Annotated in this window: 184 protein-coding genes, 1 tRNA gene and 5 pseudogenes (1 of these 190 running past the window's edge); 114 read left to right on the top strand and 76 right to left on the bottom strand. The window is 71.1% G+C overall.

Features of this window, described 5'->3' with window-relative positions:
- Positions 1-3 precede the first annotated feature (3 nt).
- A complete protein-coding gene (locus tag AB0Q90_RS05150) occupies positions 4-765 on the bottom strand; it encodes a hypothetical protein (RefSeq protein ID WP_363159078.1) in 762 nt (253 codons plus the stop codon).
- A 695-nt stretch (positions 766-1,460) separates the two neighbouring features.
- Here AB0Q90_RS05150 and AB0Q90_RS05145 point away from each other — a divergent pair.
- Positions 1,461-2,813 (top strand): hypothetical protein, encoded by a 1,353-nt coding sequence (locus AB0Q90_RS05145; RefSeq protein WP_365732646.1) that lies wholly within the window; start codon positions 1,461-1,463, stop codon positions 2,811-2,813.
- 203 nt (positions 2,814-3,016) lie between these two features.
- On the opposite strand, the gene AB0Q90_RS05140 is transcribed toward AB0Q90_RS05145, so the two are convergent.
- On the bottom strand, positions 3,017-3,322 hold the full coding sequence (locus tag AB0Q90_RS05140; protein WP_363159076.1) for a hypothetical protein: 306 nt from the start codon (positions 3,320-3,322) through the stop codon (positions 3,017-3,019).
- A 270-nt stretch (positions 3,323-3,592) separates the two neighbouring features.
- Between AB0Q90_RS05140 and AB0Q90_RS05135 the strand changes: the two genes are divergently transcribed.
- Positions 3,593-4,339 (top strand): DUF5677 domain-containing protein, encoded by a 747-nt coding sequence (locus tag AB0Q90_RS05135; RefSeq protein ID WP_363159075.1) that lies wholly within the window; start codon positions 3,593-3,595, stop codon positions 4,337-4,339.
- Positions 4,340-4,926: 587 nt separating this feature from the next.
- On the opposite strand, the gene AB0Q90_RS05130 is transcribed toward AB0Q90_RS05135, so the two are convergent.
- The 4 genes from AB0Q90_RS05130 to AB0Q90_RS05115 form a co-directional block, all read right to left on the bottom strand.
- Positions 4,927-5,958, bottom strand: coding sequence for a LacI family DNA-binding transcriptional regulator (locus AB0Q90_RS05130; protein ID WP_363159074.1), 1,032 nt, complete (start codon positions 5,956-5,958; stop codon positions 4,927-4,929).
- A gap of 76 nt (positions 5,959-6,034) precedes the next feature.
- Entirely contained in the window at positions 6,035-6,871 is an 837-nt protein-coding gene (locus AB0Q90_RS05125) for an ATP-binding cassette domain-containing protein (protein WP_363159073.1), read from the bottom strand.
- On the bottom strand, positions 6,868-7,881 hold the full coding sequence (locus tag AB0Q90_RS05120; RefSeq protein WP_363159072.1) for an ABC transporter permease: 1,014 nt from the start codon (positions 7,879-7,881) through the stop codon (positions 6,868-6,870). The genes AB0Q90_RS05125 and AB0Q90_RS05120 overlap by 4 nt, the downstream gene beginning before the upstream one ends.
- Positions 7,882-8,073: 192 nt before the next feature.
- Positions 8,074-9,090 (bottom strand): sugar ABC transporter substrate-binding protein, encoded by a 1,017-nt coding sequence (locus AB0Q90_RS05115; protein ID WP_363159071.1) that lies wholly within the window; start codon positions 9,088-9,090, stop codon positions 8,074-8,076.
- A gap of 224 nt (positions 9,091-9,314) precedes the next feature.
- On the opposite strand from AB0Q90_RS05115, the gene AB0Q90_RS05110 reads away from it, so the two are divergent.
- The 3 genes from AB0Q90_RS05110 to AB0Q90_RS05100 all read left to right on the top strand — a co-directional run bounded on the left by AB0Q90_RS05110 (position 9,315) and on the right by AB0Q90_RS05100 (position 13,376).
- Positions 9,315-10,277 (top strand): carbohydrate kinase, encoded by a 963-nt coding sequence (locus AB0Q90_RS05110; RefSeq protein WP_363159070.1) that lies wholly within the window; start codon positions 9,315-9,317, stop codon positions 10,275-10,277.
- 221 nt (positions 10,278-10,498) lie between these two features.
- A complete protein-coding gene (locus tag AB0Q90_RS05105; protein ID WP_363159069.1) occupies positions 10,499-13,060 on the top strand; it encodes a GH32 C-terminal domain-containing protein in 2,562 nt (853 codons plus the stop codon).
- Positions 13,061-13,082: 22 nt separating this feature from the next.
- Entirely contained in the window at positions 13,083-13,376 is a 294-nt protein-coding gene (locus AB0Q90_RS05100) for a putative quinol monooxygenase (RefSeq protein ID WP_363159068.1), read from the top strand.
- Here the strand turns inward: AB0Q90_RS05100 and AB0Q90_RS05095 are convergent.
- The 3 genes from AB0Q90_RS05095 to AB0Q90_RS05085 form a co-directional block, all read right to left on the bottom strand.
- On the bottom strand, positions 13,369-13,716 hold the full coding sequence (locus tag AB0Q90_RS05095) for a hypothetical protein (protein WP_363159067.1): 348 nt from the start codon (positions 13,714-13,716) through the stop codon (positions 13,369-13,371). The two genes, AB0Q90_RS05100 and AB0Q90_RS05095, sit on opposite strands and share 8 nt — an antisense overlap.
- Positions 13,717-13,871: 155 nt before the next feature.
- On the bottom strand, positions 13,872-14,204 hold the full coding sequence (locus AB0Q90_RS05090; protein WP_363159066.1) for a metal-sensitive transcriptional regulator: 333 nt from the start codon (positions 14,202-14,204) through the stop codon (positions 13,872-13,874).
- On the bottom strand, positions 14,201-17,005 hold the full coding sequence (locus tag AB0Q90_RS05085) for a heavy metal translocating P-type ATPase (protein WP_363159065.1): 2,805 nt from the start codon (positions 17,003-17,005) through the stop codon (positions 14,201-14,203). Before AB0Q90_RS05085 ends, AB0Q90_RS05090 begins: the two co-directional genes overlap by 4 nt.
- A 204-nt stretch (positions 17,006-17,209) precedes the next feature.
- Between AB0Q90_RS05085 and AB0Q90_RS05080 the strand changes: the two genes are divergently transcribed.
- The 8 genes from AB0Q90_RS05080 (at position 17,210) to AB0Q90_RS05045 (ending at position 20,906) form a co-directional block, all read left to right on the top strand.
- On the top strand, positions 17,210-17,473 hold the full coding sequence (locus tag AB0Q90_RS05080; protein ID WP_363159064.1) for an SHOCT domain-containing protein: 264 nt from the start codon (positions 17,210-17,212) through the stop codon (positions 17,471-17,473).
- Between the two features lie 53 nt (positions 17,474-17,526).
- Positions 17,527-17,778: a DUF2933 domain-containing protein gene (locus AB0Q90_RS05075; RefSeq protein ID WP_363159063.1), complete on the top strand. Its 252-nt coding sequence runs from the start codon at positions 17,527-17,529 to the stop codon at positions 17,776-17,778.
- Positions 17,779-17,808: 30 nt separating this feature from the next.
- Positions 17,809-18,090 (top strand): hypothetical protein, encoded by a 282-nt coding sequence (locus AB0Q90_RS05070; RefSeq protein ID WP_363159062.1) that lies wholly within the window; start codon positions 17,809-17,811, stop codon positions 18,088-18,090.
- A complete protein-coding gene (locus AB0Q90_RS05065) occupies positions 18,083-18,862 on the top strand; it encodes an isoprenylcysteine carboxylmethyltransferase family protein (protein WP_363159061.1) in 780 nt (259 codons plus the stop codon). The genes AB0Q90_RS05070 and AB0Q90_RS05065 overlap by 8 nt, the downstream gene beginning before the upstream one ends.
- Complete coding sequence (locus AB0Q90_RS05060; RefSeq protein ID WP_363159060.1) at positions 18,837-19,514, top strand: ABC transporter ATP-binding protein; 678 nt, start codon at positions 18,837-18,839, stop codon at positions 19,512-19,514. Before AB0Q90_RS05065 ends, AB0Q90_RS05060 begins: the two co-directional genes overlap by 26 nt.
- The gene (locus tag AB0Q90_RS05055; RefSeq protein ID WP_363159059.1) at positions 19,511-20,032 is read left to right on the top strand and encodes a hypothetical protein; all 522 of its coding nucleotides are present in this window, start codon (positions 19,511-19,513) and stop codon (positions 20,030-20,032) included. Before AB0Q90_RS05060 ends, AB0Q90_RS05055 begins: the two co-directional genes overlap by 4 nt.
- A 116-nt stretch (positions 20,033-20,148) precedes the next feature.
- On the top strand, positions 20,149-20,340 hold the full coding sequence (locus tag AB0Q90_RS05050) for a hypothetical protein (protein WP_363159058.1): 192 nt from the start codon (positions 20,149-20,151) through the stop codon (positions 20,338-20,340).
- A 164-nt stretch (positions 20,341-20,504) separates the two neighbouring features.
- Positions 20,505-20,906, top strand: coding sequence for a cupredoxin domain-containing protein (locus tag AB0Q90_RS05045; protein WP_363159057.1), 402 nt, complete (start codon positions 20,505-20,507; stop codon positions 20,904-20,906).
- Positions 20,907-20,964: 58 nt separating this feature from the next.
- Here the strand turns inward: AB0Q90_RS05045 and AB0Q90_RS05040 are convergent, their stop codons facing one another.
- On the bottom strand, positions 20,965-21,393 hold the full coding sequence (locus AB0Q90_RS05040; protein ID WP_363159056.1) for a MerR family DNA-binding transcriptional regulator: 429 nt from the start codon (positions 21,391-21,393) through the stop codon (positions 20,965-20,967).
- Positions 21,394-21,663: 270 nt separating this feature from the next.
- Entirely contained in the window at positions 21,664-22,755 is a 1,092-nt protein-coding gene (locus AB0Q90_RS05035) for an Lrp/AsnC family transcriptional regulator (RefSeq protein WP_363159055.1), read from the bottom strand.
- Between the two features lie 98 nt (positions 22,756-22,853).
- On the opposite strand from AB0Q90_RS05035, the gene AB0Q90_RS05030 reads away from it, so the two are divergent.
- Positions 22,854-24,062 (top strand): M20 family metallopeptidase, encoded by a 1,209-nt coding sequence (locus AB0Q90_RS05030; protein WP_363159054.1) that lies wholly within the window; start codon positions 22,854-22,856, stop codon positions 24,060-24,062.
- Positions 24,059-25,474, top strand: coding sequence for an MFS transporter (locus AB0Q90_RS05025; RefSeq protein WP_363159053.1), 1,416 nt, complete (start codon positions 24,059-24,061; stop codon positions 25,472-25,474). The genes AB0Q90_RS05030 and AB0Q90_RS05025 overlap by 4 nt, the downstream gene beginning before the upstream one ends.
- A gap of 54 nt (positions 25,475-25,528) precedes the next feature.
- Here AB0Q90_RS05025 and AB0Q90_RS05020 read toward each other — a convergent pair whose 3' ends face one another.
- The 20 genes from AB0Q90_RS05020 to AB0Q90_RS04925 all read right to left on the bottom strand — a co-directional run bounded on the left by AB0Q90_RS05020 (position 25,529) and on the right by AB0Q90_RS04925 (position 52,764).
- Positions 25,529-25,825, bottom strand: a complete 297-nt coding sequence (locus AB0Q90_RS05020; protein WP_363159052.1) for a hypothetical protein — start codon at positions 25,823-25,825, stop codon at positions 25,529-25,531.
- Complete coding sequence (locus AB0Q90_RS05015; RefSeq protein WP_363159051.1) at positions 25,822-30,786, bottom strand: hypothetical protein; 4,965 nt, start codon at positions 30,784-30,786, stop codon at positions 25,822-25,824. Before AB0Q90_RS05015 ends, AB0Q90_RS05020 begins: the two co-directional genes overlap by 4 nt.
- A complete protein-coding gene (locus AB0Q90_RS05010) occupies positions 30,783-32,093 on the bottom strand; it encodes an ATP-binding protein (protein ID WP_363159050.1) in 1,311 nt (436 codons plus the stop codon). The genes AB0Q90_RS05015 and AB0Q90_RS05010 overlap by 4 nt, the downstream gene beginning before the upstream one ends.
- Positions 32,090-33,295 (bottom strand): contractile injection system tape measure protein, encoded by a 1,206-nt coding sequence (locus AB0Q90_RS05005; RefSeq protein WP_363159049.1) that lies wholly within the window; start codon positions 33,293-33,295, stop codon positions 32,090-32,092. The genes AB0Q90_RS05010 and AB0Q90_RS05005 overlap by 4 nt, the downstream gene beginning before the upstream one ends.
- Positions 33,292-35,301, bottom strand: coding sequence for a hypothetical protein (locus AB0Q90_RS05000; RefSeq protein ID WP_363159048.1), 2,010 nt, complete (start codon positions 35,299-35,301; stop codon positions 33,292-33,294). The genes AB0Q90_RS05005 and AB0Q90_RS05000 overlap by 4 nt, the downstream gene beginning before the upstream one ends.
- A gap of 30 nt (positions 35,302-35,331) precedes the next feature.
- Positions 35,332-36,171, bottom strand: coding sequence for a hypothetical protein (locus AB0Q90_RS04995; protein ID WP_363159047.1), 840 nt, complete (start codon positions 36,169-36,171; stop codon positions 35,332-35,334).
- Positions 36,164-37,792 (bottom strand): hypothetical protein, encoded by a 1,629-nt coding sequence (locus AB0Q90_RS04990; RefSeq protein WP_363159046.1) that lies wholly within the window; start codon positions 37,790-37,792, stop codon positions 36,164-36,166. Before AB0Q90_RS04990 ends, AB0Q90_RS04995 begins: the two co-directional genes overlap by 8 nt.
- Positions 37,789-40,485 (bottom strand): baseplate J/gp47 family protein, encoded by a 2,697-nt coding sequence (locus AB0Q90_RS04985; protein ID WP_363159045.1) that lies wholly within the window; start codon positions 40,483-40,485, stop codon positions 37,789-37,791. The genes AB0Q90_RS04990 and AB0Q90_RS04985 overlap by 4 nt, the downstream gene beginning before the upstream one ends.
- Positions 40,482-40,895 (bottom strand): GPW/gp25 family protein, encoded by a 414-nt coding sequence (locus AB0Q90_RS04980; RefSeq protein ID WP_363159044.1) that lies wholly within the window; start codon positions 40,893-40,895, stop codon positions 40,482-40,484. The genes AB0Q90_RS04985 and AB0Q90_RS04980 overlap by 4 nt, the downstream gene beginning before the upstream one ends.
- The gene (locus AB0Q90_RS04975; protein ID WP_363159043.1) at positions 40,892-41,170 is read right to left on the bottom strand and encodes a PAAR domain-containing protein; all 279 of its coding nucleotides are present in this window, start codon (positions 41,168-41,170) and stop codon (positions 40,892-40,894) included. Before AB0Q90_RS04975 ends, AB0Q90_RS04980 begins: the two co-directional genes overlap by 4 nt.
- Positions 41,171-41,187: 17 nt before the next feature.
- The gene (locus tag AB0Q90_RS04970; RefSeq protein WP_363159042.1) at positions 41,188-42,906 is read right to left on the bottom strand and encodes a phage baseplate assembly protein V; all 1,719 of its coding nucleotides are present in this window, start codon (positions 42,904-42,906) and stop codon (positions 41,188-41,190) included.
- Complete coding sequence (locus AB0Q90_RS04965) at positions 42,903-43,577, bottom strand: LysM peptidoglycan-binding domain-containing protein (RefSeq protein ID WP_363159041.1); 675 nt, start codon at positions 43,575-43,577, stop codon at positions 42,903-42,905. The genes AB0Q90_RS04970 and AB0Q90_RS04965 overlap by 4 nt, the downstream gene beginning before the upstream one ends.
- Positions 43,574-43,738: a hypothetical protein gene (locus AB0Q90_RS04960; RefSeq protein WP_363159040.1), complete on the bottom strand. Its 165-nt coding sequence runs from the start codon at positions 43,736-43,738 to the stop codon at positions 43,574-43,576. Before AB0Q90_RS04960 ends, AB0Q90_RS04965 begins: the two co-directional genes overlap by 4 nt.
- Before the next feature lies 1 nt (position 43,739).
- Entirely contained in the window at positions 43,740-44,201 is a 462-nt protein-coding gene (locus AB0Q90_RS04955; RefSeq protein ID WP_363159039.1) for a phage tail protein, read from the bottom strand.
- A 4-nt stretch (positions 44,202-44,205) separates the two neighbouring features.
- Positions 44,206-44,643 (bottom strand): phage tail protein, encoded by a 438-nt coding sequence (locus tag AB0Q90_RS04950; protein ID WP_363159038.1) that lies wholly within the window; start codon positions 44,641-44,643, stop codon positions 44,206-44,208.
- Between the two features lie 10 nt (positions 44,644-44,653).
- Complete coding sequence (locus AB0Q90_RS04945; RefSeq protein ID WP_363159037.1) at positions 44,654-47,284, bottom strand: phage tail sheath subtilisin-like domain-containing protein; 2,631 nt, start codon at positions 47,282-47,284, stop codon at positions 44,654-44,656.
- A 21-nt stretch (positions 47,285-47,305) separates the two neighbouring features.
- The gene (locus AB0Q90_RS04940; RefSeq protein ID WP_363159036.1) at positions 47,306-47,896 is read right to left on the bottom strand and encodes a hypothetical protein; all 591 of its coding nucleotides are present in this window, start codon (positions 47,894-47,896) and stop codon (positions 47,306-47,308) included.
- Positions 47,893-48,435, bottom strand: a complete 543-nt coding sequence (locus tag AB0Q90_RS04935; RefSeq protein WP_363159035.1) for a Pvc16 family protein — start codon at positions 48,433-48,435, stop codon at positions 47,893-47,895. Before AB0Q90_RS04935 ends, AB0Q90_RS04940 begins: the two co-directional genes overlap by 4 nt.
- 281 nt (positions 48,436-48,716) lie before the next feature.
- Positions 48,717-49,667 carry a BTAD domain-containing putative transcriptional regulator gene (locus tag AB0Q90_RS04930; protein WP_363159034.1) on the bottom strand — a complete coding sequence of 317 codons (951 nt, stop codon included), beginning with the start codon at positions 49,665-49,667 and terminating at the stop codon, positions 48,717-48,719.
- Positions 49,668-49,812: 145 nt separating this feature from the next.
- Complete coding sequence (locus AB0Q90_RS04925; protein WP_363159033.1) at positions 49,813-52,764, bottom strand: GH59 galactosidase; 2,952 nt, start codon at positions 52,762-52,764, stop codon at positions 49,813-49,815.
- 208 nt (positions 52,765-52,972) lie between these two features.
- Between AB0Q90_RS04925 and AB0Q90_RS04920 the strand changes: the two genes are divergently transcribed.
- The 8 genes from AB0Q90_RS04920 to AB0Q90_RS04885 all read left to right on the top strand — a co-directional run bounded on the left by AB0Q90_RS04920 (position 52,973) and on the right by AB0Q90_RS04885 (position 62,718).
- The gene (locus AB0Q90_RS04920; RefSeq protein ID WP_363159032.1) at positions 52,973-54,814 is read left to right on the top strand and encodes an ABC transporter ATP-binding protein; all 1,842 of its coding nucleotides are present in this window, start codon (positions 52,973-52,975) and stop codon (positions 54,812-54,814) included.
- A gap of 86 nt (positions 54,815-54,900) precedes the next feature.
- Positions 54,901-55,554 (top strand): phosphoribosyltransferase, encoded by a 654-nt coding sequence (locus tag AB0Q90_RS04915; protein WP_363159031.1) that lies wholly within the window; start codon positions 54,901-54,903, stop codon positions 55,552-55,554.
- Positions 55,555-55,637: 83 nt separating this feature from the next.
- The gene (locus AB0Q90_RS04910) at positions 55,638-56,300 is read left to right on the top strand and encodes an NUDIX domain-containing protein (protein ID WP_363159030.1); all 663 of its coding nucleotides are present in this window, start codon (positions 55,638-55,640) and stop codon (positions 56,298-56,300) included.
- A gap of 76 nt (positions 56,301-56,376) precedes the next feature.
- Entirely contained in the window at positions 56,377-57,363 is a 987-nt protein-coding gene (locus AB0Q90_RS04905; protein ID WP_363159029.1) for an aldo/keto reductase, read from the top strand.
- 200 nt (positions 57,364-57,563) lie between these two features.
- Entirely contained in the window at positions 57,564-58,910 is a 1,347-nt protein-coding gene (locus AB0Q90_RS04900) for a sugar transferase (RefSeq protein WP_363159028.1), read from the top strand.
- Positions 58,910-60,076, top strand: coding sequence for a glycosyltransferase (locus AB0Q90_RS04895; RefSeq protein WP_363159027.1), 1,167 nt, complete (start codon positions 58,910-58,912; stop codon positions 60,074-60,076). The genes AB0Q90_RS04900 and AB0Q90_RS04895 overlap by 1 nt, the downstream gene beginning before the upstream one ends.
- Complete coding sequence (locus AB0Q90_RS04890; protein WP_363159026.1) at positions 60,073-61,230, top strand: hypothetical protein; 1,158 nt, start codon at positions 60,073-60,075, stop codon at positions 61,228-61,230. Before AB0Q90_RS04895 ends, AB0Q90_RS04890 begins: the two co-directional genes overlap by 4 nt.
- Before the next feature lie 9 nt (positions 61,231-61,239).
- Complete coding sequence (locus tag AB0Q90_RS04885; RefSeq protein ID WP_363159025.1) at positions 61,240-62,718, top strand: Wzz/FepE/Etk N-terminal domain-containing protein; 1,479 nt, start codon at positions 61,240-61,242, stop codon at positions 62,716-62,718.
- Here AB0Q90_RS04885 and AB0Q90_RS04880 read toward each other — a convergent pair.
- Positions 62,633-63,430, bottom strand: a complete 798-nt coding sequence (locus tag AB0Q90_RS04880) for a hypothetical protein (RefSeq protein WP_363159024.1) — start codon at positions 63,428-63,430, stop codon at positions 62,633-62,635. The two genes, AB0Q90_RS04885 and AB0Q90_RS04880, sit on opposite strands and share 86 nt — an antisense overlap.
- 70 nt (positions 63,431-63,500) lie before the next feature.
- Here AB0Q90_RS04880 and AB0Q90_RS04875 point away from each other — a divergent pair, with 70 nt between their 5' ends.
- On the top strand, positions 63,501-64,529 hold the full coding sequence (locus AB0Q90_RS04875) for a hypothetical protein (protein WP_363159023.1): 1,029 nt from the start codon (positions 63,501-63,503) through the stop codon (positions 64,527-64,529).
- Positions 64,516-66,024 (top strand): oligosaccharide flippase family protein, encoded by a 1,509-nt coding sequence (locus AB0Q90_RS04870; protein WP_363159022.1) that lies wholly within the window; start codon positions 64,516-64,518, stop codon positions 66,022-66,024. The genes AB0Q90_RS04875 and AB0Q90_RS04870 overlap by 14 nt, the downstream gene beginning before the upstream one ends.
- Here AB0Q90_RS04870 and AB0Q90_RS04865 read toward each other — a convergent pair.
- Both AB0Q90_RS04865 and AB0Q90_RS04860 read right to left on the bottom strand, forming a co-directional pair.
- A complete protein-coding gene (locus AB0Q90_RS04865; protein ID WP_363159021.1) occupies positions 66,009-67,208 on the bottom strand; it encodes an O-antigen ligase family protein in 1,200 nt (399 codons plus the stop codon). The genes AB0Q90_RS04870 and AB0Q90_RS04865 overlap by 16 nt on opposite strands.
- Before the next feature lie 122 nt (positions 67,209-67,330).
- Positions 67,331-68,215 (bottom strand): class I SAM-dependent methyltransferase, encoded by an 885-nt coding sequence (locus AB0Q90_RS04860; RefSeq protein ID WP_363159020.1) that lies wholly within the window; start codon positions 68,213-68,215, stop codon positions 67,331-67,333.
- Between the two features lie 266 nt (positions 68,216-68,481).
- Here AB0Q90_RS04860 and AB0Q90_RS04855 point away from each other — a divergent pair, with 266 nt between their 5' ends.
- Genes AB0Q90_RS04855 through AB0Q90_RS04840 form a run of 4 tightly spaced genes read left to right on the top strand, consistent with a single transcriptional unit; the run spans position 68,482 to position 72,840 of the window.
- A complete protein-coding gene (locus tag AB0Q90_RS04855; RefSeq protein WP_363159019.1) occupies positions 68,482-69,546 on the top strand; it encodes a glycosyltransferase in 1,065 nt (354 codons plus the stop codon).
- Entirely contained in the window at positions 69,543-70,508 is a 966-nt protein-coding gene (locus AB0Q90_RS04850; RefSeq protein ID WP_363159018.1) for a glycosyltransferase family 2 protein, read from the top strand. The genes AB0Q90_RS04855 and AB0Q90_RS04850 overlap by 4 nt, the downstream gene beginning before the upstream one ends.
- A 42-nt stretch (positions 70,509-70,550) precedes the next feature.
- Positions 70,551-71,558 (top strand): NAD-dependent epimerase/dehydratase family protein, encoded by a 1,008-nt coding sequence (locus AB0Q90_RS04845; protein WP_363159017.1) that lies wholly within the window; start codon positions 70,551-70,553, stop codon positions 71,556-71,558.
- A gap of 28 nt (positions 71,559-71,586) precedes the next feature.
- Entirely contained in the window at positions 71,587-72,840 is a 1,254-nt protein-coding gene (locus AB0Q90_RS04840; RefSeq protein ID WP_363159016.1) for a nucleotide sugar dehydrogenase, read from the top strand.
- A gap of 22 nt (positions 72,841-72,862) precedes the next feature.
- On the opposite strand, the gene AB0Q90_RS04835 is transcribed toward AB0Q90_RS04840, so the two are convergent.
- Positions 72,863-73,570 (bottom strand): TetR family transcriptional regulator, encoded by a 708-nt coding sequence (locus AB0Q90_RS04835; RefSeq protein WP_363159015.1) that lies wholly within the window; start codon positions 73,568-73,570, stop codon positions 72,863-72,865.
- A 104-nt stretch (positions 73,571-73,674) separates the two neighbouring features.
- Between AB0Q90_RS04835 and AB0Q90_RS04830 the strand changes: the two genes are divergently transcribed.
- On the top strand, positions 73,675-74,712 hold the full coding sequence (locus AB0Q90_RS04830; RefSeq protein WP_363159014.1) for an LCP family protein: 1,038 nt from the start codon (positions 73,675-73,677) through the stop codon (positions 74,710-74,712).
- Between the two features lie 10 nt (positions 74,713-74,722).
- Positions 74,723-76,555: a glycoside hydrolase family 15 protein gene (locus tag AB0Q90_RS04825; protein ID WP_363159013.1), complete on the top strand. Its 1,833-nt coding sequence runs from the start codon at positions 74,723-74,725 to the stop codon at positions 76,553-76,555.
- Here the strand turns inward: AB0Q90_RS04825 and galE are convergent.
- Both galE and AB0Q90_RS04815 read right to left on the bottom strand, forming a co-directional pair.
- The gene (gene galE / locus AB0Q90_RS04820; protein WP_363159012.1) at positions 76,513-77,571 is read right to left on the bottom strand and encodes a UDP-glucose 4-epimerase GalE; all 1,059 of its coding nucleotides are present in this window, start codon (positions 77,569-77,571) and stop codon (positions 76,513-76,515) included. The two genes, AB0Q90_RS04825 and galE, sit on opposite strands and share 43 nt — an antisense overlap.
- A gap of 91 nt (positions 77,572-77,662) precedes the next feature.
- The gene (locus tag AB0Q90_RS04815) at positions 77,663-78,409 is read right to left on the bottom strand and encodes a GntR family transcriptional regulator (RefSeq protein WP_363159011.1); all 747 of its coding nucleotides are present in this window, start codon (positions 78,407-78,409) and stop codon (positions 77,663-77,665) included.
- A 237-nt stretch (positions 78,410-78,646) separates the two neighbouring features.
- Here AB0Q90_RS04815 and AB0Q90_RS04810 point away from each other — a divergent pair, with 237 nt between their 5' ends.
- From AB0Q90_RS04810 to AB0Q90_RS04790, 5 genes are all read left to right on the top strand, one after another.
- Positions 78,647-79,666, top strand: a complete 1,020-nt coding sequence (locus tag AB0Q90_RS04810) for a sugar ABC transporter substrate-binding protein (protein WP_363159010.1) — start codon at positions 78,647-78,649, stop codon at positions 79,664-79,666.
- On the top strand, positions 79,666-80,745 hold the full coding sequence (locus tag AB0Q90_RS04805) for an ABC transporter permease (RefSeq protein ID WP_363159092.1): 1,080 nt from the start codon (positions 79,666-79,668) through the stop codon (positions 80,743-80,745). The genes AB0Q90_RS04810 and AB0Q90_RS04805 overlap by 1 nt, the downstream gene beginning before the upstream one ends.
- Positions 80,746-80,750: 5 nt before the next feature.
- Entirely contained in the window at positions 80,751-81,665 is a 915-nt protein-coding gene (locus tag AB0Q90_RS04800) for an ATP-binding cassette domain-containing protein (RefSeq protein WP_363159009.1), read from the top strand.
- On the top strand, positions 81,662-82,675 hold the full coding sequence (locus AB0Q90_RS04795) for a Gfo/Idh/MocA family oxidoreductase (RefSeq protein ID WP_363159008.1): 1,014 nt from the start codon (positions 81,662-81,664) through the stop codon (positions 82,673-82,675). The genes AB0Q90_RS04800 and AB0Q90_RS04795 overlap by 4 nt, the downstream gene beginning before the upstream one ends.
- A gap of 75 nt (positions 82,676-82,750) precedes the next feature.
- On the top strand, positions 82,751-83,161 hold the full coding sequence (locus AB0Q90_RS04790) for a VOC family protein (RefSeq protein WP_363159007.1): 411 nt from the start codon (positions 82,751-82,753) through the stop codon (positions 83,159-83,161).
- On the opposite strand, the gene AB0Q90_RS04785 is transcribed toward AB0Q90_RS04790, so the two are convergent.
- From AB0Q90_RS04785 to AB0Q90_RS04770, 4 genes are read right to left on the bottom strand one after another with little or no spacing between them, the layout of a single operon-like run.
- Positions 83,142-84,173, bottom strand: a complete 1,032-nt coding sequence (locus tag AB0Q90_RS04785) for a Gfo/Idh/MocA family oxidoreductase (protein WP_363159006.1) — start codon at positions 84,171-84,173, stop codon at positions 83,142-83,144. The genes AB0Q90_RS04790 and AB0Q90_RS04785 overlap by 20 nt on opposite strands.
- Positions 84,170-85,174, bottom strand: a complete 1,005-nt coding sequence (locus tag AB0Q90_RS04780) for a Gfo/Idh/MocA family oxidoreductase (RefSeq protein ID WP_363159005.1) — start codon at positions 85,172-85,174, stop codon at positions 84,170-84,172. Before AB0Q90_RS04780 ends, AB0Q90_RS04785 begins: the two co-directional genes overlap by 4 nt.
- Before the next feature lie 26 nt (positions 85,175-85,200).
- Positions 85,201-85,977, bottom strand: a complete 777-nt coding sequence (locus AB0Q90_RS04775; RefSeq protein ID WP_363159004.1) for an SDR family oxidoreductase — start codon at positions 85,975-85,977, stop codon at positions 85,201-85,203.
- Positions 85,978-85,994: 17 nt separating this feature from the next.
- Positions 85,995-87,119: a phytanoyl-CoA dioxygenase family protein gene (locus tag AB0Q90_RS04770; protein WP_363159003.1), complete on the bottom strand. Its 1,125-nt coding sequence runs from the start codon at positions 87,117-87,119 to the stop codon at positions 85,995-85,997.
- A 107-nt stretch (positions 87,120-87,226) separates the two neighbouring features.
- Between AB0Q90_RS04770 and AB0Q90_RS04765 the strand changes: the two genes are divergently transcribed.
- Positions 87,227-88,249, top strand: coding sequence for a LacI family DNA-binding transcriptional regulator (locus AB0Q90_RS04765; protein WP_363159002.1), 1,023 nt, complete (start codon positions 87,227-87,229; stop codon positions 88,247-88,249).
- A gap of 15 nt (positions 88,250-88,264) precedes the next feature.
- Here AB0Q90_RS04765 and AB0Q90_RS04760 read toward each other — a convergent pair whose 3' ends face one another.
- A complete protein-coding gene (locus AB0Q90_RS04760) occupies positions 88,265-89,425 on the bottom strand; it encodes a Gfo/Idh/MocA family oxidoreductase (RefSeq protein ID WP_363159001.1) in 1,161 nt (386 codons plus the stop codon).
- 122 nt (positions 89,426-89,547) lie between these two features.
- On the opposite strand from AB0Q90_RS04760, the gene AB0Q90_RS04755 reads away from it, so the two are divergent.
- Positions 89,548-90,552: a LacI family DNA-binding transcriptional regulator gene (locus AB0Q90_RS04755; protein WP_363159000.1), complete on the top strand. Its 1,005-nt coding sequence runs from the start codon at positions 89,548-89,550 to the stop codon at positions 90,550-90,552.
- On the opposite strand, the gene AB0Q90_RS04750 is transcribed toward AB0Q90_RS04755, so the two are convergent.
- Positions 90,542-90,886 (bottom strand): cupin domain-containing protein, encoded by a 345-nt coding sequence (locus AB0Q90_RS04750; RefSeq protein ID WP_363158999.1) that lies wholly within the window; start codon positions 90,884-90,886, stop codon positions 90,542-90,544. The genes AB0Q90_RS04755 and AB0Q90_RS04750 overlap by 11 nt on opposite strands.
- A 184-nt stretch (positions 90,887-91,070) precedes the next feature.
- On the opposite strand from AB0Q90_RS04750, the gene AB0Q90_RS04745 reads away from it, so the two are divergent.
- From AB0Q90_RS04745 to AB0Q90_RS04715, 7 genes are all read left to right on the top strand, one after another.
- Complete coding sequence (locus AB0Q90_RS04745; protein WP_363158998.1) at positions 91,071-91,721, top strand: GntR family transcriptional regulator; 651 nt, start codon at positions 91,071-91,073, stop codon at positions 91,719-91,721.
- A gap of 47 nt (positions 91,722-91,768) precedes the next feature.
- Positions 91,769-92,518 (top strand): PIG-L deacetylase family protein, encoded by a 750-nt coding sequence (locus AB0Q90_RS04740; RefSeq protein WP_363158997.1) that lies wholly within the window; start codon positions 91,769-91,771, stop codon positions 92,516-92,518.
- Complete coding sequence (locus AB0Q90_RS04735; protein ID WP_363158996.1) at positions 92,515-93,225, top strand: 4-carboxy-4-hydroxy-2-oxoadipate aldolase/oxaloacetate decarboxylase; 711 nt, start codon at positions 92,515-92,517, stop codon at positions 93,223-93,225. Before AB0Q90_RS04740 ends, AB0Q90_RS04735 begins: the two co-directional genes overlap by 4 nt.
- On the top strand, positions 93,222-94,313 hold the full coding sequence (locus tag AB0Q90_RS04730) for a 4-oxalomesaconate tautomerase (protein WP_363158995.1): 1,092 nt from the start codon (positions 93,222-93,224) through the stop codon (positions 94,311-94,313). Before AB0Q90_RS04735 ends, AB0Q90_RS04730 begins: the two co-directional genes overlap by 4 nt.
- Positions 94,310-95,260 carry a catechol 2,3-dioxygenase gene (locus tag AB0Q90_RS04725; protein ID WP_363158994.1) on the top strand — a complete coding sequence of 317 codons (951 nt, stop codon included), beginning with the start codon at positions 94,310-94,312 and terminating at the stop codon, positions 95,258-95,260. The genes AB0Q90_RS04730 and AB0Q90_RS04725 overlap by 4 nt, the downstream gene beginning before the upstream one ends.
- Positions 95,261-95,415: 155 nt before the next feature.
- A complete protein-coding gene (locus AB0Q90_RS04720; RefSeq protein WP_363158993.1) occupies positions 95,416-96,741 on the top strand; it encodes an aromatic acid/H+ symport family MFS transporter in 1,326 nt (441 codons plus the stop codon).
- 86 nt (positions 96,742-96,827) lie between these two features.
- A complete protein-coding gene (locus AB0Q90_RS04715) occupies positions 96,828-97,331 on the top strand; it encodes a hypothetical protein (protein ID WP_363158992.1) in 504 nt (167 codons plus the stop codon).
- 17 nt (positions 97,332-97,348) lie between these two features.
- Here AB0Q90_RS04715 and AB0Q90_RS04710 read toward each other — a convergent pair whose 3' ends face one another.
- Positions 97,349-97,753 (bottom strand): cupin domain-containing protein, encoded by a 405-nt coding sequence (locus AB0Q90_RS04710; protein ID WP_363158991.1) that lies wholly within the window; start codon positions 97,751-97,753, stop codon positions 97,349-97,351.
- A gap of 234 nt (positions 97,754-97,987) precedes the next feature.
- Between AB0Q90_RS04710 and AB0Q90_RS04705 the strand changes: the two genes are divergently transcribed.
- The 12 genes from AB0Q90_RS04705 (at position 97,988) to AB0Q90_RS04650 (ending at position 108,925) form a co-directional block, all read left to right on the top strand.
- A complete protein-coding gene (locus tag AB0Q90_RS04705; protein ID WP_363159091.1) occupies positions 97,988-98,551 on the top strand; it encodes a carboxymuconolactone decarboxylase family protein in 564 nt (187 codons plus the stop codon).
- Positions 98,548-100,035: a sugar ABC transporter ATP-binding protein gene (locus AB0Q90_RS04700; protein ID WP_363158990.1), complete on the top strand. Its 1,488-nt coding sequence runs from the start codon at positions 98,548-98,550 to the stop codon at positions 100,033-100,035. Before AB0Q90_RS04705 ends, AB0Q90_RS04700 begins: the two co-directional genes overlap by 4 nt.
- Entirely contained in the window at positions 100,032-101,048 is a 1,017-nt protein-coding gene (locus tag AB0Q90_RS04695) for an ABC transporter permease (RefSeq protein WP_363158989.1), read from the top strand. The genes AB0Q90_RS04700 and AB0Q90_RS04695 overlap by 4 nt, the downstream gene beginning before the upstream one ends.
- 31 nt (positions 101,049-101,079) lie before the next feature.
- Positions 101,080-102,042, top strand: a complete 963-nt coding sequence (locus AB0Q90_RS04690) for a sugar ABC transporter substrate-binding protein (RefSeq protein WP_363158988.1) — start codon at positions 101,080-101,082, stop codon at positions 102,040-102,042.
- 93 nt (positions 102,043-102,135) lie between these two features.
- Positions 102,136-103,059 (top strand): LysR family transcriptional regulator, encoded by a 924-nt coding sequence (locus tag AB0Q90_RS04685; protein ID WP_363158987.1) that lies wholly within the window; start codon positions 102,136-102,138, stop codon positions 103,057-103,059.
- A gap of 97 nt (positions 103,060-103,156) precedes the next feature.
- Positions 103,157-104,068, top strand: coding sequence for a VOC family protein (locus AB0Q90_RS04680; RefSeq protein WP_363158986.1), 912 nt, complete (start codon positions 103,157-103,159; stop codon positions 104,066-104,068).
- Between the two features lie 14 nt (positions 104,069-104,082).
- Positions 104,083-105,531, top strand: a complete 1,449-nt coding sequence (locus tag AB0Q90_RS04675) for an NAD-dependent succinate-semialdehyde dehydrogenase (protein WP_363158985.1) — start codon at positions 104,083-104,085, stop codon at positions 105,529-105,531.
- Positions 105,528-106,298 carry a fumarylacetoacetate hydrolase family protein gene (locus tag AB0Q90_RS04670; RefSeq protein WP_363158984.1) on the top strand — a complete coding sequence of 257 codons (771 nt, stop codon included), beginning with the start codon at positions 105,528-105,530 and terminating at the stop codon, positions 106,296-106,298. Before AB0Q90_RS04675 ends, AB0Q90_RS04670 begins: the two co-directional genes overlap by 4 nt.
- Entirely contained in the window at positions 106,295-106,666 is a 372-nt protein-coding gene (locus AB0Q90_RS04665) for a VOC family protein (protein WP_363158983.1), read from the top strand. Before AB0Q90_RS04670 ends, AB0Q90_RS04665 begins: the two co-directional genes overlap by 4 nt.
- 25 nt (positions 106,667-106,691) lie before the next feature.
- Entirely contained in the window at positions 106,692-107,471 is a 780-nt protein-coding gene (locus tag AB0Q90_RS04660; protein WP_363158982.1) for an alpha/beta hydrolase, read from the top strand.
- Positions 107,468-107,944, top strand: coding sequence for a heme-binding protein (locus tag AB0Q90_RS04655; RefSeq protein WP_363158981.1), 477 nt, complete (start codon positions 107,468-107,470; stop codon positions 107,942-107,944). Before AB0Q90_RS04660 ends, AB0Q90_RS04655 begins: the two co-directional genes overlap by 4 nt.
- A 3-nt stretch (positions 107,945-107,947) precedes the next feature.
- Complete coding sequence (locus AB0Q90_RS04650) at positions 107,948-108,925, top strand: methionine synthase II (cobalamin-independent)-like protein (RefSeq protein WP_363158980.1); 978 nt, start codon at positions 107,948-107,950, stop codon at positions 108,923-108,925.
- Between the two features lie 39 nt (positions 108,926-108,964).
- On the opposite strand, the gene AB0Q90_RS04645 is transcribed toward AB0Q90_RS04650, so the two are convergent.
- A complete protein-coding gene (locus AB0Q90_RS04645; RefSeq protein ID WP_363158979.1) occupies positions 108,965-109,252 on the bottom strand; it encodes a putative quinol monooxygenase in 288 nt (95 codons plus the stop codon).
- 170 nt (positions 109,253-109,422) lie between these two features.
- Between AB0Q90_RS04645 and AB0Q90_RS04640 the strand changes: the two genes are divergently transcribed.
- The 6 genes from AB0Q90_RS04640 to AB0Q90_RS04615 all read left to right on the top strand — a co-directional run bounded on the left by AB0Q90_RS04640 (position 109,423) and on the right by AB0Q90_RS04615 (position 116,065).
- Entirely contained in the window at positions 109,423-110,883 is a 1,461-nt protein-coding gene (locus tag AB0Q90_RS04640) for an aldehyde dehydrogenase family protein (protein ID WP_363158978.1), read from the top strand.
- Positions 110,876-112,081 (top strand): L-2-hydroxyglutarate oxidase, encoded by a 1,206-nt coding sequence (lhgO, locus tag AB0Q90_RS04635; protein ID WP_363158977.1) that lies wholly within the window; start codon positions 110,876-110,878, stop codon positions 112,079-112,081. The genes AB0Q90_RS04640 and lhgO overlap by 8 nt, the downstream gene beginning before the upstream one ends.
- A gap of 152 nt (positions 112,082-112,233) precedes the next feature.
- Positions 112,234-113,094: an amidohydrolase family protein gene (locus tag AB0Q90_RS04630; RefSeq protein ID WP_363158976.1), complete on the top strand. Its 861-nt coding sequence runs from the start codon at positions 112,234-112,236 to the stop codon at positions 113,092-113,094.
- A 13-nt stretch (positions 113,095-113,107) separates the two neighbouring features.
- Positions 113,108-114,820 (top strand): thiamine pyrophosphate-dependent enzyme, encoded by a 1,713-nt coding sequence (locus AB0Q90_RS04625; protein ID WP_363158975.1) that lies wholly within the window; start codon positions 113,108-113,110, stop codon positions 114,818-114,820.
- A 12-nt stretch (positions 114,821-114,832) separates the two neighbouring features.
- Positions 114,833-115,864, top strand: coding sequence for an Ldh family oxidoreductase (locus tag AB0Q90_RS04620; protein WP_363158974.1), 1,032 nt, complete (start codon positions 114,833-114,835; stop codon positions 115,862-115,864).
- Between the two features lie 127 nt (positions 115,865-115,991).
- Positions 115,992-116,065: transfer RNA gene (locus AB0Q90_RS04615), tRNA-Pro, on the top strand.
- A gap of 150 nt (positions 116,066-116,215) precedes the next feature.
- On the opposite strand, the gene AB0Q90_RS04610 is transcribed toward AB0Q90_RS04615, so the two are convergent.
- Positions 116,216-117,706, bottom strand: coding sequence for a S8 family serine peptidase (locus tag AB0Q90_RS04610; protein WP_363158973.1), 1,491 nt, complete (start codon positions 117,704-117,706; stop codon positions 116,216-116,218).
- A 361-nt stretch (positions 117,707-118,067) separates the two neighbouring features.
- Here AB0Q90_RS04610 and ctaD point away from each other — a divergent pair.
- The 3 genes and pseudogenes from ctaD to AB0Q90_RS04595 form a co-directional block, all read left to right on the top strand.
- A pseudogene (gene ctaD / locus AB0Q90_RS04605) lies at positions 118,068-119,654 on the top strand (cytochrome c oxidase subunit I); the annotation flags it as partial.
- A 12-nt stretch (positions 119,655-119,666) separates the two neighbouring features.
- Positions 119,667-120,215 carry a hypothetical protein gene (locus tag AB0Q90_RS04600; RefSeq protein ID WP_363158972.1) on the top strand — a complete coding sequence of 183 codons (549 nt, stop codon included), beginning with the start codon at positions 119,667-119,669 and terminating at the stop codon, positions 120,213-120,215.
- A gap of 179 nt (positions 120,216-120,394) precedes the next feature.
- Positions 120,395-121,600, top strand: coding sequence for a globin domain-containing protein (locus AB0Q90_RS04595; RefSeq protein WP_363158971.1), 1,206 nt, complete (start codon positions 120,395-120,397; stop codon positions 121,598-121,600).
- Between the two features lie 12 nt (positions 121,601-121,612).
- Here the strand turns inward: AB0Q90_RS04595 and AB0Q90_RS04590 are convergent, their stop codons facing one another.
- The 3 genes from AB0Q90_RS04590 to AB0Q90_RS04580 form a co-directional block, all read right to left on the bottom strand.
- Positions 121,613-121,927: a cupin domain-containing protein gene (locus AB0Q90_RS04590; RefSeq protein WP_363158970.1), complete on the bottom strand. Its 315-nt coding sequence runs from the start codon at positions 121,925-121,927 to the stop codon at positions 121,613-121,615.
- A 21-nt stretch (positions 121,928-121,948) separates the two neighbouring features.
- Complete coding sequence (locus AB0Q90_RS04585; RefSeq protein WP_363158969.1) at positions 121,949-122,788, bottom strand: methyltransferase domain-containing protein; 840 nt, start codon at positions 122,786-122,788, stop codon at positions 121,949-121,951.
- A gap of 113 nt (positions 122,789-122,901) precedes the next feature.
- The gene (locus AB0Q90_RS04580; RefSeq protein WP_363158968.1) at positions 122,902-123,513 is read right to left on the bottom strand and encodes a vitamin K epoxide reductase family protein; all 612 of its coding nucleotides are present in this window, start codon (positions 123,511-123,513) and stop codon (positions 122,902-122,904) included.
- A 417-nt stretch (positions 123,514-123,930) separates the two neighbouring features.
- Between AB0Q90_RS04580 and AB0Q90_RS04575 the strand changes: the two genes are divergently transcribed.
- From AB0Q90_RS04575 to AB0Q90_RS04545, 7 genes are all read left to right on the top strand, one after another.
- A complete protein-coding gene (locus AB0Q90_RS04575) occupies positions 123,931-124,692 on the top strand; it encodes a DUF2249 domain-containing protein (RefSeq protein WP_363158967.1) in 762 nt (253 codons plus the stop codon).
- A gap of 34 nt (positions 124,693-124,726) precedes the next feature.
- A complete protein-coding gene (locus AB0Q90_RS04570) occupies positions 124,727-125,218 on the top strand; it encodes a hypothetical protein (RefSeq protein ID WP_363158966.1) in 492 nt (163 codons plus the stop codon).
- A gap of 265 nt (positions 125,219-125,483) precedes the next feature.
- Complete coding sequence (locus AB0Q90_RS04565; protein ID WP_363158965.1) at positions 125,484-126,701, top strand: TIGR04053 family radical SAM/SPASM domain-containing protein; 1,218 nt, start codon at positions 125,484-125,486, stop codon at positions 126,699-126,701.
- Positions 126,698-129,250 (top strand): multicopper oxidase domain-containing protein, encoded by a 2,553-nt coding sequence (locus AB0Q90_RS04560; protein WP_363158964.1) that lies wholly within the window; start codon positions 126,698-126,700, stop codon positions 129,248-129,250. Before AB0Q90_RS04565 ends, AB0Q90_RS04560 begins: the two co-directional genes overlap by 4 nt.
- On the top strand, positions 129,250-129,696 hold the full coding sequence (locus AB0Q90_RS04555; protein WP_363158963.1) for a hypothetical protein: 447 nt from the start codon (positions 129,250-129,252) through the stop codon (positions 129,694-129,696). The genes AB0Q90_RS04560 and AB0Q90_RS04555 overlap by 1 nt, the downstream gene beginning before the upstream one ends.
- 145 nt (positions 129,697-129,841) lie before the next feature.
- Complete coding sequence (locus AB0Q90_RS04550) at positions 129,842-130,810, top strand: nitroreductase family protein (RefSeq protein WP_363158962.1); 969 nt, start codon at positions 129,842-129,844, stop codon at positions 130,808-130,810.
- A gap of 55 nt (positions 130,811-130,865) precedes the next feature.
- Complete coding sequence (locus AB0Q90_RS04545; RefSeq protein WP_363158961.1) at positions 130,866-131,528, top strand: HAD family hydrolase; 663 nt, start codon at positions 130,866-130,868, stop codon at positions 131,526-131,528.
- Here AB0Q90_RS04545 and AB0Q90_RS04540 read toward each other — a convergent pair.
- Positions 131,509-132,735 carry a helix-turn-helix transcriptional regulator gene (locus AB0Q90_RS04540; protein WP_363158960.1) on the bottom strand — a complete coding sequence of 409 codons (1,227 nt, stop codon included), beginning with the start codon at positions 132,733-132,735 and terminating at the stop codon, positions 131,509-131,511. The genes AB0Q90_RS04545 and AB0Q90_RS04540 overlap by 20 nt on opposite strands.
- A 191-nt stretch (positions 132,736-132,926) precedes the next feature.
- Here AB0Q90_RS04540 and AB0Q90_RS04535 point away from each other — a divergent pair, with 191 nt between their 5' ends.
- Positions 132,927-133,328 carry a hypothetical protein gene (locus tag AB0Q90_RS04535; RefSeq protein ID WP_363158959.1) on the top strand — a complete coding sequence of 134 codons (402 nt, stop codon included), beginning with the start codon at positions 132,927-132,929 and terminating at the stop codon, positions 133,326-133,328.
- A gap of 496 nt (positions 133,329-133,824) precedes the next feature.
- Here AB0Q90_RS04535 and AB0Q90_RS04530 read toward each other — a convergent pair whose 3' ends face one another.
- Entirely contained in the window at positions 133,825-134,910 is a 1,086-nt protein-coding gene (locus AB0Q90_RS04530) for a M12 family metallopeptidase (protein WP_363158958.1), read from the bottom strand.
- Positions 134,911-135,004: 94 nt separating this feature from the next.
- Here AB0Q90_RS04530 and AB0Q90_RS04525 point away from each other — a divergent pair, with 94 nt between their 5' ends.
- From AB0Q90_RS04525 to AB0Q90_RS04515, 3 genes are all read left to right on the top strand, one after another.
- Positions 135,005-136,780, top strand: a complete 1,776-nt coding sequence (locus AB0Q90_RS04525) for a LuxR C-terminal-related transcriptional regulator (RefSeq protein WP_363158957.1) — start codon at positions 135,005-135,007, stop codon at positions 136,778-136,780.
- Between the two features lie 77 nt (positions 136,781-136,857).
- Positions 136,858-137,802 (top strand): NAD(P)-dependent oxidoreductase, encoded by a 945-nt coding sequence (locus AB0Q90_RS04520; RefSeq protein ID WP_363158956.1) that lies wholly within the window; start codon positions 136,858-136,860, stop codon positions 137,800-137,802.
- 6 nt (positions 137,803-137,808) lie between these two features.
- Positions 137,809-138,735, top strand: a complete 927-nt coding sequence (locus tag AB0Q90_RS04515; protein WP_363158955.1) for an RNA polymerase sigma-70 factor — start codon at positions 137,809-137,811, stop codon at positions 138,733-138,735.
- Positions 138,736-139,002: 267 nt separating this feature from the next.
- On the opposite strand, the gene AB0Q90_RS04510 is transcribed toward AB0Q90_RS04515, so the two are convergent.
- Positions 139,003-141,609 (bottom strand): CHAT domain-containing tetratricopeptide repeat protein, encoded by a 2,607-nt coding sequence (locus tag AB0Q90_RS04510; RefSeq protein ID WP_363158954.1) that lies wholly within the window; start codon positions 141,607-141,609, stop codon positions 139,003-139,005.
- Between the two features lie 110 nt (positions 141,610-141,719).
- Between AB0Q90_RS04510 and AB0Q90_RS04505 the strand changes: the two genes are divergently transcribed.
- From AB0Q90_RS04505 to AB0Q90_RS04495, 3 genes are read left to right on the top strand one after another with little or no spacing between them, the layout of a single operon-like run.
- A complete protein-coding gene (locus tag AB0Q90_RS04505; RefSeq protein WP_363158953.1) occupies positions 141,720-143,159 on the top strand; it encodes a S8/S53 family peptidase in 1,440 nt (479 codons plus the stop codon).
- Positions 143,156-143,794, top strand: coding sequence for a sigma-70 family RNA polymerase sigma factor (locus AB0Q90_RS04500; RefSeq protein ID WP_363158952.1), 639 nt, complete (start codon positions 143,156-143,158; stop codon positions 143,792-143,794). Before AB0Q90_RS04505 ends, AB0Q90_RS04500 begins: the two co-directional genes overlap by 4 nt.
- A gap of 8 nt (positions 143,795-143,802) precedes the next feature.
- Positions 143,803-144,291 carry a hypothetical protein gene (locus tag AB0Q90_RS04495; protein WP_363158951.1) on the top strand — a complete coding sequence of 163 codons (489 nt, stop codon included), beginning with the start codon at positions 143,803-143,805 and terminating at the stop codon, positions 144,289-144,291.
- Between the two features lies 1 nt (position 144,292).
- Here the strand turns inward: AB0Q90_RS04495 and AB0Q90_RS04490 are convergent, their stop codons facing one another.
- The 6 genes from AB0Q90_RS04490 to AB0Q90_RS04465 all read right to left on the bottom strand — a co-directional run bounded on the left by AB0Q90_RS04490 (position 144,293) and on the right by AB0Q90_RS04465 (position 150,579).
- Entirely contained in the window at positions 144,293-145,507 is a 1,215-nt protein-coding gene (locus tag AB0Q90_RS04490) for a cytochrome P450 (RefSeq protein ID WP_363158950.1), read from the bottom strand.
- Between the two features lie 58 nt (positions 145,508-145,565).
- Positions 145,566-146,354: an N-formylglutamate amidohydrolase gene (locus tag AB0Q90_RS04485; protein WP_363158949.1), complete on the bottom strand. Its 789-nt coding sequence runs from the start codon at positions 146,352-146,354 to the stop codon at positions 145,566-145,568.
- 6 nt (positions 146,355-146,360) lie between these two features.
- A complete protein-coding gene (locus AB0Q90_RS04480) occupies positions 146,361-146,996 on the bottom strand; it encodes a hypothetical protein (RefSeq protein ID WP_363158948.1) in 636 nt (211 codons plus the stop codon).
- A 65-nt stretch (positions 146,997-147,061) separates the two neighbouring features.
- Positions 147,062-147,280, bottom strand: a complete 219-nt coding sequence (locus tag AB0Q90_RS04475) for a DUF397 domain-containing protein (protein ID WP_363158947.1) — start codon at positions 147,278-147,280, stop codon at positions 147,062-147,064.
- Positions 147,277-148,140 carry a helix-turn-helix transcriptional regulator gene (locus tag AB0Q90_RS04470; protein ID WP_363158946.1) on the bottom strand — a complete coding sequence of 288 codons (864 nt, stop codon included), beginning with the start codon at positions 148,138-148,140 and terminating at the stop codon, positions 147,277-147,279. The genes AB0Q90_RS04475 and AB0Q90_RS04470 overlap by 4 nt, the downstream gene beginning before the upstream one ends.
- A gap of 219 nt (positions 148,141-148,359) precedes the next feature.
- The gene (locus AB0Q90_RS04465; RefSeq protein WP_363158945.1) at positions 148,360-150,579 is read right to left on the bottom strand and encodes an NADP-dependent isocitrate dehydrogenase; all 2,220 of its coding nucleotides are present in this window, start codon (positions 150,577-150,579) and stop codon (positions 148,360-148,362) included.
- 239 nt (positions 150,580-150,818) lie between these two features.
- Here AB0Q90_RS04465 and AB0Q90_RS04460 point away from each other — a divergent pair, with 239 nt between their 5' ends.
- Positions 150,819-152,384: a M1 family metallopeptidase gene (locus AB0Q90_RS04460; protein WP_363158944.1), complete on the top strand. Its 1,566-nt coding sequence runs from the start codon at positions 150,819-150,821 to the stop codon at positions 152,382-152,384.
- A 15-nt stretch (positions 152,385-152,399) separates the two neighbouring features.
- Here AB0Q90_RS04460 and AB0Q90_RS04455 read toward each other — a convergent pair whose 3' ends face one another.
- Positions 152,400-153,494 carry a mechanosensitive ion channel family protein gene (locus AB0Q90_RS04455; RefSeq protein WP_363158943.1) on the bottom strand — a complete coding sequence of 365 codons (1,095 nt, stop codon included), beginning with the start codon at positions 153,492-153,494 and terminating at the stop codon, positions 152,400-152,402.
- 237 nt (positions 153,495-153,731) lie between these two features.
- Here AB0Q90_RS04455 and AB0Q90_RS04450 point away from each other — a divergent pair, with 237 nt between their 5' ends.
- The 3 genes and pseudogenes from AB0Q90_RS04450 to AB0Q90_RS04440 all read left to right on the top strand — a co-directional run.
- Positions 153,732-155,162: an FGGY family carbohydrate kinase gene (locus AB0Q90_RS04450; RefSeq protein ID WP_363158942.1), complete on the top strand. Its 1,431-nt coding sequence runs from the start codon at positions 153,732-153,734 to the stop codon at positions 155,160-155,162.
- Positions 155,159-156,562 (top strand): FAD-dependent oxidoreductase, encoded by a 1,404-nt coding sequence (locus tag AB0Q90_RS04445; RefSeq protein WP_363158941.1) that lies wholly within the window; start codon positions 155,159-155,161, stop codon positions 156,560-156,562. The genes AB0Q90_RS04450 and AB0Q90_RS04445 overlap by 4 nt, the downstream gene beginning before the upstream one ends.
- A pseudogene (locus AB0Q90_RS04440) lies at positions 156,559-157,422 on the top strand (NAD(P)/FAD-dependent oxidoreductase); the annotation flags it as partial. The gene AB0Q90_RS04445 and the pseudogene AB0Q90_RS04440, both read left to right, overlap by 4 nt.
- A 33-nt stretch (positions 157,423-157,455) precedes the next feature.
- Here the strand turns inward: AB0Q90_RS04440 and AB0Q90_RS04435 are convergent.
- Entirely contained in the window at positions 157,456-158,292 is an 837-nt protein-coding gene (locus AB0Q90_RS04435) for a helix-turn-helix transcriptional regulator (protein ID WP_363158940.1), read from the bottom strand.
- A gap of 152 nt (positions 158,293-158,444) precedes the next feature.
- On the opposite strand from AB0Q90_RS04435, the gene AB0Q90_RS04430 reads away from it, so the two are divergent.
- Entirely contained in the window at positions 158,445-159,224 is a 780-nt protein-coding gene (locus tag AB0Q90_RS04430) for an NAD(P)H-dependent oxidoreductase (protein WP_363158939.1), read from the top strand.
- A gap of 18 nt (positions 159,225-159,242) precedes the next feature.
- Here the strand turns inward: AB0Q90_RS04430 and AB0Q90_RS04425 are convergent, their stop codons facing one another.
- Complete coding sequence (locus AB0Q90_RS04425) at positions 159,243-160,007, bottom strand: crotonase/enoyl-CoA hydratase family protein (RefSeq protein WP_363158938.1); 765 nt, start codon at positions 160,005-160,007, stop codon at positions 159,243-159,245.
- A 47-nt stretch (positions 160,008-160,054) separates the two neighbouring features.
- Here AB0Q90_RS04425 and AB0Q90_RS04420 point away from each other — a divergent pair, with 47 nt between their 5' ends.
- Entirely contained in the window at positions 160,055-160,768 is a 714-nt protein-coding gene (locus tag AB0Q90_RS04420) for an SDR family oxidoreductase (RefSeq protein WP_363158937.1), read from the top strand.
- Between the two features lie 18 nt (positions 160,769-160,786).
- On the opposite strand, the gene AB0Q90_RS04415 is transcribed toward AB0Q90_RS04420, so the two are convergent.
- Positions 160,787-161,770: a flippase-like domain-containing protein gene (locus tag AB0Q90_RS04415; protein ID WP_363158936.1), complete on the bottom strand. Its 984-nt coding sequence runs from the start codon at positions 161,768-161,770 to the stop codon at positions 160,787-160,789.
- 150 nt (positions 161,771-161,920) lie between these two features.
- Here AB0Q90_RS04415 and AB0Q90_RS04410 point away from each other — a divergent pair, with 150 nt between their 5' ends.
- A complete protein-coding gene (locus AB0Q90_RS04410) occupies positions 161,921-163,801 on the top strand; it encodes an ABC transporter ATP-binding protein (RefSeq protein ID WP_363159090.1) in 1,881 nt (626 codons plus the stop codon).
- Between the two features lie 54 nt (positions 163,802-163,855).
- Here AB0Q90_RS04410 and AB0Q90_RS04405 read toward each other — a convergent pair whose 3' ends face one another.
- Positions 163,856-164,509 (bottom strand): DUF1326 domain-containing protein, encoded by a 654-nt coding sequence (locus AB0Q90_RS04405; RefSeq protein ID WP_363158935.1) that lies wholly within the window; start codon positions 164,507-164,509, stop codon positions 163,856-163,858.
- 212 nt (positions 164,510-164,721) lie between these two features.
- Here AB0Q90_RS04405 and AB0Q90_RS04400 point away from each other — a divergent pair, with 212 nt between their 5' ends.
- From AB0Q90_RS04400 to AB0Q90_RS04390, 3 genes and pseudogenes are all read left to right on the top strand, one after another.
- Positions 164,722-165,534, top strand: coding sequence for a DUF2182 domain-containing protein (locus tag AB0Q90_RS04400; RefSeq protein WP_363158934.1), 813 nt, complete (start codon positions 164,722-164,724; stop codon positions 165,532-165,534).
- A 662-nt stretch (positions 165,535-166,196) separates the two neighbouring features.
- On the top strand, positions 166,197-166,568 hold the full coding sequence (locus tag AB0Q90_RS04395) for a tyrosine-type recombinase/integrase (protein WP_363158933.1): 372 nt from the start codon (positions 166,197-166,199) through the stop codon (positions 166,566-166,568).
- Positions 166,565-166,678, top strand: a pseudogene (locus AB0Q90_RS04390) (XRE family transcriptional regulator); the annotation flags it as partial. The gene AB0Q90_RS04395 and the pseudogene AB0Q90_RS04390, both read left to right, overlap by 4 nt.
- Before the next feature lie 205 nt (positions 166,679-166,883).
- Here the strand turns inward: AB0Q90_RS04390 and AB0Q90_RS04385 are convergent.
- From AB0Q90_RS04385 to AB0Q90_RS04370, 4 genes are all read right to left on the bottom strand, one after another.
- Complete coding sequence (locus AB0Q90_RS04385) at positions 166,884-167,240, bottom strand: DUF805 domain-containing protein (RefSeq protein ID WP_363158932.1); 357 nt, start codon at positions 167,238-167,240, stop codon at positions 166,884-166,886.
- Positions 167,241-167,435: 195 nt separating this feature from the next.
- Entirely contained in the window at positions 167,436-167,807 is a 372-nt protein-coding gene (locus tag AB0Q90_RS04380; RefSeq protein WP_363158931.1) for a DoxX family protein, read from the bottom strand.
- Positions 167,808-167,858: 51 nt separating this feature from the next.
- The gene (locus AB0Q90_RS04375; RefSeq protein ID WP_363159089.1) at positions 167,859-168,098 is read right to left on the bottom strand and encodes an SDR family oxidoreductase; all 240 of its coding nucleotides are present in this window, start codon (positions 168,096-168,098) and stop codon (positions 167,859-167,861) included.
- 63 nt (positions 168,099-168,161) lie between these two features.
- Positions 168,162-168,836, bottom strand: coding sequence for an SDR family NAD(P)-dependent oxidoreductase (locus AB0Q90_RS04370; protein WP_363158930.1), 675 nt, complete (start codon positions 168,834-168,836; stop codon positions 168,162-168,164).
- 129 nt (positions 168,837-168,965) lie between these two features.
- On the opposite strand from AB0Q90_RS04370, the gene AB0Q90_RS04365 reads away from it, so the two are divergent.
- The 6 genes and pseudogenes from AB0Q90_RS04365 to AB0Q90_RS04340 all read left to right on the top strand — a co-directional run bounded on the left by AB0Q90_RS04365 (position 168,966) and on the right by AB0Q90_RS04340 (position 175,979).
- Positions 168,966-169,679, top strand: a complete 714-nt coding sequence (locus AB0Q90_RS04365) for a helix-turn-helix domain-containing protein (protein ID WP_363158929.1) — start codon at positions 168,966-168,968, stop codon at positions 169,677-169,679.
- Between the two features lie 181 nt (positions 169,680-169,860).
- Positions 169,861-169,983, top strand: a pseudogene (locus AB0Q90_RS04360) (alpha/beta hydrolase); the annotation flags it as partial.
- Between the two features lie 374 nt (positions 169,984-170,357).
- Positions 170,358-170,528: a hypothetical protein gene (locus tag AB0Q90_RS04355; protein ID WP_363159093.1), complete on the top strand. Its 171-nt coding sequence runs from the start codon at positions 170,358-170,360 to the stop codon at positions 170,526-170,528.
- 524 nt (positions 170,529-171,052) lie between these two features.
- A complete protein-coding gene (locus AB0Q90_RS04350; protein WP_363158928.1) occupies positions 171,053-171,418 on the top strand; it encodes a hypothetical protein in 366 nt (121 codons plus the stop codon).
- On the top strand, positions 171,415-171,888 hold the full coding sequence (locus tag AB0Q90_RS04345) for a diadenosine tetraphosphate hydrolase (protein ID WP_363158927.1): 474 nt from the start codon (positions 171,415-171,417) through the stop codon (positions 171,886-171,888). Before AB0Q90_RS04350 ends, AB0Q90_RS04345 begins: the two co-directional genes overlap by 4 nt.
- A 191-nt stretch (positions 171,889-172,079) precedes the next feature.
- Complete coding sequence (locus AB0Q90_RS04340) at positions 172,080-175,979, top strand: glycoside hydrolase family 2 TIM barrel-domain containing protein (RefSeq protein WP_363158925.1); 3,900 nt, start codon at positions 172,080-172,082, stop codon at positions 175,977-175,979.
- On the opposite strand, the gene AB0Q90_RS04335 is transcribed toward AB0Q90_RS04340, so the two are convergent.
- On the bottom strand, positions 175,980-177,320 hold the full coding sequence (locus AB0Q90_RS04335) for a diacylglycerol kinase family protein (RefSeq protein WP_363158924.1): 1,341 nt from the start codon (positions 177,318-177,320) through the stop codon (positions 175,980-175,982).
- A gap of 166 nt (positions 177,321-177,486) precedes the next feature.
- Here AB0Q90_RS04335 and AB0Q90_RS04330 point away from each other — a divergent pair, with 166 nt between their 5' ends.
- From AB0Q90_RS04330 to AB0Q90_RS04285, 10 genes and pseudogenes are all read left to right on the top strand, one after another.
- The gene (locus AB0Q90_RS04330) at positions 177,487-178,716 is read left to right on the top strand and encodes a SpoIIE family protein phosphatase (protein WP_363158923.1); all 1,230 of its coding nucleotides are present in this window, start codon (positions 177,487-177,489) and stop codon (positions 178,714-178,716) included.
- Positions 178,717-178,863: 147 nt separating this feature from the next.
- Entirely contained in the window at positions 178,864-180,222 is a 1,359-nt protein-coding gene (locus tag AB0Q90_RS04325) for a DEAD/DEAH box helicase (protein WP_363158922.1), read from the top strand.
- A 777-nt stretch (positions 180,223-180,999) separates the two neighbouring features.
- Entirely contained in the window at positions 181,000-181,362 is a 363-nt protein-coding gene (locus AB0Q90_RS04320) for a hypothetical protein (RefSeq protein WP_363158920.1), read from the top strand.
- Positions 181,359-182,019 (top strand): annotated as a pseudogene (locus AB0Q90_RS04315) (nucleotidyl transferase AbiEii/AbiGii toxin family protein). The gene AB0Q90_RS04320 and the pseudogene AB0Q90_RS04315 overlap by 4 nt, the downstream one beginning before the upstream one ends.
- Before the next feature lie 1,128 nt (positions 182,020-183,147).
- Complete coding sequence (locus AB0Q90_RS04310; protein ID WP_363158919.1) at positions 183,148-188,649, top strand: DEAD/DEAH box helicase; 5,502 nt, start codon at positions 183,148-183,150, stop codon at positions 188,647-188,649.
- Between the two features lie 5 nt (positions 188,650-188,654).
- Complete coding sequence (locus AB0Q90_RS04305; protein WP_363159088.1) at positions 188,655-190,985, top strand: hypothetical protein; 2,331 nt, start codon at positions 188,655-188,657, stop codon at positions 190,983-190,985.
- 87 nt (positions 190,986-191,072) lie between these two features.
- Positions 191,073-197,048: a hypothetical protein gene (locus AB0Q90_RS04300; RefSeq protein WP_363158918.1), complete on the top strand. Its 5,976-nt coding sequence runs from the start codon at positions 191,073-191,075 to the stop codon at positions 197,046-197,048.
- A 662-nt stretch (positions 197,049-197,710) separates the two neighbouring features.
- Complete coding sequence (gene panD / locus AB0Q90_RS04295) at positions 197,711-198,130, top strand: aspartate 1-decarboxylase (RefSeq protein ID WP_269663018.1); 420 nt, start codon at positions 197,711-197,713, stop codon at positions 198,128-198,130.
- Positions 198,131-198,157: 27 nt separating this feature from the next.
- On the top strand, positions 198,158-198,502 hold the full coding sequence (locus tag AB0Q90_RS04290; RefSeq protein ID WP_363158917.1) for a GNAT family N-acetyltransferase: 345 nt from the start codon (positions 198,158-198,160) through the stop codon (positions 198,500-198,502).
- Positions 198,503-198,506: 4 nt separating this feature from the next.
- Entirely contained in the window at positions 198,507-199,148 is a 642-nt protein-coding gene (locus AB0Q90_RS04285) for an aspartate/glutamate racemase family protein (RefSeq protein WP_363158916.1), read from the top strand.
- Between the two features lie 300 nt (positions 199,149-199,448).
- Here AB0Q90_RS04285 and AB0Q90_RS04280 read toward each other — a convergent pair whose 3' ends face one another.
- The 5 genes from AB0Q90_RS04280 to gndA all read right to left on the bottom strand — a co-directional run bounded on the left by AB0Q90_RS04280 (position 199,449) and on the right by gndA (position 208,629).
- The gene (locus AB0Q90_RS04280) at positions 199,449-203,141 is read right to left on the bottom strand and encodes an SAV_2336 N-terminal domain-related protein (RefSeq protein WP_363158914.1); all 3,693 of its coding nucleotides are present in this window, start codon (positions 203,139-203,141) and stop codon (positions 199,449-199,451) included.
- Positions 203,134-204,063, bottom strand: a complete 930-nt coding sequence (locus AB0Q90_RS04275; RefSeq protein WP_363158912.1) for an AAA family ATPase — start codon at positions 204,061-204,063, stop codon at positions 203,134-203,136. The genes AB0Q90_RS04280 and AB0Q90_RS04275 overlap by 8 nt, the downstream gene beginning before the upstream one ends.
- Positions 204,060-206,093, bottom strand: a complete 2,034-nt coding sequence (locus AB0Q90_RS04270) for a hypothetical protein (protein WP_363158911.1) — start codon at positions 206,091-206,093, stop codon at positions 204,060-204,062. Before AB0Q90_RS04270 ends, AB0Q90_RS04275 begins: the two co-directional genes overlap by 4 nt.
- Entirely contained in the window at positions 206,090-207,013 is a 924-nt protein-coding gene (locus AB0Q90_RS04265; protein WP_363158910.1) for an alpha/beta hydrolase, read from the bottom strand. Before AB0Q90_RS04265 ends, AB0Q90_RS04270 begins: the two co-directional genes overlap by 4 nt.
- Before the next feature lie 176 nt (positions 207,014-207,189).
- Positions 207,190-208,629, bottom strand: coding sequence for an NADP-dependent phosphogluconate dehydrogenase (gene gndA, locus AB0Q90_RS04260; RefSeq protein ID WP_363158909.1), 1,440 nt, complete (start codon positions 208,627-208,629; stop codon positions 207,190-207,192).
- Positions 208,630-208,907: 278 nt separating this feature from the next.
- Between gndA and AB0Q90_RS04255 the strand changes: the two genes are divergently transcribed.
- A complete protein-coding gene (locus AB0Q90_RS04255; protein WP_363158908.1) occupies positions 208,908-210,026 on the top strand; it encodes a transglycosylase family protein in 1,119 nt (372 codons plus the stop codon).
- Here the strand turns inward: AB0Q90_RS04255 and AB0Q90_RS04250 are convergent.
- Entirely contained in the window at positions 210,016-211,104 is a 1,089-nt protein-coding gene (locus AB0Q90_RS04250; protein ID WP_363158907.1) for a DMT family transporter, read from the bottom strand. The genes AB0Q90_RS04255 and AB0Q90_RS04250 overlap by 11 nt on opposite strands.
- Before the next feature lie 209 nt (positions 211,105-211,313).
- On the opposite strand from AB0Q90_RS04250, the gene AB0Q90_RS04245 reads away from it, so the two are divergent.
- The 5 genes from AB0Q90_RS04245 (at position 211,314) to AB0Q90_RS04225 (ending at position 218,176) form a co-directional block, all read left to right on the top strand.
- On the top strand, positions 211,314-212,060 hold the full coding sequence (locus tag AB0Q90_RS04245) for a (2Fe-2S)-binding protein (RefSeq protein WP_363159087.1): 747 nt from the start codon (positions 211,314-211,316) through the stop codon (positions 212,058-212,060).
- Positions 212,061-212,093: 33 nt separating this feature from the next.
- The gene (gene glgA / locus AB0Q90_RS04240) at positions 212,094-213,245 is read left to right on the top strand and encodes a glycogen synthase (protein ID WP_363158906.1); all 1,152 of its coding nucleotides are present in this window, start codon (positions 212,094-212,096) and stop codon (positions 213,243-213,245) included.
- A 51-nt stretch (positions 213,246-213,296) separates the two neighbouring features.
- Positions 213,297-214,517, top strand: coding sequence for a glucose-1-phosphate adenylyltransferase (gene glgC / locus AB0Q90_RS04235; protein ID WP_363158905.1), 1,221 nt, complete (start codon positions 213,297-213,299; stop codon positions 214,515-214,517).
- A 137-nt stretch (positions 214,518-214,654) separates the two neighbouring features.
- A complete protein-coding gene (locus AB0Q90_RS04230) occupies positions 214,655-215,983 on the top strand; it encodes a wax ester/triacylglycerol synthase family O-acyltransferase (RefSeq protein WP_363158904.1) in 1,329 nt (442 codons plus the stop codon).
- 699 nt (positions 215,984-216,682) lie between these two features.
- A complete protein-coding gene (locus tag AB0Q90_RS04225; protein WP_363158903.1) occupies positions 216,683-218,176 on the top strand; it encodes an SDR family NAD(P)-dependent oxidoreductase in 1,494 nt (497 codons plus the stop codon).
- Between the two features lie 18 nt (positions 218,177-218,194).
- Here the strand turns inward: AB0Q90_RS04225 and AB0Q90_RS04220 are convergent, their stop codons facing one another.
- Complete coding sequence (locus tag AB0Q90_RS04220) at positions 218,195-218,947, bottom strand: SDR family oxidoreductase (RefSeq protein ID WP_363158902.1); 753 nt, start codon at positions 218,945-218,947, stop codon at positions 218,195-218,197.
- A 25-nt stretch (positions 218,948-218,972) separates the two neighbouring features.
- Positions 218,973-219,410, bottom strand: coding sequence for a hypothetical protein (locus AB0Q90_RS04215; protein WP_363158901.1), 438 nt, complete (start codon positions 219,408-219,410; stop codon positions 218,973-218,975).
- Between the two features lie 215 nt (positions 219,411-219,625).
- Between AB0Q90_RS04215 and AB0Q90_RS04210 the strand changes: the two genes are divergently transcribed.
- Positions 219,626-220,099: a hypothetical protein gene (locus tag AB0Q90_RS04210; RefSeq protein ID WP_363158900.1), complete on the top strand. Its 474-nt coding sequence runs from the start codon at positions 219,626-219,628 to the stop codon at positions 220,097-220,099.
- A gap of 315 nt (positions 220,100-220,414) precedes the next feature.
- Positions 220,415-220,531 carry the 5' portion of a hypothetical protein gene (locus AB0Q90_RS04205; RefSeq protein WP_363158899.1) on the top strand. 57 nt of this gene lie beyond the right edge of the window, so only the first 117 of its 174 coding nucleotides appear in the window; it begins with the start codon at positions 220,415-220,417; its stop codon lies off the right edge, out of view.

Raw genomic sequence — 220,531 nt, 5'->3', positions numbered from 1 at the left:
TACTCACAACCCACGTACGACACGCCGAAGATCAACCCGATCGAGTGTGTACATGAGCCCGTACCTGCCTCTGTGCATCAGCTTGTACGCGGACACCTGTGCCCTGATGCGTGCAGCTCGGTCGAGCGGATGCTCGTCCTGAGAGTCCTGGGCAACAGCTTCCGGCACCTTGGGTGCGGACTGGACGTGTCCGTTGGTGGTGGGATCAGGCTCTGCTGTGGCAACACGCTGGATCATCGGGCGCTCATCAGGAAAGGCGCCTCGCATGCGCTCCAGGCCGTCGCCGACCTTCTCGGGAGGCTTGGGGCCAGCGACCACGACGGACGGTGCCTCAGGCTCCGAAGGCTCGGCCGGTGTCTTCACGGCCTCGTGGTTGGTGATGATCTGCGCGGTGTCCTCAACATCCTCGGGGAGACCTGGGACGGAGAGGGGGCCAGTGTCGACCTGGTACCCCAGTGTCAGCGCGCCATCAGGGTGGAGAGCAACTGTTGAGTGCTCGTGGTCCTGGTCCTTCTGCATGAAGACGATGCCCTCGTCCTCAACAGCCGGAAGCATCCCACCGAACAGCTCGATCCTCGCACCCTTAGTCGTGATGCGAGAGACGCCGGCCGCTGGGAACGTGTCGAGACTCAGGAATGCCTTGTCCGAGCGAACTTGGAAGTGCTGCCCATCGCCATAGGCGGGATCAGTAACCTCTTGGGCCTTCGTCCCTAACGCCTTGGCGACTGCCTGTCCGTCGAATGTTGGTCTTGCTCGTTCTGTCATATGAGGACGGATTATACGAGGTCAGAACGAGGAAAGATGTAAGACGGATTACAAGTGGTTAATCTTCACTAGGGTTATAAATAATGATAAACTCGCCCGGACCTCCAAGACCTCGAAAACCTGGAGATTCATTCCAGGAAAAATTCTTCTTCCACTCCTCATACTCTTGAAGTTTCTGGTCCATCTCCTCCTTGGGGCGCGCAGGCCCAAAGAGTCTCTCATTGGAAAATGGATCTGACGGCTTCTCTGTGGTCACGGGTGGGGCCCTTCGTGGAGCATCGTAAGTACGGGGAGCGACCTTGGGACAAAATAACTCCCTCAGGATCAGTCTGAATGATTTTCGATAACGCCACCCCTTCTCCATTGGTATCAGTATAACATAGGCGATAAAAATCACAATTAGGGAAAATGGGGCATCCACTTCTCGGCAAAGGCGTCGTCTACCGTCACGAATCCAGCTGGTGTAGTAAAGAAGCCCTATGAAGATCGAGGGACTGGACCTTCGGGGAAACGAGAGAATCTGCCTACGATTGATGAGTGACCCCGCTAAGTGGCGTGCACGCTCCGTCGAGCGTATTGACTATTCCAGCGCCCTATGGGTGGAACGAAAACGAATCATGCACGTAGAGCCACTGAGAGAGGTGCTGGGTGATCTGGTGCCTCATCGTTGCAAGAGCGCTTGGATTAAGCTCCCCGTGGGAAACTTCCCTCGAAAACTGCTCTTTGGATTCGATCTCACAGTAGGAAGCCGATCAGCATTCCGGCTGCCGCTATGGGAGAGTGCTGGGCTCCATGCCAGTCATCTTGTTTCGCTGGGAAATGACCTGGTTACCCTTCTTGGCGACGACAAAAACGGCCCGCTTAAGGACCTACTTGCCGAGAAAGAACTTCACACCTATCTAAGAGCCATTTGTGGATTTGAAAGTGGGCCATGGCGAAAGGCTCAAGAGGGGGTAGGCAAAAATCAAGCCCTGGCAAAATATCTCTTCAAAGGTCTATGTGATCCAAAAGCCGCCAAGGAAGAAAGAGAGGCCTTCGTTCAGTCCTTGAAGGACTGGCAACGAACCCTGTTGCCCATTCGCACCGATATGCAACTGCGGAAGCTTAGTGACAGTCCAGTAGCGAACCCCCTACTTGCTTTGCCGATCCTCAAGGCGAACAAGGAGCTCAGCTCCCTCGATGAAGTAGATAAATGGATTGACGCGCTTGTCTCATTCTACGAAATCGTGAGGGTTAGCTCCGGGCAAACTGGAAATAGTGAGATCAAAGCAACGGCAACTACGATTCTAGACACATACCGCTTCTATGGCAGCTACTGGACAGCCATCGCAGAGTGCCTCGTGCCGCTCGATGAACCATTTCTCGTAAATGTCTCAGAGACAAGAGAAGTAACCTCAGAAAAGAGGGGAAACTTCAGTCAAAAAGTAGCGTCAGCACTTGCCATGCAACGAGATGATCTAGGGCAAGTGGCAACTTTCGGGGACGCGTATTCAAATCACGTAAGCCTTCGTGTCTCAGATGCAAGCGTCGAATTTGATCCAAAGTCGGTTCGGGTTGCTGCGAGCGAGAAATGGGGCAATAATCCCTCCGCAAAACGAAATTTGGTCGAAACTAGACATGAGTTGATCCTTGTCTACTCGCCACCTAGTACGGCACTCCGCCCCCACGCAATCAAAATCGACTGCAGACTAAGGCCATTGCTTCCGATTAGAATGATCCACTGGGTCGTAACTGGCATCGCGCTCGTTACATTTCTAGCAATTACGTCTGGTGGAGCCTACTTTGTGGGAGAACTAACCGCTCCACACGTAGCCCTGCTGCTCACGCCTTCTACATTCGCCACAGCAGTCCTGTTGGCTAGAGAATCAACCTCGCTAAGTGCTGCTCTTCTGAAGCCAATTCGCGTCATTCTGGCCATTGTTCTTGCGGTACTCTGGCTCCTTGCTATTTGTCAATACCTAGCTGGAAACATCCATCTTTCAGTCGAGGAATCGAAGTCTGCTATCGCTATCACTCCTCTTCCCTTTCGGGATCCCGAATCTCCATAACGGCAAGGATGAAGAGGATTACGGTCAGTACCAGTAGTCCGACAAGCCCGATGTTATTTACGTTGCTGGTGAATGTGGCAAATATGGCCGCTGTAAGACTCGCCAACCCGGCTATAACAGCGGTCACGCGAAACGCAATGATCCAGCGCTGAAGTGGATCATTTTGCCCGTTCCCCCGCCCCTGATTGGGCTTGGGTGTGGAATCAATCGACATTTCTTTTCCCGCCAGGAAACTGCTGATTGGCAGCGTCATTCTCCTGAGATGGTTTCATCGTAGCGGCTACAGCAGATTGAGCTGTGTTCGTTGCAGCTCGAACACCGAAGTAGGCTGTCGAAATCGCAGTTATAGCAGTAAAGGCGCTAGTAAGAATGGCGACGGCCTCGGAACGGCCGACGTCTATCGCCACCAGTATCGCGGCTAGCGCAATGCCGATATCGCTGATGATCACTACAATAAGGCCAGTCCACGCCCGAGTCGTTTGAACCTTCTTGATGTCCTTGCTCAGCATGGGTCCTCCCGCGCCGCACAAGAAGCAGCCGCATACTGCTCGGGCTTAGACCGCCCTAGAGTTGGGCGCCTCATGTCTCTAGCGTTGCACAGAGTGACCCAAGTCACATCCTGAGGTCTATGTGTCAAATGTTGAACGACTGCCATCAGCGCTTTCGAAGCAAAAGGTCTGATGATTCCTGGTCGGCATGGTGCGAGCTCACAGCTCGCACAAACCGAACAGGGAAAATCTCGTAGCGGCGTCAACTCGCTCCCCGCCATGATGCGGCTCATGACAGAACCGAACCCTGGTGAAGCCCTCATCCGCCTTGAGAACTTGATCTCGGGCGACCTGTACAAGCACGTCGACCCGACCAACCGCGCCAGCGTGATCGGATGGGGACTCTTCTTCAACGTAGCCGAGCAGGTGCGCGCGATCCTCACACTGCACCAGGGCGGCGCCTGCGGCGCTGCGTCCCCCAATCGTCGGAGTGCTTTGGAGTACGCGATCACCTTGCGGTGGTGCGTCGACCAGGGGGACCGGATAGGCGACATCTACAGCCGCAAGCTCGGAAACGATCAGATCCAGCTGGCGAAGGCCCTGAAGGCGGACGGCACGAAGGACCGCTACAAGGACGCCTACGAGGTCATGGTCAAGACTGTGGAGACGGCGAAGGCCATCGCAGCTGATCCCAACGAGCGGCTGGCCAAGATCGAGCACCTGATGAGGGGCTATGGCCTCACCAAGGAGCGGACGTTCTACCAAGTAGATTCCTGGTTCGCGCACCCCACGCTCACCGGCGCACAGATGTTCTTCAAGGATGATGGCCAAGACTTCCACGTCAGCCAGACACCGATCCACGAAGAGCTCGTGGCGTGCCAACTCTTCTGCCTGTGGATCTTCCACATCGCAATGCTCGCCTTCAATGAAGTGCTCACCGACAAGCCATGGACCACCGAGCTTGAGCAGGTGGCCAAGGAGTTCGGGTTCGCAACGGCGCTCCCGCAGTGGCAGGAGCCGGGCAACCCCAAGAAGTAGGTAGGAGCTGTGGGAGACCGTGGCCTCCGCCGCGTCGTGTAGATCCAGTAGAGAGGCGTTTCGCGCCTGGCGGATCAAAGAATCGGCAGTCGAGCTGCCGTCCGTCCACGAGCCTCTGATGACGCGACAGAGCTACGTTCGGGAGGGCGTCACGTCTCACACATCTCTCACAGACCTGGGCACACAAGCTGGTGCCTCGGATCTCTGACCTGGACCCTTGCCCGCTCCCCTGGACTGTCCGGACGTCCTGGACTGGGTGTCAGCTTCTGGGGGTCAAGGGGTCGCAGGTTCAAATCCTGTCGTCCCGACTTTGCGAAGTCGCAGGTCAGGGGCCGCTTCAGAGGAGATCTGAAGCGGCCCCTTGATCATTCTTGGGGGCCGACCGCCTGGGGACCAGCGCACGTGACGGGCTGATGCAGGACGCCCGCGGAGAGTACTGAGCGCGGTTGCGAAAGGCAGACGGATCGGCTGCCGGCACCGTGGCTGAGCAGATCGCCGCGGGCGTCGGTCATCGTGCCGGCGTAGAGGCATGCCGACGAGGGCCTCGTTTCTCCCGCGCACGTCAGGCTGGTACCGAGGCGCCCCGTTCAGCTCCCCTGGGTACCGGGCGCCGGCTGTTCGCCCGAGCCCCGCACGATCAGTCGGGTGGGCACGGTGATGGTGCGGGCACGCGAGCGGTCGCCGTCGAGGCGGGTCAGGGCGGTCGTCGCCGCCGTTCTGCCGATTTCCTCGGGGTCCTGGGCGACGACGGTCAGGGCCGGCTCAAGTGCCTCGGCCAGTGACACGTCGTCGAAGGCGACGACGGCTACGTGCTTGCGCTTGCTGCGGGCCAGTTCGGCGACTATGCCCAGCGCGACGATGTTGTTGCCGGCGAACAGTGCTGTGGGGGGATCGGCCAGATCGAGCAGCTGGGAGGTCGCGGCCTCGGCCCCTTGCTGGTCGTGGGCGTTGGTGACGAGCGAGCGGTCGTAGGCGATGTCGGCTTCCTGCAGCGCCGAGCGATAGCCGGCCAGACGTTCACGACGGGTGTACAGCTTCAGCGGCAGGTCACCGACGAAGCCGATGCGCCGGTGACCGTGGGCGATGAGGTGGGCGACGCCGTCGTGGGCTCCCGCACGGTTGGAGCTGACGATGCTGTCCGTGGCGAGGCCGACTCCGGGGCGGTCGAGGAAGATCACGGGCAGTCCCGCCGTGCGGTGGGACTTGAGGTGGGCGTGGTCGGCGCCCACGGACGGCACGACGAACAGGATGCTGACGCGCCGGGCGAGGAACTTGTCCGTCAGGGCGCGTTCGCGGTCGGGGTCGTCGGCGGAGGAGCCCATGAGCAGCGTCAGTCCGCGTTCTCGTACGGTGTCCTCGATCGCTCGCGCCACGGCTCCGAAGAACGGGTTGGCGAGGTCGGGGATGACCAGCCCGATGGTGGTGTCGGGTCCGCCGACGCGGATGTTGCGTGCCATGAGGTTCGGCTGGAAGCCGAGCTTGGCCACCGCGGCGAGCACGTGCTCCCGGGTTTGTGCCGAGACGGGGCCGTCCTCGTTGAGGACGCGGGAGACCGTCTTGGCGCTGACGCCCACCTCTCGGGCGACATCGGCCAGGGTGGGGCGGCGGCTGGCTGCCATGGAGGAAACCATCTCCTGTGGGCCCTCGGTTCCGGCCGCGGCCTCGGCCGGAAACTGTGAGAGCTGGATCGTGCTGTCAGGTGGCCTGTACTCCGGCGGCCTTCGCAGCCTCCGAGTCCGCTACGACAGTATCTCCGGCCGCATCGACGGTGAGCGCACCGGTCATGATGGCGACGACCTCCGCCATGGAGTAGTCGGACGGCTTGATCACGGCGGCGCGCTTGCCGAGGCGGTGGACGTGGATCCGGTCGGCGATCTCGAAGACGTGCGGCATGTTGTGACTGATCAGGACGACCGGCATGCCCTTGTCCCGGACGCGGCGGATGAGATCCAGGACCTGCCCGGACTCCTTGACGCCGAGAGCGGCGGTGGGCTCGTCCATGACGACGACGCTGCGCGCCCAGGCCACGGAACGGGCGACCGCGACCGCCTGGCGCTGGCCGCCGGAGAGCGTCTCGACCGCCTGCGTCAGCGAGCGCAGGCCGATCTTCAGGTCGGCCATGTGCTCGGCGGCCTCCTGGCGCATGCGCTTCTTGTCCAGCATGCGGAAGACGCTGCCGAGGACGCCGGGGCGGCGCAGTTCGCGCCCGAGGAACATGTTCGAGGCGATGTCCATGGAGGCGGCCACCGCGAGGTCCTGATAGACCGTCTCGATGCCGTGGGCGCGTGCGCTCTGAGGACCGGAGAAGGTGATGGGCTTCCCGTTGAGTCGTATCTCGCCCGCATCGGGGACCACCGCGCCGGTGAGCGCCTTGATCAGGCTGGTCTTCCCGGCGCCGTTGTCGCCGATGACCGCGAGGACCTCACCGGGCATCAGATCGAAGTCGGCGCCGTCGATGGCGGTGACATGGCCGTACCGCTTGACCAGGCCGCGCGCCTGCAGCACGGGCGCGGGGGACGAGATGGTGCTCATCGGGCCTTCTTCCGGGAGATCTGGTCGACGGTCACCGCGAGGATCACGAGAACACCGGTGATCAGGGTCTGGTAGATGGAGGCGACGCCCATCAACTGGAGCCCGTTGCGGAAGACACCGACGATGAGGACACCGATGAAGGTGCCCAGGACCGATCCGCGTCCGCCGAAGAGGCTGGTGCCGCCGAGGACCACGGCCGTGATGCTGTCGAGGTTGTCGGTCTGCCCGGCCTGCGGGTCGCCGACTCCGGTGCGGGAGATCAGCAGCAGGGCCGCGATGCCGTAGAGCACGCCGGCCACGGTGTAGATGCCGATGGTGAGCCGACCCGTGCGGATGCCGTTCAGCCGCGCCGCTTCCTGACTGTTGCCCAGCGCATAGACGTGCCGGCCCCAGCCGGTGTTGCTCAGCGCGTAGGCGAGGAGGAGGAACAGGGCGATGGTGACCAGCGAGCCGTATGTGATGTCGGTGTTGCCCAGCGGGAAGGTCTCCCCGAGCGCTGTCAGCGGGCCCGGCAGGTTGGTGACCGTCTGCTCCTCGGAGTAGATGTGGGTCAGCGCGAACGCCACGTTGAGCATGCCGAGGGTGACGATGAAGGGCGGCAGCGGGATCTTCTGTACCAGCAGCCCGTTGAGCAGGCCGAAGCCGCCGCAGACCACCAGGCCCAGGGCGATGGCGGCGAGCGGGGGCAATGAGCCCTCGGCGGCCATCTTGGCGATCATGATGCTGCCGAAGGCCATGACGGCACCGCACGACAGGTCGATGCCCGCCGTCAGGATGATCAGGGTCTGGCCGATGGCGAGGGTGCCGACGACCATGACCTGCTGCACGATCAGCGAGAAGTTGCCGCCCGTGAGGAACTGCTCGGTCGAGAAGGAGAAGAAGGCGCAGGCCAGGAGGAGGGCGGCCAGCGGGCCGGTGGTTGGCGCCGTGAGCAGTCTGCGGGCCGTGGTCGGCGCTTTGAGCCCGGCGTACGGCGAGGACGTGCTCGGAGGCGTGGACGTGGCGGTCATGCGAAGTCCTTGTCGAAAGACAGAGTCCCTGTCCGTCCCTGTCCGTCCTCGTGGGAGGAACCGGCGGAACTGGAGGAATCGAAGAAGGCGGAGGACAGGGGAACGAGGGGGCGGCCGTCCCCGCGGTCGGGGAGGAGGGGCCGGCCGCCCCGTTCAAGGGGGAGGCGGCGTCGTACGGTCGTTGGGGGCGGCTCAGCCCCAGCAGTTCTCCAGGCCGTAAGCGGTGTCCTTGGACGTGACCCGGTCCTGCGCCTTGTCGGTGATCAGCGTGACGCCCGTGTCGGTGTAACCGGACGCCTTCTTGCCGTCCTTTGCGTACGCCACGACGGCCTTGACACCTTCGGCGGCCATCTTCAGCGGGTACTGCTGGGACGTCGCGGCGATCTTGCCGTCCTTGACCGCCTGCGTTCCGGTGCAGCCGCCGTCGACGGAGACGATCAGTACGTCCTTCTCCCGGCCCTTGGCCTTGAGCGCGGTGTACGCGCCCAGGGCGGCGGGCTCGTTGATGGTGTAGACGACGTTGATGTCCGGCTCCTTCTGGAGACAGTTCTCCATCGCCGTCTGGCCCTTGGCCTGGTCGCCGCCGGTGTCCTGGGCGCAGGCGACGTCCTTGTCGGTGGCGCCGAAGCCCTTCAGGAAGCCCTCGTGCCGCTGGACGCCGACGGAGACGCCCGGTGCCAGGTCGAGGGCGGCTATCTTCGCCGTCTTGCCCTTCATGGCGGCCTTGGCGTACTCGCCGATCAGCTCACCGGCCTTGACGTTGTCGGTGGCGAAGAGGGCGTCGACCGCGCTCTCCGGCTCGGTCGGGGTGTCCAGGGCGATGACCAGGACGCCCTTGGCCTTGGCCTTTTCGATCGCGGGCACGATGGCCTTGGAGTCGCTCGGGGTGATCAGGATGCCCTTCACGCCGGAGGCGACCATGTTCTCGATGGCGGTGACCTGACCGGCGTTGTCGCCGTCGAACTTGCCTGCGGCGGTGACCAGTTCGGCGCCGTTCTCCTTGGCGGCCTTCTCCGCGCCCTCCTTCATCTTCACGAAGAACGGGTTGGTGTCGGTCTTGGTGATCAGACCGACCTTGACGTCGCCCGATCCGGCGCTGGACGAGCCCGATCCGGAGCCGGATCCGCAGGCCGTCAGGGTGAGGGTCGCGACGCCCGTGACAGCGGCGACTCTGAGGAGGGAGGAGGACAGGCGAGTGGTACGGGACATGATCGACTCCTGTGAGATCGCGAGCGGCACGGGGTTCGGTTCAGAGCACGCCGCCCGGAGTGTCATCGTTGACTTATGTCATCGTTGACACTGCATGGCCAGGATGATGGACTCCGCCTCCCGGCAACGTCAATGCCTTGCGCGGGACACAAGTCCGTAACGCCTCCGGCGGCCGCCCGATCCGTGCCCGATTTCGCCTCGTCGTCCGCAGAGAAGAGCAGCCCATGAACGCGCGTCAGATCATCGTCCTGGGGGAGTGCGTCGCGGACGCCTTCGCCGGGCCCGCAAGCGCCACGAACGAACTCGCCCTGCGTGTACTGCCGGGCGGCGGACCTGCGAACACGGCAGTGTCCCTGGCCCGACTCGGCACCCCGGCCCGCTTCCTCGCGCGACTGTCCGGTGACGTGTTCGGGCGCCTGTTCCGGGCCCACCTGGAGGCGTCCGGGGTGGACCTGTCGTACGCCGTCGCGGCCGCGGAGCCCAGCACCCTGGCCGTGGCGGAGCTGGACGACCAGGGGCAGGCCGCGTTCTCCTTTCACGCGCAGAACACGGCCGACTGGCAGTGGACGGCCGAGGAACTCGCGCGGGTCGATCTCTCCGGGACCGCCTGTGTGCACACCGGATCCCTGGCCCTGGTCCGGGAGCCCGGCGCGGCGGTGGTGGAGGACTTCCTGGCGGCGGCCGCTCCCCGGGCGACCATCAGCATCGACCCCAATGTCCGGCCGCTGCTGGTGGATCCCGACGTCTATCGCGCCCGTCTGGCGCGCTGGTGCTCCCTCGCCGATGTGCTGCGGCTGAGCGAGGACGACCTGGAACTGCTGCTGCCGGGCACGTCGCCCGAGCGGGCATGCGACATCTGGCATGCGGCCGGGGCGCGGCTCGTCGTGATTACGCGCGGTGCCGACGGCGCCCTCGCCTCGCTCGACGGCGCACAGGTCCAGGTGCCCGCCGTGGCGACGAGCGTCGCCGACACGGTCGGTGCGGGGGACTCCTTCACCGCCGGGCTGCTGCACCACCTCGGTGCTCGTGGGCTGCTGGGCGGCCGGCTGACGGAACTCCGCCTGGACGACGTCGAGGAAGCCTGCCGCTTCGGCGCCCGCGTAGCGGCCCTGACCTGCTCGGTCGCCGGCCCCAACCCGCCGTGGCAGCACCAGCTGGGGCAGCTCGCCGCGGCCGACCGCGTCTGACGGGCGAACAGACTGCCCAACAGGACGTCGCGGCCGAACCGTTGACGCACTGGCCGGATTTCCCCCATCATCGGGCCACTCGATGTCATCGATGACACAAGTCAACGATGACACTCCTCGCCGACACCGTGGACGACGGCGTCGGCAAGGCGCCGCTTCAGCGGCCGTCCGCGCCGGGCAGCAGGCTTCGCTGCGCGGACGGCCGCAACAGAGGAGACACCATGAGCTCTGGACGTGTATCCCGGCATGCCCGCACACGGATGATCGCGGCGGTGGCGACGGTCTGCGCCCTGTCCGCAGCCCCGCTCGCCCCCCAGGCCGTGGCCGCCGACTCCCCGCCGCACTCGGAGACCTACCGGCCCCAGTTCCACTTCACCCCGGAGAAGAACTGGATGAACGACCCCAACGGCCTCGTGTACTACAAGGGCGAGTACCACCTCTTCTACCAGTACAACCCGGGCGGCAACTCGTGGGGCGACATGTCCTGGGGGCACGCGGTGAGCAAGGACCTCGTGCACTGGGAGGAGCTGCCGCTCGCCCTGTCGCACGACGACGAGGAGATGGTGTTCTCCGGCAGCGCGGTCGTCGACTGGGACAACACCACCGGCTTCGGCACCAGGAAGAACCCGCCCATGGTGGCGATCTACACCAGCTATGACAAGGCAGCCGGCACACAGGCCCAGTCGCTCGCCTACAGCACCGACCGCGGCCGCACCTGGACCAAGTATCAGGGCAACCCCGTCATCGACATCGGCTCCAAGGAGTTTCGCGACCCCAAGGTCCAGTGGTACGCGCCGACCAGGAGCTGGGTGATGACGGTGTCGCTGTCCACCGAGCACAAGGTGCGGTTCTACACGTCCAAGAACCTCAAGGACTGGGAGCTGCAGAGCGAGTTCGGGCCGCAGGGCGCGACGGGCGGCGTGTGGGAGTGCCCCGACCTGTTCCCCCTCGCGGTCGACGGGGACGAGAACAACATCAAGTGGGTCCTGGTCGTCAGCATGAACCCCGGCGGTATCGCGGGCGGTTCGGGCTCCCAGTACTTCATCGGGGACTTCGACGGCAAGAAGTTCACCGCCCAGGCCAAGGGCACCTACACCCCGCCCACCGGCACGGTGGTGCAGGATTTCGAGGGCGCCGACTTCGGTACGTGGACGACCACCGGCACCGCGTTCGGCGACGGGCCCACGGCCGGTGCCCTGGCCGGGCAGGGAACGGTTGCCGGCTACGACGGCACGGGCCTCGCCAACAGCTTCCACAGCGGTGACGGCACCACCGGCACCCTCACCTCGCCCGAGTTCACCGTCGACAGCTCCTACCTGAACTTCAGGGTCGGCGGTGGACGGCATCCGCACGAGTCCGGAACCGTCATGGAGCAGCAAGAGCCGCCCGCGGGCACGGTCCTCGCCGACTTCGAGGGCGGCAGCTACGGCGACTGGACGACGGCCGGGGACGCCTTCGGCTCGGCCCCGGCCACCGGCACCCTCCCCAACCAACAGGAGGTCTCCGGATTCCGGGGCAGCGGCCTGGTCAACACCTACCTGAACGGCGACTCGACCACCGGCACCCTCACCTCGCCCGAGTTCACCATCGACAAGAAGCACATCAACTTCCTCATCGGCGGCGGCAACCACCCGTCGGGCTCCGCCGACCCCACTGCCCTCGAACTCGTCGTCGACGGGGAAGTGGTGCGCAGCGCGACCGGAAAGGACGCCGAGGCGCTCAACTGGGCTTCGTGGGACGTCAGCGACCTCGCGGGCAAGAAGGCGCGGCTCAGGATCGTCGACGACAACACCGGCGGCTGGGGTCACCTCAACGTCGACCACATCATGCTGTCCGACGCCGTGGCCCGGCCCGTCTCCCAGGAGACGTCGGTCAACCTGATCGTCGACGGCCAGGTCGTGCGCAGCGCCACCGGCTCCAACAGCGAGAGCCTGGACTGGGCCTCCTTCGACCTGCGTCCCTACGCGGGCAAGAAGGCACAGATCCAGATCGTTGACATGAACGACGCCGGCTGGGGTCACATCCTGGCCGACCAGTTCACCGAGGCCGACAAGCCCGCCAAGTCCGTTGTGCAGCGCGCCGACTGGGCCGACTACGGCAAGGACTACTACGCGGCCGTGTCCTGGGAGAACGCACCTGGCGGCAAGCGGTACATGGTCGGCTGGATGAACAACTGGGACTACAGCGGCGCCATCCCCACCTCCCCGTGGCGCGGCGCGCAGAGCGCTCCCCGGGAGATGGCCCTGCGCACGATCGACGGGCAGATCAGGCTGACGAGCAAGCCGGTGGGCAGCCTGGAGTCCCTGCGGCAGAGCAGCCCGGCCACGGCGGCCGGTGTCACGGTCAGGAACACCTCGAAGACCCTGATCGGCCGTGCGGCCCAGGGCAAGGCACTCGACATCGAGGCGACCTTCTCCCTCAACGACGCCGAACGCTTCGGCCTGAAGGTGCGTACCGGCGCAGACGGCGAGGAGACCGTCATCGGCTACGACGCCACGACGCAGGAGCTGTACGTCGACCGCACCCGCTCCGGCGCCGTGGACTTCAACAGCACCTTCCCCGGTGTCCAGAGCGCACCGCTGAAGGCCGAGAACGGCAAGGTCAAGCTGCGGATCCTCGTCGACTGGTCGTCCGTCGAGGTCTTCGGCGGCAGCGGCGAGGCCGTGATCACCGACCAGATCTTCCCCGACCCCGCCAGCCAGGGGGTGGAGATCTTCGCCGAGAACGGCTCGGTGAAGCTGGACCAGGCTCGCGTCTGGCACCTCGACTCCTACCGCGACTGAACCCGACCGAAGGACACAGCCCGTGAAGAAGACCCTGCTCGCCGAGTTCACCGCCCGTGAGGGAGCGGAGGACGAGGTCGCCCGCCTGATCCTGGAGTACGCCGAGAAGGTGCGCGAGGAAGAGGGCAACCTCGTCTTCGACGTCTACACCAAGGCGTCCCACCCGCGCGCCTACTGGATCTTCGAGGTGTACCGGGACGAGGACGCCTTCCAGGCGCACCTGAAGGCTCCGTACGGTGGCCCGTTCAACGCTGCCCTCGCCCCGCTGATCGAGGAGGACGCCTCGGTGCTGACCTTCCTGAATCCGGTCACCTGACGCCTCCCCGTCCCGGGGCCTGATGACAGCCGGGGCAGGGGTGCCTCGCGGGGGCACAACCGCTCGCACTGGACAGCTCCTTGCCGGGGGTCCGGCCGCTGAAGGCCCAGGTCCTGGCCGTGAGTCCGGCGCCCAGGTCGACCTTGGACCGTGCTGCGGTCAGGGTCGGTTCGTGCGTCCTGCCGCTCTTGGTGCGCTTCTTGTCGGCGGCGGCGACGGCCGGGCCGGAGGGGCTGATCAGGGCAGGCGTGCGGCTGGAGCCGCTGCAGGCGGCGAGCGCGCCCGCGCCCGCGACGCTGAGGCCGGCCAGCAGGACGGAGCGGCGGTTCATGCTGTTCACAGGGGTGTCCTCTGCTCGACAGGGCTTCTGTTCGGTCGCGTGCGGGCTCGGCTGAGCGCACGCGTGAACGCGCGCAGCCGAGGGCGCGGCCTACAGCAGCAATTGAGAGAGAAGGGAATGATCGTCGGCTGTCGTCATGGCTTCCGTCCGTGTGGCTACAGACGCACTGCGCGGCGCAAGGTGTCGCTCAGCTCTGCGAACTTCTCCTCGGCCTGGGCCGGGTCGGTACGGGCGGCGTCGGTGACGCAGCCGCGGACGTGGTCGTCGAGGAGAGCAAGGGCGACTTCCTGGAGGGCCCGGCTGGCGGCTGTGATCTGGGTGAGGACGTCGATGCAGTAGCGGTCGTCGGTGACCATGCGGGAGATGCCGCGTATCTGGCCCTCGATCTTGCTCAGGCGGGCCAGGTGGTCGGCCTTGTGGTCGGCGTAACCGGGTGCCTGGGTGTGCTGTTCGGGGGAGTGGCGAGGGGCGGTTGGAGCGGTGGTCATCGAGGTTCACCTCCCTTGCGCGGGCTGTCGGTCGTGGGGGCGGTGTAGCGGTCCGGGTCGGCGTCGAACGCGGCGGCGCAGTGAGCGGAGCAGAAGTAGTACGTGCCGTGCTCGGTCTGCCGGTGTTCGGCAGCGGTGGTCCTGTCCACCTGCATGCCGCACACCGGGTCCGCGACCACGGTGCCCTCGCCTTGGGCGGCGGGGTGGTGGTGCCCATGCCCCGCCGCGGCCATGCTGTCGGCCTGGGCCGGGTCGGCGGCGGACTCGACCCGGGGCTGGACGCGGGCGGGCTGGGCCTCGGGCAGTGGCTGGGTGCGCCAACGGCGCAGCCGGGAGGCGTTGGTGACGACCGACAGCGAACTGAGCGCCATGGCGGCGGCGGCGATGATCGGGCTGAGCCGGATGCCCCACAGCGGGTAGAGGGCGCCTGCGGCGAGAGGGACACCGACGGCGTTGTAGATCAGGGCGAAGAACAGGTTCTGGCGGATGTTGCGCATGGTGGCCCGCGACAGGCGGATCGCGGTGACGACTCCGCTCAGCGAGCCGGAGATCAGGGTGATGTCGGCGGCCTCGATGGCCACGTCGGTGCCGGTGCCGATGGCCAGGCCGACATCGGCGGCGGCCAGGGCGGGGGCGTCGTTGATGCCGTCGCCGACCATGCCGACGATGCGGCCTTCGCCCTGCAGGCGGCGGATCTCGTCGGCCTTGTGCTCGGGCAGCACCTCGGCCAGCACCCGGTCCACGCCCACCTGCGCGGCGATGGCCGCGGCGGTGCGGGCGTTGTCGCCGGTGATGATGACGACCTCGATGCCGAGGCGCTGAAGGGCGGCGATGGCGGAGACGGAGTCGTCCTTGACGGTGTCGGCGACGGCGAGGACGCCTGCGGGGCGTCCGTCGACGGCCGCGAGTACGGGGGTCTTGCCCTCGGCCGACAGGTTGGCCGCGACGGCGGTCAGAGCGGTGGTGTCGATGCCGACGTCGCCCAGCAGCCGGGCGGTGCCGACCAGGACGGCGCGTCCGTCGACGGTGGCCTGGACGCCCTTGCCGGTGACCGAGTCGAAGCCGGTCGCGGCGGGCGGGCGAATGCCGCGGTCATGGACGCCGGTGACGATGGCGTGGGCGAGGGGGTGTTCGCTGTCGGCCTCGGCCGCAGCCACCAGCCGCAGTAGTGCGGGTTCGCCGAAGCCGTCGGCTGTGTGGACGTCGGTCAGGACGGGCTTGCCCTCGGTGACGGTGCCGGTCTTGTCCAGGACCACCGTGTCCAGCTTGTGGGCGGTTTCCAGGGCCTCGGCGGAGCGGATCAGGATGCCGGCCTGGGCACCCTTGCCCGTGCCGACCATCACCGACAGCGGAGTCGCCAGTCCGAGCGCGCACGGGCAGGCGATGATCAGCACCGCCACCGCCGACACCAGCGCCAACGTCAGGGCGGGCGACGGGCCAACGGTGAACCAGACGGCGAAGGTGCCGATCGCGATCGCGATGACCGCGGGCACGAAGTACGCCGACACGGCGTCCGCGAGCCGCTGGATGGGGGCCTTGGACGCCTGGGCCTGCTGCACCAGGCGGATGATCTGGGCCAGCATCGTGTCCGCGCCGACCTTGGCCGCGCGTACCCGCAGGGAACCGGTGCCGTTGACGGTGGCCCCGATGACCGTGTCCCCGGCGCGCTTGGTGACCGGCATCGGCTCGCCGGTGACCATGGACTCGTCCACCGCGGAGGAGCCGGAGAGGACCTCGGAGTCGACAGGGATCTTCTCTCCGGGCCGGATGACGATCTCGTCCCCGACCACGACGTCCTCGATCGGGATCTCGGTCTCGGTGCCGTCGCGCACCACCCGTGCGGTGCGGGCCTGCAATCCCAGCAGCGCACGGATGGCCTCGCCGGTGCCGGCCTTCGCACGGGCCTCCAGGAGCCGTCCGAGAAGGATCAGGGTCAGGATCACGCCGACAGCCTCGTAGTAGACCTCCCGCAAGTCCTCCGGCAACAGGCCGGGGGCGAGAGTGACCAGCAGGCTGTAGCCGTAGGCGGCACTGGTGCCGAGGGTGATCAGGGAGTTCATGTCGGCGGCCCGGTGCCGCAGGGTCAGCCAGCCCGTCACGTGGATCGGCCACCCGGTGTAGAACATCACCGGCGTGATCAGCGCCAGCTGCAGCCAGTGGTTCAGCATCCAGCCGGGCACCCAGTCGGCGCCGAAGAGTTCGTGCGCCATCACGGCGAACAGCACCGGGGCGGTGAGCGTCGCGCCCGTCAGTACCCTGCGGGTGAGGTCCTTGATCTCCGCCTGCCGCTCGGCGGCGTCCGCGGCCTCCGCCTCGGCTGCGGTCCTTTCCTCACCCGCCGGGGGTGCGCCGGCCGAAGCGGCAGGGGCAGGCGGGGATGTGGCCGTGGCATCGGCGCCGTCCCTGGTGGGCGGTGCGGAGCCCGCCGCGGGCTCGACCAGCAGAGTGCCGTGGATCATGTTCATGCCGCAGGCGAAGCCGAAGGAACCCGGCCGGTCCGGGCTCAGCCGCACGGTCGTGCGGGTGTGGGCGGGCAGGCCCGCGCCGACCTTGAGATCGGGGAAGACCACGCGGGAGGTGCACTCGCCGGCCTCCTGCCGGTCGAAGACCAACTCCACCGGCGTGCCCTGGCGGACCTTGATCACGTCGGGGCTGTAGCCGCCCCGAACCGTCACCTCCACCCGCTGTACGCCGCCCTCCAGCCGGGCGGCACCGGCCCGGCGCGGCCCGAAAAAGTACCAGACCAGAACGGCGACCAGCACGGCAGAGGCCAGAACCACAACGATGTCGACGGCACCCATGAGCTTGCTCGCCTCCCACTTCGGTCCACCTCCAGCCTGCGCTCGGGTACCCCTGCCAGGTAGGGGCTGAACGGCCCACCGGTCCTGGACCGTCCGGCCCCAGACCGCCACACCGGGCAGAGGGACGATGCAGGTGAAGGCAGGAAGTCCCTGGGGAGCCCGTCCGGCCCCCGGTCGCCGACAAGCCGAAGCAGGTGAGTGGCGATGATGTTCTGGTACGACCATGACGTCAGCGGATGGGGCTGGTTCGCGATGTCCGCCGGCATGATCCTGTTCTGGGCACTGATCATCACGGTCGTCGTGCTGCTCTTCCGCGCCCTCAACAGCCCCCACGAGCACACCCACACCCCCCTCGCGCCCACGCCCGAGGACATCCTTCGTGAGCGGCTGGCCCGCGGGGAGATCGACGAGGAGGAGTACCGGCGCCGCCTGGACGCGCTGCACGCCGGCCCTCTCACCAAAACCTGAAAACACGGCCGCCCTGGTTGCGGCCCACGGCCCTCCGCCGAAGGAGGCCAGTCATGAACCAGCGCAACTACGGTATGTACGCCCTCGCCGCCGCGATCGTCGTGGTCGGCGCCCTGATCGTCGGCGCGTCCCTGGAGAGCCTCGTCTGGCTCGCCCTCGTCGCCGCCTGCCCGCTGATGATGTTCTTCATGATGCGCAGCATGCACGGCCAGGACATGCACGGCGGACGCGATCAACACCGCGACGACCGGGACGAGGACCCGCTGCACAAGCACGACCACCGCACCGGGCCCGGACGGGCCTGACCGCCCCGGCCCGGGGAGGGGGTGAGTGCCATGGCCGCCGTGATCGCCGCACTGCTCGGGGCGCTGATCCTGGCGGGCATCGCCTACGACATCGCCCGCCTGATCACCCCCGACGAGCCCCGCCGCCCGCCGCTGGCCCGCCTGCGCGGACGGCGCGCCGCGCCGGCCGAAGCGGAACGGTGGCTGGTGGGCCTGCGGCTTCACGGCCGCATCGACGCGGCCACCTACCGGCGCCGCATGAGTGCCCTCGCCCGCGGGCAGCGCCGCATCCCCACCGGACCGACCGACACGGTGGGAGGGCGTCATGGCTGACGCGGCCTACGGCCTGTGGCCTCTCGTGGTCCTCAACACCCTGCTCTTCGTGGTGTTCGCCGCCGGCTTCTTCCACCCCAGGACGAAGCGGGACTGGCGGGCGATGGGCGCCTACGGCGCGTTCCTGGTGGCGCTGTTCACCGAGATGTACGGCACCCCGCTGACCATCTATCTGCTGGGCAGCTGGCTCGGCAACCAGTTCCCGCTGCTGAAGGACACCCACGCCGGCGGGCACCTGTGGAACGACCTGACCAACTGGCAGGGCGACCCGCATCTGAGCCCCTTCCACCTGGTCAGCTACGTCGCGATCGGTACCGGATTCTGGCTGATCGCCGCCGCCTGGAAGCGCCTGCACGCCGCCGCCCAGCACGACGAACTCGCCACTACCGGCCCGTACGCGTGGGTGCGCCACCCGCAGTACGACGGCTTCCTGCTCATCATGATCGGCTTCCTGCTGCAGTGGCCGACCATTCCCACCCTGATCATGTTCCCGGTCCTGGTGTACGTGTACGTACGCCTCGCCCGCAGCGAGGAACGCGAGGTCGCCAAAGAATTCGGCGAGCAGTGGGACGCCTACGCCGCCCGTACCCCGGCGTTCTTGCCACGCCACCGCCCTGTTCGCGGCACCACGCTCCCGCCAGGTCCTCACGCCGCATCCGGGCATCAGCCGCGGCCGTCGCGCACGGCCGTCTCCCACCACTCCCACACCGGGAGGAGCCGATCAACCCGGTCCGAGGAGGTGGCACATGGCAGCGGTCGACGCCCGTCGTGATGACGGACCACCTGGCGACCGGGCGGTGCTGACGGCCGCCGGGATAGAGAAGACCTACCGGCGCGGTGTGTGGCCCGCCCCGCGGCGGGTGCGGGTGCTGAAAGGCGTCGACCTCGCGCTCGCCCCTGGCGAGGTGGTCGGCCTGGTCGGCGAGAACGGGTCCGGCAAAAGCACCCTGATGAAGATCCTGGTCGGGGCCCTGGCCGCCGACGCAGGCACGGTGACCCGTAGCGGGCGGCTCGGCTACTGCCCGCAGGAGCCCGTTGTCTACGAACGCCTCACCTGCGACGAGCACTTCGAACTCTTCGGCCGCGCCTACGGATTGACCGACCAGGCCGAGCGCCGTGCCCGCCGGGCCCTGTACGAGGCGCTGGGGTTCGAGAGGTATGCGGCCATGCGCACCGACCACCTCTCCGGCGGCACCCTCTCCAAGCTCAACCTGGGCCTGGCGCTGCTGGCCGACCCCGACGTGCTGCTGCTGGACGAGCCCTACGCCGGGTTCGACTTCGACACCTACCTGAAATTCTGGGAGCTGGTCGGCGAACACCGCCAGGCGGGACGCTCGGTGCTGATCATCAGTCACTTCGTGACCGACGAAGAACGCTTCGACCGCATCATCGAGCTGCGGGACGGACGGGCGGTGCCCCGATGAGGACCACGCTGTTCGCACGGCGCTTCCTGGCCGAGGCCGCCCGCACCCCGGTGAACCTGCTGGTGCTCATCCTGGTGCCGGTGGTGTTCGTGGTGGTGGCCGCACGCCCGCTGGCGGACTCGGCCGAACTGCTCGGCGGCCCCGGTGGCCCGGCGGTGCAGACCGCCACCGCCGGGTGGGCCGCGGGGTTCATCGCCGCGATCGCCATGTACTTCCAGATGCGCGCCGCCCGCGCCGCCGACCGCCGCCTGGTCCTGGCCGGGCTCGCCCCCTCACGCTTGGTGGCGGCCCGCTTGGCCACCGGCCTGGCCCTGGCGCTGATCGCCACGGCGGCGGCTCTGCTGGCCCTGACGGCGCGGACGGGTATCGGTGACGACCCGGGGCGGGTGCTGGCCGGAACGCTGATGTACGCGGTGATCTACCTAGCGATCGGGGCGCTGATCGGCACCCTGGTCACCAGTCCGGTCAACGCTTCGACGCCAGCCGATGGGACCTGTACATCGCCGCCAGCGTCCTGATCGCGCTCACCTACGCCCTCGTCGGCGTCCTGCTCGGCCCGCTCTTCGGCCGGGTCGGCGGCGTACTCATCGCCTTCCTGCTGCCCTTCATCGATCTCGGCATCGAACAGAGCCCCATGCTCCGCCCCGCCCCGCCCGACTGGGCCCACGCCCTGCCCGGCTACGGTGCCGACCGCGTCCTGATCGACGCCGCCCTCACCCCCACCTTCGACGAAACCGGCCCCTTGCTGATCGCCCTCGCCTGGCTGGCCGCCCTCACCACCGCAGCGGCCGTCATGTTCCGCCGCACAGCCGTCGCACCCCGATGACACTGCGCACCGACGGCGGCTTCGCGTCGTCCTTCCGATGAACCGGCGAGGCGGATGGCGGTACCGCCATGGCGAACACCCCCGGCCAGGACGAACGTGAGTACCCCAGTCGGCCTCCGGCCGCGGCCTACCCCGCAGCACCCTCGCCAGAAAGGCCCACCCGCATGTCACTCACCGCTCCGCACCGGGCCCGCACCGCACTCGCCATGGGAAGCGCCTGCGCCCTGCTCACCCTGCTCGGCTGCTCGAACGGCGACAGCACCAGCCCCGCCACCACCAGCGCCTCACCCACCGCGACCAGCGCCAGCCCGGTCGGGACAAGGATTGTGATCGAGAACTTCACCTTCAGCCCGGCGAACCTGCAGGTGCGCCCCGGAACGAAGGTCACCGTCGTGAACCGGGACTCGGAAGCGCACACCGTGACCGCCACCGGGGACAAGGTCTTCGACACCGGCAACATCACGGGCGGAGCGACCACCACGTTCACCGCCCCGTCCACGCCGGGCAGCTACTCCTACCTCTGCACCCTCCACCCGAGCATGAAAGGCACCCTCACCGTGACCTGACACCTCGGCCCCAGCGGACGGCGAAGGGGGGACGACCGTGCCTTACCCCGGACCGCGATCACCGGCTCGAACCTGCGCCTGGTCCGGCCGCTCGTCGGTGGGCTGCTGCCGGGTGCTCGGTGAACAGCGCGCCCCACTCGGCGATCCGCAGGGGCTGCTCCTCGGTGGGCAGAGTGACCCCGTTGCCACCCTCCTGCTGGGCGGCCGATGATGACGCGGGTACCCGCCTCGGCGCACGCACTCGGACGGATGTGGGCTGCGAGCTCTGTCCGGAGTCCCGCAGGGTGAGGACCGAGCGGATCTCGGCCAGGGTGAGCCCGGCGGACTGGGCGTCGCGGATGAAGGCCGGCCGATTCGTGGCCTCGGGCGGGTGGTCGCGGTGGCCGCCGCCCGTGCGTGCCGGTACGGGTAGCAGGTCGGCCTGCTCGTAGAAGCGGAGGGTCTTGGCCGTCACTCCGCAGGCGGCGGCCAGTTCGCCGATGCGCATACCTGTGGCGTACGACTTGACCTGCCACCGCGCTGGACGGCCGCGACGCCGATGCGGCGCTGGTCGAGGTCGCCGACGAGTAGCAGGCGGTGCGGCTGGGGGTGAACGCCTCGCCCACCGTCCTCATCGACGGTGTGGATCCCTTCGCGGTGCCGGGTACCAAGGCGTCAGTCTCCTGCGGCCTGTTCCGGGGACCAAACGGCACGATCGACGCGCTCGGCATCCCGGACATGCTCGGCACCGACGCCGTGATCACGTCCGCCGATCCGGTCACCGGTCCGACAGGCCCGGCGGGGTGCGCAGGCGGTCGAGGAGTGCCGCCTCGGCCGCTTCGGAGTGCGGGTCGTGCCAGAGACCGAGCGGGACGGGGCGCAGGTGGCGGCCCTGCGGGTCCAGGAGGTGGCCGCCCAGTTTCATCTGCCAGAGTGTCAGCGCCCGGTCCGATACGGCGAGTTCGGGGAAGCGTTCGACGAGCTGGGACTCGAAGGAGGCGATGTCGTCGACCGAGCGCAGCCAGGCGGCGAGCAGCAGGTTGTACGGGCCGGAGAGGGAGGCGCAGAGGCGGATCTCGCGCAGCGCGCTGATGCGTTCGGCGAGCCGGGTGGCCTGACTCTGCGGGACGGCGGCCCACAGGGAGACCGAGACGGGCCAGCCGGAGAGCGCCCGGGCGACCTCGCAGCGGTAGACGAGGGCGTGCTCGGCGTCGAGCCGGTCGAGGCGGCGGCGGACTGTGGTGGGGCTGAGGCCGGTGCGTTCGGCGAGCTGGGCGGCGGGCTGCCGGGGATTCTCGCTGAGTGCTTGCACGAGTTCCAGATCGCGCCCCTGGAGCATCCTGCCGCCCTGCGGCCGGGCCCCGGCGGTGGCCGCGGGTGCGAGTCGTCGGCGCTGCTCCTCGGTGAGGCGGTCGAGGCGCCAGCGACTGCCCTCGGTGTGGAGGGTGGTGGCGATCTGGGTGCGGGAGGCGGCCACGCCGTCGAGGGCGCCGAGCCGGAAGCCGACGTAGCGGGCGAGTTCGGCCTGGTCGGTGAAGACGGCGGTGACGAGCAGGTCCCGGCCGCCGCTGGCGTGCTCAAGGTTGAAGACATGTGGGTCCCCGGCGATCTCGGCGGCGACCTCGTGGAGCCGGCCGGCCGAGCAGTCGACCTCGATGAAGGCGACGACGGAGGGTGCGTGCGCGTGCGCCCTCGGGTGGACGCTGATCCAGGCGTGCCCGGCCCGCGTCAGGCGGGCCCAGCGGCGTGCGGCGGTCGACGCGTCGAGACCGAGGACGTCGCCGATCGTCTGCCAGTCGGCGCGGGGGGCGACCTGGAGCGCGGTGACGAGCAGATAGTCGAGTTCGTCGAGCACGGGGCTGCGCCTCACGTTCCATGATGTGGCCGGTTCCTGCAAACGATCACCGGCCAATGGTGGATTCCTGCATGTGAACGGCGGCGATCAGGAGGATCGGCACTATACCTGCCATGTTCAAGCACAGTGATGCCCTCGTCCTCGAAGACTCCCTCGTCCGGCTGCGACACGACCTGCACCGGGAACCCGAGCTGGGGCTCGACCTGCCGCTCACCCAGCGCAAGGTCCTCGACGCGCTCGCCGGTCTGCCGCTGGAGATCACGCCGGGGAAGCAGCTCAGCTCGGTGACCGCGGTGCTGCGCGGTGGCCGGCCGGGACCCGCGGTCCTGCTGCGCGGGGACATGGACGCCCTGCCCGTCCAGGAGGACACGGGTGTCCCGTACGCCTCCGAGATCCCCGGCCGGATGCACGCGTGCGGGCACGATCTGCACACCGCGGGCCTCGTGGGTGCGGCGCGGCTGCTCGCCGCCCGGCGCGACGAGCTTGCGGGCGATGTCGTCTTCATGTTCCAGCCGGGCGAGGAAGGCATGCGAGGGGCCGCCCTGATGATCGAGGAAGGGGTCCTCGACGCCGCCGGGAGCCGGGTGGTGGCGGCGTACGCGCTGCACGTGACCTCGACGCTGCTGCCCACCGGTTTCGCGGCCCTCCGTCCGGGGCCGATGCTGGCGGCCTCCGACGCGGTCACGGTCCGGGTCGACGGCTCGGGCGGCCACGGCTCGTCGCCGCACTCCGCGAAGGACCCGGTACCGGCCGTGTGCGAGATGGTCACGGCCCTGCAGACGATGGTCACCCGCACCGTGGACGTCTTCGACCCGGCGGTGGTGACGGTCGGTTCGCTGCACGCCGGCTCCGCGGGCAACGTGATTCCCGAGTCCGCCGAGTTCCAGGCGACCGTGCGGTCCTTCTCCCCGGAGACGCAAGGCGCGGTCAGGGCCGGGATCGAGCGGACGGTACGGGGCATCGGCGCCGCACACGGCCTGGACGTCGCGATCGACTACCAGGAGAACTACCCGGTCACGGTCAACGACCCCGCCGAGGCCGCGTTCGCGCTGCGCACCGCGCGGGAACTCCTCGGCGCGGACCACGTCTTCGAGGCGCCGCGCCCGCTCTCCGGGTCGGAGGACTTCTCCTTCGTACTGCGCGAGGTCCCGGGCGCCTACGTCGGCATCGGCGCCTGCCCGCCGGACCGCGACCCGGCCACCGCCCCCTACAACCACTCGCCCCGGGCGGTCTTCGACGACCGCGCCGTCCTCGACGCCGCCGTCCTGCTCGCCGAACTCGCCGCCCGCCGCCTTCAGGAAACCGCCGAGGAGTGCTCGTGAGCCAGACCGTCGCCCAGGCGCCGGAACGACCCGCGTCCGTGGGAGCCGTCGTCGGCCTGCTGGTTCTCTTCGAGCTGACGAGCGGGTTCCTCCAGGGCGGGATCACGCCGCTGCTGCCGGAGATCGGGCGTGAGCTCGCCATCCCCGACGCCGAGCTGACCTGGGTGATCTCCGCGCAACTGCTCGCCGCCGCCGTGTCCGTACCGGTGCTCGGCCGGCTCGGCGACCTGTACGGCCACCGGCGGGTGCTGCGCGTCGCGCTCGTCTGCGTCGCCGCCGGCACCCTGCTCATGGCGTTCGCCCAGTCCCTGCCGATGCTGTTCGCGGGCAGGGTGCTGATGGGCCCGCTGGCCGCCCTGCTGCCCCTGGAGATCGCCCTGGTCCGCGACCGGTTGCCGGTGGACCTGGCCCGTTCAGCGATCGCACGGCTCGTCGGGGCACTCGCCCTCGGCACCCTGCTCGGCGGGGTCGTCATGGGCGCGGTCCATCAGGTCACGGGAGACGTACGGACCACACTCCTCGTCCCGGCCGTGCTCGCCGCGGTGTGCGTCCCCGTCTCCTTCCTGGTCATCCCGGAGTCGGCGCGCACCGCAGGGGGCCGGCTCGACTGGCCGGGCGCGGTGCTCCTGAGCGGGACCATGGTGCTGCTCCTGTCCGGGGTCTCCGCCGCGAAGGACGACGGCTGGCTCTCCGCGGCGGTGCTCGGCCAGCTGCTCCTCGCGGTGCTCCTCGGACTGGCCTGGACGGTGGTCGAACTGCGCACGGCGGATCCGCTGGTGGACGTGCGGGCGCTTGCCGATCGCCGGGTCGCACCGTTCTTCCTGTGCGCCCTCGCCTTCGGCGTCGTGTACTTCGGCAGCCTGTCGCCCGATGCCACGTTCCTGGCCGCCGACCCGGACCGTACCGGGTACGGCTTCGGGCTCTCGGCCCTGCAGATCTCCCTGGTGATCCTGCCGGCGGGGGTGACGGCGGTCGTCACCTCCTCGCTCACGGCGCGCATCGCGGGACGTCTCGGCTACGTCCCGGCGCTGGCCCTCGCGTTCGCCCTGATCGGCGCGAGCTTCCTGGTCACGGCTGCCCTGCACGCCGAGGTCTGGCAGTTGGTGGCGGCGAAGGTACTCGCGGGACTTGGGGTCGGGGTGGCGCTCGGCGCACTGCCCACCGTGATCGCGGAGGGCAGCGATCCCTCCCGTACCGGTGTGACCACCGCCTTGTACAACAACGCCAAGACGCTCGGCGGCGCGATCGCGGGCGGTGTGATCGTCACCCTGCTGGCCGCCTCGGCGGGACAGGGCCCGGGCGACGGGACGCCGGCGGAGTCGGGGTACGTGACGGTCTGGCTGCTCTGCGCGGTCCTCGCCTTCGGCGCGGCGGCGGTGACGGCGGTGGCCCGGCGGACGGGACGCGACTAGTAACGGGACCGGACGGGACGCGACTGACGTAACGGGACTGGACGGGACGCGGCCCTACTCGCGGCGGAGTTCTTCCGCCGCCGTGCGAAGGCGAGCCGCGAGCCGGGAGCCGAGGGCTTCGGCGGGGCTGGGTGCGCCGGCGTACTGCCGACGCAGGTCGGCGGCCTCGGCCCGGGCCCGCTCCCGTACCTCGGCGTCGTCGGACACCGCCCGGGCCGCCAGGCCGGCCGCCTCACGGACGGCTTGCGCCAGCGTGGCGAGCGCCTCCGCCGGCGACGCGGCCGGCTCGCGGGGATCCTTGCCGGTGCGTGCCGCGAGCCATGTCCTGCCGGGGCCCGGTGTGTCGTTCATCGAATGCCTGCCTTCGCCGCCCGGAATGCCGCCACGATCTGCCGTTCGAAGCGCTCCTGCACCTCGGCCTGCACCTGTGCCACGGTCAGGTCGGGGGCGTACAGGCCCGACGGCATGGCGAAGAAGACACCGATGGGCTGGTTCAGCAGTTCGGCCGGGAGGGGAGTGTTCGAACCCGTCCACATGATCGTCGGCAGATGGGCCAGCAGGGCGTCCACCCACGCGGCCGGGTCCATCGACCGGTTCTTCCGGAAGAAATCCCGAAGCGCGTCGTGGAACTGGCCCGTGCCCACCGTGAGGCCGTCCTGGACCAGGGTGAACCGGTCTCGGGACAGCGCTGCGACATGGCCGTGGGGGTCGAGGACCCGACCCTGCTGCGGCTTCTCGCCGGGTACGACCACCGGGTCGCGCACGATCTGCCACAGCACTCCGTTGGTGGGGCTGCGCAGGGTCTGCAGGAGCGAGATCCAGCCGAGGCCCTTCTTGAGATCCTCCCGCCCGGTCTCGAACGCGTGCTGCAGCACTTCGTCGGCGATCGACACCGGCAGCCACTCGTGCTGTCCGGTCTCGATGTTGCGGATCGCATTGCCCAGGTAGGAGCGTCCCTTCGCGTCGCGCCGCACCTCGACGAGGAACTCGCTCAGGTCGACGCCTCCGACCTTGCCACCGGCGACGAAGGTGCGAAGCGCCACCATCACGCCGTCCGGGACGATCACCTTGGGCAGCAGGACCGAGACCGGGCTGTCGAACGGGGGGACGAAGGAGCCGTAATCGGAGCCGGACGGCTTGTAGGTGATGCTCCGTACCTTGGCCAGCAGGTCGCTGTCTTCAGGGCCGATGCGCGCGACGGCCTCAGTGCGCAGTCTTGCCGCCACACGTGAGCCCAGTGAGCGGAAGAAGTGCGCACGAACGTCGTGACCGGGCTCAGTCCTGACCAGCGCGTAGTCATGGAACGCCGTGGTCTCCGCACCACCCCTGCGCTCCTTGTCCTCGAAGTACTTCAGCAGCTTGACGTGCTGCGTGCCCGAGTCGAGGACCTCCGACGGCACGAGGTCCGCGGGCTGGAACGACGAGACGAACCAGACCTTCCCCCGAGATCCGTCGAGCGGTTTCGCCTCCGGTGGATCGATGTACTCCTCCTTCCAGGAGTCCAGGACCTTCTCGGTGCGCGCCAGGCCATGAGGCGGCAGTGCCGTCCGCACGGCCTTCAGGTTCTCCTTGCGCTCGTCCTCGCCGAAGAGCTCGAAGAGTGCGTCGAGGGTGTCCGCGACGGAGCGCTGACTGGCTTCCAGGGTGCTGTCGTCGGGAGGCTCGGTGGTGTCCTTGGGGTCACGTGCCGCCTTATCGAACAGCTCCACCAACCTGGTCGCTTCCGCGTCGGCGGTTGCCGACGCACCCTTGAGGACCTCGATCAGCGCGGCTGCCCTCACGCGCTTCTCCTCGTCGCCGGGCTGCTTCTGCTTGAGTTTCTCCTCCCAGTCCGTGATCAGGACGGAGATCGTCGTCGGCTGCGAGGCGACCACGAGTTCGGCCCGTTTGCCGTCACTGCGTACGAACAGTCGATGGCTCTCGTCGGCGGCGGTGAACCGCACGGTGGTGCCGAGTTCGTCGTCCGCGCCGTGCTTGCCGTCCTTGTCGCCGCCGATCCCCAACCGCTTGAGCAGCGCGATCGCCTTGGCGGCCAGATAGCCGATCACGCGGTCCATCGCGGCGTACACGATCTCCTGGAGGCGGGTGATGACCTGAGCCACCTCGCCCGGCAGCTCGCCGAGGTGCAGCAGGCCGGCGAGGAAGTCGATCACCGGTGGGATCAGTGAGGCCAGCGCCTTCTCCACGGAGGCGGCCAGGCCGGCGATGTTGCCCGCGACGACGTCGGCCATGCCGTTGACCACCGCCTCGACGAAACGGAAGATCCGGGCGGCGTTGCGGAAGATCCACGCGCACACCTGGTAGATCAGGTCGATCGCCTGGGCGATGGCTCCCACGGGGTTGAGGAGGCCGACGACCCGCACGACCACCTGCTCGATCAGCGTCTCGACCAGGTAGTCGACCGCCGCGTCGAGGATCATGCCGACGATGTTCTCCGGGGCCAGCTGCTCCTTGACGAGCTCGACCAGCCCGTCCGGGCCGCGCTCGATCAGCACGGAGACGAGCTGCCAGGCCGCCTCGACGACCTCCACCGCGGTGGGACCGACGTGCCGTACGAGGATCTCCCGCACCCGCGGCCAGGTGATGCCCATGAGCTGGAGTGCGAAGGTGAACAGGGACTTGGCCGAAAGGTCGCGCGGCATCGGGACCGGCGTCTTCAGTCCTGAGAACAGCCAGTCCCAGAAGCCGTGCAGGACGTGCGTGCCGAAGTTGTCGAAGAACTGCTCGAAGCCCTGTTTGACGCCGGCCACGAGGTTGTTGACGAAGTTCTCCGGGTCGTCGGCGATGTCCGAGATGACCTGCTCGATCTTGGCGACCAGGGCCCAGAACGCGGCGGGCGGGATGCCGACCAGGCGCAGCAGGCCGTTGATGATGGCCCGCACCGGGTCGTCGATGAACTCCTCGATCGCCGCGACCACACGCCCGATCAGCCCGCCGGCCTCCTCGCGCAGCGCCTGGGCCTCCGCGTGCACCTGGTTGACGGCCGTGACCGCACGCTGGGAGACATCGCGGACGAACCCGCTCTGCGCCTCGCCGACCCGGCTGTCCAGACCGTCCAGCATCCCGCCGAACCGGGCGCGCTCCTGCGCCGCCCACTCGGGAAACTCCGCCTCCATCGCCTGGAAGGCGCCGTCGATGTCGGTGCGGGCGTGCCGGATGACGGCCCGCGCCGCCGCGATGACCCCGTTCACATCGCTGGAGATGCTCGTCAGCAGCTCGCAGACGCCGTCGCCGAAGGCGCGCTCGGCGCGGTTGTACTCGTCGGTGACCCAGTCCGGCAGCCCGCTGATGTAGTCACCGATCGCGAGGAGGGTGCCGCCGACGCCGGAGTGCCGCTCGTCGATCCAGCGCTTGACCCGGTCGAGGGAGTCGTGGAACTCCTGCGACAGCCGGGCCAGGCCCGCCTCCCAGCGCGCGATCGCCGTGCGGCTCAGCGGCTGGAGCAGCGCGTCGACCTGTTTCTGGGCGTCGTCGTAGATCTGCTGGGCGCGGCGCGCGACCGACTCCCGCGTCTGCTCCTCCGAGGTGACGGCAGCGGTCTGGCCGCCGCCGACCGCCTTGACCGTCCCCGAGCGGGCGCCGCGCAGGGCCGCGACGGCCTGCTGCTGGAGCTGGGCCATGTCGGCCTGGGCCGAGTCGATGGCCTGCTGCTGCTCGGCCTGGATCTGCTGCGGAGTGCGCTCGGCGACCTCGCCGAGCCCCGCACGGGCCTCCCGCGCCGCGGCGAACGGGCCGTCCGGGATCTCCCGCGTCACCCGGGTGTCGATACCGGAGTCGGCGATCTTCTGATCGGTCGCGGCGACGTCCGCGTCGAGCGTGGTGTTCTCCGGCGGGATCGGGTCCGGGGCCGCCGAGCCGGCCTCGACGCCCATGCCCGGGGAGGTGGGCGACGGCTTCTGGAGTGGATCCGGAGTCAGGGCGGGCGTCCCGGGCGGCGGCGAGGCCATGGCGTCGTAGCTGCTGCCGACCTGCTGCACCTGGCCCTCGACCGAACCGGTGACGGTGGATCCGGCCTGCTGCGCCTCCTTCGTCGGATCGGACTCCAGGAGCTCGTCCTCGTCCTCCGGCCGGTTCGAGCGGATCGCCGTGCGGATGCGTTCGCAGAGCTCGACGATCTCCGGGCTCGGCGCGGGCCGGGCGCCCAGTTCGGCGGCCAGCTCCTCACGGGCTCGCGCCGCGGTCTCGGCGGCCGGCTCGGTGACGGCCGCCCGGGAGTCGGCGACCGTGGCCTCCGCGGTGGGCAGATCGCGGGCGGCCCGCGCGGCTCGGCCGGCGCTGCCCTTCACCGCCTGGCCCCGGGCCGCCGCCGCCGGCGTCAGATCGGTGGGCGGCTCCGGCATGATCAGCTGGACGACGGGGGGCGCCTCGGCCGCCTCGGCGGAGGGCTCTTCCGGTACGGCCTCGGCCTCAGCGCCTTCCACGGCGGGAGCTGTCTCCGGCGAGGCCGCCGCCTCAACCTGCGCGGGACCTGCCGGGCCCTCCGGTACGGACGCCGGGACGACGGTCGAGGCCGCCGCGGGCGCCTCCGTCCCCGCCGGTGCGGGCGGCACCACCGACGCCGGTTCCCCGCCGACCGCGCCGAGCAGACCGGTCAACGCGGCCCGGACCGCGGCGTCCAGGATCCGCAGCGTCTCCGGGCTGTCCACGCCGTGGATCCCCGGCGCGAGAAACAGGTTCTCGTCGGTGACGAAGGCCGGGGCTCCGCCGACCTGGATGTCCGGGTGCACCCGCAGGTGCGAGACGTCGAGGCCGAGACCGCGGTAGACCTCCGCCAGGCGAGGGCTCAGGGGCAGCCCCGGCGGCATGGCCTCGCCGGGCAGGTGCACGACGACCCGGTCGCCGTGGCGGGGGGCGTCGATGCCGCCCGGGGCCGTCCAGGTCGCGCCCCGCGGCAGCGGTCCCAGGTCCACGGCGAGGGTGCTGCCGCGCAGGGTGATCGCGGGTGTGGCCAGCGGTGCCTCGGGACTCCAGTCGTGGACCGTCCACGCCACCTCGCCCAGGTCGAGGCCCAGGAATCCGACCCGGGTGCGCATGCGGACGACGCCGTCGAGCGAGCCGTCGGCGCGGAACCCCGCCCTGCCGCTGACGTCCGCGAACGGGACCCCGCCGGTGAGCACCACCACCCCGCCGTCCACACCCCACTCGGCCTGAAGCGCCGTCAGCCCGCCCGCGACCAGCGGTTCGAGAGCGACCACGGTCGCCTTGCCCTGCGGCCTGGGAACCTTCGTGAGGGACGGGTTCGCCTCGCCGACGGCCGGCGACGACGCCGGGGCCGTCCGCTCGGGCCGGGCCCGCTCGGCAACCCGACTCACCCCGGCACCGACCTTCCGGACTTCTCGTACTGGCGGCGGATCCCGGTCAGGAGATGCTCGTCGGTGACGACCTTGCCGTCGGCGGCGGCGAGATAGGCGGCCTCCAGGGTCGCCTCGCGGATCTGCGCGCCGGTCAGCGGAAAGCGGTGCGCGAGGGCGACCAGGTCGACATCGCCGTCCACCGGCAGCCGGGGCGGGGCGACCGTGGACCACAGCCGTACGCGCTCGCCCGGCCCAGGTTCGGGGAACTCCACCAGTACATGGATCCGGCGCTGGAACGCCGTGTCGATGTTGGCCACGAGATTGGTCGTCAGGATGACGATCCCGGGATGCTGTTCGATACGCGACAGGAGGTAGGACACCTCCTGGTTGGCGTACCGGTCGTGGGCGTCGTCGATCTCCGTACGGGCGCCGAAGACCGCGTCGGCCTCGTCGAACACGAGGATGCAGCGCTCCCGGGCGGCCCGGTCGAAGACCTTGGCCAGCGACTTCTCGGTCTCGCCGATGTACTTCGAGACCAGCGCCGACAGGTCCACCAGGTAGGCGGGGACCCCGGCCGTCCGGGCGATCGCGGCCGCGGTCATCGTCTTGCCGGTGCCGGGCGGGCCGTGGAAGAGCGCGATCAGACCGGCGGCGTTGTCGTGGTGCGCCCCGAAGCCCCACTGCTCCACGACGACGTCCCGGTGGGCGATCCGTCCCGTCAGGTCGTCGATGCGGTCGCGGGCGGTCGCGGGCAGGACGACGTCGTCGAGGGTGTGCACCGTGGTCAGCGGCCGGGCAGGGAAGTCGGCGGTCGCGACGCCCGGACTCGACGGCAGCCCCAGCATCCAGGCGAGCACCTGCGGGTCCGGCCGTACCACCCCTGACAGGTCGCCCGGCGGGTCCAGCGACAGCAGGCCGTGCGTCTGGAGCCGCCCGTGGGGCGACAGCAGGACCGTCGCGTCCAGGCGGCCCCGGAAGGAGCGCGCGACCAGCGTCCGGGCCACCTCCCCGGTCAGGGCCGTGACGCCGGGGCGGTCGGTGAGCATGCCGTACAGCGCGTCGAAACGTTCGTCGACGCAGGGGGCGACGGCTGCCGTGAGGACGACGGCCTCGGCCGCCGTCAGGCCCGCGGCGGTGACGATCTCCGCGAGCGGGCCGGTGCCGGCGAAGCGCTGGACGTCGGGCAGGCCCTCCGTGTCCTCGTCGATGCTCAGCCGCCGCCCGCCGGGCCCCCCGCGGCGCTCCTCCAGCCGTACCTGGATCAGCGCGTCGAGCATCTCCAGCGCGGCGCGCAGCTCGGCGACGGGCGTGGGGAGCGCGTTCATGGCCGGAACCGCACGGTGAAGGGCGGCGACCACGGCAGCTTGATCAGGCCCACGGGGTAGGGGAGTTGCGTCAGAACGACGTCGAGCGGGCGGGTGGCCGCGGTGAGCAGTACCGGATCCCGGTCGTGGTCGAGGATGCCCAGGCGGGCGATCCAGCAGTCGCGGACGTAGGCCGGCGAGGAGCGCTCGAACCCAGGGAGCAGGGCGGCGAACGAGGCCAGCACCTGTACGGCCGACTCGGCCACCTCGTCCTGCCGGGGCAACGGCACACGCGGCACGGCCGGTTCGGGCGTTGTGCGCCCGGCCAGCAGACGCACGAACGGGTCGTCGGCGAGGGCGGGATCGCCCGGGTCGACGATCGCGGCCAGGGCGGCCTCCCGGACCGACAGGCCGTCCAGGCCCGGATGGAGGTCCTCGGCCCGGCGGCAGTGCTCGGCCAGCCACGGATACAGCAGAACCAGACCGGCGCCCCGGGTCACGGCCGCGGTCTCCACGGCCGCCGTCCGCTCGTCCACCAGCTGTGCCAGTACGTCGAGGACGTCGAGGATGTCGCCCGGACCGAAGGGGAGTTCCGATCCCGCCGAGGCGGCTTCGGCCTCGCCGGCCGGGCACTTGCCCGCATCGGCCGCCTCGGACACGGCGGGCAGGCGCGGGGGCGCAGTGCCCTCCGCCGGTGCAGCCGAGCCGGTTGCCGGTGCCGTGCCCCGGCCCGGCACCGGAAGCCGTAGCGCGTGGGAGAGTCCGCGCAGCAGGGACGCCCACGCGTCGGCGCCCAGCTCGTCGGCGACGGCTCGCGCGGTCCCGGGGTCGCCGAGCCTCAGGACCGCCCGGGGAATCGGCGTGCTCGGTTCCGCGTCGTCCGTCGTGCGCAGTGCGTGCACTGCGGTGAGTACGTTCCGGGGCCCGGGAACGTGCCCGCGCGGCGGACCGTCGGCCGACGACCGACGGACGTCCGCTGCGAACTCCCCCCGCACTGCGATCAGTTGCGCGCGTACCGCGTCGGCCCACAGGATCGCGAGGGTCTCGTCGTCGTAGGCCGTCACATCCAGGTCGAGCCGCACCACGAGCTCGTCCACCCGGACGTCGCCGACGTCCGCCAGGGCGCGTTCGAGTGCGGCGGGCAGCGCGCGTGCGGCGACGCGTGCCAGGCGCCGCGCGTGCGGTCCGCGCAGGCGTACGGTGTCCACCGCGACGTCGGTCACGTGATCAGCCCGCCCAGGTCCCGCAGCTGAGCGTCGAGTGCGCGGCCGTGTTCCGCGGAGACCCCGGAGGCCTTGACCATCGTGCGGACGCTGCCCAGCACGGCGAGCGCGGCCTCGGTGATGCGTGCGGGGTCGCCCGCCTCGATCGCGGCATCCAGGTCGACGCGGGCCCGATCCGCGGCGGCGGTGTAGCGCTGGAAGTTGGGGTTCTGCACATCCGGCAGCGACTGCATCGCGGCAACAGTGGCCTGGGTGAATTCGGAGATGCCCTTGCCGAGACTCCTGTCGAGGGTCCGCTCCTTGGGCACCTTCGACAGGACGTCCACCTTGCCCTCCACCAGGGAGATACGGCGCTGGACCTCCTCGAAGTGCTTCAACTGCGCCTCGGCGGTGGCGATTCGGACGCCGAAACCGCTGGAGTCGAAGGCGCCGCCCTTGTAGGACTGGAAGTCGCCCTGGAGCGAGGTGAATTCACGCTTGAGGCCGGAGAAGTTCGCCTCGGCCGTGTCGATGCGGGCCTTCACCGACGTGGTGAGGCCGCGCACTTCGGTGGCGGCGGACTTGGCGGTGTCGGCGGCGGCCACCGCCTCGGCCAGCTGGTTGCCGACCCTGCGCGTGTTGCGTACGGCGGGTACGCGGCCGGCCGCGATGACCTTACCGGCGGCGTTCTTGGTGAGCACGATCGTGTCGGACGGACTGAAGCCGCCCGACGGCAGATAGCCCTTCATGGTGTCGACGGCACCGATGTCGACCACCTGGACGTCCGCCACGCCGCCCTTCTCCACGATGAACTTCTGCAACTCGCTTTTGACGGCGTCGGCCTCGTGCCCCAGATAGTCCGTGGCGCCGATGACCCCGTCGTCGAAGAAGTCCCAGCCGTCGGTCTCGTAGACCTTCCACGGCTGTTTCCACTTCGGCTCGAAGGGCGGGTACCAGATCGGGTCGAGCGGGTTGAGTTTCCAGGAGTCGGTCCACTTGTCGGGCAGCTTCACGGGAGGGAAGAAGACGTTGACGCACTTGCCGCGGATGAGGATCGAGCCCTTCGGGCAGAACACCGGGGGCTTGACGCCGCCCGAGGGGGCCGGATCCGGTGGTGCGAACCCCGCGAGCAGTGCCTCCAGTTCGTCCTGGAACACGGACACCGGGTTGCTGCACGCCCCGCCGAAGAACGCTTCGGCCAGGCCCCTCGGCGGCTCCCAGGCGTGCCGGTAGGCGCACTCGAACTGCCAGTCGGAGCCGACCTGGTGGACCCAGCCGAGCACCACGCCGGGGCGTGTGGTTGTCCGGTCGCAGCCGAGGCGCAGCAGGGCCCGGGCCCGGAGCAGGTCGAGGGTGGCGAACAGCACCATGTTCAGCCAGCCGCTCTTGTAGCCCTTGACGCCGGGCGCGTCCGCGTCCGCGACGGACGTCGCCCTCAGCTTGGCGATCAGGGCGGGGTCGACCAGCGGCTCGGTGCCGTTGGTGAGCCGCTTCGCGACCGCTTCGCGCAGGTTGGTGTAGGAGTTGACGGGCGTCGAGTCCAGGGCCAGCCGGATCGGCTCGGCCTTCAGCAGCTCGTCCTCGACGAAGTCCATGCGGGTGCCGGTGACCCGGCCGGCGACGGTCCGCAGTTCGACGCCGACGGTGTGCAGCGTGGCATGCCCGGCACAGTCGCTCTCACCGCAGTCCGGGGCGGCCTGCCCGACGTCCGTCGCCTCCAGCACGACGCTGAAGCCGCCGGGAGCGGCGTCGATGAAGTCGTACGACGGTGTCATCGCCGCAGGCGCGAGGGTGATCGGCTGTGCGGCGGGCAGCACGAGCGGTTCGCCCTGCTGGTCCACGGCCAGCCCCGGCTGAATCGTCAACGTGGTGCCCGAGACGCTGCCGCCGAGGCCGCAGTTCACGCCGAAGCCGGTCATCCGCCCGACCAGGCGGTCGCGGGCGTGCTGGAACTCCCGGACCATGTTGAGGTCGGCCGCGGTCAGGGTCTGACCGCTCTCGAAGAACGGGTACTGGTTGGCGGTCATGCGATTCTCTCCTTGACTGCCTGCGGGCCGTCACGACTTGGGCAGGCGTCCGACGCCGAGCCGGTCTTGGGGGCGGCCCTCGTCGATGCATGCGTGGATGTGGATGCCGTTCTGGTGGCTGATCTTCGACACCGTCGAGCACAGCAGCGCGTTGAGCTTCTGCTGGTGCTCGGTGACCGCGGTGGCGTAGGCGTCCAGCTCCGCCTGGGTCGGTGTGTCGGGCAGCACCGGCGGGTTGCCGAGGGGCGGTTGCGTGAACAGGGCGGGATCCACGAAGCAGACCCGCATGCTCACATGGGCCGGCGCATAGCGGTGCACGAAGTCGACCGCCTCCTCCCGCCTGGCCCATTCGGTGAAGGGCGGGTCGGGGACGAAGAGCGTCGCCGTGTACGGCGCGAACGTCGCGACGGTGCCGGGCGCCTTGTAGTGCTCCAGCAGATAGGGCAGTTGCTGCTCCTTGGTCAGCCCGAAGTACAGGGCGAACCAGCTGAGGAAGCCGCGGGGTGTGCCCCGGCGGCGCCACAGCCGCGCCGACCGCGCGAGGAACTGGCGGCGCCGGGCCAGCCCGGCCTCGGTCCTCGGCCAGCTCTCCGGGAACACGAAGCCGGCCCAGGCCGCCACCTCGTCGAAGGTCGCCAGGTAGGAGCGCAGCAGGGCGTCGGCCCCGGCGTCCAGCGGAACGTCGGCGGGCCAGCGCAGCACGGCGTCCGGGCCGAGGCCGGTCAGCAGGTCCTCCAGCCGCTCGACGATCGCCCGGTTCAGTTCGTCGGCCAGTCCGAGGTAGGCGTCCACCTGGGCGAAGGAGGCCGCGTCCTGCTGGTAGACGGCGGGCAGTTGGGCGGCGAGCCGGGTGTAGTCGGGGCTACGCATCTCCGCACTCCGTGACCAGGGCGAACCGCACCCGCAGGCAGTCCGCGGCCGCCAGCTTCGGCACGGCGTTGGCGGGCAGTTCGAGGCTGCCGTGGGCCAGGGTGAGGAACTCGGGCCCGCCTTCGAGCTTCATCCCCAGGTCCTCGACACCCTGGACGGCGGTGTCGGCCATGATCGCCTCGACGACCTCGGTGAACCGGATCGCGGCGCCGGGAGTCCAGCCCTCCGGCTGGTCGTTCCACGGCCACGGACCCTCCACGGCCCGCTCGGCTGCGGGCGCCCGCGTTTCCGGCCGGCCCGCGGCGAAGAACGCGGAGATCCGCGCCCGTACGGCATCGACCAGCGCCGCCCGGTCGATCCCGATGCCCGTGACAAGCGTGCCCCTGACCAGGACGCGCCGCTCCTCCAGCAGCCCCGCACCGACCTCGTCGCAGATGACGCGGCGGGGGCCGACCGTGTTCACCGCCGTGCGCCAGTCGGGGAAGGGCACGCCCGCTTCGGGGCCGATCGCCGTGCGGAGCACGGCGCGCAGGAACGCGGCGGCGTCGGCCGGTTGCGCGTCCTTGGGCTCCACCACCAGCGTGATCGCCGGGGCGTTCGGGTCCACGGGGAGGGCCGGCGGAGCCCCGACGGGCAGCCCGTGCCAGGCGATGCCCTTGAGCCTGCCGGGAACGGCCCAGGCGCGGCGGACCCCGCGATGCGTGCGGGCCCGCCGCGCGTAGTCCTCCGCGGTCACCGGTTCGCAGGTCAGGGTCTGGACCGGGTGCTGCGGCCAGACCTGTGTGCGGCCCGCGGAGTCCTCCAGGTCCTCCGGCAGCAGGCCCGGCGGCTGAGGTCCGGCGGCCATCGCGACCCGCACCTCGGCCGGGCCGAGACCGTCCCGGGCGAGCGCGTCCCGGATCGCGGGGGCGGTGGTCGCCGTGGCCGCGCGGACCTCGGTCAGCCGGGCGACGAGCGCCTCCTGGGTCAGCCGGCGCCGCTCCCGGCGTACCAGGGCGACGATCTCCTCGTCCCACAAGGGCAGCATGCCGACGAGTTCGGCCGCGGCCCGCGCGTCCCGCACGGCCACCGGATCGGCCGTGACCCGCTGTGCGGCGACGGCCTCGGCTACGACATGGGCCTGCTCCTGAGCCACCTGGCGGACCAGCCGGGCCCGCATCAGCGCGATCACGGCCGGGCGCCGGCTCACGGCGAACGCCGCGCTCCACGGCGGCGTCGCCATCAGGGCGTTCGCGTCCGCCGCCGTCTGACAGGCGCGGATCCTGGGTTCGAGTACGGCGGCCGAGGTGGGCCGGGACGAGGCCAGGGCGTCCGCGATCGCCCGCAGCGAGCCCTGCGGGAGCGTCGCGTGCCAGGAGCGGTCGGCGTCGGGTTCCCAGCCCCGTACCTCCAACGGCCAGGCGTCGAAGTGCCGTTCGGCGACCCGGTAGTGCAGGTCGGCCAGCCCGAACGCGGCCGCTTCCGCCAGGGTCACGCCCGGATCCACCGGGTTGTGGTCGCTCCACGCCTCTGGGACGGCACGCGCGAGCCCGTCCATCACGCGGGCCCGGACCGTCTCCCAGTCGGCGTCCGGCTCGACCGGGACGAACGGCACGAGCGGTGTCGTCTGCTGCGGGGTCACAGTTGCTCCTCACACATCAGCACATGGGCCCCGGACGAGCAGTACAGTCCGCGGCACCGGTCCACCTCGACCACCTCGACCGGAGTCCCCCCGGCGTCGCGCAGCTGGAACGAGGTGACGACGTCGACCTCCGGCCGGCGCTCCAGGAACGCGATCAGCGTCGACGCGTACAGGGACTGCCCCCACCGGACGGGGACCGTGCTCGCCGGATGCAGCAGCGCCTCCAGCGCCGCCGTGATCGACTCCTTGCCGGTCAGGGCGTCGACGCCGCGGCGCAGGCTGATCGTCGCGACGACGGTGACCGGGGCGTAGTCCGGGCAGAGCACCGCCACCTCGGCGCCGAGCGGCCGGGCCGGGGCGACGGCCTCCACGATGTCCGCGGCCAGGCTCACCGAGGGGCGCGGTGCCGGGTCCAGCGGCCGGTCCGGCAGGACGACCAGCGCGACCTTCCCGCCCTCACGGGCGCCTTCGCGGTTGGTGTGCGGCAGGCACCGCACGGCGACGACCTCGGGGAAGGCCTGCGCCACCTGCTGCTCGTAGTCCCAGGGCAGCACGGCCCGGTCGCGGTGCCGGGTGCGGGCCGACGCCCTGGCGCGGTAGGCCGCGTCGGGCTCCGGGCCGCGGCCGCGCAGCGAGGCCAGATCGGTCACCTTCCTGACCCCGCGCACCGGCGAGAGCGTGCCCTTGATCGTCCCCGGTGGCAGTGCGTCGGCCGAACTCGGGTCGGTGGCCGGATCAGGGGCCCGCGAGACGAACTCGGCCACCACGGCGTCCACATGCACGCCGTGGATCGTGCCGAGCCGCTCGGGCGCGGTCGTCACCAGACGGAACCAGCGGCCCGTCTTCGCGCCCAGGTCGGCGCAGCCCACCGCCGAGCCGGCCGGGACGACGAAACGCAGCAGGCCGGACTCGCGCAGCTGCCGCGATCCGTCCGCGACGGGGAGAGCCTGCCAGCTCGTGCCGTCCCACCACTCCCACCGCGCGGCCACCGGGTCGGCGGCGCCGCACGGCGCGGCCGAGTCGACGTGGAAGTACACCGAGACACTGGACCCCGCGGCCGAGTCGGGCAGGTCGAGGCCGACCGCCACCATGCCGGTGGCCCCCGCGTCCGAGACCGCGCGGCGGAACGGCCGGAACACACCGGCGCCCTGCTGGACCGCGTGCCGCCACCCGCTGCGGGCCTCCACCCGGGTGGCCGCCACGGGCACGGTCGTGTAGGAGATCGTCACGCCGGAGGCGATCGGCGGCACGGGCGGCGGCCGCAACGTGGGCTTGGGTGTCGTACCGGCCACCGCCTGAGTGGCGAACGCGGCGACGTCCTCCTGGTAGGCCGTCCACCCGAAGTCGCCCGCGGACAGGAAGGCCCGCACGTAGTGACCCGGCTGTCCCGCGACGGCGAACGCCTCGGACCCGACCGCGCCGGACACGTCGGCGCTGACCGAACCGAACCGGTCGCGGGCGTCACCGATCTGCCGCCACCGCCCTTCCACCCGCCGCTGCCACACCACCCTGGCGTCGCCCCGGTCCTTGAGGAAGTCGAAGATGTCGAGGAAGTGCTTGGTGTGGGCCGCGCCCACCTCGGCCTGAACCGTCGTCAGCCGGTCCTTGAGGAAGTTCGCCGTGACCGCCGGGATGCCGCTGCCGCCCGCCGAGGCCGAGAGGATCCCATGGGCCGGCTGCATCAGGGAGACGGTGACGGTCAGCTGCCCCAGGGCCTTGGCGAACGCCTCGTCGGAGCGCAGATAGAAGGCGTCCCCGCGCTTGGCCACCGCGCCGAACGGCTGGAACTCCTTGGTGACGTCCACAGCGCCGTCGTTGTGGAAGGCGGCCTGCGGCACGAACGGCGTGCGCCCGGCCACCGCGACCTCCACCGTCGCGAACGCCAGCTCCTCCGGCACCGGCGCCGTGGCCGGGACGACGCACTCGATCCACGGAGTCCGCCCCTCCGGAGCCCCGCACCCGCCCGACAGCGTGACGGTGACCGTGGCGCCGGAGACCGTCCCCGTCGTGGTCGGACCCACCTCGCCGTCCGCCGTGGAGCATCGCCACACGGCGGGGGCCAGCAGATCCACACCGGTGGCGTCGCCGAAGGTCAGCGCGGCGATGAGGTCGCCGCCCTCGAAGGCCAGCGCCGGCGAGTACACCCGCAGCGTGTGGACGGCGTCCGCACCGGCAACGGGCACGAGCGGAAACTCCGGCGCCTCGTTCGCGATGCCCGGCAGCCCGGGTTCGGTCCCGCCGGGGTACAGGGTGCGCACGGCGATCAGGGGAGCGCCGTGGGCGGTGAGCGGGTCGAGGGTGGCGTAGTGCCGTTCGTTGCCGAAGGCGTCCTTGCCGCCGCGCAACAGGGTGCCGCGCGGGACGACGGCCGGCGCGAGCTTGGGGTCGACGTCGGCCTGGGCGATCACACGGTCGGGCAGGGCCGGCAGCCGGGGGATGCCGAGGAGCTGTTCCAGCCAGGCCACATGGGTCCGCTCCGACAGGGTGGCGGCGTGCCGGTCGAGGGCGGTGTACTCGCGGGCCAGCACCGAGAGCAGGGCCTGGTCCGGCTGCTCGGGCCGCGCGAGTACGTCCGTCTCCTCGCCTCCCGGGCGCGTGAACAGGACGTCGTACCAGGTGGTCTCCTCGTGGAAGCTGGTGAGCCGGGCTACGGCCGCCATTGCCTCGACGATGCGTTCCGGGGGCCGGGTCATCGCGCACCTGCCAGGTAGAACGGGACGACGAGGTTGTTCGGGCGTCGATGACGGTCGATGCGGTAGGAGACGATGACATCGACCCGGTCGTCCGCCTCCTCGGACGGCACCGCCTGGACGGAGTCGACGATGACCCGGGGTTCGCCGAGCAGGAGCGCCCGGCGCACGTCGTCCGCGAGCCGGTGGCAGGCGTCGGAGGTGCGGGGCTCGAAGACGTACCGGTCCACGCCGGCGCCGAAGTCGGGCCGCATGACGCGGCTGCCCGGCATGGTGTGGAGCAGTACGCGCAGGGCGTCGGCCAGGTGCGCCTGGCCCTCCTCCGTCACCAGGGACACCGGCCCGGAATCCGGGCGGACCCACCTCGGCGGGAAGTCCCAACCCCGGCCCACATGGGGGTAGTCGCCGTTCATCCGATCACCACCGTCGGGTTGCCGACGGCCACCGACGCCCCGCAGGCGCAGGCGTCGCCCGCCCGCAGCGCGGGCCGGCCCTGGATGAGCACCGTGGCCGAACCGGCCAGGAACGGCGTGGACGGAGGGTGCGGCGGGGGTGAGGGGATCACGCAGACGTGCATGTCTCCCACCACCGCCGCGGGCATCCCGCCGACCAGTACGGTGGCGACCCCCGGTCCGACGACCGTGCCACCGTGCACCGTGGTGTCTCCGACCCGAGCGGCCGCAGGCATGGTGATCTCCCCAGTTGCTAGTTGATGGTGACTAGTGAGCCGTTGAGCGCGAGCGACCCCGACGCCTTGAGACCGAAGGTCGCGGAGGTCTCGATGGTGGACGGCCCCGAGGCCTTGGCCTGGAGCCGGAGTGATTCGAGCGTGATGCTCCCCGCCGCCGACGACAGCTTGATGTCGCCCTGCGCCGCGACGAGTTCGATGCCCTTCCCGGACAGCCGGACGGCGTTGCCCGAGTCGGAGTGCGTGAGGACGACGGCGGAGCCCTGGTCGTCGAGCACGAGGCTGTGGCCCTTGCCGGACGTCAGGCTTGCCGCTGCCGACTCGCCGTCCTCCAGGCGCAGGGCGTGGCCGTCGGGTGTCATCAGGGCCCGGACGGCGTTGGTGTCGGCGTCCACCAGGACCGGCGGCCGCTGCGTGCCGTTGTAGAGGGAGCCGAGCACGACCGGCGTGGCCGGATCGCCGTCGACGAACCCGACGAGGACCTCCTGCCCCACGTTCGGGACGACGACAGCGCCGTAGCCGTCGCCCGCGTCGAGGCCCGCCGTCCGGGCCCAGACCCCGTCTCCGCCGTCCGCCCGCCACGGCAGCCGGACCCGCACCCGGTTCAGCGACTCCGGGTCGTCGAGCGCTTCCACGACGCCCAGGACGAGACCGCGGTCGCCGGTCGCGGGCGGTGGGAGCAGGGCGGGCGGCGACCCCACCTGAAACTCCGTCAGATATCTGCCCGCGGTGAAGCGATGCCGGGCCGCGGTGACGTAGTGCGGTCCGGACATCCGGGTGCCGACACCAGTGATCGACACCCAGCCGTCGCACCGCAGCGCCGGGTCGCCGTGCACGGCACCGGAGCCGAAGCAGTGCGCCAGTGCGGCCCTGCGCTGTACGGCGACGGCGCGGGCGTCGGCCTCGTCCGACCCGGTGACCGCCGGGGAGGCGCACCGCTCGTCCCGCGCCGGCCAGCCGGAGTCGGCCGCGGCGTCGTCGTGCGCGGGGCGCTCGCCGACGTCGATGCCCGCGGCGGCGGCGCTCTGCTCGGACTCGGCGGCCTCCAGCGAGGCCAGATCCCAGGCCACGCCGACGGCCGAACCGATGGCGCGCGTCAGATCCTGCGTCAGGTGCAGCTCGACCAGATCGCGGGTGTAGTCCAGCGCGATCGGCTGCCGCTTCGGCGCGGGCGGACGCAGGACGAGCGTGTCGCCGCGGACGTAGGTGACCCAGCCCAGCTCGGCCGCGCGGCGCTTGAGCAGCTCCCAGTCGCCGGTCCGGTCGCTGACCACGAAGGGACGGCGGACGCCGTCCGCGGCGTCCGTGGTCAGCCCGTAGTCGGCGGCGACGGCCGAGGCGACATCCGCGTCGGAGACATCGGCCAACTGGCGGGAGCGGGGCGGATGTTCCAGCAGGATGGACCGGCTGCGCCCCTCGACGCGCAGCACGGGGCGGCCGCCGCGCGGGAAGTGCGTGGTCAGGGACGCGATGACGCCGTCGAACACGGTGGTCAGCCGGGAGTGGTAGCCGAGCGAGACCGCGATCGCCGCCCCGGGTTCGAACGGGCCGTCGTCGCTGTGCCGCACGCTGCGGCTGTCCGCGTCCCAGTTCTGCACGATCAGGGTCAGACGGCCGTGCCGGTTCACCTCCTCGGAGACGTCCAGTTCGACGATGTCCGCGGCCACCAGCGGTTGCAGCGCCGTGCCGGCCACGCGCACCTCGAAGGCGGGCCGGTCCCGCTCCGCCGGGCTCACCGGCCGGCCGCCAGCGGCGGGAGGACGAGCAGCTGGCCGGTGCGCAGACCGCGAGGGTTGGCCAGCCGGTTCGCCGCGGCCAGCGGACGCCAGTACGCCGGGTCCCCGTACACCCGGGCGGCGATGGCGTCGAGGGTCTCGCCGTCCTCGACCAGCCAGGTCTGGCGCAGGTCGGGGGAGGACGGCCGGTCCTTCGCGACCGTCTCCTGGACCGAGAGCGCCTCCTTCAGCGACAGCTTGACCGTGGCCCGCAGCGGTTCGCCCGCCCGGTCGAACAGCTTGTACGTGACATCGGCCTGGGTGAGGATCCCGCGGAACCCGAACCGCCCCCAGTGGGCGTGCACGTAGTACGGCTGGTGGGTGTCGCCCTGGAACCGGGTCAGTTCCAGCAGGGCGTCGAGCAGCGGGCCGATGGTCCCGGGCTCGCCGACCACTCCGGTGCCGTCCAGCAGCAGGTCGATCTGGACCTGGTCGGGCTCGCCGCCGGTGAACGACTGCTGCGGGGCTGACGTTCCCGCGGACTGCGTGGCCTGGTACAGGTTCTTGCGGGAGAAGGACAGCTCGGTCGGGTTGAGCAGGGCCTGCCAGCGGATTCCGGTGGGCTGCTGGAACTTGATGTCCGCGTAGGCGTCGATGGTCAGCTTGGCGAGCTGGGTCGCGGTCAGGTTCACAGGTCCCACTCCCGGCGGAGGATCTCCAGCACCCGCTCGGCGGCCCGGCGCACGATCACGTCCATGTCCGCCTCGCCCCGGGGTTCGCCGGGCGGCGGGACCTCGGACGGGGCGGGCGCGAGCACTGTCTCGGTGACGATCTGTCCGATCACGACGGCCATGTCAGTGCACCTTCTTCAGGGAGAGTCCGTGGTGGGCGATCTCGATGACGTCGATCGCCGCGGCGGACGACTGCGCGTCCAGGTCGGGGCCGGTCAGCTTGGCGGGCCAGCCCCTCGTGAACGCCCACACCCGGACCGGCTCGACCGCCCCCTCGACCGAGCTCATCAGGATGACGCTGCCGTCCCGCGGCGCGACCAGCCCGCTGACATGGAACTCGGCGAACCAGTCCCACAACTCCTGCGCCGGTCCGGCGCCCTGGCTCAGCACCAGGTTCGGGAACGAGGCCCGGCTGGGAAAGCGGTGGGCGAACCGGTTCTCACCGCCCTCCTGGTACTCCTCCACGCCGACCTCGGCGGCCAGCCCGGTGCACTTGGCGAAGTTCACCGACGCCAGGCCGTCGATGGCCAGGACGAAGTGGGCCGTGGTGAACGGCCTGACGAGGGGCGAGGCCAGCGGCAGCATCGGGTCACCGGGTCTCGATCAGGATGCCTTCGCAGGCGAACTCGACCGATTCGATGGCGACATCGGTGCCGGTGGACTTCAGGCCCGGGCCTTCGAGCTTGACCGGCCAGGCCTCCCTGATCTTCCAGGTCATCACCGGGTCCCGCTCCTCGTTGAGGAGGCTGATCGTGACGTCACGGCGGTCCACGGAGCCGATGGTGATCGAGTTGTACCACTCGAAGAGCCCGTTGCCGGCCTCGGCCGGGGCGATGCCCCGCTTCATGGTGACGTTGGAGAACTTGCGCAGCCCCGGCTGCTTGCGCGTGGAGAACTGCGGGTCGGCACCCCCGCGGTACTCGATGACCTCGGCCTCCATCGTCAGACCGCTCACCTCGGAGAAGCTGGAGGTCTGCTGTGTGTCCCCCCAGCTCACCGCGAAGTGCAGGGTGGTCATGGGATACATGCGGCAACTCCTACTCGGACAGTCGCTTGTGGCTGAAGCGGACGACGACGAACTCGGCGGGTTTGGCGGGGGCGATGGCGACCTCGGTGATCACGAGACCCACGTCGATGTCGGCCTCGGTCATGGTTTCGCCGAGCCCGACCCGGACCCGGTAGGCCTGCTCGGGCTTGGTCCCGGCGAGGGCGCCGGCCCGCCACTGCTGGTCGAGGAAGTTCTCCACCGAGACCTTGATGCGGATCCAGGTCTGGGCGGTGTTGGGCTCGAAGACGACCCACTGCAGGGCCCGGTCGACCGAGGTCTCGATCATGTTGAACAGCCGGCGGACATTGACATAGCGCCAGGTCGTGTCGTCCGTGGCGTTGCGGGCGCCCCACAGCCGCGTGCCGCGGCCGGGGAAGGCGCGGATGAGGTTGACGCCCCGCGGGTTGAGCAGGTCCTGCCGGCGCTGGGTGTAGGTCTGGGTCAGCCCGATGGCGCCGGTCACGGTCTCGTTGCCCGGGGCCTTGTGGACACCGCGCAGCCGGTCGGTCCGCGCGATGACACCGGCCACGAAGCCCGACGGCGGCACGGTGGTGAACCGGTCCTGGGAGTCGGGATCGATGGTCACGATCCGCAGATGCGGCGCGTAGGCCGCCGCGTAGGTGGACGACAGTGTGGTGTCGCGCCACGTGGCCAGGTCCGTGTCGGCCCTCGGCCCCGGTGCGCCGGCCAGGTCCGGGGTGTCGATCACGGCGAACCGGCGGAAGTTCTCGCAGTGGGTGACGACCTGACCCACGAGATTGGCCTGCAGCCCCGGATCCTCCACCGTGACCAGGTCCGGGCAGATCACCATCGCGGGCTCGTCCACCTCCTCCAGCCGGACCAGGCCCTCACGGAAGTCGTCGTTGGTCGCGGGCCTGTCCGCGCCGATGTTGCCCGCGGTGACATAGAACGGTGCGGAGTCCGGTGCCACGGCGGGGGCCGCGGTGTCCCGATGAGCGACGGTGACGAGCTCCGAAGCGCCGTTCACCACGCCGTCCTTGGCGAAGTACGCGGGGTGCTCGGGGCTCAGCGACAGTCCGCGGAAGGTCTCGGCGACGGTGCCGTCCACCGAGACGGACAGCGCGAACCGCTCGGCCGTCACCGTGGCGCTCTCCACCGCGAACAGCCCGAACCGGGTCTGGCCCGTGTTCCCGATCGTCGTTCCGGCGGCGAAGCTCAGCACGTAGACGTCGGTGCCGTGGCGGGCGACATCGGTGATCGGCGCGAAGGCCGTGTCGATCGCGAGCCGGTCCCCGACGCGTGGCGCGACGGCGCAGCGGACGGCGATGCCGGTGTTCGCGTTGGCCTGCAGGGTGAAGGCGGCCTCGGTGTAGGTGTGTGCGGTGTTGGGCTGCGGTGCCAGGTCGAAACCGGAGTCCGTGCGGGTGGCGACGACCGTGGGTACGCCGGTGCCGCCCTGGTAGGTGACCTTCGCGCCCTTGGGCAGGAACCCGTACGCGGCCGAGACGTCGGCCGGGGCGAGATGGGTGATGCTCAGCCCCGTGTCGGCCAGGAGCACCGCGGATACGGGGGCGTTCACCGTGACAGGCCCGCTCGGCGGCGGTGTGGCGCCCCCCACCTCGAAGCGGTTGCCGCCCTTCCACTCCCCGGTGCGCCCGTCCGCCATCGTGATCCGGGCGACGGCGCTCTGCGGCCCGGAGGGCGACAGATCGCCGGCGACGGGTGCGGTGAGGGGCCGCTCGAAGCTCAGGGCCGACAAGGGCACGTTGGTCGTGGGCGGCGTGCCCGACGGTGTGCCGGTGGTCGCGCGCGCCGGGAAGTCCGCCCGGCGCAGCACGAACGCGGCCCCGGCAGCAGCGCCCGGTGCGGTGGCCAGAGTGAGCGTGACGGAGGTCCGGGCGGCGACGACGTCCGTCACCAGGGCGCCGGTGCGGGCGCCGTTCGGTGCCGTCACCACGACCACGTCTCCCTTGTGGAACCCCTTGCCCGAGGGAAGGAACAACGTGGTGCTGTTGTTCGCCAGCGCACCGGCGACGACCGAGCCGGGCGCCATCGTCACCGCGCCGCTCGCCGTCAGCGCGACGGTGTTCGACGTCACCGAGTCGACGGTCGCGGTCACCGGCGCGGCCACGGTTCCCGAGGCCGGGACCGGTACGAGCACGATGGCGTCGCCGGGCCGCAGCCCGGCCGTTGACGGCACCTGCAGGGTGGCGGGGGTGCCCGATGTCACCGAGACCGTGCTGCCCGTCGTCTCCGCCCGGTAGAAGGCCCCGGAGGCTCCGCCGGTGTCGGGCTGGACGCCGATGCCCAGCGAGGCCGCCCAGGCTCCCGGCGAAGCGGCGGTCACGGCGAAGCTCTTCCTCGCCGACGCGTCGAAGACCTGCCACGATGCGGCCGTCGAGGGGTCCACCCGGATCACCCAGGCGGCCGGCCCGCCGTTCTCGAAGTAGCCGAAGACGGACTCGCCGGTGAAGCCGCGCGAGGTGGGGGCGCCGAACGTCCGGACGTAGTCGCCCCAGCCGGTGACGCGGGTCGGCTCCAGCAGCGGCCCCTTACGCGTCGTGCCGAGGATCGCCACCACGCTGGTCGGTGCGGCGGCGATCGGCTGCGGCCCGGACGGGACCTCCTCGATGTACACGCCGGGCGATAGATACGTCACGGGTCCTCCTCAGCTCTTGGTTCATGTCGTGTCGACCAGTCGGATCCGGGTCGCCACGGACAACCCGTTCACGGAGACGGTGCGCAGCAGGGCTCCGCCGACCAGTAGTTCCGCCGGGGTGAATGCGGCCGTCCACACGGCCGGGGCCGAGGTGTAGACGCCGGGTGAGACCTCGGGCAAGGCGATCTCGGGCTTCGGGCCCGGACCCTTCGTGGCCCGGGCCACGACCGTCCGCCCGGTACGCGGAGCGCCCGTGGACGGCGTCACGAGCGTCACGCTCAGCGTCATCGGCACGGGATCCAGCCGCCGTACGATCTCGGGCGCGGTCAGCGCGACCAGCAGGGTGTACGGCGGCCAGTCCGGCGCCGGCGGGAAGGTGAGCAGCTCGGCCAGGGCGCCGTCGGTGACGGTGACGGCGAGGTGCGGGGGAGTGGACGGGGCGGCGACGTCGGTGCGGGCGGTGACGACGGCTCCGTCGGGGACCGTCCGGACGGCCCAGCCGTGCCGTGCCGTGGTGAGCCGGGCGGTGAGCGGGCCGATGGGCGCGCCGGTGGCGGCATGCAGCAGGCGTACACGGTGCCGCAGTTGGGTGGTGCTCGTCGCGATGCTCACGGCGACCTCACATACTCGACGCGGTGCTCGACCACGCGGCCCGCGCCGTCCTGCTGGAGCACGGGGACGGGCGCGACGTCCACCTCGTAGAACAGGGCGAGCCGACCGGGACGGCCGAGTGCGCCCCAGATCTGGTTGCGCTGGTCGTGGGTGGGGCCGACCAGCCGGATCGTGAGGGTCTCGACCTCGTCGGCCAAGGGGGGCTTGAGCAGGTGCCGGCGCAGGACCGGTGTGGTGTGGAAGGCCTGGACGATGCGGGCCAGCCGGCGCTGTGCCTCGTCGTGGTCGCCCATGAAGGTGGCCAGATAGTGCAGTTTCAGGGCCAGCGGTGCGCGCACGAGTCCGGCCGCGCCGTCGGTGAGGGGGCGGTTGCGCAGATGGTCGTGCTCCTCGACGGCGAGGAGCGCGAGGACGCCCTTGGCGTCGGGCAGCGGCGACTTGTCGGCCTGGGAGAGGGAGTGCAGGACCATCCAGCTCCCGTGGTCGGGCGTGGCCTGGTGGATGACGTCGCACAGGGCTTCGCTGACCTCGGTGATCACGAGCGCCCCCTTCTCTCGTGGGCTCAGCGTGGACTTGCGCGCTCACGGGAGAACCACGGGTGAATCACGGGCCCGTCACCGTGTCGTCAGGTCCGGTGGTCCCACGGACGACCAGCGGATTCCTCAAGACTCACGGACCCGCCGCGCGAACAGGGCGCCGCAACGGCCCACTGTTCGATGTCTCCTTCGATCGGGTGAGGGAGACGGTTCGACTGGGCGAAGAAGAGTCATACGAACGCCACTTGGCGATTTCACGCCTCGCCGGCAGCGCGGACTCGGGCTCAGGACATGCCGCGGAGTTGGTCGAGCGCGCGGTCCATGGCAGCGGCCAGCCGCCCGACGTCCCGCCGGGCGCGCTCGAACTCCGTGATCAGCGCGGCCACGGCCCCTGACCGGCCGCTGCCCGCGGTGTGCAGCCGCGCGTAGGTGGCGACCGTCTCGGGCATGGGGTCGACGCCCAGTTCTTCGAGCAGGACGGCGCGGCACCGTTCGAACTGCCGCTCTGCCAGGTCCATTCGGCCGGCGGTGCCGAACGCCCGGATCAGATGCCGGTGCAAGTCCTCGCGGAGCGGCTCCAGTTCCAGGGCGCGCTCGCCGTACGCGGTGATCGCCGGAACGTCACGACGGGCGCCGTAGTACTGGATCAGGTGGTCGAGGGCGGCAAGGTAGAGGCTGTCGATCCGGCACCGGGCGGCCAGGACCCAGTGGTCCTCGCAGGTTTCGACCAGTCGGCCCCGGCGCAGGGAGACCGCGTTGTGCAGCCGGGCGACGTCCGCCTCGTCCAGGTCGGTGGGCGGCACCCGGAGGACCAGCTCGACCAGCCTCTGGAACCTGGCGGCGTCCGTGGTGACGTCGACATCGGGATTCAGGGCCACCGTTCGCCAGCTGTCGCAGGCCACGATCTCCAGGCCGGTGGCGGCCCGGACTTCGCACCTGAGGCGCCACAGCGCGGTGTTGAGACGCCGGCGGGCCACGCGCTCGGAGCAGTCCTCGAAGAGATGGGCGGCGGTGACGGACCGCGACCGGCCCTCCGACGGTGCGAGGGCGAGATAGGCGCACAGGGTGGTCGCCCCCGGCGACAGCCGGACGGGCTCGCCGTCGAAGGAGACCCCGGGCGGTCCGAGGAGCGTGAGACTCAGCGTGTGCGACGGGGGGAGTTGCGCGGCGGGCAGCAGGAGCGCCCCTTGGTACGGGCCGGTGTGGTTGGGCGTCGCTGGTCCTTCAGGCGTCATCCATGGCCTCCCCCTGGCCGGTGGGCGCAACCGCAAGATACTCCGAATTCGTGCGTGGGGGGACCTAATTGGTGGAAACACGACAGGGCGCAGCCGGCGGGTCCGCCTCGTCGGGCAGACCCGCCGGCCGCATGGTGCAACGCCCTTACTCCCGGGCGACCAGACCGTCGTAGGCCGCGTCGAGTCGCCGCGCCAGCTGCTCGACCCCGATGGCGTCGAGACCCCGCTGCCCGTCCACGGCCGTCCTCGCCGCCGAGTGCGCGACCTCGAAGAGGGTCCAGGAGTCAGCCGTGTAGTCGGCCTCCGTCGGAGTTCCGATCCCGGCCAGGCTGTTTCGGATCGGTGTGGTGTCCACCGGCCCGTCCACGTCGCCGGAGATCGCCATGAACGCGTCGAGGACGATCTTTCCGGACTTCAGGACGAACGTCGCCCGGTGCCTGCCCTGGGGCAGACCGCGCAGCGAGTACGTCGCCTGGCGCTTGTCGGTGGCGTTGGTCCGCACGTTCCGGGCGACGGGCCTGCCATCGACGTGGACGTCGAACACGGCGCTGCCGTCGTTGCCGCCGATGACGTCGATGCCGGTACCGGTGAACGGAACGGTGACCGAGGCTCCGGCGGTCGTGCTCGTGGACGTCGACCGGTGCCAGTCCATCGCGTCACCCAGTGAGGCCTTCCGGCTCCAGGTGCCCTCGTGGGCGACGGAGCCGTCCATGCTGTCGAGCAGTGCGGTGGCGTAGGGGGTGTAGCCGTCGACCTTCTCGACCTTCAGGTTGTCGAACGCCGTCCGGTAGAAGTCGGTGCCGAGCTTGACGCGGCCCGCGGTGGCGGGCGTCGGGTCCTGGTACGTGGCGACGGCCTGCCCGTCGACGAAGGCGGTGACCGTCGCTCCCTTGGCCTCGACGGCCAGGCGGTAGTGGTCGGACGCGGCGACCGTGCCCTGTTGGATGACGGTGCCGTACTCGTAGAACGCCCAGGCTCCGTCGGGCGCGATGCGGACGTGGTACGCGGCGTCGCTCACCGCCATGCCCTTCTGCTGGCGCACGCCGAGGACGGCGAGGCCGCCGGCCGGGTCGGGGAAGGAGACGTCGACCGAGGCCCGGTAGTTCTGCCAGCGGAAGTCGCCGACCGTGGTGTTGGGGGTGTGCCGGTTCCAGGCGGCGGTGTCCTTCATGGACTGGTCCATGTACTGGTAGAGGACGTTGTCGCCGGACGCGTCCTTGCCGACCTCCCACGCACCGGTGTTGTCGACCAGGTAACGGGGCTGGTTGCCGCGGGACTTCAGATAGGGCTGGGAGGTCCGGCGCGCGCCGTTGTCCGTGCCGACCTGGACCCGGCCCTCCTCCGCGTAGCCGAAGTCGTCGGCGTACAGGACGCGGTCGCGGGTGTCGGGCGCCTTGCCGGTCGCGTCGGTGTCGAGCACCGTGCGCTGTCCGGAGGCGGGCAGACGGCGGCCGGTCGCTTCGTCGTCGCTGCGGTCGAGGGTCGTCAGCGTCGCGATCGAGCGCGGCCGGACCGTGTACGTGTAGTACCCGTCGGCGCCGGGACGCAGTTCGTCGGCGAGGTGCATGAAGTTCGCGTCGTAGGCCTCCCCGGGGTCCGCCGCTCGGGTCTCCCAGACCTCCATGGTCGGATCGGAGCCGAGTCGCATGTTCTCGGCCTTGATCCGGTAGGTCTTCGGCTGGTCGCTGTCGTTGACGGCGATCGTCGAGAAGTTCTTCTTCCCGGGGTCCGCGAGCGTCATGTAACTCGGCGCGCCGTTCGAGCCGTCGACGTTCTCGGTGCCGCTCACTTCGCTGCGGCTCGCCTCGGGCACGGTCCGCCAGATGCCCGCCGTGTTGGTGTCGTTCTCCCAGCCGGTTCTGGCGAACCGGGTGAAGTGCTGCATCACGTACACGGCGGCGTCGTAGCGGATGTGGCCCGACCACGGGTCGCGGGCGCTGACGAGCTCCTTGTGGCTGTACTGCGCGCCCTCGTAGAAGGAACCGATGGCCGGCTGGAAGATGTAGTGCGTCCGCTTGGAGTTCGCGTAACTCTTGACGGAGCGGTTGGCGAGGTCGAGGGCGCTCTGGACGCCGCCGATGCCGGTGCTCGCGCCGTTCGGGCCGTCGGTGTTGTGGACGCGGTACTCGGTGGAGCCGAACGAGGCGGTTCCCTCGCTGTACCAGACCTCCTTGTCCTGCCCCGACGGGGTGTTGCCGGTCGCGAGCTTCGTGTACGGCAGGTGGGTGGCGCTGTCGGGGGTGCCGTCGAGGCGGTCGTCGGTGTTGTAGTGGTAGCCCACGGCGTCGACCATGCCGAAGAGCTCCGCGTCCGTGAGGAGGGCGGGCCCGATGTTCTTCGTGGTGTTCTCGTCGGAGGCGATGATCTTGATGCGCTGGTAGGCCCGCGCGGCCTCCGCCTGCTTCTCCGCCGGCAGGCCGTACCGCGGGTCGGCGAAGTCGGTGTCGTTCACCAGCGCGTTCTTGTACCACTTGATGAACGGGATGTCCGGGTTCCGCGTCTCGTTGGTGTCCGGATCGACGTAGTCGACCATGTACCCGTACTTCTCGTACGCGTCGAGGATCGTCTCCTTGTACCACCGGTACATCTCGTCGCGGCCGGTGCCCTTGTTCCACTCCGTCTGCACCCAGCGGGGCATGACCCAGCGCAGGATCGAGACCTTCAGGCCGGGGTTCACCGTCTTGGCGTCGGCGGCCAGTTGGAAGCCGGGGGAGCGGGAGGCGTCGGCGAGCTCGTCCGAGGTGCGCATGGTCGCGGGATCGGAGCCGGTGGAGGTGTTGGTGTCCGAGCCCATCTCCACCTTGACGTGGTTGATCAGCGGGTTCCTGCCGCCGAACAGGACCCGGATCAACTCCCAGTACCGGTCGGGGTGTTCCGCCTTGTAGTCCATCAGCAGATTGCTCGTGCTGTTGCAGCTGAGCAGTCCGAGGCCCTTGTACGTCAGCCCGTTCATGTTGTCGGCGCGCACGTCGTCGCCGTTCACCACGACCTCCACGGCGTCTTCCGCGGTGTGGGCGGCCGGGGCGGTGATCACTCCGGCCGCCAGCGCCATGGTCGTGGCCGCGGCGAGCGCCGCCCATCCCAGTCTTCGCTGCATGTGCAACCCGCTTCGCCCCTTCCAGGGGTTCGACATTTCGAAAGGTGTCCGCGATTCCGGAGGGGACCGTAGGTGGTAAGCGTTTTCTACGTCAATCCCCTTGCAGCCCCTGTGAATTGGCGGGGCCGCACTGCCCGCCAGCCGGAAAACGCTTGGACTCCACGGCCGCCGGCGCGGGACACTGCCGTGCACCCCGGGGGGAGTTGGGATGGAATCACCTGAATTACGCAAGGCCACACCGAGCAAGGGCTCGGTGATCCTCGCGCTTCGTTACTACGGACGGGAGTTGACCCGTCTGCGCCGGCTGACGCTGCCCACGATGCTGCTCACCGCGCTCGGCAACATCGGCCTCAACTACATTGCGCCGCTCATCGTCGCGAAGCTCGTCGCGAGCATCGCGGACGACTCCGCCATCGCCGTCGACTCGACACTGCCGTACGTCCTCGGCTTCGCCGGCGTCCTGCTGTTCTCGGAGGCGCTCTGGCGTGTCGCCCTGCACTGTCTGAACCGCCTCGACGCGCTCGGTATCGAGCACCTGTATGTGATCGGCATGGACGAGCTGTTCGCCAAGGACGCCGCGTTCTTCCACAACAACTACGCCGGATCGCTCACCAAGCGCGTGCTGAGCTTCGCCTCCCGCTTCGAGGCCTTCGTCGACACGCTGACCTTCCAGATCGTGGGCAGCCTCGTGCCGCTGACCTTCGGGTCGGTGGTGCTGTGGCGCTACGAACCGCTGCTCGTCGTAGGGCTGTTGGTGATGATCACGATCACGGCGGTGTGCGTGGTGCCCCTCATCCGCCGTCGCCAGGCGCTCGTCGCCCAGCGCGAGGAGGCGATCGCCCGGGTGTCCGGGCATGTCGCCGACAGCCTGATGAACATGGACACGGTCCGGGCGTTCGCCGCCGAGGAACGCGAGGCCGCCGAGCACCGCTCGCGCGTCGCGACCTCCCGCCGGCTCACCCTGCGCTCGTGGGACTACGGCAATCTGCGCATCGACACCCTCGTCGCGCCGATGTCCGTGCTGACCAACGCCCTGGGCCTGCTGCTCGCGGTCGCCCTGGGCGCAGGGCAGCACGGCGTGGAGGCGGTCGTCGTCGCCTTCGCGTACTACAGCAACGCGACCCGGATCATGTTCGAGTTCAACCAGATCTACCGGCGCATGGAGAACTCGATGACGGAGGCCGCGCAGTTCACCGAGCTGCTGCTGACGCCGCCGACCGTGCTCGACCCGCCGGCACCGGAGCCGCTGCTGTCCGGTGCCGCCGACGTCCGCTTCGAGCGGGTCACCTTCGCCCACGCCGGTGGCCGGCCCCTCTTCGACGGCCTCGACCTCACGGTGCCCAGCGGGACCAGGATCGGCCTCGTGGGCCGCTCCGGCGGCGGCAAGACCACGCTCACCCGGCTGCTGCTGCGGATGACGGACATCGACGGCGGCCGGATCCTGATCGGCGGCCAGGACGTCACCCGGCTGCGCCAGGCCGACCTGCGCAGCCTGATCGCGTACGTGCCGCAGGACCCGGCGATGTTCCACCGCACGCTGCGGGAGAACATCGCGTTCGCCCGGCCGGACGCCACCGAGGCGGAGATCCGCCGCGCGGCCGAGGCGGCGCATGTCACGGAGTTCGCCGACGGGCTGCGGGACGGCTTCGACACCATGGTCGGCGAGCGCGGCATCAAGCTCTCCGGCGGCCAACGCCAGCGGGTCGCCCTCGCCCGGGCCATCCTGCGCGACGCGCCGATCCTGCTGCTCGACGAGGCGACCAGCGCCCTGGACTCCGAGAGCGAGATCCTCGTCCAGGAGGCGCTGTGGCGGCTCATGGAAGGGCGTACGGCGCTCGTGGTGGCGCACCGGCTGAGCACGGTCGCCGGCATGGACCGGCTGGTCGTCCTGGACCGCGGACGGATCGTCGAGCAGGGCACCCACCAGGAACTCCTCGCCCAGGAGGGTGCCTACGCCAAGCTGTGGCAGCACCAGTCGGGCGGCTTCCTCGACGACGCGGCCGTGGACGAGCCGGAGGGCACGCCGGCGGACGCGAGGGCGGCTTCCTGAGCCGGCGCCTTCCCGCCCCCGGGGGTGTATCGATGCCCCGCCCCCGGGGTACGCGGACCCCGCGGTGTGGGAAGGACGTGACGACCATGACGCTGTTCCGTGACCGCAGGCAGGCCGGGCAGGAGCTGGCCGGGGAGCTGCGGAGCCGACAGGCGAAGGGCGAGCTGACGGACCCCGTCGTCCTGGCCCTGCCCCGAGGGGGCGTGACCGTGGCCCAGGAGGTGGCCCGGGCACTGGACGCCCCGCTGGACGTGCTCGTCGCACGCAAGATCGGCGCCCCCTTCCAGGAGGAACTCGGGGTCGGCGCGATCGCCGGGGACGACCCCCCGGTCTTCGACGACCGCACCCTCGGCCTGCTCGGCCTGAGCGCCGCGGAGCTGGCCCCGGTCGTCGACCGCGAGCGCGCGGAGCTGCACCGCCGTGAACAGCTCTACCGGCGCGGCCGCCCCGCCCTCGACCTGCGCGGACGCACCGTCGTCGTGGTCGACGACGGCCTGGCGACGGGAGCCACGGCGCGTGCCGCGCTGCGCTGGGTGCGCGGGCAGTCGCCGGCGAGCGTCCTGCTGGCCGTGCCGGTCTGCTCGCCCGAGGGCGCCGACCTGATGGGCCCGGAGGCCGACGCCGTCGTCTGTCTGCACCGGCCGCCCGACTTCATGGCCGTAGGCCTGTGGTACGACGACTTCGGACAGCTCACGGACAACGACGTCCTCGCGGCACTGCACTCGACCGCCGAGGGCTGACCCGCCCGCGGTGGTGAAAGCGGTTCCGACCCGCCCGTGATGGTAAAAGCAGGCATGACCATTTCTGCTGGGGCCGGTCCCCGATGACCGCCGGAATCGACACCCCCGACCGCCGCGGCCGCACCGGACTCGACCGGACCGGCCTGGACCTGACCGGCAACCCGCGCGTGAAGGTGCGGGACGTGAGACTGCTGTCCAGCCACTGGTACGTCGAGCGGACCACCACCTTCGACTTCCGGCACGCCGACGGCACCTGGAGCACCCAGGAGCGCGAGACCCACGACCGCGGCAACGGCGCCACGATGCTCCTGTACGACGCCGAGCGCGAAACGGTGCTGCTCACCCGCCAGTTCCGCTTCCCGATCTATGTCAACGGCCACCCCGACGGGATGCTCGTCGAGACCCCGGGAGGCCTCCTCGACGACGATGACGAGCACCCCGAGATCGCCGTACGCCGCGAGGTGGTGGAGGAGACCGGGCACACCATCGGCGAGGTCCGCCATGTCTTCGACGTCTATATGAGCCCCGGCTCGGTCACCGAGCGCGTGAGCTTCTACGCGGCCGAGTACGGTCCGTCCACCCACACCCACGAGGGCGGCGGTCTTGACGAGGAGGGCGAGGACATCGAGATCCTCGAACTGCCCTTCCGCAGCGCCCTGCAGATGATCCGCGCCGGGGAGATCGCCGACGCCAAGACCATCATGCTGCTCCAATGGGCGGCGCTGGAGGGGCCGTTCGCCAAGTAACCGGCCCGGCACTTGACTTGGAGAGCGCTTCAAGCTGAAGACTCCTTCTCGCACACCACGAACGGGAGGATCCGGCATGAAGTACCGCACGATCGGCACCGATCCGAAGGCCCGGCGCGAGGTCAGCGTCCTCGCGCTCGGCGCGATGCTGTTCGGCTCGCGCACGGACGAGGAGACGTCCTTCGCCGTACTCGACCGCTATGTCGAGGCCGGCGGGAACTTCGTCGACACGTCCGACAACTACGCCTTCTGGGAGGACGGCGGCCAGGGCGGCCAGAGCGAGGAACTGCTCGGCCGGTGGCGGCGCAGCCGGGGCATCGGCGACGAGATCGTCATCGCCACCAAGCTCGGCGCCCGCCCCCTGGCCCCGGGCACGGGCTATGTCGACAACCCGGAGGGACTGTCGGCGAAGGTGATCCGCGAGGCCGCCGAACGCAGCCGGGAACGGCTCGGCGTGGAGCGGATCGACCTGCTCTACGCGCACATCGAGGACCAGCGGGTGCCCCTGCGGGAGACGGTCGAGGGGTTCGCCGAGCTGGTCGCCGAGGGCACGGTCGGTCTGCTGGGCGTCAGCAACCACGCCATGTGGCGGGTGGAACGGGCCCGCGCCTTGGCCGCCGCGGCCGGACTGCCCGGCTACGAGGTCCTCCAGTACCAGCACAGCCATCTGCGCCCCCGCTTCGACATGCCGAGCGACCTCTTCCCCGACGGCAGCCTCGGCCACGCGGGCGCGGAACTGCTCGGCTATCTGCGCGAGGAGCCCGGCCTCACCCTGGTCGCCTACTCCCCGCTCCTCGCGGGCGCCTACACCCGGCAGGACAAGCCGCTGCCCCCGGACTACGACCACCCGGGCACCCCGGCCCGGCTGAAGGTGCTGCGGGAGGTCGCGCAGGAGGCCGACGCGACCGTCAACCAGGTCGTCCTGGCCTGGCAGATCGGGGGCGAGCTCCCGATCGTCCCGCTGGCCGGGGCGTCGTCGGTGGCGCAGCTGGAGGAGAACCTGGCCGCGGTGGATCTGGAGCTGACGGCAGAGCAGCGGGCGCGGCTGGACGCGGCGCACTGAGCGGGGCGTGCGCCCGTTTCCGCAGGTAGGGAGTAGCGCGCCGATGGCTTGACGGCCCGGGAATATCGTCGCAATATCGACATATACGGCGTAAGTATACGAGCTACGTGTGGAGGATCCGGAGGGCCGAGATGTCCCTGATGGCAAGCCGCAGGACTGTGCCCCGGACCGGGCGGCCGCATCCCTCGCACGGTTCCGGAATGGTGATCCTGGCCGTCTTGATGGGCGATGCGGTTGCCGCGGGGATCGTCTCCGTCGCTTTGGGCCCGCTAGGGGACGAGTGGGCGCTGGCGGCGGTGCTGCCCGGTGTCTGGCTCCTGTGCCTCGGTGCATGCGGTGCGTACGAGCCGCACCGCGTGCGCACCGGCACCGAGGAGTTCGGCCGGGTGTGGCGGGCCGCGGGGACGGCCGCCGCGGGGTCCGGCGCGGTGTGGTGGGCCGTCCAGGACGACGAGATGCTGCGCGATGCGTTGGTGGCGCTGCCGGTCACCGCCGCGCTGACACTCGCCCTGCGCTCGGGGGAGCGGCACTGGACACCTGTCGGGAGGGACCCGCGGTGGGTCCTCGTGGTGGGGCCCGCCCGGCGGGCCGTCGAGCTCATCTCGGTACTGCGTCGCAAGAGCGCGACGAACCTCCGGATCGTCGGCGCCTGCCTGACGGATCCCGCCCGTTCCGACGCGGTGACCGTGCTGGGCGTCCAGGTCTACGGGGGCCTGGACGCGTTGATGGACACAGTGCGGCGGACCCGCTGCGACGCGGTCGTCGTCGTACCGGGTCCCGAGGTCGGTGCCGCCGAAGTGCGGGAGCTGTCCTGGCAGTTGCGACGGGAGCGCGTGGCCCTGGTCCTGGCGCCGGTGCTCGCCGACGTGGTGCCCTCGCGGCTGGCGGTCTGGCCGGTCAACGGAGTACCGCTGCTGCACGTGCGCGGACCCACGCTCTCCAGAGCCCGGCGGATCCCCAAAGAGCTGACCGACCGGCTGCTCGCCGCACTTCTGCTCGTCCTGCTGTCCCCGTTGATGCTGGCCGTCGCGCTGACGATCCGGATCGACAGCCCCGGCCCCGCACTCTTCTGCCACCGTCGCATCGGGCTTGGCGGCCGTCCGTTCACCGTGCTGAAGTTCCGCACGATGTACCAGGACGCGGAGCGCCGCAAGGCCGAACTCGTCAGTCTCAACCAGTACGGCGACGGCCCGTTCTTCAAGATGACCGACGACCCGCGCGTCACCAGGGTGGGCACGGTCCTGCGGCGCTGCTCGCTGGACGAACTGCCCCAGCTGTTCAATGTCGTCGCGGGCCGGATGTCACTGGTGGGCCCGCGCCCGCTGCTGGCCGAGGAGATCATGGCACTCGGCACCGAAGGCCGCCGCCGGCTCCTGGTCAAGCCCGGGCTGAGCGGGCTGTGGCAGGTGAGCGGACGGTCCCGGCTGTCCGCCGAGGACCGGGCCCGGCTCGACATGAGCTACGTCGAGAACTGGACGCCCGCACTCGATGCCAAGATCCTCCTGCGGACACCGCCCGCAGTCGTGCGCGGATCCGGTGCTTACTGATGCCGCCCGCGACCGGTGCCCCCAGCACGGCCCGCGACGGACGCACGGTGCTGCACATCGCGCAGTCCAGCGAGGGCGGGGTGGCGAGTTTCGTGGCCGCGCTGTCCGCCGGGCAGCGGGCGAGGGGCGATCGCGTGGTCGTCGCCTGCCGGCCCGCCAGCCGGCTGTCACGGACGGCAGTGGCGAACGGAGCCGAGACGATCGCCTGGGAGGCGTCCGCGGCACCCGGCCCCGCCGTCGCGCGGGAGGTGGCGGCGGTGCGCCGCATCGTCGGCTCGGTCGGCCCGGACCTGGTGCATCTGCACAGCTCCAAGGCGGGTCTCGCCGGACGGCTCGCGCTGCGCGGATCGCTTCCCACGGTCTTCCAGCCGCACGCGTGGTCCTTCGACGCGGTCTCCGGAGCCCTGCGCTGGGCCACGGTGGAATGGGAGCGGCTCGGGAGCCGATGGGCCCACCAGCTGGTCTGCGTCAGCGAGGGCGAGCGGGCCGAGGGGCGGGCCGCCGGAGTCACGGCCCGCTACACGGTCGTACCGAACGGAGTCGATCTCGATCACTTCGCTGCGGCGGAGGCCTCCGCGCAGAGCCGGGCACGGACCCGGCTGGGTGTCGCGCCTGCCGCGCCGGTGGCCGTGTGTGTGGGCCGCCTGTGCCGACAGAAGGCGCAGGACGTGCTGCTGGAGGCGTGGCCGAGGATCACGGAGCGGGTGCCCGGGGCCCTGCTGGTGCTCGTGGGGGAGGGGCCCGACCGCACGGCGCTCGCGGCGGGGGCGCCCGCGACCGTCCGGTTCACCGGAGACGTCGACGATCCGCTCGACTGGTATCTCGCCGCGGACCTGCTGGTGCTGCCCTCACGCTGGGAGGGCATGGCCCTCGCCCCCCTCGAAGCCATGGCGTGCTCCTGCCCCGTCGTCGTCACCGACGTGCCGGGAGCGGCGGAATCCCTGCCCGCGCAGCAGCGGTCGGACGCCCTGGTGCCCCCGGAGAACCCGGGAGCGCTCGCGGAGTCCGTGGCCCGTCTCCTGGCGGACCGGGCCCGCTGCCGGGACCGGGGCGAGCAGGCCCATGACCATGTCTGCCGCCACCACAGCGTGCACCAGGTCGTCGAGCGCATGAGCGATGTGTACGACAGGGCCCGCGCCGCGTGGGCCGCGCAGGAGGGCGGTTGAGCGCCATGGAGCGGCGCAACGACCACCCCCGGCGCGTCCTCGTCATCGGCGAGCTGGACGGCTATGCCAACAGCCTGAAGCCGGTCGCGATCGAGCACTTCCTGCGCGAACGGGGACACGAAGTCCGGCTCGTCGACACCTACTCACTGAGCCGGGCGTCCAGCACGACAGGTTCCCTCCGGCGCAAACTGCCCGCCCCGCGCCCCAGGAAACTGGTCCTCTACGCGGTGGAGGCGGCGACGAAGGCGCTGACCGGGCGGTGGGGGTTCGGGCGGCGACGGCTCTCGTACCCCCTGCTGCTCGCCAACCACCGGATGCGACGCGCCATCCTCAAGTCGTCCCTGCCTCTCGACGACTTCGACCTCGTCATCTGCGAAACGCCCCACGACGCCGACGTGCTGACCGCCGGCACCACCGCCGAGACACTCTACGACTGCCCCACCCCCTGGGCGGACGAGTTGTTCTACGAGGAGCGGCTCACCGAGCGCCAGCACGCGAAGCTGAGGCGGCGGGAGAAGACGCTCTTCGAGCGGGTCGACCATCTCAGCTTCCACTGGGAGTCGTACGCCCGCTACGCCCGCGAGCGCTACGGCCTCGCCGGCGACAACGTGATGGTCATGAACTTCGGCTGTGCTCTCCCGGCCGAGCGGGCCCGATTCCGCACACCACCGCGAGTGGTCTATCTCGGCTCCCTGGGATCCCGGTTCATCGACCTCCCGCTGCTCGCCCGGCTGGCCCGCGTATACCCGTACATCGACGTCTACGGCGGACCGGCGCCGGATCCCGAACTGGGCCTGAACTACCTCGGCCACACCTCGCCGGACATCCTGAGCCGGTACCAACTGGGGCTGATCACCTGCACCGACGACCCGCTGCGGCGCTCGGGTTTCTCCGCGAAGCACCTGGACTACCTGGCCGCCGGACTTCCCGTCCTGGTGCCCGCGTGGCGTCGCCATCTGGAGAACCTGCGCGGATCCGTCGTCTACACCGAGCGGACCTTCGGCTCGGTGATCGCCACGCTGACCGACGAGCGGCGGTGGCGAGCACTCAGCGACGAGGCGTATGCCCAGGCGAGGCAGCTCACCTGGGACATCGCGCTTCGCCCGCTGGAAGACCTCCTCGAAGACATCCCGGTGCATCGACAAGCGTGGTGAAGGAGCGACATGGACCTCAGAGCGTATTTCCAGCTGTTCCTCCGGCACTGGGTCGCCCTTGTACTGCTGGCCGCTCTCGGCGCGGCGGGCGGCGCGGCCGTCGCCTGGCTGAAGGATCCGTCGTACGCGGCCAAGACCGAGATGATCGTGACGGTCGACAACCCGGGTACCGATCTCACCCAGGCCTACCAGGGGGCGCTGCTCGCCGAGGAGCGTGCCCAGTCCTACTCGACCCTGCTCACCAGTGAGCAGGTGCTCGAAGCGCTCATCGACGAGTTGGGCCTGCCCTACTCGGTCGAGACCCTCCGGTCGCAGATCACCGCGTCCAATCCGGCGAGCACGGCGATCATCAAGGTCACCGTCGAGGACGGGTCGGCTCAGCGGGCGACTGCGATCGCCGAGTCCATCGGGCCGGTGTTCGCCGATGTCGTGGTCGCCGCCGGCGGCACCGACAGCGCGACGGCCGGCGGCACCGAGGTCGGGGTCGAGGCGCTCCAGCCGGAGCGGGCACCGGCCCAACTGGTGCCGCAGCACAGGGCCCTGGACATCGTGCTGGGACTGGTCGTGGGCCTTGTCCTGGGCATCGCCTGGGCGGTGCTCCGTGAGATCACCGACCGGCGGGTGCACGACGCCGAGGACGTGGCCAGGGCGACGGACATCCCGGTGCTCGGCGTCGTTCCCCGTGCCGGAGACCTTCGCGAGCAGGCCCCGCCGCCGGACGCGCGGGCCTCGCTGCCGGTGGTCGAGGACTACAGGCTGGCCGCCGTCAGCCTTCGGTCGGCCGGCTTCGGCGGGGTCTACGCGGTGACGGCGCCGAGGGACGGCGAGGACATGGCCGCCACCGCCGTGGGCATCGCGATCGCCGTCGCGCAGGGCGGGGACTCGGTGATCCTGGTCGACGCCGATCTCCACGCGCCGCGCCTCGCCAGGGCGTTGGGGCTCCCGGGAGCGATGGGGCTCAAGGATGTGCTGAACGGCCGAGTCGCGCTCGACCGCGCCCTCCAATGCTGGCGCGAGGACCTGCCGCTGCGCGTACTCGCCGACGGCGGAGCGGACGACGGGGCCCCTGAAGCGGTGGTGCTTCAGGAACGGGCGCTCGACGATCTGTGCGAGGAGCTCGGACACCGTGCGGACGTCGTGATCCTCGCCGCGCCTCCCGTGCTGACGCGGGCCGATGCCGCCGTCGTCGCGCGCGTGGCCGGGCAGGCCGTGATCGTGGTCAGGGCGAAGGCGACCCGCGGCGACGAACTCGACGCGTCCGTCCAGGGTTTGCGGACGCACGGCGTCACCGTCGTGGGCGCGGTCCTCAGCGATCCCGCCCGCCGAAGCGGCCCCGACTGGTCCGCTCACCGGGAGCGCACACGCACCGATGCCCAGGACGGCCGGCAGACCGCGCCGCTGGTCACGCCGCTCGGCGCAGACCGTTCACCCGCCGAACCACGGGATGGAAGACACGGTGACCATCTGGCTTCGCCAACTCGGCGGTGATGGTGGCCGGTTCGATGGGCGGCCCGCCCAGGTTGAAGAACGGGTCGAGGTCCGGGTCGTTCCGGCGCCAGAACCCGGTGTCCGTCACCGGGTGGCCCAACAGCTGCGCGAACAGCGGCATCCGCAGCTCCTCGATGCACAGGTCCGGGGGGTCGGCGGCGGCGTAGTCCTCAAGAAAGGCCCTCGGGAAACACACGGCGCCGCCGATACAGGCGTGCGGGACGCCGTCGTAGTCAAAGCGGTCGCGCGCATACGCGAGCAACTCCGCCCACTGGCGTGCCTCCTCCGGTTCGCTGATCCAACGCCAGTCGTCGTCGACCTCGGAGAGCGGAACGGGGGCGGTGAGTCCCAGCGACTCCGGCGGCACGGACGCGTAGAGGCGGTCGAGCGGCTCGGTGAGCAGCAGATCCCACTGGACGACATGGGCGACGTCGAAGGTCTCGTACCGACCGACCTCGCGGAACCAGTCCAGAACGACCAGATCGCAGTTCTTCCAATTCCAGTACCCGGAATGGCGGGACGTGTACAGACTGTCGAACCCCACGAGCCGTTCACTCGTCAGCCGCAGCGCCCTTTGGCGGAGACCGGCAGGCGCGCCGAGAATTCCATGGACGGCGACTTTGGGGTTGAGCCGGCGCAGCATCTCGACGTTGGCTCTGCAAACCAGCGGACTGTGATGGAACTGGAAAACAACCACCCGCTCGATTGCCATGGCACCAGGCTAGCCCGAAGCGACAAGGGCCGCGACACGCATTACCATGGCTGGAAGAAAGGGGCGGACGATGGATGTCCCTATCGCGCCGAAGACGGATGTTCCTGTCGCGCCGAAATCGGGCACCGCATTCTACTCCGTCTCCGATCGGAGATTCTTTCCCGGCCTGGTCGCGCTGCTGAACTCACTGCGCCTCGTGGGCCACGACGAGCCGCTCTTCGTGGTGGATGCCGGCCTCACCCCCGGTCAGCGAGAACTCCTCGCCGACCACGTCGAGTTGCTCCCCGCCCCCGCCTCGGAACAGCACCCGGTCTTCCTCGCCCCGGCGGGCCCGGTGCAGCGCCCGGCCGAAGTCGCGATCCTGATCGACGCGGACATCATCGTCACCGGACATCTCTCCGAACTCGTCGAAGCGGCACGCGCGGGCCGGGTCGTGGGTTTCGTGAACGATCCGCCCAACGACGTCCGCTTCTATCCCGAGTGGGCTTCCGTTCTCGGCCTCGGACCGATGCGCCGACAGCCCTATCTCAACGCGGGTTTCGTCGCGTTCCCCGATGCGCTGAGCAGCCGGCTGCTGCCCGAATGGACCGAGGGACAGAACGCAATCGGCGTGGAAGGCACACGATACGGCCGGGGGTCTTTGGACGACCCCTTCTATTTCGCCGACCAGGACGTGCTCAACGCGCTGCTCGCCGCCCGGTTCGAATCCGCCGAACTGCTCTTCCTGGAGCACCGACTTGCCCCGCATCCGCCGTTTCCGGGGGTGAACCTCGTCGATGAACGGACCCTCGCCTGCCGATACGGCGACGGCGCCGAGCCGTACCTGCTGCACCACGTACTCGCGAAGCCCTGGCTGAAGGCGACGCCCAACACGGTGTACTCGGCACTGCTGAGCCGGCTGCTTCTGGCCCCGGATGTGACGCTCCGTCTGGATCCCGGGCAGCTGCCGCTCCGGCTGCGGCAGGGGTGGGCCGCCGCCGCCGACCGGCGCCGCGCGGGTACGACCGCCTTCGTCCGCGACAACGGCAGACGTCAACTGGGCAGATTCCGGATCCGTTCGCGTCTCGCCCGCCTGGGCATGCGGCATGCCGCACCATGAGGCAAGGCCGGACACCGACAACGGGCTCCAGGAGCAAGCCGACCTCACACGAGCCGAACTGGAGGACCGCGCGACGGCCGGTGTGATCGTCGTCGCCACCCGAGGCGCACTCATCATGCTCCTCGCGCTCGCAGGCAACATCGTCGTCGCCCGGCTGCTCGACCCACGGGACTTCGGCGTGGTCGCGATCGGCATGTCGTTCGTGCTCTTCGCCTCGATGCTGTCCCAGGGCGGCCTCGGGATCGGCCTCATCCGCCGGGCCGAGCCGCCGAGCGACGCCGAACTGGGCGCGCTGACCGCCCTGCAGACCACCGTGACGGGTGTGATGGTCGTGGCCGCCCTCGCCGTCGCGCCGGCCTTCGGCCGGGTCGGCTGGGTCACCGCGGTCATGATGACCTCGCTGCCGTTCGCCGCGCTTCAACTGCCGGGCCGGATCCTGCTGGAGCGGGCCCTGCTCTTTCGCCGCCTGGTGGTCGTGGAAGTGGCGGAAGTGGCCTTCTACCAGGCCTGGGCGGTCGGCACCGTGGTCGCCGGCTTCGGTGTCTGGGGGCTGGCCACCGCGACCGTCGTACGGGCCCTGGCCGGCGGGATCGCCATGGCCTGGGCCTGCCCCGAGGGCCTGGTACGGCCCCGGCCGTCCTTCCGTCTGATCAAGCCCCTGCTGGGGTTCGGCCTGCGCTTCCAAGCGGTCGACGCCACCCTGCTGGTGCGCGGCCAGGCGCTCAACGCCTCCGTCGCGGCGATCAGCGGCCTTTCGACGCTCGGGCTCTGGGTCCTCGCCCACCGGCTGATACAGGTCCCCGACCTGATCTTTCAGGCACTGTGGCGGGTCTCGTTCCCCACCATGTCCCGGCTGGTCTCGCAGAAGGAGAACGTGGTTCCCCTGGTGGAACGGGCCCTGGGCATCGCGGCGGTGGGCACGGGCTTCGTCCTCACCGGCCTCACCGCTGCCGCTCCCGGGCTGGTGCCCGGGGTGTTCGGGGAGCAGTGGACGGAGGCGACCACGATCATCCCGGGGGCGTGTCTCGCGCTGGCGATCGGCGGCTGCGTGTCGGTGGCCACGCAGGGGTACCTCTACGCGGTCGGGGATGCCACGGCAGTGCTGCGCGCGACCCTCGTGCAGACCGTCCTCTGGTTCGCGGTGACGCTGCCGCTGCTTCCCGTGATCGGCCCGGTTTCCATCGGGATCGGCTGGGGCGCGTCCGCGGTGGTGGAGGCGGTGGTCCTGGGCAGGGCGGCGACTCGGCGCATCCATGTGCGCCTGGTCCGCCCCCTGCTCGTCCCCGTCAGCGTGGGGATCTGCTCGGCCGCGGTGGGCTGGGTGATCGCGCTCCGGGAAGGTGCCGACCTGTGGTCGGGGCTCCTGGGCGGCGGATGCGCCGTGTTCCTGTTCGTCGTCGGCATGGCCGCGCTGGACCGGCAACTGCTCCTGGAAACATGGCGTTTCGCCGCCGCCTCGGCGCGCGCCGCCGCCCGACGTCAGCACCGCAGGTGAGGTTCCTCCGCGTCACAGGCGCGGGCCAGCGCGGTGACCAGTCCGATCGACAGGTAGAAGATCAGCCGCAGGTCGGTGCCCTCGAAGCTCGATTCGGTGACGAAGATCAGCAGTTGGGCGAGCAGGGCGAAACCGATGGCCCGGTTGATTCCCCCGAGCTGCCACCGGGAGAAGAAGAAGAGCGCCACGCCCACCAGCGACAGGGAGACCAGCAACCCCAGTGGCAGGCCGAAATACACCACCTGCTGGAGATAGGTGTTGTGGACGCCTATGGCCAGATAGGGATCGTGGTCGGGTGTCACACCGCCGCCGTAGCCGAGGAGGGGGCGCTCGGCGACCTTTGCCATCGCCTTCTCCGCGAGTTCCGAGCGGATGAAAATGTTGGATCCGCTGAACCTGTCGCCGAAGAACTCACGTGTATAGGGATTGAACCGCTGGAGCAGCGCCACGCCCGCGACGGCGACCGCCAGCGCCGTGACCGTCTTGCCCAGCGTCCGGCTTTCGATGCGGTGATTGCGGACGACATTCCCCAGTGCCGCAAGCAGCGCCATGACGAGCAGGGCGAGCGTGACGCCCCGCGACAGAGTGAGCGTCACGGCGATGAGCGTGATGAATCCCGCCCTGGTGAAGCGGCGGTCGTGGTGCTTGTGTCCCCAGTAGAGAAGTACGGGAACGAAGAACGCCAGCACGGTTGCCAGATTGTTCGACCTGCCGAGTACCGGATGCGAGAGGCGGCTGTAGTAGGACAGGTAGTCGCCCGACGTGGGGTCGAGACCCGGTTGTGCCGGAGCGAATCCGGGGGTGTGCAGCAGCAGGAGCACCGCCGGGACGATGACCAGATAGCTGTACCGCTTGATATAGGTCATCACCCGGCTCGGCGACACCCCGTCCAGCTCCCGCAGCACGAAGAGATAGGCGACGATCCCCTCCAGGTAGACGAGCGTGGCGCGCAGCGTGGCTGCCGTGTCCTGGGACCACATCAGCGACAGGCAGCACACCAGCAGGGGAACGCACAGCAGGGCGAACAGCCGCGGGTAGCCGATGTTCAACGGCCGTACGGCGCAGTCGAGGGCGAGCGTCACCGCCGCGACGAGGAGAAGGAGATCCAGTACGGACAGCGAGCGAATGACGGAGTTGGGGCTTATGGCGCGGATCGGCATCGCGGCGGCGAGCAGCACCAGCATGAGAATGATGCGGTGCCTGCCGGCCGTGAGCCTCGGCTTCAGCGGCGTTCGCGGCGGCGCGACGGCGGCTCGTTCCCTGCGTCCAACCGGCCGGAGTCCGGGCCGGGCTTGAGGCCGGGCGGTCATGACGATCCGGCTCTCGACGAGGTCCGGGCACGGCGCTGCCGGGGCCTGCGGGTCTGCGCGCCTCGGTAGTACGCGACGATTTCCTCGGGCGACATGTCACGGTCCCTCTTGCGGCCCAGGAAGTAGAACGCCGACGCATTGTCGGCCTGTTGGCGCGGCGGGACGAGCGTGTCCAGAAGGCGCAGCCAGAAGAACGCGGCGCGGGCCAGCCGGCCGGCGGTCGTGGAGCGAGTCAGCCCTCGGACGAGGTAGTCGACGCTCCAGAGCAGTTGGGTACCGGGCCCCGCGACCGATCCGGCGTCGAGCTCCTCGAACCGCCGGAAGAGATAGCGGTGGCCGCTCGCCGTGAAACGGAGGAAGTCGTAGGCCCCGGCGTGCACTTGCTGCAGGAACGGGGTCTCGGCGTAGACGAGTCCGCCGTCCTTGAGTACGCGGTGGATCTCCGCGACGACCCGGCCGGGGTCGAGCACATGCTCCAGGACCGCCTGGACCAGCACGGCGTCCGCGCTTTTGTCGGCCAGCGGGATCTGGTGGGCGTCCGCCACGAACTGGGTGTGCGGGCTGCCGACGATGTCGAAGCCGACCACCTGTACGCGCGGATCGGCGTACGCGGAGGTCACGCCGTTGCCGATGGTCCCGCCGCCCACGACGAGCAGCAGGGGGGAGCGGCCCGGCAGCAGCCCCAGCAGCCGGTCGACATTGCGCGCCGCCACCCGGTTGAGCGGTCTCCACACCCCGCGCAGTGCGGTCGGCAGCCGTTCTATCGCGGGAGCGGGAATGTCGCCGCGCAGCACGGTACCGGCGCGCTCCGTCGCCAGGACCAGTTCGTCACGGCGCAGGATGCTGCGCTCGAAGTCGACGAGCAGGGGCCAGCTCCCCACCACGGGAAAGGCGTCAGGGGAGTGGCACGGACAGGCGAGAGACGCGCATCGCAGCATGCCGGCCTCGTTCGCCAGAGGTGATCGACAACGCGGACATCTCAGAAACGGGCTGATGCGATCCAAAGTCGCCAGGGCCATTTCGCGCTCCCGGGGTGACTGCTTGTGCCGCAGTGCCGTCGCGGTGCCGACTTGCCTTCGGTCCCACGATCGACGACGCTGTCAGTATACGTCGTAAACATGGTTCGCACTCCTGTGGAGCGAGTCCCATGAGCCGCTACCTGGACCGCTGCGCCGTCACCCCCTACGGCCGGATCTGCGGGAGCTCGCGCGCCCGTGTCTTCGAATGGCTGGACCGCACGGGCATGACCTTCACCGTCAGCAGCTATCTCTCGCTCCACGACGCCAGGCCCTCGCGGCTGGCCCGGCGCCCGGTGTCCCTCCTGTGCGCGGAGCTGCGCCTGCGGGAGATCGCGGCGGGCCGGTCGCGACGGCTGCTGCTGCACCGCGAGGCATCACCGCTCAGCCGGGGGTGGTGGGAGCGGGAACTGCTCACCCGATCCGAGTTCGCCGTCTACGACTTCGACGACGCCCTGCAGTGGGATCACGGCGCCGGAGGGTGGGTGCGGCGGCTGGCACCGAAGGCGGAGAAGGTGCGGATCGCCATGCGCTACGCGGACCGGGTGATCGCCGGGAACGCCGTCCTGGCGGACTGGGCCTCCCAGCACCACCGCGACGTCGTCGTGATCCCGAGCTGCGTCGAACCGGACGACTACACCCTGAAGCCCTCGTACACCCTGCACGACCCGCCTCGGCTGGGCTGGGTCGGTACACCGAACAACGAGGTGTATCTGCTCCTGATCGCCGACGCGTTGACCGAGGTGCACCGTCGGACCGGCGCCCGGCTGACGCTCGTCGGCACCAGTGATCCCCGCCTCGGCCCCCTGGAGACCATCATCGACCGGGTCGCGTGGACGCCCGAGCGCCAGCGGACCGCTCTCGCCGGCATCGACATCGGACTCATGCCGCTGCCGGACGCCTCCTACAGTCTCGGCAAGTGCGGCTACAAGCTCCTGCAGTACGGCGCCGCGGGCGCACCGGCCGTGGCCAGTCCGCTCGGGGTGAACGCCGAGATCCTGTCGCTGTTCGGGATGCCCGCGGCGCGCACCACGGCCGACTGGGTCGAGGCGATCACCGGCCTGCTGGACGGCTCGGCGGCCAGCCGCGAGCGGCTCGGGCGCCGGGCCCGTGAAGCGGTGTGCCGGCGGTACTCCTACGACGCGTGGCTCTCCCGGTGGGAGGCGGCGGTCGAACCCGGGCCGGTGGCGCGATGACCGGGTACGGTCGGCGGCCACCGGCGGTCGACATCGTCATCGTCAACTGGAACACCGGCGACTATCTGCGCGAGTGCCTGCGCTCGATCGCCCGCACCGACCGGTCCGGGCTGTCCGTCGGCCAGGTCGTGGTCGTGGACAACGCCTCCCACGACGACTCCGCCCGCGCCCTGGACCTTCCCGGACTCCGGCTACGAGTGATCAGGAACGGCCGCAACCGGGGCTTCGCCGCCGCCTGCAACCAAGGCGCGCTGCTCTGCGACGCGGACTACCTCCTCTTCCTCAACCCGGACACCAGGCTGTACCCGGACACCCTGAGCGCTGCCGGCGAATTCCTGCGGACCGAGGCGGCACGGAGGGCCGGTATCTGCGGCGCCCGGATCGTGGACGCCGAGGGCCGTACCGCCATCTCCTGCTCGCGGTTCCCCACCCTGCGCGTCGTCGTCGGCGGCATGACCGGCCTCTACCGGCACTTCCCCGCCCTGTTCCCGCCCCACCACCTGCGAGCCGAGGACATCTCCTCCACCAGATCCGTCGACCAGGTCATAGGCGCCTTCTATCTCGTGCGCCTGCCGTTGTTCGTCGAGCTCGGGGGCTTCGACGAGCGCTTCTTCCTTTACTTCGAAGAAGTGGACTTCGCCCTGCGGGCCGGTCGGCGCGGCTGGGCGTCGTACTTTCTCGCGGATGCGCGCGTCTACCACGCCGAACATGTCAGCTCCGACAAAACGGGCGGCCGGGGCCTCGGCCACCTGCTGTGCAGTCGGACCCTCTACGCGTTCCGGTACTGGCCGCGGCGCGACGCCCGGCTCCTCGTGGCCCTGACTTTCCTGATCGAGCTGCCCGGCCGACTCGCCAGGGGAGGGCTGCGCCGCAGACGGTCGGAGATCAGGGAGACGGCGGTGGCGTACCGGGAGTTCGTCCGCTGGCTGCTGCGCGATCTGCATCGTATGCTTACGATGTAAACGTGCAGGGCGACCCCCATGAAGACGTGGAGGGCAATCCCCATGAAGGCTCTCGTCACCGGCGGCGCGGGTTTCATCGGTTCGCATCTCGTCGACCACCTGCTGGGCCTCGGGCACGAGGTGGTCGTGCTCGACGACTTCAGCACCGGCTCGATGGCGAACCTCGCGCGGTCCGCGGCCGCCGTGACCGCGATCCGGGGTTCGATCCTCGACGAGGCCGCCGTGGAGGCGGCGACGGACGGCTGTGACACCGTCTTCCACCTGGCCGCCGCGGTCGGCGTCCGCACCGTCGTGGACCGGCCGCTGGAGTCCCTGCACAAGAACCTGCGGGGCACCGAGACCGTTCTCGACGCCGCGTCGCGCCAGGGGGCGCGGCTGCTGCTCGCATCCTCGTCCGAGGTGTACGGCAAGAACACCAAGGACCGCCTCGGCGAGGACGACGACCGGGTCCTCGGCTCGCCCCTCAAGAGCCGCTGGTCCTACGCCGCCGCCAAGGGACTCGACGAGCTGATGGCCTACTGCTACTGGCAGCGGCACGGCCTGCGTGCCGTCATCGTGCGGCCGTTCAACATCGTCGGCCCCCGCCAGACCGGCCACTACGGCATGGTCGTACCCACCTTCGTGGAGCAGGCACTCACCGGCCGCCCGCTCACCGTCCACGGCGACGGCACCCAGCGCCGGTGCTTCTGCGCGGTCGACGACATCGTCCCCGCCCTGGTGGCGCTGGCCGCGGACGTACGCGCCCACGGCCGGGTGTTCAACCTGGGCAGCACGGAGGAGGTCACCGTCCGGGAGCTCGCCGAGCGGGTCCTGCGGGTCACCGGTTCGCGGGCTCCGATCGTGCACGTTCCCTACGCGCAGGCCTACGGGCCCGGTTTCGAGGACATGGAGCGGCGGATGCCCGACACGACCAGGGCCCGCGAGCTGATCGGGTTCCGGCCCCGGACGAGCCTCGACGAGGTGATCGCGGCCGTCGCGGCCGACCGGCTCGCGAGGCTCCGGGAGGCCGTGACCGGCCGGAACGGCAGACGTCGGGCCCACGTCAGGTAGCAGCCACGGCAGGTATCAGGGAGTCCAGATGAGGGACCTTTCCGTGATCGGGCTCGGTTACACCGGCCTCCCGCTGGCCCGTGAGGCAACCAGGTCCGGGCTGTGCGTGGCGGGATACGACGAGAACCCCCTGGTCGTGGCCGGCCTCAACGCGGGCCGGTCCCACGTGGACGACGTGCCCGACGCCGACGTCCGGAGCATGCTCGCCGCCGGCTTCACCGCCACGGACGAGCCGTCCGTGCTCGCCGGTGCGCACACCGTGGTCATCTGTGTGCCCACCCCCCTGCTCGCCGACGGCACCCCCGACCTCGCCCCGGTCCGCCGGGCCGCCACCGCGCTCGCCCCGCACGTCGATCCGGGCATGCTGGTGGTGCTGGAGTCGACGACCTACCCGGGCACGACCGAGGAGGTGGTCCGCCCGCTCCTGGAGCGGACCGCGGGAATCACCGCCGGGGCCGATTTCCACCTGGCCTTCTCACCGGAGCGCATCGACCCGGGCAACAGGGGATTCGGCCTGCGCAACACCCCCAAGGTCGTCGGCGGACTCACCCCCGGCTGCACCCAGGCCGCCGCGGCCTTCTACGGCAAGATCTGCGACACGGTGGTGGTGGCCAGGGGGACCCGCGAGGCGGAGATGGCCAAGCTGCTGGAGAACACCTATCGGAACGTCAACATCGCGTTGGTGAACGAACTCGCCGTCGTGGCCCACGACCTGGGCGTCGACCTCTGGGACGCGATCGCGTGCGCGGCCACCAAGCCGTTCGGCTTCCAGTCCTTCCGCCCCGGGCCCGGCGTCGGCGGGCACTGCATCCCGGTCGACCCGGACTATCTCGTCCACCGGGCGCGGGCCGCCGGCAGCAGGGTGCGGCTGGTGGAACTGGCGCAGGAGATCAACCGGGGCATGCCCGAGTACGTGGTCCGGCGCGCCGCCGACGTGCTCGCCGGCGCCGGCCGGTCGCTGCGCGGCGCCGCGGTCCTGCTGGCCGGCGTGACGTACAAGGAGAACATCTCCGACCTGCGCGAGACGCCGGCCTGCCCGATCGTCCGTCGGCTGCGGGCCGAGGCGGCGGACGTCGTGTACCACGACCCCTACGTGCCCCGTTTCGCCGTGGACGGCGAGCCCGTCGCCCGGGCGACGGACATCGCGCGGGCCGCGGCGGCATCCGACCTCACCATCCTGCTCCAGCCCCACGCGGCGTACGACCTGGACGCCATCGTCGCCGCCGCGCCGCTCACCCTGGACACCCGGGGCTGCACCCGCTCGCGCGCGGCACTGCTGTGAAGCCGCGGATCGCCTCGCCGTGCTACTCGCCGAATGCCGCGAGGAGAGCGTCAAGACCGGCCGCCAGACCCTCCGGACCGCCCGGCTCGGCCAGTGCGGGAGCGGTCTCGCGGAGCGTGGGCAGCTCCCGGGACGACAGACGGTGCAGACCGAGTCGGAAGGCCGGATCGGACTCGTCGGGGTTGTCCACCATGGGCCGCAGCTCCACGGTCACATATCCGAGCAGCCAGGCGGTGAAGGCCCGGAAGACGGCCGCCGCGCGGGCGCTGTCCAGTCCGGCACGGCTCAGCGACGCCAGGACGCGCTCGTGATGGCGCAGTACGGCGGCCGGCTGCTGCGCCAGCGGAACCGCCAGCATGCGGGTGGCGAGCAGGGGCACCGCCTGCGGGTGGGCGAGACAGACGTCGTAGGTCGTCCGCGCGACGCGGCGCAGCTCCTCCTGCCACGCGGGCGGAGGGGCCTCGGCGGCCAGGCGCTCCTCCAGTTCGAGGTACAGGGCCTCGACCAGGCCGTCCAGGAGGGCGTCCTTGCTCGCCGCGTACCGGTAGAGCGCCATCGCCTCCACCCCGAGCTCGGCGCCGAGCCGGCGCATGCTCAGCGCGGACAGCCCCTCCCGGTCCACCAGTTCCAGCGCGCTGGCCAGCACGCGCTCACGGCTCAGCCGGCCGTACCGGCCCCGGTCGCTGGCGCGTCGCGCCGGACCGGGTTGCTCGGCCTGTTCCTTGGCCACGAGTCGCCTCCAGGCGGTTCCGCGCTTGTGTTGACTCTAGGGCAACAGGGGCGCATCGTGTACGTATACGGCGTAAATATACGCTATTGGAGTGGGGGTAAGGGATGTCTCCCCGCCGCGTATGGACAGGATGGGAGCCGCGCCAGCCCCGTAAGGCCGGTGGGCGACCGCGCCGCCGCTGGCTGCGCCGGCTGCTGATCTTCGGAGCGGTCGCCGTGCTCGCCGTGGCCGGGCTGGCCGCGGGGGGCGTGTGGTGGGCCACCGACCACTACGGTGACCAGGTCCAGCGGATACCGAACTCCTTCCCGGACGGCCCGCGTCCCGAGCCCGCCGAAGGAACCACGTTCCTGCTGGCAGGCCTCGACAGCCGCTCCGAGAAGCCGACGACGGGCAACGACGCCGAAGCCGCTCTGTGGAAGTACGGAGCGCAGCGCGGCGACACCCTGATGCTGGTGCACCTCGATCCCGACGCGGACCGGGCCTACACCGTCTCGATCCCGAGGGACAGTTGGGTCCCCGTTCCCGGCCATGGCTCCGCGAAGATCAACGCGGCGTACTCCTGGGGCGGACCGGCTCTCCTCGTCCAGACGGTCGAGCAGCTCACCGGCGTCAGGGTCGATCACTTCGGGATCATCGACTGGCACGGTTTCCGGTCCCTGACCGACGCGGTCGGCGGTGTGCCGATCACGATCGAGGAGGACTCCTACGACTCCGCGCAGCGTCGGCACTTCAAGGCGGGCACCTACACGATGAACGGTGAGGAAGCGCTCGTCTACGTGCGTCAGCGGCACGGTCTGCCCCGCGGTGACCTGGACCGGATCGAACGGCAGCAGCAGTATCTGCGCAGCCTCGTCGGGGAGATCCGGGGCGATGTGAGTGTGACCCGCCCCTGGGACATCGACAGCACGCTCGACGCGCTCACCGACACCGTGAGCGTCGACGACCAGCTGTCCAACGCCGACCTGCGCGACCTCGTGCTCGAACTGCGCCATCTGAACTCCGACGACGCCTGGTTCACCACCGCGCCGGTGGTGCGCTCGGACATGATCGACAGCCAGTCCGTGCTCATTCTCGACCGTGCCGGGCTGCGGAGTCTGTGCCATGACATCGAGTCGGGGCACCCGCCGGACACCGGAAAGTGAGCGAACCCCCATGAGGGTGCGGAGCGCACCCATCGAGGACTACGCGCTCGTCAGCGACCTGGAGACCGCCGCCATGGTCGGCAGGGACGGCTCCGTCGACTGGCTGTGTCTGCCCCGCTTCGACTCACCCGCCTGCCTGGCCGCCCTGCTGGGCACACCCGACAACGGGTTCTGGCGTATCGCGCCCACGGGCCGCGGCCCCTGCACCCGCCGCGCGTACCGGCCCGACACGCTCGTCCTGGACTCGTACTGGGAGACCGTGACGGGGACGGTGCGCGTCACGGACTTCATGCCGCCGCGCGCCCAACTGCCGTGCATCGTCCGGGTCGTCGAGGGACTGTCCGGCGCGGTGCCGATGCGCAGCGAACTGTGTCTGCGCTTCCACCAGGGCCGTATCGTGCCCTGGGTGCGCGCCGCCGGCGGCTGTACGGTCGCCGTCGCCGGCCCCGACGCCGTATGGCTGAGCGCCGACGGACCGGTGCGGGCCCTCGGTGACGACCCCTCCACGGTGGCCGAGTTCACCGTCACGGCCGGGCGGCGCCTCGCGCTCACCCTGGTGTGGGCACCCTCGCATCTGCCCGAGCCGCCCGCGCCGCTGTCCGTGCCGGCCGAGACCGTGCTGAAGGAGACCGCCGACTTCTGGCGCCGCTGGGCCGCCCGCTGCCGCTACGACGGACCGTGGCGGGACGCCGTGGTGCGCTCCCTGATCACCCTGAAGGCGCTCACCTACGCGCCCACCGGCGGCATCGTCGCCGCACCGACCACCTCGCTGCCCGGCTGCCTCGGCGGCGAGCGCAACTGGGACCACCGCCACTGCTGGCTGCGCGACTCCACCCTGGCCCTGTCCTGCCTGCTGCGCAGCGGCTACCGGGAGGAGGCGACGGCCTGGCTGGACTGGCTGGTGCGGGCCATCGCGGGCGACCCGGCCGACCTGCAGACCGTGTACGGCGTCGGCGGCCAGCGCCTGCTGCCGGAGACCGAGGCCCCCTGGCTGCCCGGCTACGAGGACTCGGCTCCCGTCCGGTTCGGCAGCTCGGCGGTCGGCCAGTTCCAACTGGACGTCTACGGCGAGGTCCTGGACGCGCTGTGCCTGTCGCTGCTGGCCGGGATCCCCATGCCCGCCCATGTGTGGACCCTGGTCGAGGAGATGATGGGCTTCGTGCAGCGGCACTGGCGCGAACCGGACCAGGGGCTGTGGCAGACCCGCGGACCGCGCCGGCAGTTCGTGCACTCCAAGGTGATGACGTGGGTGGCCGCCGACCGGGCCCTGCGCATGGCCGAACTCCTCGGCCGCAACGGCTCCTCGGACCGGTGGCTGGCCCTGCGCGACCAGGTGCACCGCCAGGTCTGCCGGAACGGCTGGGACGACCGGCAGCGCTCCTTCGTGCAGGCCTACCGCTCCCCGGCCCTGGACGCCTCCGCCCTGCTGCTGCCCAAGGTCGGCTTCCTGCCCGCCCGCGATCCGCGGGTGCGGGGAACCGTGCGGGCGATGAGCGGCCTGGAGGAGGGCGGGTTCCTGCGGCGTTACGCCCCGGGCGGCGCCGGTGTGCACGAGGTGGACGGACTGCGCGGCCGCGAGGGCACGTTCGTGGCGTGCTCCCTGTGGTACGCCGACGCGCTCGCCGCGACCGGCCGCACCACCGAGGCCCGCGAGGCCTTCACCAGGGTCCTCGGCATCCGCAACGACGTCGGGCTGCTGGCGGAGCAGTGGGACCCGCAGGCCGGCCGTCAACTGGGCAACGCCCCGCAGGCGTTCAGCCATATCGCCCTGGTGGAGAGCGCCTTCGCGCTCGCGGGGATTCAGGGGTCCTGCGTCTTCGGCCGGCGCGCGGAGTCCGCGTAGCCGCTGGGGTTGAGCTGCTGGAAGCGCCAGCTGTCCCGGCACATGTCGGCGAGGTCCCGGGTGGGCCGCCAGCCCCAGGCGCGGGCCACCGCGCTCGCGTCGGCGACCAGTTCGGCCACGTCGCCGGGGCGGCGCGGCGCCACCTCGTAGGGGACGGGTCTGCCGCAGGCCCGGGAGTAGGCGTCGACGACGTCGAGGACGGAACGCCCCGCGCCCAGACCGAGGTTGAACACGCGCATGCCCGGCTGGTCGGCGAGGTGGTCGAGCGCGATGCGGTGGGCCTCGACGGTGTCCATGACGTGGAGGTAATCGCGGACCGCGGTGCCGTCCGGGGTCGGATAGTCGGTGCCGAACACCCGCAGGCGCGGGTGGCGGCCGACGGCGACCTGGGCGACGTAGGGCATGAGGTGGTCGGGTGTGCCCCGCGGGTCCTCGCCGAGCAGGCCGCTGGGGTGGGCGCCGGCCGGGTTGAAGTAGCGCAGGCACAGCACGGTGTACTCGGGGCAGTGCCGGCACACGTCGTCGAGGATCCGCTCGCACAGCCACTTGGAGGCCGCGTACGGGTTGGTGGGGCGGGCGGGCGTGGTCTCGGGGAGCGGGCCGTGGCCGGCCTCGCCGTAGACCGCGCCGGACGAGGAGAACACGAGCTGGTGCACGCCGTGCTCGTGCATGGCCCGCAGCAGGGCCGTGGTGCCGCCGACGTTGGTGTCGTAGTACGCGACGGGCGTCCGGGCCGAGGCGGGAACCGACTTCAGCGCGGCGAAGTGCAGTACGGCGTCCACCGTGTGCCGGTCGAAGACGGCCGACAGGGCGTGCCGGTCGCGGATGTCGAGGTCGTACACGGCGCCGACGAAACGGCCGGCGATCCGTTCCACGCGCGCGAAGACCTGCGGCGTGCTGTTGCAGTAGTTGTCGACCACGATCACCTCGTAACCGTGGTCGAGCAGCTCCACGCACGCGTGGCTGCCGATGAAACCGCCCCCGCCGGTCACGAGGACGGTCGACGGTGCGCTCATGGGTCCGGCTCCGCTTCTCACTGACCGGAAGACACCGTATGTTTACTCCGTATATTCGACTGTGCTCTCCCGGGTGCCCCAAGTCAAGGGGTCAGCCCCTGACCAGCAGCTGGAAGTCGAACGCGTACCGGGAGGCGCGGTAGACGTGCGTGCCGTACTCGACCGGCCGGCCGGTGTCGTCGTACGCCGTGCGCTGCATGGTGAGCAGGGCGGCGCCCTTCGTCTCGCCCAGGAGGGCCGCCTCCTCGGCGGTGGCGCAGCGGGCGCCGATGGTCTGCCGGGCGCTGTGCAGGGTGATGCCCGCGGCCCGCATCATCCGGTACAGGCCCGTGGCCTCCAGCCGGGGGGTGGCGAGGTCCAGGAGTGCGGCGGGCAGGTAGTTGCACAGGAACGCCACCGGCTGGCCGTGGGTGCAGCGCAGCCGCTCCAGGAGCGTCACCTCGGCGCCCTCCGCGACGCCGAGGGCGGCCGCGACGTCCGCCGTCGCCGGGACGCTCTCGTTGCGCACCACCTGCGTCGTCGGCCCCTGTCCGGCGGTCTCCAGGTCGTCGTAGAGGCTGCTCAGTTCCAGCGGGCGCTTGACCTGGCTGTGCACGACCTGGGTGCCCACGCCGCGGCGGCGGACCAGCAGCCCCTTGTCGACGAGGGACTGGATGGCCTGGCGGACCGTGGGGCGGGACAGGCCGAGGCGGGTGGACAGGTCGATCTCGTTGCCCAGCAGGTTGCCGGGGGCGAGCACGCCCTGCTCGATCGCCGCCTCCAGCTGCTGGGCGAGCTGGTAGTACAGCGGGACCGGACTGTTCCGGTCCAGGGCGAAGTGCAGGGCGTCGAGCGCCATGGATTGCCTCCCGCTGGGTAGAGATCGACTCCGGTGCCGCGGTCTCCCAGGTGTAGATCCCGGAGGCCCGGCCTGTCAATACTTTGTCCTTACATCCGGACCTGCTCGTGAAATGATGTCTTAACAAAGTATTGACAGGGGACCCTGCAAGGGATTGGATCCGGTCCCAACGCACCAGCCGCGTTCCGCGGTGCTCGACCCGTGGTTCCCCTCGTCGCACAGTGAGGTGCAGCAAAGATGGACCGCTCTTCGCACTCCCGTTCCCGCAGGATGGCCCCCCTGGTGGCCGTGGCCGCCGCGGCAGCGCTGACCCTCGCAGGCTGTTCCAGCGGCTCCGGCGGCAAGAAGGCCGAGGAGAGCGCGGACGACGCCTCCGCGGGCAAGGCCACTACTCCCCGGATGACGATCGCCCTGGTCACACACCAGTCGCCCGGTGACACGTTCTGGGACATCGTCCGCAAGGGCGCCGAGGCCGCCGCGGCGAAGGACAACGTCAAGCTGATCTACTCGGCCGATCCGAACGCCGGCAAGCAGGCCGGCCTGGTCCAGAACGCCATCGACCAGAAGGTCGACGGCATCGCGATCACCCTCGCCAAGCCGGACGCCCTCAAGGACGTCGTGAGCCAGGCGGAGGCGGCCGGCATACCCGTGGTCGGCCTCAACTCCGGTGTCAGCGAATGGCAGAAGCTCGGCCTGATGGAGTTCTTCGGCCAGGACGAGACGGTGGCCGGCGAGGCCCTCGGCAAGCGGCTGAACGAGGCCGGCGCCAAGAAGGCCGTCTGCGTCATCCAGGAGCAGGGCAACATCGGCCTCACCCAGCGCTGCGACGGCGTCGCCAAGACCTTCTCCGGCTCGGTCGAGACGCTGAACGTCAACGGCACCGACATGCCGTCCGTGAAGTCGACCATCACCGCCAAGCTCGCCGAGGACAAGGCGATCGACTACGTCGTCGCGCTCGGCGCCCCGTTCGCGCTGACCGCCGCGCAGTCGGTGGACGAGTCCAGCAGCAAGGCCAAGGTCGCCACCTTCGACCTCAACAAGGAACTGACCGGAGCCATCAGCGAGGGCACCATCGAGTTCGCCGTCGACCAGCAGCCCTACCTCCAGGGCTACCTGGCGATCGACTCGCTGTGGCTCTACAAGAACAACGGCAACTACATGGGCGGCGGTGAGCAGCCGGTGCTGACCGGCCCGGCGTTCGTCGACAAGTCCAACGTCGACGCGGTCGCGGGCTTCGCCGCGAAGGGCACCCGGTGATCGGTATGACCCAACAGGCTGAGCCGGCGGTGACCGCACCGCCGGCCCCCGGCCCCGGCAAGCAGACGGACGGGCGGACCGCCCAGCGCCCCCTGGCGCTCAGGCTGCTCGCCCGCCCCGAAGTGGGCGTCTTCCTCGGTGCCGTCGCGGTGTTCGTGTTCTTCCTGATCGCCGCGCCGCCGGTGCGCGACGGCAGCTCGATGGCGAACATCCTGTACCAGTCGTCGACGATCGGGATCATGGCACTGCCGGTGGCGCTGCTGATGATCGGCGGCGAGTTCGACCTGTCGTCCGGTGTCGCCGTCGTCACCTCGGCACTGACCGCCAGCATGATCAGCTACCAACTGACCATGAACGTCTGGGTCGGTGTGATCGCCGCGCTCGTCGTGTCGCTAGCCGTCGGCCTGTTCAACGGCTGGATGCTGGTGAAGACCGGCCTGCCCAGCTTCCTGGTCACGCTCGGCACGTTCCTGATCCTCCAGGGCGCGAACCTGGCGATCACCAAGCTGGTCACCGACAACGTGGCGACCGACGACATCAGCGACATGGACGGCTTCGACCAGGCCAAGGCGGTCTTCGCCTCGTCCTTCGACATCGGCGGCGTCGAGGTGAAGATCACCGTGGTGTGGTGGCTGGTCTTCGCGGCCCTCGCCACCTGGGTGCTGCTGCGCACCAAGTACGGCAACTGGGTGTTCGCCGTCGGCGGCAACAAGGAGAGCGCGCGGGCCGTCGGTGTGCCGGTGACGTTCACCAAGATCTCGCTGTTCATGCTGGTCGGCTTCGGCGCCTGGTTCGTCGGCATGCACCAGCTGTTCTCCTTCAACACCGTGCAGTCCGGCGAGGGCGTCGGCCAGGAGCTGATCTACATCGCCGCGGCCGTCATCGGCGGCTGTCTGCTGACCGGCGGCTACGGCTCGGCGATCGGCCCCGTCTTCGGCGCGTTCATGTTCGGCATGGTCCAGCAGGGCATCGTCTACGCCGGCTGGAACCCCGACTGGTTCAAGGCGTTCCTCGGCGTGATGCTGCTCGGCGCCACCCTGATCAATTTGTGGGTCCGTCAGACGGCGACCCGGAGGTGACCGCAATGACAGGCAACGAATCCGGCACCCACGGCGCCGTCCTGGCGGACACCGCGCCCGAGACCGACGGCGCGGTGGTCGAGCTCAGGTCGGCGGGCAAGTCCTACGGCAACATCCGCGCCCTGCACGGGGTGAGCCTGAAGGTCCACCCCGGCAAGGTGACGTGCGTGCTCGGCGACAACGGCGCCGGCAAGTCCACCCTCATCAAGATCATCTCCGGGCTGCACCAGCACACCGAGGGCGAGTTCCTCGTCGACGGCACCCCGGTACGCTTCGGCACCCCGCGCGAGGCCCTCGACCGCGGCATCGCCACGGTGTACCAGGACCTGGCGACCGTGCCGCTGATGCCGGTGTGGCGCAACTTCTTCCTCGGCTCGGAGATGACCAAGGGCCCCTGGCCCTTCCGCCGGCTCGACATCGAGAAGATGAAGCAGACGGCCGACGAAGAGCTGCGCAACATGGGCATCGTCCTGGACGACCTGGAACAGCCCATCGGCACCCTCTCCGGCGGCCAGCGCCAGTGCGTGGCCATCGCCCGCGCCGTCTACTTCGGCGCCCGCGTGCTGATCCTCGACGAGCCCACCGCCGCCCTCGGCGTCAAGCAGTCCGGTGTGGTGCTGAAGTACATCGCCGCCGCCCGCGACCGCGGCCTGGGCGTCATCTTCATCACCCACAACCCGCACCACGCCTATATGGTCGGCGACCACTTCAGCGTGCTCCGCCTGGGCACCCTCGAACTGTCCGCCGACCGCAGCGAGGTCGGCCTGGAGGAGCTGACCAACCACATGGCCGGCGGCGCCGAACTCGCCGCACTCAAGCACGAGCTGTCCCAGGTCCGCGGCGTCGACGTCGAGGAACTCCCCGAGGAGGAGGACCTCACCGCACCCGTGGCGGCGACCAAGGAAGAGCGAGGGGAATGACCGCACCGCTGGGAGTGGCCGTCATCGGAACCGGCCGCATGGGCGCCGACCATGTCCGGCGTATCCAGGAGGTCATCAGCGGGGCGCGGGTCACGGCCGTGGTGGACGTCGACGCGGAGCGGGCCAAGGCCGTGGCCGCCCGCGTCGACGGCTGCGCTGTGCACACCGACCCGGCCGCGGCGATGGCCTCCGCCGAGGTCGACGCCGTCCTCGTCGCCTCCCCGGGCCCGGCCCACGAGGCCGCGCTGCTGGCCGCCTTCGCGCATGACCTTCCGGTCCTGTGCGAGAAGCCGCTCACCCCCGACGCCGCCTCCGCGCTGCGCCTCGTCGAGGCCGAGCGTGCCCTCGGCAGGCGCCGCGTCCAGGTCGGTTTCATGCGCCGCTACGACGCCGAGTACACCCGGCTCAAGGCGCTGCTGGAGACCGGGCAGCTGGGCCGCCCGCTGCTGCTGCACCAGCGGCACCGCAACGCGGCGAGCCCGTCCTTCTTCACCTCCGACATGCTGATCACCGACTCGGTCGCCCACGAGGTGGACGTGACCCGCTGGCTGACCGGCCAGGAGATCACGGCCGTCACGGTGCTGCGTCCGGCATCGTCCGCCGGTGCCCCCGAGGGGCTGATCGACCCGCAGTTCGTGGTCCTGGAGACCGCCGGCGGAGCCCTGGCGGACGTGGAGATCTTCGTCAACTGCGGTTTCGGCTACCAGGTGCAGGCCGAGGTGGTCTGCGAACGCGGCACCGCCCGCATCGGAGACGGCCATGCCCTGGTCACCGCCATGGCGGGCCGCTGGGGCGGCAGCATCGCCCAGGACTGGACCGAGCGGTTCGCCGACGCCTACGACCGGGAGATCCAGGCCTGGGTCGACGCCACCCGGCGCGGTGAGGTCACCGGTCCGGGCATCTGGGACGGGTACGCGGCGGCCGCCGTCTGCGAGGCCGGAGTGCGGTCCCTGCGCGAGGGCAGCCGGGTCGAGGTGGAGCTGGCCGCACGGCCGGCGTTCTACGGCTGAGCGCTCGACAGGCCGTTGTCAGTGCCCCGCGTTAGCGTGCACAGCAGTGACCGTTCCCGCACCGGGAGGCTTTTCATGGCTTCGCGACTCAACCCCTACCTCACCTTCGCCGGTGACGCCCGCCAGGCGATGGAGTTCTACCAGGAGGTCTTCGGCGGCACCCTCGCGCTGAACTCGTACGGCGACTTCGGGCAGAAGGACACCCCGATGGCCGACAAGATCATGCACGGCCTGTTGGAGACCCCGAGCGGCTTCACCCTGATGGGTGCCGACAACCCGCCCGGGGAAGAACAGAAGCCCGTGAACTCCGCGGTGAGCGTCAGCGGCGACGACGACGCCGAGCTGCGCGGCTACTGGGAGAAGCTGTCCGCGGGCAGCGAGGTGTCGGTGCCGCTGGACAAGCAGATGTGGGGCGACGTCTTCGGCATGTGCAAGGACCGGTTCGGGGTCACCTGGATGGTCAACATCAGCGAGAAGGCGGGCTGACCGCCGTGCGCGGCCGGGGCTCGAACCCGGCCGCCCGGTAGCTCGCGTCGATCAGCCGCATCGTCGCCAGGGCGTCGTCCGCGTCCAGCGGCAGCGGCACCCCCTCACGCACCCGCGCCGCGAACGCCTCCAGCTGGTAGGTGTACGACGAGCGGGTGCCCAGGTGCTCGGTGCGCTCGCCGTCGGCCGTGCGGATCACGACCCGGTCGTCCAGGTGCGGCAGCACGAAGTTCGGCGCGAACGCCTCACCCAGGGTGCCGACGATCCGCCAGCTCATCTCCAGGCCGTCGTACGCCATGTGACAGCGGGCGGCGGCGGTGGCGCCGTTCGGGAACTCCAGCTCGGCGTCGAGCCATTCGTCGACGCCCGGCGCGCCCGCCCGCTCGCCGCCCCGGGCTGCGGTGAGGCGCGGCGCGCCGCCGCCCCAGGGCGCCAGCGACCGTACGGCGTGCAGGCTGTAGCAGCCCAGGTCCATCAGGGCGCCGCCCGCCAGCGGCAGCGACCAGCGCGGGTCGGCGGCGTCCGGGGCGGGGATCGCCACCAGCGCCTCCACCCGGCGCAGCTCGCCCAGCTCGCCTGCGGCCAGCAGCTCGTGCAGGCGCCGGGTGACGGGGTGGAACAGGTAGTGGAAGCCCTCCATGAACACGGTGCCGGCCTTGGCGGCGGCCTCCCGCACCTCGGCGGCCTCCTCGGCATTGCTCGCCGAGGGCTTCTCCGACAGCACATGCTTGCCCGCCGCGAGCGCGGCCAGGTTCCACGGCCCGTGCAGACCGTTGGCGAGCGGGTTGTAGACGACCTCGACGTCGGGGTCGGCCAGCAGGCCGGCGTAGGAGTCCGCCACCCCCTCCACGCCGTGCGCCGCGGCGAAGGCCTCGGCGCGGGAGCGGTCGCGGGCGGCCACCGACACCAGCCGGTGGCCGGTCGCCCGGGCCGGGTCCACGAGGGCACGTTCGGTGATGCGTGCCGCGCCCAGTACTCCGATGCGCAGCGGTTCCCGGCCCGGATCGCTCATGCCTGCCGTACCTCCTCGATCGTGACGGGACGGTGCTCGCCCAGCGACAGTGTGCACGCCTCGGCGATCCAGCCCGCCTCCAGGGCGTCCGCGACCGTGCACGGGGAGGTCCGGGTGCCGGCCACGACCTCGGTGAACGCGGTGAGTTCGGCGCGGTAGGCCGCGGTGAAGCGGTCCATGAAGAAGTCGTGCGGGGTGCCCGCCGGGAAGGTCGTGCCGGGCTCGACCGAGCGCAGCGGCAGCTTGTCCTCCAGGCCGACGGCGATGGAGTCCGTGAAGCCGTGGATCTCCATGCGCACGTCGTAACCGCGGGCGTTGTGGCGGGAGTTGGAGACCACCGCGATCGTGCCGTCGTCCAGGGTGAGGATCGCGCCGGTGGTGTCGGCGTCGCCCGCCTCCCGGATGTAGTCGGCACCCCGGTTGCCGCCGACCGCGTACACCTCGGTCACCTCACGGCCCGTCACCCAGCGGATGATGTCGAAGTCGTGCACCGAGCAGTCCCGGAAGATGCCCCCGGAGGCGGCGATGTACGCGGCGGGCGGCGGCGCCGGGTCGAGGGTGGTCGACCGTACGGTGTGCAGCTTGCCGAGCTCGCCGGCCTGCACGGCGGTGCGGGCGGCGACGAAACCGGCGTCGAAGCGGCGGTTGTAGCCGATCTGGATCGGCACGCCGGTGTCCTGGACCGCCTTGAGCACCTCGACGCCCTCGCGCATGGTCCTGGCGACGGGCTTCTCGCAGAAGACGGGGATGCCGGCCTCGACGCCGGCCCGGATCAGCGCGGGGTGGGCGTCCGTCGCCGCCGCCACGACGATGCCGTCCACGCCGGCGGACAGCAGGGCCTCGGGCGAGTCCACGACCTCGCCGCCGAACCGCTCGGCGGCGGTCTTGGCCGCGTCCGCGAACGGGTCGGTCAGGACGAGGGAGTCGACCGCGTCGAGTCCGGAGAGGGTCTCGGCGTGGAAGGCGCCGATGCGGCCGAGGCCGAGGATTCCAATACGCATGGGGGTGCAGCTCCTAGAAGAGGGGGTTAGTCGAGGCCGCCGAGGACGTTCTGGTCCCAGTCGATCACCGAGCCGGTGACCACGCCGGACCGCTCCGACAGCAGGAACACCACGAAGTCGGCTATTTCGTCCGGCTGGCCCAGCTTGCCCATCGGCAGCCGGGCGGCCGCCCGTTCGCGCCAGTCGTCCCCCGCGCCGTGGAAGGTCCGCTGGGTGGCGTCCTCGCCCTCGGTCTCGGTCCAGCCGATGTTCAGGCCGTTGATCCGGATCCGGTCCCAGCGGTGCGCGTGGGCGGCGTTGCGGGTCAGCCCGATCAGCCCGGCCTTGGCGGAGACGTACGGCGCCAGGAACGGCTGTCCGCCGTGTGCCGAGGAGGTGATGACGTTGACGATCGTGCCGGGCGCCTCGCGGGCCACCATGTCCGCGACCGCGGCCTGCATCGCGAAGAACGGGGCCTTGAGGTTGATGGCGATGTGCTGGTCGAACAGCTCGGGCGTGGTGTCCAGCAGGGTTCCGCGGGAGGTCAGGCCCGCGGCGTTCACCAGGCAGTCGATCCGCCCGTATGCCGCCACGACCTGTGCCACGGCCGCCTTCGTCCGCTCGGCGTCCGCCAGGTCGGCGGGCACGAACAGCGCCTTGCCGCCGGCCGCGGTCAGCTCCGCCACCAGCGCCTCACCCGGTTCGGGGCGGCGCCCGGTGACGGCCACGACCGCCCCCTCGCGCGCGGCGGCCCGGGCTACGGCGGCACCGACGCCCTGGGTGCCGCCGTTGACGAGGACGACCTTGTCGTCGAGAAGTCCCATGTCGCTCAAGGGTCCTTTCAGCTCTGGCGCCGCGTGGCGCCGGCCCTCAGCTCGGCCCGCAGAGCCTCGGGAGTCCAGGCCTCGCGCAGCGCCCGCCGTGCGACGTCCGCCTGCGAGGGCGGGGCGAGTCCGTCGACGGGCGGGTCGTTGTCGAGGTTGGTGGGGAAGGGGTAGCCGTCGGCGCTCGCGGCGATCACGTTGTGCAGCCCGGCCTCGTCCGCGCCCGCGGCCCGGCGCTCCAGCAGCACGGGGTAGACGGTGTTCACCACCGCCCTGCGGTCCACGGTCTCCATCGCCCGCCCGAACGCGGAGGACACCTGGAGCAGGTTGGCCATGCGCCGGATGCCCGTGGAGCGGTTGGTTCCGGCGGCGTGGAACAGCGCCGGGTTGAAGAAGGCCGCGTCGCCCTTGGCCAGCGGCAGCTGGACGTGACGGTCGTCGAAGTACTCCTGGAACTCCGGCCGCCGCCAGGCCAGATAGCCCGGCTCGTAGGTCTGCGAGTACGGCAGGTACAGCGTCGGCCCGGACTCCACGGGCATGTCGCAGTGCGCGACCGCGCCCTGGAGGGTGAGCACGGGGGAGAGGCGGTGCACATGGGCCGGGTAGGCGGCGGCCGCCGCGTCGGACAGGAAGCCGAGGTGGTAGTCGCGGTGCGCGGTCTGCGCGGCGCCGCCCGGATTGACGACGTTGACCTGCGAGGTCACCTGGTAGCCGGGGCCGAGCCAGGCCTCCGAGACGAGCGCGAGGATGTCGTTGGCGTAGTAGTCGGCGAACGCCTCCGGGTCGTGCAGGGCCGCCTTCTCCAGCGCGTTCCACACCCGGTCGTTGGCGCCGGGCCGGGCGAAGTGGTCCCCGGCCCTCGCGCCCTCGGCGCGCTGCTCGGCGATCAGCGCCTCGAACACCCCGGTCATCCGGTCGACGACGGCCAGGTCGGGAAAGGCGCCCCGGAACACCACCACACCGGGCCCGTCGGTGAGGGCGCGGACCAGCTCGGCACGCGGCGCGGTCCCCTCGTAGACGGGCACGCCCTGCTCCACGGCGGTGGCGTGCGGGTAGTCGGCCGGGTCGGTGGTCCGCTCGACGAGGGTCCGGAAGGCGTCGAGGGAGCAGTCCTGTACGGACAGTGAGGTGGTCAAGGACATCGGTGTCCTCTCGGTGACAGAAGCGGCTCGGCGCTGTCATTCTTGTCAGGACAAAGACATCGAACAACCAGCAGGCGACCATCAAAAACCCCTCAAGGAGCCGCGGTATGGGCCACCCGTTCCCGATCCGGGAGATCGCACGTCAGGCAGGCCTGAGCGAGGCCACCGTGGACCGGGTGCTCAACGGCAGGGGAGGGGTGCGCGAGAGCACCGCGGGCGAGGTGCACCGGGCCATCGCCGACCTGGACCGGCAGCGCACCCAGGTCCGGCTCGTCGGCCGCAGCTTCATGGTCGACATCGTGATGCAGGCGCCGGAGCGGTTCAGCACCGCCGTACGCGCCGCCCTGGAGGCGGAACTGCCGTCCCTGCACCCGGCGGTGGTGCGCTCGCGCTTCCACTTCCGCGAGACCGGACCGGTGCAGGAGCTCACCCGGACGCTGGACCGGATCGCCCGGCGCGGCTCGCAGGGCGTGATCCTCAAGGCGCCGGACGTCCCCGAGGTCACGGCGGCCGTCGGCCGGCTGACGGAGGCCGGGATCCCGGTGGTGACCCTGGTGACCGATCTGCCCGCCACCGTGCGCGTGGCGTATGTCGGAAGCGACAACCGGGCCGCCGGGGCGACCGCCGCGTACCTCATGGGCCAGTGGCTCGGCGACCGCCCCGGCAATGTGCTCACCAGCCTGAGCAGCGGCTTCTTCCGCAACGAGGAGGAGCGCGAGATGGGCTTCCGCAGCGCCATGCGCGCCCGCCACCCCGAGCGCACCCTGGTCGAGATCGCCGAGGGCCAGGGACTGGACGCCACCCAGTACGACCTCGTCCGCGCCGCCCTCGAACGCGACCCGGAGATCCGCGCCGTCTACTCCATCGGCGGCGGCAACATCGCCACCCTCCGGGCCTTCGAGGACCTCGGCCGCGAGTGCGCGGTGTTCGTCGCCCACGACCTCGACCACGACAACACCCGCCTGCTGCGCGAGCACCGCCTGTCCGCCGTCCTCCACCACGACCTGCGCCACGACCTGCGCGAGGCCTGCCACCACGTGATGCGGGCCCACGGGGCGCTGCCGCCCGCGGGCGCGGCACTGCCGTCCGCGATCCAGGTCGTCACGCCCTACAACATGCCTGCGCCGTAGCGGTGTCCCGCATGTCTAGGACACCGGCACGTCGACCCACGCGCCGCTCTGCGCGGAGCGCGCCATCGCGTCCAGTACGGCGGCGCTGCGCACGGCGTCCGAGAGCGTGGCGCCGTACGCGGTGCCCTCGGCGACCGAGCGCAGGAAGCGGTAGGCCTCGATCACCTTGAGGTCGTCGTAGCCCATGGCGTTCGCGGCGCCCGGCTGGAACGCGCCGAACTCGCCGTCGCCCGGGCCGACGTAGACCGTGCTGACGGGCTGGTCCTGGTAGGTGGTGCCGCGGCTGACGCCGAGCTCGTTCATGCGGCGGAAGTCCCAGAAGACGGCGCCCTTGGTGCCGTGCACCTCGAAGCCGTAGTTGTTCTGCTCGCCGACCGAGACCCGGCAGGCCTCCAGCACACCGCGCGCGCCGGAGGTGAAGCGCAGCAGACAGGACACGTAGTCCTCGTTCTCCACGGGGCCGAGTTCGCCGCCGGCGGCGCGGCTGTGACCGGCCGTGGCGGCGGTGGGCCGGGCCCGCTGAGGGAGGAAGACGGCGGTGTCGGCGGTCAGGGAGGCGATGTCGCCGAGCAGGTACCGGGCCAGGTCCGCGCCGTGCGAGGCGAGGTCGCCCAGGACGCCGCTGCCCCCGCGCTCGCGCTCGTAGCGCCAGGTCAGCGCGCCCTCGGGATGGGCCGCGTAGTCGCTGAACAGCCGCACGCGCGTGTGTGTGACCGTGCCGAGCTCCCCGGACGCGATCAGCTCCCGTGCGGCCTCCACCGCGGGCGCGTTGCGGTAGTTGAAGCCGACCGCGCCCTGGACACCCGCCTTGGACACCGCGTCGGCCACCGCGCGGGCGTCCTCCGCGGTCAGGCCGACCGGCTTCTCGATCCAGATGTGCTTGCCCGCCCCGGCCATGGCGACGCCGATCTCGCGGTGCAGGAAGTTGGGCGCGGTGATGCTGACCGCCCGCACCCGCGGGTCGGCGGCCACCTCGCGCCAGTCGCGGGTCGTGGCGGCGAACCCGTACTGCGCGGCGGCCTCCTCGGCCCGGCCGGGCACCTCCTCGGCCACGGTCACCAGCTCCGGACGCACGGCGAGCCGCGGATAGTGGTGGCGGACACGGGCGTAGGCCTGGGTGTGCACCCGCCCCATCCAGCCGAACCCGACGACGGCGACACCGAGCGCATCCACCATGACAGCCCCTCTTCGCAACCTCTTTGGACCGGTCCAGAACTTGTCCAGGCCACCCTGAGCGCGATTCGCGCCCGAAGTCAACCCTTTGACAAGCCCGAACGGCTCATGGAACGGTCCATCCCATGAGGCAGCCGACCATCCGTGACGTGGCCGAACAGGCCGGCGTCTCCAAGTCGCTGGTCTCGCTGGTGCTGCGCGGCTCCGACCAGGTGCGGCCCGAGAAGCGGGAGGCGGTGCTGCGGGCCGTGCGCGAACTCGGCTACCGCCCGAACGCCGCCGCGCGCAGCCTCAGCGAGCGGCGCACCCGCACGGTCGGGGTCCTCCTGAACGACCTGCGCAACCCGTGGTTCGTCGATCTGCTCGACGGGCTGAACTCCCTGCTGCACGACAACGGTCTGCGGATGCTGCTCGCCGACGCCCGCCTCAACCGGCGCACCGGCCAGGACCCGGCCGAACCCCTCCTCGACCTGCGCGTCGACGGTCTGGTCGTGGTCGGCACGCTGCCCGACGCGGCCGCGCTGGGGGCGGTCGCCGAGCGGATCCCGGTGGTCGTGGCGGGCGCCCGTGAGGCGGTGCCGCCCCGCGTGGACGTCGTCGCCAACGACGACGAGCGTGGCGCCCGGCTGGTCACCGAGCACCTCATCGGCCTCGGGCACCGTCGGATCGCGCACATCGCGGGCTACGGCGCGGTCGGCGAGCTGCGCCGGCGCAGCTTCGAGGCGACGATGCGCGAGCACGGCCTCGCGGACCGGGCGGTGGTCGAGGCCGGCGACCTGACCGAGGAGGGCGGCTACCGGGCCACGGTCCGGCTGCTCGGCCGGGCCGAGCGCCCCACCGCCGTGTTCGCCGTCAACGACATCACCTCGGTCGGCGCGCTGTCGGCGGCCGAGGAGCTGGGCCTGTCCGTCCCGCGCGATCTGTCCGTCGTCGGCTACGACAACACGAGCATCTCCCGGCTGCGCCACCTGTGGCTGACCACCGTGGACGGCGCCGGGCACGACGTCGGCCGGCGCGTCGCCCGCTGCCTCCTGGACCGCTTCGACCGGCCCGGGGCGACGGGCCGCGTCCAGCTGACCGCCCCCGTCCTGGAGATCCGGGGCACCACGGCCCCGCCGCTCACAGATTGATCGCGTACGCCTTGCGCAGCGTCTCGTGCACCGTCCACGTCGTCCGGTCGCCCTCGCGCAGCACCGCCATGTCCCCAGGGCCCACCTTCAGGGTCGGCCCGCCCGCCACCTCGACGGTGGCCGATCCGCTGATCACGACGAACAGCTCGTCCGCCTCGGTGTCCGTGACGACGCCGGGGGTGATCTGCCAGATCCCGCGCACCTGACGCCCGTCCGCCGATTCCCAGACGACCTTCCCGGTCACCTCGGGCGTTCCGGAGACGATCTGCTCGGGCGCGAGCGGCTCGGGTTCGAGCTCGGCGTCGGGGATGTGGAGTACGAAGCTGTGGTCCATGGGGGCGACCCTAGCGAGATCGTCTCCCGTCCGGTGAAGACAGTCTGTCGGGCATCGCACCAGGTGAGCGGACACTTCGTCGGGTCCGCCACCACATCCTGCGCGCAATACGGCAGACAAAATTGTTGACAATCTTGTTTGGCTAGATTTAGGTTCGACAGGCACTCACTCAGGGAGGGCAACGATGCCGAAAGAAGCCCGTCCGAGCACCGGAGAGCAGGCCAAACAGCATGCGTTCGCGCAGCTGAGGCAGGCGATCCTGCACGGCGAGATGGCACCGGCACAGCGGCTGGTGGAGAACGAACTCGCCGAGCAGTTCGGTGTGACACGGGCGAGCATCCGCGCGGCACTCATCGATCTGGAGGCCCAGGGCCTCGTCGAGCGGATCCGCAACCGCGGCTCGCGGGTGCGGGTGGTGACCGTGGAGGAAGCGGTCGCCATCACCGAGTGCCGCATGGTCCTCGAAGGGCTGTGCGCTGCGAAGGCGGCCGTCGCGGCCAGTGACGAGCAGCTCGCCGAGCTGACCGAGCTGGGTACGGCGATGACCAAGGCCGTGGCCGACGGTGAGCCGGTGACCTACTCCGACCTCAACCACCAACTGCACACCAGGATCCGGGAGTTCTCCGGCCAGCAGACCGCACTGGAGCTGCTGGAGCGGCTCAATGCCCAACTGGTGCGCCACCGTTTTCAGTTGGCGTTGAGGCCGGGGCGTCCGCAGCAGTCCCTGAACGAGCATCTGGCGATGATCGAGGCGATCAGGGCCAGGGACCCGCAGGCGGCCGAGGCGGCCGTCCGTGCCCACCTCAGCAGCGTGATCGAGGCGCTGCGCGACTGACGATCGCGCGAGGCGGGCGCCCACCTGTCCACAAGGAGTTTCGAACGATGACTCAGGCCAACGCGCCCGCCCACCGACGATCCACACTCGTTGTCACCGCGCACGCGGGGGACTTCGTGTGGCGGGCGGGCGGCGCCATCGCCCTGGCCGCCTCCCGCGGGGAGAAGGTGACCATCGCCTGTCTCACCTTCGGTGAGCGCGGGGAGTCCGCCAAGGCCTGGCGCGAGGGGAAGAAGCTGGCGGAGATCAAGGCGATACGCCGGGACGAGGCCGAGCGCGCCGCGGCCACCCTCGGCGCCGAGGTCCGCTTCTTCGACGCCGGTGACTACCCGCTGATCGCCACCGCCGAGCTGACCGACAAGCTCGTCGAGGTCTACCGGGAGACCCAGCCGGACGTCGTCCTTACCCACCCCACCGAGGACCCCTACAACGGCGACCACCCGGCCGCCAACCGGATGGCCCTGGAAGCCCGGGTGCTCGCCCAGGCCATCGGCTACCCGGGCCCCGGCGAGATCATCGGCGCCCCGCCGGTCTTCTTCTTCGAGCCGCACCAGCCGGAGATGAGCGGCTTCAGGCCCGAGGTCCTGCTCGACATCACCGAGGTCTGGGAGACCAAGCGCAAGGCGATGGAGTGCCTCGGCGCCCAGCAGCATCTGTGGGACTACTACACCGACCTCGCCGTCCGCCGCGGCGTCCAGCTCAAGCGCAACGCCGGCCCGAACCTGGGCCTGGCCCACAAGACGATGGCCGAGGCGTACATGCGCCCCTACCCGCAGATCGCGAAGGAGCTGGCATGAGCGGCGTCATCGTCACCAACCCGCCGAAGGCGGAGCTGAAGGACGTCGACGCCCTGGCCGGCTACGGCGTGGCCACCGTCAGCGAGGCCATGGGCCGAACCGGCCTGCTGGGCCCGGACATCCGCCCCGTCCAGCAGGGCGTCCGGGTCGCCGGCACCGCCGTCACCGTCCTGAGCTGGCCCGGCGACAACCTCATGATCCACGCCGCCGTGGAGCAGTGCGGCGAGGGCGACATCCTGGTCGTCACCACCACCTCGCCCTGCACGGACGGCCTGTTCGGCGAGCTGTTCGCGACCGCGCTGCAACAGCGGGGCGTGCGCGGCGTCGTCACCGCCACGGGCATCCGGGACACCCAGGAACTGCGGGACATGGGCTTCGCCGCCTGGTCCCGGGCGGTCTCCTCGCAGGGCACGGTCAAGGCCACCGGCGGTTCGGTCAACGTGCCGATCGCCATCGACGGCCAGGTGATCCGCCCCGGCGACGTGATCCTCGCCGACGACGACGGCGTCGTGGTCGTACCGCGCGAGCGCGCCCGCGAGACGGCCGGGCGGGCCGAGGCCCGCGAGGCCAAGGAGGCCGCCACCCGCGCCGCCTTCCTCGACGGCCAACTCGGCCTGGACCGCTACGGGTTGCGCGAGACGCTCGTCCGGCTGGGGGTGACGTACCGGTCCCACGACGAGTACGTCCGGGACGGAGAGCGGTCGTGACCGGGCCCGCGGAGGTGCCCTGTCTGCTGATGCGCGGCGGCACCTCCAAGGGCGCCTACTTCCTGGCCGAGGACCTGCCCGCCGACCCGGCCGCCCGCGACGACCTGCTGCTGAGGATCATGGGCAGCCCGGACGAGCGACAGATCGACGGCCTGGGCGGCGCCCATCCGCTCACCAGCAAGGTCGCCGTGATCTCGCCGTCCGCCGATCCGAGGGCCGACGTCGACTACCTCTTCCTCCAAGTCGTCGTCGACCGGCCCGAGGTGAGTGACCGTCAGAACTGCGGCAACATCCTTGCCGGGGTCGGCCCGTTCGCCGTCGAGCGCGGACTGGTGGCGGCGGGGGAGCGGCAGACCGCCGTGCGGATCCGCATGGTCAACACCGGCGACCGGGCGACGGCCACCTTCCCGACGCCCGACGGCCGGGTCGACTACACCGGGGACGCCGAGATCTCGGGCGTGCCGGGCACGGCCGCGCCCGTGGTGATCGAGTTCCCGCCGGGCGAGAACCCCCTGCTGCCCACCGGCAGTGCCCGCGACGACATCGACGGCGTGCCCGTGACCTGCGTGGACAACGGGATGCCGACCGTCCTCGTCGAGGCCACCGCCCTCAAGGTCACCGGCTACGAGTCGCCCCGGGACCTGGAGGAGGACGTGGCGCTGGCCGACAGGCTGCACGCCCTCCGCCTCAAGGCGGGCCGGCTGATGGGCCTGGGGGACGTCTCCGACACCACTGTGCCCAAGGTCACGCTGCTCGCGCCGCCCCGCGAGGGCGGCGCGGTCACCACCCGCACCTTCATTCCTGTGCGCTGCCACACCTCGATCGGGGTGCTCGGCGCGGCCAGTGTTGCCGCCGGCCTGCGGATCGAAGGCGGCGTGGGGGCCGACCTTGCGGTGGTCGATCCCGGTAGTGACCGAATTCGCATAGAACATCCCACCGGATTCCTGGACATCGAAAGTAGCCTCGGGACCACCTCGGACGGCCTGCCCCGCGCGCGCCGTACCGCCGTGGTCCGAACGGCCCGCAAGATCTTCGACGGCACCGTGTTCCCCAGGGCCGCCGCACCATCCACAGGAGGTCAACGATGACTCCGCCGCTCGGCGACATCGCTCATATCGGCCATGCCCAGCTGTTCACCCCCGACCTGGACGCCAGTGTCGCCTTCTTCACCGACTATCTGGGGCTCACCGTCATCGGGCAGGACGGCGACACGGTCTACCTGAGGACCTTCGACGACTACGAGCACCACAGCCTGGTGCTCACCGCCCGCGAACGGCCCGGCCTCGGCCGGCTCGCCCTGCGCACCTCCAGCGAGGAGGCACTCGAACGCCGGGTGAAGGCGGTCGAGGAGGCGGGCGGCACGGGCAAGTGGGTCGAGGACGAACCCGGCCTCGGCAGGCTGTACGTCACCACCGACCCCGACGGCCACGAACACGCCCTCTACTGGGAGAGCGAACACTACGTGGCCCCCGAGGAGTTGCGGCCCGCGTTGAAGAACCAGCCGCAGGCCAAGCCCAACCGGGGCGTGGGCGTGCGGCGTCTGGACCACATCAACTTCCTTGCTGCGGACGTCCTGTCCAACGCCGAGTTCCAGCAGAACGTGCTGGGCGCGCGGCCGACCGAGCAGATCCGGCTCGACAGCGGGAGGATCGCGGCGCGCTGGCTGACGTACACGAACAAGTCGTACGACGTCGTCTACACCTCGGACTGGACCGGATCGGCGGGCCGGCTGCACCACATCGCCTTCGCGACCGACACCCGCGAGGACATCCTGCGCGCCGCCGATCTCGCCATCGACAGCGGGGTGTTCATCGAGACGGGACCGCACAAGCACGCCATCCAGCAGACGTTCTTCCTCTACGTCTACGAGCCGGGCGGCAACCGCATCGAGCTGTGCAACCCGCTCACGCGGCTCGTGCTGGCCCCGGACTGGCCGCTGATCACCTGGACCGAGGAGGAGCGGAAGAAGGGGCAGGCCTGGGGACTGAAGACGATCGAGTCGTTCCACACCCACGGAACGCCGCCGGTCGCCTGAGCGAAAACACCACCGGGGGGTGGGCCGCGCACGCCCGTGCGCGCCCACCCTTCCGTCGTATCCGGATCGTTGATGAGATTGTTGACAAAAGCGTTGACACTCTCGGGGACGGGTCCTTAGCGTCTAGCGCACCCCGCACGAGAGGAAGAACAAAGATGTCCCCCCTCGCTCCATCCGCCCGCGGCAGCAGACTGGCCCTCCTGGCCGTCGGACTGTGCTGGCTGGCCGTGCTCTTCGACGGCCTCGACATGTTCATCTACGGCTCGGTCCTGCCGCACCTGCTGGAGACGAAGACCTTCGGCCTCACCCCCGACCAGGCCGGTGACCTGGGCAGCTACGCCACCTTCGGCATGCTGGTCGGCGCCCTGACGGCCGGCACCGTCGCGGACCGGATCGGCCGCAAGAAGCTGATGGTCTCCTGCGTGGTCCTCTTCTCGCTGGCCTCCGGCGTCTGCGCGATGGCCGACAGCGTCGCCGTCTTCGGCCTCGGCCGCACCCTGGCGGGCATCGGCCTCGGCGGTCTGCTGCCGACCGCGATCAGCATGGTCTCCGACTACGCCCCCCGCGGCCGTACGGCGATCACCATCGGCCTGCTGATGACCGCCCACCACGCGGGCGGCATCCTCTCCGCCTACGTCGCCAAGTGGCTCATCGAGCCGGCCGGCTGGCGCGCCGCCTTCTGGGTCTGCGTGCTCCCGCTGCTCTTCGCCCCGGTCCTCGCCAAGTTCCTGCCCGAGTCGCTGAGCTTCCTGGTCGCCAAGGGCCGCACCGAGGAGGCCCGCACGCTGGCCGCCCGCTACGACGTCGAACTGCCCGCCGCCAAGACCGACAAGCCGGGCGCCGCCGACCGCTGGACCAACCTCGTCAACCTCTTCCGCGGCGGCGAGTGGATCCAGACCCTGCTGTACTGGCTGGCCTCCTTCGGCGGACTGCTCCTCGTCTACGGCGTCGCCACCTGGCTGCCCACCCTGATGCGCGCCGAGGGCTACGAGCTGGGCTCCGCCCTGACCTTCGTCGTCGTCTTCAACCTCGGCGGCATCGTGGGCATGCTGCTGGCCGGCCGTGCCGCCGACCGCTTCGGCGCCCCGCGCATCTCGGCGATCTGGTTCGCGCTGACCGCCGCCGGTGTCTTCCTGCTCAGCGTCCACATGCCGCTCGGGGTGACCATGACGGTCGTCTTCCTCACCGGCGTGTTCCTCAACAGCGCCCAGACGATGATCTACGCGACCGTCTCGATCCGCTCCAACCCCGAGAACCGCGCCACCACCGTCGGCTGGACCTCCGGCATGGGCCGCTTCGGCGCCGTCTTCGGACCGTGGCTCGGCGGCCAGCTGCTCGCCGCGAACAACGGCGACTGGGGCTTCACCGCCTTCGCGCTCGCGGGTGTGTCGTCCATGGTCTTCATCGGCATCGCCGCGCTGCGCGGCGGGCGCAGGACCCCCTCCGAAAGCACGCCGCAGGAGCTGGTCGCCAGCCACTGACCGGGGTGAACACCGGACGCCGGCACCGCGGGGGGACGCGGGGCCGGCCTCTGCCGTAGACGGGGAGAGACGTAAGGTGCTCGCTCATGGACGACAGCAGGAACCGGCGGGTGCGGCGCGCCGCGCTGACCGGTGCCGGTGCGCTGCTCGGCGGCGGGATCGCGCTGGGGGGTCTCCTCAAGCTCCACGCGCCCTGGTGGGTGCTGACGGCCGGGGTGCTCGTGTTCGTGGGGCTCGGCGCCTGGACCGGGACGAGCATCGGACGTCGGCGCGGCCTGCGCGACGCGGAGCTGGAGCCGGGGGAGACGGTGCTCGGCACCTACACGGTCCGGCCCCCGTACACCGAGCACCTGCCGCCCGACCTGCACAGCGGCCCGCAGTACCAGGTGCGGGTGACCACGCTCGGCATCCAGCTCTGGGAGCGCTCGGTACTGCTGTGGCGCCACCCCTGGCCGGAACTGCGGGTGGTCGTCGACGGTCCGCGGCTGCGGCTGCACCGGGACGGGCAGGAGGCCGGGACCCTGCTGCTGGAGCCGCCGGGCGGCGCGCGCGAAGTGCTCGCCGCCGCCCGGCGCCACGGGGCCGCCTGACCCTCGGCCCCGCCCGCTCAGCCCATCTGGTCCTCGTCCGACAGGTGCTCCACCGTGCGGCCCGTCTCGGTGAACGTACGGGTCACATGGCCCGAGGAGTACACCCACAGGATGCGCAGCGGGCGATCGCCGATGTTCCGGAACAGATGGGGGATCGGCGACGGGACGTAGGTGGTGTCGAACTGCTCCAGCTTCGTCACCTCGCCGTCCACCACCACCTCCGCCTCGCCCTCCAGGATCGTCACGTGCTCGTCGCAGTTGTGCGAGTGCAGCGGGGCGCCGGAGCCGACCGGATACACGCTCATCCCGCTGGTGATCCTGTTCTCGCCGCCCGCCGAGGGCGTGGTGACAAGCGGTGTCGTCACGACCGATCCGCCTCGGTCGAGGAGCGGCACCGACGCGACCTTGATGATCGTGGTCATCCGGGATTTCCTTCCGGTTCGTGGCTCTGCGTCGAACGACGTTAGGTCGCGCGCCGCCCCCCGGGGTGCCCTCCGGCGTGCAGTTTTACCTTGCACTCCGAGAAGGGTGAGCTTTCCGGACCCGGCTGTACCGTCGGCTGGCATCGCACGGCTCGACGATCCGTGCCTGTAACGCGCCGGAAAGAAAAGGCAGGTATCGGCCACATGAGGCTCCCCGTTCTCAGCGATGAGGAAATGGACCCGCGGCAGCAGGAGCTGGCCGCCCGGATCGCCGGCCGTCGCGGCGCCGTCCGCGGCCCGTTCCGGGTCTGGCTGCACAGCCCGGAGATGTGCGAACGGGCCGAATCCCTCGGCGCGTTCGCCCGCTTCGACTGCTCGCTCCCCAAGCATCTGCGCGAACTGGCCCTGCTGATGGCCGCCCGCAACTGGGACGCGCAGTACTCCTGGAACGCCCATGTGCACCAGGCGATCGAGGCCGGCATACCCGAGGCCGCCGTCAAGGCCGTCGCCGAGAAGCGCGAGGCCGTCTTCGACGACGAGGCCGACCAGGCCTTCTACCGGTTCTGCCGCGAAGTCCTCGAAGACCACTTCGTCACCGACGAGACCTTCGCCCGCGCCCTGGACCACTTCGGCCCCAAGGGCCTGGTCGACACCATCGGCGCACTCGGCAACTTCACCATGCTCGGCATGTGCCTGAACACCTTCCAGGTGGACCTCCAGGCCGACAAGGAACCCCCCTTCCCGGACATCCGCGGCTACGGCCGTATCGCCGCCGACGACGACCGGGCCGCGTCATGACACCCGTGCTCCGCGTCCGTGGTGTCACCAAGAGCTTCGGCGGCGCGGCCGCACTCAAAGAGGTCGACCTGGAGCTGCACCCCGGGGAGATCCACGCCCTGATGGGCATGAACGGCGCCGGCAAGTCGACCCTCGTGCACGTCCTCGCCGGCGTCCACCAGCCCGACGGGGGCACCGTCGAGATCGACAGCCACGCCCACGGCTCGCTGACCATGAGGCAGGCCCGGCGCCTGGGCATCTCCTTCGTGCCGCAGCGCCGCGAACTCGTCATGGGACTCACCGTCGCCGAGAACATCCTGCTCGGCGTCCTGCCCGTCCGGCGCGGCCGGGTCAGCTGGTCCACGGTGAAGGCCGAGGCCCGCAAGGCCCTCGACGGCCTCGGCATCCAGCTCGACGTGGAGCAGCCGGCCGGGTCCCTGACCGTGGCCGAGCAGACCATGGTCGAGGTGGCCCGCGAAGTGCGCCGCGGCGGCCGGGTCCTCATCCTCGACGAACCCACCGCCTGTCTGGGCGCCCACGCCTCCCAGCAGGTCAAGACGCTGGTGCGCAGACTGCGGGACGAGGGCATCGCCATCGTCTACATCTCGCACTACATCGACGAGGTGCTGGAGGTCGCCGACCGGGTCACGGTCATGCGCGACGGACGCGTCGTGCACACCGCCCCCGCCGCCGAACTCGACGGGCCGGGCCTGGTCAAGCACATGGTCGGCCGGGACGTGGTGTCGCGGCGCCCCACCCGGCCGGCACCCAAGGACGAGATCGGGATCGAGGTCCGCGGACTGAGCCGCGGCCGCTTCATCCGGGACTTCGCCGTCCAGGTGCACAAGGGCGAGGTCGTCGGCGTACTGGGAGCCGCGGGCGACGCGCAGTCGTACCTCTTCGACCTGCTCTCCGGCCGCGCCCGCCCGGACGCCGGGGACATGCTCGTCGACGGCCGCCCGGTCCCGCTGGGCAAGGTGCGGCACTCGCTGCGCAGCGGACTGCGGTGCGTGACCGGGGACCGCCGCAACCTCGGCATCATCCCCGCACTGACCGTCGACGAGAACCTCATGCTCGCCACCGACCGGTTCGCGGGCCGCCAACTGCACCGCGAGTCCGAGCAGTCCCGCCGCGCGGCCCCCCGCCGCGACACCTACGGCGTGGTCACCCTCTCGCGCAATCCCGCCGTCAGCACGCTCTCGGGCGGCAACCAGCAGAAGGTCCTCCTCGCCAAGTGGCTGGAGACCGCGCCCACCGCCGTCTTCCTGGAGGACCCCACCAACGGCGTCGACGTGGCGGCCATGGCCGACATCCACACGATCATCGACGACCTCGCCGGCCGGGGCGTGGCGGTCCTGCTCGCCTCCTCCTCCGCGGAGGAGGTCATGCGCCTGGCCGACCGAGCGGTGGTCGTGCGCTCCGGCCGCGTCGTGGCCGAACACGACATCGCCCGCATCACCCGTGACGAACTCGTCGCGACCGCCCTGGGAGGGAACGACTCATGAGCCTGAAGACCACGGCCCCCGACGTGGAGCAGCCTGCCCCGCGCCAGGAGAGCGCGAAGGGCGGCCTCCTGACGGCCGTGCAGCGGATCCCGCACCTCGGCCTGCTGCTCGTGCTGATCCTGGTCGCGGGCTTCACCGCCACCCAGAGCGACGCCTTCTTGACCCAGGACAACCTGATCAACGTCCTGCGCCAGGTGAGCATCACCGCCGTCATCGCGGCAGCCCTGACCCTGGTGATGACCGCGGGCGGCATGGACTTCTCCATGGGCAGCAATGTCTACGTCGTCGCCGCCTTCGCCGCCCAACTCCTGCACGGCGGCACCTCGGTGGCCGTCACGATCCTCGCCTCCGTCGCCCTCGCCATGGCGATCGGCCTGGTCAACGGCCTGGTCGTCACCTACACCAAGGTGGCGCCGTTCGTGGTGACCCTGGCCACCGCCACCATCCTGGACGGCGTCCAGCTCGTCATCCTCGACGGCAAGACCGTCTCCGGCGGCGACGCGCTGTCCGACCTCGGCGCCGGCTACTTCGTCGGACTGCCCAACCTGACCTGGCTCGCGCTGATCGTCCTCGCGCTGACCGCACTGGTCATGAAGTACACGACATACGGCCGCGATCTGTTCGCCATCGGCGGCAACGAGCACGTCGCCCGGCTCAGCGGCATCGGCGTCAACCGCAACAAGCTGCTGCTGTACGCGGGCGCCGGCGCTCTGTCCGGTCTGGCCGGCGTCATGCTGCTGTCCCGTCTGGTGGCGAGCAGCCCCAGCCCGGGCGGCGGACTGATGCTCCAGCTCAGCGCCGTGGCGGCGGTCGTCATCGGCGGTACGGCGCTGGAGGGCGGCCGGGGCACGGTCGTCGGCACGATCCTCGGGGTCGTCCTGCTCGGCGTGGTCGCCAACTCGCTGAACCTGCTCCAGATCTCCTCCTTCTACCAGCCGGTGTCGGTCGGCACGGTCCTGGTGATCGCCGCGATCGCCAACCAGTTCCAGAAGTCCCGCCACTCGGCCCACTGAACCGCACGTCCGACACGAAAGGCACCGCACGATGAGAATCACCTCCCGGTACCGCACCGCCGTCGTCGCCACCGCCGTGGGCGCGGGGCTGCTGCTCAGCGGCTGCTCCAAGGACGAGGACACGGTCAGCTCCGCCGCCGGTGACGGCGACTACACGATCGGCTTCGTGAACGGCAACAACACCGAGTTCCACACCTGTCTCCAGGGGTCGATCGAGGCGAAGGCCGAGGAACTGGGCGTCGAGCTCTACACCGCCAACTCCACCCAGGACCCGGGCAAGGAGCTGTCCAACATCGAGGACATGATCTCCCGCGGGGTCGACGCGGTGATCGTCCAGACGGTCAACGTGGACGCCCTGGAGGCGGACATAGCCAAGGCCGAGGCGGCCAACGTGCCGATCTTCCTGACCTCGGTGCTCCTGGAGGACATGAAGGACGTACTCGGCGCCTCCGTCGTGCCGCTCGCCGAAGTCGGCAAGATGGACGCCGAGTTGGTAGCCAAGGACGCCGGCGGCAAGAAGGTGCAGGTCGGCGTTATCGCGGGCGCTCCGGGCGCGGCCTCCGACGTCCTGGTGGGCGGCTTCACCGACAACCTCCCGGACACCGCGAAGGTGGTGGCCAACCAGCCGGGCATGTTCAGCCCCGCCAAGGCGCAGGAGGTCGCGGAGAACATGATCCAGGCGCACCCCGACCTGGACTATGTCTTCGTCGCCAACGAGGAGATGGCCTTCGGCGCCCTCAACGCCTTCAAGGCCGCCAAGGCCGACGTCAGGATCGTCACGAACAACGGCACCGAACGCGGCGTCGAGGCCGTCAAGGACGGCACCTTCCTCGGCACGGTCTCCAACCCGGCCCAGCTCACCGGCGCCAACGCCCTGGACAGCACCGTGAAGCTGCTCGACAAGGACAAGGGCGCCGAGAAGGTCACCCGGACCCCGCTGACCCTCGTGACGAAGGACAACGCCGACCAGGCGCCGGCCTACTGCGCCGAGTGACCGTAGAAAAGGGCAGGTCACGCCACTTCTGAAACAGGATCGTTTCACTTAGGGTGCCCTTACTTCGCCCAGCCCCGGAGGAACCGAGGAACCATGGACCGTCTGCTTCTGATGCACAGCTTCGTCACCGTCGCACAGGTCGGCAGCTTCAGCGGCGCCGCCAAGAAGCTGGGCTCCTCGGGCTCCCTGGTCTCCCGTCATGTGGCGGAGCTGGAGCGGCAGGTCGGCGTCCGGCTCGTCAACCGCACGGCCCGTTCGGTGAGCCTCACCGAACCGGGCCGGCGGTACGCCGAATTCTCCGCCCGCATTCTTGACGAGATCGAGGCCGAGGACGCCGGCATCGCGGAGTCGCACGATCGTGCCGAGGGCACGCTGAGCATTATCTGTCCCAAATGGATAGGCAGTCTGGATCTCGGGGACGCGATTGCCGCTTTCTCCGCCGCCCACCCGAAGATCCAGGTCCGCTTCGAACTCGGCGGAATGTCCGACCGGACCTACGACTTCCTGGACAGCGGATTCGACGTCGCCTTCCACACCCGGGATCTGCGCGATTCGAGCGTCCGCCTGAAGAAGATCTCCTCGCTGCCGTTCGTGCTGTGCGCGTCCGAGGAGTACATCGAGCGGCACGGATCGCTCGCCCACCCGAACGACCTCGCGCACCACGACTGCCTGGTCCATGTGAACGACCCGGTCTGGCGCATCGGCCACGGTCACGCGAGCACGCTGCACAAGATCCGCAACATCGCCTTCTCGTCCAACTCCTACATCGCGTTGCAGAAGGCCGCCGTCCACGGCCGCGGCCTCGCCCTGCTCCCGCAGCGTTCGGCCTACGACGACCTCGTCTCCGGCGCCCTCCAGGTGCTGCTGCCCGACCTCGCCGTACCCGACCGCCCGCTGTACGCGATCTACGGCCCCGGGCAGGACACCCCGCGCAAGGTCAGCGTTTTCCTGGACTTCCTCGCCGCCTGGTTCTCCGAGAACCCGATTCCGGCGATCCGGCCCGCAACTCGGCCTTAGCCGCAAGAAACGTTTGCGCAGCTGGTAGAGCTCGGGGCGTTGAGGCCGCCATACCCCGAAACCTACGCTCACGAGGCGACCCGGAAACGAGGAGTCCATGGGAATCCAGAGAATCGAATCGGTCACCTACAGCATCGCCGACCTCGACGAATGCGTCCGGTTCTACGACGACTTCGGGCTGTTCCTGGTGGAGCGGACCGAGGAGCACGCGGTGTTCGAGACCCTCACCGGGCAGACGCTCCACCTGGACACCGAGCCCGGCCCCCGGCTGCCGGCCCCGGTGGAGGACGGCCCCACCCTGCGCGAGGTGGTGTGGGGCGTCGACACCCCGCAGGAGCTGGAGCGGCTGGTGGCCGCGGTGGGCAAGGAGCGCGAGGTCCGGTTGAGCGCCGACGGCGTCCACCACACCGTCGACGAGTCGGGCTTCGGCGTCGGCCTCACCCTGGCCCGGCCCCGGCCCGCCCCCGTGGAGCCGCGCCCCGCCAACGCGCTGGGCAGCGTCAACCGCTGGAACACCGCACTGGAGCCGATCGAGCGGGTCCGTCCCCTGAGGATGTGTCACGTGGCCCTGAACATCCGCAAGGAGGGCCGGGAGGAGGCCGTCGCCTTCTACACCGACCGCCTCGGCTTCCGGCCCACCGACGTCGTCGAGCCGATGGGCGTGTTCATGCAGGCCCCCGGCGACGACGACCAGCACACCATGCTGCTGTGCCACCGCCCCGACCGGGCCGGCGTCAACCACATCGCCTACGAGGTGCCGGGCTTCGACGACGTCGTCGAGGGCGGCAACTACATGATCGAGCACGGCTGGCGCGAGGCCCGCAGGCTCGGCCGGCACACCATCGGCTCCAACGTCTTCCGCTTCCTGCACGCCCCGAGCGGCGGCCGCGTCGAGTACGCCGCCGACATGGACCGGGTCGACGACTCCTACGAGACCCGCGTCCACGAGACGACTCCGCCGCACCACATCTGGGCCCTGCGCACCAACCGCGACAACGAAGCCTCTTGAGAGGGCAGCCACGCATGACCACCGACCACGGCTATCCGGCCGTCCGCATGTACATAGCGGGCGAGTGGTGCCAGGGCGCCACCGGACAGACCGCCCCGATCCTCAACCCGGCCACGGAAGAGGCGATCGGCGCCGTCCCGCTCGCCACCCCCGCGGACCTCGACCGCGCCCTTCAGGCCGCCGAGGAGGGCTTTCGCACCTGGCGCGACACACCCGTCGCCGAGCGCTCCGCGATCCTGCACGCCGCCGCCGACCTGCTCACCGAGCGGGCCGCCGAGGTGGGCCGGATCATGACCCTGGAGCAGGGCAAGCCGCTGAAGGAGGCGGCCGGCGAGGCCCGCCGGGTCGCCGACACCCTGCGCTGGCACATCGAGGACGCCCGCCGCGCCTACGGCCGTGTCATCCCGGCCGCCCCCGGCACCCTGCTGACCGTGCGCCGGACGCCCGTCGGGCCCGTCGCCGCGTTCGTGCCGTGGAACTTCCCCGCGGGCGGCCCGATGCGGAAGATCTCCTCCGCCCTGACCGCGGGCTGCTCGATCGTCATCAAGGCCTCCGAGGAGACCCCGGCCACCGCCGCCGCGCTCGTCGCCTGCTTCGCCGACGCGGGCCTCCCGGCCGGCGTCCTGAACCTCGTCTTCGGCGAGCCCGACGAGGTCTCCGCCCACCTGATCGCCTCGCCGGTCACCCGGCTGATCGCCTTCACCGGCTCGGTCCCGGTCGGCAAGCTCCTCGCCGCCGAGGCCGGCAAGGTCATGAAGCCCTCGCTGATGGAGCTGGGCGGCCACGCCCCGGTGATCGTCTGCGCGGACGCGGATCCGGTCAGGGCCGCCCGCAAGGCCGCGCAGGCGAAGTTCGTCAACGCCGGTCAGGTCTGCACCTCGCCGAGCCGCTTCCTGGTCCACGAGAGCATCGTCGACGCCTTCACCGCCGAGTTCGTGAAGGCGGCGGAGGCCGTGGTCGTCGGCGACGGTCTCGCCGAGGGCACCACCATGGGCCCGCTGGCCAACGAGCGGCGGCTGGAGGCGATGATCCGCCTGACCGCCGACGCCGTCAGCCGCGGCGCCAAGGTGCTCACCGGAGGTGAACGCCTGGACCGCCCCGGGTACTTCTTCGCGCCGACCGTCCTGACCGACGTACCGGCGGACGCGGAGCTGCTGCACGAGGAGCCGTTCGGCCCGCTCGCGCCCATCGTGCCCTTCTCCCGCCTCGACGAGGCCCTGCGCACCGCCAACGAGCTGCCGTACGGCCTGGCCGCCTACGGCTTCACCGACTCCGCCGCCACCGCCGAACGCCTCGCGGGCGAGCTGGAGGCCGGCATCCTCTCCATCAACCACTGCGGCGGCTCGGTCCACGAGGCACCGTCCGGCGGGGTGAAGGAGAGCGGCTACGGCCGTGAAGGCGGGCCCGAGGCGCTCGACGCCTACCTGGTCACCAAGCGCGTCTCCCATCTGCTGGTGCCATGAGGTACGCGCGAGTCTCGGTCGGTGGCCGGGCGGTATGGGGGAGGGTGGGGGAGAAGGACGTAGAGCTGCTGTCCGACTCCCCGATCGAGGGCCGGCCCGACGTCATCGGCACCGTGCCGACGGCAACAGCCGTATGGCTGCCGCCCGTTGTGCCGCCGGTGTTCTACGCGGTCGGCTACAACTACCCGCGGCACATCGCCCACGCCGGCGCCACGACCCCCGAACGCCCGGAGATCGGTTACCGGGCGAACAACGCCCTGACCGGGCACCTGTCACCGATCGTCAGACCGGCCGAGGTGGAGGGCCGGTTCGAGGCCGAGCCCGAACTCGTCGCCGTCATCGGCCGCACGCTGCGCAACGCCACCCACGCCGAGGCGCGCAAGTCCGTCTTCGGTTGGACGATCGGCAACGACATCAGCGCCCGCGCGTGGCAGCACGCGGACCGCACGTTCTGGCGCAGCAAGAACAGCGACACGTTCAAGCCGATGGGGCCCTGGATCGAGACCGATGTCGACGCGCTCGCCCAGACGACGACCTTGCGCGTCAACGGCGAGGTCCGCTCCACGTTCCCCACCGGCGACATGGTGTTCGACCCCTTCGACTACCTGGTCGAGATGACTCGGCACATCACCGTTCATCCCGGCGACGTGCTCTGGATGGGCGCCGAGTCCACCTGTCAGCTGGAGCCGGGCGACACCGTGGACGTCGAGATCAGCGGCATCGGCGTGCTGTCCAACCCCGTACACCTCGAAGGGAATCGAGCATGAGCAAGGAACCCCGCTACATCCACCACGTCAACTTCCCCACCACCGACCCCGACCGGACCGCCGAGTGGTACGCCAAGGTCTTCGGGATGAAGCGGATCATGCCCAAGTCCAACACCCGCGTGGTGCTGATGACCCGCGGCAACTTCGATCTGCACTTCACCCCGGTGGAGGAGATGGAGCGCATGGCGCCCTATCACTTCGCCGTCGAGGTCGACGACTGGGACGAGTTCCTGGAACACCTCAAGGAGCTGGGCATTCGCCACACCCGGCCGATCCAGCGCCCGGAGAACCAGTCGAAGTTCTGCTACATCCACGACCCCGACCACACCATGATCGAGCTGGTCTACCACGCCAAGCGCCCCAACTAACCCTGTACGCACGGGAGTTCATCTCATGCCCATAGCCGACTCCGACGGCACCTCCATCTACTACGAGCGCCACGGCAGCGGTCCGGCGATCCTGTTCGTGCACGGCAGCGGCGGCCACCATGCCGCCTGGTGGCAGCAAGTCGCGGCCCTGCGCGAGGAGTTCACGGTCGTCACGCTGGACCTGCGCGGCTTCGGCAAGTCCGACTCGTCCGACTTCGACGGCCAGGACTTCCCCGGCGATGTGGCCGCGGTGCTGGACGCCGAAGACCTCACCGACGTCATGCTGGTCGGCCAGTCCATCGGCTCCGTCGCCGCCCTGCGGGCCGGCCTCATGCGGCCCGAGCGGGTCTCCTCCGTCGTCCTCGGCCACTCCCTCGGCGGCATCAGTCACCCCGAGCTCAGGGAACTGGCCGCCGCCGACCGTGCCGAAGCCGTCAAACTCCCGGTCATCGACCGCCTGTTGACCAAGCTGTTCCAGCAGGAGCGCGCCGACCTCACTTTCCTCTTCCGGCAGATGGGCACCTTCAACGTCGCCCGGATGCAGGACCTGCGCAACCTCGACACCAACGGGCCCTCGCTGGAGGAGATCCAAGCCTCCGGCGTCAAGGTCGCCTTCCTGGCCGGTGAGAAGGACGCGGTGCTCAGCGTGAAGACCGTCACCCGCGCCCATGAACTGCTGCCCGGGTCGCACCTGGAGATCGTCCCCGGCGCCCCGCACTCCATGTACTGGGAGACGCCCGGGCCGTACAACACGGCGATCGCCCGGCTGCGCCGCACCCTCACCGCACAGAAGGAAGCCGTATGAGCACCCTCACCCTGGCCGCCGCCGAGGAGATCATCGACGCCGCCCACAAGCGCGCCCAGGCCATCGGGAAGGCGGTGAGCGTCGCCGTAGTGGACGCGGGCGGATTTCCGATCGCCATCCGGCGCCCCGACGGAGCGCGCCCGCTCACCCCCGACATCGCGCGCGCCAAGGCGTACACCGCGGCGATCATGCAGCGCCCCGGCACCATGCTGAAGAAGTGGCAGGAGAGCCAGCCCGTCTTCTTCTCCCAGCTCTCCCAGCTCCCCGGCGCCGCCATGCCGATCATGGCCACCGAGGGCAGCCTCACCATCAAGAAGGACGGCGAGATCATCGGCGGCCTCGGCATCGCCGGCGGCACCGCGGTCGAGGACCAGCGCATCGCCGAGGAGGTCCTCGGATCCCTCGGCTACGAGCTGGAGTTCGCCGCCTGGGGCGTCGCGGGCAAGCCGGCCGAGTCCGGAAAGGACGCGTGACCCATGGCGGATACGTTCAACTACCGCATCGACCACCACGGCAGCCTGGTCCGCCCGGGCGACCTCGCCGCGATCGGCGTACAGCAGGCGGTCGAGGACGCGGTGGTCTTCCAGCGCAAGCTGCGCTCGACGGTCGTGACGGACGGCGACTTCCCGCGTGAGGACTTCCGCAGCGCGGTTCTTGAGGGAGTGTCAGGATTCCGGCGTACGGATGAGGCGGGCCCTGACGGGCTCGTCCGCTGGGTCGCCGAGTCCCTGCCCAAGGCCAACGGCCCGCTGGTCGCGGACTGGGCGGAGAAGCTGTCCGGGCTGACGGTGATCGCACCGAAGGTCTCGCTGCCGTCGCCGGCGTACCTCGCGGCCACCACCTTCCAGGCCGGGCTCGGTGTCGCCTCCGCGCGTGAGCTGGGCGAGGCCCTCGCCGAGCTCATCCAGGCGGAGATCGCGCTGCTGGTGCAGAAGGGCGTGCGCCTCATCCAGCTCAACAACCCGCTCCTGCTCGCGGGCGACCTGGGCGCGTTGTCCTTCGAGGACGCGCTCGCCGTCGACGCGCTCGCGGTAGGGCTCGACGAGCGCCCCGAAGGCGTCCGCATCGGCATCTGCCCCGGCTGGGAGGCCCCGGCCGAGGTGGACCGCGCGGCGGCCGAGCACATGTACGGCGAGATCCCGGCGGACCGCTGGATCCTGCCGCTCCTCCAGGGCAGCGCGGCCGAGCTGGAGCTGGTCAAGGCGCTCCCGGAGGACCGGGACGTGTGCCTGGGCGTGGTCGACGCGACCGTGCCCGACCTGGAAGACATCGACACGGTCCTGGCCAGGATCGACGCCGTCGGCGAGATCAAGGACCTGGAGGACGCGGCCGTGTCCCCGTCCCGAGGCTTCGCCGACGTGGCGGACCGTCCGCTGCTGACCACCGAGGAACAGCGCAGGAAGCTGGTCCTGGTGGAGACACTCGCCCGGTACGTCTGGGGCAACGAGTTCTGACACAGCGAGAGGGGCCGGGATTCCCGGCCCCTCATCGGCTCAGAGTACTTCCGCGAAGGTCACCGTCCGGTCGGTGAGCAACGGCCACACGGTCTCCACGATCAACTCCTTGAAGTGCGCGGCAGACTTGTGCGCTTCGAAGCCGGCCTCGTCGGTGTACTGCTCGTACAACACGAAACTGCCCGGCGCGTCCGCCTCCGCGTGCACCTCGTACGCGAGGTTCGCGGGCTCCGCGCGCGTGTGCTCGCGGACCTTCAGCAGCGCGGCTCGCACCGTGGCCTCGTCCGAGGGGTCGCAGTGGTAGCGGGCGATGACTGCGTAGGCCATCTGTTCCTCCTGGTGGCTGGTTCTGCCCGCCGATTCCAGCACGGATCATGCGCCCGCCGACTCGCGCGCGGCGCAACCATTGCCTGCCGCCACGGGGCTGGTGACAGTGCCACGACATGGTGTGTCGTCACAGTCCGCACCCCTGTGGCCGTCAAAGAAAGTGACCTCCCATGCGAACCCTTGAAACCCTCGTGGGCGGGGAGTGGGTGACGACCGGCGAGTGGATCGACGTCCACGACCCGGCCGACGTCCGGACTCCGGTCGCCCGCATCCCCGCCCTCGCCGCCAAGGACGTCACCCGCGCCTACGACCACGCCGAGCGCGCCTTCGCCGTCTGGAAGCGCACCAGCCCCTTCGAGCGGGCGCAGATCTTCACCGACGCGGCCCGGCTGATCCGCGAGCGTGTCGACGAGATCGCCGCCGACGTGACCGCCGAGAACGGCAAGACCCGGGCCGAGGCCCGCGGTGAGACGCTGAAGGCCGCCGACTTCCTCGACTACTACGCGGGCCTCGCCCGCCAGGGCTACGGCAGCCTCCTGCACGACGTACGCCCGAACCACCGTACGCACACCCAGCGCGAGCCCATCGGCGTCATCCTGGTCATCAGCCCCTGGAACGACCCGCTGATCACCCCGGCCCGCAAGCTCGCCCCCCTGCTCGCGGCCGGCAACGCGGCCGTGTTCAAGCCGGCCACCGAAACCCCGGTCTCCGGGCTGCACTTCGCACGCGCCCTGCACGACGCGGGCCTGCCGGCCGGTGTGCTGAACGTGATCACGGGCCGTACGGGCGAGTTGGAGGAGGCCCTGCTCGACGACCCCCGGATCGTCGGGATCACCTTCACCGGCTCCAACGCCGTCGGCAACCGCATCCGCCGCCGCCTCGCCGACCGCAACGTCCGCTTCCAGGGCGAACTCGGCGGCAAGAACGCGTCCGTGGTGCTGAAGGACGCCGATCTCCCGGCCGCCGCCAAGGCCGTGGTCGCCGCCTCCTTCGGCCAGGCCGGCCAGCGCTGCACCGCCACCAGCCGGGTCATCGTCGAGCAGCCGGTGTACGAGGAGTTCACCCGTCTGCTGGTCGCCGAGGTCGAGGCACTCACGGTGGGCCCGGGCACCGACCCGGCGACCACGCTGTGCCCCCTGTCCAGCCCGAGGCAGCGGGACTCCGTCCTCGCCGACATCGCCAAGGCGCTCGCGCAGGGCGCCGCCGTCCTCACCGGCGGCACGGCCGACACCGAGGGCGAGCGGGAGCACGGCTGCTACGTCCGTCCGACCGTCCTCGCCGACGTCACCCCCGAGACGGCGATCTGGCGCGAGGAGGTCTTCGGCCCGGTCCTCGTCGTCCGCGCGGTCGACGGCTTCGCCGCGGCCGTGGAGGCCGTGAACGATTCCGACTTCGGGCTCGCCGCGGCCGTCTTCACCCGCGACCTGGGCGACGCGTACCGCTTCGCCGACGAGGTGGAGTGCGGCCAGGTCGCCGTCAACTCGACCACCACCGGTTGGGACGTCCACCTGCCCTTCGGGGGCTTCCGCGACTCCGGGACGGCGTACAAGGAGCAGGGGGACGAGGTGCTGCGCTTCTCGACCCGGGTGAAGACCGTTGCCGTCCATCTCGGGGAGCCGGCCCGTGGCTGACGAGACGATCGGCGTCGTCGGGGCCGGCATCGTGGGTCTTGCCACGGCCCGTGAGATCGCCCTGCGCCGCCCCGGCACCCGGGTCGTGGTCTTCGAGAAGGAGCAGGAGGTCTCGCTCCACCAGACCGGCCACAACTCGGGCGTCGTCCACGCGGGTATCTACTACAAGCCCGGCAGCCTCAAGGCCGACCTGACGGTGCGCGGAGTGTCCCTGCTCCGCGAGTACTGCCAGGACCGCGAACTGCCGTACCGGGAGATCGGCAAGCTGGTCGTGGCCGTCCGCGCGGACGAACTCGGCCGGATGAACGACCTCTATGAGCGGGCCAGGAACAACCACGTGCCCGACCTGAGAAGGATCTCCCGGGAGGAGATCCGCGAGATCGAGCCCCACGCCGGCGGCGTTGCTGCCCTGCACTCCCCGCGCACCGCGATCACCGACTACCCGGCGATCGCCCGGGCCTTCGCCAAGGACGTCATCGACTCCGGCGGCGAGGTCAGGCTGGGCTTCCCGGTCACGGGCCTCACCAACGTGCCCGGGGGCATCGAGGTGGCCTCGGGCCAGGAGAGGGTCCGGGTCGACCGGCTCATCCTGTGCGCGGGCCTTCACTCCGACGTCGTGGCGGGGCTCGCGCAGGACAAGAGGGAGCCGCGGATCGTCCCCTTCCGGGGCGAGTACATGCTGCTCAAGCCCGAGCGGACGAGCCTGGTGCGCGGCCTGATCTATCCCGTGCCGGACCCGCGCTATCCCTTCCTCGGCGTGCACTTCACGCCCCGCGTGGACGGCTCCGTCGAGGTCGGCCCCAACGCCGTCCTCGCGCTCGCCCGCGAGGGCTACGACCGGACCAAGGTCTCGCCGAAGGACCTGCTGGGTCTTGCCGCCTACCCCGGCGCCTGGAAGATGGCTGCCCAGCACTGGCGTACCGGGATCAAGGAGTACCGCGGCTCCTTCTCCGCGCCGTCCTTCATGAAGGACGCCAAGCTGTACGTCCCGGGCGTCGGCGTCAAGGACGTCGTCCGCGGCGGAGCCGGCGTGCGCGCCCAGGCGCTGGACCGGGACGGCACCCTCGTCGACGACTTCCGCATCCACGAGGTCGGCCGCGTCACCGCCGTACGCAACGCGCCCTCGCCCGCCGCCACGGCCTCGATGGCGATCGCCGAGCACATCGTCGACGCCGTCCTCGCATCCCGGGCAACCTGAAATCCCGCTGCTCAGACGGCCCTTACGTGCAACAACTGCTTGCGCTCCCAGGGGCTCCGCAAGGCCTGTGGGCCCGCCTAGCGTTCCACTCGCACCACCCCCCTCCTTCGAAGAGAGGGAAGGGAACTCCTCCGCAGAGAAAGAGCCCGACGATGTTCGTTGTCGACACGCAGATCCACATCTGGCTGGAAGAGTCCGCCGACCGCCCCTGGGTGCCCGGCGCGCGCGAGCGCATCCGCCTCAACGGCCACCGTGAGGACCCCTTCTCCTACGAGGAGGCCCTGGAGCTGATGGACGAGGCCGGCGTCAACCGGGCGCTGATCCTGCCGCCCTCCTGGGAGGGCGACCGCATCGACTACGCCCTGGAAGCCTGCGAGGCCCACCCCGACCGCTTCGGCATCATGGCCCGCGTCCCGCAGAACAAGCCCGAAGAGGGCAAGGCCATGCTGGCGGACTTCGCGCAGAACCCGCACGTGAAGGGCACCCGCCTCACCTTCCACCGGCCGCAGGACCGCAACTGGATGATCGACGGCACCAACGACTGGTACTGGCCGATCGCCGAGGAGCTCGGCATCCCCACGATGGTCCACGCCCCGATCTGGAAGCGCGAGCTGGGCGAGATCGCCGCCAAGCACCCCGAACTGAAGATCATCATCGACCACATGGGCATCATGGCCCGCTGCGTCGACGACGCGATCGGCTACTGGGTCGCGGAGACCGCCGACCTGGCCGCGCACCCCAACATCTACGTCAAGGTCTCGGCGCTGCCGGGCTACTCGACGCAGCCCTTCCCGAACAACAACATCCAGAAGTACGTGCGCGAGATGGTCGACAAGATGGGCCCGCAGCGCTGCTTCTACGGCACCGACATCACCCGCCTGCTCGGCCACGGCATCACCTACACCGACACGATCGAGCAGTTCACCAAGCACTGGGACTTCACGCCCGAGGAGCTTGAATGGATCATGGGCCGCGGTATCTCCGAGGTCCTGAACTGGCCGATCGAGGGCTGAGGAAGCACGAGAGATGACTGACCAGACCAACACCCCGGGCGCCGACGGCGGCGACGCTCTCGTAACCGCCTTCAACGCCGTCGGCGCCGACTACATCTTCTGCTCGTCCGGATCCGAGTGGGCCCCGGTGTGGGAGTCGCTGGCCCGCCGTCACCGGGACGGGCTGCCCTGCCCCGAGTACCTGGACCTGACCCACGAGACCGTCGCCGCCGGCATGGCCACCGGCTACGGCCTGGTCAAGCGCCGCCCCCAGGGCGTGCTGCTGCACGCCGCGCCAGGGCTGCTGCAGGGCTCGATGGCCGTGCACGGCGCGCTCCTCGCGGGCGTCCCGATGGTGGTGAGCTCGTCCGAGTCGACCACGTACGGCGACGGCCCCGGCCAGGATCCCGGCGGCCAGTGGTACCGCAACCTGTCCATCGTCGGCGGCCCGCACGGCGTGGCCCAGCCCTTCACCAAGTGGTCCACCGAAGCCGCCAGCGTCCACACCCTGCCCACGATGATCACCAGGGCGGCGGAACTGGCCTGGCGGGCCCCCGCCGGACCGGCGTACCTGAACATCCCGCTGGAGATCCTCCTGGAGGAGTGGGACGGCCGTGAGGCCAAGCCCGTCGTGGCGCCCGGCTCCACGCACAGCTCCCCGGAAGAGGTCGACCCCGTCGCCCAGCTGATCCGCGAGGCCGTGAACCCCGTGATCGTCACCGAGACGGCTGGCCGCGAGGCGGGCGGCTTCGAGGCCCTGGTGGCCTTCGCCGAGGCATGGAACATCCCGGTCGTCGAGCCCGACTCGGCGGTCTGCGGCAACTTCCCGCGCACCCACCCCCTCCACGCGGGCAGCGACATCGGCCCGTGGATGGACGAGGCGGACCTGATCCTCCTGGTCAACTGCCGCGCTCCCTTCTACCCGCCCTCGCGCCGGCCCGCCAAGGCGCAGGTCGTCGTCATCGACGAGGTGCCGCAGCGCCCCCACGTCGTCTACCAAGTCCTGTTCGCCGACCGGTACTTGGAGGGCAACGTCGCCAACACGCTGCGTCAGCTCACCAAGCGGGCGAAGGACCTCGACGAGACCGCCGTCGCCGCCCGTCGCGCGGCGCAGGAACAGCGCCACGCCGACCAGGAGGAGGCGACCGCCGGACTGGAGCGGCGGGTGGCGGCCGAGGCCCGGGGCATCGACCCGGTGGCCGTCGCGACGACCCTGCGCACCCTGCTCGACGGCAAGGACGCCATCGTCGTCGACGAGACCATCACCCACAGCCGAGTCGTCAAGCGCCACCTGCCGGCCACCGCCCCCGACTCGTACTTCTACGTGCAGGGCGGCCTCGGCCAGGGCATCGCGGTCGCGCTCGGCGTCAAACTCGCGGCCCGGGAACGCCCGGTGGTGCTCACGATCGGCGACGGCGCGTTCACCTACAACCCGGTCATCCCGTCGTACGACGCCTCGAAGGCCTACGACCTGCCGCTGCTGATCGTCGTCTTCAACAACCGTGTCTACAAGTCGATGAACCTCAACCACCGCCGCTTCTACCCCGAGGGCGCCGCCGCCGAGACCGGTGAATGGCTCGGCACCGACCTGCACCGGCTGCCCCGGCTCGCGCGGTTCGCCGAGCCGTTCGGGATGCACACCGAGACGGTCGACACGCCCGACGCCCTCGGGCCCGCCCTGGAGCGCGCGCTCAAGGCCGTGGCGGACGGCACCACGGCCGTCGTCGACGTCCTCGTCACCCGCTGAACAAGGAGTCCCATGACCAAGAAGCTCGTGCCCGCAGGGGAGTTGACGGACTTCTCCGCGGCCCTGCTGGAGAAGGGCGGCCTGAGCCCGGAGCACGCCCGCACCACCGCCGACGTGTTCGTCTGGGCCGCGCTGCGCGGCGTCGACTCGCACGGCATCGCCCGGGTCCCGGCCTATCTGGAGCTGCTCGCCAAGGGCGTCGCCAACGCGAGCCCGGACATCAAGGTCGAGTCCACCACCCCGGCCGCCGCCGTCCTCGACGCCGACCGCGCGCCCGGCCCGGTCGCCCTGAGCGCCGCCGCCGAGGAGGCCGTACGGCGGGCCAGGGAGACCGGCATCGCCTCCGTGGGCGTCCGCCGTACCGTGCACACCGGTGCCATCGGCTACTACGTGTCACGGATCGCCGAACAGGGCCTGGTCGGCCTCGGATTCGTGGCCGGCATGCCGAACATGGGCTATACCGGCGTCAAGGGCGCCGCCGTGGCCACCAGCCCGCTCGCCGTCGCCGTACCCGCCCGCGACCACGCCCCGCTGCTGCTCGACATGGCCACCGCCACCATCGCGCTGGGGAAGATCCGCCAGGCCAGGGCGAGCGGCACCCCGCTGCCGGAGGGCGCGGCCGCCACCGAGGACGGCACCCCCACCACCGACCCGGAGCAGGCCGTCATGCCGCTGCCGCTCGGCGGCGCCAAGGGCTCGGGCATGTCGCTCGCCTTCGAGCTATTGACGAGTGTGCTGGTCGGCGCGCCGATCTTCGCCTCGTTCCACTCGGACGACCCGCAGGGCCGCAAGCACCGGCAGAACGCCCTGCTCATCGCCGTGGACCCGGCGGCCTTCGGCGACCCGGACGCCTTCACGACCTCGGTGGACGAGACCCTGACCACCCTCAAGGGCCTGCCCAGCGAGAACGGCGTGTACTACCCCGGCGAGCGCAGCGCGGGCGTCGCCGCCGAGCGGGCCGCGCAGGGCATCCCGGTCGCACCGAAGGTGTGGCGCGAACTGACGGAGGCGGCGGAGAGGTTCGGCATCACCCCGCCCGCCTGAACGGACCGTCGCCGGCCCCCACGGGGGAGGGCCGGCGGCCCCGGACCGCCGTGGCAGACAGGAGCATCCGGCCGCATACGGTAAGGTTTACCTGCGAGTTCTCGCGGGACACCGCGGGGAAGAGCACCGGGACGTGGCGCAGCTTGGTAGCGCACTTGACTGGGGGTCAAGGGGTCGCAGGTTCAAATCCTGTCGTCCCGACTGGAGACAGTCGTAGGTGAGGGCCGGTTTCGGAGGCGTCCGAAACCGGCCCTTGATCATTCTTGGGGACCGGTTGGGGACAGCCGTGGCCGGCGATCCTGCGGAGGGCGCGGGGACGGTCCCGGAGCAGGACCATCCGGTGTGCACGGTCTAGGGGTTCTGGGCGAGGACGAGGTCCAGCGCGGCGCTCACATTGACCAGTCCCGGTCCGGTGGCTGTGTCGATGCCAGTGCGGGCGCGGTTGCCGAACCGCGGGTGATTGGTGCCGGTCCTGACGTCGGTGGCGGTCGAGGTGAGCGCCTTGGTCACTTGGGCGGGAGTCAGCCCCGGCCGGGCTCCGAGGAGTACGGCCACCGCTCCCGCGATCTGCGGTGCCGCGGCCGACGTGCCCGAGAACATGGCCCAGCCGTCCCTTGGGCTTGTGGTGTCGCCCGGGTCGCTGGTCGGGTCGCCCGGGTCGGCCAGGCTCTCGTCGACGTCGATCGCGCATCCGGGCGGCACCGGCAGCATCAGGTACTGGGCCCGGGGCTGCAGGCCGACCAGACCACACACGGTCGGCACGCGGACTCCGTCGATCCAGGGGCTGACGTATCCGCTCGCGTAGTTCGACGCGCGAAGTCGGCCGTTCTGCGCCGCGAACACTCCGCCTGCGGCGATCACTCCGGGCACCTGGGGTTCGATGGAGAACTGGCCGTTGCCCGCGGAGAAGACGACGACGATGCCTTGCTCCACCGCGTCCAGGATCTCCAGCGCGAAGACCACGTCGGCCTGACTCGGGCCTCCGAACGGGGGGAACTCCCCGTCTCCGCCCCACGAGTTGGTGAGAACTTGCGGGCGGTCTGCCTTGGCGCGCAGGAAGCCGGCCGTGGCGGCTGTGAGGTCGCCCCGCCGGTTGCTCGCGCGGTACGGGCGCAGCCGCGCGCCCGGAGCCACGGCGAAGATGTTCGCCGATTCCCCGGTGCCATGCCCGATCGGGTCCTCTGCGGGGCTGGTGCCGGGGACGAGTGCGACGGGCGGGGCGACGTCGTAGCCGTGGGCGGTGAAGTAGGCGTGCTCGGCCTGCCCCGTGTCCACCATGGCGACCTGCACACCGCGACCCTTGTGCCCCGCCTCATGCGCCGGGGTCGCGTTGAGCAGCCTGGCGACGTCGTCCGGGAGCGTGAGGTGGAACGCGTCGACGTCCGGCGGCTTGGCGTCGGCCGGGAGGAGACGCATGGGCGTGCGCGGACGCTCCAGGGCCACCGCCTCGATGGCGTCCTCGCCAGGTGCCGCGCCGATGCCGAGGGCGTCCGGTTGCCGGTCGCCGACGATGTCGAGGTGCGTGACGGAACGCTCCCGGTTCATGGGCCCCAGCTGCTCCACCTCGTAGCTGGCGATCCGCCCGCTGGTCAGCTGTTCGTACGAGGCCGGCGTACCGGCGACGGTGAAGCCCAGCCGGCTCTCGGCAGTCACGGTCAGCCCCGCTGTCCGTGCGTACTCCTTGGCGCGCTCCATGGCGTCACCCTCGGCGCGGAACGGCCTGGCCGAGGAGAAGCCGGTTGCCTGGGTCATCGGTACCCCGCCCTGCGAGCGGGCGGAGACATAGCCGTACACGGTGTCCGGGACGTCCTGTCCGTACTGGGGCGTTGTGGGGTTCGTCATCTGTCCTCCAGAAGCGGAGGCCCGGACGCACGAGCCACGGCAGCCGGTCACGAACTCCCGTCGCGGGCTCCGGGCGTGGGAATCGGCAGTTATCGTTTCAATCCTTGCATTTAGTGCATCAGCTGGCAAAAGATGCTAAAGGGTGTGCCGTGCGTGAAGCGGGGCCGTTGGTCCCTGATCTCAGGGCCCCGCAGGGACCGTTGGGCCCATCCGGAACCGGTTTCCCTCCCAGGATCATGTCGACGACATGAGCACGTGGGAAGGACACCGTCCGGTGGACGAGGTACAGATACAGCAGGTGGGGGCCGTGCGGCAGCGCGCCGCGGTCCCCGGGCGGACGGCGCAGCGGCCGTCGTGGGCGGAGTGGCTGACCACCACCGACCACAAGAAGATCGGGACGCTGTACCTGGTCAGCGCGTTCGTCTTCTTCGTGGTCGGCGGAGTGCTGGCGCTGATGATGCGCGCGGAGCTCGCCCGGCCCGGCCTTCAGGTCATGTCGAACGAGCAGTTCAACCAGGCGTTCACCATGCACGGCTCGATCATGCTGCTGATGTTCGCGATGCCGCTGTTCACCGGCTTCGCCAACTGGATCATGCCGCTCCAGATCGGCGCCCCCGACGTGGCCTTTCCCCGGCTGAACATGCTCGCCTTCTGGCTGTTCCTGTTCGGTTCGTCGATCGCCGCGTTCGGCTTCCTCACTCCGGACGGCGCCGCGAGCTTCGGCTGGTTCCTGTACGCGCCGCTGTCGGACGCCGTGCACTCGCCGGGCCTCGGCTCCGACCTGTGGATCATGGGTGTGGCGCTGTCCGGCTTCGGCAGCATCCTGGGCGCGGTCAACTTCATCACCACGATCATCTGCATGCGTGCCCCGGGCATGACGATGTTCCGCATGCCGATCTTCACCTGGAACGTGCTGCTGACCGCGCTGCTGGTCCTGATCGTGTTCCCGGTGCTGGCGGCGGCGCTGTTCGCGCTGGAGTGCGACCGCAAGTTCGGCAGCCACATCTTCGACTCGGCCAACGGCGGCGCGCTGCTGTGGCAGCACCTGTTCTGGTTCTTCGGCCATCCGGAGGTGTACATCCTGGCGCTGCCGTTCTTCGGCATCGTCTCCGAGGTGATCCCGGTGTTCAGCAGGAAGCCGATGTTCGGCTACATGGGGCTGATCGCGGCGACCATCGCGATCGCGGGTCTGTCCGTCACCGTGTGGGCGCACCACATGTACGTCACCGGCGGTGTGCTGCTGCCGTTCTTCTCCTTCATGACCTTCCTGATCGCGGTCCCGACCGGGGTGAAGTTCTTCAACTGGATCGGGACCATGTGGAAGGGCTCGCTGTCCTTCGAGACACCGATGCTGTGGACCACCGGCTTCCTCATCACCTTCGTCTTCGGCGGGCTGACCGGCGTGATCCTGGCGTCGCCGCCGATGGACTTCCATCTCTCCGACTCGTACTTCGTCGTCGCGCACTTCCACTACACGGTCTTCGGTACGGTCGTGTACGCGATGTTCGCCGGATTCCACTTCTGGTGGCCGAAGTTCACCGGCAAGATGCTCGACGAACGCCTCGGCAAGATCACCTTCTGGACGCTGACGACCGGCTTCCATCTCACGTTCCTGGTCCAGCACTGGCTCGGCGCCGAAGGCATGCCCCGCCGCTACGCGGACTACCTCGCCGCCGACGGCTTCACCGCCCTCAACACCCTGTCCACGATCGGCGCGTTCCTGCTGGGCCTGTCGATCCTGCCGTTCTTCTACAACGTCTGGAAGACCGCCCGGTACGGCAAGCAGGTCGAGGTCGACGACCCGTGGGGCTACGGCCGTTCCCTGGAGTGGGCGACCTCCTGCCCGCCGCCCCGGCACAACTTCACCACGCTGCCGCGGATTCGGTCCGAGTCCCCGGCGTTCGACCTGCACCACCCCGAGATCGCCGAGTTCGAGGCGGCGAAGTAGACCGTGGCCCACATGGTTCTGGGCCTGGGCCTTGTCGTGGTCACCGCCTCCGGCTGCGTCTGGTACCTGCCTGCCCTGGCCGACGTGCGCGCGGGAGACGACCGTCCTGTCCATCGCCGTACGGCGGCCCTGGCCTGCCTGACGGGCTGGGCCACGGCAGGGATCGCCGGCCTGCTGGTGCTCGCCGGGGCATGGTGGCCGGTGCCGGTCACGCCGGCCGTGGCGGGCGCGGCTGCCACGGCCGCCCTGCGGGTCCGCGCCGGTGTCCAGCACCGGCGTGAGGCGCGGGAGGCCGCCCGCCGCTGGGCGGCGCTGGAGCCCACCCCGCCCCGGCACGGCCGCGGCCGTCCACGGACCGCTGTCGCCGCCCTCGTGTCCTCCGGTGCCGTCGCCGCCCTGGCCGTCGCGACCCTGCTCGTGGCCGCCGGGCCCGAGAACGGACGGGACTGGCTGGTGGCCGCCGCGCTTCCGGCGGCGGTGGTCGGCGTGTTCCTCGTCCTCGCGGTCGCCTGCGCGCACCCGCAAGAGGGGAGCGGCAGCTTCCCGACGCGTCGGCGATGATCCGCCGGTCTGCCCGCGCCCCCGCACCGGGACCGGACCGACGGGCCCCTCCGTACGGGCTGTTCGGCCCTATGGGAGCCGGCGGCGCGGCCGTGACCATCGAGGGACCGGCCGGATCCGCCTGACGGCGCCCGGCCGTGCACCTGGCCCCACCCACCCGCACCTGCCCGAGGAGACCCATGCTTTCGCCCGAGTCGGCCGCCGTCGTACGAGCCACCCTGCCTGCCGTCGGCGGTGCACTGGACGAGATCACGAAGCGCTTCTACGGCACCATGTTCGCCGAACAGCCGGAACTGCTGGACGGGTTGTTCAACCGCGGCAACCAGGCCAGCGGCGAGCAGCGCCAAGCCCTTGCCGGATCCATCGCGGCCTTCGCCCAGGCGCTGCTGGCCGATCCCGACACGCGTCCGGACGCGCTGCTGGCCCGGATCGCCCACAAGCACGCCGCGCTCGGCGTGACCGAGGACCAGTACACGATCGTCCACAAGTACCTGTTCCGCGCCATCGGCGACGTCCTGGGGGAGGCGGTCACCCCTGAGGTGGCCGCGGCCTGGGACGAGGTGTACTGGCTGATGGCCGGTGCCCTCATCGCGCTGGAGGCCCGCCTCTACCACGAGGCGCAGGTCGACCCCCGTAAGCCGTGGCGGCAGTGGACCGTGATCGAGCGGCGCGAGGAGACCCCGGACGTGGCCTCCTTCCTGCTGCGCCCGGCCGACGACACCCCGCTGCCGGCGGCCCGCGCCGGGCAGTACGTCAGCGTCCGCGCGCTCATGCCCGACGGCGTCCACCAGACCCGCCAGTACAGCCTGTCCAACGCGCCCGGCGACCGGCTGCGCCGCATCACCGTCAAGCGGGTCGCGAGCGTCGCCGACACCCCCGCGGGCGAGGTCTCCGGCCAACTGCACCGCACCGTCCGGGCCGGCGACGAACTCACCCTGTCGGCGCCGTTCGGCGACGTGGCGCTCGACGACTCCGCCGCCCCGCTGCTGCTGGTGTCGGCCGGTATCGGCTGCACCCCGATGGTCGGCATGCTGGAGCACCTCGCCGCCACCGGAGCGACCCGCCCGGTGTGGGTCCTGCACGCCGACCGCTCGCCGGGCGACCACGCCCTGCGCGCGGACACGGACCGCGCCCTGGGTGAACTGCCCGGCGCCCGGGCGCAGTTCTGGTACGAGCAGGACGCTGCTGGTGAACCGGGCGCCCGCGTCGGCCTGATGGACCTCGCCGAGCTGGACCTGCCCGCCGACGCCGACGTCTACCTGTGCGGCTCGCTGCCGTTCATGCGCGCCGCACGCACCCAGCTGCTCCGCGCCGGCATCCCGGCCCGGCACATCCGGTACGAGGTCTTCGGCCCCGACCTGTGGCTGGCCCACGGGGAGGACTGACCCGTACGTCCGTCACCCGGGCAGCATCGTCAACAGCATGACGGTGGGTTCCGTGGCCCGCACGGTGTGCGGCAGCCGGGCGGGCAGATGGACCCAACTGCCGGGCGTCGCCTCGGTCTTCTCGTCGCCGAGCGTCAACTCCAGACGGCCGCGGACGACCTGGACGACGACGGGCAGGGCCGAGGTGTGCTCGGTGAGTTCCTGTCCTGCGGCGAACGCGAAGCCGACCACGCGCAGCCGGTCGTCGCGGTACAGGACGCGGCTGAGCGTGCCGTCCTCGGCGAGCGGGAGTTCGGCGGCCAGGTCGGTGATCACGGTGGCGGGCATGACGGTTCCTCCTCGGAGAGTTCAGTCGGTGGGCACGGCGACCAGGCTGATCGCGCCCAGGTGGGCCCGGTGGCGGCGGAAGACACGGCGCATCCCCGTCACCCGGCGGCGGGCCGCCGGATCGCGCAGGGCGCGGCCGACGATGCCCAGGGCGTGCCCGATCCCCTCGTCCGCGACGAGCCGGCGCGGTTCGAGCAGTGCCATGGGCGCCGTCCGGCGGGCGGTGACGGTGAAGCCCTCGTCGGCGAGGAGTTCGCTCCAGTCGGCCGGGGTGAGCGGGCGGGCGCCGACGTGGATGGCCTCGGCGAGGTCCGCGGTGATCCGGTCGGCGAGCTCCGGGTCGATGTCGTCGGGCAGCAGGCACAGTTCATGGACGGCGTACCGGCCGACGGAGCCGTCGAGCAGGCGGCGCGCCTCCCGTACGACGCGCCGCTTCGCGGGATAGGGCTGCATGGTCAGCATCGCCTCCCCGTACACGGCGGTGGCGCTGCCGGCCGGCAGACCGGTGTCCGCGGCGTCGGCCCGCACGGCGCCGACCTCGGTGCTTCCGGGGGCGGTCAGCAGGCCCAGGCGGGCCACCGCGGCGGCGTCGCGGTCGACGGCGGTGTACGAGGCCGGGCCGCGCTCCAGTGCGAGCCGGGCGGTGGCGCCGAGGCCGGCGGCCAGTTCGACCACCCGGTCGTCGCGGCCGACGGCCAGGCTGTCGAGCATCCAGCGCGTCAACTCCACGCCGCCGGGCCGCAGGACACGCTTGCCGAGACGGGCCAGCAGCCAGTGGCCGGGCATACGGGCGGGGTCAAGACCCTCGCCCGGCACGGGGACGTTCTTGCGGGTGGACGCGTCGTGGTTCGTGGTCGCCATGGGCGTGCCTCGCTCTCTGCCTGCACTTCCGGCGTTACTTAGGTGAGCCTAAGTTCTCCGGGTGGGCGGTGTGCGGGGCCGAAGGTCCCGGGCCGTCCCGCCGACCGGCCCGATCACGGCAAGCTGCTCCAGTACGTCCAGAAGCGCGTGAGGATCAGCATCGCGATCACGCCGTACCAGGCGCCCAGAAGCAGCCAGTGCGACTCCAGAACCACGGTGAGCAGACCGCGGCCGCGGGCCGGTACGGGGATGACGCCGTGCCGGAGGTTGTGCAGCGTCACGTACCAGAACAGGGCGATGGTGACGGTCCAGACCACGGCACAGTACGGACAGAGGCGGTTGAGCTCGTACAGCGACTGCCAGATCAGCCAGTGGGCGAAGCCGACCCCGACGAGCGCCCCGGCGTTCAGGGCGAGCCACAACGCCCGGTGCAGACGCGCGCCGGTGAGCACGGCCACCCCGAGGGCGGTGACCGCGGCGAAGGCGGCGAGGCCGAGGAGCATGTTGGGGAAGCCGAACAGATTGCCCTGCCAACTGGCCATCGCGCTGCCGCAGCCAACCACCGGGCTGATGTCGCAGGAGGGCTGGTAGGCCGGGTCCTTGAGCAGCCGCCAGTCGTCGACCGTGAGGCGGAAGGAGGCGAGCCAGCCGATGATGCCGGTCACCGTCAACAGCCGGCCGATCCGCTGCCCCGGGGGTGCCGCGCTACGGCTCCTGTGGTTCATGCGACCGGACGCTAGAGGGGCATCACCGAAGCCACCTGGGCCGAACAGCCCTGTGATGTCCGGCCGTTCGGCCCTGTTCGAGAGCGGTGATCGAGGACCGGCGACGCCGCCCCTGGGGCCGCCCGGCCCAGGTGGCGGTGCGGGCCGCCCGGTGATGCTGAGGCGTGGCCGACCGTGAGGCACTGAGCCGCGTCCTCCAAGTCCTCCTGTGCCGAGGGCCGCGCGGGAGGCGCGGCGCGCTCCCGGTACGGCCACCGTCCGGCCGTCCCTCTGTCACCGTCCGGACGCGTGGTCCGCCACGTCCCCGGCACGCCGGCGCCCCGTCCCGCGCCGGTCGCCGCCCGGGACGTGGCGGACCGAGAAGCCACCACCCGCACCGGCCGGTCCGACCGGTCATGAACCGCTGGAGACGCTTCCATGAGTGCTCTCATCCTCGCGTCGGTCCCCGAGGACGCCACGGCGCTCGAAGCCGCCGAGGCCCATCACGCCCGTACGGCCGGGGAGTTGGCCGCCCGCGTGGCCCTCCTGAGTACCGCGGCGGGCACCGACCCGAGCGCCGCCGAGAGGCTCCGCGCGGGACTCGTGGCCTTCTGCGACCGTGAACTGCTGCCGCGCACGGCCGCCGAGGAGGCCGCCCTCTACCCCGCGGCGCGGGCCCTGCCCGACGCCCGCCTGCTGATCGTGAGCCTGGTCGCCGAGCACCGCTGCCTCGCCGCCCTGGTCGATTCCCTGCGTACGTCCGCCACCGCTGCGGACGCGGCGGCCGACGCCCGCGCCCTTCAGGTCCTCGTCGAGGAACACACGGCGAAGGAGAACGGACTCGTACTGCCGCTGCTCGCCATGGCGCCCGGCGTCTCCCTGGCCGCGCTCCTCGCCGAACTGCACGACCGGCTCGGACCGGAGGCCGACGGCGAGGAAACAGCCGTCTGCGGCTGCGGAGACGCCGACGGCGAGCCCGTACCCGAACTGGACGTACGCGGCGTTCCGCACGCCCTGCGCCACGCCGCCGTGTTCGGCGCCCTCGACGCCGTACCGGTGGGCAGCGCGATGGTGCTGGTCGCGCCGCACGACCCGGTGCCGCTGCTCGCGCAGATCGAGGACCGCAGCCCCGGGATGTTCTCCGTCGAGTACCTGGACCGGGGCCCCGAGGCCTGGCGACTCCGGCTCAACCACCGCTGACGCCGACCCGAACGAAGACGAAGGAAGACACGTGATGAATGCTGTGCACCGCCCGGCCGCCGCCCTGATCGGCCTGGCCGGTCTCGCCCTGGGCGCCGCCGGTCCGGTCATGCTGCTGCGCGCCCGACGCGGCCGCAAGGAGATACGGGCGGAGCTGGCCGCCCAGCGGATCACGTTCCCGGACCACGGCCTCCCCGCCCACCTGGCCCGTTTCGCCGGCAGCCCCGTGCAGACCGGCGGCACGGCGCACGCCTACGCCGAGCTCATCAAGGACCATCTCGCCCAGGCCACCGCCGGCCGCACCTACGCCGAGATCACCGAAGAACTGCACGCCACGGGCAACGACGACGAGAAGCTCGCCCAGCTGCGCCAGACGGCGTTCATGGGCGAAACCCTGCGCGCCTCCCTGCTCTCCGCCTACCAGGCATGGCACCTCACCACCCTGGTCGCCGGGCTGGGCGCCCTGCTGACCGGTACGGGGGCGGCCCTCGTGGCCACCGCCGACGTGCTGCGAGCCCGCCCCTGACAGGAGAGGGACCCTCGGCCCACCCGCGAGGGACTCTCGGCCGAGGCAGCGGCCTCGTGCGGCACTGCATGCTGGCCGCGATCGAACCGGAGGTACCAGAGGTGTACGACCGCAACGGGCGCCCGCCCGGACCGTTCCGCCGTCCCTGCGCCGGGCGTCCGCGTCGCGTTGCCCGGTCCGGTCACCGTGCGGCCGCCCGCCGCGTCTGCCCCGACTCCCGGGCGGCCGGACGCACGACAGGCACCGGTGCGGCGCGGAGGACCCGGTGAGCGGCGCCCGGGCGATCCGCCGCCAGCACCAGGACGTCGAGGACCGGCCGTTCATCGTGATCTGGGAGTCCACCCGGGCCTGCCCGCTGGCCTGTCTGCACTGCCGCGCCGAGGCCGTGCCCGACCGCGACCCGCGCGAACTGGACACCGCCGCGGCCAAGGCGCTGCTGCGCCAGGTCGCCGCGTTCGGGCGCCCGGCCCCGCTGTTCGTGATCACCGGCGGAGACCCGTTCCAGCGCCCCGACCTGACCGAACTCATCGCCTACGGCACGGAAGTGGGCGTCCGTATCGCCGTCTCGCCCTCCGGCACGCCCACCCTCACCCCGGAGCGGCTGCGGGAGGTGCACGCGGCGGGCGCGGTCGGGCTCTCGCTCAGCCTGGACGGGTCCACCGCCGCCCTGCACGACACTTTCCGCGGGGTGCCCGGTGTCTACCGGTGGACGCTGGACGCCTGGGACACTGCCCGCGCGCTCGGCATGAAGGTGCAGATCAACACCACCGTCGCCCGGCACAACCTGCACGACCTGCCGGACATCGTCCGCCTGGTCCGCGACCACGGAGCGATGCTGTGGAGCGCGTTCTTCCTGGTGCCCACCGGTCGCGGACGCCAACTCGGCACCCTGACACCGGCCGAGACCGAGGACGTCCTCAACTTCGTCCACGACATCGGCCTGACCGTGCCCGCCAAGACCACCGAGGCCCACCACTTCCGCCGCGTCGCCCTCCAGCGCCGGGTCCTCGCGGACCTGGGGGAGGACCATGTGACGGCGCTGGAACTCGGCCCGCTGTACCGGCAGTTGCGCGCACGCGCCGTCGAACTCGGCCTCGACACCGGCGGCCGGCGGGCCCGGCGGCCCCCGCTCGACGTCAACGCCGGGCGCGGCTTCGTCTTCGTCTCCCACACCGGCACCGTGCACCCCAGCGGGTTCCTGCCCCTGGGCGCGGGCAATGTGCGCACCCGGCCGCTGACCGAGATCTACCGCACCTCGGAACTGTTCACCGGCCTGCGCGACGCCGACCGGCTCGGCGGCCGGTGCGGAGCCTGCGAGTTCCGCCGGGTCTGCGGCGGCTCACGGTCCCGCGCGTACGGCGTCACCGGAGACCCGTACGCCGAGGAGCCCTGGTGCGGCTACCGCCCCGGGTCCTTCCCCCACCGGCGTGAGCTGGCGGCGCTGCTCGCGGGTGGCGCCTCTGCGCACCGAGGAGCAACGTGACCGGCAAGCACGACACCCCACCACCCAGCAGGTTCAAGCGGTCCGGTCCGAAGGCCCGTCATCTGCGCGCCCACATCCTGGTCGTGGCATGGCTGGCACTGGCCCTCCTGGCCGACACCGCCCAGCAGTCGCTCCCCGTTGCCCGCTGGCTGGCGATCCACCTGTTCCTGCTGGGCGCCGCCACCACCGCCATCGTGGTCTGGAGCGAGCACTTCGCCGTCGCCCTGCTGCACGCCGATCTGCCCGACGGGCGGTGGAGCAACGGCAGGCTCGCCGCGGTGAACCTCGCCGTGGCGGGAGTCCTGGTCGGCGTATGGGCCGATCTTCCGGTCCTGGTCGCTGCGGCCTGCGCGCTGCTCGTCGCCGCGATCACCGCGCATCTGGTCGTGCTGGTGCGCCTGGGCCGGGGCGCGCTGGGCGGTCGCCTCGCCCCCGTCATCGGCTTCTACCGCGCGGCCGCCGCCGCGCTCGTCCTGGGTGCGGTACTGGGGTGGCTGCTGGCCACCGGCCGTGCCGGTGCGCAGAGTTACACGGGGCTGCGGTCGGCCCACATCCACGTCACCCTGCTCGGCTGGATCGGACTGCCCGTGCTGGGCACCCTGTTCATGCTGTGGCCCACCGTGCTGGGCGTGCGCATGGCCGAGCGCACCACCCAGGTCGCCCGCTGGGTGCTGGCGTTGACCGGCGGTGGTCTTGTGACCGCGGTCGTCGCGCTGGTGGCCGGTCAGCGCTGGGCGGCCGTGGCCGGTGTCGGGCTCTACGCCGCCGGAGTGGGCGTCGCGGTGGAACTGTTCGCCCGTACGCTGCGCCGCCGTAGCCCGGTCTCGGCGGCGGCCGCCTGGATGCTGGGCTGCGCCGCCGGATGGCTGCTGGCCGGAGTCGTGGCGGACGGGGTGATCCTGGCCGCCGAGCCGCTCGTCGAGGCGCAGGAGAGCCTTCTGCTGCCGGTGTGGCTCGCCGGGTTCGTCGCGCAGGTGCTGATCGGCGCCCTGACCTATCTGCTGCCGATCGTACTGGGCACGGGTCCGAAGGAACGGGCGGCGCTGCGGGCCGTGTTGGAGCGCGGGTGGGCGATCCGCCTGGCGACCCTCAACGCCGGAGTCGCGCTGTGGGTGCTGCCGTTGCCCGACCCGGCCGGCACGGCGGGCCCGGCGCTGGCCGCGGTCACCGGGGCGGCGTTCCTCGCGCTGGCGGTGTCGGTGCTTGCGGGCCGCGGCGCGGCGGAGCACCGGCCGGTCCTCTGGGGCACGGCTGCCGGAGCGGCACTGACCGTGCTGGCCGTGGTCGTGGCGAACAGCGGCGGGGATACGAGCGGCCCGGCCGTCGCCGCCGGCGCGGGCGGCGGTGGCGGCGCCGTCACCCGCACCGTCGACGTCACCCTGGCGAACATGCGCATCCGTCCGGCCCGTATCGAAGTCGCCGAGGGGACGGTCCTGCGGCTGAAGGTCACCAACGCCGACGCCCAACGCCACGACCTGAAGGTGGCGGACGGCCCCGCCACCCCGCTGCTCGCCCGGGGCGCCGGCCACACCCTCGACCTCGGACCGGTCACCGAGGACCGCGAGGCATGGTGCACCCTGCCCGGGCACCGCGCGGCCGGGATGACCCTGGACATCACCGTCAAGGACAGCGGCGGGGGACACGACGGACACGCCGCCACCGCGGGCGACCCCACCGGCCCGGACCTCTCCGCCGACTTCTCCACCGGCTGGAAACCCCGCACGGCCGAACTGGCCCCCGCGCCCGCCGGCACGGTCCACAAGGCCGAACTGCACGCCGCGCACCGCACCGTCGAGGTCGCCCCGGGCGTGAAACAGCAGATGTGGACCTTCGGCGGCACCGCCCCGGGTCCCACCCTGCGCGGCAAGGTCGGCGACGTCTTCGAGATCACCCTGGTCAACGACGACCACGGCATGGGCCACGGCATCGACTTCCACGCCGGCTCCCTCGCCCCCGACCGGCCCATGCGCACCCTCCGGCCGGGCGAGCGCCTGGTCTACCGCTTCCGCGCGGAGAAGGCCGGAGCATGGCTGTACCACTGCAGCACCGCACCCATGCTCCAGCACATCGGCAACGGCATGTACGGCGCCGTCGTCATCGACCCGCCCGGCCTGAGGAAGGTGGACCACGAGTACGTCCTCGTCTCCTCCGAGCTCTATCTCGGTACCCCGGGCAGCACCGCGCAGGTGACGAAGATGCGCGCCAACACCCCCGACGCCTGGGCCTTCAACGGGATCGCCGCCCAGTACGCCAAGAGCCCGCTGACCGCGAAGGCGGGGGAGCGGGCCCGGTTCTGGGTGGTCGCCGCGGGACCGAGCGACGGCGTCGCCTTCCATGTCGTCGGCACGGTCTTCGACACCGTGTACAAGGAGGGCGCCTACCTGCTGAGACCCGACCGGGCGGGCGGCGCACAGGTCCTCGACCTGGCACCCGCACAGGGCGGCTTCGTGGAGACGGCCTTCCCCGAGGCCGGCCACTACTCCTTCGTCGACCACGACATGCGGCACGCCGAATCCGGTGCGCACGGCGTGGTGGAGGTGAGGGAGTAGTGGACACCGTCGGCCTGTGGTCCCTGGTGCGCTTCGCCCACGTGGCCGGGGCGGCCCTGTGGGTCGGCGGGCAACTGGCCCTCTCCCTGGTCGTCCTGCCGCTGGCCCGCCGCATGCTCGCCCCGGAGGCGAAGGACCGCTTCACCGCCGAGGCGGGCCGCCGCTTCGGCCTCCTGACCGGCGCGGTGTTCCTGCCGGTGCAGCTCGGCACGGGCTGGGCCATGGCCTGGCACAAGGGCGTCACCTGGACCTCCCTCACCGAACCCGGCTACGGCCGCACCCTCGCGGCCAAACTCGCCCTCTTCGTCCTGGTCATGCTGGCCGCGGCCGGCCACGGCATCGCCCACGCCAAGAACCGCACCGACCTGGCACGCGCCCTGGCCGTGGTCTCCCTGGTCGGCTCCCTCGGCGTGGTCCTCCTGGCGACGGCGCTGCCCGCCACGTAACCCTGTCCCCACCGAAGTCCCGGGCCCCTCGGCCCCCGGCCAGGGACCGCCGACCCTCGTCCTCGGCCCGTCGGCGACGGAGGCTGGAGGGTACGCGGGGAGCCGCGTCCACCACGGAGGCTCCCCGGACGAGTGAGGAGCCGTGATGCAGACGCAGGAGATCGACGCCGACGCGCTGGAGACGTTGCTGGCCGCGGCGGTGGCGGCGCCGTCGATCCACAACACGCAGCCCTGGCGATTCCGTTCGGAGCCGGCCACACGGTGCATCGAGGTCCGGGACGACCGCAGCCGGGTCCTGCCGCTCGCCGACCCCCACCGGCGTGCCCTGTACCTGTCCGCCGGCGCCGCCGTCTTCAACCTCCGGGTGGCCGCCGCCCACCTGGGCCGCAATCCCCGCGTACGGCTGCTGCCGGAGCCGAGCGACCCGGACCTGCTGGCCACCGTGGAGCTGACCGCGACCACCGGCGCCCCGCCGGAGCACCGCCGCCTCTACCCGGCCGTCGTACAACGCCACACCAGCCGTGTGCCGTTCACCGGCCGACCCGTCCCGGAACCCACCGTCGCGGACATGGCCGACGCCGCACGGACCGAGGGCGCGCACCTCCACGTCCCCGACATCCTCCAGACCCGGCGGCTGCTCCAGGTGACCTCCGCGGCGGAACTGCGCAACGCCACCGACCGAGCGCGGACAGCGGAGAGCCGGGCCTGGATCACCCGCCCCGGATCGACCCCGTACGGGATTCCGTCCACCGTACGGCGCCCGTTGGACCAGGCCGGGCGCATGCCGATGCGGGACTTCACCGGCCAGGTGTCACCGGGCCGGCTGCCCTCGGCACGCTTCGAGCGCCACGCCCAGGTGGCCCTCCTGTGGACCGTCGGCGACAGCCGCGCGGACTGGCTGCGGGCCGGCCAGGCCCTGGAACACACCCTCCTGGTGGCCACCGCCCACGGCCTGCGCACCTCGATGCTGCACCAGGCCATGGAATGGCCCGACCTCAGAGAAGCAATGCGCACCCCCGGAACCAAGCGCTGCCACCCACAGCTGCTGATCCGCTTCGGCTACGGCCCCGAGGGCGAGCGGACTCCGCGCGCGAGGGCACTGGATCAGCCGTGAGACGTGGCGTGGTCGGGGACGCCGCCACCAGACCCTCACTCGATACCCTTCCCGCATGATTCGCGCTGTGATCTTCGACGTTGGCGAGTGCCTTGTGGACGAGACCACTGAGTACGGAACCTGGGCCGACTGGCTCGGCGTACCCCGCCACACCTTCCACTCCATGTTCGGCGCGGTCATCGCCCAAGGCCGCGACTACCGCGAGACGTTCCAGGAGTTCCGGCCGGGCTTCGATCTGTACGCCGAGCGCGAAGCTCGCGCGGAGGCGGGCAAGCCGGAGACTTTCGGTGAGGCAGACCTGTACCCGGACGTCCGCGACGCGCTCGCCACCCTGCGCGCGGACGGGCTGTGGCTGGGCATCGCCGGGAACCAAACCGTTCGCGCAGGCCGCATTCTGCGTGAGCTGTTCTCCGCGGACGTCGACCTGATCGGAACCTCTGACGACTGGGGGGCCAGCAAGCCCGACCCGAAGTTCTTCGACCGGGTCGCCGAGGTCGTACCCACCGAGGTCGACGAGATGCTGTACGTCGGTGACCGCGTCGACAACGACCTGCGTCCAGCCGTCGCGGCAGGGATGCATACGGCACTCGTCCACCGCGGCCCGTGGGCGACGATCCAGTGGCACACCGAGGAGGCGGAGAAGCTCCCGACCTTCCGCGTCGAAAGCCTCCTCGAACTCTCGCCGGAGATCGTGCGCTTCAACGCGCGAGGGCACTGACCGTCGTGGACCAGCCGTACAACCGATCGTCCAACTCCCGCACGCACCGCTCATGCTGGTGCGGCGCCAGCATGCGCCGCACCTCCCGTACGCGATCCATGCCCATCGCGTACCACGTGCGCTCCAGCTGGTCGAGCGCACGCAGCGCGTACGCGCACGCTGCCTCCGGATCGCCGGCCGTGGCCTCGACGGCCGCCAGGTCGCCGAGCACGACGGTCCCCTGCTTCTCGTCGGCCGGGCCGAGCGCATCGAGGACGCCGAGCAGGGTCTCGCGGGCCTGCGGCAGGTGACCTGCCTTGAGCTGGGTGTTGCCCTTGAACGCAGCCAGCCTGACGGGACTGAACCAGTCGAGCCACTCAGGGCTGGTGTGATCGCTGCCCGCACCTAGGACATCCTCGGCGTGTCCGATCAGGTGCAGCGCAGTCCGGGTGTGGCCGCACCGGGTCTCGCACTCCGCCTCCACCGCGTCGAGCCAGGCGAGCAACTCGGCAGAGGCGTCACCACGGCGGGCGTAGGTCCGCGCCGCGACCATCCGCTCGACGGCCGCCTCACGGTCGCCCGCCCAGCCCGGGATGAACGCAGTGTGCGCCAGTACCGCAGCACCGAGGAGGGGGTCGTCAGCTTCGCCCGCGGCCTGGAGGGCGCGCAGCAGGGTCTGTTGCGCACGGTCGGCTTCGCGCAGGTCGAAGAACTCGATGCGGCCGCCCAGGAGCCATGATTCCGCGAGTGCCGCCGCGACCCGCCGGCGGGTCTGCCCGGCAGTCTCGGGGAGGAGGGCGCACCCGAGCGCGGCGTGGGAGAGCGCGGCTGGGTGCAGGGTGGCCGGGGCGACGGACCAGTACAGGCGTCGGTGCGACCGCGTGACGGCCTCGTAGTCACTGGCGACGGATGCAGGCTGCGTGGCGACTGCCTGTGTCGGCACGGCTGCAAGCCCGACGGCTGCGGCCGTCGCGGTGAGCACGGTACGGCGCCCGCGGTCGAATGTGCCCCCGCCCGGAGGGCTGAAGCCGAGCGCTTCCAGCTCCTGGCCGAGGAGTCGGGTGAGGGCCTGACCCACCTCGGGGTGCGGCCACGGAGGTGTGTCCGACTCCCACCGCCGGACCTGCCTCACACCCACGCCGAGGGCGTCGGCGAGGGCCTGCTGGGAGTGGTAACCGGCCGCCACCCGGGCGGCCTTCAGCTTCGTATTGCCTGTGGGCCTTGCCACTGCTTCACCTCCGTGTCGAGCGCTGCGGCAAGTGTCGCGCGAGGCCCTGCTCATGACCAGCCATCACCCGCAAGACCCGACAAAGGTCCCTTTCTGTGCGGGAAAGAGACCTCTTGAAGTCCTTGGAAGACGTCCACTTGAGGGCCAACCTTGTGCGTACCTGATCACGACAGGCGCCCGAGGAGATGCGCATGACAACCACGCGCTTACCGTCCGCCGCAGGCTGCACCCTGCACGACGCCGGACAGGACTGGGACGCCATCCGCGTCCCCCGTAGCGTCGGCCTCGCCGCCATGGCGATCCTCGGCGCCCGCTGCGGGGCTGTCGTCGAGGACCCACTCAGCACCGCGGTCTACTACTTCGTCCCCGCCGGCACCGCGCCCGGATGGGACGTTGAGAACACTCGCGCGCTCGGCACTGGGGCCACCGTGACGATTCCGCCGGCGCGCCGCACGGAGGGACCTGGGCCGCATTGGCGGATGTGCCCGGGAGAGGCCCGCTGGCTTACCGACCCGTCCGCACTCCAGGCCGCGATCGAGGACGCTTTCGGGCCCCGTCTCGGCGGCGGCCGGCAAGAAGGGAGGCCAGCATGAGAAGCGTGACGACGAGCGCCGGCCAGGCCCTGACCGGGAAGGCAGGCAGCGTCTACCGCAAGCTGATGCACCACTGCTCGAAGTGTGGGAGGTGCCGTGCCTCTGACGAGGGCGAGCGGCGGTGCGAGACAGCGGACCGTCTGCGAAGGGCCTGGAGTTCGGCCTGCAAGGAGGCCCGATGATCTGCGGACGCTGCTGTGCAAGCGGCCGCACGGTCCATGGGCTGCGGTGGCGGCGTCGCCGTGAACGCATCCGCAGCAGCGCCAAAGAACCCGACTCGCAGCTCAGCCGCATCGAATTCGCGCGCCGCGACCTCGAATGCGGCGCGAACGACCGGAAGCCCTGCACCTCCCCCGAAGCGCAGGGCTTCCGGCCGTGGCCGAGAGCGTCACCCGTGTGTCTGAGCGACACTGTCCCCCGAAGGCGACGTCTCTCGGCCGCTCCCCCGGCGCCGGACTGTTGGTCCGTCCGTCCGCATGCGCCCGCCTCCGTGCTGTTACCAGCACATCACCGCGGTTTCCCCCGACCCCCAGCTGGAGTACAGGCGCACACGGACGAAGTAGCGGCGGCCCCTGACGAGATGGGCCTTGATCGTGGCGTTGCCGGTGGTGCCTCCGTCGTCCTGGCCGGCCAGGTAGCGCGGTTCGCCGTCCCGTTCCTCGAAGACCACCACGACGGTGTCGTTGTCGCCGAAGGTGGCCACGGTGTACTCGCGGGTCTCCGGCGGCTCGACGACGAAGTCGGCCTGTTCGCCCGGGCCGAGACCGATCGGCGCCGAGCGGAACGGCACCAGCGCGGGCGGCCGTGGCGGGCCGGCCGGCGGGTACCAGCGCAGGACGAACTCCTTGTCGGCGGGGGAGAGGGTGCCGGGCGGGTTCAGACCCGCACGGAACTGCTCCGGCTCCAGGATGAGCCCCGCCTCGAAGGGATACTCCATGATCGACTGAGGGTCCCAGACGGATCCGTTGACCTCGTCCGGGTCCAGCTTGCGCAGAATGTTGAAGAACGTCGTCTCACGGCTCCAGAAGTTCGGCGGGCCCGCCAGATCGGCGAAGACGGCCTCGTCGTCCCAGTGGATGCCGGCGAACGGGCTCTGGTGCTCGTGCAGCATGCCGAGCGCGTGCCCGATCTCGTGCAGTGCCGTGCCCCGTTCCGAAGGGGCGGTCAGGTCCCAGCCGAAGTTCATGGTGCGTTCGTTGAGGCCGACCTGGAGCGCGTCCTTGCCCACGGTCGACCAGGAACCGTCACCCAGCTGGAACCCGATCCGCAACTCTGCTTCCGAGCGGTCACTGACCTCGTTGAACGACACCCCGATGCCGAGGTCCTGCCACTCCTGGAAGCACTCGCGCACCACGTCCTGCTGCTCCTTCGAGCCGACCCACGACACCCGCCGGGACCCCCCGGTGCCCGGTACGGGAATGATGGACGCGTCGTTGTCGCCGTCGAAGAAGCAGTAGTGCAGGACCGTGTTGTTGACCCACATCCGGCGTCCGCCGATGAGCGCGCGCTGCCGCTCGGCGGTCAGCCCCGGTGCCAGAACGGGGGCCGACTGCTGCGCGAGGGAGCAGTAGCGAGCGGTCATGCGCACAGCCTGCCGCCGCGGCCCGCCGGGCGCCTGAGTCGGGGGCTACTCAAGTCCCCCTGTATCAGGGCTGAGTAACCGCGCTCCTGTTGCTGTGACGACTTTCGAACGGGACGCGAAGACCCTTGAGCTGCCCTGGCCGTTCACCGGACGGGACGACGAACTGGAGCTGATCCGCGGCTCCCTGGCCGCCGGCCGGCACGGCATCGTCGTGACGGGCTCCGCGGGCTGCGGAAAGACCCGCCTCGTCGCGGAGGCGGTCCGCGGCACCGACTGCGTCAAGGTGGCCGGCACACCGGAGGCCCGCGCCATCCCCTTCGCCGCGTTCTCGCACCTGCTGCCGGAGACGGTCACCCTGCACCGCGCCGTCCAACTCCTCTCCGGCGTACGGCTGCTGCTCGTCGACGACGCCCACCTGCTCGACGACGCCTCCGCCGCCCTCGTCCACCAGCTGGCCCTGCACGGCCGCACCCGCCTGCTGGTCGTCGCCACGGACGGCCACCCCGCGCCCGGCGCCGTCTCCCGGCTGTGGACCGGGGAGCTGCTGCCGCGCCTGTGCCTGGACCCGCTGCCGCGCGAGGAGACGGCACAGCTGCTCACGGCCGGTACCGGCGGCAGCCTGGAGCAGCTCACCGTGAACCGTCTGCACCGCCTGTGCGGGGGTGATCTGCGGCTGCTGCGCGACCTGGCGGGCGCGGTGCGCGAGCGCGGCCTGCTCACCCGGGTCCAGGACGCCGACGCCTGGGCCTGGCGGGGCCCGCTGCCGGTGACGGCGACCGTGCGGGAGCGCACCGCGCAGGTCCTCGACCGGGTCTGCCCCGAGGAGCGCGAGACCCTCGAACGCCTCGCCTTCGGCGAGCCGCTGCCGGTGGACATGGACTCCTTCGACCTGCGCGTCCTCGAACGCCTGGAGGCCGACGGCCTGATCCGCATCGACGACCGGGGCGCCGTCCGCCTCGTCCACCCCCTGCACGGCCCGGTGCTGCGGGCCGCGGCCAGCAGGCTGCGGGCGAGGCGGCTGGCCCGCACTCCGGACCAGTGCGACGCCGCCCTGGACGCCGAGACCGGCGAGCTCGCGCGCAGCGTCGAGCAGGCCGACGTACGGGACGTGCCGGCGCCGGTGGGGGAGTGGCTGCTGGACGAAGGGGTGCCGATGCCGGCCGCACACGCGGCCGTGCGGGCCCGGGTCGCGCGGCTGCGCGGGCGGCTGCGGGAGGCCGCGGCCTGGGCGCGGGAAGGGCTGCGCACCGCCGGTGACGACCCGGCGTGCGGCCGCGAACTCGCCCTCGCCGCCGCCCAGTCGGGGGACACCGTGTGCATCGGGGCGGGCGGCTGGCAGGCCGCCGCCCGCGGTGACATCGACGCCGCCCTGGACGCCGTGGAGCCCTACGACGCCGTGCGGCTCGGGGTGCCCGAGCGGGCTGTCGGGCGGGTCGACGGGGTGTTCGCGCAGCATGCGGACGCGCTCGCCCGGGGGGACGGGCCCGCGCTGGACCGGGTGGCCGAGGCGCTGCAGGGGCGCGGGCTGCTGCTGTTCGCGGCGGAGGCGCACGCGCAGGCCGTGCGGGCGCACCGTGACCCGCGGGCCGCCCGCACCTCGCGCACCCGGGCCGTCGCCCTGGCCCGGCGCTGCCAGGGCGCCCGTACGCCCGCCCTGTCCGGCCTGGTCCTCGGTGAACTCACCGCCCGGCAGCGGCAGATCGTCACCCTCGCCGCCGCGGGCCTGAGCAACCGGCAGATCGCCGAACGCCTCACCCTGTCCATCCGCACCGTCGGCAACCACCTCTACAGCGCCTACACCCGGCTCGGCGCCAGCGACCGCGGAGCGCTGCCGTGGCTGGTGGAACTGCCGGACGCACAGCCGGCCTGAGTGACCTGCGTCACAGTCGATCATGCGGTGCCGGGGCGTCTCGTCTTCAGTGCGTGAGCACAACGAGAGGAGACGTCATGAAGATCTTCGTCGCGGGAGCGTCCGGGGCCATCGGCCGCCAGCTCGTCACCCAGCTCGTGGCGCGCGGCCACCAGGTGGTCGGCACGACCCGCTCGGCCGCCCGGACCGACGCCCTGCGCGAGCTGGGCGCCGAGCCGGCCGTCGTGGACGCCCTCGACCCGGACTCGGTGGCCGACGCGGTGGCCAAGGCCGAGCCCGAGGTGGTCGTCCACCAGCTCACCGCGCTGAGCGGGCCGGTGAACATGCGGCGCATGAAGGAGATGGCGGCGGCCACCAACCGGCTGCGCACGGAGGGCACCGATCATCTGCTGGCCGCCGCCCGCGCCGTCGGGGCGCGCAGGTTCGTGGCGCAGAGCAACGCCCTGTGGATGGAGCGCGCCGCGGGCCCGGTCGTCGACGAGACCGGCCGGCTTGAGCCCAACCCGCCCGCGGACGGGGCGGACGGGGTGGACGCCCTGCGCCACCTGGAGGACTCGGTCACCGGCATCACCTGGGCCGACGGCATCGCCATCCGCTACGGCTGCTTCTACGGCCCCGGCACCGGCATCAGCACCGCGCCGGACGCGGTCTTCACCAGACAGCTCCGCAAGCGGCAGTTCCCGATCATCGGCAACGGCGCCGGCATCTGGCCGATGGTGCACATCTCCGACGCCGCCTCCGCCACGGTCGCGGCCGTCGAACGCGGCAGGCCCGGGATCTACCACGTCGCCGACGACGACCCGGCCCCCGTCACCGAGTGGCTGCCGTATCTGGCCCGCGCACTGGGCGCCAAGTCGCCGCGTCGGGTGCCGGGTTGGCTGGTCGGCCTGCTGGCCGGCAAGTCCGCGGTGGATATGATGACGCGCGCCCCGGGGATCTCCAGCGAGAAGGCCAAGCGAGAGCTGGACTGGGTGCTGCGGTACCCGAGTTGGCGCACGGGTTTCACCCAGGGATTGGAGTAGCCCGCGATGTCCGTCTCGGAGCTGTACGGCGAGCTGCGGCCACGGGCGTTCGCCATCGCCTACCAGATGCTCGGCAGCGTCAGCGAGGCCGAGGACGTGGTGCAGGAAACGTTCCTGCGGATGCATCAGACCCTGGAGCGGGACGAGACGATCGCCTCGCCGCGCGCGTACATCGCCACCCTGGCCACCCGGATCTCGATCGACCAGCTCCGCTCGGCGCGGGTGCGCAGGGAGAGTTACGTCGGTGAGTGGCTGCCGGAACCGCTGGTCACCGGTCCGACGCCGGCCGAGCAGGCGGAGACGGCCGACTCGCTGTCGCTGGCGTTCCTGGTGCTGCTGGAGAGCCTCTCCCCGCACCAGCGGGCCGCGTTCCTGCTGCGCGAGGTGTTCGACTACCCGTACCCGGAGGTCGCCGAGATCATCGGCTCCGACGTGGACAGCGCGCGGCACCTGGTGTCGCGCGCCCGCGGTCACCTGCGCGACCGCCGGCCGCGCTACCACGCCTCGCGGCGGCAACGGACCGAGCTGGCCCAGCGCTTCTTCGCCGCCGCCGAGCAGGGCGACCTGGAGGCGCTGGAGGCGCTGCTGGCCCAGGACGTGGCGCTGCACGGCGACGGCGGCGGCAAGGTGCCGACGCTGGGCCGCGTGGTCAGCGGCCGGGCGGACGTGGCCCGGATCTTCCTCACCGGGATGGCCGTCTTCGCCCGCATCGGCGTACGCCTCCGCCTCACCGAGGTCAACGGCCAGCCCGGCGCCATGGCCTACGACGCGGAGGACCGCCTCTTCGGTGTCATGGGACTCGGTATCGTCGACGGCCGGGTCCGCACGATCCACTCCGTCATCAACCCCGACAAGCTGCGCCACCTCGACCAGGTCAGCGACCTCGGTCTGCAGATGAAGGGCGGGCGCCGAGCGGGCGAGCATGCGGGATGAGCGGCCGCCCGGCGCGGGCTGCGCCTGGCTCCGTTCGCCGCCGAGGCGATCGTCCTGGCCGGGGGCGCCCTCGCGGCCGTCGGCCGGGCGGAGTTCGCGGTCCGGGACTGACCGGCCCTGTCCGCGTACGGACCGGCTCCAGGGCCCGCTGCACGGCGCGGGCCCGCGGCGGAGCCGCACTGCGGCACCGCCGGGGGCGCACGGTCTGACAGGCCCCGCGGTCCGGGACTGACCGGCCGTGTCCACTCAGCACCGCCGGCGCAGCGCTCAGGCCGCCCCGAACGCCGAGAACGCCCACCCCGTCGCCCGGTGCGTCGCGTCGCCCGGCAGCTCGGAGCGGGCGTCGCGCAGCGCCTCGGCCAGGGACAGGCCGGAGCTCAGCCCCTTGTGCAGGGCGACCATCAGCGGCACCACCGCGGCGTCGTTGACCGGGGCGCTGCACGCCACCACGCCCGCCGTGCCCAGCGGCAGCAGCGCGGTGACCAGGCCGAGCAGCTCGTCGGCGCCCACCGAGGCGAAGCGGGCCGTGTCGCAGCAGGAGAGGATGATCCGGTACGGGCTGCGGTCCAGGCGCTCGAAGTCGTGCACGACGATCGGGCCGTCGGCCATCCGCAGCGCCGAGAACAGCGGGCTGTCCGCCCGGAAGGTGCCGTGCGCCGCGATGTGCGCCAGCGCCGCGCCGTCCAGCTCCTCCAACACCCGTGGCACGCACGCCTCGTCGTCCTCCAGCACGGTCGCCGTGCCGTACCGGTCGGCCAGTTCGGGCACCTCGGCGCCGCCGGTCGCCAGACCCGGCCCGCGCACGAGCACCTGCCGGCCGCCGGGCGGCGGCTCGGTCTCCCGGGCCCGCAGCCAACTGCTCGCCGACGGCGACACGCTGAGCACCCGCTCGCGCAGCGACGGCAGCACCGCCCACGGCACCCGGTGCAGCCGCCCGGGCGGTACGACCACCACGGGTCCGTCGCCCAGCTGCGCCGCGGCCGGTCCGAGCAGCAGCTCCTCCAGCCGCCGCCCGGCCGCCTCCACCAGCGGAAGCCGCCCCTCCGCCCCCGGGTGGGCCAGCCGCCGCAACCCGGCCTGCACATGCTCGGCCTCGGTCTCCGCGTCGGCCAGCAGCCCGGCCTCGAACCGCCGCACCCGCCCCTGCCCGCACAGCAGCACCTGGACCCGCCCGTCGACCACGACGAGCTCGGCCAGCCGTATGTCGTCCCCGAGCCGCTGAAGCAGCCGCGCGGGGTCGAAGCGGTCGCCGTCCCCCGGGGACTCGCCGCGCATGTGCAGGGTCCGGGAGCGTATCTCCCGTTCCAGACGGCGCTGTTCGCGTTCCAGCGCCGGGACCGGCCGGGCCTCCATCCGGGCGGCCTCCGCGCGGGCCGCGATCTCCCGGAACGCCGTCAGCGCGCTCAGCAGCGCCGGGTCGGCCGGGGGCCGGGTCGGCGGCGCGGACAGCACCGTGGCCCGCCAGCGCTCGCTCCACACCAGCAGCCGCCGCGGGCTCCCGCTGTCGAGACTGGCCTGCTGCGCCAGCGCCGCGAGCTCCGCGCCCTGCGCGGTGGCCCGGGCCCGCAGCTCGGGGGCGCCCAGCGTCATCCGGTGGTCGTCGAGCACGTCCAGACCGCGCCGGCACGCCTCCAGCACCCCTCGGCCGGACCCGGCGGCCCGCGCCCGCAGCGCCTGCGCCGCCCAGCCCGTCATCCGCGCCAGCGGCGGACCGGCGCGCCGGCTGCGGGCGGCGATGGCCAGATGCCGTTCGGCGTCCGTCCGCCAGCCCAGCGTGAGCGCGATCCGGCCCGCGAGGAGCGAGGCCTCCGGCGCCGCGGGCGCGCCGAAGGAAGCGAGCCGCTCGGCGACCGCGGCCGCGTCGGCGACCAGCCGCCCCGAGGCCCGCCCGGCGGCGAGCCGCGCCTCGATCAGCACCAGCCGGGCATGCGTCTCCCACCAGGTGCGCCGCTGCCCAGCGAACAGCCGTACCGCCACCGCCGCGCGCGCGAACGCCGTGTGCGGATCACCCGTCAGCCGGGCCGCCCGGGCGGCCACGAGCAGCAGCTCCGCCTTGCGCGTGGACTGCCCGCCCATCTGGTCCAGGACGCCGATCGCCGCGTCCGCCTCGGCCAGCGCCTCCGGGGCGAGCCCGGCCGCCATCAGCACCTCGCAGCGCCGGATGTCGAGCATGAACGTCGGCGTGCCCAGCTTGGCGTACCGCTCCTCGGCCTCGTCCAGCAGCCGCAGCGCCGCCGGGATGTCACCGGACCGGAACGCGGCGAGCCCCCGGCTCTCCACGGCGTCCGCCTTGTCGTGCTCCTGGCCGGTGGTCTCCCACAGCGCCTCGGCCGCCGTGAAGTCCGCCTCCGCCCGGTCCACCGCCCCGAGCGCCAGGTGCACGGTGGCGCGCAGGGTCAGCGCCCGTGCCGTCCAGATCACGTCGTCCGCCTGCCGCAGCACCGAAATCGCGCGGCGTACGTCCTCCAACGCCTCGCGGTGGTGGCCGAGCACCCACCAGACGTAGGCCCGCCGGTACAGCACCCGCGCCCGGGTGTGTCCCGTGCCGCGGGCGACACCCCGCTCGAACGCGTCCAGACCCTGCCGGGTACGGCCCGCGTGCACCAGCGCCACGCCGAGCGTGCCCAGTACATCCGCCTCACGGTCCGCGGAGTCCGCGCGCGCCGCGAAGTCCCGGGCGAGCCGCAGATGGGCCAGCGCGAGCCGCATGTCGCCGAAGTCCCGCTGCCAGATGCCGATCACCTGATGGGCGACGGAGGCGTGCAGCGGCGAGGGGTCGGCGCCGAGCACCCCTTCCGCCTGGGCCAGCGCCTCACCCGGGGCGGCGAACACCTTCGGCAGCAGTTCGAGAACCGAGTCGCTTCCCGCTGTCACTCAACGGATGGTAGTGCTCCGGGTTGCGGACCACACAGGTTTGGTGCTGTATCAATCGACGGCTGTACGGCTCTGACTGACGATTGCCGCCTTGAGGGGGAGGACACGCCATGGCACCTCAGCGATTCCACGAGCAGTTCGAGCAGATCCAACGCTCCATGCCCGACGTCCCGTTGGCGATGGGACCGGACGACTCCGCCGAGTTCCTCTACGAGAAGGGCGTCGTCCTGGCCCGCGACGGCGAGGAGGCGCGCGTCGTCGAGGACACCGTGCGCGAGCACTTCACCGCCTTCACCGGCCTCACCACCGACCACATCCGCCGGGCGGGCCCGGAGACCAACCGCTCCGGCATCACCCGGATCCAGGTCGGCGACCCCGCCCACGGCGACCGGCGCGGGGACCGGGCCGTCGCGGGCGCCCTGAGGGCACTGCGCGAGGCGGAGGGACGCGCGGGACGCCGACTGGTCAGCCGCAACCACGTGGTGTCCATCGCCGTCAACGCCTGCCCGGGCGACGAGCCCGTCCCGGCCCCGCTGACCCAGCCGCCCAACCCGGCGGCGGCCGAGACCCTGTACGACGCGGACACCGCCGTAGGCGTCCTGGTCATCGACACCGGCCTGATGAAGGACTACCGGTCCTACCCGCTGCTGGCGCGCACCCAGGGCGACGCCCAGATCAAGGAGTGCGACGACAACGGCGTGCTCCAGCAGTACGTCGGACACGGCACGTTCATCGCCGGACTCGTCGCGGCGGTGGCACCCAACACCGACATCACCGTCCGCAACACCCTCAACGACGCCGGCGCCATCCTGGAGTCCGAGTTCGGCGACAAGCTCTTCGAGGCCGTCGAGCAGGGCGGCTGGCCGGACATCCTCAGCCTCTCCGCCGGCACCTCCAACGGCCGCACCGACGGACTGCTGGGCCTTGCCGCCTTCATGGAGGAACTGCGCGGGCAGCGCACCCTGTTGGTCGCCGCGGCCGGCAACAACGCCAGCGCCACGCCCTTCTGGCCCGCCGCCTACGCCGACCTGCCCGACTACTCCGACGCCGTGCTGTCGATCGGCGCGCTGCGCGGCGACGGCGAGTTCGGCGCCTGCTTCAGCAACCACGGCCAGTGGGTGAAGGCCTACGCGCCCGGCGAGCGCCTCACCAGCTCGCTGACCGGCTTCGACGCGCCCGTGCCGTACGTGTACCAGCACTCCACCTACGACGCCTGCCGCTACGGCTTCGCCTACCTGTGCACCTGTCAGTCCCCGCGGCACACCGGCGTGTTGACCGAGGAGCGGGCGGCGGCCGTGTCGGGCAACCCGGACCAGGTGCTGTTCGAGGGGTTCGCGCACTGGAGCGGCACCTCGTTCGCCACGCCCGTCGTCGCGGGCATGGTCGCCGACCACATGACCGCGCACAAGGAGACCGACCCGCGCCTGGCCCGCAAGCAACTCCTGGCGATGAACACCGAGTACGCGGAGGTGCGCGGGGCGCATGTCCCGGCGCTGCGTCCGCCCACCTGGCGCCCGGTCCCCGTCGTCCCCCTCACTCCTCCGGCATGAGGGTCGGAACCGTCCCCTCCGCGGCGTACGATGACTTGCCGTACACGAGGGGTGGGGCCGTGGATCGTGCAGAGGTCGGCGCGCTCGTCCAGTCCGCCGTCGACGGTGACGCGGCGGCCTGGAAGGCGCTCGTGGAAGGGCTGAGCCCACTGGTGTGGTCCGTGGTGCGCGCGCACCGGCTCTCCGACGCCGACGCCCACGAGGTCTACCAGACCGCCTGGTTCCGGTTCGCCCAGCATCTGGGGCGCATCCGGGAGCCGGAGAAGGCCGGGTCGTGGCTGGCGAGCACCGCACGGCACGAGTCGCTGAAGGTGCTCAAGAGCCTGCGGCGGCTGACTCCGACCGACGATCCGCATCTGCTCGACCGGGTCAGTGAGGACCGTACGCCCGAGGAGTCGCTGCTGGACTCCGAGGAGGCGGCCGCGCAGAGCGAGCGCGTGCGGCGGCTGTGGCAGGAGTTCGAGGAACTCGGCGAGCGCTGCCGCCAGTTGCTGCGTGTGCTGATGGCCACGCCGCCGCCCAGCTACCAGGAGGTGTCCGCCGCACTGGGCATCGCCGTGGGCAGTATCGGGCCGCTGCGCCAGCGCTGTCTGCGCCGCCTTCGGGCCCGACTCGACGCACGGGGAGCGCTGTGAACCACGACATGAACGACGATCTCTTCGAGGAAGGCACCGAAGAGGCCGCCGACACCGAGGACGGGTTGGACTGCGAGCTGCTGGAGGAGGAACTGCGCCGGGCCGCCGGGATCCTGGATCCCGTCCCGCCGGAGCTGTGCCGGATCGCCGTCGAGGCCTTCGCGCTGCACGACCTCGACGCCCGGATCGCCGAGCTGACCTTCGACTCGGTGGTGGACGCCATCCCGGTGCGGGGGGCCACCGACGTCCCGCGCATGCTGACCTTCCGCGCCGGCGAGGTGACCGTCGACGTCGAGGTGACCGGTCAGTCGCTGATGGGGCAGGTGCTGCCGCCCCAGCCGGTCCGCATCGAGGTGCTCGGCGGCCCGCAGTCGGCCGCCGAACTCACCGCCGACGCGATGGGCCGCTTCACCACCGACGCCCCGCCCGTCGGACCGTTCGCCCTGCGGCTGCGCGCCGGCGGCGAGGTGGTCGTGACGGAGTGGCTGCGGGCCTGACTCACCAGGTACACGGCAGGGACTGCGGTCCGCGGATCATCGTCCTGCGGCGCCAGGGAACCTCCTCCGGCGCCACCGCGAGCCGCAGTCCCGGCAGCCGGTCCAGCAGTGTGCCGAGCAGCAGCTCGGTCTGGAGGCGGGCGAGCACGGCGCCGGTGCAGTAGTGCGGGCCGTTGCCGTAGGCCAGGTGGGCTCGGGGCTCGCGGTCGGGGTCGATCCGGTCCGGGTCGGCGAACACCTCGGGGTCGCGGTTGGCGGCCAGGTAGGACACGTACACCGGGTCACCGGCCCGGATACGCAGGCCGTGCAGGTCGACGTCCTCCAGGGCGATACGGGCCAGGCCGACGCTGCTGCGGTGCGGGATGTAGCGCAGCAGCTCGTCCAGGACGGCGCCGCGTGCCTCGGGCCGTTCCCGCATCCGTGTCATCAGCCCGGGCCGGGTGAGCAACAGGTACAGCATCTGGCCGCAGTTGTGGGTGACGGCCTCGCCGCCGATCTGCAGCGGCCCGGCGAGGCCGACGGCCTCCGTCTCGCTGATCTCGCCGTGGTGCACGGCGGCGCCGAGCAGCGAGTACACGTCGTCGCCGAGGCTGCGGGCGCGGGCCCGGATCGTCTCCGTGATCCAGCCGTACATGCCGTTCTTGGCCTGCTCGGCGGCCTCGGCGCCGCCGGAGGTGGAGATGATCTGCCGGGTCCAGCCATGCACCCGGGCCCGGTCGGCGGCGGGCACCCCCATCACCTCGCTGACCACCGCGAGCGGGAAGGGCTCCAGGACCCGCTCGATCAGGTCCGCTGGCGGCCCGTCCCGGACCACGCCGTCCATCAGGTCGTCGAGCATCCGCTGGGCGCGCGGCCGCAGCCGCTTCATCGCGCCCACGGTGAACGCGCCGGCGACCGGCCGGCGCAGCCGGTTGTGGTCGGGCTGGTCGGCGAAGGCGAGCGAGCCCGGCCGGGGCTTGAAGTGCGGGGCCATCCGGGTCACCTGGCGTCGGGTGACCTCGGCCCGGCCGAACCGGGGGTCGTTGGTGATCGCCCTGACGTCCTCGTAGCGGGTGGCCAGCCACGCCCAGCCCTCGCCGTGCGGCAGCCGGATGCGGGTCAGCGGCCCCTCGCGCATGAGGTCCGCGAGGACCGGGTCGAAGTCCGTGCCGTCCAGGTCGAGCGCGGGCCAGTCCCGTACCGGGGGTTCGGTGAGCGTGGTGGTCTCCTCTGTCATGCCCCCACCCTCACCGCCGCCCGCCCGCCTGTCGCCCGGGAGTGCTCCAGCCGGAGGGTCAGCCCGGCAGCGCGTCGACCAGCCGCGCCAGCGCCGAGGCGAGCCGGGTGAGCCCCGGCCCGGCGGGCCCGCCCGGCTCGGTCATGTACGTGTCCCGGCGGATCTCCACCATCAGGGCGCTGACCCGCGGCTCGCTCCCGTAGAACTCCAGCGGCACGTACGTACCGCCGAACGGGCTGTCCAGCCCGGTCTCCCCGCACTGAGCGAACGCCTTCTCGGCCGCGGCGCGCAGCCCGGGCGGGGTGTGGAAGGCGTCGGTGCCCAGGCAGACGGGCGGGCGCGGGCCGTCGCCGTGCAGTTCGTAGGGCAGCCGGGCGGTCGGGTAGGAGTGGACGTCGATGATCACGGCCCGCCCGGTGGCGGCCAGCCGCCCGGCCACGGCGTGCGCCATCGCCTCGGCGTAGGGCCGGAAGTACCGCTCGACCAGCGGCCCGGGATCGGTGTCCGCGGCCCGCAGCTCCGACCGGTGCGTGGTGCGCGTGTAGACGGCGCCCATGCCGACGGCGAGCATCTCCTCCCGCTCGTCGGGGAACCGTTCCGGGTCGACCACCAGCCGCGACAGCCGGTTCACGAACCGCCAGGGCGTCACCCCGGCCAGCCCGGCCGCCGCCTCGGCGATCTCGGCGGTGTGCGCGTCGGTGATGTGGTCCAGCTCCCGCTCCAGGCCCGCGTCGTCCAGCAGGATCCCGGCCCGCACGTCGGCCGGGATCGCCCGGGCGGAGTGCGGCACGTGGAGGATCACCGGCGAGTCTTCGGCACCGGGCAGCAGTTCGTAGGAGGTCGGCATGAGGGTTCAGGGCGTCCTGATCGGGGAGGGGAGTGCGGTGCGCCGGGGCGGCGTCACCGGGACCTGCTGCACCTTCACGTCGACGAGGGAGTGATGGCAGTTGTACGCCGGTGCGGTGTCCACCAGCAGAACATACGTGATCGTCGTGCCGCAGCTGATCAGACCCGGTCCGATACTCAGGTGGGAGCCGTACACCTGGGCCTGCGGGACACGGGTCGAGCCGGGGCTGGACTCGGTGCGCAGCACCTCCAGATAGGACACGTCCAGGTGCACCCAGAACGGATCGCCCCGGTCGAACGCGCCGCTGGGTATGTCCCGTCGGCCCGGGTTGGTCAGCACCACCTCGACATAGTGCGGGTCGGTCAGCAGGGTGCCGTTGCGCCGGATCTCCAGGCCGCCGTCCATGCGCAGCGGCACCAACGGGCCATGCAGCACGGTGTAGTTGAGACGCAGCCTCGGGTGGGTGGACCGGAACATGGCCCAGATGGCGCCCAACCCGACGAGCACGGCCACGGCGACACCGGCCGCCGACCAGAAGGTCCCGTCGGTGTAGAAGGCGCCGGACGCGACGGGCGGGAGTGAGGGGTCCTCGTTCACGGGCAGCCCGACGCGCCAAGGGGCCGGTCGCGCGTCGTACTCCATTCGTACGTGCGGCAACTGTTCCGGTGGCTCACCGCCCCGGCCCGCCGACGGTTCTCAACTCCCGTTCAGGGACGGCGGATCCCTCCGCCGAGGAACGCCCGCCATTCGCGCGGTGCGAACACGAGCGCCGGTCCTTGGGTGTTCTTGGAGTCCCGGACCGCGACCAGGCCGTCGACGGCGGCGACCTCGACACACGCCCCGTTGCCCGAACTGCGGCTGCTCTTGCGCCAGTCGGCGCCGTCCAGGTCGACCCGCGACCGGCGCCGCTCGTCGTGCGCGCTCATGACCCCTGTATCTCCCTTGCGATCTGCTCCAGCGTGGTGGGTGTCTCCTGCGGGTCGGGAGCGGCGGCCCGCACGAGGTCGAAGGTCTGGATGAAGGTGCGCACATCGCGTTCCTTCTCCAGATACACGTTTCCGGCGATCGAGTTGACGTAGACCACGGTGGGTGTGCGCGGCTCGAACTCCAGGAGCGAGAAGGTGCCGGCGAGGGCCGCGTGGGCGCCCTTGGCGGTCGGCATGACCTGGATGGTCACGTTCGGCATGGCCGCCGCCCGGCTCAGGTGCTCCAGCTGGGCCACCATGACCTCCGTACCGCCGATGGGGCGGCGCAGCGCGCTCTCCTCCAGCACCACCCACAGCTCCAGCGGCTCGGGCGTCCGGGTCAGCAGGGCTTGGCGCTCCTTGCGGAAGCGCACCAACTGGTCCACCTCGTGGGGCTCGTTGGGCCGTACGGCGGCGATGACGGCACGGGCGTAGTCCTCGGTCTGGAGCAGGCCGTGGACGAAGGTGGGCTCGTAGGAGCGCAGGACGCGGGCGTCGGCCTCCAGGCCCGCGTAGGTGGCCATGCCCGAGGGCAGCACCTCGTTGTAGTGCGCCCACCAGCCCTGCTGCTGGGCGTCCTTGTGGATCTGCATGACGGCTTCGGTCAGTTCCGGGTCGGTCACGCCGTACCACTGGAGCAGGTCGCGGACGTCCCGTGCCTTGATCGGGGCCTGTCCGGTCTCCACCCGGCTGATCTTGGACATCGAGCACTCCAGGTGCGCCGCGACGTCCTCGATCCGTTTGCCCGCGTGTTCGCGCAGGCGGCGGAGCTCGGAGCCGAGCTGACGCCGTCGCAGCGTGGGACCGCCGGCCGTGGCCATCGCCTCACCCCTCGCACTCGAAGTGGCGGCCTGTTGCTCCGAGCAAGTGCGCGCAGGCCTCAATCCTCTTGTACCTGAGGATAGTTGAGATCATGCATATCGCTCACGCAATTGCGTCAAAGAAGTCCGCCGGGCCTTCGCAGGGGGTGCGGACATGGCTCCGCCCCGGCCGGACGTGCGCCGGTCGGGGCGGAGCGAAAGGCCCTGTGGCCCGGTCGGTCAGCTCAGCGAGGCGAGCGCCTCGTTCCAGGTGGCCGACGGGCGCATGACCGCGGCGGCCTTCGCCGGGTCGGGCTGGTAGTAGCCGCCGATGTCGGCCGGCTGCCCCTGGACCGCGAGCAGCTCCTCGACGATCTTCTGCTCGCCCGCGGCGAGCGTCTCGGCGAGCGGCGCGAAGGCCTTGGCCAGGCCCGCGTCCTCGGTCTGCTGGGCCAGCTCCTGCGCCCAGTACAGGGACAGGTAGAAGTGGCTGCCGCGGTTGTCGATGCCGCCGACGCGACGGGTCGGGGACTTGTCCTCGTTGAGGAAGGTCGCCGTGGCGCGGTCGAGGGCGTCGGCGAGGACCTTGGCCTTGGTGTTGCCGGTGGCCGTCGCGTACTGCTCCAGGGACGGGACCAGCGCGAAGAACTCACCGAGCGAGTCCCAGCGCAGGTAGTTCTCCTTGACCAGCTGCTGGACGTGCTTCGGCGCGGAGCCGCCGGCGCCCGTCTCGAACAGACCGCCGCCCGCCATCAGCGGGACGACCGACAGCATCTTGGCGCTGGTGCCCAGCTCCAGGATCGGGAACAGGTCGGTCAGGTAGTCGCGCAGCACGTTGCCGGTGACGGAGATGGTGTTCTCGCCGCGGCGGATGCGCTCGACCGACAGCTTGGTGGCCTCGACCGGGGACAGGATCTGGATGTCCAGGCCCTCGGTGTCGTGCTCCGGCAGGTACGCCTTGACCTTCTCGATGATCACGGCGTCGTGGCCGCGGGCCTCGTCCAGCCAGAACACGGCCGGGTCGCCGGTGGCGCGGGCACGGGTGACGGCCAGCTTGACCCAGTCACGGATCGGCGCGTCCTTGGTCTGGCAGGCGCGGAAGATGTCACCGGCGGCGACGGCCTGCTCCAGGAGGACGTTGCCGGCCTCGTCGACCAGGCGGACGGTGCCGTCGGCCGGGATCTCGAAGGTCTTGTCGTGGGAGCCGTACTCCTCGGCCTTCTGCGCCATCAGGCCGACGTTCGGGACCGAGCCCATGGTCGACGGGTCGAAGGCGCCGTTGGCCCGGCAGTCCTCGATCACGACCTGGTAGACGCCGGAGTAGGAGTGGTCCGGCAGCACCGCGAGGGTGTCGGCCTCCTGGCCGTCCGGGCCCCACATGTGGCCGGAGGTGCGGATCATGGCCGGCATGGAGGCGTCGACGATGACGTCGGACGGCACGTGCAGGTTGGTGATGCCCTTGTCGGAGTCGACCATCGCCAGGGCCGGGCCCTCGGCGATCTCCGCCTCGAAGGACGCCTTGATCGCGGCGCCCTCGGGCAGCGACTCCAGGCCCTTGAGGATGCCGCCCAGACCGTCGTTCGGGGACAGACCGGCGGCCGCCAGCGTCGCACCGTACTGCTCGAAGGTCTTCGGGAAGAAGGCGCGCACCACGTGACCGAAGATGATCGGGTCGGAGACCTTCATCATCGTGGCCTTGAGGTGTACGGAGAACAGCACGCCCTCCGCCTTGGCGCGGGCGACCTGCGCGGCGAGGAACTCGCGCAGCGCGGCGGCACGCATCACGGAGGCGTCGACGACCTCGCCGGCGATGACCTTCAGCGGCTCGCGCAGCGCGGTGGTGGAGCCGTCGGCGCCGACCAGCTCGAAGCTGAGGGTGGTGGCCGCGTCGATCACCACGGACTTCTCGGTGGAGGCGAAGTCGTTCTCGGCCATCGTCGCCACGTTCGTCTTGGACTCGGCGGTCCAGGCGCCCATGCGGTGCGGGTGGGTCTTGGCGTAGTTCTTGACCGAGGCGGGGGCGCGGCGGTCGGAGTTGCCCTCACGCAGGACCGGGTTCACGGCGGAACCCTTGATCTTGTCGTAGCGGGCGCGGATCTCGCGCTCCTCGTCGGTCTTCGGCTCGTCCGGGTAGTTCGGCAGCGCGTAGCCCTGGCCCTGCAGCTCGGCGACGGCGGCCTTCAGCTGCGGGATCGACGCCGAGACGTTCGGCAGCTTGATGATGTTGGCGGCGGGGGTCTTGGCCAGCGCGCCCAGCTCGGCCAGCGCGTCCGGGATCCGCTGGTCCTCGGTGAGGTACTCCGGGAACACGGCGATGATCCGCCCGGCCAGCGAGATGTCGCGCGTCGCCACGTCGACACCCGCCTGCGAGGCGTACGCCTGGACCACCGGCAGGAAGGAATACGTCGCCAGGGCCGGGGCCTCGTCAGTGTGCGTATAGATGATGGTCGAGTCAGTCACCGGGTGCTCCGCTCCACGTCTGCAACATTGCTCGACATCAAGATATCTCGTGATCGACCCGGGCTCGACAGGGGTCCGCGCACGGAGGGGACGAGCGAGGGGGAAGTTTCGGCCGTGAGGCAACCGAATCGCTCGTTCCGGGGCTCATGTAGAGAGATCACTCAGCTGATCGCTCAGCAGATGACTCAACCGAGCGACGGCCGGACCTGACCACCCGGCCGCCCGAGCGAAGGCAGACCATGAGATTTCGCACCAGAGTGACGGCTCCGGCCGCGCTGATCGGCACGGCCGCGGCCCTTTCCCTGGCCCCCACGGCCCACGCCGCCACGGGGGACAGCGGCAGCCGCTCCGCTTCGGGGAAGAGCGGCACCCCCGGCCCCGAGACCCTCGGCGACCCCGTCTTCCCGGACCTGGGCAACGACGGCTACCGCGTCTCCGCCTACCACCTGGACTTCGCCTACGACCCGGCGACCCGGCTCGTCGAGGCCACCGCGACCCTGAGGATCCGCACCACCCAGGACCTGACCCGGCTCTCCCTGGACGCCCTGGGCCTCGACATACGAGCCGTGCGTGTCGGCGGCCGCCCGGCGACGTTCGAGCAGAGCGCCGAGAAGCTGCGGATCACCCCCGCCCGGCCGCTGTGGAAGAACGCGGCCGTCACGCTCTGCGTGGAGTACACCGCCGACCCGCGCCGCACCCTGCCGCACACCGGATGGGTCGCCACCCCGGACGGCTTCGCGGTGGCCTGTCAGCCGAGGTCCGCGCACACCGTCTTCCCGTGCAACGACCACCCCGTCGACAAGGCCGACTTCACCTTCCGGCTCACCGTCCCCGCCGGCCTGCGCGGCGTCGCCTCCGGTCAGCTGGTTGGCACCGAGAACCTGGCCGACGGCCGGACCGCCCACACCTACCGCTCACGCTCGCCGATCGCCACCGAGATGGTGCAGATCACGGTCGGCGACTATGTGATCAAGGACCGGCAGGGTCCGCACGGGCTGCCGCTCCGGGACGTCGTACCGGTCGCCCGGGCCGCCGCGCTGGAGCCGGCGCTCGCCCTCACCCCGGCGCTCGTGGAGTGGATCGAGCGGCGCCTGGGCGCCTACCCCTTCGAGACCTACGGCCTGCTGCCCTGCAACTCCGACGCCGAGAAGCCCTTCGACTTCACCGGCCTGGAGACCCAGACGCTCACCATCTACCGGCCGAACTACCTCCTCCAGGAGGAGTCGAAGATCGGCTCGCACATGATGCACGAGCTGGTCCACTCCTACTTCGGCAACAGCGTCAGCCCCGCCACCTGGGCCGACCTCTGGCTCAACGAGGGCCACGCCGACTTCTACGGCCTGCTCTACCGCTACGAGCGCGGCTGGCCCGACTCGATCGGCCTGACCAGCCTGGAAGCCCGGATGAAGCACACCTACGCGCGCGGCGACCAGTGGCGCCGCGACTCCGGCCCGGTCGCCGCCCCGAACGCGGTGAACCTCTTCGACGGCCAGCGCTACCTCGGCGGCGTCCTCGTCCTGTACGCGCTGCGGCAGGCCGTCGGCGAGGAGACCTTCAACGCGATCGAGCGCGCCTTCCTGGAGCGGTACCGCAACTCCTCGGCGACGACGCAGAACTACATCGCCGTCGCCTCGGAGGTGTCCGGACAGGACCTGTCGGGCTTCCTGAACGACTGGCTCTACGGCACGAAGACCCCGCGGATGCCGGGCCACCCGGACTGGACGGTCACCCCGGTCACCTCGCCCTCGGCGGCCCCGCACCGCCGCCGGGAGGCGCAGTACCACGACAACTCGGCGACCCTGTAGGCCCGCCCGGGTATGTCAGTCGAGGCGGGCGGAGGTCGCTTCGTCCGCCTCTTCGGGGCTGCGCTGCTGCGGAATGGCCACCGACCCCTGCTGGATCGCCACCGTCCGGGTGGGCGCCGGGATACGGATGCCCTCCCGGCGGTAGCGGCGGTGCAGGCGCTTGATGAACTCGTGCTTGATCCGGTACTGGTCGCTGAACTCGCCGACGCCCAGGATGACGGTGAAGCCGATCCGGGAGTCGCCGAAGGTGTGGAAGCGGATGATCGGCTCGTGGTCCGGGACCGCCCCCTCGACCTCGGTCATCACCTCGGCGATGACCTCGTTCGTCACCCGCTCGACCTGGTCCAGGTCGCTGTCGTAGGCGACGCCGACCTGCAGCAGGATCGTCAACTGCTCCTCGGGCCGCATGAAGTTGGTCATGTTCGTCTTCGCGAGCTCCCCGTTGGGGATCACGACGAGGTTGTTGGACAGATTACGGACCGTCGTCTGGCGCCAGTTGATGTCCTCGACGTAGCCCTCCTCGCCGCTGCTCAGCCGGATGTAGTCGCCCGGCTGGACGGTCTTGGAGGCGAGGATGTGGATGCCCGCGAAGAGGTTGGCGAGCGTGTCCTGCAGGGCCAGGGCCACCGCAAGACCGCCGACGCCCAGGGCGGTGAGCAGCGGCGCTATGGAGACGCCGAGCGTCTGGAGCACCACCAGGAAGCCGATCGCCAGGACCAGGATCCGGGAGATGTTGACGAAGATCGTGGCCGATCCGGCGACGCCGGGGCGGGACTGGGTGACCGTCCGCATCAGCCCGGCGACCCCGCGGGCCACCGCCAGCGTCACCACGAAGATGAGCAGCACGGTCAGGGTCTGGTTGACATTGCGCTGGACCGTCCTGGTCAGCGGCAGCGCCGCGCCGGCGGAGGCCGCGCCGCCGAGGACCGCCGCCCACGGCACCACGGACCGCAGCGCGTCCACGATGAGGTCGTCACCGCTCCAGCGGGTGCGGTCGGCGTGCTTGCCGAGCCAGCGCATCAGCATCCTCAGCAGAAACGCCGCCAGCAGGCCCGCGGCCACCGCGATTCCGGCGATGACCAGGTCGTCCACAGTGAGATCCCGCTTCACCGGTCACCTCCGGGGAGAGAAGCGACGGCGAAGTGCCTCGCCGACGGCCGGGTGTGAAGTGTCGTCACGTTGCCACCTGCTCGAATTCCGGACTGTACGCGCGCGCCGACCGGGCGCGACGGGCTCATCCTGCCGTATCCCGCACAGGGGTTCGTACCGTGCCTCCTTGACGCCTTGTGAGACCCGGCGGCAGGCTGGCGACCGTTGATCGTCGGGCCGTTCGGCGGGGGAGGCGTGATGACCGGTGCGGTACTCGCGGTCGATCAGGGCACGTCCGGCACCAAGGCCCTGGTCGTCTGCCCCGAGCGCGGTGTCCTCGGCACCGGCTTCGCCGCCGTACGTCCCCGTCATCTGCCCGGTGGCCTGGTGGAGGTCGACCCCGCCGAGCTGTACGGGTCCGTGGTCGAGGCCGGCCGCCGCGCACTCGCCGAGGCGGGCGAACCCGTCGTCGCCCTCGGCCTGGCCAACCAGGGCGAGACCGTCCTCGCCTGGGACCCCGCCACCGGCCGGCCGCTCACCGACGCCCTCGTCTGGCAGGACCGCCGCGCCGAGAGCGTCTGCGCGGAACTGGCCGGACACGCCGACGAATTACGCCTGCTGACGGGCCTGCCCCTGGACCCGTACTTCGCCGCCCCGAAGATGGCCTGGATACGCCGCCACCTCACCCGCGACGGCGTGGTCACCACCTCCGACGCCTGGCTCGTCCACCGTCTCACCGGCGCCTACGTCACGGACGCCGCCACCGCCGGCCGCACCCAACTCCTCGACCTGGACCGGGCCGAATGGTCCCCGCGCGCCCTCGACCTGTACGGGCTGTCCGGCGAACGCCTGCCCGAGGTCGTCGACACCGCGGCCCCCGTCGGCACGACCACCGCCTTCGGCCCCGAGATCCCCCTCACCGGCCTCGTCGTCGACCAGCAGGCCGCCCTCTTCGCCCAGCGGATCACCGAACCCGGCGGCGCCAAGTGCACCTACGGCACCGGCGCGTTCCTGCTCGCCCCCACCGGCGACACGCCGCGGCGGGGCACCTCCGGGCTGGTCAGCTGTGTCGCCTGGCGGCTCGCCGGCCGCACCGACTACTGCCTCGACGGCCAGGTCTACACGGCCGCGTCCGCCGTGCGCTGGCTCACCGACCTCGGCGTCATCTCCGACGCCGCCGACCTGGACACGGTCGGCGGCAGCGTCCCCGACACCGGCGGGGTCACCTTCGTACCGGCCCTCGCCGGGCTCGCCGCCCCCTGGTGGCGCGGCGACGCGCGCGGCTCGCTCACCGGGCTCGGCCTCGACACCGGCCCCGGCCACCTGGTGCGCGCCCTGTGCGAGGGCCTGGCCGCCCAGGTCGCCGAACTGACCGACGCCGCCGCCACGGACCTCGGCACACCGGTTCAGGTACTGCGCGTGGACGGCGGTCTGACCCGGTCCGCCCTGCTCCTGCAGACCCAGGCCGACCTGCTGCAACGCCCGGTCGAGGTGTCCGCGCTGGCCGACGCCACCGCACTCGGCGCCGGAGCGTTCGCCCGCCTCGGCGCCGAACCCGGCCTGAGCGTGGCCGAGGCGCTGCCGGAGCGGAAGCCGGCCGCCGTGTACGAGCCGCGCATCGGGACCGACGAGGCCGCCGCACGCCGGGCCGCCTTCCGGGGCGCCGTCAACGCCCTCCTCGACCGATGACGGTCACCGACCGGGGCCCGCTGCCCTCCGTCGGCTACGACGTGACGGTGGTCGGCGCCGGAGTCGTCGGCTGCGCGATCGCCCGCGAGCTGGCCCGCTTCCCCCGGCTCCGCGTCGCCCTCGTCGAGGCCCAGGACGACGTCGGCCAGGGCACCTCGAAGGCCAACACCGCGATCCTGCACACCGGTTTCGACGCGGCCCCCGGCTCGCTGGAGGCCCGCCTGGTCCGCGAGGGCGCACACCGGCTCGCCGCGTACGCCGCCGAGTCCGGCATCCCTGTGGAACCGGTCGGCGCACTCCTCGTCGCCTGGGACGAGGCACAACTCGCCGCACTGCCAGCCCTGTTGGCAAAGGCCGAGCGCAACTCCTACGGCGACGCCCGCCTCCTCGGCCCCACCGACCTGTACGCACACGAACCGCACCTCGGGCCGGGCGCGCTCGGCGCCCTGCACGTACCGGGCGAGAGCATCATCTGCCCGTGGACGACGACACTGGCGTACGCCACCCAGGCGGTCCGGTCCGGAGTCGACCTGCACCTGAACTGCCGTACAGAGACGGTGAGTCGGCACGACGACACGCACACGCTGACGACAAGCCGCGGCACCCTGCGCACCCGATGGCTGGTCAACGCCGCCGGACTGCACGCCGACACCCTCGACCGGCAGCTCGGCCACCGCGACTTCACCGTCACCCCGCGCCGCGGCCAGCTCATCGTGTACGACGCGTTCGCCCGCGACCTGGTCAACCACATCCTCCTGCCCGTCCCCACGGCCCTGGGCAAGGGCGTCCTGATCGCCCCCACCGTGTACGGCAAGGTCCTCCTGGGCCCCACCGCCGAGGACCTCGACGACAAGAACGCCACCGGCTCCACGGCCGACGGCCTCGCCGCACTGCGCGTAAAGGGCCGCCGCATCCTGCCCGCCCTGCTGGAGGAGGAGATCACCGCCGTCTACGCCGGACTGCGCGCCGCCACCGAGCACGACGACTACCGCATCCGCGCCCACCCCGGCCAGGCGTACGTCACGGTCGGCGGCATCCGCTCCACCGGCCTGACCGCGTCCCTCGCCATCGCGGACCACGTCACCGCCCTGCTGAAGGGCGAGGGCCTCGACCCGGGCCCGGAGCGGGAGTTGCGGCAAGTCCGCATGCCCAACCTGGGCGAGGCCTTCCCGCGTCCCTACCAGCGGCCCGAACTCATCGCCGCCGACCCCGAGTACGGCCGCCTCGTCTGCCACTGCGAACGCGTCTCCCGCGGCGAGATCCGCGACGCCCTCGCCAGTACGGTCCCGCCGCGCAGCCTCGACGGACTGGGCCGCCGGACCCGGGCCCGGGCGGGGCGCTGCCAGGGGTTCCACTGCGGGGCGGCGGTGCGGGAGCTGTTCGAGGGAGGCCGGGAGTGACGCGGGAGGTGGACGTCCTGGTCGTCGGGGCCGGACCGGCGGGGCTGACGGCCGCGGCCCGCCTGGCTGCCGACGTCCGCGTGGAGGTACTGGACCGGGAGGAGCGGCCCGGGGGAGTCCTGCGGTACTGCCCGCACGGCGGCTTCGGCACCTGGCTGCGCCCGCTGACCGGCCCGCAGTTCGCGCGCCGGCTCGCACAGTCCGCCGGGCGGGCCGGCGCCGTCGTACGGACCGGCGTGACCGCGCTCGACTGGGCGGGCCCACTGGCCCTGCACACGGTCGGCCCGCAGGGCCCGGAGACGATCGGCGCCCGCGCGATCGTGCTGGCCACGGGCGCCCGCGAACGCCCGAGGGCGGCCCGCCTGGTACCCGGCACCCGCCCCGCGGGCGTCCTCACGACCGGCGAACTCCAGCAGTCCGTCCACCTCCACGGCCGGCGGATCGGCGGCCGGGCGGTGGTGGTCGGCGCGGAGGACGTGTCGTACACCGCCGTCGGCACACTGCGGGCGGCGGGGGCCGAGGTGGTCGCGATGCTCACGGAGCGGCGGCCCCGAAGCGCGCTCCGCGCCGCACGCGTCCCCGTTCTCACCCACACCTCCGTGGCCGAACTCCTCGGCCACGGCCACCTGTCGGGCGTCCGCGTACGCCACCGCGACGGCCGTACGGGCGTGCTGGCCTGCGACACGGTGGTGTTCACCGGCGATTTCGTACCGGACCACGAGCTGGCCCGGCGCGGCGGCCTGACCCTGGCCACGCTGCACACCTCACGCCCGGGCGTGTTCGCCGCGGGCGCCGTGCTGCACCCCGGGGAGAGGGCGGCGGCCGCGGCCCGCGAGGGCGCTCAGGTCGCGGCCGCCGTCAGACGGTGGCTCGGGTCGACGACGTAGACCGGGTCACCGGCGCTTCGCCGGTGCGGGGTCGCCGGTGGCGCCGAGGCTGGCCAGCAGGCGCAGGTTGTCGTGGGCGGCCGTGCCGGGGGCGGCCGACTGCACGATCAGTTCCGTGCCCAGGGTGTCCGGGAGCGCGAAGTTCTCCTGATGCAGTTCCAGGTAGCCGACCGAGCCGTGGTGGTACGCCTTGCAGCCGTGGGTGCGGGTGCGGACGTCGGCACGGGCCCAGAGCCGGCGGAAGCGCTCGCTGCGCATGGCGAGTTCGCCGATGAGGGAGGCCAGCTCGGGATCGTCGGGGTGGCGGCCGGCGGACAGACGCAGATGGCCGACGGTGTCGAGCGTGCAGGCATCCCAGTCGGCGAACAGCGCACGCCCTTCCTCGGTCAGGAAGAGGTGCCGCGCGATGTTCAGCCCTTCGGCGCGACGCCCGTACAGCAGGTCGGCGAGCCGGTTCGCGGCCAGGACCGTCAGACGGTGGTCGATGATGAAGGCGGGGGCGTCGGCGACGAGATCCAGCACCCGCAGCAGTTCGGGGCGCAGCCGCGTCGCGGACACCCGCCGCGGTGCGTGCCCCGTGCGGTGGGCGAGCCGGTGCAGGTGCTCGCGTTCCACCTCGTCCAGGCCGAGCACCCGCGCGAGCGCGTCGAGCACCTGTACCGAGGGCTGGCGCGCCCGCCCCTGCTCCAGGCGGACGTAGTAGTCGACGCTCACTCCCGACAGATGCGCGACCTCCTCGCGCCGCAGCCCGCTCACCCGGCGGCGTGAATCGGCAGGGATGCCGACGCTCTCCGGGAGGACCCGGGATCGCCGTGTGCGCAGGAAGTCAGCGAGATCGTCCATCGCTCCAGTATCCGTGCCGCACCCCGTCAGTTGGGTGGCCCTGCCATTACCAGGAAGTCCGGGCCTACGGAGAAAGCGCCCCTGAATCGCACCGCCGCAGCCCGCAAGGATCGAACCCACAACGACTCAAGGGATCGACCCAAGGAGCGGAGATGAAAGTCTTCATCGTGCACGCCCACCCCGAGCGGCAGTCGCTGAACGGCGCGCTCACCGACACCGCGGTGGACACCCTGACCGGCGCGGGCCACGAGGTTCAGGTCAGCGATCTGTACGCGATGCGCTGGAAATCCGTCATCGACGCCGACGACTTCGGTGCCGCCGCCTCCAGCCCGCTGGACGCGGTGCACGATTCGGGACGCGCCTACGAAACCGGTGCGCTCACCGCCGACATCCGCGCCGAACAGGAGAAGCTGCGCTGGGCCGACACCGTGATCCTCCAGTTCCCGCTGTGGTGGTACACGATGCCCGCGATCCTCAAGGGCTGGGTGGACCGCGTGTTCACCTACGGCTTCGGCTACGGCGTGGGCGAACACAGCGACACCCGCTACGGCGACCGCTTCGGCGAGGGAGCCCTCCAGGGCAGGCGCGCCATGCTGTCGGTGACGGTCGGCGGCCCCGAATCCCACTACTCCGACCGAGGCATCAACGGCCCGATCGACGACCTTCTCTACCCGATCCAGCACGGCATCCTCTACCACCCCGGCATGGAGGTGCTGCCGCCGTTCGTGCTGTACCGCACGGTACGGATGTCGCCCGAGGTCTTCGCGGACGCGGCCGAGCTGTGGAAGAAGCGGCTGCTGTCCTTGGAGGACACCGATCCCATTCCCTACCGCCGCCAGAACGACGGTGACTACGACATCCCCGCGGCGCGGCTGCGCGAGGGTCTGGAGGCGCCGGGCCGCAGCGGTTTCGGCCTGCACATCAGCGCCTGAACCGCCGCCTGTCGACGGTCATGGCCGGGTGAACGCCCCGTGTCGTCCCGCCCCCGCCGCGAACCGCCCCGCCCCCTCCAGGCTCTCCGCCAACACGCCCATGCCGTGGCGGAGTTCGGACCGCATCGCCGCCTCCTCGGCCAGGCCCTCCTGGTCCAGGACCGACGCCCGGTCCGAGCGCAGACAGGCCTGGGGGAAGTGGGCGATCGACGCGGCCAGGGCCTCCGCCTCGGTGCGGGCGGTGCCGGTGGGGACGAGGCGGTTGGCGAGGCCGATGTCGTAGGCCTCGGAGGCCGGTACCGGGCGGCCGGTGAGGATCATGTCCAGGGCGCGGCTCGTGCCGATCAGCCGGGGCAGCCGTACCGTGCCGCCGTCGATCAAGGGGACGCCCCAGCGACGGCAGAACACGCCGAAGACGGCGTCCTCCTCGGCCACCCGCAGATCGCACCAGAGGGCCAGCTCCAGGCCGCCGGCCACGGCATGTCCGGCGACCGCCGCGATCACCGGCTTGGACAGCCGCATCCGGGTCGGGCCCATCGGGCCGTCGCCGGCCTCCTCGACCCGGTTGCTCCTTTCGGTGCCCAGCGCCTTGAGGTCGGCGCCCGCGCAGAACGTGCCGCCCTCACCCCACAGCACCGCCACCCGGGCCTCCTCGTCCGCCTCGAACTCGCGGAAGGCATCGGTGAGTTCGTCGGCCGTCGGGCCGTCGACGGCATTGCGTGCCTCGGGGCGGGAGAGGACGACGGTGGTGACGGGGCCTTGGCGTTCGACGCGGACCGGCATGGTGGAATTCCCTTCCGTAGAGCGACGGCAAGGGGAGTGTTCCATCCATGGCGGTACGCGGTGCAGGCGGTTCGGGCGAGGCTCCCGTCGCGGTGGTGACCGGCGCCAACCGTGGCATCGGCCACGAGGCCGCCCGGCAGCTCGCCGAACGGGGGTACCGGGTCGTCCTCGGGTCCCGGGACGCCGCCAAGGGGCGGGCCGCCGCCGAGCGTATCGGTGAGCGTGCGAGCGCCGTGCAGCTCGACGTCTCCGACGAGGCGAGCGTCGCCGCCATGGCCGAGTGGGTGACCGACCGGTTCGGCCGGGTCGACGTCGTCGTCAACAACGCCGCGATCCTCTACGACACCTGGGCCCGGGCCCGCTCGGCCGACCTGGCCGAGGTCCAACAGGCCCTGGACACCAACCTGTTCGGTGCGTGGAGGGTCACGCTGGCGCTGCTGCCGCTGCTGAAGCGCAGCCCGCATCCGCGGGTCGTCAACGTCAGCAGCGAGAGCGGCTCACTGGCCGGGATGACCGGCGGCACACCCGCGTACAGCGTCTCCAAGGCCGCGCTGAACGCCCTCACCCGGCTCCTCGCCGGTGAACTGGGCCCCCGGCGCGTGCTGGTGAACGCGATCTGTCCCGGCTGGACCGACACCGACATGGGCGGCGGTGGCCGGCCCGTGCCGGAGGGCGCCGCCGGGGTCGTCTGGGCGGCCACCCTGCCCGACGACGGACCGACCGGCGGCTTCTTCCGGGACGGCCGGCCGATCCCCTGGTGAGGCCGATGGCGCGGGCCCTCAGATCACCTTCCAGCGCACCAGCGCCCCCAGCGTCAACGCCCCCGGCAGCAGCGGCAGCCAGACGGTGATGATCCGGTAGGCGAGCACCACCGCCGTCGCCACGGCCGCCGGACCGCCGGCCGCCACCAGCGCCACGACCAGCGCCGCCTCGACCGAACCGAGCCCGCCCGGCGTGGGGATCAGCGCCACCGCGACCGTCGCGGCCAGATAGGCGACCGCCATGTGCAGGGGCGGCACCGACAGTCCCAACGCCTGCCCGACCGCGACCAGTCCGGCCGCCTGGAGCGCCGGGAAGGCGAACGAACCGCCCCACAGGGCGAGCGCCCGGGACGGGCGGGTGTGCACCGAGCGGGCCTCGCCGAGCGCGGTGCGCAGGAAGGCGAGCACGGTGGTGCGGATGCGTCGTACGAGGGCCAGGGCGCCCGCCGCCAGGAGCAGGACCGCGGCCGCGGCGAGCAGCAGGGGGCCGAGCGCGCCGTCCGGCAGCAGGCTGTCCAGCCGCAGCGCGTCGGGGAAGGCGAGGAGCAGCACGGCGAGCAGGCCCAGGCGGCCGATCGTCTCCGCGAGCAGATAGAGGGCGAGGGCGGCGGAGGAGCGGGCGAGCGGCAGCCCGCACACGGTCATGAAGCGCAGGTTGACCGCGCTCGCGCCCAGGCCGGTGGGCAGCAGATGGTTGGCCGCGCCGGCCGCGAACTGCGTGGCGAGCAGCCGGCCCGAGGGCAGCCGTTCGACGACGGCGCCCTGCCGGGTGCAGGCCGCGGCCACCCAGGTCAGGCAGGTGGCGCAGACCGCCGCCAGCAGCCAGGGCCAGCGGGCGGTGCCGAGGTGGGCGAAGCCCTCGGCCAGCACGGAGCGGTGCTGGACCGCGACCACGGCGACCAGCAGGAGCGGGAGCAGGCACAGGATCTGGCGGACGGGGACGCGTCGGGGGAGTCGCCCCTTGGGGAGAGGGGGCAGGTCGGGGAGTTGTACCGCTGTCACAGTCGGAGAGGTTTTCCGTGCCGCGCCAACGGCGGGTTGCCGAATCAGGGATTCCGGCTTACGTCCGGTCATCGGGTCCTTCGCGGGGGGAGTTGCGTGAAGAGCGTTGACCTCAATGATGCTTGAGGTTCTACGTTCTCTCTCATGAGCATGGAGACCACAGCCTGGACACAGCTGCACAGCGTCATGAACGCCGAGCAGGAGCGCCGCCCCCTCGCGCGCGCCACGCTGCGCCGCATCGGCGCGTTCGCCCGCCCGCACCGCACCCGCATCGCGCAGTTCCTGGTGCTCGGGGTGCTGACCGCGCTGCTCGCGGTCGCGACCCCCGTACTGGCCGGCTGGGTCGTCGGCGCGATCGTGTCGGGCGGCGACGAGGACAGGGTGGTGGGCCTGGCCCTGCTGATCGCCCTCATCGCCGTCCTGGAGGCGGCGTTGGGCATCCTCGCCCGGCGTCTGTCGGCGACGCTCGGGGAGGGACTCATCCTCGATCTGCGGACGGCCGTGTTCGATCATGTGCAGCGCATGCCGGTCGCGTTCTTCACACGCACTCGTACGGGGGCGCTGGTCTCCCGTCTCAACAACGACGTCATCGGCGCTCAACGCGCCTTCAGCAACACGCTCTCCGGAGTGGTCAGCAACCTGGTCACGCTGCTGCTCACGCTCGTCGTCATGCTCACCCTGTCCTGGCAGATCACCCTGCTCGCGCTGGTGCTGCTGCCGGTGTTCGTGATGCCGGCCCGCCGCATGGGCCGCCGGATGGCCCGGATGCAGCGGGAGGCGGCCACTCTGAACGCGGCGATGGGCACCCGGATGACCGAGCGGTTCTCGGCCCCCGGCGCCACCCTCGTCAAGCTCTTCGGCCGCCCCGAGCAGGAGTCCGCGGAGTTCGCGGCCCGCGCCCGCCGCGTCGCCGACATCGGCATCCGCACCGCCACCGCCCAGTCGGCGTTCATCACCGCCCTGACCCTCGTCTCCGCCCTCGCACTCGCCCTCGTCTACGGCCTCGGCGGCTGGTTCGCCCTGCGCGGCAGCCTCGAACCGGGCGCCGTCGTCTCCCTGGCGCTCCTGCTGACCCGGCTGTACGCCCCGCTCACCGCCCTCGCCGGAGCGCGCGTCGAGGTGATGAGCGCCCTGGTCAGCTTCGAGCGCGTCTTCGAGGTGCTCGACCTCGAACCCCTCATCCAGGACCGGCCCGACGCCGAGCGGGTCCCCGACGGGCCGGTCTCGGTGGAGTTCTCCGACGTCCGCTTCGGCTACCCGTCGGCCGACAAGGTCTCCCTCGCCTCCCTGGAGGAGGTCGCCTCCCTCGACACCCGGGGCGGCAGCCAGGTCCTGCACGGCCTGTCCTTCCGCGCCGAACCGGGGCAGACGGTCGCCCTCGTCGGCTCCTCCGGCGCGGGCAAGTCCACGATCGCCGGCCTCCTGCCGCGTCTGTACGACGTCGACGGCGGCGCGGTTCGCGTCGGCGGCGTGGACGTCCGGGACCTCAGCGCCCAGTCCCTGCGCGAGACGCTCGGCATGGTCACCCAGGACGGCCACCTGTTCCACGACACGGTCCGCGCCAACCTCCTGCTGGCCCGCCCCTCCGCGACCGACGACGACCTGTGGGACGCCCTGCGCCGCTCACGCCTCGACGACCTCGTCCGCTCCCTGCCCGACGGCCTCGACACGGTGGTCGGCGAGCGCGGCTACCGGCTCTCCGGCGGCGAACGCCAGCGCATGACCATCGCCCGGCTCCTCCTGGCCCGCCAGCGTGTCGTCATCCTCGACGAGGCCACCGCCCACCTCGACAACACCTCCGAGGCCGCGGTCCAGGAAGCCCTCGTCGAGGCCCTGGAGGGCAGGACGGCGGTCGTCATCGCCCACCGCCTGTCCACCGTCCGCGCGGCCGACCTCATCCTGGTCGTCGAGTCCGGCCGCATTGTGGAACGCGGCACTCACGAGGAGCTCCTGGCCGCGAACGGCCGATACGCCGAGCTGTACCGGACACAGTTCGAGGAGAGCCCGGCGGCCGAGGCCGCGGCGGCTTGAGAGGGCTCGGCCTCACGATGACGCCACGGATTCGTGGGCAGAGGCCGGGGGTGGTCAGTCCGGGCCGGACCAGTCGAAGGTGATGGTCTTGCTGGACTGGCCGGCGCGGTCCCAGGCGAAGCCGAAGGCGTCGGCCCGGTCGGTGGTGGCGCGGCCCCAGGTGGCCAGCTGGCCGGGGCCGGTTTCGCAGCCCGGGAGGTTCGTCGACTGCACGCGGGCGCCCTCCGGAGTGGTCGGGCCGGTGAGCGCCTCGGCCCGGGCCTCGACGCGTCCCGGCACGCTGGCCCGCCAGGTGGCCAGATCCTCGTCGAACTCCACCTCGATGGGCGCGAAATCCATGCCCCGCACCTCGAAGGCACCCATGCTCACCAGCTGCGCGGGCCAGCTGCCGGCCTGCCCGCTGAAGATCATCTGCAGGGCCTGGCGCTGCCCGTCGTCAGCCCGCTCGTCGAAGATGAACGCCGCATACGAGTCCGAGTGCTCGCCCCAGACATTGCCGACGAAGGAGCCGAGCATCACCATGTTCAGGCCGTCCAGCCGGACGTCGCCGTAGTTGCCCTCGCGTATGTGCCAGACCAGGATGCCCTCGCAGTCGCCGGTGGTCGGCGGCTGGGCGAACGAGCACGGGCACGGGACGTTGCACTTGCACACGTCGAACCAGTCGCCCGCCGCGCGCCAGGCAGGCACAGCCGCTTCTGCCTGCGTCATCGCTCTCACTCCTCACACGGCCACCGCAGCGGGTGGCGAGGGCGGAGCGTCGGACCGGTGATCCGCGTTCGTCCCGCCGCGCGCAGTGGCCAGGACGGGTCGTTTCTTCTCCTCACCTCCATCATCGCCCCGGCCCGCCGTGGGAGCCACCGGCCGGAGTTTTGCCGGGCCGGGATCCGTGCTGTCCTGGAAGGGTCCGACGGGAGTGCGTCATGCATTCGATTCAGCGGCCGATCACCAACGACCATCCCCTGCGGAAGGGCGTGCTGCTGCCGGCCCGGGACCTCGCCGTCGCCTGGGCGCTCATCGTGCTGATCGCCGCCCTGGCCTGGGTGCTCACCGTGGGCCAGGCCCAGGACATGGGCATCGAGCCCGGCACGATGGGGATGGCGCTGCCGCTGTTCCTGCTCCTATGGCTGGCGATGATGGCCGCGATGATGCTGCCCTCCGTCGCCCCCGTTGCCGTGACCTGGGCAAAAGGAATCGCACGGCAGTCCGGCGGCGCCACCCGGGCACTGCGCACCACCGAGTTCCTCTCCGGCTACCTGATCGTCTGGACGGCGTTCGGCCTGCTCGCGTACGGCGCCCTCGCGCTCACCGGCGACCTGGTCGACCGGGACCCGGACGCCGCGAAATGGATCGGCGCCGCCGCCTTCGCGCTGGCCGGCCTGTACCAGCTCGGCCCGCTCAAGAACATCTGCCTGCGCCACTGCCGTAGCCCCATGGCGCAGCTGATGCGCTACGCCTCGTACCGGCCGCGGCTGCGCGACCTGCGGGTGGGGCTGCACCACGGCGCGTACTGCCTCGGCTGCTGCTGGGCGCTGATGGTCGTGCTGATCCCGCTGGGCGTCATGAACATCGCGGCGATAGCGGGACTCGCGACGCTGATCTTCCTGGAGAAGCTCTGGTACCGGGGGCCGCAGCTGGCCCGGGTGGCCGGCGTCGCGTTCCTGGTACTGGCTGTCCTCGCGCCCTCCCAGGACTGGCTGCTGCCGGGCCTGCAGAGCTCGATGATGCCGATGTGAACCAACCGCGCCGCCGAAGGGCAGGTCTTCTTGATCTCATCCGGCGATGCCTGATGAGTTTTCCCGGGCGCTACGGTCTGCCTCCCGACGACCGAGTGAGCTTCAGAAGGGTGACGCGCGTGAGCCGTTGGAGACGATCCTGGGACGGCAGCGGATCGTGCGCCGGTTCATGGAAGGCATCAACGAGTACCCGTGGACCTGGACCTCTGGCCATGTGGATGAGTGGATGACGTATCTCGTCGCCGAGAAGAAGCGGGCGAGATCGACGATCCGCTGCTGTCAGGACGCGCTGAAGCTGTTCTGCGACTACATCACCTCGCCGTACTACCAGTGGCCCGAGGTGTGCGAGGCCCGCTTCGGGACCCATCCGGTGCAGGTGTGCCATGAGAGGAAGTTCAACTCTTCCTGGATCACGCCGATGACCAAGTGGATCGCGCGGTCAGGCTGGGCCGCAAGGGTTGCACTGGCGGCGTACCGGGATGCGACGGTGTTCAAGGTCATCTACGCGTGGGGGCTGCGCTGCAACGAGACCTCTCGGCTCGATACAACGGACTTCTACCGGAATCCCAAGGCGCCGGAGCTGGGGCGGTTCGGTTCCCTCCAGGTCCGCTACGACAAGGCGAGCAGGGGCTCTGGGCCCCGCCGTCGGATGGTGCAGCGTCATGCCCTGGGCCGTGGAGGCGGTCCAGGACTACCTGGTCAACATCCACCCGCGGTACCGGAGTTGCGACGGGTCCGCAGTACGGCTGACGGAGCGGGGCGGTCGGCTCAAGCCGCGTGAGATGGAGGAACGCTTCGCGGAGTACCGGGACGAGCTGGAGCTGGACAGGGACCTCACCCCGCACTGCCTTCGGCACTCCTACGTCACGCACCTGATCGAGGACGGGGCCGACCCTGCGTTCGTACAGGAGCAGGTCGGGCACCGGTTCGCGTCGACCACGGCCATCTACACCGGAGTCAGCGGGGACTTCATGAACACGATGATGCGCAAGGCCCTCGACCGTGCCTATGTGGCAGACCAGGAGACGCGATGACTGCCAAGCTCGACTACCAGTGGCACCTGCGCACCATCATGGCAAGCCGCGGGTTGTTCTCGACCACCGATCTGCGGCCTCTGCTCGCCGAGCGCGGCATCGACCTCTCGCCGACGGTGACGTCTGCGTCAAGTCCAAACACGCTGAGCAAGCGCTGAGCAAGGGTTGACCGACACCTCTGGCCCGGCGACGGCACTGATCGCGATCATGGCTGGCGGGAGAGGGCTCGCTGCACCAGGTCCTGGAGCGTGCCCTGCTCCTGCTGGGGCAGCGTCAAAAGGGGTTCCTCGGACAGGAATTTCAGCCGCGGCCCGCTCAATGGTCTGCCTTGGGGGACGGGCCGTACTGATTGGCACCTGGAACGCTGTCTACGGTCATGCCCATGAGGTACAGGACGGGGCCGACGACCGGGATCAGGGCGATGAGCATCCTCCAGCCGGTCCTGCCTGTGTCGTGCAACCGGCGGACGGAGACGGACAGCATGGGCACGATGAACGGCAGTAGGAGGACGCTCAGCAGCGGGGCCTCTGCTGCCCAGCTGATCCCTCCGATCACGGCTGTGGCCAGCACGTACAGCACTGAGTACCACCAGTACTCCGACCGCCGGGCGCGACCGGAAAACGTGGCGTACTTCGTGGTGAGACACGTGCGGGACGCCTCGTTGAACGACATTCTCTGCATGATGTTCCTTCGAATCGATCGGGGTGGGACACAAGCCGGACCGCGAGAGCGGTCACGCGGACAGCAGGAAGACGGCAGTGTCCTCGCCGGTCACGGCGGAGCTGACAGGGTCGTGCCCGAGGAAGCCGGACCGGGGCGGTGGCCTGATGGCCTTCGTTCAGCAGCTGCGGTAGAGGGGTGGCGGTTTCAGAAGCTGTACGGGCCGAAGCGTCCCCAGGCCACCAGCGCGGCGAGGATCAGCAGGACGGCGTTGAGGCCGATCGCGGGGAGTTCCTTCTTGCGCGCGTGATAGGCCGCGGCCAGCAGCATCGTTATGCCAAGGCCGACAGCGGCCAGTGGCGTCAGGGCGGTGGCGATGCCGGTGGCCGCGGGCAGGATCAGCCCGAGGGCGCCGACGAACTCCACGATGCCGATGAAACGGACGGCGCCGGGCGAGAAGTCGGCCACCCAGGGCAGCTTCTCGACGAGCTTGGCCTTGGGCTGGGTGGATTTCATGACACCGGCCATGGCGAACAAGACGGCCAGTACGGCCTGCACGATCCACAGGAAGATGCTCATCAGGGTGGAGTCCTTCGGGACGAGAGGAGGGGAACGGGACGCAGCGGGCGGCTAGCCGGGGAGGCTGCCGCCGGTGGCGTCGAGGGAGGCTCCGTTGATCCACCGCGCCCGGTTGGTGGCGAGGAAGGCCACCACGTCGGCGACCTCCTCCGGCTCGCCCAGGCGCTTGAGTGCCGACAGCTGCGACATCGGCTCGCGCACCTCGGGCGGGTCCGGGGAAAGGTGCGCGACCTGCTCGGGGGCGGCCCGGAGGGAATGTTTTCGGGGCCGCCCCCCGGGCCAGGTGTTGATGACGAGGTGCGCGGCGTAGATACCGGGAGGCCAGGAGGCCAGGAGGACGGGTGCTGATGGGCTTCAGAGACTGAAGACGAGTTCGGCCTGGTCGCGCTTGGTGGTGTGCAGGTCCCAGTAGACCGGGGAGATCTCCTCGGGCTGGGCGGTCGGGAATCCGGGGATCGCCGGCGTGCCGATCGACACGTTGATGGCGACGTGCGCCGCCTGGACACCGGTGCCGTCCAGCTCCTTGTGCAGGTTGATCACCCAGTTGCGCAGCGCCGCGGCGGCGGCGTTGACGTTGGCGACCTGCGGCACGGGGTCGACGGAGCCTGCGCCGGTGGTGAACAGCAGGGTGCCCGCACCGGCCTCCCGCATGGCGGGCAGCACCGCACGGGTGGCGTCGATCGCTCCGTAGAGCTGGAACTCCATCTCGTGCTGCACGTCGGCCGGCTCGGTGGCGCCCGGGGTGGTCATGACGGTCTGGAGGCCGCCGACCGGGGAGTACTCCAGGACGTCGATGCCGCCGAAGTGCGTAGCCGCATCCTTGAGTGCCTGGGTGAGGGCGGGGCGGTCGAGGACGTCGGCGGGGAAGGCGGCAGCGGTGATGCCCTCGGCGGCCAGCTCGCCGACAAGGACTTCAAGCTTGGCCCGGTTGCGGGCGATCAGTGCGACGTCGTAGCCGTGAGTGCCGTAGGTGCGGGCGATGGCGAGACCGAGCTGAGGGCCGGCACCGATGATGGCGATGGTGGGCATGAGAGAACCTTTCACTGAAGGGGTCGGCGGATAGGGCTATCCGTTTCATTTCCGGAAAGCCCTATCCGGTTCGCTGCCCACCGTAACACGAGAATCGGATAAGGCATTCCGGTTTGCTAGTCTGGCGTCATGAGCCCCCGAGACCCACACACCGAAGCCAGCGCCGGCGCGACTGTTTCCGCAGGTCAGTCCAAGCGCAGCGACGCGGAGCGCAACCGGGGGCGGATCATCGCCGCCGCGCGCACGGTCTTCGGGCGCGACGGGCTGAACGCGTCGATGGCCTCAGTCGCACGGGAGACCGGGGTCGGGATCGCCACCCTCTTCCGCCACTTCCCCCGCAAGGAGGACCTGCTCGCCGCGGTCTTCGCCGACCGCATGAAGGCGTACGCCCAGGCCACCGACGCAGCCCTGGCCGATCCGGACCCGTGGCACGGCTTCACCGGCTACATCGAGACCGTCTGCGCGATGCAGGCCGCCGACCGCGGCTTTGCCGACATCCTGACCATGAACTTCCCGGGCGTTCCGGAGCTGGAGAGATACCACGCTCAGGCGTACGAGGGCTTCCTCGAACTCATCGGCCGCGCCAAGAACAGCGGGCAGTTGCGCGAGGACTTCACCAACCGCGATCTCGTGCTGCTGCTGATGGCCAACGCCGGAGTCCTCAGCGCCACTGCCGATGCCGCCCCGGACGCCTGGCGCCGCCTGGTCGCCTGGATGATCCAGTCCTTCCAGGCCCCGGCCCGCGGCCCGCTGCCGGACCCGCCGGAAGACGCTGCGCTGTACGAGGCCATGCGCCGCGCCAGCCAGAGCGCCACCGCCCCCGAGACTGGAAAGCGACGCTGAACCAGCGACCGGTGGGACAGGGCGACCGCGATGAGGCCGTACATCGGAGCGGTCTTGTCGGTGGTCGGATCCGCTTGGCAACCTCACAGAACATCAACCATTCCGCACGTTCGCATAACCGGGTTCACCAGTACTGCACGGCGGGCTCGGGGCGGGCGAGATGTTCGCCCCCCTGCTGCCCGTGCTGGCCGAGCGGCGGCGCGTGATCCCGGTCGACCTGCAGGGGCACGGGTGCACGGTGGACATCGACCGCCCCCTGCGTCCGGAGCTGCTGACGGACGACATCGCCGCCCTGCTCAAGCACCTCGGCCTGGCACGGGCGGACGTGCTGGGCTACTCCCTCGGGGCCGATGTGGCGCTGCGCGCCGGTGATCCAGCACCCGGACCTGGTGCGCCGCCTGGTGCTGGTCTCCACCCCGTGCCGGCAGGACGGCTGGTTCCCGGAGGTCGTGGCCCAGATGGAGCAGATGAGCGCGGCGGCCGCCGAGCCGATGAAGCAGCCCCCGGTCTGCGAGCTGTACGCGCGGCTGGCGCCCCGGGTGGAGGACTGGCCGGTACTGGTCGGCAGGATCGCCGAGTTGAAGAAGCAGGACTACGACTGGACGTCCGAGACGGATGCGATCACCGCGCCGGTCCTGCTGGTCTACGCGGACGCCGACGCGGTGCGGCCCCGCCCACGTGGTCGAGTTCTTCGCCCTGCTCGGCGGCGGCCTGCGGGACGCCGGCTGGGACGGAACCGGCCGCCCCGCCGCCCGACTGGCCGTCCTGCCGGGCACCACGCACTACGACGTCCTCACCTCCCCGCTGCTGGCCGAAGCGGTCCGGCCGTTCCTCGACACTGCTGCCTGACGGGCTCGCCCGCCTCGCGAACTCCAGTGCAGGCGGGCGGCGTTGGCGCCTCACACCACCGAATGTGCTGCGCCGCTGAGTCCGTCTTGGCGACTGTTGGGCTGTCGGGTCGGCTTGCCGCCACCGGGCTGCCGGGTCTGCCTTGGCACGCGCTGGGCTGTCGGGTCCGCCTGCCGCCTGCCGGGCTTGCCTTGCCACGCGCCGGGACGTCGGGTTGCCTTGCCGCTTGCCGCTTGCCGCTTGCCGCTTGCCGCTTGCCGCTTGCCGCTTGCCGCTTGCCGCTTGCCGCTTGCCGCCTGCCGGGCTGCCGCCTGCCGGGCTGCCTTGCCACGCGCTGGGCCGGCGGGTCCGCTCGCCGCCTGCCGGGCCGCCGGGTCTGCCTTGCCACCCGCCGGGCCGCCGACTTCGCCCGCCACCCGCCGCGCCCTCGAATCCACCGCGCCCGCGAATCCACCGCGCCGCCGAATCCGCCGCACCCCCGATTCCACCTGCCAACCCACCCCGACACCGGGTACGTTCGCCTCGTGTGCCACTACGCCGAGAAGCCCTACAAGCTGCACTACGCCTGCGTGACCTGCCGCGTGGCGTTCAAGCGGCACCCCGGGCCCGGCGGGCACCGGTGCCCCCGCTGCGCGGAGCCGATGGCGTGCGCGGGGCATGACTTCGCGGCGCCGCGGCGCCGGGATACCAAGGCGTGGACCGTCGTCGCGGTGGTGCTGGCTGCGGGGCTGCGCTACGAGGGCCGGCAGGAACCCTGCGGCTGCGGCAGGGAACCCAAGTTCCGTCCGCGCACCCGCGCTCAGGTACGGGCACGCCGGATCGCGGCGGCGCGCACCGGGACTCCCCTGGCGGAGCTGCTGGGGCGCCGGGATCCGCAGACGCCCGCGTGACCGTCGACTGGAGAACGGACCGGATCGGCAGCGCGCTGCGCGGCGGCAACCCCACCGTGCTGCGGAGGCTGGACGCGGGGTTCGCGGTCATCGGGGACGTGCAGTTCCTGCCGGGATACTCGGTGCTCCTGGTGGACGACCCCGCGGTGCAGCGGCTGTCGGAGCTGTCGCGGGCGAAGCGGCTGGCCTTCCTGGCCGACATGGACCGGCTCGGCGAGGCCGTCGAGCGTGCCTGCCGACGGCTGGATCCGGCCTTCCGGCGGGTCAATCTGGAGATCCTCGGGAACACCGACCCGTTCCTGCACGCGCACGTGTGGCCGCGTTTCCAGTGGGAGCCCGCCGAGCTGGTGGGCCGGCCGGTGTGGCTGTATCCGCCTCAGCGGTGGAGTGACGAGCGGTATGCGCTCGGGCCGCGGCACGACGCCGTGCGGGCGGCGATCGGCGTGGAGTTGGACCGCCTCGCGCAGTGACGCGACGGACGAGATCCAGCCGTGATCGGCCAACTCGCCCATCAGAAACACACAAAGAACGACAGCATCGTTGCTTCACTCGTGTTCACAACCTAGGGTTTGGTCGGTTTCTCAACAGCACCGCACAGGATCTGACGCTCCCTCACAGCAAGTGCAGAGCCGCACTGTCGTCCCGAGGAAGGCCACGGTCAATGTCGTCGCTCTCTCCCGTGTCGCCCGGCCACCCGCACCGCCCCCAGGGCGTGGCCGTCAGCCGCCGCCGTCTCCTGGAGGGGGGAGCCGCTGTCCTCGGCGGACTCGCCCTGTCCGGACCGCTGTCCGCCCGGACGGCGTACGCGGCCGAGGAAGCTGACGGAACCCCGGAGTGGAACGGCAACATCGCCGTCTTCCGACTGGGCACCGAGCCCCCGCACACCACACTCATGCCGTACGCGGACGTCACGCAGGCCCTCGCCGCCGACCGCACCCGCTCCCCGTACCGGCTCAGCCTCGACGGCACCTGGAAGTTCGCCTACACCGACCGCCCCGCCGACCGGGATGCGGACTTCTACCGCACCGACGTCGACGACAAGGAGTGGGACACCATCCCCGTCCCCTCCGCGTGGCAGCTGCACGGCTACGACTTCCCGATCTACGTCAACATCACCTACCCCTACTGGGGCCCCAACGGCCTGGGCGAGGAACCGCAGCCGCCCGCCGCGCCGACCCGCTACAACCCCGTGGGCCAGTACAGAAGAACCTTCACCGTCCCCGCCTCCTGGTCCGGACGGCGCACGTTCCTGCACTTCGAGGGCGTGAAGTCGGCCCACTACGTGTGGATCAACGGCGAACTCGTCGGCTACCACGAGGACTCCTTCACCCCCGCCGAGTACGACATCACCGAGCACCTCAAGCCCGGCACCAACCAGATCGCCGTCGAGGTGTACCGCTACTCCGACGGGGACTGGCTGGAGGACCAGGACATGATCCGGCTGAGCGGCATCTTCCGCTCGGTCTACCTGTACTCCACCCCGGCCGTGCACCTGCGCGACTTCAAGCTGGGCACCCCGCTCGGCGCCGACTACAAGACGGCCCAACTCTCGGTCGCCGCAAGCGTGCGCGCCTACCAGGCAGGCGCGTCCGGCTCCTACACCGTCGAGACCCAGCTCTACGATGCCGGCGGCCACGCCGTCTGGTCCCGGCCGCTGAACCAGACCGTCGCCGTCGGACCGGTCGGCGAGGACACGACCGTGGAAGCGGCGAAGTCCGTGCCCGCGCCGAAGCTCTGGTCGGCCGAGCACCCGTACCTCTACACCGCCGTGCTGCGGCTGCGCGACCCGGCCGGGAAGGTGGTCGAGACGCTGTCGCACCGGGTCGGGCTGCGCGAGTTCGCGCTCAAGGACGGCCTGATGCGCATCAACGGCAAGCCGGTGTCCTTCCGCGGCACCAACCGCCACGAGATGCACCCCGACCGGGGTATCGCGCTCAACCGCGGGGACATGGTCCAGGACATCAAGGTCATCAAGCGCCTGAACATGAACACCGTGCGGACCTCGCATTACCCCAACAACCCGCTGTGGCTGGAACTCTCCGACGAGTACGGCCTCTACCTCGTCGACGAGGCCAACGTCGAGACCCACGGCATCCGCGGCCAGTACCCCGGCAACCACGCCGACTGGACCGAGGCCTGCGTGGCCCGCGCCCAGAACATGGTCCACCGCGACAAGAACCACGCCAGCGTCGTCATCTGGTCCCTCGGCAACGAGGCCGGCGGCGGCAGCACGTTCGTCGCCATGCACGACTGGATCAAGTCCTACGACACCACCCGCGTCGTCCAGTACGAGGGCGACGACCGGCCCGGCGTCAGCGACATCCGCTCCGAGATGTACGACAGCCCCGCCCGCGTCGAGGCCCGCGCGAAGGACACCGCGGACACCCGGCCGTACGTCATGATCGAGTACTCCCACGCGATGGGGAACTCCAACGGCAACTTCAAGAAGTACTGGGACCTGGTACGCCGTTACGACGTCCTCCAGGGCGGCTGGATCTGGGACTTCGCCGACCAGTCCCTCAGCTGGCCCACGCCGACGCGCAAGCTGCTGACCGAGACCGGCCCCGCGGGGCTGCGCGGTGAGATCCTCGCCCCCTCCGGCACCTTCGACCGGGCCAAGGGCGTCTCCGGCGGCACAGTCTTCGCCCGCAACCCGCGCCTGGACCTCACCGGCTCCCTCACCCTGGAGGCCTGGATCACCCCGAAGGTGACGGGCTATCACCAGCCGATCCTCGCCAAGGGCGACACCCAGTACGCCCTGAAGCAGTCCGGCAAGAACCTGGAGTTCTTCATCTACGGCGGCGGCCAGTGGATCACCGCGACCTGGGCCCTGCCCGCCGACGGCTGGACCGGCACCGAACACCACATCGCGGGCGTCTTCGACGCGGACGCGGGCACGCTCACCCTCTACGTCGACGGCGAGGCCAAGGCCACCCGCGCCACCACCCGGCGGCCCGCCAGGAACACCGCCTCCCTCGCCCTCGCCACCGACACGGACAACCCCAGCCGGGAGTTCAGCGGCACCGTCCGGCGGGCCCGCGTCTACGCCCGCGCCCTGAGCGCGGGCGAGCTGGCCTCCGACAGCCGCGGTCCCGGTGACGACGGCGTGCGGTTCTGGTTCGACGCGGCGACGGTCGCGCTCACCGAGAAGCAGCCCAAGGAGAAGACCTACTTCGCCTACGGCGGCGACTGGGGCGACAACCCCAACGACTTCAACTTCGTCGCGGACGGCATCGTCACCGCCGACCGCGGACACACCGGCAAGGCCGCCGAGATCAAACATGTCTACCAGGCGATCAACGCCGCGCAGGCGGACGGCGGGGTCACCCTCACCAACGAGTACCTCTTCACCAACCTACGTGAATTCGACGGCAGTTGGTCCCTCCTCGCCGACGGCAAGGTCGTCCAGCGGGGCAAGCTGAGCCGCACCCAGCTCGACGTACCGCCGCTGTCGAGCAAGGACGTCACCGTCCCGGTGAAACTGCCCGCCGACCCCGCGCCGGGCACCGAGTACTTCCTCCAACTCTCCTTCACCACCAAGGAGTCCACCCCGTGGGCCGAGGCCGGCTTCGAGGTGGCCCGGCAGCAGCTCCCCCTCGACGCCGACAGCCCGGCGGTCACCCCCGTGCCCCTGGACGAGGTCCCGGCACTCGCCCACATCGACGGCGCGGACTCCGTCACCGTCACCGGCGACGGCTTCTCCGTCACCGTCGACAAGAAGAGCGGCATCATCACGTCCTACGAGGCCGCGGGCGTCCAGCTGATCAGCTCCGGCCCCGCGCCCAACTTCTGGCGCGCACCCACCGACAACGACAAGGGCAACGGCCAGCACACCCGCAACCAGACCTGGCGCGACGCCGGCCCCGACCGCACGGTGACCGAGGTGAGCGTGCGTGCCGTACGCGACCGGGCCGTCGAGATCAAGGTCGGCGGCACCCTGCCCACGACCACGGAATCGACGTACACCACCACCTACACCGTCTTCGGCAACGGCGAGATCAAGGTCGACAACACCCTGCACCCGGGCGCGAGTTCACTGCCGTACATCCCGGAGGTCGGCACCCTCCTGCTCCTGCCCGGCCGCCTGGACCGGCTCCACTACTACGGCCGCGGCCCCGAGGAGAACCACTGGGACCGCAACAACGGCACCGACGTCGGCCTGTACTCCGGGACCGTCGCCGAGCAGTGGACCCCGTACATCCGGCCGCAGGAGAACGGCAGCAAGACCGACGTCCGCTGGGCCGCGCTCACCGACCGCGACGGGGTCGGACTCCTGGTCAGCGGTGAGCCGTTGCTGGAGGTCAACGTCTCCCGCTTCACCCCAGAGGACCTGTCGGTCGGGGCCCGCCACGACTACCAGCTCACCCCGCGCAAGGATGTCGTCCTGCGGGTGAGCCACCGGCAGATGGGCGTGGGCGGCGACAACAGCTGGGGCGCGCACACGCACGACGAGTACAAGCTGTTCGCCGACCGCGACTACGCCTACACCTACCGGCTGCGCCCGATCACCGACGTGGACCGGGCGACACAGGCCTCGCGGCGGCCCACGGCGACCGACTGATCAAAAACGGCGGGGCGCGGCCGTACGGCCGACCGTCGCCGCCAGTTTGCGCAACCGGCGCCAGTCCAGCCGGGGCCGGCGCCGGGGCACACCCGGCCGCTTCCGGGGCACACGAACGCGCAGCGCGCGGGGCGAGACCCGGCAGCGGACCGGCGAGGGCAGCACCAACGCCTCGCCGTCCAGGCCCACTTCGACCTCCGGACCGTCCGCCTCGACGACCACCTCGCGGGCCGTCAGGACGGTCAGGGCGTGCGGTTCCGGGTCCAGCAGCAGCGCGGCGGCCTCCGCCGCGCTGTCCACCCGCAGGCCGAGCACGCCCAGCACACCGCCGTCGAGCCGGTCGCGCCGCCCGAACCCGAACGGATCGCCGGTCCGGTAGGGGTTGTTGCTCACCAGCACGGCCTGCGGGCAGTCGAGCGCGGTGTCGCCCACGCGGGCGACGAGCCGGGACCCCTGCTGGCGGGTGAGCAGGTCGGGCAGCAGCTCCAGACTGGTGCCGAGCTTGGCGTCGCGGTACGAGGGACTCTGCACGATCGCCGCGTACGCGCCGAAGGAGGCGTTGTTGACGAACGGACGCTCACCGGCGAAACCGAGGTCCACGCAGAGCTCGACGCCGTCGGTCAGCGCGTCCAGGCACGCGCCCGGGTCGTCCCGGTCGAGACCGAGGTCCAGGGCGAAGTGGTTGCGGGTACCGGCGCTGATGACCAGGAACGGCAGCCGGTGCTGGGCCGCGACGGCCGCTACCAGCGCCTGCGTCCCGTCACCGCCCGCGGCGCCGAGCAGATCCGCCCCGTCGGCGACGGCGGCCCGGGCCAGCGCCGTGACGTCGTGCTGCCCGTCCGGGTCCAGCAGCACGACGCGCGCGCCGAGCCGCTCGGCCTTCTCCTTGAGCCCGAACCGGCCGACCTTCCCGCCGCCCGACCGCGGATTCATGATCAGGAACGGTCGCTCGGGCGGCGGAGTGCGCCGCTCCTTGACCCGCGCGTGGTGCCCGCCGGTCCCGCGCAGCGCATACCGCCCGCTCCAGACCGCCAGACCCCACAGCGCCAGCGACACCGGCAGGGCCCAGAACAGGGTGGCGGCGAACAGGGCCACGAGACCCGCCGGCACAGCCACGGCCAGCAGCGCGGCGGCCCAGCGCAACGGCCCCCGCAGAGTCAGCGTCCACCACACCGCGGCCGCCGCGAGCGCCAGCCCGGCGACACCGCCGACCAGCAGCAGCACGCCGCCGACACCGCCGTAGCCGAGGGGCACGAGCACGGCGAGCACGGCGGAGCCGAGCGCCACCCTCGCCGCCCAGCGCTGTGCGCGGTAGGCGCTTCTGCTGACATCCACGGCCATGACTCCTCCTGCCCTCGCCGGTCATCGTAAGTTGCCTCCGGCGGGCATGAGTTCGGTGTGCGCACCAGGACGGCCTCCGGCGCGCAATTCACTGATACCGGGCGGCGGCGCCGCTTTCCTCTTATCGTGGACGTTCTTACGGACGGCGGCGCCGAGGCAGGCCAACATGCACGAACAGAAGATCGACTACCGGGCGGTCTTCCAGGCCCTCCCCGGCATGGTCGCCCTCCTCACGCCCGACCTGGTGTACGCCGACGCCAACGAGGACTTCACGCGGCTGGCGGGCCGCAGCCACGACCAGCTGATCGGGCGCTACATCTTCGACGTGTTCCCCGAGAACCCGAACGACCCGGCCGCGGCCGGCATGCGGGACGTCAAGGCGTCGATGGACCGGGTGGTGGCCACCGCGGAGCGCGACACGATGGCACTGCAACGCTACGACGTCGTGGACCCGACCCGGCCGGGCCACTGGCGGGAGCGCTACTGGAGCCCGGTCAACGCTCCGGTGATCGGCCCCGACGGGCAGGTGGCGCTGATCGTGCACCGGGTGGAGGAGGTCACCGAGCTGATCCGCGCCCGGGGCGGGCCCGGCCGCAACGGCCGGGCCGACGTCCTGGAGGCGGAGCTGTACACACGGGGCCGCGAGCTCCAGGAGGTCAACGAGCGCCTGCGGCGGGCCCACGCCCGGGAGCGGGAGGTCGCCCTGCGGCTGCAGGAGGCGATGATGCCCGCCCCCGCTCCCGTCGGCCACCACCGGGCCGCCGTCCGCTACCGGCCCGCGGTCCGGGACCTGAACGTGTGCGGCGACTGGTACGACCTCGTCGACCTGCCGGGCGACCGCATGGCCGCGGCCGTCGGGGACGTGGTCGGCCACGGGCTGGCCGCCGCCTGTGTGATGGGCCAGCTGCGCAGCGCGCTGAGCGCGGCCACCCGCATCGCCGACGGCCCGGCACAGGCCCTGGACGCCCTGGAGGTGTACGCCCGCTCCGCCGAGGGAGCCCTTTCGTCGACCGTGGCGACGGTGTTCATCGACTGGGAGGAGCAGAGCATCGCCTACAGCAGTGCCGGTCACCCGCCGCCCGCCCTGCTCCACGCGGACGGCACCGTGACCTTCCTGGACGAGGCGACGGACCCGCCCCTGGGCGCCCGCCCGGATCCGGTCGCGCGCCCGCAGGCCCATGCGTCCTTCACCCCGGGAGCCCTCCTGCTGCTGTACACGGACGGCCTGATCGAGCGCCGTACCGAGGACATCGACACCAGTCTGGCCGGTCTGGCCGCGACCCTGACCCGGTACCGCGACCGCGACCCGGAAGCCCTGGCCGACGCCCTGCTGGCCGATCTGCTGCCGGTCAGCGGGCACACCGACGACACGGCCCTGGTGGCCATCCGGCTGTGACGGCCTTCCCGCCGGGCGCCGTCACGGCGATGCCGTGTGTTAGTGTCACGCTTTTGCGTGGTCGTCGCGGTGGGCGGTTCCGCTTGTGTGCGGGCTGATCAGTCCTGCCGGGCCTTCCTCGGTACGTCCCCCTGCGGAAGGCTGTTCATGAAGCACCCCCACGACTCCGGTATCTCCTTCGCCGACCTGGAACTGCCGGCGGAGGTGCTGCGGACCTTGGGCGAACACGGGGTGCGCGAACCCTTCCCGATCCAGGCCGCCACCCTGCCCGATGCCCTCCAGGGACGCGATGTCCTGGGGCGCGGGCGCACCGGATCGGGCAAGACCCTCGCCTTCGGCCTTCCGCTGCTGACCCGTACCGCCGGGCGGCGCGCCGAACCCAAGCAGCCCCTCGCGCTGATCCTCGTGCCCACCCGGGAGCTGGCCCAGCAGGTCACCCAGGCGCTGACGCCGTACGCCGAGGCGCTGCGGCTGCGGATGGCCACCGTCGTCGGCGGCATGTCGATCGGCCGGCAGATCGCCGAGCTGCGCCAGGGAGCCGAGGTGGTCGTCGCCACCCCCGGACGCCTGCACGACCTGATCGAGCGCAACGCCTGCCGCCTGGGACGGGTCAGGATCACCGTGCTGGACGAGGCCGACCAGATGTGCGACCTGGGATTTCTGCCGCAGGTCGCCGAGGCGCTCGACCAGGTGCACCCCGACGGTCAGCGGATGCTCTTCTCCGCCACTCTGGACCGCGACGTCGATCAGCTGGTCCACCGCTACCTCCACGACCCCGTCGTCCACTCGGTCGACGCGTCCGCGGGCACGGTCTCGACGATGGAGCACCACCTTCTGGTCGTCCACGGCCCCGACCGCTACGCCGTCACCACGGAGATCGCCGCCCGCGACGGCCGCGTACTGCTGTTCCTCGACACCAAGCACGCCGTCGACCAGCTCACCCGGCATCTGCGGGCCAGCGGGGTGCACGCCGAGGGCCTGCACAGCGGCAAGTCCCAGCCGCAGCGCACCCGGACCCTGGCGCAGTTCAAGAACGGCCAGGTCACCGTTCTGGTGGCGACCAATGTCGCGGCCCGCGGCCTGCACGTCGACGACCTCGATCTCGTGGTCAACGTCGACCCGCCCACCGACCCCAAGGACTATGTGCACCGGGCCGGCCGCACCGCCCGCGCCGGTGAGTCCGGCCGCGTGGTCACGCTCGTGCCGTCGGGCCTGCGCCGCGAGACGAGCCGCATGATGGCCGAGGCCGGCATCGAGCCGACCGTCACCAAGGTGCGCTCGGGCGAGGCGGAACTGAGCCGGATCACCGGCGCCAAGGCACCCTCGGGCATCCCGCTCGACGGCGGGCCCGCCGCCCCCCGGCCCAAGAACACCAACGCCCCCTTCCGCGGCCTCGGCACCAGCAAGAACCCCTCCCGCGGCACCGGCGGCAAGTCCCGCAAGGCCGGCGAGGCCCGCAAGCTCGCCGAGGCCCGCAAGGCCGCCCAAATGCGTCGCAACGGCTGAGAGCCGCCACGGGACCTCGATGTGACGGCTCTCACGAGCCGTCAGGTGAGCAGGTGAGTCGGTTGTAGTGTGAGAAACGCCCTTGACCTGCAGGAGCAGGCAGGGAGCCGACCCTCCGGGAGTACCGCATGCTGCGCACCATGTTCAAGTCCAAGATCTAGCATCTGGGCATTTGTTCAGGTCAGAGGCGTGATGGTCCCGATCGGGTCAGCAAACGGTCAGCACCGGGCGCGGGAGCGTCCCAGCTTGCTGACCGGGTGGCCGCCATGACGGGGACCTGGACACAGGTGCCTTGCTGCCGCTCGGGAGGTTCTCTGCGTGACTCGATAGCTCGTCGGCGGCATGGGGCCTGAGCGAGTGGGCTGTGTCAAGGACTGAAGCGGTGTGCCTTACGAATGCCGCTTGCCCCCTCTGGCCGGCTACCGCGACCTCGCTCGCCCCGGTGTCTTTCTCGTCCACTGCGCCAGCACCATGGGCTTCGGCTTCGGCACCGTCGTTATTTCCGACACCGAGTCCGAAGCTGCAGCCGACTCCACCGCGGCGGCCCTCCGCGTGACCTGCTGCGTCATGATCATCCGCGCCCGCGAGCGGGGCCGGACCCGGTCGGCAGGGCAGCCGGTTGCCGCGCCAACTGGGGGCTGCACGGGTAGGCCATGATGCGCTAAGCGCCCTGTGAGTGAGATGTCCGAGGGAAGGGCGGGCGGCGCCCGACCCGTACGTGCGTCAGGGCGCCCCGTATCCGCCATGCCGCCGCCTCCCAGCAGCGATACTGGATGCATGGACACGACGACCACCGCCCGCCGCGCCGAGGTGCTGCGGCACCGCTACCGCAGCCGGCTGCCCGAGCGGTTGCAGGAGCTGGCCGGCCCCATCGAGGGCAACGTGGACCTGCCGCTCCACATCGTCTGGTCCGGGCGGACGAGCTACAGCCTGGACCGTCCGAAGTCCCGCATGACGCTCTACCGGACCGTCCTCGCCGAAGGACTGAGTGAGGACCTGGTGGCCCTCCTGCACCACCGGCTGCTCTCTGAGCAGTGGCCCGTGCTGCGCCGCTTGATCAGTCCCTATATCCGCGAGGTCTGGGAGGACGCCTTCCCCGAGCTGCTCCGCACTGCTGCGGCCGACACGACCGCCGCGTGAAGCTCACTCCGCTCCACGAGCGTCTCCTCGCCGACATCCTCGACCTCGGCTCCCCCTACCCTCCGGTCCTCACCGGCGGATACGCCGTGCAGGCTCACGGCCTGGTCGAACGCTTCAGCCGTGATCTCGACGTCGCCACCGAGAACCCCGCTCCGATGCAGGAGATCGTCGCCTCACTCACAGCAGGCCTCAGCGCGCGCGGATGGCGGACCACGCACGTCCAGACCGATCCGCTCAGTGGCCGGGTTCCTCGTCATTGATCCGGACACCGGCGAGGAGTGCGAGGTCGACGTCCTCAAGGAGGCGTTCTGGGCTCCGCCCGCCCAGACCCCCTACGGCCCCGTTCTTTCCCTCGACGACGTGATCGGCACCAAGGTCCGTGCCCTTGCCGACCGCGGCACCGTCCGCGACCTCATCGACGTCCAGGCCGCCTCCCGCCACCGCTCCACCGCCGACCTCGAATCCCTGGGCCGCCGTCGCGCTCACGACGAGTTCAGCCTCGAAGACCTCCGGGACCGGCTCATCGGCGCGGACTGGTACGAGGACGAGGACTACACGGCGTACGGGCTCACCTCCCGGCAGATCGAAGAACTCAAGGCGTGGGCGCTGGAGTGGGCGGAGGATCTGGGGGCGCGGATCCATGACGAGAACGCCTGAGAGGCGGTCATCGCGTCCATCCCTCTACCGCCGCTGCAACGAGAGGATGCGGTGTATGTAGCCAGCACGTTCCAACCCGGAGCCGTCCACGGTGGGTGGCTGCCCTGCACGGCGGATGTGCATGGCAGCCGAGCGATACCCCGCAGTGGACTCAGGGCGAAACCGGGCTGCGGTTACGGTCAAACACTGCATCCCGCTCCCAACTCCCATGTTCAGTCCGGGTCCCGACGGTGGAACTCGGTAACGGCCAGCTCGAAGAATTGGTCGGAAGGCATCCGGCTGGATCCATTGACTACCAGTGCTGACAGCATCGGCTCGGGACTGGTGCTGTCCCTGCGGCAGACCTCTGCCAGCAGAAGCGACATCATCCGGCTGTGCCCCGGATCAGGTCGAACCCGTACACCACTTCCCTGGACGCAACCCCGATCATCTCCATCAGCGTGCGCCTTGTGCGCTACTTCGGCTCGTGGAAGCTGAACCCCTTCCAGCCTGTCCTAGTTCGTCAGTCGCCCCCGAATATTCCTGCTGAACGTCCGTAACCTTCCAAATCAAACTATGATGTAGGGCACGTTCCGGGTCTCCGGGGGAGGGAGAGCCGCGGGAGCGGCGCGGTCGAGCATGGGCCGGGGCCGTGCAAGGGGAGTGTGCATGCCCGAAGGGCAGACGGTTTCTGCGGCGTCGCGGAAGGTTGCAGAGCTAGTCAGCGCCTTTACGTCCGGAATTTCTGAGCGGGAACTGGTCGTCGAGGCCAAGAGACAGTTCGGCACACTGCCGGAGCAGCGGTTAGTCAAGCTGGTCGCCGAGGCGGTCCGTGGAGGTTTGCTGATCGCTTCGGGGGACATTCTCCTGCCTGCTGCTCTGCAGGAATCGGCGTCCCCGGCACAGGTGGCGCCTGAACGACGCAAGCCAGGCAATGAATCCGCTATTGCTGCCCGGTTGGACGAGACTTCCGTGCTGCGGACCGTCGCTCTCGACGTCGAGAGCGTCGTCCGGACGACGACGACCGCTCCTTACTTGGAGCGGCACGTCTACGAGGTGGCGGCGGTCAGGTTCGGCGCCGATCGGGAATGGGTCGCTACGGCCCCCTGCTGGCGGCGTTACCTCAGGTTCCCTGGGGACACTGAGGAATTGCGTGACGGCAGTGTCCGGGACGCCGTACTCGGCCAGGGGCTATCCCCGCGACAGGCGTGGACGGAGCTGAGTGACTTCCTGTCGGATGCCGATGTCGTGGTCGCCTACAACGGCACGACACTGGACTTCCCCGTCGTCAGTGAAGCGGCGAAGGAGGCAGGTACCCGCGATCCGCTCTCCGCCGTGCGCCCTGTCGATGGCCTGTACCTCGCGCACGCCGTTTGGCCGACAGCCCCGTCCCACCGACTTCAGGACCTCGCGCTTCAGCTCGACGTCTCCCGTTCGGACCTCCGCGCCCATACTGCGGACGGCGACGCGGTACTGCTGGTGCGCCTCCTGGAGCGGGCCGCCGCCGAGTTCGCATGCAGGACGGCCGAATTGCGCGATCTCATCGCCGATGTCTGCCCCGACTCCGACGCGTGGAGGCTGCTGCGGGAACTGGACGAGGGTGAGGCCGCCAACGATCGAGAGCCGCGGGTGTGGGAGCAGGCGTACGTGGCCCGCCTGTTGGGTGCCGAGTTTGGACAGCACACGCCGCGTCGAACCCCTGCCGGAAGGGCACCGGGCAAGGGCGCCGTGGACGTGCCGGACGTCTTACGGGGCGCCGACGGACGGGTCGAGCCGACCGCTCTCGCCAGGGTCGTGCACGGCTCCCGCGTTGAACCCCGGCCCGCCCAGCAGGAGATGACGGCAACTCTGCATGACTGGACCGACCGCGGCGTCGGCGGCCTGCTGGAAGCGCCCACCGGCACCGGAAAGAGCTATGCGGTACTTGCCGCCGCCCTGGACTGGCTCGCCGGCGGCGACAGCCGTACCGCTGTCATCGCCACGTACACCAAACAGTTGCAGAGCCAGATGGCGAAGGACATCCTGGACCTGGAGCGGGCCCTGCCGGGCATCCTCGGGGTCGCCGACCTGGTCAAGGGCAAGTCCAACCGGCTCTCCCTCGCAGCCCTGACGAAGACCCTCGCCGAGGCCACGCGTCGGCGCCGCTCCGCGGGCAACGCCCACGCCCGCTTCTCCCAGCGGAGCCGATTCCGCGAACTCGCCGTCTTCCTCGCGCTGCGCCTGCTCGCGGCCAAGGAGCCCCCGCAGTCCTGGACGGCCAGATCGGTCGACCCGGTGGACCTGCCCGCCTTCTTCACCGACTACATCGGGCGCGGCCTGCCGCTTTGGCTGGAGTCGCTGTCCCAGCGCGACGGCGACTACGGCCCCGCCGCAGGCAACCCGCTCACCGTGCACACCGACACCGTCCGGGAGTCGATCGACAGCCACCGTCTCATCCTGGCCAACCACGCGCTCGTCCTCTCCCACCTGGACGACCTGCGTGCCGTCGGACCCGAGGTGCTCCTCGTGATTGACGAGGCGCATGAGCTGGAGAACGCAGCCACGTCCGCGCTGACCGTGACCGCCGACTACCAGGACCTGGAAGCTTTGCTGCCGGAGTACCAGGCATGGATCGCGGACGCGCACCCGGGCACCGCTAAGGAGCAGGCCGCCGCAGCGATTGCAGACCTCGAACGACTGCTCGACGATGAACGCCTTCCTCGGCTGGCGGCGGAGGCCTTCGACGCCCAGGCCAAGGGCGTGGGCGTACGCATCGGTAGCCGGGCGACCACGCTCGCCAGCCCCTACGCCGGCACCTCCGGCACCCGGCACACCCGGCGGCTGTCGCTGGTGCTGGAGAGCATCGCCAAGGCGCTCGTGTCCTGTCGCATCACGCTGGAGCGGTACGTGGTCCAGCATGCTGCCGGAATCGATCCCCTGGTACGCGAGCGCCTGACCGCGCTCGCGGAGCACACCGACTCCCTCACCACGGCCCTCGACCGGATCACGGCCGACATCCGCGCCTTTCTCGACCCCGCCCTCACCCTGGACGAGGCTCCCCCTTCCCGCGTCATACATCTGGATGAAGTGGACGAACCCAGGGCGGAGCTGCGGTCCTACCGCTTCCGTGTCGCCACCAGTCCCGTCGATCTGCCCGCAGACCCAGAGTGGCGGCGCTACCTGGAGTCCTTCGACCGTGTCCACTACGTCTCCGCGACCCTGCGTGTCGCCGGGGAATGGGATTTTATGCGGACCCGACTCGGGTTGCCCGACGATTTGCCGACGCTGGCCCTGCCTTCCCCTTTCGCCCTGCGTAGCCAGGCCGAGGTCGTGTGTTTCTCCGACTTCCCCTCCTGGGCGGAGCAGGAGGAGGGCGCCTTGCGGACCGTCGCCCACCAGGTCGCCGGATTCGCCACCGAAATGACGCGTGTAGGCGCCGACGGCAACGGCTTCGATGGCGGCGGCATGATCCTCACAACCGCCCGATCGACCGCCGCGGGCATCGGCTTCCACCTCGTACGGGAGCTGCGCACCCGCGCCCTCGACACCCCGGTCATCGAGGCGCTCACTCTCGGCAACGGCCGGTCCTATCAGGCCTTCACCGACCGGCGGGACGGCGGAGGGTTTCTCGTCGGCACGAAGGGGCTCTGGCAGGGCGTCGACGTCTCCGACGCCGAGCGGCTGCGTTTGGTGTGGATCAACAAACTGCCCTTCGCACCGTTCGCCGCCCCGATCGTGGAGGCCCGGCGCGCGGCGGTCGCCGAACGCGCCGAGCAGGCCGGCCACCCCGATCCGGAAGGTGCCGCCACCGAGCACTACTACCTGCCGCTCGCCGCGCTTCAGCTGCGTCAGGCGGTGGGCCGGCTCATCCGCTCCGACCGCCACTGCGGCGTCGTCGTCATCAGCGACCGCAAACTCGCGGGAGCAAGCAGCCTGCGCCGCTCCTACCGGCGTGCCTTCCTCGGCAGCCTCGATGACGGACTGCAACGTCCCGACCCGGAAACCGGCGACATCGGCGGCGGCAACGTCGACACCATGGCCGAAGGATGGCGTCGCATCTGGGAGTTCATGGCGGCCCACAACCTCCTTGACCCTGCCCGGGCCGCGGAGCTGTGTACCGACGAAGCCCTCGAACGACAAACCCTCCTACCGCACACCAGGCGCATCCGCGAACTGGCGCTGACCACCGAGGAGACTCGGAAGCTGCGGGAACAGGGCCTGCTCGTGGAGGAGATCAAGGACCGCTGCGCCCGCATCGGAGGATTGCTGCGGCTCGTCGACGAACCCGTGGCCCTCAAGCCGGCCCAGCAGGCCGTCATCGCCGCCGTGGCCGAGGGACGCAATGTACTCGGACTGCTTCCCACAGGCTTCGGCAAGAGCTTCACCTTCCAGCTGCCCGCGCTGGTCCTGCCCGGCGTCACCGTGGTCGTCAGCCCGCTCGTCGCTCTCATGCACGACCAGGCCCTCGAACTGAACCGGTCCATCGGTGGCGCGGTCCGCGCGCTCATATCCCCGCTGCGCGAGTCCAGCAGCAGGGCAGGTAAGACGGAAGTGACGGACCAGCTCCTCGGTCGGGCCGACCACGGTATCCGCCTGGTCTACGTCAGCCCGGAACGCCTGTGCCAGCGGCGCTTCCGGGAGACCGTCCGCGCGGCCGCGGCGGCGGGCCGGGTGACCCGGATCGCCGTGGACGAGGCACATACCCTTCCGCAATGGGAGGACTTCCGGCCCAGCATGCGCCGGGTCAGCAGGTTCCTGGACGAGCTGCGCCGGGACCACGGGGTGGCGGTCACCGCGGTGACCGCCACCGCCAACAGGGCCGTCCACGAGGCGCTGCGCGAAGGACTGTTCGGCCTGGCCGCCGAGGTCCCGGAGCCCGCTTCAGCCGAGGCGACCGCCGAAGCCGAGCATCCGGGAGTCGTCGGCGGGCTCCTGACGGTACGCGAGAACCCGATCAGACCCGAACTCGCCGTTTTCCGCCGCTCCCTCGACCGGCTCGGGCAGGGAGGTGTGGCGGGGCTGGTCGAACGCGTCGTCGACGCGCTCGACGGGCACGCCATCCTCTACTGCCTCACCGTCAAGGAGGTCAACACCCTATACACCCACCTGCGCGAGTACGTGGGTGACGCCGGCGTCCGAGTGTTGCGGTTCCACGGCCGTCTGACGGAGGCGGAGAAGGCGGCCGTCATGACGGAGTTCCGGGAGGCGCCACGGGAAGGCGACGACGGCTTCGTCCCGGTCGTGGTGGTGGCTACCTCCGCCTTCGGGCTCGGTGTCAACCGGCCCGACGTACGCACCGTGCTGTGCGTGTCGCCGCCTACAGACCTGGCCGCACTCTACCAGCAGTTGGGTCGGGCGGGGCGGGACGGCGCGGGGCAGGGGATGGCCGGCGACGGCCCCGTCAACAGCGGTCTGGCCCTCGCGACGAGCCGGGGTCTGCGCATGGTTCGTTTCATGACGGGCCAGGAACTGCCCCCGTCGCTGCTTCGGCGGATGGGCAGCCTTGTCCTCGCCCAGCGGGACGGCACGCTCGATCCGGTACGGCTGGCCGACCTGCTCATGGCCCAGGACGCCGCGAGCGGTGCGCTGAGCGAGGCCGAACTGGACGACCGGCACACCCAGGAGCGCTACCAGGGCGGCATCATGCGGGCGTTCAGCGCGCTTGCCGACCTCGGCGCCGTCGAGGACCTCGGCGACCACCCGCCGTTCTGCGCGGTCAAACCCGGCGATCTCCGACCGGTCGGCCACGGCGTAGGACAGACGCCTACCACTGCAGCGGAGCGCGACGAGGAAGCGGCCGGGTCCTTGCGGCTGGAGCAGACCGTCATCGACACCGCCCTGTCCTGGGACACCCCACGACAGGTCGACGTCCGAGCTCTCGACCGAGAACTCGCCGCCCGATGCCCCGACTACCGCTCGGTCGCCGATGGACCGTCGGCGACCTGGGAACTGCTCGCCGACCTGCACGACCGCGGGCTCCTGGACGTCTCCGCGGCACCCAGCCGTCGCCTGGTCACCGGTCTGACCACCCGCACCGGCACCCTGCCCGACGGGTTTCTCCCGCTGCTCGGCCGACGCGGCCGCCGAGCCGTCGAGGAACTGGCCAGGCTCCGGAACTTCTTCGACGCGAGCACGGTCTGCGCCCAACGGGTCTTCGCCGATTACTTCGGCGTCAGCGACCTGCCCGAGGGGTGCTGCACCACGGCCCGCTGCCGCTGCTCGGCCTGCTGGGACACCGGCCGCTGGCCCGTGGAGGAGCGGCGCCCTGCTGTGGCCCAGGCATTCGACAGCCCGCGCCCCCGCGAGGGAGGCGGTGCCGACGCCTCACTGCGCGACCAGCGCGTCGACCTCCAGGTCCACCGGCTGCTGCAGCTCCAGTCGCAGGGCGCACACCCGCGCCGGCTCTGGCACGCACTGCGCGGCGACGAATCCTCCTACAACCCGAGGAATCGAAAGATGACCCCCCTGCCGAAGGCGATCCGGGAAAGCCGCCACTTCGGCGGTCGCGCCGATCTGCCCTACGCGGCAGTAGGCGCGAGCCTCACACGGCTGGCCGCAGCCGGAGCCGCAGTCGAGGGCCCGGACAGCCTCTGGCGAGCCGTCCGCCCGGTCCGACACACGAGATCCCGCCGGGCGGAAAGCGGATCCGAACGGAAGGACGGTTGGGCGTGACCACGATGATCAGCACTGGACCGGACATCTGGCGGCCGTTCGACGGCGAGCCTGTGCTCACTCCTGCCATGACCGGCGGACACCGCAGTACACCCGCCGAGGAACTGGAACGGTTGCGTCGCTACCTGGACGCGGTCGTGGCCGACCGCGTGTGTCCGGTGCACACCGCGGTCGCATTCAACGCGGCCTATTTCGGCTACGAACTCGGTGGTGAAGGCCACGGCAACGGCCCCTTCGACCTGGACGTGTTCCCTTCCCTGACGCTGGGTGGCGAAGTACCGGCCCTGCCCGTCGGGGCACTCGTGCGCATCGAAACCGGATCCGACCCGCTGTACGCGGAGATCGTCTACAAGGAGGGACGCCACCCCGGTGTCGAAGAGGGGGCCGAGGTACCCGCGTGGGTGTCCGGGGCACCGGCCGGTGTCCGAGGACCGAGCGAGCTGTCGGAGGCACCGCACCCAGTGCGCCGGGAGCTGCTGGTCCCTGATCTCACGGCCTTCGGCCCCGCGCTGCAGCTCAGCGAGGCGAAGTTGCAGCGGTTCCGGGCCCGCCAGAAGTGGCTCAACAAGGACGGGCACGTCGTCGTCGATGCCCGCTACGGCTCGGTGCCGCAGGCCGGGCTCGACGACTGCACCGCCTTCGTGCAGCACCTGCTGACCCACCAGCGCGAAGCACTGCTGAGCCCCCTCGTTCCCGTGTCCGTCGCCCACCTGGCCGGGGGCGGCACGGAGGAGCGGCTGAAGAACGCCCTCAGCGGGCTGCTGGACACCGTCGATCACGCCTTGCGCACCAGCGACAGCCTGCGCAGCTGGGGCCACTACGCACTGACCCGTACGCGCATCGGGGCCGCCCTGGGGCACGACGGGCCGCTGGGCGGCGACGACCTGAGAGCCCTCGCTGGCTCCCTGGAACGCAGTACGGCCCCTGCCACCCGCCGACGGCACGGCCTGAACGGTTCCCGCACCGTGTACACGGCGATCGGGCCGTGGCTGCGCGGCGTCGACGGTGCCGAACCACTGCTGAGCGGAGTGGAATACGCGGTCTCGGTGTGCCGCGCCAACCTGGCGGTCGCGGACTTCGTTCGGGGAGACACGGAGAACGGCATACGCGCCGGGAGCGACGTACGCATCACCCTTGACGACGACTTCCAGAACGGTGGCATCTGGCGGTCTCACCACCCGGGCTCGGAGGAGGCGGACGACAGTAATCCGCTGCGTCCCGCGGGACGCGGCTGGCATGACACGGTGCATCCACCCGCGCCCTCCCGGCCGGTCGCGGTGCCGCACGCACAGAGCGTCCCTATGGAGGAACAGCCGGAGGACGAACGGTACGTCGACCCCGAACCCGCGGACACCCCGCTCGTGGACGGTGACCGGATCGGTCCGCCGAACCACCTGAGGATCAACGACAGCGAGGTCTGCTGGCAGACCCCGCTGCGTCTCGCCCACCTCATGGAGGACCGACTGCCGTTGAGCGCCAGGGTCCGGGACGGGTTGGCATATCTCGGTACGGATACCGTCTCCGTGCGCGTACGCCTGGAGCTCAGCCATCCCGGCGGCGAGCTTGACGCGTCCGAGGAGGTCCAGGAGGTGCTTCTGGATCTCACCGATGAGACCGGCATGCTCCGGAACGTCCAGTGGCCCATCGATTTCTTCCCTGGGCTGTGCCTGTACATCCAGTGGCCGCGCGGCGGCACCGTCTTCCGGGTCCACACCGTCGAACTGGAACACCCCGTCGACATCGACGGGCAGCTCATCGCGCACCGTTACGACCCGGGAGTGCTCACCCGGGAAGGAGCGCCGGGTAGCGACCGGGACGGTGACTCGTCCGCCGGCCTCGACACGCGGCGTCTCGTCCTGCGTACCGTACGACGCTTCGGCCGCCTCACGCCCGACGGACATGCCCTCCTCGACCGGGCCGCCCTCCCCCGAGGTGTCTACGACACAACTCCCGCCACCCACCAAGTCACCGCACTGGAGCAGGCCGTTGACGAACTCCTCGCCGAACACCACCTGTACCCGGCCATCGGCAGCCGCGGTGCGGACGGCGAGCCCCACCACCCCGCCCGTGACTGTGAGCCGCCCATCGCCCTGATCGGTTACGCGCCGAACCCCGTGGTGGTGCCACGGCCGGGCTCGGGTGCCGGCGCGCCGCCGCAGGTCCACGGCGTGGAGCACTTCGTCCACGGCTTTCTGCGGAGGCTGCCCGCGGGCTCGAAGCCGACCGATGCCCAGCGCGCTGCCTACCGCGAGCACTGCCGCCACGTCGGAAAGGCGGACGGCTGGGAACTGCCACCCGGCTACACCTTCGTCACGGCACACTCCCGCCGGCGCTGACGCACCCGGCCGGACCGGCCGGGCATGCGCGCGCCGCAAGCCACACCCCCCGCATCCGCATCACAGGAAACAAGAGATCGGGACTGAATGACCGCCAGCTACCCCGTGGTTGCCAAACCACCGTCCTCCCCGCGCGGCACACCGGTTGGACTGCTCAAGGAACTCGCCGCAACGCTCGACGGGCTCGGCCAGGTCTTGGACGCTGCCCTCGACGCCCTCACGGTCGGCGAGACGGAACTCGCGCTGAACTCCCTCGGGCCCAAGGACCGTCAGGCCATCATGAGGGGCCTCGGCTTCCGCAAGGTCGAGCCGCGGCGATTCGGGCGCGTGCTCAGCGAGCAGGTTTTGAAGCGGTTGCAGCGGGTGGAGCCGACCCACCGCAGGCATGCCGCGTCCCACCTCACCGCCCGGATCATGAACGACATCGATCACGTGGTCGCTGAGCCCGGGGCCGTCGGCAGGAACCCCGGTCTCGTGGACCGCTGGGGCGCGTGCCTGCTCCGCCTCGCGCTCTTCTCCCACCTCCAGGCTTCGGCACACGACGCCCGACTGCTCGTATGGGCCGCGGAACACGACTGGTTTGGCATGGAGGCGGACGAGACGGCACTGGCCGCGGTACTCAAGGCCGCTCAGCAGGTGATCGACACGACTCCCGGGTTCGACCACCTCACCGCGCTGGACGAAGACGCGGCGGCTCAGGAACCACAGCCGACCGCTGCAGTCCCGGCTCCCCGGCGGCCAGATCACATCTCGGCTCCGGACCTGGCCGAGCCCTCCGCGCAGCACGGACAGCAGCCCCCTGGTGAAGGGTGCTCCCTGGACGATCTGGCCTCGGCCGAGGAGGAGCTCAAGCACGTCATCGACGAGGCACGAGGCGCCGCCGACCGCGTGCGCGCCGCCCTGCTGGACGGATGCCCGCCCACCGACACAGATCTGGTGCCGCTCGCCACCGTCGCTCCGGCGTTCTCCCGCGCGCGGGTCGTGCTCTCCGCACTCGGCGTCACCGGCGTCACGGATCGCCTCACCGATGTCCTGAGGGCGATCGACGAGGTACGTGCACGCGTCGAACGGAAGGAGAGGAACGCCGAGGCCCGTCACCTGGTGGAGACGGTGACGGCCCTAGGCTGCTCTCCGGGCAGTGCGGTGGCCGCGGTGATCGCGGATGCCAGGCAGAGCGCGGAGGCATTGCTCGCGAAGCAGGAGTGGGACGAACAGGACGACGCGCGCGCACACATTCTCACGCTGCTGATGCGCCTAGCCGGCATGAAGGACCGGTCCGACGCACAGCAGGAGATCATCGAGCTCCAACAGCAGTTGTCGGTCGCACATCCGCCGTACGCTGTGGCCGCCGTCCTGTACCAGCAGATCACGCTGACCGAGCACAGGACCACCACCCACGACACGACCGCCGCCCCGCAGGGCGAGGAATCCTCCGAGGTTCCCGAGGCGCCGGAGCGGGCCATACCCCCGGAGGCGGCCAATGCTGCGCAGGCTGACACCGGCGTGCCTGAGACGCAGGACCACAGCACCGCCGATTCCGTCCCGGCCGAGCGACCTCCCGGGTCCGCAGACATCGCCGAGCAGCAGCCCGTGCGGGAGCGGCGGGTCGTCGCCGACCCCGCGGTGACCGCGGCCGTCGACACCACCACGGGTACCGCCGACGGCACGGGAACGAAGGGCGTCGAACCCGTCCTCGCCCGGCTCATCGCCGAGAAGCGCTTCGGGCTTGCCGCCCACCTGTCGCAGGCAGCCGACCGCCCAGACACCGAGTCCGCAGTCCTGCGCCTGGCCGCCGCGGCGACACTGGTGCACTCCAGGACCGGCCGAGCAGCTCAGGTCATCGAGGAGGCGCTGCACGAGTGGGAGGCCCGTAAGGAGAGCGACAGCGACGCGCTGTCCCTGCTCCTGCTGCCCACGCTGGTCCGCGCAGCCCTCGTGACGGGTGCGCCCGTGGCCGGTGCGCAGCTGAGGGTGCTCGCCCCGCAACTGCCAGATGCCCTGCACGAGGTGGCTACCATGGTGGCAGAACGCGCACTGCAGGGCGCCCTGCTCATCGCGCCGCCCCATGCCGTTGTCGCCGATGTCTCCCACACCGAGGGCGAGCTGCGCGCGGCTGTGGACGCCTGCCAGGCTCTGCTCACTGTGCCTCGGTTGCGTTTCCAACGGGCAAGCGCCATGGTGCAGCGCTGGTTGGCGCCGACTGGCCTGCTCGGCAGCGTGCTGACCGCCATCGTGGCCGGGGCCCCGGACGCCGAGCACCTAGCCGACGAACTGCTGGAGAACCTCACTCGCCGGGCTCAGGTCGAGGCAGTGATCGACGAGATGGACGCTGCGCTGCGCGGGCCAGGCGGCCGTGGCATCCAGGGGTCGGGCCGCAACAACGTCCGCCACTGCATCGAGCGCGCCCGGGACGCCGTGCGGCAGTGGCGTGCGGTCAAGCGTGGCCTGGAAGCAGGACGTGCGGAGGAGAACGTGTGGGCGTTCCAGTCCGTCGCATCCCTGCGCCTCTCCCTCCTCGGCCTGCGCGAACGGGTCGCCGACGACCTCGCCGCGGCCGAACGCAGCTCCGCCGTCCTGGCGAAGGCCACCGCCTACGTGGCGCGGGATCTGTTCGCCGAGGTCTTCGACGGGCTGGACGCGAACAGTCGACCGGCCGAGACGGGATCCGAGCCGGACGTTCAGACGGTTCTGGACGCCGAGCTCCACAAGGCCGAGCCGACCGTGCCGGGCGAGAAGCCAGCCTTGAACGGCTTGCTGAAGGCAATGGACCGTACCTGGGACGACGCGATCGAGCAGCAGCTCGCCCGTGACGAATTCGGCGTGATTCGCACCATCATGGACCTCGCGGACCTCGATGTCCTTCCTGCGGCCCACACCTTGTCGCTCTCGGAGGAGCGTCGCGCACACCTCAGCGCGATCGAGAAGGAGCGCCGCGCGGCGCTCGCCGAAAAGCAGCGGCAACTGGCCGCCCGGCTCCGCCGGTCCCAGGCCGACGAGGCACTCACCGTCGAACAGGACGTCAGCCTCCAGGAGCTGCTCGCGGACGCCCGAGTACACCTGGAGCACGACCGGCCGGGCGAACTGGCCGCGGTCCGCCGTAACCTCGACCGAGTCGAGGAGCTGCTGCCCCGCTACCGTGAGGAAGCCGCCGACCGGCTGCGCGCCCGGCTGGCCGCGCTGACGGACGTGAGCGCGGAGGACCGCGAACGAGTCCTGCGCAATCTGGACACTGACAGCCTGGCCACCGCGGCCGAACTCGTCTACTTCCTCGAACTGGGCGAACCGGTACCGGAGATCAGGTCCGAGGACTCGCACCTGGAGGCGTTCTTCCCCGCCGTTCCGGACTCGCTGCCGGGCGGTTTCGACGCGGAGCTGATCGCGGCCGTCCGCGCTCGTGGCCGCTACGGCGACCACGCCGTGCTGGACTATGCAGGACTCTCGGAGGAGGAGGCCGAGCGCGCTGCCGCGGCCCTGGAGTTGTGGAGCACGCTCGCCGCGACCAAGGACCGTATCAACATCAATCCGCGCGAGAGCCTCAATCCGGCTCTGGCCCTCCTCGGATACGAGGCCCGGCGCGCACGGCCTCTGGACGACCTGCCGCGCGGCAAGGACTACCGGTTCTTCGAACTCGCACCTGTGCACGTCACCGGCCGTGCCTGGGCGCCCGCCTTCGGATCGCAGATCAAGGACCGGGGCGGCAAGCTCCGCGCCTTGTTGATCTGGGGCCGGCCCGCGGCCAAACTGCTCGTCACCCGCGCTTTGCAGGACCCCGACGAAAGCAGTCTGCTGGTCGTCCATTTCGGGACGCTGGACAGCAGGACACGAAATGAGCTGGCCGCTGCCTCCCAGGACACCAAGCCGATCATGGTGGTGGACGACGCCGCGCTGGCCTACCTCATCGCGCACGGCAATCGGCGGGTGGATGCCACGACCGAGGCGCTGCTGCCGTTCTCCGCGGTGAACCCGTACATCAAGGAGAAGCGGGGCCAGATCGGCCGGGAGATGTTCTACGGCCGGGACCGCGAACGCAAGAGCATCCACGATCCGGCGGGTACCCAGATCCTCTACGGCGGCCGGGGTCTCGGCAAGTCGGCCCTGCTCGCCGACGCGGGGGACCGCTTCGAGGAACAGCGGCCGGGGGCCTACCGCAAGCTCTACCTCAACTTGGACAAGATCGGCATCGGTCGGGGCACCGCACTCGGCGCCGAGGCCATCTGGCCCACGCTGGACCAGGAGCTGATCAGGCAGGGAGTCCTGGAGGAGCCCCGACGCCGGGGCCCACAACAGGAGTCATGGCAGCGGGTCACCGACGGGATTGCCCGGTGGCTCGCTCAGGATGCCGACCGGCGGCTGCTCATCCTCCTCGACGAGTGCGACCGCTTCTTCGAGGCAGACGTTCCCGAGTGCACGGAGACCCGCCGGCTGCGTGGTCTGGGTGAGGACTCGCGCGGCCGGGCCAAGGTCGTGTTCGCCGGTTTGCACTCGGTGCAGCGCTTCACGCGGCTCGCCAGGAACGGCCCGTTCAGCCACCTGGCGCAGACCCCGACCGTCGTCGGGCCGCTCGCCCCGCAGTTCGCCGCCGACCTGATCGTGCATCCGATGCGTGCGCTCGGCTTCGAGTTCGCCGACGTCGACCTCGTCAACCGGGTGCTCGGCTTCTGCTCGTACCAGCCCTTCCTGCTGCAGATCTTCGGCAGCCGGATGGTGCAGGTCATGCAGGACAAGAGGGCGCGCGCACCACTCGCGCCGCCTCCGTACACGATCGAGGAGTCCGATGTGGACGCGGTGGAACAGGACACCTCGCTACGCTCGGACATCACCGCGGCTTTCAAAGACACCCTCGCCCTCGACGACCGCTACCACGTCATCGCGAATGTCCTCGCTCAGCACGCCCGGGACAACGGTCTGGAAACCCGGCTCAGTGATAGGGAGTTGCGGGAGGAATGCGCTGGCTGGTGGCTCCGCGGCTTCGAACACTTGGACAGCGAGGGTTTCCGCGCCTATCTGCAGGAGATGGTCGGCCTCGGCGTCCTGGCGCCCAACAACGACGGGCAGGGCTGGCATCTGCGGGGGCCCAACGCACTGCGCATGATCGGTACCGCCCAGGAGATCGAGGCGCGGTTGCTGCGGGCGGAGACGGAGTCCCGGCTGGAGGAGACCGTTGTCCTGGAGAGTCGTCCGGACCTCTACGACGGCAGGTCCGCCCCGCTCACCGTCAACCAGATCGACTACCTGCTGGGCGAATACGTCAACCAGGTCCGCGTCGTTCTCGGCACACAGGCGACCGGCGTCGCCGATGTGGAACGCACCCTGCGTGAGGTGACGGGCAGAGTAGCGGGCTGGTCCGTGCCCGCGATCGGAAGTGCCAAGACGTTCCGCAAGGAGCTCGCCGTCGGCCGCGCAGGCGAGCGGCGACTGCTCATCAGCGATCTCTCGCAGAGCAGCGAGAAGTCCTGCCGGGAATCCTTCGACCTGGCCAGTGCAGTTCTGCCCGAGGCCGCCGAGGCGACCCGCTCCGTGGTCCTCGTGTCGGGTGTGGAACAGCTCGGCTTCTGGTCCGGCCTCCTCACCGGTCCCGAAGCAGACCACGACACCGTCGTGGTGCTGCGCCGACATGACCTGCGCAGCCTGAAGGACTGGACGCAGCGCCACAGCCTGTGCGAGACGGGGGAACGGCTGACACGCCTGGCGGAGGCGACCGGTGGCTGGCCGTACCTGCTGGACAAGGCGCTGGAGCTGCGTGATCGCCGACCGGACCAGGACCGGGTGCTGGCGGACCTGACGTCGTGGTTGGAGCAGAGCAGCGGCGCCCAACAGTTCGTCGACGCCGTGGGGCTGCTGGAGAATGACACCCTCAAGACGGCCTACGAGGGGGTCGTTGAGCAGCTCGGTACCGAGTGGCATGACGAGGCCTACCTCGTCACTGCGGCCGAGATGGCCGGTCTCTCGTCCGAGGAGGCAGGCTGGGCCGTCGTCTGCCTGGAGGCCCTCCAGGTGTTCGACCGGGACCGGAAGCGCCTGCGCGTGGAGCCGATCCTCCATACGGCGTTGGACGTCATTTAGGCAAAGGTCTGACGAGTCGGGTGGGGTCGGGGTTGCACCTGGCCCCACCGAGACTTGACCAGCACACCTGCGTCCAGTCGGCGGCCACCATCGAGTACCGACGGGACGATCTACTGTTGCCCCTTTTCCAGCTCGCTGCTGAGCTTGCCTTTGCCATGAGACTCTTGGCGTCGATAGTGATTGAGGGGGAGAGGGTTGAGCATTCAGTCGGCCCCGTTGTCGCAACGGAACGAGACGGCTCGCTGGTCGCGAGGGAGTGGGGGCTCGTCGGTCGTAGAGCTGAAGATCCCAGAAATCTATTAGGTCGACGCGAAGGCCGTGCGTCTGACGCCGACCGTGTGGGCTCCTCGCGGAATCTTTCGGGCCGCAATAGGTGCTCCCGGGTAGCGAGTCATCCTGTGGCCTCACACGCCTGATGCAGCGTCAGGTAAGTCAGCATCTGGTCAGCATCAGTCTCGAGCATCCTGAGATGGCTGCCCGAACAGGCACCTGGTCGGTGGGGTCGCGACAGGCTGGTTGGCGCGGAAGACCTGGCACGGACCTTGTGCCCGGAGTGAAGCGATGTTCCTCACAATGGTCGACTTCGACGCGTGCCCCTGTAGAGTGAAGACCGCCCTTGACCTGCACAAAGCTGGCAGGGAGCCGTCTTTCAGGAGTTCAACATGCTGCGCACCATGTTCAAGTCCAAGATCCACCGCGCCACCGTCACCCAGGCCGACCTGCACTACGTGGGATCCGTGACCATCGACGCGGACCTGCTCGACGCCGCCGACCTGCTGCCCGGCGAGCTCGTGCACATCGTCGACATCACCAACGGCGCCCGGCTGGAGACGTACGTCATCGAGGGCGAGCGCGGCTCGGGCGTCATCGGGATCAACGGTGCCGCCGCGCATCTCGTCCACCCCGGCGATCTGGTGATCATCATCAGCTACGCTCAGGTCACCGACGCCGAGGCGCGGGCGCTCAAGCCGCGGGTGGTGCACGTGGACCGCGACAACCGGATCGTGGCCCTCGGGGCCGACCCGTCGGAGCCGGTGCCGGGCTCGGACCAGGAGCGCAGCCCCCAGGCCGTACCGGCCTGACCCAGCCGACGGACCAGGAGCGTGCCCGTGAGCGACATCGAGATCCGCGACGACCGGGCGGCGGGCCGCCTGGAGGCGCTCATCGGCGACGAGGTCGTCGGCCACATCGAGTACTTCGTCCTCGAAAGCCCCGGGCACGCACTGGTCCCCGTCCACACCATCGTGGAACCGGCCCACGAGGGCAAAGGCATCGCGGGCTCGCTCGCGCGCGAGCTGTACGGCATCGCCGAGCGCGAGGGCATCGTCGTCGCCCCGCTCTGCCCCTACGTCGTGAAGTGGGCCGCACGCCACCCCGACGAGGCCCCCGTCGCCGACCCCGAGCTGCTGCGCGCGGCGAAGAAGTGGCTCGTGGCGCACCCCGGGCGGTTCTGACCCGATGACGCTCGCACTGCTGCACACCTCACCCGTCCATGTCCCCGTCTTCGACGCCCTGCGCGACGAGGACCACCCGGGGCTGGAACTGCGGCACTTCGTCGACGAGGAGCTGCTGGACCGGGCACGTGAGGCCGGCCCCGACGCGGTGGCGGACGACGTCGCGTCGGCGCTGCGCCATGCCGTCGCCGAGGGTGCGCGGGCGGTGCTCTGCACCTGCTCGACCATCGGCGGCGTCGCGGAGACGGCCGCCGCCGAGGCCGGGGTGCCGGTGCTGCGCGTGGACCGCCCCATGGCCGCCGCCGCGGTTGCCGCCGGGCCCCGGATCGTCGTCCTCGCCGCCCTGGCGAGCACCCTCGGACCGGCGGCCGAGCTGATCGAGGACGAGGCCCGCCGCAGCGACCGCCGCGTGACGGTGGCGACCCGGCTCGTCGAGGGCGCCTGGGCGCGGTTCGAGGCGGGCGACACGGACGAGTACGTACGCCTGGTTGCCGCCGCGGCCGACGAGATCACCCACGCCGACGCGATCGTCCTCGCCCAGGCCTCGATGGCCCCCGCCGCCGCCCTGACGTCGACCGCCGTGCCGGTGCTGTCCAGCCCCCGGCTGGGCCTTGCGGCCGGGGCGGGTGCCGCGACGTCGGCTTGACCCCGGCGGGTGACTGGCCGCGCGAGCGCCGGGTACGTGGGGGAGTAGTCCAGGGAGCCGACGTTCACGACTGGCTGGAGGACACCATGACCAACCCGTACCCGGATCCGGTTCACCCAGGCCCCACCCCGGGCCCCGAGCCGCACCCGGTACCGACCCCGGAGCCGCCCCCGGCCCCGCAGCCGACGCCACCGACCCCACCGCCCCCGCCACCCGGTCCCCGGCCGGTGCCGGAGCCCGATCCGTCCCCGATTCCGCCGGGGCCGGAACCGGTGCCGAATCCGGAGCCGGGGCCGCCGCTCAGCTGACGGTGGGCTCGGGGCGTGCCCGGCCCGAGGCGGGTGTGTAGGGGAAGACGATGGCGAATCCCACGACCGGCGTCAGGGGGCCGGTGGCTTCGGCCGGCGGGACGACCGGGTAGATGGTCAGCAACGGCTGATCCGGCCGTCGTACGGCACGGACCGCATAGGCCGAGGGGGACAGGGGTCTGTGCCCCTCGTCGGAGCGGGTCAGCTCCAGCGCCGCCTCGTACTGCTCGACGTCGAGGTCCGCGGCCTGGTCGGCGGGGTTTAGCAACCGCCGCACGGCGTAGCTGTTGGAGTGGACCGAGGGGGCGACGGAGTTGCGGACGACGAGGCCGACGGGGTGTCCCGCCACCGCGATGTGGTGCGTCGCTTTGGTCCTGCTTCGGAGCTGGACGGTCCAATTCCGCAGCTCCCCGTTGGCCGCGCAGCGACGCACATACGCGGAGAGCCGGTCGAGCTGCTCTCGGTCGGGACGGACGTCGGGCACATAGAGGTCCAAGAACTCCGCGAGGACCGTCTCTGGACGTACGTCCTGCCAGACCAGGTTCCCGCCCTCGCCGACGACCGAGGCGGGGCTCAGGGTGTCGAGGGCATGGACGAAGTTCTCCAGGGTCCGGAAGTTGTCGCGGAGGACCTCGGGAGACCGCCTGAAACTCAGGGTTTCCACTGAGGTGCCGGAGAAGTCCTCCACGGTCGGGGGTGGTTGGGGAGGCTCCTCCGTCGTGGTCTTGAGGTGCCGGTAGATGCCGAGGATGGCGGGCGTTGCGTAGATGCGGCGCAGGTTCTCGTCGTCACCGTCGGACCAGTGGCTCAGCTGCACCAGGCGTGCGTAGTCGTTCGACGAACGAAGCTGATAGCTGACCGTGAGCCCGGGAACGGCTTCCGGAGGCACCTGGGCGCCGCAGACGGCCAGGACATTCTCGCCCGTGGGCATGCTCTGAGCGGCGTCGCTCACCCTCATGACCGTGATCTCCTGGGCCGCGGCCGCGAGTTGGCCGAGCACCTGCGCCCACGGGGTTCCCGCCGGACCCGACTGCCAGATGGCTCTGAACTCCTTCATCAACCGCTGGGCCTGGAGGCGGGCCGGATCCTGTATGCAGGCGGCGATGAACCGGACGTGCGCGTCCACTCTCTCGCGAACACGGGCCTGCACCTCGGCGAACTGACTGACGTGCACGAGCATGCAGGTGCCCGAGCGCAGGCCCCTCGCCCGTCGCACCGCGCAGGACAGTACGAAGGCGCTGATCGCCTCACGCAGCGAATCCGGCAGCTCCTTGCCCGGGACGTGGTCGGCGCTGTGCCGAACGGGCATCCAGGCCTCGTAGTCGGTCACTTCGCGCGCGCCGGTGCCGATCGGTGGGCGGGGGGTGCCGTCCGGCGGTGCCGGGAGGTGGTAGATGAAGTGATCCGGGAACAGATCCGTCGGGTCGGAGGCGTCGGTGGCGGGCAGGAAGCGCGAGTAGTTGACGTAGGCGGTGCGCTCGAAAACGTCCAGCAGGTGGTGCACCCTGCTGTCCAGCGCCGACCGGTCGTCTGCCGAGAACGTTGTGAGGGTGTTCGCCGTGTCGATGACGATCAACGGGCGGGCGGCGGGTGTGCCACCTTGGGTCAGCCAGTTGCGGGCACGGTCGATGACGTGCCGGTTCTTCTTGATCACGAGGACGAGGGGGACGGAGTCCGGCGGCGGAGGCATCAGGGCTCGCGTCGCTGAGAAGTCGCCGTCCTCCTCGCTCGTGGTGAGGGAGAGGAGAACACCGGAGTCGGAGACCCAGTCCGCCAGCCACTCGTCGACTCGGCTCTGGACGCCGATGCGTTCGGCATTGGTCGGGCCGGTGACAATGACGACCGCCCGGTAACCGGCGTCGATGGCCTTGGCCGTCAGGCCGATGGCATGGGTGGTCCTTCCCGCTCCGTCACCCGCGACGACCAGCCCCGAGCGCCGCCAGGTACCGGGACGCAGCGGATCCTCAAGACGGGCGAGCACGTCGTTCGTGGTCCTGTCGAGGCGGTCGATCTCCGCAGGCGGCCGACCTTCGCGCGTGAACCTGTCCCGCATATGACCCCAGAGCTCCCAGTTGCGAGGGCGGCCGGGATGCAGCCACGGTTCATGCCCGAGGGGATCGTCCAGCACGACGGCGGTCTCGGCTTCCGTTGCGAGCGCCACGGGCGGCAGACCCAGCAGTTCCAGCGTCCGCGCGAACGCCACCCCCACCGGCGTCGCCTCCGCGGCGATGTCGGCCCCCTCGCCGCCGGCCACGACCACCGGCAGCCGGCGCAGCCCGTCATGACCCGACGCGATCCGCCGGCTCAACGTCCGGCTCAGCCGCAGGGCCTCGTGCTCGGGCAGCTCCCGTTCCAGGCGGTCCCGCACCCCCGGCGAGGCCCGCAGGATCACGCATCCGGCCTGCTCCGCATGCAGAGCGAACAGCCCGGAGCTCAACACCTCCGCGACGTCGGCCGTCGTCGCCTCCGGCACCAGTTCCTCGCGCAGCACGTGCAGCATGTCCAGGCTCAGCTGGTCGAAGGGCGAGCAGAGGACGGCGAGTCGGGCGGCCGCGGGGGAGGCCGTACGGAGGAAGCCCTCGGTGCGGGCCTCGGGGCCTCGGCGGGACGAAGGCTCGTGGCGGGCGGGCGATTCCGGGCGCCCCGCGGCCGGGACCAGGGCGGCGGAGCAGCCGTCCGGTGCGGCGAGCATGACCGTGCGGGACCAGCGGGCGAGGGAGTGGGGGGAGAGGGAGAGGACGGGTACCGGCAGCCAGGAGTCCGGGGGGAGCAGGGGCGGGAGACGGAAGTCCAGCCCGGTGTTGCCCGCGCCCGGGACCGCCTGTGTCGCGCGGACCGCCGGCAGGTCGAGGCCCGTGCGGCGCCACAGCTTCGGGGGCAGGGGGTTGAGCAGGGCGACCGGCGTGCCGCGCGCCCAGTCGCGCACTTGCTGCCAGATCTCCGGCTCCCGCCAGGCGGGCGCGGCGCAGTCCGATACGACGACCACGAGACGTCGGCCGTCGGGTGACCCGAGCTGTCCGGCCGACGCCGACCGGCCCTGGGAGTTGGTCAGTTCGCTGCCGGAGTCCGGGCGCAGATGGCGGACCTGGAGGGTGCGGAACGCCCCGAGCCGGTCCAGCACGTCGGTGAAGGCGCTGACGGTCTCCCGCCACACCTGCATCGACGGCGAGTCGTCGACGACGAGTACGAGGTCGAACCAGCGCTCCGGCGCCGGGGTGAAGACCGGGATCAGCTCGCCGCTGCGGGCGTAGGCGTCCACCGTGGCGCCCACGTCGAGCGTGCGGTGGCGGCCCCTGGGCCAGGGCCGCTTCCAGGGGCGCAGCGCTCGGGTCAGCTCCAGCGCCTGGGGGAGCGGCGAGGCGCGCGGGAGGGCCACCGCCTGGCCGGAGACGCGCGCGTCGGAGCCGGGGAGCCGTTCGTGGAGAGTCCGGGCGGGCGCGTCTCCCGACTGCGGGGACAGAGCCGGGTGCTCCGGCGTGCGGGGGTCGGGTACTGCCGGATCAGCGGGTGCCTCCGCGGACGCCGCAGCGGGCGCACCGGCGTCGGGTTCGGCTGCCGCTGACGGCGCCATCCTCGACGCCAGCCACAGCGCTTCGGCGAGGGCCGTGGCATCCAGGTGCGGGTCCACGGTGCGGAGCAGGGAGACGGCCTCGTCCAGCGCCGAGGCCGAGCGGTCCTCAGGCACGGGAGAGCTCGCGCAGGATCAGTTCCCTGACGCCCTGTGCCGTGGCCCCGTCGGGGGCGTTTTTGCCGGTCAGTACGTGGACGGCGTTGAGCAGTTGGTCGACGGCCAGGCTATCGCCCGCCCGGAGCCGGTCGACGAACGCGGCGATGAGCTCGTCCACGGGACCGGAGTGCTCCTCCTCGATCTTCAGGTGGGCGGCCACCACCTTGCGCAGGGACTCGGTGGTCGGCGCCGGCATGGTGAAGCGGATGCAGCGGCGCAGGAACGCGGCGGGGAAGTCGCGTTCGCCGTTGCTGGTCAGCACGATGAACGGGAAGTTGTCGCACTTCACGCGGCCCTTGCGGATGGGGTGGCGGTCGTCGCCGTCGCATTCGCGGACCTTGACGACGTCCTCCTCGTAGCGGGCCAGCTCCGGGATCTCGAACTCGCCGCGTTCCAGTACGTCGAGGAGGTCGCTGGGCAGATCGAGGTCGCTCTTGTCGATCTCGTCGATCAGCAGGGCACGCGGGTGCCGAGTCGGCAGCAGCGCCGTGCCCAGGGGGCCCAGCCGGAGGAAGGGGGCGATGTCGTCGGCGTCGGCCGTGCCCGCCAGCCGCTGCGCGTGGATGCGGCCGAGCGCGTCGTAGCGGTACAGGGCGTCCAGCAGCGAGCTGCGGGAGGTGATGTGCCAGCGCAGCGGCTCACCGAGTTTCAGCTCGGCCGCCACCTGCTCGATCACCGTCGACTTGCCCGAGCCCGGAGCGCCGGTGAGCAGCAGCGGCCGGCGCAGGGCGAGCGCGGCGTTGACCGCCTCTACCAGGCCTGGGGGCGGCTGGAACCGGTCGTGGCGGGGGCGGCGGGGGAAGCTGCGCCAGGGCGGCGGGTCGCCGAGATCCACGTCCCGGGGCTCGCCGTCGCCGACGTAAAAGGGGGTCCAGGTCATAGGGTGCTCTCTCCATCGGCCCAGTCGGTCTCGAACCAGTCGCAGAAGTCCAGCCATTCCTCGTCCAGCCACACCGACCGCAGGAGTGCCAGGTCGGCGTGGCCGTCCGGGTCCCGGCCCTGCTCGCGGCCCGGCCGCCACGCGTTGCGGTAGGCGGCGCTGAACTCGCCCGGGAGCCGGTCCCAGTGGCGTTCCACGCTGTCGCGCGAGCCGGTCGGCAAGGTGCCGGGGCTGTGCGGCCAGAGCACGATCGGTGCGAAGGCGAGGAGGGGTTCCAGGACCTCCTCCAGCCGGTCCGGGCGGTGGCTCAGCGCCAGCGCACGCTCGTACCAGCCGTCCTCCAGCCTCGCGGTGAGCTCGTCCGCGCGGCCGGTGTCCGCCTCGCCGAGCCAGTCCAGGGGCGCGCCGGTGTCCGCCTTCATGGCGGTGAGCCGGTCCCGGGCGAGGTCGTTGATCCACCCGAGATGCGCCTGCGGGTACAGCCGTTCGCTCCACCTCAGGACGATGTCGTAGCGCACGCCCAGGCGGGGGCCGAGGCGCGCCTCCTCCGGGCGCCAGCGGGCCAGCAGCGGTGTGGGTGCGGCGATGTCCACGCGCTTGAGCTGTGAACCGGTGCACCGGGCCTGGCGGGTGGCCCAGCGCACGGCGGCGGTGAGCTGTTCCTCGACGCCGGACTGTGTGGGGGAGCAGGCGAACTCCTCGCGCGCCACGGCCGTTTCACGGTCCAGCAGCCAGACCTGGAGGGTCTCCGGCCAGTCGTCGGCGACCGCCGCGTGCAGGCTGATCACCAGGCGAAGTCTGTCCTCGGCGGCCCGCCGGGCCTGTGCGGCGAACGCGTCGTTCAGCTCCACTCCGGCGCCCAGAGCCGAGGCCCAGGAGGCCAGTTGGGGCGCGGTGCAGTCGAGACCGTCCTCGGCGGCGAGTGCCGCGACGAACGCGGCCAGCGGTGCCAGGGAGCCCGTTCCCGTCCGGGGGGCGCGCAGACGGAGGAACTCCACGCAGTCGCGCAGCAGTTCGCCGCCGCTGGTCGGAGGGGCGGCACTGCCGGCGGCGGTCCGGAAGGCGCGTCTGAGGCGGTCCGACGTGAGGGGCCAGGAGCGGAGGAGGCCGAGCGTGCGCAGCGTGTCCGAGAGACGGTCGAGTGAGCGCAGGGCGCACGCCGTCGCGGGGCCCTGGTCCAGGGCGAGCAGGGACTGCCGGACCCGCTCCAGGTCCGCGACAGTGGCGACGGGGCGCTCGCCGAGAGGTTCCAGGGCCCACCGCAGTTCTTCTTCGCCGAGCGGTCCCAGCAGTGGTCCCCCGCCCGCCGCGTACCGCGTGTTGCGTGCCAGCCAGGGGCGTGGCCCGATCGACGCGCCGTCCCTGATCACGAAGTGCCCGGCCGTGTGGGCGAGGGCGTTGACGGAGTCGCACACGACCTCGGCCGACAGGAACTCGCCCGCGTCGGGCACCCCTTCGCGCAGCACCCGGAGGAGCCCGCGAGAGAAGGCCAGCCCGTAGGCGTCCTCGGCGGCCCCGACGGACATCAGCAGCGACAGCCGGGTCAGGCCCTGGCGGACGCCGGTGCCCAGCGCGTTGAGGTCCGGGGTGGCGCCGCCCGCCCGGCAGGTGTCGACCACGGCGACGACGCCCTCGACGCCCGGCGTGTCCAGGGCCTGGCCGAGGAGATCGCCCACATTGACGACCGTGGTGGGGGTGTCCTGCCGGGAGTCGCCCGCCATGAAGGACAGCCGGGGCACGTCTCCGAGCGTGGTGCCGTGCCCGAGGAACGCGAGGACCAGGACGGCGCCGGCCTCGCCCGCGCGCTGCGCCGCGTCCCGGACCGCCTTCTCCACCTGGGTCTGCATGACGTCCGGGCCGGACAGCAGCGAGCAGACCCCGGCCGGTGGCTGTTCGCAGTCGCCCACCCAGCGCTCCAGCAGGGTGGCATGGAGGGACCGCGCCACGTCCTCCAAACCGTCGAGGGGGCCGAGATCCTGGCACTGCGGTGCGATCACCAGCAGATGGCGGGGCGTGGCCGACGGCGTCATACGACCGTGGCGGCTTCGAGCGCCTCGACGACCGGCCCCGCCACGCCGGGCTGCGCCAGATACTTGGCGGCGGGGTGCACCCAGGCGCCGTCGGAGTCGACCCGTCTGCTCACCGGGGCCACGGCCGCCGCGTTGGCGGCGATGCACCGCTCCAGTTCGGGCCGGCCGACGATCACGTCGTCGCGGTCCCAGAAGTTGAGCCACCGCCCGACCCCGGCGGGGACGTGCAGCGGCTGCGGACGCATCCGGGCGCGGACCACCGTACGCATCCCGATGGGCGAGCCCACCGTGACCAGCAGCGGTACCGCCCCGGCATGTTCGTGCAGCGTCTCGAACGCGACCACGCTGCCCAGCGAGTGCGCGACGACGACGGTGGGGCCCACCGGATCGAGCTCGGCCGCGACCCGGTCCCGGATCCGGCGGTCGATGCTCAGCCCGGCGTCGTCGACGTGCCCGCGCCGGAGGTAGTCGGTGACCTGCCCGAGGCGATGCACCATCACCCGCCCGCTCGCCCAGCCGCCGAGCGTACGCAGCCCGGGCAGCGCCATGAGCGTGTTCGCCCCGACGAACAGGTGCCGCACCGCGCTGCCGACGCCCTGCTGCTGTCCCTCCGGGGCGATCTGGGCCCGGGCCCGGCGCAGCACCTGCGCCTCTCGGTCGTCCCGCGGGTCGACGAGCCGTTCGTCGACGACGTCGAGAAGCAACTCGGCCACGTCGGCGGCCGGTTCGCCGTTCCCGGGGAACAGATCGCCGTAGTACGCGAACCGTACGTCCACGGAGCCGCCGACCAGCTCGGACGCCCGTCGCGAGTGCCCGGCGGCCCGCGCGCCCTCGGCCAGGGCGCGCAGCCACTCGTCCTTGTCGGCAACGGCGTCGCGCGCCCCGCCCACCCCGTGCACGAAGACCAGACGCGGTGTCATCGTTCCCCCACAGCCCCCGAAACTCCGTCACCCAGCCATGTGCCTGGGCGAGTTGCGAGAGTATCAACGCACGGCACGAGGGAAACGCCGTTCACGGGTCAGGGGCGCGGGGCTGTGTCAATGTGCGGCTCCGCCGCGGGGGCGCGACCAGCCCCCACGCACCCGCACGTGCCCGACTACGCGGACACCTCCGACCGATCCCCACCCCACAACGTGTGGAACGACCCGTCCCGGTCCACCCTCCGATACGTGTGCGCCCCGAAGAAGTCCCGCTGCCCCTGCGTAAGCGCCGCAGGCAACCGCTCGGAACGCAGCCCGTCGTAGTACGCCAGCGCCGCCGAGAAGCCGGGCGTCGGCACACCCTGCCGGGTCGCCGCGATGATCACCTCACGCCAGTCGTCCTGCGCGTCGGCGATCTCCTGCGCGAACGTGGCGTCGGACAGCAGGCTCGGCAGGTCCGCCCGGGCGTCGTAGGCCGCGCGGATCCGGTCCAGGAAGGCGGCGCGGATGATGCAGCCGCCGCGCCAGATCGAGGAGACCTTGCCCAGGTCGATGTCCCAGTCGTACTCCGCGCGCGCGGCGTCGATCTCGTGGAACCCCTGCGTGTACGACACGATCTTCGACGCGTACAGCGCCTGCTCCACCCGGTCCGCGAACGCGCCCGCCTCCGCCTCGCTCAGCGGCGACGCCTTCGGCCCGGCCAGCCCGCGCGAGGCCTCGCGCAGCGCCGCGTGCCCGGACAGCGACCGTGCGAAGACCGCCTCCGCGATTCCCGACACCGGCACGCCCAGGTCGAGGGCGATCTGGACGGTCCAGCGGCCGGTGCCCTTCTGCTCGGCCTGGTCCACCACCACGTCCACGAACGGCTTGCCCGTGGCCGCGTCCACGTGCGACAGCACCTCGGCCGTGATCTCGATCAGGTACGAATCCAGCCGACCCGTGTTCCAGGTGCGGAAGATCTCCGCGATCTGCGCGGGCTCGTAGCCGGCGACGTCGCGCAGGAGCTGGTACGCCTCGCCGATGAGCTGCATGTCGGCGTACTCGATGCCGTTGTGGACCATCTTCACGAAGTGCCCGGCGCCGTCGGGACCGACGTGCGTCACACAGGGCGCCCCGTCCGCCGCCTTCGCGGAGATCTTCTCCAGCATCGGGCCGAGCGAGTCGTACGACTCCTTCGGGCCGCCCGGCATGATGCTCGGCCCGAGCAGCGCGCCCTCCTCGCCGCCGGAGACGCCCATGCCGACGAAGTGGATGCCCTGCTCGCGCAGTTCACGCTCGCGGCGCCGGGTGTCGGCGAAGTGCGCGTTGCCGCCGTCGATGATCATGTCGCCGGGCTCCAGGAGCGGGGCGAACTCCTGGATCACCGCGTCGGTCGGGTCGCCCGCCTTGACCATGACGACCAGACGGCGGGGCCGCTCCAGTGCCGCCACGAAGTCCTTGGCGGTCTCGGCCGCAATGAACTCGCCCTCGCTGCCGAACTCCTCCACCAGCGCGTGCGTACGCGACGCCGTCCGGTTGTGGACCGCGACCGTGTAGCCGTTGCGCGCGAAGTTGCGGGCGAGGTTGCGGCCCATGACCGCGAGGCCCGTGACGCCGATCTGGGCTGAAGTGCTCATACGGAGGCTCCTAAAGGATCCGGTATCGGTGGTGCCGGTCGTGCCCGCCAGTATTGCCGCACTGACCATCCTGACGTGCCGGTACGCCGACCGCACGTCCGGGCTGTTCGCTGTTCCGCACGCAGATACGTACGCGAGACGTGCGCTGCCTCAGTCGAGTTCAACTGGAGTTCACAACCGGCCTCTTGAGCCACATCGCGGCTGATTGCCGTCTTGTCATGGCCTGTTACATGCGCTTACTTTTGGCGCTCCTGACGCATGTCGAGGGGGCTGGAGACATGGCCGTACGCGGCCGGCACCGCCGGTATCAGCCGAACAGGATCAACCGCGCCTCGCTCACCGTCACGGCGGGCAGCGCGGGCATGGCGATCCCGCTCATCGGCACCGGCACCGCGCAGGCGGCCGACGTGGAGACCTGGGACAAGGTCGCCGCGTGCGAGTCGACCAGTGACTGGAACATCAACACCGGCAACGGCTACTACGGCGGTCTCCAGTTCGCCCAGTCCACCTGGGAGGCGTACGGCGGCGCGCGGTACGCCCCGCGGGCCGATCTGGCGACCAAGGACCAGCAGATCGCCGTGGCCGAGAAGGTGCTGGAGGGGCAGGGGCCGGGCGCCTGGCCGGTGTGCTCGGTGCGCGCCGGGCTGACCAGGGGCGGCGACACCCCCGAGATCTCCACGGCCTCGGTGCCGGACGTGCAGCCGCAGACCACCCCCCAGTCCCGGGCCGGTACGGCCGAGATGTACACGGTGGTCCGTGGCGACACCCTCTCCACCATCGCCGAGGAGCAGCGGGTCAAGGGCGGCTGGCAGGGGCTGTACTCGGCCAACCGGAAGACCGTCGGAGCCGATCCCGACCTGATCCTGCCCGGCCAGCGGCTCGCGCTGCGCGGCAAGTCCGCCACGACGGCCGCCTCGACGGCTTCGACGTCCGTGCCGGAGCGGACCACTTCCGACAAGACGTCCGAGAAGACGTCCGAGCAGACCTCGGCGCGGACCATGGTCTCCCCGGTGAGCGCGCCCACCGGCACGCCGTACCACAAGGCGGGTTCCTCCTGGTCGAAGGGCTATCACACCGGCGTCGACTTCCCCGTGCCGACCGGCACGTCCGTGCGGTCGGTGGCCGCGGGCAACGTGGTGAGCGCGGGCTGGGAGGGCTCCTTCGGCTACCAGGTGGTGGTCCGGCACGCCGACGGCCGCTACAGCCAGTACGCCCACCTGTCGGCGATCTCCGTGAAGAGCGGGCAGCAGGTCGGCGCGGGACAGCGCATCGGGCGTTCCGGGTCCACGGGCAACAGCACGGGCCCGCATCTGCACTTCGAGGTGCGGACGGGGCCCGGCTTCGGAACCGACATCGACCCGGTGGCCTACCTGAGGGCGGGCGGGGTCAGGATTTGATCCTCATGCGATGCCGGTCCAGGACTGGCATCGGGACGTACGGGCCGCCGTAGAACGGGCCGTAGAGCTGTGGTGCGGGGTACGTCCGCGGCTCGTCGCCGTCCGGTACGGGGACCGGCACCAGCGCCTCCAGTGCGGTCTCCTCCCGCTCCGGGGCGGTGGGCTGCTCCGGGAGGATGCTGAGCAGCTCAGGGGTGGGCAGGGGCTCGGTGGCGGGGAGTTCGGGCCGCGGCTCCGTGCGGGCCGAGGCGGGTGAAATGCGCTCCGTGGTGAGCAGGATCAGGCCGCCCGCCGCCACCACGCCACAGCTCAGCGCGAGCGCGGTGCCGGTGGCGCCGTAGCGGAAGGTTTCACCGAACATCGTGATGCCGACCGCGGCCGCGACCACCGGGTTGACGACCGTCAGCACGGCCAGCGGGGCCGCGAGTCCGGCGCCCCGGTAGGCGGCCTGCGACAGCAGCAGACCGGCCGTGGCGAACACGCCGATGGTGGCCAGGGTCGGCAGGTCGCCCGCCGTCACCCCGCCGCTCCAGTCGACCGCGACGATCTTCGTGAAGACGGAGGACATACCGAACGCGATACCGGACGCGGTCGCGAGCAGCATGCTGCGCACCACCGGGTGCCGGTGCGCCGCGCGGCCCGCGATCATCAGGGTCACGACCGCGCCCGCGGTGACCAGGGCCACCGAGATGCGCTCGGTGGTGCCGAGCGACTGTGAATCGGACACGCCGACCAGGGAGAGCAGTCCGGCCAGACCCACGGTCGCCATGATCGCGCCCCGCCAGGCGGTCGAGCCGGCCTTGCGGCCCACGAACAGGGCCGCCATCGGCAGCGCGAAGACGATGGTGAGGGCGCCCAGCGGCTGGACCAGGCTCAGCGGTCCGAAGGCGAGGGCAGCCACGTGCAGCAGTCCGCCGAGGCCGTTCAGCGCCACCGCGGCCCACCAGGTCGGCCGGCGCAGCGGTGCGTACTGCTGTCCGGGCGTGGACACCGCGACGTGCTCCTGCACGATCGCTCCGCCCGCGTAGGCGACGGCGGAGACGAGCGACAGCAGCACGGACAACGCGAGGGCACTCATGAACTGCTCCTCTGCGTGAGGCGGGGGCTGTGCGCCCCGCGCGGCGAACGGTCGGCTTCCATAGCCAACACGATGCCCTTAAAAGTTCTTCCCGTCGTCGTACCTGAGCAGGCATTGGGTCCTACTGCCGATGGAGTACGGAGGGTGCACCCTCCTCCCCAGGGTGGGTGACACTCGTTGCGCCCCACCGACCGCCGGTGTGCGCCCCCTTGGTACTACTGCACGTCGTGGACCTCGACCCCGATCTCGCAGCGCTCCGCCCGCTCGGCGGCTTCTTCGTACTACGCACCTCCGGAGCGCCCCGCGCGCCCCTGCCGACCCTCGCCCAGGCCTACGTAGACACATCATCGGATGTTTACGGAAATTCCGTGACTTTCCGCGTCCGGAAGGTGGCCGACGCCCTGCGCGCCCCCGAGTTGCGGATCGCGGCGTCGGTGGCCCAGCAGGGGCTCGCCGCCCGGCTGTGGTCGGTGGCGCTGGGCTGCGCCGTCCTGTACGGGCGACTCCCCGACCTCGACCCGCGGCTGCTGCGCTGGGACGCCGACGGCAGCGCCCCCGACGACCTGTGGCTGACCGAGGTGCGCCCGTCGGCCGGGGGCGCGGCCGACGCCGTGCTGCACGGTCACCTCGAACCGCTGACGGCCCTGGTGCACGCCCGCTACCGGGTCGCCGAGGGACTGCTGTGGGGCAACGCGGGTTCCGCGCTGGCGGGCGCCGCCCGGCAGCTGGAGCGGTGGGCTCTGGCGCACGGCCGTACCGAGGTCGCCGTACGCACCCGCTCGCTGACCGCCGAACTCTTCGCCCACCCCCTCCTGACCGGCACCGGAACCCTGACCGGAGCCGGCTTCCGGCGCCGCAGCTGCTGCCTCTACTACCGGGTGCCGGGCGGGGGCGTGTGCGGCGACTGTTGCTTCACGCGGCCCCCGCGCTCTTCCCCGCGCGCCTCATCTGGGTGACCATGAGGGAACGGCCGAGACAGGGGGTTGCGGGTGCGAGTGGGACTGCTGACCCGGGAGTACCCCCCGGACGTCTACGGCGGCGCCGGTGTCCATGTCGAGTTCCTGGCCCGGGAGTTGAGAGCCCTCGTCGACCTGGACGTGCACTGCTGGGGCGAGGGCCGCACCGAAGGGGTGCTGCGGCACCGCCCGTGGCCCGCGCTCGACACCTCCAACGACGCGCTGCGCACCTTCTCCGTTGACCTCGCGATGACCGCCGCCCTGGAGGGCTGCGAGCTCGTCCACTCCCACACCTGGTACGCCAATCTCGCAGGCCACCTCGGCAAACTGCTGTACGGCATCCCGCACGTGATGACCGCCCACTCCCTGGAGCCGCTGCGCCCCTGGAAGGCCGAGCAACTCGGCGGCGGATACGCCCTGTCGAGCTGGGCGGAGCGCACCGCGGTCGAGGCCGCCGACGCGGTGGTCGCCGTGTCGGGCGCCATGCGCGAGGACATCCTCGCCTGCTATCCGGCGCTGGACCCGGCGCGCGTGCACATCGTGCACAACGGCATCGACACCACCCTCTACCGCCCCGACCACGGCACCGACGTCCTCGACCGGATCGGCCTGGACCGGAGCCGCCCGTACGTCCTGTTCGTCGGCCGCATCACCCGCCAGAAGGGCGTGCCCCATCTGCTGCGCGCGGTACGGGACATCGACCCCGCGGCGCAGGTCGTGCTGTGCGCGGGCGCCCCAGACACCCCGGAGATCGACCGGGAGTTCCGCGAGCTCTACGAGGAGCTGAGCCGCGTCCGCGCGGGCGTGCACTGGATCCCGCAGATGCTGCCCCGCCCTGAGGTGATCCAACTCCTCACGCACGCGGCCGTGTTCGTCTGCCCCTCGGTGTACGAACCCCTCGGCATCGTCAACCTGGAGGCGATGGCCTGCGGAACGCCCGTGGTCGCGTCCCAGGTCGGCGGCATCCCCGAGGTCGTCGACGACGGCAAGACCGGGCTTCTCGTGCCCGTGGACGACGACTTCGAGGCCTCCCTCGCGCAGGCCCTGGACTCCGTCCTCGGCGATCCGGAGGGCGCCCGCGCGATGGGCGAGGCCGGGCGGGAGCGCGCGGTGGGGGAGTTCGGCTGGGACGCCGTGGCGCGGCGCACGGTCCGGCTCTACGAGGAGATCCTCGAACAGGCGTAGGAGAGCGTGCGCGAGGGCAGGCATGGATCAACCTGGGTGAGGGGAGCGGCCATGCGTCGTGGTGGACCTTCGGTGCTCGGAATCGTCCTGGCGGGCGGGGAGGGCAAACGGCTGATGCCCCTGACCGCGGACCGCGCGAAACCCGCGGTCACCTTCGGCGGCACCTACCGGCTGGTCGACTTCGTCCTGTCCAATCTCGTCAACGGCGACATCCTGCGCGTCTGCGTGCTCACGCAGTACAAGTCGCACTCGCTGGACCGGCACATCACCACCACCTGGCGGATGTCCAGCCTGCTCGGCAACTACGTCACCCCCGTCCCGGCCCAGCAGCGCCTCGGCCCGCGCTGGTACCTGGGCAGCGCGGACGCCATCCTGCAGTCGCTGAACCTGGTCTACGACGAACGCCCCGAGTACGTCGCGGTGTTCGGCGCCGACCATGTGTACCGCATGGACCCGCGCCAGATGCTCGCCCAGCACATCGAGTCCGGTGCCGGGGTGACCGTGGCCGGGATACGGGTGCCGCGCGGTGAGTCCTCGTCGTTCGGGGTGATCAGCCCCGGCTCGGACGGCCAGACGGTGGAGGGCTTCCTGGAGAAGCCGGCCGACCCGCCCGGTCTCGCGGACGACCCGGAGTGCGTCTTCGCGTCGATGGGCAACTACATCTTCACCACCAAAGCCCTCATCGAGGCGCTCCAGCGGGACGCCGAGGACGAGAGGTCCGTCCATGACATGGGCGGCTCGATCCTGCCCCAGCTCACCGACCGGGGCGAGGCGCAGCTGTACGACTTCAGCGCCAACCACGTGCCCGGCGAGACCAACCGCGACCGAGGGTACTGGCGGGACGTCGGCACCCTCGACGCGTACTACGACGCCCATATGGACCTGATCGCCGAGCGCCCCGCGTTCAACCTCTACAACCGCCAGTGGCCGATCTACACCCACTCGGGCCAGCTCTCCCCGGCCCGGTTCAACGCGGGCGGCATCGCGGGGGAGTCGATCATCAGTGCGGGCTGTCTGATCCGCGGCCAGGTGACCCGGTCCGTGCTCTCGCCGGGAGTGGTGGTCGACCCGGGGGCCGTGGTGCAGGGCTCGGTGCTGCACGACAACGTCCACATAGGGCGGGGCGCGGTGGTGCGCGGCGCCGTCCTGGACAAGAACGTCGAGGTGCCGCCGGGCGCGACGATCGGCGTCAACCCGGAGCGGGACGCCGAGCTGTACACCGTGTCCAAGGGCGGGGTGATCGCCCTGGGGAAGGGACAGCAGGTGTCCTGAGGGGCCCCTGGGGCGGGGGAGGCGTCGAAGGCGGGACTTAATCTGCTGTTAACTGTGCGTAGCTTGATCGTACTTGACCGTAATCGCCCGAGGGCGATTGACTGCTTGCCCACCCGTCGCCGACGCGAGGCAAGCCATTGACTGCTGACCTGCTCGCACCTCTCGACCTGGCGTTCTGGAACATGGAGTCCGCCGAACACCCGATGCACCTGGGGGCGCTCGGCGTCTTCTCGGCGCACTCGCCCACCGCCGGCGCCCACGCGGCCGACCTGCTCGCCGCCCGCGCCGCGGCCGTCCCAGGCCTCAGGATGCGCATCCGGGACGTGTGGCCGCTGGGCTTCCCCACGGTCTTCGGAGGCGCGGCCCGCGAGCCCGCCCCCGACTTCGACCCCCTCCACCATGTGCGGCTGCACGCCCCCACCGACGACTTCCAGACGGCGGCGGGACGGCTCATGGAACGGCCGCTGGAGCGCGGCCGGCCGCCCTGGGAAGCCCATGTGCTGCCGGGCGAGGACGGCACGTCCTTCGCCGTGCTGTTCAAGTTCCATCACGCCCTCGCCGACGGACTGCGCGCGCTGACGCTCGCCGCGGCCGTCCTCGACCCGATGGACATGCCAGCGCCCCGCCCCCGGCCCGCCGAGCCCGCCCGCGGCCTCCTGCCGGACGTCCGCAGGCTGCCCGGCCTCGTCCGCGGGGCCCTCTCCGACCTGGGCCGCGCCCTCGACATCGGCACCTCCGTCGCCGTGTCGACCCTCGGCATCCGCTCCTCCGCCGCCCTCACCTCCGCGCCCACCGGCACCCGGCGCACCGCCGGAGTGGTCGTCGACCTCGACGACGTGCACCGCGTCCGCAAGGCCGTCGGCGGCACCGTCAACGACGTCCTGATCGCGGTCGTGGCCGGTGCCCTGCGCCGCTGGCTGGACGAGCGCGGCGACGGCAGCGACGGCGTGGCGCCGCGTGCCCTCATCCCCGTCTCCAAGCGCCGGCCGCGCACCGCGCACCCGCAGGGCAACCGGCTCTCCGGCTACCTGATGCGGCTGCCCGTCGACGACCCCGACCCGCTGCGCCGCCTGGGCACGGTCCGCACCGCCATGGACCGCAACAAGGACGCGGGCCCCAACCGCGGCGCGGGCGCCGTCGCCCTCCTCGCCGACCATGTGCCCGCGCTCGGCCACCGGCTCGGCGGACCCCTCGTCTCCCAGGCCGCCCGGCTCTGGTTCGACATCCTCGTCACCAGCGTCCCGCTGCCCAGCCTCGGCCTGAAGCTCGGCGGCAACCCGGTCACCGCCGTCTTCCCCTACGCCCCGCTCGCCCACGGCCAGTCCCTCGCGGTCGCCGTCTCCACCTACCGCGGAAGCGTCCACTACGGCCTCGTCGCCGACGCCGAGGCCGTCCCCGACCTCGACCGACTGGCCGCGGCCCTCTCCGAGGAGGTGGCGGCACTGATCACGGCGTGCGAGCCGTGATCGCCAGGCGTCTGGTCGCCACGCGCGAGCCGGAGCCGACCTGGCGCTGATCACTGGCCGTGGGGCAGCGCCGGCCTGGTGCTGATCACCACCCGCGGGTGAGAGTCGTTGCGGTGCCGATCAGCGGCCGCGAGGCCGAGCCGTCGCGGTGCTGACCACCGGTCGTGGGCGTGGGCCTGCACGGTGCTGATTGCCTGCTGTGGGCAGCATTCGTGGCGGTGCCGATCAGAGGCCGCGAGGCCGAGCCGTCGCGGTGCTGACCACCGGTCGCGGGCGTGGGCCTTCGCGGTGCTGACCATCGGCCGCGGGCCAGAGCCGTCGCGGTGCCGACTACCGGTCGCGGGGGTGAGTCTGCACGGTGCTGATTGCCTGCTGTGGGCGGGAGTCGTTGCGGTGCTGATTGCTGGCCGCGAGCCCGAGCCGTCGCGGTGCTGACCACCGGTCGCGGGCCGGGGCCGTCGCCGTGCCGACCATCGGCCGCGGGCCGGGGCCGTCGCCGTGTCGACCATCGGCCGCGGGCCAGGGCCGTCGCCGTGCCGGTCACCGGCCGTGAGGCCGAGCCGGCACCGTGCCGACGCACCGCCCGCGGCCGCTGAGCGTCCCGTTTTTGGCGGTGCGGCCCGGCGCTCCGTAGAATTCGCCGTTCGAAAGCGGGCGCGGTCGGAGCGCCGCACGGGTGAGCAGGGAACGGCAGCGGCCATGACGGTGACACAGGACGGCTCGGCGACCACGGACGAGGTTGCGTACGGCCCCGGCATCGACCCCGAGCGGCTGGCCGTCTGCCTCAGCGTGCTGGACGAGCTCGACAAGCTGGAGGTCGACCACCCCGACGCCATCGCCGTGCGCCGGGCCACCGCGGGCATCTACCGCACGGTCAAGCAGCGCCGCCGCCAGGAGCGCCGGGCCGCCAAGACCGCGCACGACAAGGCGGTCACGGAGTCCACGGCGACCGGCTCCGCGCAGCGCATCGACGACGAGACCGAAGGCATCCTGCCGTCGTCGGTCACCGAGGCCGGGAAGATCGCGGGGATACTCCAGCGCCCCCGCTCCTGCTACACCTGCAAGACGCGGTACGTGGAAGTCGACTACTTCTACCACCAGCTCTGTCCCGAGTGCGCCGCCCTGAACCGCGCCAAGCGGGACGTCCGCGCCGACCTGACCGGCAAGCGCGCGCTGCTCACCGGCGGCCGCGCCAAGATCGGCATGTACATCGCGCTGCGGCTGCTGCGCGACGGCGCCCACACCACGATCACCACGCGGTTCCCGAAGGACGCCATCCGCCGCTTCAAGGCCATGGACGACTCCGCGGACTGGATCCACCGCCTGGAGGTCGTCGGCCTCGACCTGCGCGACCCGGCGCAGGCCGTGGCCCTCTCCGACCAGATGATCGAGCAGGGCCCGCTGGACATCCTGATCAACAACGCGACGCAGACCGTGCGCCGGCTGCCCTCCGCGTACGCCGCGCTCGTCGAGGGCGAGACCGCCCCGCTGCCGGCCGGTGAACTCCCCGCCCACCACGTCATCGGCGCCTTCAACTCCGGCGCGGTGGACGGCCTGGCCGCGCTGCCTGTTGGGGTCTCCGGTCTCGACGCGCAGAAGGTGGCCGACCTCGCCCTGGTCGCGGGCAACGCCAGCGTGGAGCGGCACCGCGACGGCACCGCCATCGACGCGGGCGGCCTGGTCCCCGACGTCGTCGACACCAACACCTGGGTGCAGACCATCGAGCAGATCTCCCCGGTGGAGCTCCTCGAAACCCAGCTGTGCAACTACACGGCGCCGTTCATCCTGATCAGCAAGCTCCGCCCGGTGATGGCCGAGGCGGCGCGCAAGGCGTCCTCGGGCCGCGCGTACGTCGTCAACGTCTCGGCGATGGAGGGCGTGTTCGGCCGCGGCTACAAGGGCGCGGGGCACCCGAACACCAACGCCGCCAAGGCCGCGATGAACATGGTGACCCGGACCAGCGGCCAGGAGATGTTCCAGTCGGACGGCATCCTGATGACCTCGGTCGACACCGGCTGGATCACCGACGAGCGCCCCCACTGGGACAAGCTGCGCCTGGCCGAGGAGGGCTTCCACGCCCCCCTCGACCTCATCGACGGCGCGGCCCGCGTCTACGACCCGATCGTCCGCGGCGAGGTGGGCGAGGACCTGTACGGCGTCTTCCTGAAGGACTACGCGCCCGGCAAGTGGTAAGGCCCTGACCCCGGGCGGTCACTGCGCCGCGGCCCGTACCCGCGTCCCCCCGTCCACCAGCAGGTCTGCCCCGGTCACCCAGCGCGCCGCGTCCGAGGCCAGCCACAGCACCGCGTCGGCGACGTCCTCGGGCTCGCCGATGCGCCGCAGGGGCAGCGCGGCGGCGAGCTCGCCCTCGCGCGGCTCCCACAGGAAGCGGGCCAGCTCGGTGCGTACGAGGCCGGGGGAGACGGAGTTGACCCGGACCCGCGGGGCCAGCTCCCCCGCCAGCTGGCGGGTCAGGTGCAGCAGGGCCGCCTTGCTGGTGCCGTAGGCGCCGATGTCCGGGCCGACGTGCTCGGCGCCCTCCGTGCAGATGTTGACGACGCAACCGCCGTGCTCGCCCAGCCACGCCCGCCAAGCGCACTGCACGAGCCGCAGGGGCGCCTCGACGTTCACGGTGAACGCCTCGCGCCAGGCCCCCGGGTCGATCTCCATGAGCGGGCCGTACGGCTGGTTCGTCGCCGCGTTGTTGACGACCACGTCGAGCCGGCCGTACGCGCGCAGGCACAGCTCCGTCAGCGCCGGTGGATGGCCGGGGTCGGCGATGTCACCGGCCAGGCCGGTCCCGCCCAGCTCCGCCGCGGTGTGCCGCACCTGCGCCGTGTCCCGCGCCGTCACGCACACGCGCATCCCCGCCCCGGCGAGCGCCCGCGCGACGGCGAGCCCGATCCCGCGCGTGGCACCGGTGACGAGCGCGACCCTGCCGTCCAGTCCGTACGACGACGTCATCGACGTACCGTCTCATGACGGTCCGTCAGTCAACAGCCCCCAGGCGGGAGTTGCGGGCCGCGACCAGTTCGAGCACCGTGCGCCAGTCCTCCAGGACGCCGGCGTCGAACCCGGCGCCGCGGCCCTCCTCGCACGCCTGGTGCAGCCGGGCCAGGTCCTCGTCGCCGGGGTCGGTGGCGCGGACGAGCACCGAGATCCGCTCGCCGAGCAGGGGTCGCACCGCGTCCGCCGCGCAGTTCCGTTGGGCGGCCGGATCGCCGGGTCCGAGCAGCGGGCCGATCGCGCGCACCAGCCCCGCGACCTGGAGTTCCTTGTCGGCCGGGCGGCTGCGGCGCAGCAGCGCGGCGGTCCGCAGGGCGTGCTGGTGCAGATCGACGCGGGTGCCCCCGGGGCCGGACGTGTCCCACGCGCCCCGGCAGGCGTACAGCAGATCCATCAGCTCCTCGACACTGCGCAGCTCCATGCGTCAGTCCTCCCGCAGGACAAGCCGTTGCCGTTGCGCCAGCAGATCATGGCCGCCTTGCGAATCGGCCAACGGGACCTGAACTGTGCTGCGTGCTCCCGCACGGCAGGGTGGAGGGAGGGCGGCGAGGGGAATCTGCCGGGCATCGGCGAGCCGGTCGCCCGGGAGCGGAACTCGCTGGTCACGGCACCGATCCCGGTGCGATGATCCCCTGCATGGCGGTTCTCGACATCCTGACCGAAGTGGCCGGAACGGGCCGGTGGGGCCCCGTGGCCACCGGCGCCGACTGGCACGAGATCACCGCGGCCTTCGGCGAGCCCCGGGACACCGGATCGACGACCGACTGGCCCCGCCTCTTCGCCTACGGCGACCTCGAACTCAGCGTCTGCCGGTGCCGCAGGGTCGTTCTCGTCTGCGTCCAGACCTGGCGCGACGTGATCGAACTGCCGGGAGAGCCCCATGCGTTCCCCGCCGCCGTGACCTACGACGATGTCACGCGCGCGCTCGACGGCGCCGGCTGCCCCTGGGAGCCCGACGCGTCCCTCACCTTCGGCGACCAGTGCGCGCTCACGGCCCTGCCCAGCGGAGCGTCCTTCGTCTTCGAGGCCGACCGGGGCGCCGAACCGGTCCTGAATGTCGTCGGACTGCCGGGCGACTTCCACGACTGCCACGCACGGTGCACCTCGTGACACACGCGCCCCAACAGCGTGGCGGCGAGGGGATGAAACAGGACGACTTCAGACAGTAACCCCGAGTTTTCAGCCCCATCGAGCGGGCACCCGCTCATTTGGTTACCCTGTAGCGGACGGACAGCAACACTGGGTCCCACCCACACCCACGGTCCGTCACCGGGACATGCCGGTTCACAACGGCCTGCTCCACACGAGGAACCGGCGCCACCGCGTCCGAACTGCCAATGACTCGAACCCGAGAGGCATCAGACGCCAGGCGCGAAGGACCCGGCGCTGTGCCCCGAGGGTGATCCGACACATAAGGAGTGCGCGGTGACACCGGAGAAGACGAATCGCGAACAACGCCCCAAGGAACGCCCGGAACGCTCCGGCAGCCGGAGCGGACAGCTCGGCAGCCTCGACGTGTGGGCCCGTTCCGCACCGATCCGG

Origin of the sequence: Streptomyces sp. NPDC079141 (assembly GCF_040686775.1) — a bacterium.
GTDB lineage: Bacteria > Actinomycetota > Actinomycetes > Streptomycetales > Streptomycetaceae > Streptomyces.
The sequence above is the reverse complement of the archived record's forward strand: the minus strand, read 5'-3'. Positions and strand labels throughout refer to the sequence as shown.

Bases quoted from the DNA above. Each gene is read 5' to 3' on its own strand.
- AB0Q90_RS05150 (WP_363159078.1), bottom strand. From the start codon at position 765: ATGACAGAACGAGCAAGACCAACATTCGACGGACAGGCAGTCGCCAAG.
- AB0Q90_RS05140 (WP_363159076.1), bottom strand. From the start codon at position 3,322: ATGCTGAGCAAGGACATCAAGAAGGTTCAAACGACTCGGGCGTGGACT.
- AB0Q90_RS05135 (WP_363159075.1), top strand. From the start codon at position 3,593: ATGACAGAACCGAACCCTGGTGAAGCCCTCATCCGCCTTGAGAACTTG.
- AB0Q90_RS05130 (WP_363159074.1), bottom strand. From the start codon at position 5,958: ATGGCAGCCAGCCGCCGCCCCACCCTGGCCGATGTCGCCCGAGAGGTG.
- AB0Q90_RS05125 (WP_363159073.1), bottom strand. From the start codon at position 6,871: ATGAGCACCATCTCGTCCCCCGCGCCCGTGCTGCAGGCGCGCGGCCTG.
- AB0Q90_RS05120 (WP_363159072.1), bottom strand. From the start codon at position 7,881: ATGACCGCCACGTCCACGCCTCCGAGCACGTCCTCGCCGTACGCCGGG.
- AB0Q90_RS05115 (WP_363159071.1), bottom strand. From the start codon at position 9,090: ATGTCCCGTACCACTCGCCTGTCCTCCTCCCTCCTCAGAGTCGCCGCT.
- AB0Q90_RS05110 (WP_363159070.1), top strand. From the start codon at position 9,315: ATGAACGCGCGTCAGATCATCGTCCTGGGGGAGTGCGTCGCGGACGCC.
- AB0Q90_RS05105 (WP_363159069.1), top strand. From the start codon at position 10,499: ATGAGCTCTGGACGTGTATCCCGGCATGCCCGCACACGGATGATCGCG.
- AB0Q90_RS05090 (WP_363159066.1), bottom strand. From the start codon at position 14,204: ATGACCACCGCTCCAACCGCCCCTCGCCACTCCCCCGAACAGCACACC.
- AB0Q90_RS05085 (WP_363159065.1), bottom strand. From the start codon at position 17,005: ATGGGTGCCGTCGACATCGTTGTGGTTCTGGCCTCTGCCGTGCTGGTC.
- AB0Q90_RS05080 (WP_363159064.1), top strand. From the start codon at position 17,210: ATGATGTTCTGGTACGACCATGACGTCAGCGGATGGGGCTGGTTCGCG.
- AB0Q90_RS05075 (WP_363159063.1), top strand. From the start codon at position 17,527: ATGAACCAGCGCAACTACGGTATGTACGCCCTCGCCGCCGCGATCGTC.
- AB0Q90_RS05070 (WP_363159062.1), top strand. From the start codon at position 17,809: ATGGCCGCCGTGATCGCCGCACTGCTCGGGGCGCTGATCCTGGCGGGC.
- AB0Q90_RS05065 (WP_363159061.1), top strand. From the start codon at position 18,083: ATGGCTGACGCGGCCTACGGCCTGTGGCCTCTCGTGGTCCTCAACACC.
- AB0Q90_RS05060 (WP_363159060.1), top strand. From the start codon at position 18,837: ATGGCAGCGGTCGACGCCCGTCGTGATGACGGACCACCTGGCGACCGG.
- AB0Q90_RS05055 (WP_363159059.1), top strand. From the start codon at position 19,511: ATGAGGACCACGCTGTTCGCACGGCGCTTCCTGGCCGAGGCCGCCCGC.
- AB0Q90_RS05050 (WP_363159058.1), top strand. From the start codon at position 20,149: ATGCTCCGCCCCGCCCCGCCCGACTGGGCCCACGCCCTGCCCGGCTAC.
- AB0Q90_RS05045 (WP_363159057.1), top strand. From the start codon at position 20,505: ATGTCACTCACCGCTCCGCACCGGGCCCGCACCGCACTCGCCATGGGA.
- AB0Q90_RS05040 (WP_363159056.1), bottom strand. From the start codon at position 21,393: ATGCGCATCGGCGAACTGGCCGCCGCCTGCGGAGTGACGGCCAAGACC.
- AB0Q90_RS05030 (WP_363159054.1), top strand. From the start codon at position 22,854: ATGTTCAAGCACAGTGATGCCCTCGTCCTCGAAGACTCCCTCGTCCGG.
- AB0Q90_RS05020 (WP_363159052.1), bottom strand. From the start codon at position 25,825: ATGAACGACACACCGGGCCCCGGCAGGACATGGCTCGCGGCACGCACC.
- AB0Q90_RS05010 (WP_363159050.1), bottom strand. From the start codon at position 32,093: ATGAACGCGCTCCCCACGCCCGTCGCCGAGCTGCGCGCCGCGCTGGAG.
- AB0Q90_RS05000 (WP_363159048.1), bottom strand. From the start codon at position 35,301: ATGACCGCCAACCAGTACCCGTTCTTCGAGAGCGGTCAGACCCTGACC.
- AB0Q90_RS04995 (WP_363159047.1), bottom strand. From the start codon at position 36,171: ATGCGTAGCCCCGACTACACCCGGCTCGCCGCCCAACTGCCCGCCGTC.
- AB0Q90_RS04985 (WP_363159045.1), bottom strand. From the start codon at position 40,485: ATGACCCGGCCCCCGGAACGCATCGTCGAGGCAATGGCGGCCGTAGCC.
- AB0Q90_RS04980 (WP_363159044.1), bottom strand. From the start codon at position 40,895: ATGAACGGCGACTACCCCCATGTGGGCCGGGGTTGGGACTTCCCGCCG.
- AB0Q90_RS04975 (WP_363159043.1), bottom strand. From the start codon at position 41,170: ATGCCTGCGGCCGCTCGGGTCGGAGACACCACGGTGCACGGTGGCACG.
- AB0Q90_RS04960 (WP_363159040.1), bottom strand. From the start codon at position 43,738: ATGGCCGTCGTGATCGGACAGATCGTCACCGAGACAGTGCTCGCGCCC.
- AB0Q90_RS04955 (WP_363159039.1), bottom strand. From the start codon at position 44,201: ATGCTGCCGCTGGCCTCGCCCCTCGTCAGGCCGTTCACCACGGCCCAC.
- AB0Q90_RS04950 (WP_363159038.1), bottom strand. From the start codon at position 44,643: ATGTATCCCATGACCACCCTGCACTTCGCGGTGAGCTGGGGGGACACA.
- AB0Q90_RS04930 (WP_363159034.1), bottom strand. From the start codon at position 49,667: ATGACGCCTGAAGGACCAGCGACGCCCAACCACACCGGCCCGTACCAA.
- AB0Q90_RS04925 (WP_363159033.1), bottom strand. From the start codon at position 52,764: ATGCAGCGAAGACTGGGATGGGCGGCGCTCGCCGCGGCCACGACCATG.
- AB0Q90_RS04920 (WP_363159032.1), top strand. From the start codon at position 52,973: ATGGAATCACCTGAATTACGCAAGGCCACACCGAGCAAGGGCTCGGTG.
- AB0Q90_RS04915 (WP_363159031.1), top strand. From the start codon at position 54,901: ATGACGCTGTTCCGTGACCGCAGGCAGGCCGGGCAGGAGCTGGCCGGG.
- AB0Q90_RS04910 (WP_363159030.1), top strand. From the start codon at position 55,638: ATGACCGCCGGAATCGACACCCCCGACCGCCGCGGCCGCACCGGACTC.
- AB0Q90_RS04905 (WP_363159029.1), top strand. From the start codon at position 56,377: ATGAAGTACCGCACGATCGGCACCGATCCGAAGGCCCGGCGCGAGGTC.
- AB0Q90_RS04900 (WP_363159028.1), top strand. From the start codon at position 57,564: ATGGTGATCCTGGCCGTCTTGATGGGCGATGCGGTTGCCGCGGGGATC.
- AB0Q90_RS04895 (WP_363159027.1), top strand. From the start codon at position 58,910: ATGCCGCCCGCGACCGGTGCCCCCAGCACGGCCCGCGACGGACGCACG.
- AB0Q90_RS04885 (WP_363159025.1), top strand. From the start codon at position 61,240: ATGGACCTCAGAGCGTATTTCCAGCTGTTCCTCCGGCACTGGGTCGCC.
- AB0Q90_RS04880 (WP_363159024.1), bottom strand. From the start codon at position 63,430: ATGGCAATCGAGCGGGTGGTTGTTTTCCAGTTCCATCACAGTCCGCTG.
- AB0Q90_RS04875 (WP_363159023.1), top strand. From the start codon at position 63,501: ATGGATGTCCCTATCGCGCCGAAGACGGATGTTCCTGTCGCGCCGAAA.
- AB0Q90_RS04870 (WP_363159022.1), top strand. From the start codon at position 64,516: ATGCCGCACCATGAGGCAAGGCCGGACACCGACAACGGGCTCCAGGAG.
- AB0Q90_RS04865 (WP_363159021.1), bottom strand. From the start codon at position 67,208: ATGCTGGTGCTGCTCGCCGCCGCGATGCCGATCCGCGCCATAAGCCCC.
- AB0Q90_RS04855 (WP_363159019.1), top strand. From the start codon at position 68,482: ATGAGCCGCTACCTGGACCGCTGCGCCGTCACCCCCTACGGCCGGATC.
- AB0Q90_RS04850 (WP_363159018.1), top strand. From the start codon at position 69,543: ATGACCGGGTACGGTCGGCGGCCACCGGCGGTCGACATCGTCATCGTC.
- AB0Q90_RS04845 (WP_363159017.1), top strand. From the start codon at position 70,551: ATGAAGGCTCTCGTCACCGGCGGCGCGGGTTTCATCGGTTCGCATCTC.
- AB0Q90_RS04840 (WP_363159016.1), top strand. From the start codon at position 71,587: ATGAGGGACCTTTCCGTGATCGGGCTCGGTTACACCGGCCTCCCGCTG.
- AB0Q90_RS04830 (WP_363159014.1), top strand. From the start codon at position 73,675: ATGTCTCCCCGCCGCGTATGGACAGGATGGGAGCCGCGCCAGCCCCGT.
- AB0Q90_RS04825 (WP_363159013.1), top strand. From the start codon at position 74,723: ATGAGGGTGCGGAGCGCACCCATCGAGGACTACGCGCTCGTCAGCGAC.
- galE (WP_363159012.1), bottom strand. From the start codon at position 77,571: ATGAGCGCACCGTCGACCGTCCTCGTGACCGGCGGGGGCGGTTTCATC.
- AB0Q90_RS04815 (WP_363159011.1), bottom strand. From the start codon at position 78,409: ATGGCGCTCGACGCCCTGCACTTCGCCCTGGACCGGAACAGTCCGGTC.
- AB0Q90_RS04810 (WP_363159010.1), top strand. From the start codon at position 78,647: ATGGACCGCTCTTCGCACTCCCGTTCCCGCAGGATGGCCCCCCTGGTG.
- AB0Q90_RS04800 (WP_363159009.1), top strand. From the start codon at position 80,751: ATGACAGGCAACGAATCCGGCACCCACGGCGCCGTCCTGGCGGACACC.
- AB0Q90_RS04795 (WP_363159008.1), top strand. From the start codon at position 81,662: ATGACCGCACCGCTGGGAGTGGCCGTCATCGGAACCGGCCGCATGGGC.
- AB0Q90_RS04790 (WP_363159007.1), top strand. From the start codon at position 82,751: ATGGCTTCGCGACTCAACCCCTACCTCACCTTCGCCGGTGACGCCCGC.
- AB0Q90_RS04785 (WP_363159006.1), bottom strand. From the start codon at position 84,173: ATGAGCGATCCGGGCCGGGAACCGCTGCGCATCGGAGTACTGGGCGCG.
- AB0Q90_RS04780 (WP_363159005.1), bottom strand. From the start codon at position 85,174: ATGCGTATTGGAATCCTCGGCCTCGGCCGCATCGGCGCCTTCCACGCC.
- AB0Q90_RS04775 (WP_363159004.1), bottom strand. From the start codon at position 85,977: ATGGGACTTCTCGACGACAAGGTCGTCCTCGTCAACGGCGGCACCCAG.
- AB0Q90_RS04770 (WP_363159003.1), bottom strand. From the start codon at position 87,119: ATGTCCTTGACCACCTCACTGTCCGTACAGGACTGCTCCCTCGACGCC.
- AB0Q90_RS04765 (WP_363159002.1), top strand. From the start codon at position 87,227: ATGGGCCACCCGTTCCCGATCCGGGAGATCGCACGTCAGGCAGGCCTG.
- AB0Q90_RS04760 (WP_363159001.1), bottom strand. From the start codon at position 89,425: ATGGTGGATGCGCTCGGTGTCGCCGTCGTCGGGTTCGGCTGGATGGGG.
- AB0Q90_RS04755 (WP_363159000.1), top strand. From the start codon at position 89,548: ATGAGGCAGCCGACCATCCGTGACGTGGCCGAACAGGCCGGCGTCTCC.
- AB0Q90_RS04750 (WP_363158999.1), bottom strand. From the start codon at position 90,886: ATGGACCACAGCTTCGTACTCCACATCCCCGACGCCGAGCTCGAACCC.
- AB0Q90_RS04745 (WP_363158998.1), top strand. From the start codon at position 91,071: ATGCCGAAAGAAGCCCGTCCGAGCACCGGAGAGCAGGCCAAACAGCAT.
- AB0Q90_RS04740 (WP_363158997.1), top strand. From the start codon at position 91,769: ATGACTCAGGCCAACGCGCCCGCCCACCGACGATCCACACTCGTTGTC.
- AB0Q90_RS04735 (WP_363158996.1), top strand. From the start codon at position 92,515: ATGAGCGGCGTCATCGTCACCAACCCGCCGAAGGCGGAGCTGAAGGAC.
- AB0Q90_RS04725 (WP_363158994.1), top strand. From the start codon at position 94,310: ATGACTCCGCCGCTCGGCGACATCGCTCATATCGGCCATGCCCAGCTG.
- AB0Q90_RS04720 (WP_363158993.1), top strand. From the start codon at position 95,416: ATGTCCCCCCTCGCTCCATCCGCCCGCGGCAGCAGACTGGCCCTCCTG.
- AB0Q90_RS04715 (WP_363158992.1), top strand. From the start codon at position 96,828: ATGGACGACAGCAGGAACCGGCGGGTGCGGCGCGCCGCGCTGACCGGT.
- AB0Q90_RS04710 (WP_363158991.1), bottom strand. From the start codon at position 97,753: ATGACCACGATCATCAAGGTCGCGTCGGTGCCGCTCCTCGACCGAGGC.
- AB0Q90_RS04705 (WP_363159091.1), top strand. From the start codon at position 97,988: ATGGACCCGCGGCAGCAGGAGCTGGCCGCCCGGATCGCCGGCCGTCGC.
- AB0Q90_RS04700 (WP_363158990.1), top strand. From the start codon at position 98,548: ATGACACCCGTGCTCCGCGTCCGTGGTGTCACCAAGAGCTTCGGCGGC.
- AB0Q90_RS04695 (WP_363158989.1), top strand. From the start codon at position 100,032: ATGAGCCTGAAGACCACGGCCCCCGACGTGGAGCAGCCTGCCCCGCGC.
- AB0Q90_RS04690 (WP_363158988.1), top strand. From the start codon at position 101,080: ATGAGAATCACCTCCCGGTACCGCACCGCCGTCGTCGCCACCGCCGTG.
- AB0Q90_RS04685 (WP_363158987.1), top strand. From the start codon at position 102,136: ATGGACCGTCTGCTTCTGATGCACAGCTTCGTCACCGTCGCACAGGTC.
- AB0Q90_RS04680 (WP_363158986.1), top strand. From the start codon at position 103,157: ATGGGAATCCAGAGAATCGAATCGGTCACCTACAGCATCGCCGACCTC.
- AB0Q90_RS04675 (WP_363158985.1), top strand. From the start codon at position 104,083: ATGACCACCGACCACGGCTATCCGGCCGTCCGCATGTACATAGCGGGC.
- AB0Q90_RS04670 (WP_363158984.1), top strand. From the start codon at position 105,528: ATGAGGTACGCGCGAGTCTCGGTCGGTGGCCGGGCGGTATGGGGGAGG.
- AB0Q90_RS04665 (WP_363158983.1), top strand. From the start codon at position 106,295: ATGAGCAAGGAACCCCGCTACATCCACCACGTCAACTTCCCCACCACC.
- AB0Q90_RS04660 (WP_363158982.1), top strand. From the start codon at position 106,692: ATGCCCATAGCCGACTCCGACGGCACCTCCATCTACTACGAGCGCCAC.
- AB0Q90_RS04655 (WP_363158981.1), top strand. From the start codon at position 107,468: ATGAGCACCCTCACCCTGGCCGCCGCCGAGGAGATCATCGACGCCGCC.
- AB0Q90_RS04650 (WP_363158980.1), top strand. From the start codon at position 107,948: ATGGCGGATACGTTCAACTACCGCATCGACCACCACGGCAGCCTGGTC.
- AB0Q90_RS04645 (WP_363158979.1), bottom strand. From the start codon at position 109,252: ATGGCCTACGCAGTCATCGCCCGCTACCACTGCGACCCCTCGGACGAG.
- AB0Q90_RS04640 (WP_363158978.1), top strand. From the start codon at position 109,423: ATGCGAACCCTTGAAACCCTCGTGGGCGGGGAGTGGGTGACGACCGGC.
- AB0Q90_RS04630 (WP_363158976.1), top strand. From the start codon at position 112,234: ATGTTCGTTGTCGACACGCAGATCCACATCTGGCTGGAAGAGTCCGCC.
- AB0Q90_RS04625 (WP_363158975.1), top strand. From the start codon at position 113,108: ATGACTGACCAGACCAACACCCCGGGCGCCGACGGCGGCGACGCTCTC.
- AB0Q90_RS04620 (WP_363158974.1), top strand. From the start codon at position 114,833: ATGACCAAGAAGCTCGTGCCCGCAGGGGAGTTGACGGACTTCTCCGCG.
- AB0Q90_RS04610 (WP_363158973.1), bottom strand. From the start codon at position 117,706: ATGACGAACCCCACAACGCCCCAGTACGGACAGGACGTCCCGGACACC.
- AB0Q90_RS04600 (WP_363158972.1), top strand. From the start codon at position 119,667: ATGGTTCTGGGCCTGGGCCTTGTCGTGGTCACCGCCTCCGGCTGCGTC.
- AB0Q90_RS04595 (WP_363158971.1), top strand. From the start codon at position 120,395: ATGCTTTCGCCCGAGTCGGCCGCCGTCGTACGAGCCACCCTGCCTGCC.
- AB0Q90_RS04590 (WP_363158970.1), bottom strand. From the start codon at position 121,927: ATGCCCGCCACCGTGATCACCGACCTGGCCGCCGAACTCCCGCTCGCC.
- AB0Q90_RS04585 (WP_363158969.1), bottom strand. From the start codon at position 122,788: ATGGCGACCACGAACCACGACGCGTCCACCCGCAAGAACGTCCCCGTG.
- AB0Q90_RS04580 (WP_363158968.1), bottom strand. From the start codon at position 123,513: ATGAACCACAGGAGCCGTAGCGCGGCACCCCCGGGGCAGCGGATCGGC.
- AB0Q90_RS04575 (WP_363158967.1), top strand. From the start codon at position 123,931: ATGAGTGCTCTCATCCTCGCGTCGGTCCCCGAGGACGCCACGGCGCTC.
- AB0Q90_RS04570 (WP_363158966.1), top strand. From the start codon at position 124,727: ATGAATGCTGTGCACCGCCCGGCCGCCGCCCTGATCGGCCTGGCCGGT.
- AB0Q90_RS04550 (WP_363158962.1), top strand. From the start codon at position 129,842: ATGCAGACGCAGGAGATCGACGCCGACGCGCTGGAGACGTTGCTGGCC.
- AB0Q90_RS04545 (WP_363158961.1), top strand. From the start codon at position 130,866: ATGATTCGCGCTGTGATCTTCGACGTTGGCGAGTGCCTTGTGGACGAG.
- AB0Q90_RS04535 (WP_363158959.1), top strand. From the start codon at position 132,927: ATGACAACCACGCGCTTACCGTCCGCCGCAGGCTGCACCCTGCACGAC.
- AB0Q90_RS04530 (WP_363158958.1), bottom strand. From the start codon at position 134,910: ATGACCGCTCGCTACTGCTCCCTCGCGCAGCAGTCGGCCCCCGTTCTG.
- AB0Q90_RS04520 (WP_363158956.1), top strand. From the start codon at position 136,858: ATGAAGATCTTCGTCGCGGGAGCGTCCGGGGCCATCGGCCGCCAGCTC.
- AB0Q90_RS04515 (WP_363158955.1), top strand. From the start codon at position 137,809: ATGTCCGTCTCGGAGCTGTACGGCGAGCTGCGGCCACGGGCGTTCGCC.
- AB0Q90_RS04505 (WP_363158953.1), top strand. From the start codon at position 141,720: ATGGCACCTCAGCGATTCCACGAGCAGTTCGAGCAGATCCAACGCTCC.
- AB0Q90_RS04500 (WP_363158952.1), top strand. From the start codon at position 143,156: ATGAGGGTCGGAACCGTCCCCTCCGCGGCGTACGATGACTTGCCGTAC.
- AB0Q90_RS04495 (WP_363158951.1), top strand. From the start codon at position 143,803: ATGAACGACGATCTCTTCGAGGAAGGCACCGAAGAGGCCGCCGACACC.
- AB0Q90_RS04490 (WP_363158950.1), bottom strand. From the start codon at position 145,507: ATGACAGAGGAGACCACCACGCTCACCGAACCCCCGGTACGGGACTGG.
- AB0Q90_RS04485 (WP_363158949.1), bottom strand. From the start codon at position 146,354: ATGCCGACCTCCTACGAACTGCTGCCCGGTGCCGAAGACTCGCCGGTG.
- AB0Q90_RS04480 (WP_363158948.1), bottom strand. From the start codon at position 146,996: ATGGAGTACGACGCGCGACCGGCCCCTTGGCGCGTCGGGCTGCCCGTG.
- AB0Q90_RS04475 (WP_363158947.1), bottom strand. From the start codon at position 147,280: ATGAGCGCGCACGACGAGCGGCGCCGGTCGCGGGTCGACCTGGACGGC.
- AB0Q90_RS04470 (WP_363158946.1), bottom strand. From the start codon at position 148,140: ATGGCCACGGCCGGCGGTCCCACGCTGCGACGGCGTCAGCTCGGCTCC.
- AB0Q90_RS04460 (WP_363158944.1), top strand. From the start codon at position 150,819: ATGAGATTTCGCACCAGAGTGACGGCTCCGGCCGCGCTGATCGGCACG.
- AB0Q90_RS04450 (WP_363158942.1), top strand. From the start codon at position 153,732: ATGACCGGTGCGGTACTCGCGGTCGATCAGGGCACGTCCGGCACCAAG.
- AB0Q90_RS04445 (WP_363158941.1), top strand. From the start codon at position 155,159: ATGACGGTCACCGACCGGGGCCCGCTGCCCTCCGTCGGCTACGACGTG.
- AB0Q90_RS04435 (WP_363158940.1), bottom strand. From the start codon at position 158,292: ATGGACGATCTCGCTGACTTCCTGCGCACACGGCGATCCCGGGTCCTC.
- AB0Q90_RS04430 (WP_363158939.1), top strand. From the start codon at position 158,445: ATGAAAGTCTTCATCGTGCACGCCCACCCCGAGCGGCAGTCGCTGAAC.
- AB0Q90_RS04425 (WP_363158938.1), bottom strand. From the start codon at position 160,007: ATGCCGGTCCGCGTCGAACGCCAAGGCCCCGTCACCACCGTCGTCCTC.
- AB0Q90_RS04420 (WP_363158937.1), top strand. From the start codon at position 160,055: ATGGCGGTACGCGGTGCAGGCGGTTCGGGCGAGGCTCCCGTCGCGGTG.
- AB0Q90_RS04410 (WP_363159090.1), top strand. From the start codon at position 161,921: ATGGAGACCACAGCCTGGACACAGCTGCACAGCGTCATGAACGCCGAG.
- AB0Q90_RS04405 (WP_363158935.1), bottom strand. From the start codon at position 164,509: ATGACGCAGGCAGAAGCGGCTGTGCCTGCCTGGCGCGCGGCGGGCGAC.
- AB0Q90_RS04400 (WP_363158934.1), top strand. From the start codon at position 164,722: ATGCATTCGATTCAGCGGCCGATCACCAACGACCATCCCCTGCGGAAG.
- AB0Q90_RS04395 (WP_363158933.1), top strand. From the start codon at position 166,197: ATGCCCTGGGCCGTGGAGGCGGTCCAGGACTACCTGGTCAACATCCAC.
- AB0Q90_RS04385 (WP_363158932.1), bottom strand. From the start codon at position 167,240: ATGTCGTTCAACGAGGCGTCCCGCACGTGTCTCACCACGAAGTACGCC.
- AB0Q90_RS04380 (WP_363158931.1), bottom strand. From the start codon at position 167,807: ATGAGCATCTTCCTGTGGATCGTGCAGGCCGTACTGGCCGTCTTGTTC.
- AB0Q90_RS04370 (WP_363158930.1), bottom strand. From the start codon at position 168,836: ATGCCCACCATCGCCATCATCGGTGCCGGCCCTCAGCTCGGTCTCGCC.
- AB0Q90_RS04365 (WP_363158929.1), top strand. From the start codon at position 168,966: ATGAGCCCCCGAGACCCACACACCGAAGCCAGCGCCGGCGCGACTGTT.
- AB0Q90_RS04340 (WP_363158925.1), top strand. From the start codon at position 172,080: ATGTCGTCGCTCTCTCCCGTGTCGCCCGGCCACCCGCACCGCCCCCAG.
- AB0Q90_RS04335 (WP_363158924.1), bottom strand. From the start codon at position 177,320: ATGGCCGTGGATGTCAGCAGAAGCGCCTACCGCGCACAGCGCTGGGCG.
- AB0Q90_RS04330 (WP_363158923.1), top strand. From the start codon at position 177,487: ATGCACGAACAGAAGATCGACTACCGGGCGGTCTTCCAGGCCCTCCCC.
- AB0Q90_RS04325 (WP_363158922.1), top strand. From the start codon at position 178,864: ATGAAGCACCCCCACGACTCCGGTATCTCCTTCGCCGACCTGGAACTG.
- AB0Q90_RS04320 (WP_363158920.1), top strand. From the start codon at position 181,000: ATGGACACGACGACCACCGCCCGCCGCGCCGAGGTGCTGCGGCACCGC.
- AB0Q90_RS04305 (WP_363159088.1), top strand. From the start codon at position 188,655: ATGATCAGCACTGGACCGGACATCTGGCGGCCGTTCGACGGCGAGCCT.
- AB0Q90_RS04300 (WP_363158918.1), top strand. From the start codon at position 191,073: ATGACCGCCAGCTACCCCGTGGTTGCCAAACCACCGTCCTCCCCGCGC.
- panD (WP_269663018.1), top strand. From the start codon at position 197,711: ATGCTGCGCACCATGTTCAAGTCCAAGATCCACCGCGCCACCGTCACC.
- AB0Q90_RS04285 (WP_363158916.1), top strand. From the start codon at position 198,507: ATGACGCTCGCACTGCTGCACACCTCACCCGTCCATGTCCCCGTCTTC.
- AB0Q90_RS04275 (WP_363158912.1), bottom strand. From the start codon at position 204,063: ATGACCTGGACCCCCTTTTACGTCGGCGACGGCGAGCCCCGGGACGTG.
- AB0Q90_RS04270 (WP_363158911.1), bottom strand. From the start codon at position 206,093: ATGACGCCGTCGGCCACGCCCCGCCATCTGCTGGTGATCGCACCGCAG.
- AB0Q90_RS04265 (WP_363158910.1), bottom strand. From the start codon at position 207,013: ATGACACCGCGTCTGGTCTTCGTGCACGGGGTGGGCGGGGCGCGCGAC.
- gndA (WP_363158909.1), bottom strand. From the start codon at position 208,629: ATGAGCACTTCAGCCCAGATCGGCGTCACGGGCCTCGCGGTCATGGGC.
- AB0Q90_RS04255 (WP_363158908.1), top strand. From the start codon at position 208,908: ATGGCCGTACGCGGCCGGCACCGCCGGTATCAGCCGAACAGGATCAAC.
- AB0Q90_RS04250 (WP_363158907.1), bottom strand. From the start codon at position 211,104: ATGAGTGCCCTCGCGTTGTCCGTGCTGCTGTCGCTCGTCTCCGCCGTC.
- glgC (WP_363158905.1), top strand. From the start codon at position 213,297: ATGCGTCGTGGTGGACCTTCGGTGCTCGGAATCGTCCTGGCGGGCGGG.
- AB0Q90_RS04225 (WP_363158903.1), top strand. From the start codon at position 216,683: ATGACGGTGACACAGGACGGCTCGGCGACCACGGACGAGGTTGCGTAC.
- AB0Q90_RS04220 (WP_363158902.1), bottom strand. From the start codon at position 218,947: ATGACGTCGTCGTACGGACTGGACGGCAGGGTCGCGCTCGTCACCGGT.
- AB0Q90_RS04215 (WP_363158901.1), bottom strand. From the start codon at position 219,410: ATGGAGCTGCGCAGTGTCGAGGAGCTGATGGATCTGCTGTACGCCTGC.
- AB0Q90_RS04210 (WP_363158900.1), top strand. From the start codon at position 219,626: ATGGCGGTTCTCGACATCCTGACCGAAGTGGCCGGAACGGGCCGGTGG.